At 74.6% G+C, this 227465-nt stretch carries 219 protein-coding genes, 4 tRNA genes and 1 pseudogene (1 of these 224 running past the window's edge); 116 read left to right on the forward strand and 108 right to left on the reverse strand.

Annotated elements, in window-relative coordinates:
• Positions 1–7: 7 nt before the first annotated feature.
• Both DMP17_RS43850 and DMP17_RS43855 read right to left on the reverse strand, forming a co-directional pair.
• Positions 8–1072, reverse strand: coding sequence for a glycosyltransferase family 4 protein (locus DMP17_RS43850; RefSeq protein ID WP_337832561.1), 1065 nt, complete (start codon positions 1070–1072; stop codon positions 8–10).
• Entirely contained in the window at positions 1069–1467 is a 399-nt protein-coding gene (locus DMP17_RS43855; RefSeq protein ID WP_226356635.1) for a 6-pyruvoyl trahydropterin synthase family protein, read from the reverse strand. Before DMP17_RS43855 ends, DMP17_RS43850 begins: the two co-directional genes overlap by 4 nt.
• A gap of 289 nt (positions 1468–1756) precedes the next feature.
• Between DMP17_RS43855 and DMP17_RS43860 the strand changes: the two genes are divergently transcribed.
• Entirely contained in the window at positions 1757–1903 is a 147-nt protein-coding gene (locus DMP17_RS43860) for a hypothetical protein (protein ID WP_337832562.1), read from the forward strand.
• A gap of 46 nt (positions 1904–1949) precedes the next feature.
• On the opposite strand, the gene DMP17_RS43865 is transcribed toward DMP17_RS43860, so the two are convergent.
• Positions 1950–3119, reverse strand: coding sequence for a YbfB/YjiJ family MFS transporter (locus DMP17_RS43865; RefSeq protein WP_226355104.1), 1170 nt, complete (start codon positions 3117–3119; stop codon positions 1950–1952).
• 115 nt (positions 3120–3234) lie between these two features.
• On the opposite strand from DMP17_RS43865, the gene DMP17_RS43870 reads away from it, so the two are divergent.
• Positions 3235–3804, forward strand: a complete 570-nt coding sequence (locus tag DMP17_RS43870; protein WP_226364527.1) for a TetR/AcrR family transcriptional regulator — start codon at positions 3235–3237, stop codon at positions 3802–3804.
• A gap of 4 nt (positions 3805–3808) precedes the next feature.
• Here DMP17_RS43870 and DMP17_RS43875 read toward each other — a convergent pair whose 3' ends face one another.
• Entirely contained in the window at positions 3809–5137 is a 1329-nt protein-coding gene (locus DMP17_RS43875) for an MFS transporter (RefSeq protein WP_337832563.1), read from the reverse strand.
• 339 nt (positions 5138–5476) lie between these two features.
• Between DMP17_RS43875 and DMP17_RS43880 the strand changes: the two genes are divergently transcribed.
• Positions 5477–5549 (forward strand) — tRNA-Arg (locus DMP17_RS43880).
• Between the two features lie 65 nt (positions 5550–5614).
• On the opposite strand, the gene DMP17_RS43885 is transcribed toward DMP17_RS43880, so the two are convergent.
• From DMP17_RS43885 to DMP17_RS43895, 3 genes are all read right to left on the reverse strand, one after another.
• A complete protein-coding gene (locus DMP17_RS43885; RefSeq protein WP_337832564.1) occupies positions 5615–6364 on the reverse strand; it encodes a CPBP family intramembrane glutamic endopeptidase in 750 nt (249 codons plus the stop codon).
• Positions 6365–6503: 139 nt separating this feature from the next.
• Positions 6504–7292, reverse strand: coding sequence for a hypothetical protein (locus tag DMP17_RS43890; RefSeq protein ID WP_337832565.1), 789 nt, complete (start codon positions 7290–7292; stop codon positions 6504–6506).
• A gap of 102 nt (positions 7293–7394) precedes the next feature.
• Complete coding sequence (locus DMP17_RS43895; protein WP_337832566.1) at positions 7395–8465, reverse strand: amidohydrolase family protein; 1071 nt, start codon at positions 8463–8465, stop codon at positions 7395–7397.
• 65 nt (positions 8466–8530) lie between these two features.
• Here DMP17_RS43895 and DMP17_RS43900 point away from each other — a divergent pair, with 65 nt between their 5' ends.
• Positions 8531–9007: a MarR family winged helix-turn-helix transcriptional regulator gene (locus DMP17_RS43900; RefSeq protein WP_226364532.1), complete on the forward strand. Its 477-nt coding sequence runs from the start codon at positions 8531–8533 to the stop codon at positions 9005–9007.
• Positions 9008–9025: 18 nt separating this feature from the next.
• Here DMP17_RS43900 and DMP17_RS43905 read toward each other — a convergent pair whose 3' ends face one another.
• Positions 9026–10048 carry an aldo/keto reductase gene (locus DMP17_RS43905; RefSeq protein ID WP_337832567.1) on the reverse strand — a complete coding sequence of 341 codons (1023 nt, stop codon included), beginning with the start codon at positions 10046–10048 and terminating at the stop codon, positions 9026–9028.
• A gap of 103 nt (positions 10049–10151) precedes the next feature.
• Here DMP17_RS43905 and DMP17_RS43910 point away from each other — a divergent pair, with 103 nt between their 5' ends.
• The 3 genes from DMP17_RS43910 (at position 10152) to DMP17_RS43920 (ending at position 11941) form a co-directional block, all read left to right on the forward strand.
• Positions 10152–10730, forward strand: coding sequence for a TetR/AcrR family transcriptional regulator (locus tag DMP17_RS43910; RefSeq protein WP_337832568.1), 579 nt, complete (start codon positions 10152–10154; stop codon positions 10728–10730).
• A gap of 191 nt (positions 10731–10921) precedes the next feature.
• On the forward strand, positions 10922–11323 hold the full coding sequence (locus DMP17_RS43915) for a nuclear transport factor 2 family protein (protein ID WP_337832569.1): 402 nt from the start codon (positions 10922–10924) through the stop codon (positions 11321–11323).
• Between the two features lie 42 nt (positions 11324–11365).
• The gene (locus DMP17_RS43920; protein ID WP_337832570.1) at positions 11366–11941 is read left to right on the forward strand and encodes a TetR family transcriptional regulator; all 576 of its coding nucleotides are present in this window, start codon (positions 11366–11368) and stop codon (positions 11939–11941) included.
• 266 nt (positions 11942–12207) lie between these two features.
• Here DMP17_RS43920 and DMP17_RS43925 read toward each other — a convergent pair whose 3' ends face one another.
• Entirely contained in the window at positions 12208–13902 is a 1695-nt protein-coding gene (locus DMP17_RS43925; protein ID WP_337832571.1) for an AMP-binding protein, read from the reverse strand.
• A 299-nt stretch (positions 13903–14201) separates the two neighbouring features.
• Here DMP17_RS43925 and DMP17_RS43930 point away from each other — a divergent pair, with 299 nt between their 5' ends.
• Complete coding sequence (locus DMP17_RS43930) at positions 14202–15050, forward strand: LuxR C-terminal-related transcriptional regulator (RefSeq protein ID WP_226355074.1); 849 nt, start codon at positions 14202–14204, stop codon at positions 15048–15050.
• A 55-nt stretch (positions 15051–15105) separates the two neighbouring features.
• Here DMP17_RS43930 and DMP17_RS43935 read toward each other — a convergent pair whose 3' ends face one another.
• Genes DMP17_RS43935 through DMP17_RS43945 form a run of 3 tightly spaced genes read right to left on the reverse strand, consistent with a single transcriptional unit; the run spans position 15106 to position 16189 of the window.
• Positions 15106–15489 (reverse strand): nuclear transport factor 2 family protein, encoded by a 384-nt coding sequence (locus DMP17_RS43935; protein WP_226355073.1) that lies wholly within the window; start codon positions 15487–15489, stop codon positions 15106–15108.
• Entirely contained in the window at positions 15486–15806 is a 321-nt protein-coding gene (locus tag DMP17_RS43940) for a MoaF-related domain-containing protein (protein ID WP_226355072.1), read from the reverse strand. The genes DMP17_RS43935 and DMP17_RS43940 overlap by 4 nt, the downstream gene beginning before the upstream one ends.
• An 8-nt stretch (positions 15807–15814) precedes the next feature.
• Entirely contained in the window at positions 15815–16189 is a 375-nt protein-coding gene (locus tag DMP17_RS43945) for a hypothetical protein (protein ID WP_226355071.1), read from the reverse strand.
• A gap of 337 nt (positions 16190–16526) precedes the next feature.
• On the opposite strand from DMP17_RS43945, the gene DMP17_RS43950 reads away from it, so the two are divergent.
• The 5 genes from DMP17_RS43950 (at position 16527) to DMP17_RS43970 (ending at position 20176) form a co-directional block, all read left to right on the forward strand.
• A complete protein-coding gene (locus DMP17_RS43950) occupies positions 16527–16877 on the forward strand; it encodes a GNAT family N-acetyltransferase (RefSeq protein WP_226355070.1) in 351 nt (116 codons plus the stop codon).
• A 38-nt stretch (positions 16878–16915) separates the two neighbouring features.
• Positions 16916–18100, forward strand: a complete 1185-nt coding sequence (locus tag DMP17_RS43955; protein ID WP_337832572.1) for a CE1758 family FMN-dependent luciferase-like monooxygenase — start codon at positions 16916–16918, stop codon at positions 18098–18100.
• 73 nt (positions 18101–18173) lie between these two features.
• Entirely contained in the window at positions 18174–18419 is a 246-nt protein-coding gene (locus DMP17_RS43960; RefSeq protein ID WP_226355068.1) for a hypothetical protein, read from the forward strand.
• Positions 18420–18595: 176 nt separating this feature from the next.
• On the forward strand, positions 18596–19396 hold the full coding sequence (locus DMP17_RS43965) for a hypothetical protein (protein WP_226355067.1): 801 nt from the start codon (positions 18596–18598) through the stop codon (positions 19394–19396).
• Between the two features lie 105 nt (positions 19397–19501).
• A complete protein-coding gene (locus tag DMP17_RS43970; protein WP_337832573.1) occupies positions 19502–20176 on the forward strand; it encodes a class F sortase in 675 nt (224 codons plus the stop codon).
• Here DMP17_RS43970 and DMP17_RS43975 read toward each other — a convergent pair whose 3' ends face one another.
• Both DMP17_RS43975 and DMP17_RS43980 read right to left on the reverse strand, forming a co-directional pair.
• Positions 20177–20689 carry a hypothetical protein gene (locus DMP17_RS43975; RefSeq protein ID WP_226364544.1) on the reverse strand — a complete coding sequence of 171 codons (513 nt, stop codon included), beginning with the start codon at positions 20687–20689 and terminating at the stop codon, positions 20177–20179. It lies immediately after the preceding gene.
• Positions 20690–20777: 88 nt separating this feature from the next.
• A complete protein-coding gene (locus DMP17_RS43980; protein WP_337832574.1) occupies positions 20778–21539 on the reverse strand; it encodes a DUF3761 domain-containing protein in 762 nt (253 codons plus the stop codon).
• Between the two features lie 185 nt (positions 21540–21724).
• Here DMP17_RS43980 and DMP17_RS43985 point away from each other — a divergent pair, with 185 nt between their 5' ends.
• Positions 21725–22768: an isopenicillin N synthase family dioxygenase gene (locus DMP17_RS43985; RefSeq protein ID WP_337832575.1), complete on the forward strand. Its 1044-nt coding sequence runs from the start codon at positions 21725–21727 to the stop codon at positions 22766–22768.
• Here the strand turns inward: DMP17_RS43985 and DMP17_RS43990 are convergent.
• Genes DMP17_RS43990 through DMP17_RS44000 form a run of 3 tightly spaced genes read right to left on the reverse strand, consistent with a single transcriptional unit; the run spans position 22761 to position 25874 of the window.
• On the reverse strand, positions 22761–24107 hold the full coding sequence (locus DMP17_RS43990; protein WP_337832576.1) for a PP2C family protein-serine/threonine phosphatase: 1347 nt from the start codon (positions 24105–24107) through the stop codon (positions 22761–22763). The genes DMP17_RS43985 and DMP17_RS43990 overlap by 8 nt on opposite strands.
• A gap of 5 nt (positions 24108–24112) precedes the next feature.
• Positions 24113–25363 carry a GAF and ANTAR domain-containing protein gene (locus DMP17_RS43995; protein ID WP_337832577.1) on the reverse strand — a complete coding sequence of 417 codons (1251 nt, stop codon included), beginning with the start codon at positions 25361–25363 and terminating at the stop codon, positions 24113–24115.
• A 31-nt stretch (positions 25364–25394) separates the two neighbouring features.
• Positions 25395–25874, reverse strand: coding sequence for a DUF5994 family protein (locus DMP17_RS44000; RefSeq protein ID WP_337832578.1), 480 nt, complete (start codon positions 25872–25874; stop codon positions 25395–25397).
• A gap of 382 nt (positions 25875–26256) precedes the next feature.
• Here DMP17_RS44000 and DMP17_RS44005 point away from each other — a divergent pair, with 382 nt between their 5' ends.
• Together DMP17_RS44005 and DMP17_RS44010 are read left to right on the forward strand one after the other, a co-directional pair.
• On the forward strand, positions 26257–28134 hold the full coding sequence (locus DMP17_RS44005) for a helix-turn-helix domain-containing protein (protein ID WP_226364551.1): 1878 nt from the start codon (positions 26257–26259) through the stop codon (positions 28132–28134).
• 149 nt (positions 28135–28283) lie between these two features.
• Positions 28284–29330: an alcohol dehydrogenase catalytic domain-containing protein gene (locus DMP17_RS44010; RefSeq protein ID WP_226355057.1), complete on the forward strand. Its 1047-nt coding sequence runs from the start codon at positions 28284–28286 to the stop codon at positions 29328–29330.
• A gap of 46 nt (positions 29331–29376) precedes the next feature.
• Here the strand turns inward: DMP17_RS44010 and DMP17_RS44015 are convergent, their stop codons facing one another.
• Together DMP17_RS44015 and DMP17_RS44020 are read right to left on the reverse strand one after the other, a co-directional pair.
• Complete coding sequence (locus DMP17_RS44015; RefSeq protein WP_337832579.1) at positions 29377–30582, reverse strand: acyl-CoA dehydrogenase family protein; 1206 nt, start codon at positions 30580–30582, stop codon at positions 29377–29379.
• Positions 30583–30599: 17 nt separating this feature from the next.
• Positions 30600–31142, reverse strand: a complete 543-nt coding sequence (locus tag DMP17_RS44020) for a CGNR zinc finger domain-containing protein (protein WP_337832580.1) — start codon at positions 31140–31142, stop codon at positions 30600–30602.
• Positions 31143–31235: 93 nt separating this feature from the next.
• Here DMP17_RS44020 and DMP17_RS44025 point away from each other — a divergent pair, with 93 nt between their 5' ends.
• The 6 genes from DMP17_RS44025 to DMP17_RS44050 are packed head-to-tail and all read left to right on the forward strand — an operon-like array spanning position 31236 to position 35433.
• The gene (locus DMP17_RS44025; RefSeq protein ID WP_337832581.1) at positions 31236–31937 is read left to right on the forward strand and encodes a haloacid dehalogenase type II; all 702 of its coding nucleotides are present in this window, start codon (positions 31236–31238) and stop codon (positions 31935–31937) included.
• Positions 31931–32512, forward strand: coding sequence for a hypothetical protein (locus DMP17_RS44030; RefSeq protein ID WP_337832582.1), 582 nt, complete (start codon positions 31931–31933; stop codon positions 32510–32512). Before DMP17_RS44025 ends, DMP17_RS44030 begins: the two co-directional genes overlap by 7 nt.
• A gap of 39 nt (positions 32513–32551) precedes the next feature.
• Positions 32552–33142 carry an NADPH-dependent FMN reductase gene (locus DMP17_RS44035; RefSeq protein WP_337832583.1) on the forward strand — a complete coding sequence of 197 codons (591 nt, stop codon included), beginning with the start codon at positions 32552–32554 and terminating at the stop codon, positions 33140–33142.
• Positions 33139–33714: a TetR/AcrR family transcriptional regulator gene (locus tag DMP17_RS44040; RefSeq protein ID WP_226364556.1), complete on the forward strand. Its 576-nt coding sequence runs from the start codon at positions 33139–33141 to the stop codon at positions 33712–33714. Before DMP17_RS44035 ends, DMP17_RS44040 begins: the two co-directional genes overlap by 4 nt.
• A 20-nt stretch (positions 33715–33734) precedes the next feature.
• Positions 33735–34388, forward strand: coding sequence for a HEAT repeat domain-containing protein (locus DMP17_RS44045; protein WP_337832584.1), 654 nt, complete (start codon positions 33735–33737; stop codon positions 34386–34388).
• Positions 34389–34413: 25 nt separating this feature from the next.
• On the forward strand, positions 34414–35433 hold the full coding sequence (locus DMP17_RS44050; RefSeq protein WP_337832585.1) for a MerR family transcriptional regulator: 1020 nt from the start codon (positions 34414–34416) through the stop codon (positions 35431–35433).
• A gap of 14 nt (positions 35434–35447) precedes the next feature.
• On the opposite strand, the gene DMP17_RS44055 is transcribed toward DMP17_RS44050, so the two are convergent.
• On the reverse strand, positions 35448–36695 hold the full coding sequence (locus DMP17_RS44055) for an FAD-dependent monooxygenase (protein WP_226355049.1): 1248 nt from the start codon (positions 36693–36695) through the stop codon (positions 35448–35450).
• 91 nt (positions 36696–36786) lie between these two features.
• Between DMP17_RS44055 and DMP17_RS44060 the strand changes: the two genes are divergently transcribed.
• The 3 genes from DMP17_RS44060 to DMP17_RS44070 all read left to right on the forward strand — a co-directional run bounded on the left by DMP17_RS44060 (position 36787) and on the right by DMP17_RS44070 (position 39496).
• A complete protein-coding gene (locus DMP17_RS44060) occupies positions 36787–37413 on the forward strand; it encodes a TetR/AcrR family transcriptional regulator (RefSeq protein WP_226355048.1) in 627 nt (208 codons plus the stop codon).
• Between the two features lie 74 nt (positions 37414–37487).
• Positions 37488–38363, forward strand: coding sequence for a CHASE3 domain-containing protein (locus tag DMP17_RS44065; protein ID WP_337832586.1), 876 nt, complete (start codon positions 37488–37490; stop codon positions 38361–38363).
• A 44-nt stretch (positions 38364–38407) separates the two neighbouring features.
• A complete protein-coding gene (locus DMP17_RS44070; RefSeq protein WP_226364561.1) occupies positions 38408–39496 on the forward strand; it encodes an alpha/beta hydrolase fold domain-containing protein in 1089 nt (362 codons plus the stop codon).
• A 10-nt stretch (positions 39497–39506) separates the two neighbouring features.
• Here DMP17_RS44070 and DMP17_RS44075 read toward each other — a convergent pair whose 3' ends face one another.
• Positions 39507–39776, reverse strand: a complete 270-nt coding sequence (locus DMP17_RS44075) for a hypothetical protein (RefSeq protein ID WP_337832587.1) — start codon at positions 39774–39776, stop codon at positions 39507–39509.
• Between the two features lie 95 nt (positions 39777–39871).
• Between DMP17_RS44075 and DMP17_RS44080 the strand changes: the two genes are divergently transcribed.
• Both DMP17_RS44080 and DMP17_RS44085 read left to right on the forward strand, forming a co-directional pair.
• Positions 39872–40543 carry a response regulator transcription factor gene (locus tag DMP17_RS44080; RefSeq protein WP_337832588.1) on the forward strand — a complete coding sequence of 224 codons (672 nt, stop codon included), beginning with the start codon at positions 39872–39874 and terminating at the stop codon, positions 40541–40543.
• Positions 40540–41931 carry a sensor histidine kinase gene (locus DMP17_RS44085; RefSeq protein ID WP_337832589.1) on the forward strand — a complete coding sequence of 464 codons (1392 nt, stop codon included), beginning with the start codon at positions 40540–40542 and terminating at the stop codon, positions 41929–41931. The genes DMP17_RS44080 and DMP17_RS44085 overlap by 4 nt, the downstream gene beginning before the upstream one ends.
• 10 nt (positions 41932–41941) lie before the next feature.
• Here DMP17_RS44085 and DMP17_RS44090 read toward each other — a convergent pair whose 3' ends face one another.
• Positions 41942–42880 (reverse strand): TAXI family TRAP transporter solute-binding subunit, encoded by a 939-nt coding sequence (locus tag DMP17_RS44090; protein ID WP_337832590.1) that lies wholly within the window; start codon positions 42878–42880, stop codon positions 41942–41944.
• A 129-nt stretch (positions 42881–43009) separates the two neighbouring features.
• On the opposite strand from DMP17_RS44090, the gene dctA reads away from it, so the two are divergent.
• The gene (gene dctA / locus DMP17_RS44095; protein WP_226355041.1) at positions 43010–44500 is read left to right on the forward strand and encodes a C4-dicarboxylate transporter DctA; all 1491 of its coding nucleotides are present in this window, start codon (positions 43010–43012) and stop codon (positions 44498–44500) included.
• A 39-nt stretch (positions 44501–44539) separates the two neighbouring features.
• Here dctA and DMP17_RS44100 read toward each other — a convergent pair whose 3' ends face one another.
• Both DMP17_RS44100 and DMP17_RS44105 read right to left on the reverse strand, forming a co-directional pair.
• Entirely contained in the window at positions 44540–45790 is a 1251-nt protein-coding gene (locus tag DMP17_RS44100; protein ID WP_337832591.1) for a PQQ-dependent sugar dehydrogenase, read from the reverse strand.
• A 55-nt stretch (positions 45791–45845) separates the two neighbouring features.
• Positions 45846–47090 (reverse strand): cytochrome P450 family protein, encoded by a 1245-nt coding sequence (locus DMP17_RS44105; protein WP_337832592.1) that lies wholly within the window; start codon positions 47088–47090, stop codon positions 45846–45848.
• A 94-nt stretch (positions 47091–47184) separates the two neighbouring features.
• Between DMP17_RS44105 and DMP17_RS44110 the strand changes: the two genes are divergently transcribed.
• The 4 genes from DMP17_RS44110 (at position 47185) to DMP17_RS44125 (ending at position 50436) form a co-directional block, all read left to right on the forward strand.
• Positions 47185–47700 (forward strand): hypothetical protein, encoded by a 516-nt coding sequence (locus DMP17_RS44110; RefSeq protein ID WP_226355038.1) that lies wholly within the window; start codon positions 47185–47187, stop codon positions 47698–47700.
• A gap of 67 nt (positions 47701–47767) precedes the next feature.
• Positions 47768–48613, forward strand: coding sequence for a DUF4097 family beta strand repeat-containing protein (locus DMP17_RS44115; RefSeq protein WP_226355037.1), 846 nt, complete (start codon positions 47768–47770; stop codon positions 48611–48613).
• A 51-nt stretch (positions 48614–48664) separates the two neighbouring features.
• Complete coding sequence (locus tag DMP17_RS44120; protein ID WP_337832593.1) at positions 48665–49615, forward strand: ATP-binding cassette domain-containing protein; 951 nt, start codon at positions 48665–48667, stop codon at positions 49613–49615.
• Positions 49612–50436: an ABC transporter permease gene (locus DMP17_RS44125; RefSeq protein WP_337832594.1), complete on the forward strand. Its 825-nt coding sequence runs from the start codon at positions 49612–49614 to the stop codon at positions 50434–50436. Before DMP17_RS44120 ends, DMP17_RS44125 begins: the two co-directional genes overlap by 4 nt.
• A 4-nt stretch (positions 50437–50440) precedes the next feature.
• Here the strand turns inward: DMP17_RS44125 and DMP17_RS44130 are convergent, their stop codons facing one another.
• Positions 50441–51718: a cytochrome P450 family protein gene (locus DMP17_RS44130; protein ID WP_226355034.1), complete on the reverse strand. Its 1278-nt coding sequence runs from the start codon at positions 51716–51718 to the stop codon at positions 50441–50443.
• A 133-nt stretch (positions 51719–51851) separates the two neighbouring features.
• Between DMP17_RS44130 and DMP17_RS44135 the strand changes: the two genes are divergently transcribed.
• The 3 genes from DMP17_RS44135 to DMP17_RS44145 are packed head-to-tail and all read left to right on the forward strand — an operon-like array spanning position 51852 to position 54038.
• Positions 51852–52844, forward strand: a complete 993-nt coding sequence (locus DMP17_RS44135; protein ID WP_337832595.1) for a DUF808 domain-containing protein — start codon at positions 51852–51854, stop codon at positions 52842–52844.
• Positions 52845–52858: 14 nt separating this feature from the next.
• Complete coding sequence (locus DMP17_RS44140; protein ID WP_308817960.1) at positions 52859–53326, forward strand: cupin domain-containing protein; 468 nt, start codon at positions 52859–52861, stop codon at positions 53324–53326.
• A gap of 7 nt (positions 53327–53333) precedes the next feature.
• Positions 53334–54038 (forward strand): YwaF family protein, encoded by a 705-nt coding sequence (locus DMP17_RS44145; protein ID WP_226355031.1) that lies wholly within the window; start codon positions 53334–53336, stop codon positions 54036–54038.
• Here the strand turns inward: DMP17_RS44145 and DMP17_RS44150 are convergent.
• Complete coding sequence (locus DMP17_RS44150) at positions 53995–54933, reverse strand: LysR family transcriptional regulator (RefSeq protein WP_337832596.1); 939 nt, start codon at positions 54931–54933, stop codon at positions 53995–53997. The two genes, DMP17_RS44145 and DMP17_RS44150, sit on opposite strands and share 44 nt — an antisense overlap.
• A 104-nt stretch (positions 54934–55037) precedes the next feature.
• Between DMP17_RS44150 and DMP17_RS44155 the strand changes: the two genes are divergently transcribed.
• Positions 55038–56111: a tartrate dehydrogenase gene (locus DMP17_RS44155; RefSeq protein ID WP_062400013.1), complete on the forward strand. Its 1074-nt coding sequence runs from the start codon at positions 55038–55040 to the stop codon at positions 56109–56111.
• 47 nt (positions 56112–56158) lie between these two features.
• Here DMP17_RS44155 and DMP17_RS44160 read toward each other — a convergent pair whose 3' ends face one another.
• On the reverse strand, positions 56159–56560 hold the full coding sequence (locus DMP17_RS44160) for a hypothetical protein (RefSeq protein ID WP_337832597.1): 402 nt from the start codon (positions 56558–56560) through the stop codon (positions 56159–56161).
• A gap of 38 nt (positions 56561–56598) precedes the next feature.
• Between DMP17_RS44160 and DMP17_RS44165 the strand changes: the two genes are divergently transcribed.
• On the forward strand, positions 56599–57489 hold the full coding sequence (locus tag DMP17_RS44165; RefSeq protein WP_337832598.1) for an alpha/beta fold hydrolase: 891 nt from the start codon (positions 56599–56601) through the stop codon (positions 57487–57489).
• A 10-nt stretch (positions 57490–57499) separates the two neighbouring features.
• Here the strand turns inward: DMP17_RS44165 and DMP17_RS44170 are convergent, their stop codons facing one another.
• Positions 57500–59221 (reverse strand): sigma-54-dependent Fis family transcriptional regulator, encoded by a 1722-nt coding sequence (locus tag DMP17_RS44170; protein ID WP_337832599.1) that lies wholly within the window; start codon positions 59219–59221, stop codon positions 57500–57502.
• Positions 59222–59362: 141 nt separating this feature from the next.
• Here DMP17_RS44170 and DMP17_RS44175 point away from each other — a divergent pair, with 141 nt between their 5' ends.
• On the forward strand, positions 59363–60835 hold the full coding sequence (locus tag DMP17_RS44175; protein WP_226355025.1) for a flavin-containing monooxygenase: 1473 nt from the start codon (positions 59363–59365) through the stop codon (positions 60833–60835).
• A gap of 34 nt (positions 60836–60869) precedes the next feature.
• Positions 60870–61679 carry an alpha/beta fold hydrolase gene (locus tag DMP17_RS44180; protein WP_226364575.1) on the forward strand — a complete coding sequence of 270 codons (810 nt, stop codon included), beginning with the start codon at positions 60870–60872 and terminating at the stop codon, positions 61677–61679.
• A 24-nt stretch (positions 61680–61703) separates the two neighbouring features.
• Here the strand turns inward: DMP17_RS44180 and DMP17_RS44185 are convergent, their stop codons facing one another.
• Together DMP17_RS44185 and DMP17_RS44190 are read right to left on the reverse strand one after the other, a co-directional pair.
• The gene (locus DMP17_RS44185) at positions 61704–62321 is read right to left on the reverse strand and encodes a TetR/AcrR family transcriptional regulator (protein ID WP_226355023.1); all 618 of its coding nucleotides are present in this window, start codon (positions 62319–62321) and stop codon (positions 61704–61706) included.
• Positions 62318–64195: a flavin-containing monooxygenase gene (locus DMP17_RS44190; RefSeq protein WP_337832600.1), complete on the reverse strand. Its 1878-nt coding sequence runs from the start codon at positions 64193–64195 to the stop codon at positions 62318–62320. Before DMP17_RS44190 ends, DMP17_RS44185 begins: the two co-directional genes overlap by 4 nt.
• Positions 64196–64281: 86 nt before the next feature.
• Here DMP17_RS44190 and DMP17_RS44195 point away from each other — a divergent pair, with 86 nt between their 5' ends.
• Positions 64282–64932, forward strand: a complete 651-nt coding sequence (locus DMP17_RS44195) for a nitroreductase family protein (RefSeq protein ID WP_337832601.1) — start codon at positions 64282–64284, stop codon at positions 64930–64932.
• A 19-nt stretch (positions 64933–64951) separates the two neighbouring features.
• The gene (locus DMP17_RS44200) at positions 64952–66508 is read left to right on the forward strand and encodes a class I adenylate-forming enzyme family protein (RefSeq protein ID WP_337832602.1); all 1557 of its coding nucleotides are present in this window, start codon (positions 64952–64954) and stop codon (positions 66506–66508) included.
• Between the two features lie 8 nt (positions 66509–66516).
• On the opposite strand, the gene DMP17_RS44205 is transcribed toward DMP17_RS44200, so the two are convergent.
• The 8 genes from DMP17_RS44205 to DMP17_RS44240 all read right to left on the reverse strand — a co-directional run bounded on the left by DMP17_RS44205 (position 66517) and on the right by DMP17_RS44240 (position 75771).
• Positions 66517–67452, reverse strand: coding sequence for a helix-turn-helix domain-containing protein (locus DMP17_RS44205; RefSeq protein WP_337832603.1), 936 nt, complete (start codon positions 67450–67452; stop codon positions 66517–66519).
• A gap of 22 nt (positions 67453–67474) precedes the next feature.
• Complete coding sequence (locus DMP17_RS44210) at positions 67475–67945, reverse strand: CBS domain-containing protein (RefSeq protein WP_226355018.1); 471 nt, start codon at positions 67943–67945, stop codon at positions 67475–67477.
• The gene (locus DMP17_RS44215; RefSeq protein WP_226355017.1) at positions 67942–68916 is read right to left on the reverse strand and encodes an NAD(P)/FAD-dependent oxidoreductase; all 975 of its coding nucleotides are present in this window, start codon (positions 68914–68916) and stop codon (positions 67942–67944) included. Before DMP17_RS44215 ends, DMP17_RS44210 begins: the two co-directional genes overlap by 4 nt.
• Positions 68913–69227, reverse strand: coding sequence for a ferredoxin (gene fdxA, locus DMP17_RS44220; protein WP_226355016.1), 315 nt, complete (start codon positions 69225–69227; stop codon positions 68913–68915). The genes DMP17_RS44215 and fdxA overlap by 4 nt, the downstream gene beginning before the upstream one ends.
• Before the next feature lie 82 nt (positions 69228–69309).
• Positions 69310–71469: a molybdopterin-containing oxidoreductase family protein gene (locus DMP17_RS44225; RefSeq protein WP_337832604.1), complete on the reverse strand. Its 2160-nt coding sequence runs from the start codon at positions 71467–71469 to the stop codon at positions 69310–69312.
• A 129-nt stretch (positions 71470–71598) separates the two neighbouring features.
• Positions 71599–72444, reverse strand: coding sequence for a 3-hydroxybutyryl-CoA dehydrogenase (locus DMP17_RS44230; protein ID WP_100880817.1), 846 nt, complete (start codon positions 72442–72444; stop codon positions 71599–71601).
• A 197-nt stretch (positions 72445–72641) separates the two neighbouring features.
• On the reverse strand, positions 72642–74528 hold the full coding sequence (locus DMP17_RS44235) for a lipopolysaccharide biosynthesis protein (RefSeq protein ID WP_337832605.1): 1887 nt from the start codon (positions 74526–74528) through the stop codon (positions 72642–72644).
• Between the two features lie 49 nt (positions 74529–74577).
• Complete coding sequence (locus DMP17_RS44240; RefSeq protein ID WP_337832606.1) at positions 74578–75771, reverse strand: hypothetical protein; 1194 nt, start codon at positions 75769–75771, stop codon at positions 74578–74580.
• Between the two features lie 178 nt (positions 75772–75949).
• Between DMP17_RS44240 and DMP17_RS44245 the strand changes: the two genes are divergently transcribed.
• A complete protein-coding gene (locus tag DMP17_RS44245; RefSeq protein ID WP_337832607.1) occupies positions 75950–77179 on the forward strand; it encodes an amidohydrolase in 1230 nt (409 codons plus the stop codon).
• A gap of 6 nt (positions 77180–77185) precedes the next feature.
• Here the strand turns inward: DMP17_RS44245 and DMP17_RS44250 are convergent, their stop codons facing one another.
• Entirely contained in the window at positions 77186–78085 is a 900-nt protein-coding gene (locus DMP17_RS44250) for a serine hydrolase (protein ID WP_337832608.1), read from the reverse strand.
• Positions 78082–78951 (reverse strand): LysR family transcriptional regulator, encoded by an 870-nt coding sequence (locus DMP17_RS44255; protein WP_337832609.1) that lies wholly within the window; start codon positions 78949–78951, stop codon positions 78082–78084. The genes DMP17_RS44250 and DMP17_RS44255 overlap by 4 nt, the downstream gene beginning before the upstream one ends.
• An 84-nt stretch (positions 78952–79035) precedes the next feature.
• On the opposite strand from DMP17_RS44255, the gene bla reads away from it, so the two are divergent.
• Positions 79036–79950, forward strand: coding sequence for a class A beta-lactamase (bla, locus tag DMP17_RS44260; RefSeq protein WP_337832610.1), 915 nt, complete (start codon positions 79036–79038; stop codon positions 79948–79950).
• A 10-nt stretch (positions 79951–79960) separates the two neighbouring features.
• Here bla and DMP17_RS44265 read toward each other — a convergent pair whose 3' ends face one another.
• Positions 79961–80839, reverse strand: coding sequence for an SGNH/GDSL hydrolase family protein (locus DMP17_RS44265; RefSeq protein WP_337832611.1), 879 nt, complete (start codon positions 80837–80839; stop codon positions 79961–79963).
• A 191-nt stretch (positions 80840–81030) separates the two neighbouring features.
• On the opposite strand from DMP17_RS44265, the gene DMP17_RS44270 reads away from it, so the two are divergent.
• On the forward strand, positions 81031–81318 hold the full coding sequence (locus tag DMP17_RS44270; RefSeq protein ID WP_100879494.1) for a DUF1540 domain-containing protein: 288 nt from the start codon (positions 81031–81033) through the stop codon (positions 81316–81318).
• Here the strand turns inward: DMP17_RS44270 and DMP17_RS44275 are convergent.
• Entirely contained in the window at positions 81303–81719 is a 417-nt protein-coding gene (locus DMP17_RS44275; protein ID WP_226355009.1) for a hypothetical protein, read from the reverse strand. The two genes, DMP17_RS44270 and DMP17_RS44275, sit on opposite strands and share 16 nt — an antisense overlap.
• 49 nt (positions 81720–81768) lie before the next feature.
• Positions 81769–83307, reverse strand: coding sequence for a long-chain-fatty-acid--CoA ligase (locus tag DMP17_RS44280; RefSeq protein WP_337832612.1), 1539 nt, complete (start codon positions 83305–83307; stop codon positions 81769–81771).
• 59 nt (positions 83308–83366) lie between these two features.
• Between DMP17_RS44280 and DMP17_RS44285 the strand changes: the two genes are divergently transcribed.
• Complete coding sequence (locus DMP17_RS44285) at positions 83367–84092, forward strand: GntR family transcriptional regulator (RefSeq protein WP_226364588.1); 726 nt, start codon at positions 83367–83369, stop codon at positions 84090–84092.
• Complete coding sequence (locus DMP17_RS44290; protein ID WP_226355006.1) at positions 84092–85237, forward strand: acyl-CoA dehydrogenase family protein; 1146 nt, start codon at positions 84092–84094, stop codon at positions 85235–85237. Before DMP17_RS44285 ends, DMP17_RS44290 begins: the two co-directional genes overlap by 1 nt.
• A 4-nt stretch (positions 85238–85241) precedes the next feature.
• Here the strand turns inward: DMP17_RS44290 and DMP17_RS44295 are convergent, their stop codons facing one another.
• Positions 85242–86633, reverse strand: a complete 1392-nt coding sequence (locus DMP17_RS44295; protein WP_337832613.1) for a glycosyltransferase family 2 protein — start codon at positions 86631–86633, stop codon at positions 85242–85244.
• A 207-nt stretch (positions 86634–86840) separates the two neighbouring features.
• Here DMP17_RS44295 and DMP17_RS44300 point away from each other — a divergent pair, with 207 nt between their 5' ends.
• On the forward strand, positions 86841–88328 hold the full coding sequence (locus tag DMP17_RS44300) for a SulP family inorganic anion transporter (RefSeq protein WP_337832614.1): 1488 nt from the start codon (positions 86841–86843) through the stop codon (positions 88326–88328).
• Between the two features lie 10 nt (positions 88329–88338).
• Here the strand turns inward: DMP17_RS44300 and DMP17_RS44305 are convergent, their stop codons facing one another.
• The gene (locus DMP17_RS44305; RefSeq protein ID WP_062399957.1) at positions 88339–88716 is read right to left on the reverse strand and encodes a winged helix-turn-helix transcriptional regulator; all 378 of its coding nucleotides are present in this window, start codon (positions 88714–88716) and stop codon (positions 88339–88341) included.
• A gap of 95 nt (positions 88717–88811) precedes the next feature.
• Here DMP17_RS44305 and DMP17_RS44310 point away from each other — a divergent pair, with 95 nt between their 5' ends.
• Together DMP17_RS44310 and DMP17_RS44315 are read left to right on the forward strand one after the other, a co-directional pair.
• Positions 88812–89639 (forward strand): NmrA family NAD(P)-binding protein, encoded by an 828-nt coding sequence (locus DMP17_RS44310; protein WP_337832615.1) that lies wholly within the window; start codon positions 88812–88814, stop codon positions 89637–89639.
• A 74-nt stretch (positions 89640–89713) separates the two neighbouring features.
• On the forward strand, positions 89714–90070 hold the full coding sequence (locus tag DMP17_RS44315) for a tetratricopeptide repeat protein (RefSeq protein WP_337832616.1): 357 nt from the start codon (positions 89714–89716) through the stop codon (positions 90068–90070).
• Here DMP17_RS44315 and DMP17_RS44320 read toward each other — a convergent pair.
• The 4 genes from DMP17_RS44320 to DMP17_RS44335 all read right to left on the reverse strand — a co-directional run bounded on the left by DMP17_RS44320 (position 90057) and on the right by DMP17_RS44335 (position 94456).
• On the reverse strand, positions 90057–90917 hold the full coding sequence (locus DMP17_RS44320) for an HTTM domain-containing protein (RefSeq protein WP_337832617.1): 861 nt from the start codon (positions 90915–90917) through the stop codon (positions 90057–90059). The genes DMP17_RS44315 and DMP17_RS44320 overlap by 14 nt on opposite strands.
• Positions 90911–91240 (reverse strand): hypothetical protein, encoded by a 330-nt coding sequence (locus tag DMP17_RS44325; protein ID WP_337832618.1) that lies wholly within the window; start codon positions 91238–91240, stop codon positions 90911–90913. The genes DMP17_RS44320 and DMP17_RS44325 overlap by 7 nt, the downstream gene beginning before the upstream one ends.
• Positions 91241–91278: 38 nt before the next feature.
• Positions 91279–92913, reverse strand: a complete 1635-nt coding sequence (locus tag DMP17_RS44330) for a family 16 glycosylhydrolase (protein ID WP_337832619.1) — start codon at positions 92911–92913, stop codon at positions 91279–91281.
• A gap of 226 nt (positions 92914–93139) precedes the next feature.
• Positions 93140–94456 (reverse strand): MFS transporter, encoded by a 1317-nt coding sequence (locus DMP17_RS44335; RefSeq protein WP_337832620.1) that lies wholly within the window; start codon positions 94454–94456, stop codon positions 93140–93142.
• 38 nt (positions 94457–94494) lie between these two features.
• Between DMP17_RS44335 and DMP17_RS44340 the strand changes: the two genes are divergently transcribed.
• Positions 94495–95682: a class I SAM-dependent methyltransferase gene (locus DMP17_RS44340; protein WP_337832621.1), complete on the forward strand. Its 1188-nt coding sequence runs from the start codon at positions 94495–94497 to the stop codon at positions 95680–95682.
• Here DMP17_RS44340 and DMP17_RS44345 read toward each other — a convergent pair.
• Complete coding sequence (locus DMP17_RS44345; protein WP_226354997.1) at positions 95679–96284, reverse strand: TetR/AcrR family transcriptional regulator; 606 nt, start codon at positions 96282–96284, stop codon at positions 95679–95681. The two genes, DMP17_RS44340 and DMP17_RS44345, sit on opposite strands and share 4 nt — an antisense overlap.
• Before the next feature lie 93 nt (positions 96285–96377).
• Here DMP17_RS44345 and DMP17_RS44350 point away from each other — a divergent pair, with 93 nt between their 5' ends.
• Positions 96378–97826: an MFS transporter gene (locus tag DMP17_RS44350; RefSeq protein ID WP_337832622.1), complete on the forward strand. Its 1449-nt coding sequence runs from the start codon at positions 96378–96380 to the stop codon at positions 97824–97826.
• Here DMP17_RS44350 and DMP17_RS44355 read toward each other — a convergent pair.
• A complete protein-coding gene (locus DMP17_RS44355) occupies positions 97823–98263 on the reverse strand; it encodes a VOC family protein (protein ID WP_062399945.1) in 441 nt (146 codons plus the stop codon). The two genes, DMP17_RS44350 and DMP17_RS44355, sit on opposite strands and share 4 nt — an antisense overlap.
• A 193-nt stretch (positions 98264–98456) precedes the next feature.
• On the opposite strand from DMP17_RS44355, the gene DMP17_RS44360 reads away from it, so the two are divergent.
• Both DMP17_RS44360 and DMP17_RS44365 read left to right on the forward strand, forming a co-directional pair.
• The gene (locus tag DMP17_RS44360; RefSeq protein ID WP_226354995.1) at positions 98457–99470 is read left to right on the forward strand and encodes an NAD(P)-dependent alcohol dehydrogenase; all 1014 of its coding nucleotides are present in this window, start codon (positions 98457–98459) and stop codon (positions 99468–99470) included.
• Positions 99467–100024, forward strand: a complete 558-nt coding sequence (locus DMP17_RS44365) for a hypothetical protein (protein WP_226364595.1) — start codon at positions 99467–99469, stop codon at positions 100022–100024. Before DMP17_RS44360 ends, DMP17_RS44365 begins: the two co-directional genes overlap by 4 nt.
• Before the next feature lie 50 nt (positions 100025–100074).
• Here DMP17_RS44365 and DMP17_RS44370 read toward each other — a convergent pair whose 3' ends face one another.
• From DMP17_RS44370 to DMP17_RS44380, 3 genes are read right to left on the reverse strand one after another with little or no spacing between them, the layout of a single operon-like run.
• Positions 100075–100818: a hypothetical protein gene (locus tag DMP17_RS44370; protein WP_226354993.1), complete on the reverse strand. Its 744-nt coding sequence runs from the start codon at positions 100816–100818 to the stop codon at positions 100075–100077.
• Positions 100815–101720 carry an ABC transporter ATP-binding protein gene (locus DMP17_RS44375; protein WP_226354992.1) on the reverse strand — a complete coding sequence of 302 codons (906 nt, stop codon included), beginning with the start codon at positions 101718–101720 and terminating at the stop codon, positions 100815–100817. The genes DMP17_RS44370 and DMP17_RS44375 overlap by 4 nt, the downstream gene beginning before the upstream one ends.
• Positions 101717–102076, reverse strand: a complete 360-nt coding sequence (locus DMP17_RS44380) for a GntR family transcriptional regulator (RefSeq protein WP_226364760.1) — start codon at positions 102074–102076, stop codon at positions 101717–101719. The genes DMP17_RS44375 and DMP17_RS44380 overlap by 4 nt, the downstream gene beginning before the upstream one ends.
• Before the next feature lie 122 nt (positions 102077–102198).
• Here DMP17_RS44380 and DMP17_RS44385 point away from each other — a divergent pair, with 122 nt between their 5' ends.
• The 5 genes from DMP17_RS44385 (at position 102199) to DMP17_RS44405 (ending at position 105534) form a co-directional block, all read left to right on the forward strand.
• Positions 102199–102525 (forward strand): ArsR/SmtB family transcription factor, encoded by a 327-nt coding sequence (locus tag DMP17_RS44385; RefSeq protein WP_226364596.1) that lies wholly within the window; start codon positions 102199–102201, stop codon positions 102523–102525.
• Positions 102522–103025, forward strand: coding sequence for an SRPBCC family protein (locus DMP17_RS44390; protein ID WP_226354990.1), 504 nt, complete (start codon positions 102522–102524; stop codon positions 103023–103025). Before DMP17_RS44385 ends, DMP17_RS44390 begins: the two co-directional genes overlap by 4 nt.
• Positions 103026–103068: 43 nt before the next feature.
• Complete coding sequence (locus tag DMP17_RS44395; protein WP_337832623.1) at positions 103069–104016, forward strand: DMT family transporter; 948 nt, start codon at positions 103069–103071, stop codon at positions 104014–104016.
• Positions 104013–104747 carry an ArsR/SmtB family transcription factor gene (locus tag DMP17_RS44400; RefSeq protein ID WP_337832624.1) on the forward strand — a complete coding sequence of 245 codons (735 nt, stop codon included), beginning with the start codon at positions 104013–104015 and terminating at the stop codon, positions 104745–104747. The genes DMP17_RS44395 and DMP17_RS44400 overlap by 4 nt, the downstream gene beginning before the upstream one ends.
• Positions 104748–104847: 100 nt before the next feature.
• Positions 104848–105534, forward strand: coding sequence for a TetR/AcrR family transcriptional regulator (locus DMP17_RS44405; protein ID WP_226364599.1), 687 nt, complete (start codon positions 104848–104850; stop codon positions 105532–105534).
• A gap of 50 nt (positions 105535–105584) precedes the next feature.
• Here the strand turns inward: DMP17_RS44405 and DMP17_RS44410 are convergent, their stop codons facing one another.
• The 4 genes from DMP17_RS44410 to DMP17_RS44425 all read right to left on the reverse strand — a co-directional run bounded on the left by DMP17_RS44410 (position 105585) and on the right by DMP17_RS44425 (position 108306).
• Positions 105585–106301, reverse strand: a complete 717-nt coding sequence (locus DMP17_RS44410; RefSeq protein WP_226364600.1) for a hypothetical protein — start codon at positions 106299–106301, stop codon at positions 105585–105587.
• The gene (locus DMP17_RS44415) at positions 106298–107158 is read right to left on the reverse strand and encodes an ATP-binding cassette domain-containing protein (protein WP_337832625.1); all 861 of its coding nucleotides are present in this window, start codon (positions 107156–107158) and stop codon (positions 106298–106300) included. Before DMP17_RS44415 ends, DMP17_RS44410 begins: the two co-directional genes overlap by 4 nt.
• A 166-nt stretch (positions 107159–107324) precedes the next feature.
• The gene (locus DMP17_RS44420) at positions 107325–107957 is read right to left on the reverse strand and encodes a DedA family protein (protein WP_226354984.1); all 633 of its coding nucleotides are present in this window, start codon (positions 107955–107957) and stop codon (positions 107325–107327) included.
• Positions 107958–108012: 55 nt separating this feature from the next.
• A complete protein-coding gene (locus DMP17_RS44425; protein ID WP_226354983.1) occupies positions 108013–108306 on the reverse strand; it encodes a Dabb family protein in 294 nt (97 codons plus the stop codon).
• Between the two features lie 63 nt (positions 108307–108369).
• Between DMP17_RS44425 and DMP17_RS44430 the strand changes: the two genes are divergently transcribed.
• Positions 108370–108729 (forward strand): DUF1330 domain-containing protein, encoded by a 360-nt coding sequence (locus tag DMP17_RS44430; RefSeq protein WP_337832626.1) that lies wholly within the window; start codon positions 108370–108372, stop codon positions 108727–108729.
• A 63-nt stretch (positions 108730–108792) separates the two neighbouring features.
• Here the strand turns inward: DMP17_RS44430 and DMP17_RS44435 are convergent, their stop codons facing one another.
• Together DMP17_RS44435 and DMP17_RS44440 are read right to left on the reverse strand one after the other, a co-directional pair.
• Positions 108793–110970, reverse strand: coding sequence for a 3-hydroxyacyl-CoA dehydrogenase NAD-binding domain-containing protein (locus DMP17_RS44435; RefSeq protein WP_337832627.1), 2178 nt, complete (start codon positions 110968–110970; stop codon positions 108793–108795).
• Positions 110971–110993: 23 nt separating this feature from the next.
• Positions 110994–112214, reverse strand: a complete 1221-nt coding sequence (locus DMP17_RS44440; RefSeq protein ID WP_226354980.1) for an acetyl-CoA C-acetyltransferase — start codon at positions 112212–112214, stop codon at positions 110994–110996.
• A 179-nt stretch (positions 112215–112393) separates the two neighbouring features.
• On the opposite strand from DMP17_RS44440, the gene DMP17_RS44445 reads away from it, so the two are divergent.
• Both DMP17_RS44445 and DMP17_RS44450 read left to right on the forward strand, forming a co-directional pair.
• Complete coding sequence (locus tag DMP17_RS44445) at positions 112394–113182, forward strand: MerR family transcriptional regulator (RefSeq protein ID WP_226354979.1); 789 nt, start codon at positions 112394–112396, stop codon at positions 113180–113182.
• A gap of 30 nt (positions 113183–113212) precedes the next feature.
• Positions 113213–113650, forward strand: coding sequence for an acyl-CoA thioesterase (locus tag DMP17_RS44450; RefSeq protein WP_073577845.1), 438 nt, complete (start codon positions 113213–113215; stop codon positions 113648–113650).
• A gap of 20 nt (positions 113651–113670) precedes the next feature.
• On the opposite strand, the gene DMP17_RS44455 is transcribed toward DMP17_RS44450, so the two are convergent.
• A complete protein-coding gene (locus tag DMP17_RS44455; protein WP_337832628.1) occupies positions 113671–114846 on the reverse strand; it encodes a fumarylacetoacetate hydrolase family protein in 1176 nt (391 codons plus the stop codon).
• A 151-nt stretch (positions 114847–114997) separates the two neighbouring features.
• Here DMP17_RS44455 and DMP17_RS44460 point away from each other — a divergent pair, with 151 nt between their 5' ends.
• From DMP17_RS44460 to DMP17_RS44495, 8 genes are all read left to right on the forward strand, one after another.
• Positions 114998–115549, forward strand: coding sequence for a hypothetical protein (locus DMP17_RS44460; protein ID WP_337832629.1), 552 nt, complete (start codon positions 114998–115000; stop codon positions 115547–115549).
• Positions 115550–115622: 73 nt separating this feature from the next.
• Positions 115623–118307 (forward strand): AAA family ATPase, encoded by a 2685-nt coding sequence (locus DMP17_RS44465; RefSeq protein WP_337832630.1) that lies wholly within the window; start codon positions 115623–115625, stop codon positions 118305–118307.
• A 129-nt stretch (positions 118308–118436) separates the two neighbouring features.
• The gene (locus tag DMP17_RS44470; protein WP_337832631.1) at positions 118437–119099 is read left to right on the forward strand and encodes an SRPBCC family protein; all 663 of its coding nucleotides are present in this window, start codon (positions 118437–118439) and stop codon (positions 119097–119099) included.
• A gap of 56 nt (positions 119100–119155) precedes the next feature.
• The gene (locus tag DMP17_RS44475) at positions 119156–119404 is read left to right on the forward strand and encodes a hypothetical protein (RefSeq protein WP_226354974.1); all 249 of its coding nucleotides are present in this window, start codon (positions 119156–119158) and stop codon (positions 119402–119404) included.
• A complete protein-coding gene (locus DMP17_RS44480; protein ID WP_226354973.1) occupies positions 119401–119769 on the forward strand; it encodes a hypothetical protein in 369 nt (122 codons plus the stop codon). Before DMP17_RS44475 ends, DMP17_RS44480 begins: the two co-directional genes overlap by 4 nt.
• Before the next feature lie 198 nt (positions 119770–119967).
• On the forward strand, positions 119968–121056 hold the full coding sequence (locus DMP17_RS44485) for an S-(hydroxymethyl)mycothiol dehydrogenase (protein WP_337832632.1): 1089 nt from the start codon (positions 119968–119970) through the stop codon (positions 121054–121056).
• Complete coding sequence (locus tag DMP17_RS44490; RefSeq protein ID WP_226364609.1) at positions 121056–121682, forward strand: MBL fold metallo-hydrolase; 627 nt, start codon at positions 121056–121058, stop codon at positions 121680–121682. The genes DMP17_RS44485 and DMP17_RS44490 overlap by 1 nt, the downstream gene beginning before the upstream one ends.
• A gap of 451 nt (positions 121683–122133) precedes the next feature.
• A complete protein-coding gene (locus DMP17_RS44495; RefSeq protein ID WP_226364610.1) occupies positions 122134–123291 on the forward strand; it encodes an MFS transporter in 1158 nt (385 codons plus the stop codon).
• 99 nt (positions 123292–123390) lie between these two features.
• On the opposite strand, the gene DMP17_RS44500 is transcribed toward DMP17_RS44495, so the two are convergent.
• The 7 genes from DMP17_RS44500 to DMP17_RS44530 all read right to left on the reverse strand — a co-directional run bounded on the left by DMP17_RS44500 (position 123391) and on the right by DMP17_RS44530 (position 132047).
• Positions 123391–124404, reverse strand: coding sequence for an ABC transporter substrate-binding protein (locus DMP17_RS44500; protein WP_226354969.1), 1014 nt, complete (start codon positions 124402–124404; stop codon positions 123391–123393).
• 66 nt (positions 124405–124470) lie between these two features.
• Positions 124471–125628, reverse strand: coding sequence for an amidohydrolase family protein (locus DMP17_RS44505; RefSeq protein ID WP_337832633.1), 1158 nt, complete (start codon positions 125626–125628; stop codon positions 124471–124473).
• A gap of 83 nt (positions 125629–125711) precedes the next feature.
• Positions 125712–127400: a chaperonin GroEL gene (gene groL, locus DMP17_RS44510; RefSeq protein ID WP_226354967.1), complete on the reverse strand. Its 1689-nt coding sequence runs from the start codon at positions 127398–127400 to the stop codon at positions 125712–125714.
• A gap of 180 nt (positions 127401–127580) precedes the next feature.
• The gene (mimD, locus tag DMP17_RS44515) at positions 127581–127937 is read right to left on the reverse strand and encodes a propane 2-monooxygenase effector subunit MimD (protein ID WP_374228581.1); all 357 of its coding nucleotides are present in this window, start codon (positions 127935–127937) and stop codon (positions 127581–127583) included.
• The gene (locus DMP17_RS44520; protein ID WP_226364612.1) at positions 127934–129142 is read right to left on the reverse strand and encodes a toluene hydroxylase; all 1209 of its coding nucleotides are present in this window, start codon (positions 129140–129142) and stop codon (positions 127934–127936) included. Before DMP17_RS44520 ends, mimD begins: the two co-directional genes overlap by 4 nt.
• Positions 129139–130203, reverse strand: a complete 1065-nt coding sequence (locus DMP17_RS44525) for an FAD-binding oxidoreductase (protein WP_208824608.1) — start codon at positions 130201–130203, stop codon at positions 129139–129141. Before DMP17_RS44525 ends, DMP17_RS44520 begins: the two co-directional genes overlap by 4 nt.
• 206 nt (positions 130204–130409) lie before the next feature.
• A complete protein-coding gene (locus tag DMP17_RS44530) occupies positions 130410–132047 on the reverse strand; it encodes a methane monooxygenase (protein WP_043276429.1) in 1638 nt (545 codons plus the stop codon).
• 345 nt (positions 132048–132392) lie between these two features.
• On the opposite strand from DMP17_RS44530, the gene DMP17_RS44535 reads away from it, so the two are divergent.
• From DMP17_RS44535 to DMP17_RS44545, 3 genes are read left to right on the forward strand one after another with little or no spacing between them, the layout of a single operon-like run.
• The gene (locus DMP17_RS44535) at positions 132393–134321 is read left to right on the forward strand and encodes a sigma-54-dependent Fis family transcriptional regulator (RefSeq protein ID WP_337832634.1); all 1929 of its coding nucleotides are present in this window, start codon (positions 132393–132395) and stop codon (positions 134319–134321) included.
• A gap of 10 nt (positions 134322–134331) precedes the next feature.
• Entirely contained in the window at positions 134332–134580 is a 249-nt protein-coding gene (locus DMP17_RS44540; protein WP_226354964.1) for a hypothetical protein, read from the forward strand.
• Between the two features lie 44 nt (positions 134581–134624).
• Positions 134625–135707, forward strand: a complete 1083-nt coding sequence (locus DMP17_RS44545) for a gamma-glutamylcyclotransferase family protein (RefSeq protein WP_337832635.1) — start codon at positions 134625–134627, stop codon at positions 135705–135707.
• 58 nt (positions 135708–135765) lie between these two features.
• Here DMP17_RS44545 and DMP17_RS44550 read toward each other — a convergent pair whose 3' ends face one another.
• The gene (locus DMP17_RS44550) at positions 135766–137091 is read right to left on the reverse strand and encodes an MFS transporter (RefSeq protein ID WP_226364614.1); all 1326 of its coding nucleotides are present in this window, start codon (positions 137089–137091) and stop codon (positions 135766–135768) included.
• Positions 137092–137317: 226 nt separating this feature from the next.
• Between DMP17_RS44550 and DMP17_RS44555 the strand changes: the two genes are divergently transcribed.
• The gene (locus tag DMP17_RS44555) at positions 137318–138229 is read left to right on the forward strand and encodes an ABC transporter ATP-binding protein (RefSeq protein WP_226354961.1); all 912 of its coding nucleotides are present in this window, start codon (positions 137318–137320) and stop codon (positions 138227–138229) included.
• Positions 138226–139398 (forward strand): ABC transporter permease, encoded by a 1173-nt coding sequence (locus tag DMP17_RS44560; RefSeq protein ID WP_337832636.1) that lies wholly within the window; start codon positions 138226–138228, stop codon positions 139396–139398. Before DMP17_RS44555 ends, DMP17_RS44560 begins: the two co-directional genes overlap by 4 nt.
• Here DMP17_RS44560 and DMP17_RS44565 read toward each other — a convergent pair.
• From DMP17_RS44565 to pdxH, 4 genes are all read right to left on the reverse strand, one after another.
• Positions 139379–140770, reverse strand: a complete 1392-nt coding sequence (locus tag DMP17_RS44565) for a cryptochrome/photolyase family protein (protein WP_337832637.1) — start codon at positions 140768–140770, stop codon at positions 139379–139381. The two genes, DMP17_RS44560 and DMP17_RS44565, sit on opposite strands and share 20 nt — an antisense overlap.
• 107 nt (positions 140771–140877) lie before the next feature.
• Positions 140878–142188 (reverse strand): citrate synthase, encoded by a 1311-nt coding sequence (locus DMP17_RS44570; RefSeq protein WP_062399893.1) that lies wholly within the window; start codon positions 142186–142188, stop codon positions 140878–140880.
• A gap of 89 nt (positions 142189–142277) precedes the next feature.
• Positions 142278–143672: an MFS transporter gene (locus tag DMP17_RS44575; RefSeq protein ID WP_226354958.1), complete on the reverse strand. Its 1395-nt coding sequence runs from the start codon at positions 143670–143672 to the stop codon at positions 142278–142280.
• 50 nt (positions 143673–143722) lie between these two features.
• Positions 143723–144376, reverse strand: a complete 654-nt coding sequence (pdxH, locus tag DMP17_RS44580; protein ID WP_226354957.1) for a pyridoxamine 5'-phosphate oxidase — start codon at positions 144374–144376, stop codon at positions 143723–143725.
• Positions 144377–144575: 199 nt separating this feature from the next.
• On the opposite strand from pdxH, the gene DMP17_RS44585 reads away from it, so the two are divergent.
• Positions 144576–145715: a citrate synthase 2 gene (locus DMP17_RS44585; RefSeq protein ID WP_226354956.1), complete on the forward strand. Its 1140-nt coding sequence runs from the start codon at positions 144576–144578 to the stop codon at positions 145713–145715.
• 36 nt (positions 145716–145751) lie between these two features.
• On the opposite strand, the gene DMP17_RS44590 is transcribed toward DMP17_RS44585, so the two are convergent.
• Both DMP17_RS44590 and DMP17_RS44595 read right to left on the reverse strand, forming a co-directional pair.
• On the reverse strand, positions 145752–146669 hold the full coding sequence (locus tag DMP17_RS44590; protein WP_337832638.1) for a hypothetical protein: 918 nt from the start codon (positions 146667–146669) through the stop codon (positions 145752–145754).
• An 87-nt stretch (positions 146670–146756) separates the two neighbouring features.
• Entirely contained in the window at positions 146757–148043 is a 1287-nt protein-coding gene (locus tag DMP17_RS44595) for an MFS transporter (RefSeq protein ID WP_337832639.1), read from the reverse strand.
• Positions 148044–148113: 70 nt separating this feature from the next.
• Here DMP17_RS44595 and DMP17_RS44600 point away from each other — a divergent pair, with 70 nt between their 5' ends.
• The 4 genes from DMP17_RS44600 to sepH all read left to right on the forward strand — a co-directional run bounded on the left by DMP17_RS44600 (position 148114) and on the right by sepH (position 153093).
• The gene (locus DMP17_RS44600; RefSeq protein WP_337832640.1) at positions 148114–149073 is read left to right on the forward strand and encodes a GlxA family transcriptional regulator; all 960 of its coding nucleotides are present in this window, start codon (positions 148114–148116) and stop codon (positions 149071–149073) included.
• Positions 149074–149136: 63 nt separating this feature from the next.
• The gene (serC, locus tag DMP17_RS44605) at positions 149137–150270 is read left to right on the forward strand and encodes a phosphoserine transaminase (RefSeq protein WP_226354952.1); all 1134 of its coding nucleotides are present in this window, start codon (positions 149137–149139) and stop codon (positions 150268–150270) included.
• A 232-nt stretch (positions 150271–150502) separates the two neighbouring features.
• Positions 150503–150709, forward strand: coding sequence for a hypothetical protein (locus DMP17_RS44610; protein WP_226354951.1), 207 nt, complete (start codon positions 150503–150505; stop codon positions 150707–150709).
• A 461-nt stretch (positions 150710–151170) separates the two neighbouring features.
• Positions 151171–153093: a septation protein SepH gene (gene sepH / locus DMP17_RS44615; protein WP_337832641.1), complete on the forward strand. Its 1923-nt coding sequence runs from the start codon at positions 151171–151173 to the stop codon at positions 153091–153093.
• Between the two features lie 84 nt (positions 153094–153177).
• Here the strand turns inward: sepH and DMP17_RS44620 are convergent, their stop codons facing one another.
• A complete protein-coding gene (locus tag DMP17_RS44620) occupies positions 153178–153987 on the reverse strand; it encodes a TrmH family RNA methyltransferase (RefSeq protein WP_226354950.1) in 810 nt (269 codons plus the stop codon).
• 167 nt (positions 153988–154154) lie between these two features.
• Between DMP17_RS44620 and DMP17_RS44625 the strand changes: the two genes are divergently transcribed.
• The 7 genes from DMP17_RS44625 (at position 154155) to DMP17_RS44655 (ending at position 161846) form a co-directional block, all read left to right on the forward strand.
• On the forward strand, positions 154155–155642 hold the full coding sequence (locus DMP17_RS44625) for a glutamate--cysteine ligase (RefSeq protein ID WP_073577871.1): 1488 nt from the start codon (positions 154155–154157) through the stop codon (positions 155640–155642).
• Positions 155643–155804: 162 nt separating this feature from the next.
• Positions 155805–156992 carry a hypothetical protein gene (locus tag DMP17_RS44630; protein ID WP_337832642.1) on the forward strand — a complete coding sequence of 396 codons (1188 nt, stop codon included), beginning with the start codon at positions 155805–155807 and terminating at the stop codon, positions 156990–156992.
• Positions 156989–157504, forward strand: a complete 516-nt coding sequence (locus tag DMP17_RS44635; protein WP_337832643.1) for a hypothetical protein — start codon at positions 156989–156991, stop codon at positions 157502–157504. The genes DMP17_RS44630 and DMP17_RS44635 overlap by 4 nt, the downstream gene beginning before the upstream one ends.
• Before the next feature lie 3 nt (positions 157505–157507).
• Entirely contained in the window at positions 157508–158647 is a 1140-nt protein-coding gene (locus DMP17_RS44640) for a hypothetical protein (RefSeq protein WP_337832644.1), read from the forward strand.
• A 5-nt stretch (positions 158648–158652) separates the two neighbouring features.
• A complete protein-coding gene (locus DMP17_RS44645; protein ID WP_226364624.1) occupies positions 158653–159219 on the forward strand; it encodes a hypothetical protein in 567 nt (188 codons plus the stop codon).
• A gap of 24 nt (positions 159220–159243) precedes the next feature.
• Positions 159244–160788: a glycoside hydrolase family 16 protein gene (locus DMP17_RS44650; RefSeq protein WP_337832645.1), complete on the forward strand. Its 1545-nt coding sequence runs from the start codon at positions 159244–159246 to the stop codon at positions 160786–160788.
• 146 nt (positions 160789–160934) lie between these two features.
• Positions 160935–161846 carry a glycoside hydrolase family 16 protein gene (locus tag DMP17_RS44655; RefSeq protein ID WP_337832646.1) on the forward strand — a complete coding sequence of 304 codons (912 nt, stop codon included), beginning with the start codon at positions 160935–160937 and terminating at the stop codon, positions 161844–161846.
• A gap of 160 nt (positions 161847–162006) precedes the next feature.
• Here the strand turns inward: DMP17_RS44655 and DMP17_RS44660 are convergent, their stop codons facing one another.
• A complete protein-coding gene (locus tag DMP17_RS44660) occupies positions 162007–163440 on the reverse strand; it encodes an NCS2 family permease (RefSeq protein ID WP_226354944.1) in 1434 nt (477 codons plus the stop codon).
• A gap of 65 nt (positions 163441–163505) precedes the next feature.
• Between DMP17_RS44660 and DMP17_RS44665 the strand changes: the two genes are divergently transcribed.
• Both DMP17_RS44665 and DMP17_RS44670 read left to right on the forward strand, forming a co-directional pair.
• Positions 163506–163814: a DUF2530 domain-containing protein gene (locus DMP17_RS44665; RefSeq protein WP_337832647.1), complete on the forward strand. Its 309-nt coding sequence runs from the start codon at positions 163506–163508 to the stop codon at positions 163812–163814.
• A gap of 17 nt (positions 163815–163831) precedes the next feature.
• Positions 163832–164569 carry an SDR family NAD(P)-dependent oxidoreductase gene (locus tag DMP17_RS44670; RefSeq protein ID WP_208827059.1) on the forward strand — a complete coding sequence of 246 codons (738 nt, stop codon included), beginning with the start codon at positions 163832–163834 and terminating at the stop codon, positions 164567–164569.
• On the opposite strand, the gene DMP17_RS44675 is transcribed toward DMP17_RS44670, so the two are convergent.
• The 3 genes from DMP17_RS44675 to DMP17_RS44685 form a co-directional block, all read right to left on the reverse strand.
• A complete protein-coding gene (locus tag DMP17_RS44675; protein WP_226354942.1) occupies positions 164566–164739 on the reverse strand; it encodes a hypothetical protein in 174 nt (57 codons plus the stop codon). The two genes, DMP17_RS44670 and DMP17_RS44675, sit on opposite strands and share 4 nt — an antisense overlap.
• A gap of 15 nt (positions 164740–164754) precedes the next feature.
• Entirely contained in the window at positions 164755–165963 is a 1209-nt protein-coding gene (locus DMP17_RS44680; protein ID WP_337832648.1) for a L,D-transpeptidase, read from the reverse strand.
• 95 nt (positions 165964–166058) lie between these two features.
• Complete coding sequence (locus DMP17_RS44685; protein WP_374203862.1) at positions 166059–167075, reverse strand: UDP-N-acetylmuramate dehydrogenase; 1017 nt, start codon at positions 167073–167075, stop codon at positions 166059–166061.
• Between the two features lie 56 nt (positions 167076–167131).
• Between DMP17_RS44685 and DMP17_RS44690 the strand changes: the two genes are divergently transcribed.
• The 3 genes from DMP17_RS44690 (at position 167132) to DMP17_RS44700 (ending at position 169609) form a co-directional block, all read left to right on the forward strand.
• A complete protein-coding gene (locus DMP17_RS44690; RefSeq protein ID WP_062399848.1) occupies positions 167132–167629 on the forward strand; it encodes a DUF2505 domain-containing protein in 498 nt (165 codons plus the stop codon).
• Positions 167629–168501 (forward strand): formyltetrahydrofolate deformylase, encoded by an 873-nt coding sequence (gene purU, locus DMP17_RS44695; protein ID WP_226354939.1) that lies wholly within the window; start codon positions 167629–167631, stop codon positions 168499–168501. The genes DMP17_RS44690 and purU overlap by 1 nt, the downstream gene beginning before the upstream one ends.
• Positions 168502–168691: 190 nt before the next feature.
• Positions 168692–169609: a DUF559 domain-containing protein gene (locus DMP17_RS44700; protein WP_226364627.1), complete on the forward strand. Its 918-nt coding sequence runs from the start codon at positions 168692–168694 to the stop codon at positions 169607–169609.
• Between the two features lie 122 nt (positions 169610–169731).
• On the opposite strand, the gene lon is transcribed toward DMP17_RS44700, so the two are convergent.
• Positions 169732–172074 (reverse strand): endopeptidase La, encoded by a 2343-nt coding sequence (gene lon / locus DMP17_RS44705; RefSeq protein WP_337832649.1) that lies wholly within the window; start codon positions 172072–172074, stop codon positions 169732–169734.
• A 156-nt stretch (positions 172075–172230) separates the two neighbouring features.
• Between lon and DMP17_RS44710 the strand changes: the two genes are divergently transcribed.
• Together DMP17_RS44710 and DMP17_RS44715 are read left to right on the forward strand one after the other, a co-directional pair.
• Entirely contained in the window at positions 172231–172923 is a 693-nt protein-coding gene (locus DMP17_RS44710; protein ID WP_226354936.1) for a hypothetical protein, read from the forward strand.
• Positions 172920–173894 carry a hypothetical protein gene (locus DMP17_RS44715; RefSeq protein ID WP_337832650.1) on the forward strand — a complete coding sequence of 325 codons (975 nt, stop codon included), beginning with the start codon at positions 172920–172922 and terminating at the stop codon, positions 173892–173894. The genes DMP17_RS44710 and DMP17_RS44715 overlap by 4 nt, the downstream gene beginning before the upstream one ends.
• 1 nt (position 173895) lies before the next feature.
• Here DMP17_RS44715 and DMP17_RS44720 read toward each other — a convergent pair whose 3' ends face one another.
• The 6 genes from DMP17_RS44720 to DMP17_RS44745 form a co-directional block, all read right to left on the reverse strand.
• Positions 173896–174435 (reverse strand): YbaK/EbsC family protein, encoded by a 540-nt coding sequence (locus DMP17_RS44720; RefSeq protein ID WP_226354934.1) that lies wholly within the window; start codon positions 174433–174435, stop codon positions 173896–173898.
• Positions 174432–174686 (reverse strand): DUF2516 family protein, encoded by a 255-nt coding sequence (locus tag DMP17_RS44725; RefSeq protein ID WP_062404096.1) that lies wholly within the window; start codon positions 174684–174686, stop codon positions 174432–174434. The genes DMP17_RS44720 and DMP17_RS44725 overlap by 4 nt, the downstream gene beginning before the upstream one ends.
• A gap of 209 nt (positions 174687–174895) precedes the next feature.
• Positions 174896–175624 carry a hypothetical protein gene (locus tag DMP17_RS44730; protein WP_226354933.1) on the reverse strand — a complete coding sequence of 243 codons (729 nt, stop codon included), beginning with the start codon at positions 175622–175624 and terminating at the stop codon, positions 174896–174898.
• Between the two features lie 5 nt (positions 175625–175629).
• Positions 175630–176094, reverse strand: coding sequence for a helix-turn-helix domain-containing protein (locus tag DMP17_RS44735; protein ID WP_062399838.1), 465 nt, complete (start codon positions 176092–176094; stop codon positions 175630–175632).
• 159 nt (positions 176095–176253) lie between these two features.
• Positions 176254–177597, reverse strand: coding sequence for a DUF445 domain-containing protein (locus DMP17_RS44740; RefSeq protein WP_374203829.1), 1344 nt, complete (start codon positions 177595–177597; stop codon positions 176254–176256).
• A gap of 284 nt (positions 177598–177881) precedes the next feature.
• Positions 177882–178409, reverse strand: a complete 528-nt coding sequence (locus DMP17_RS44745; protein WP_337832651.1) for a bifunctional DNA primase/polymerase — start codon at positions 178407–178409, stop codon at positions 177882–177884.
• Positions 178410–178727: 318 nt separating this feature from the next.
• Between DMP17_RS44745 and DMP17_RS44750 the strand changes: the two genes are divergently transcribed.
• Positions 178728–179528, forward strand: a complete 801-nt coding sequence (locus tag DMP17_RS44750) for a tryptophan-rich sensory protein (RefSeq protein ID WP_337832652.1) — start codon at positions 178728–178730, stop codon at positions 179526–179528.
• A 77-nt stretch (positions 179529–179605) separates the two neighbouring features.
• On the opposite strand, the gene DMP17_RS44755 is transcribed toward DMP17_RS44750, so the two are convergent.
• Positions 179606–179809, reverse strand: a complete 204-nt coding sequence (locus DMP17_RS44755; protein WP_020627638.1) for a cold-shock protein — start codon at positions 179807–179809, stop codon at positions 179606–179608.
• A 606-nt stretch (positions 179810–180415) separates the two neighbouring features.
• Here DMP17_RS44755 and DMP17_RS44760 point away from each other — a divergent pair.
• Positions 180416–181483 (forward strand): hypothetical protein, encoded by a 1068-nt coding sequence (locus DMP17_RS44760; RefSeq protein ID WP_337832653.1) that lies wholly within the window; start codon positions 180416–180418, stop codon positions 181481–181483.
• A gap of 61 nt (positions 181484–181544) precedes the next feature.
• Here the strand turns inward: DMP17_RS44760 and mftR are convergent, their stop codons facing one another.
• Entirely contained in the window at positions 181545–182183 is a 639-nt protein-coding gene (mftR, locus tag DMP17_RS44765; protein WP_226354929.1) for a mycofactocin system transcriptional regulator, read from the reverse strand.
• A gap of 235 nt (positions 182184–182418) precedes the next feature.
• Between mftR and DMP17_RS44770 the strand changes: the two genes are divergently transcribed.
• Positions 182419–183459: a sigma-70 family RNA polymerase sigma factor gene (locus tag DMP17_RS44770; RefSeq protein ID WP_337832654.1), complete on the forward strand. Its 1041-nt coding sequence runs from the start codon at positions 182419–182421 to the stop codon at positions 183457–183459.
• Positions 183438–184169: a phosphotransferase enzyme family protein gene (locus DMP17_RS44775; RefSeq protein WP_337832655.1), complete on the forward strand. Its 732-nt coding sequence runs from the start codon at positions 183438–183440 to the stop codon at positions 184167–184169. The genes DMP17_RS44770 and DMP17_RS44775 overlap by 22 nt, the downstream gene beginning before the upstream one ends.
• A gap of 7 nt (positions 184170–184176) precedes the next feature.
• Here DMP17_RS44775 and DMP17_RS44780 read toward each other — a convergent pair whose 3' ends face one another.
• Positions 184177–184827, reverse strand: a complete 651-nt coding sequence (locus tag DMP17_RS44780; RefSeq protein ID WP_337832656.1) for an FMN-dependent NADH-azoreductase — start codon at positions 184825–184827, stop codon at positions 184177–184179.
• A 91-nt stretch (positions 184828–184918) separates the two neighbouring features.
• Between DMP17_RS44780 and DMP17_RS44785 the strand changes: the two genes are divergently transcribed.
• From DMP17_RS44785 to DMP17_RS44795, 3 genes are all read left to right on the forward strand, one after another.
• The gene (locus tag DMP17_RS44785; RefSeq protein ID WP_337832657.1) at positions 184919–185401 is read left to right on the forward strand and encodes a MarR family winged helix-turn-helix transcriptional regulator; all 483 of its coding nucleotides are present in this window, start codon (positions 184919–184921) and stop codon (positions 185399–185401) included.
• A gap of 63 nt (positions 185402–185464) precedes the next feature.
• Complete coding sequence (locus DMP17_RS44790; RefSeq protein ID WP_226364634.1) at positions 185465–186019, forward strand: ATP-dependent Clp protease proteolytic subunit; 555 nt, start codon at positions 185465–185467, stop codon at positions 186017–186019.
• 10 nt (positions 186020–186029) lie between these two features.
• Positions 186030–186656 carry a MerR family transcriptional regulator gene (locus DMP17_RS44795; protein ID WP_337832658.1) on the forward strand — a complete coding sequence of 209 codons (627 nt, stop codon included), beginning with the start codon at positions 186030–186032 and terminating at the stop codon, positions 186654–186656.
• Here the strand turns inward: DMP17_RS44795 and DMP17_RS44800 are convergent.
• Entirely contained in the window at positions 186638–187579 is a 942-nt protein-coding gene (locus tag DMP17_RS44800) for an endonuclease/exonuclease/phosphatase family protein (RefSeq protein ID WP_337832659.1), read from the reverse strand. The genes DMP17_RS44795 and DMP17_RS44800 overlap by 19 nt on opposite strands.
• Positions 187580–187667: 88 nt before the next feature.
• Between DMP17_RS44800 and DMP17_RS44805 the strand changes: the two genes are divergently transcribed.
• The gene (locus DMP17_RS44805) at positions 187668–188606 is read left to right on the forward strand and encodes a hypothetical protein (protein ID WP_226354921.1); all 939 of its coding nucleotides are present in this window, start codon (positions 187668–187670) and stop codon (positions 188604–188606) included.
• Here DMP17_RS44805 and DMP17_RS44810 read toward each other — a convergent pair.
• From DMP17_RS44810 to DMP17_RS44835, 6 genes are all read right to left on the reverse strand, one after another.
• A complete protein-coding gene (locus DMP17_RS44810) occupies positions 188590–189534 on the reverse strand; it encodes an MBL fold metallo-hydrolase (RefSeq protein ID WP_337832660.1) in 945 nt (314 codons plus the stop codon). The genes DMP17_RS44805 and DMP17_RS44810 overlap by 17 nt on opposite strands.
• Positions 189535–189615: 81 nt before the next feature.
• Positions 189616–189689: transfer RNA gene (locus tag DMP17_RS44815), tRNA-Phe, on the reverse strand.
• 36 nt (positions 189690–189725) lie between these two features.
• A tRNA-Asp gene (locus tag DMP17_RS44820) sits at positions 189726–189799 on the reverse strand.
• A gap of 40 nt (positions 189800–189839) precedes the next feature.
• Positions 189840–189912: transfer RNA gene (locus tag DMP17_RS44825), tRNA-Glu, on the reverse strand.
• 120 nt (positions 189913–190032) lie between these two features.
• Positions 190033–190251, reverse strand: a complete 219-nt coding sequence (locus tag DMP17_RS44830) for a hypothetical protein (RefSeq protein ID WP_062399816.1) — start codon at positions 190249–190251, stop codon at positions 190033–190035.
• A gap of 185 nt (positions 190252–190436) precedes the next feature.
• Complete coding sequence (locus DMP17_RS44835; protein WP_337832661.1) at positions 190437–191798, reverse strand: GDSL-type esterase/lipase family protein; 1362 nt, start codon at positions 191796–191798, stop codon at positions 190437–190439.
• A 190-nt stretch (positions 191799–191988) separates the two neighbouring features.
• Between DMP17_RS44835 and DMP17_RS44840 the strand changes: the two genes are divergently transcribed.
• The 8 genes from DMP17_RS44840 to DMP17_RS44875 all read left to right on the forward strand — a co-directional run bounded on the left by DMP17_RS44840 (position 191989) and on the right by DMP17_RS44875 (position 199821).
• Entirely contained in the window at positions 191989–193878 is a 1890-nt protein-coding gene (locus DMP17_RS44840; RefSeq protein WP_337832662.1) for a propionyl-CoA synthetase, read from the forward strand.
• 149 nt (positions 193879–194027) lie between these two features.
• Positions 194028–194285 (forward strand): hypothetical protein, encoded by a 258-nt coding sequence (locus DMP17_RS44845; RefSeq protein WP_337832663.1) that lies wholly within the window; start codon positions 194028–194030, stop codon positions 194283–194285.
• Between the two features lie 95 nt (positions 194286–194380).
• On the forward strand, positions 194381–194572 hold the full coding sequence (locus tag DMP17_RS44850) for a ferredoxin (protein ID WP_062399810.1): 192 nt from the start codon (positions 194381–194383) through the stop codon (positions 194570–194572).
• 96 nt (positions 194573–194668) lie between these two features.
• Positions 194669–196294: a long-chain-fatty-acid--CoA ligase gene (locus DMP17_RS44855; protein ID WP_337832664.1), complete on the forward strand. Its 1626-nt coding sequence runs from the start codon at positions 194669–194671 to the stop codon at positions 196292–196294.
• 25 nt (positions 196295–196319) lie between these two features.
• On the forward strand, positions 196320–197504 hold the full coding sequence (locus DMP17_RS44860) for an MFS transporter (protein WP_337832665.1): 1185 nt from the start codon (positions 196320–196322) through the stop codon (positions 197502–197504).
• 76 nt (positions 197505–197580) lie between these two features.
• Positions 197581–198552 (forward strand): ATP-binding cassette domain-containing protein, encoded by a 972-nt coding sequence (locus DMP17_RS44865; RefSeq protein ID WP_337832666.1) that lies wholly within the window; start codon positions 197581–197583, stop codon positions 198550–198552.
• The gene (locus DMP17_RS44870) at positions 198549–199367 is read left to right on the forward strand and encodes an ABC transporter permease (protein ID WP_374203828.1); all 819 of its coding nucleotides are present in this window, start codon (positions 198549–198551) and stop codon (positions 199365–199367) included. Before DMP17_RS44865 ends, DMP17_RS44870 begins: the two co-directional genes overlap by 4 nt.
• Before the next feature lie 67 nt (positions 199368–199434).
• Positions 199435–199821 carry a DUF1304 domain-containing protein gene (locus tag DMP17_RS44875; RefSeq protein ID WP_226364641.1) on the forward strand — a complete coding sequence of 129 codons (387 nt, stop codon included), beginning with the start codon at positions 199435–199437 and terminating at the stop codon, positions 199819–199821.
• Between the two features lie 134 nt (positions 199822–199955).
• Here the strand turns inward: DMP17_RS44875 and DMP17_RS44880 are convergent, their stop codons facing one another.
• The 3 genes and pseudogenes from DMP17_RS44880 to DMP17_RS44890 all read right to left on the reverse strand — a co-directional run bounded on the left by DMP17_RS44880 (position 199956) and on the right by DMP17_RS44890 (position 202768).
• Positions 199956–201089, reverse strand: a complete 1134-nt coding sequence (locus tag DMP17_RS44880; RefSeq protein ID WP_337832667.1) for a DUF4190 domain-containing protein — start codon at positions 201087–201089, stop codon at positions 199956–199958.
• Positions 201090–201194: 105 nt separating this feature from the next.
• Positions 201195–202010 (reverse strand): annotated as a pseudogene (locus DMP17_RS44885) (DUF72 domain-containing protein).
• Complete coding sequence (locus DMP17_RS44890; protein ID WP_337832668.1) at positions 202007–202768, reverse strand: alpha/beta fold hydrolase; 762 nt, start codon at positions 202766–202768, stop codon at positions 202007–202009. Before DMP17_RS44890 ends, DMP17_RS44885 begins: the two are co-directional and overlap by 4 nt.
• Before the next feature lie 87 nt (positions 202769–202855).
• Here DMP17_RS44890 and DMP17_RS44895 point away from each other — a divergent pair, with 87 nt between their 5' ends.
• The 3 genes from DMP17_RS44895 (at position 202856) to DMP17_RS44905 (ending at position 208800) form a co-directional block, all read left to right on the forward strand.
• Complete coding sequence (locus DMP17_RS44895) at positions 202856–203686, forward strand: serine hydrolase domain-containing protein (RefSeq protein ID WP_226354903.1); 831 nt, start codon at positions 202856–202858, stop codon at positions 203684–203686.
• A gap of 296 nt (positions 203687–203982) precedes the next feature.
• Positions 203983–208374, forward strand: coding sequence for an ATP-dependent RNA helicase HrpA (hrpA, locus tag DMP17_RS44900; protein WP_337832669.1), 4392 nt, complete (start codon positions 203983–203985; stop codon positions 208372–208374).
• A gap of 36 nt (positions 208375–208410) precedes the next feature.
• Entirely contained in the window at positions 208411–208800 is a 390-nt protein-coding gene (locus DMP17_RS44905; RefSeq protein WP_337832670.1) for a VOC family protein, read from the forward strand.
• Between the two features lie 22 nt (positions 208801–208822).
• Here the strand turns inward: DMP17_RS44905 and DMP17_RS44910 are convergent, their stop codons facing one another.
• Positions 208823–209980: an epoxide hydrolase family protein gene (locus tag DMP17_RS44910; RefSeq protein ID WP_337832671.1), complete on the reverse strand. Its 1158-nt coding sequence runs from the start codon at positions 209978–209980 to the stop codon at positions 208823–208825.
• Positions 209981–210090: 110 nt separating this feature from the next.
• Here DMP17_RS44910 and DMP17_RS44915 point away from each other — a divergent pair, with 110 nt between their 5' ends.
• Positions 210091–211293: an acyl-CoA dehydrogenase family protein gene (locus DMP17_RS44915; RefSeq protein WP_226354899.1), complete on the forward strand. Its 1203-nt coding sequence runs from the start codon at positions 210091–210093 to the stop codon at positions 211291–211293.
• Between the two features lie 15 nt (positions 211294–211308).
• Here DMP17_RS44915 and DMP17_RS44920 read toward each other — a convergent pair whose 3' ends face one another.
• A complete protein-coding gene (locus tag DMP17_RS44920; RefSeq protein WP_337832672.1) occupies positions 211309–212544 on the reverse strand; it encodes an oxygenase MpaB family protein in 1236 nt (411 codons plus the stop codon).
• Between the two features lie 56 nt (positions 212545–212600).
• On the opposite strand from DMP17_RS44920, the gene DMP17_RS44925 reads away from it, so the two are divergent.
• On the forward strand, positions 212601–213257 hold the full coding sequence (locus tag DMP17_RS44925; protein WP_337832673.1) for a TetR/AcrR family transcriptional regulator: 657 nt from the start codon (positions 212601–212603) through the stop codon (positions 213255–213257).
• On the opposite strand, the gene DMP17_RS44930 is transcribed toward DMP17_RS44925, so the two are convergent.
• From DMP17_RS44930 to DMP17_RS44950, 5 genes are all read right to left on the reverse strand, one after another.
• Positions 213203–213637: a rhodanese-like domain-containing protein gene (locus DMP17_RS44930; protein WP_337832674.1), complete on the reverse strand. Its 435-nt coding sequence runs from the start codon at positions 213635–213637 to the stop codon at positions 213203–213205. The two genes, DMP17_RS44925 and DMP17_RS44930, sit on opposite strands and share 55 nt — an antisense overlap.
• Positions 213634–214197 (reverse strand): cysteine dioxygenase, encoded by a 564-nt coding sequence (locus DMP17_RS44935; protein ID WP_337832675.1) that lies wholly within the window; start codon positions 214195–214197, stop codon positions 213634–213636. The genes DMP17_RS44930 and DMP17_RS44935 overlap by 4 nt, the downstream gene beginning before the upstream one ends.
• Before the next feature lie 214 nt (positions 214198–214411).
• The gene (locus tag DMP17_RS44940; RefSeq protein WP_337832676.1) at positions 214412–220009 is read right to left on the reverse strand and encodes a SpoIIE family protein phosphatase; all 5598 of its coding nucleotides are present in this window, start codon (positions 220007–220009) and stop codon (positions 214412–214414) included.
• A 74-nt stretch (positions 220010–220083) separates the two neighbouring features.
• The gene (locus tag DMP17_RS44945; RefSeq protein WP_226364654.1) at positions 220084–220944 is read right to left on the reverse strand and encodes an alpha/beta hydrolase; all 861 of its coding nucleotides are present in this window, start codon (positions 220942–220944) and stop codon (positions 220084–220086) included.
• Positions 220941–223751 carry a carboxypeptidase regulatory-like domain-containing protein gene (locus DMP17_RS44950; protein WP_337832677.1) on the reverse strand — a complete coding sequence of 937 codons (2811 nt, stop codon included), beginning with the start codon at positions 223749–223751 and terminating at the stop codon, positions 220941–220943. Before DMP17_RS44950 ends, DMP17_RS44945 begins: the two co-directional genes overlap by 4 nt.
• Before the next feature lie 253 nt (positions 223752–224004).
• Here DMP17_RS44950 and malQ point away from each other — a divergent pair, with 253 nt between their 5' ends.
• Both malQ and DMP17_RS44960 read left to right on the forward strand, forming a co-directional pair.
• Complete coding sequence (gene malQ / locus DMP17_RS44955; protein WP_337832678.1) at positions 224005–226005, forward strand: 4-alpha-glucanotransferase; 2001 nt, start codon at positions 224005–224007, stop codon at positions 226003–226005.
• A 28-nt stretch (positions 226006–226033) separates the two neighbouring features.
• Positions 226034–226849, forward strand: a complete 816-nt coding sequence (locus DMP17_RS44960; protein WP_337832679.1) for a 2-keto-4-pentenoate hydratase — start codon at positions 226034–226036, stop codon at positions 226847–226849.
• A 12-nt stretch (positions 226850–226861) separates the two neighbouring features.
• Here the strand turns inward: DMP17_RS44960 and DMP17_RS44965 are convergent, their stop codons facing one another.
• Positions 226862–227465, reverse strand: the 3' portion of a protein-coding gene (locus DMP17_RS44965; protein WP_226354889.1) for a diacylglycerol/lipid kinase family protein. 275 nt of this gene lie beyond the right edge of the window; the window shows 604 of its 879 coding nt (coding positions 276–879); its start codon lies off the right edge, out of view; its stop codon occupies positions 226862–226864.

Below are 227465 nucleotides of genomic sequence, written 5' to 3' on the forward strand. Positions count from 1 at the left end.
GCGGCGCTCACGGCAGCACCGCGCAGAGGGCCCGGGCGGTGTCGTCCCAGCCGTCGAGCCGGTCCCGGCGGTCCCGGGCGGCGGCGCGCAGGTCCGCACGCGTCCCCGGGTCGGTCAGCCAGGACCGCAGCGCGCCGGCCAGCGCGTCCGGATCGCCGGGGGCGACGAGCAGCCCACCGCCGCCGAGCGCCTCGGGCACCCCGCCGACCGCGGCGGCGATCACCGGGACGGCCCGGGCCAGCGCCTCGGTGACGACCATCCCGTAGCTCTCGGTGCGCGAGGGCAGCACGAGCAGGTCCGCGGAGGCGTAGGCGGCGTCGAGGGCGGGGCCGGTCAGCGGGCCGGTGAGGGTGATCCGCCCGGCCAGGCCGTGCCGGTCCACCGCCGCGCGCACGGCCGCGGTGTGCGCGGGGTCGCGGTCGAGCGGCCCGGCCAGGCGCAACGTCCACTCCCGGTCGGCGACGCGGGCGAGGGCCTCGACCAGCAGGTCGTGGCCCTTGGTCGGGGTGAGCGCCCCGACCGCGAGCAGCCGGGTACCGGCCGGGTGCGCGGACGTCATCGGGGCAGCGTCCACCCCCGGCGACGCGACGTGCACGCGGGCGACGGGCAGCTGGTGCAGACGGACCACCCGCCGTGCCGTCCATTCGCTGGTGGTGACGACGGCGGCCGCCGCGTGCAGCGCCGCGTGCTCCCGGGCCCGGCGGTCCGCGACGACCGCCGCGGCGAGCCCGTGCTCGTCGCCCAGTGGCAGGTGCACCAGGACGACCGCGCGTACCCGGCCGGTGTGCCGGGCGAGGACCCCCGGCGCGGCGCAGGCGACGAGCCCGTCGAGCAGCACCGACGCGCCGTCCGGGACGCCCGTGAGCGCCGCGTCGAGCCGCTCGAGGGCGGCCCGGTCCGGGTCCGGCCAGCCACCCGCGACGGCGATCTCCCGCACGGGGCGGTCGAACGCGGCGCAGACATCGCGGTCGTAGCGGTTCCCGCCGCTCGGGGAGCGCGGGTCGTCGATCCCGGCGGGGACGACGACGTGCACCGCACGCCCCGTGGTCCGGGGCGGTGCGGGAGCCGTCACAGGTCCCGCTCGTAGCTCGCCCACGCGACGTGAGACTCGTGCAGCGTCACCGTCAGGCCGGTCAGCCCGCCGGCGTTGCCGCCGAGCCTCCCCGCGCCGATGCGGTCGGCGAGCCGGTCCGCGATCGCCCGGGCCAGGAACTCGGTGGTCGTGTTGACGCCCGCGAACTCGGGGTGGTCGTCGAGGTCGCGGTGGTTGAGGTCGGCGAGCGTCTCCGCGAGCTGCGCGGTGGCCAGCCCGATGTCGACGACGATCCCGTCCGGGTCCAGCTCGGGGCGCCGGAAGGTGGCGTCGACGAGGAAGGTCGCGCCGTGGCGCTGCTGCGCCGGTCCGAAGACCTCGCCGCGCAGGCTGTGCGCCACCATGACGTGGTCCCGGACGGTGATGCTGAACAAGCGGTCCTCCTGCACGCGGCGCTCGCTGAACCGGTTGTCCAGACGAAAAGCGGGCAATGTTCATGAAAGCACCACGCCGGTGACGCGGCGACCGAGCCGCGTCGCGGCGGTGGCCCGCGCTGGTCACGCGCGTGCGCCCGGCTGCTGCGGCCCGTCACCGGTGCTGCTCCGAGCGGATGAGGCGTGACACACGATGGTCACCATTGAGACAGCAGTGTCTCACTGGCTACTCTCGTGGTGCGAGTCGGACAGAGCAGCTTCCGAGTCGACCACTACGAGGAGGTAGCCGATGACCACCCACGAGACCCCGATGCCGTCCTGGCCCGAGACCCTGCGGGACGCCGGCCGGCGCACCGGGACCATGCTCCGCGCGATCTGGGTGGGCATCGACACCTGGAGTGCCGTCACGCACGGCCGCACCCCGGCCCGTCGCTGACCCCCGTCCCCCGGCGCGGTACGTCCGCACCGGGGGACGCCGTCGTTCAGGCCCGGTCCGCGTCCGGCGGCGCCAGCCGGGGGTGCAGCTGCGCCCAGGCCAGCAGCCCCAGCGCGGCGGCGACGGCGAACGTCCCCGCCGTCCCGATCCGGCCGGCCAGCGCCCCGGCCAGCGGGGAGCCCACCGTCTGACCGACGCCCAGGGCGAGGCACGCCCAGGTCACCGCGCGTGCGGGAGCGCCCGGGAGGATGTGGGCGGCCCACAGGATGCACAGCCCGGTCAGCCCGATGTAGCCCGCGCCGAACAGGCCCGCCGAGACGACCGCGCCGGCCAGGCCCGGCTCCGGCAGCGCGAGCAGGGCGATCCCGGCCGAGAACAGGGTCCAGACGACGAGCCCGACCGTCCGCAGCCCGTACCGCTGCGCCGCCCGTCCCACCGCGCCGCCGAGCACGCCGACCACACCGATCGCACACCAGGCGACGGTACCGACGACCGGCCCGGCGCCGAGCTCGTCGAGCCGCGCGGTCGAGAAGGTCCAGTACGGCGCGCTGACCAGCCCGAGCAGCCCGGCGACGGCCAGCAGCGGCAGCACCCGGCCCCGCCCGCGCTCCGTGGGCGCCGCCTCGGGGACCCCCCGCGGCAGCAGCCACGCGGCGGCGGCGGTGACGACGACCGCGACCAGGCCGAACCCGAGCCAGACGGCCCGCCAGTCCCCCGGCAGCAGCGGCGTGAACGCGGTCAGCGCGAGCCCCGCCCCGGTGCCGGTGTTCGCCCAGGCCTGCGCCCGGGTGCGCGCGGCCGCACCGACCGTCTCGACGACGAGCTGCGCCACCCCGGGCGTCGCGATGCCGGCCCCGGCCCCCGCCACCACGATCGCGGCACCGAACACCACGACGCCCGGCGCGAGGGCCATGAGCAGCAGCCCCACCGTCGCGGAGACGGCGGCCGCGATCGTGGCGCCGCGCGCCGACCGCGCCGACAGCGCCGGAGCGGCGAGCAGCCCGAGGACGTAGCCCGCCGTGGAGAGCCCACCGAGCACGCCGACCGCGGCCGGGGTCAGGCCGAACGTCTCGGTGAAGCGGGGCACGAACAGCCCGTAGGCGTAGCGGGCGACGCCGTAGCAGAGCGCGATCACCCCCGCGCCGAGCAGCGCGGTGGTCCACCAGGGCCGGTCGGTGGCGGGTGCAGGTCCGGGCCGTTCGCAGGTCGCCGTCATGCCGATAGTGAACAGACCTGTCTGTTTGATTGCAACTTGGCTCGACAGACAGCGCCGTTTCTGCTGCTAGAGTCGGCCATCAGAACAGACCGTTCGGTTCACTCCAGGAGGACCTATGGCACGCACGCGGCGCGGCGACGCCGGGGCGAAGGTGCTCGACGCCGCGTCCCGGCTCTTCTACCGGGACGGCATCAACGCGGTCGGGGTGGACACCGTCGCCGCCGAGGCGGGGGTCACCAAGACGGCGCTGTACACGAACTTCGGCTCGAAGGACCGGCTCGTCGTCGCCTACCTGCGGGACCGCGACCGCCGGTGGCAGTCCGACATCGACCGGATCACCGCCGACCACGCGTCGCCGCGGGACCGGATCCTCGCCGTCTTCGACGCCTACGAGACCTGGCAGTCCCGGGAGGACTTCCGCGGCTGCGCGTTCCTCAACGCGGCCTCCGAGCTGCCGCGCCTCGACCACCCGGCCCGCGAGGTCGTCCGGCACCACAAGACCGCGCTGCGCAGCTACCTGCAGGCCCAGGTCGAGCGGCTGGGGACGACCGAGCCGGCCGCGGCCCTCGCCGGGACCCTGATGATCCTGCTGGAGGGGGCGGCCGCGATGGCGGTGGTCGAGCGCGGGACGGGGCCGATCCGCGCGGCCCGGGAGGTCGCCGACGGACTGCTCCCGGCGGCCTGAACGGTCACACCGGGACGGGTCCGTGCGGGTGCTGGTCGTCGACGACGAGCCGGTGCGCGTGGGTCCAGCCGTGCACCGAGGGGCTGGCGGTGACGACGTGGGCGTGGTCGGCGTCGTGGTCGTGGCGGTGCCGGACGAGGTCGGCGCCGGCCGTCGGCCAGACCGTGACCGCCACCCCGAGCGCGACGACGGCGAGCGCGGCGAGGACCGACCAGGTGAGGGTCCAGCCGGCCGAGACCGCCAGCCAGCCGGTGAGCGGGTAGGTGACCAGCCAGCAGGCGTGCGACAGGGAGAACTGCGCGCTGAACAGGGCGGGCCGCTGGCCGGGCCCGGCCGAGGTGCGCAGCAGGCGACCGGTGTTGACCATGATCCATCCCGGGCCGAAGCCGACCAGCGCCCACGCGAGTGCCGCGGTCGTCCACGACGGCGCGGCCGCCAGTAGCAGGGTCGCGCCGGCCGCCAGGCAGGAGACCGCCGCGCCGGCCAGCATCACCGTCCGGACCGGCAGCCGTCGGGCGGCCCACGGGGAGGCCAGCGCCGCCGCGGCCGTCCCCGCGCCGGACACCGCGAGCAGCAGCCCGACGTCGGCCTCGGTGCCCCCGAGCAGGTCGCGGACGACGTTCACCGTCGTCACCAGCGACACCACCCCCACCGCGGCGACGACGACGTTCAGCGCCAGCAGCCCCCGCAGCTGCGGGACCGCCCGGAACAGCCGGACGCCGAGCAGCAGCCGGGTCGCGAAGCCGCCCTGGGCGCGGCCCGCGACCGACGGGACGGCCGTCGACGCCACGAGGACCGCGGAGAACACGAACCCGGCACAGGTGCCGACGAACAGCGTCGAGTAGCTCATCACCGCGACGGCCGCCGCGGCCAGCAGCGGGCTCAGCACCGTCTCCGCGCTGCTCGCGAGCTGCGAGGCCGACAGCGCCCCGGCGTAGTCCCGCTCGTCGGGGACGACGTCGGGGATGACCGACTGGAACACCGGGGTGAACGTCGCCGAGGCCACCTGGAGCACCGCGACCAGGACGAACACCTGCCAGATCCCGGTCACCCAGGGCAGGACGAGCACGACCGCCGCGCGGACGACGTCCGCACCGACCATCAGCATCCGTCGCGGGACCCGGTCGGCGACCGCGCCGACGACCGGCCCGACGACGACGTAGGCCACCATCTTGATCGTCAGCGCCGAGCCGAGGACGAGCGCGGCCCGCTCGCCGGCCAGGTCGTAGGCGAGGAGCCCGAGCGCGACCGTCGTGAGCCCGGTCCCGACCAGAGCGACGACCTGGGCCGTGAACAACCGGCGGAACCGCGTGTTCCGGAACAGCGATCGCACTGGCCCTCCCCCGTCGACTGCGGGGACCGTAGAACGATTTCCCGATCGCCCCAACGGATCAGTTGCCAGAAGGGAGCAGCAGCCTCCCGGCGTGAACTGCGAGGTGGCGGCGGTATCGTCACCGCTCCACGAATCCGCAGGTCAGCGCGGTCCGTGCCGCAGTTCCGACTGCGAGGAGGTCGCTGTCGCCGTGAACTCGCAGAAGCCTTCCGGTGTCGTAGTGGGCGAGGTCACGGCGACGATTCCCGGATTCCGCGCGGACGGCGGATCCACCGTTCCGCGGCGGGGCGGGCAGCACCGGCGGTCGGGCGGGGAGGCGTCCGGGTAGGCTCCCCTCAGGCCCTCGTAGCTCAGGGGATAGAGCACCGCTCTCCTAAAGCGGGTGCCGCAGGTTCGAATCCTGCCGGGGGCACGCAGGTCAGAGGCACAACGACGATCCTCCGACCGGAACCCGGAGCTCGACGACACCGTCCCGGTTCAGGCGACGCCGTTCCCGTCCCGGCTCCCGCGCGGGCCGATCGTCCACGCGGGAACGGAACCACGGACGACACCGACCATGACCACGATCATCACCACGCGGAGCGCGATCCCCACCACTCCGCCCTCCGGCCCGTACTCCCCGCCGGTCAGCCACGACGGGCCGGTCGTCGACTGGTCGAGGACCGGTGTGGCCAGCGCGTAGCCGCTCACGGTGAACCCGAGCGCGACCTGCAGCGTGTTCCAGGCCCAGCGCATGCCCACCCCGAACCAGATCCGCCCGGTCCGCCACCGCGCGAGCCCGTTGACCAGGTTCGTCGCGACCGCGCCGACGACCGGCAGCACCCCGCTGCCCGTGGAGAACACGTACGGCACCGCCACCAGCACACTCGTCACGACCAGTGCAGCGGTACGACCGACGACCACCCCCAGCCCGGTCATCAGCAACGCCCGGAACACCACCTCCTCGACGAGGAACAGCACCAGGAAGTAGACCGCGACACCGACCAGCACCGCCGTGACGCCGGCGAACGGACCCGGCCGCAGCGTCCCGGTCGCCGCGAGCGCCCCGTAGAGCACACCGACCGACACCGCACCGAACAGCACACCCCGGGCGAGGTCGGGAAGCGGTCCCGGCCGGACCGACAGCCCCAGCCGGGTGCGCCCCCGGCGACGCGCGCGCACGGCCAGTACCCCGAGGACGGCGGCCGGGACGAGGAGCAGGGCGTTGGCCACCATCTGCGTGTCCATGGCGACACCCTGGCGCCATTCCTGATCACCGGCAAGACGGACCCGGCGGGTGCCGACAGGCCCGACGCGAGGCCCCGCCCCGCGAGCAGGTCACCGACGGGCTGCCCGGGATGCGCCGCCGACGCGGCCACCGTCCGTGTCAGCCGCGGTGCGGTTCCCCCTCTCCGCCGGCCCAGGCCGGACGGAGCTCGTCGCCGCCGGCCAGCGGTGGCCACGACCCTTCCCCGCGCCGGTCCCGGGTGGTCGTCGCGGCGGCGTACAGCTGGATGTCGCGCAGACCGACGCCGACACCGGCCCGTCGCAGGTGCCGCACGAGGGGGACGACCTCCTGCTCCCACCACCGTTCGGCGAGGGCGCGCCGGTCCGTCAGGGGAGCGTCGCGCAGGGACTCGCGGAAGCCCCACGCCTCGGCGGCGTCCGCGAGCCGCATCCAGTCGGCCGAACGGTCGAGCCACAGCTCGGTGCGCACCGGGTCGGGCAGCGGGATGCGGGTCAGGAACTCCCGCTCGGCGGCCTTGCTGGGCAGGTGCATCACCCTCAGACAGGCCAGCGCGTAGGCGACGGTGCACACCCACCGCACCCGGGCCGGGATGACCGCGTGGCAGCGTGCGCGGCCGACCGAGACACGGTGGTGCCCGTCGACGACGAAGTACATCTCCCCCAGACGCAGCAGGTCGATCCGGGCGACCGGCCCGCCGGGGCGGGCCATCAGATCGGCGACCGCGTCCCACCGGTCCCGCAGGTCCGAGTTCCTCAGCCGGAACTCGGCGTCGAAGTCCTCGGCGCGCCCGACGGTTCCGACGATCCGCTCGACGCGGACGTCGTCGTGGTACTCGAGCATGTCCCCGCGACGGCCGAGAGCGAGCACGGCGTCCTCGTACGGGACGAGCCGGTCCACTCCCGCCGCGCTCCGGAGTAGGTTCCGCACCCGGAAACCATAAGGACATGTGCGACGACGGCGCCACCTCGCCGAGGGGGAACGCGTTCCCGCGACGTCCGCACGACGGACGGCGTCACGGGTCGGGTGGGCTCACCGGACCCGCTCCCCCGCGATCCAGCCCCCGGCGATCGCGCGGGTCGCGCCGATGTCCTCGGTCGGGTCGCCGTCGACCAGCAGCAGGTCGGCGCGCCGGCCCGGTTCGACGACGCCCCGGTCGTCGAGGCCGAAGATCTGCGCGGTGAGGCCGGTGGCGCTGCGCAGCGCCTCGACCGGCGTCAGCCCGGCGTCGACCATGAGGCCGAGCTCGTCGTGCATCGACTCGCCGTGCCGGGGCGCGAACGGGGCGCCGGGCGCGGAGTTGGCGTCGGTGCCGACCAGGAGCCGGACGCCCGCCGCGTGGAGCGCGGTGACCGAGTCGCGGGCGTGCTCGTACCGGAGGCCCGCCGCGGCCCGCAGGTCGGCGACGCCGCGCATCATCGTCAGCGTCGGCGAGCAGACCGTGCCGGCGTCGCGCATGCGCTGCACGGTGGCGTCGTCGAGGACCGCGTCCAGGGGTGCGTGCGTGCTGATGTCCACCCCGGCCGCGACCGCGACGTGGACGGCGCCGGTGGTGACCGCGTGTGCCACGACCAGCAGGCCGTGCCCGTGTGCCGCGGCGACGATCGCGTCCACGGTCTCCTGGTCCATGCCCTCCGGCGGGGCCGCCTCGGTGACGATCTTGATGTAGTCGGCGCCCTCGGCGACGCGGCGGTCGACGAACGCGCGGGCCTCCCTCGGACCCGTGACGACGCCGTCGGCCGGGAACCCGGGCATCCGGGCGTGGTTGCCGCCGGGGCCCACCGCGGGCGTCGTCGCGCTGAGGATCTGCGCGACGCCCGTCTGCCCGCGCATCGCGGTGACGAAGGCGCTCGGCCAGGCCGCCATGTCCAGCCCCGTGGTGACACCCCACGTCGCCAGGTCCTGCAGGTCCTCCCGGCCGCGCACGGTGTGCATGTGCGCGTCGATCAGGCCGGGCAGCAGTACCCGCCCCCGGCCGTCGACCACGACGTCCGGCGTGCGCCCGGTGCCGATCTCCGCCCCGTCGAGGTACACCCGCCGCGGCTCCGTGAGGCCGTCGCCCGTGAACACCCGGACGCCGTCGATCGCGGTCACCGTTCCCATGGCAGCTCCTCCAGATAGCTTTCTGTAAAGCTATCACGAAAGCTTTCGTCGGGTAGGCTGCGACCGTGACCCGCGACCGGAGGAACGTGTCCCCCGACGAGCGCCTGGCGTTGGCGTTCTCCCAGCACGTCGTGCGCCTGCAGGGGACGCTCGCGCAGGCGATCGCCCCCGCCCTGTCCGCGCACGACCTCACGCCCGCGGAGCTGGACGTGGTCGCGACGCTGCTGACGACCGGCGAGCCCTACCGGCAGAAGCCGAAGGAGCTGACGGCGCACCTGCTGCTGACGACGGGCGGCCTGAGCAACGTCCTGCGCCGCCTGGAGAACCGCGGGCTCGTCTCCCGGGTACCCGACCCCGCGGACCGGCGCAGCAACGACGTCCGCCTGACACCGGACGGCGTGGCCGTGGCGCGCGCCGCGACCGGCGCGGCGAACGCGGCGCTCCGGCGCCTGCTCGCCGAGGTGCCCGCCGCGACCCTGGAGACCGCGCTGCACCAGCTGGGATCCGTCCTCGACGCGGTCGGGGACACCCGCGCCGGATGACCCGACCGGCCGCGCGGGTCAGGCCGCGGACCGCCCCGCCACCGGACGACGCCGCAGCTGCGGGTCCAGCAGCGCCGGCGGCCGGAACTCCTGGTCCAGGGCGCTGACGTCGACCCCCGGCGGCACGATCCCGTCGATGCGGTCGAGCAGGTCGTCGCCCAGCGCGAGGTCCACCCCCGCGAGCAGGTCGTCGAGCTGGGCCATGGTGCGCGGCCCGAGCAGCGCGCTGGTCACCCCGGGATGGGCGACGACGAACGCGACGGCCAGGTGCGTGAGCGGCACGCCCGCCTCCTCGGCGAGCGGGACGAGCTGCTCCACGACCTCGATGCGTCGCTCGTCGGACAGGTGCCGCAGGAGCCCCACCCGGCGCAGGTCGCTCACCCCGCCCCGGCGGACGCGGCCGGTGAGCATCCCCTGGCCGAGCGGCCCCCAGATCAGCGTGCCCATGCCGAAGCGCTGCGCGGCCGGCAGCACCTCGCGTTCGGCACCACGGTTCAGGATCGAGTAGGCGCACTGCTCGGTGCGGAACCGGACCAGCCCGCGCCGCTCGGCGACCCACTGGGCCTCGACGATGCCCGAGGCGGGGGCCTGCGAGGTCCCGACCGCCCGCACCTTCCCGCTGCGGACCAGGTCGGTCAGCGCGGAGAGGGTCTCCTCGATGTCAGTGTCGGGATCCGGGCGGTGGAGCTGGTAGAGGTCGATGTGGTCGGTCCCCAACCGGCGCAGGGAGTTCTCGACGGCGGTGACGATCCAGCGGCGCGACGCCCCGCGGCGCGCCGGGTCGTCGTCGACGGCGCGGCCGAACTTGGTCGCGAGCACCACGTCGTCGCGGCGGCCCTTCAGCGCACGGCCGACCACCTCCTCCGAGTCGCCGTAGGCGTCGGCGGTGTCGACGAGGTTGATCCCGGCGTCGAGCGCCCGGTGGATGATGCGCGCGGAGTCGGCGGGGTCGGGGTTGCCGAACGACGTCGCGAACATCATCGCGCCGAGCGCGACGGGGCTGACCATGATCCCGGTCCGGCCGAGCGGGCGGTACTGCATGGCGGGTCTCCCGGTGTGCGGTGGGACTAAGCGGAATGACTTTCCGGATCGACGATACGGAAAGCCATTCCGGTTCACAAGGAGCGCGTGGCACAGTGACGGGATGAGTGGGAGGACCGGGGCCAGACGTCCGCGCTCGGACGCACAGCGCAACGTCGACGCGTTGCTCGACGCCGCACGGCGGGTCTTCGACACCTCGGGCGTGGACGCTCCCGCGAAGGAGATCACCGACCTGGCGGGCGTCGGCGTCGGCACCCTCTACCGGCACTTCCCGCAGCGGGCGGACCTGGTGAAGGCGGTGGTCGAGACCGGCATCGACGCCCTCGCCGACGCCGGCCCGCAGCTGGCCTCCGAGCACCCACCGGTCGCGGCGCTGACGTACTGGCTCGACCGGTTCATCGACCTGCTCGCGACGAAGCGGGGCCTCGCCTCGGCGCTGCATTCCGGCAACCCCGCCTTCGACGGGCTGCCCGGCCACTTCACGCATCGCCTGGGCCCCGCACTGGCCGCACTGCTCGACGCAGCGGTCGGGGACGGCGCGATCCGGCGTGACGCCGTCTCCGCCGAGGACCTGCTGTTCGCCGTGCCGCAGCTGTGCCGGGCGGCGTCGGACGCCGACCTCGCCCGCGGACGCCGGCTGGTCGCACTACTGGTCGAGGGCCTGCGCACCGGACGGCCCTGAGCCCGGCGAGCCGGAGGCGGGAACGGCCGGCGCCGCCCCACGCGCGACAGTGACGTCACGGCGCGACATCAGTGCTACAGTGATGTCACACCGCGACATCACCTCCGGGTGAGGCGGCTCCGGACGACGACGCGGGCCCCGTCGGCTTCCGATCCTCGACCACCGCACGTCGACGAGAACGGATCAGAACAATGCTGAGCACCGACGACCGCCACGAGATCGACGACGTCCTGGCACTGCACGGACACCTCTTCGACCGAGGCCATCTGGACCGGCTCCACGAGATCTTCACCCCGGAGGTCGTCTACGACCTCAGCGACGCGGGCGTCGGGACGTTCGAGGGGATCGACGCCGTCCGGGCCGCGGCGATCCGGCTCGGGGACGACAACCCGCTGGCGCACCACGTCACCAACGTCGTCATCGCCGAGCAGACGGCGGACGAGGTGACGGTCCACTCCAAGGGCCTGGTGATCATGGCCGACGGGACGCTGTCCGGCGTCGACCACCGGGACACCCTGCGCCGCCACTACGGCCACTGGCGGATCAGCCGCCGGGTCGTCACGGCGGCACGGCGCGGCGGGACGACCTCGTGAAGGCCGTCCGGTTCGGGCCGCCGGGCGGATAGGATCCCGGCCGTGCCCCGCTGGGAACAGGGCAGCGAGGAGCGGCTGAGGACGGCCGCCCTGGAGCTGTTCGAGGAACGAGGCTTCGACGACACGAGTGTCGTCGAGATCGCCGACCGCGCCGGCGTCACGACGCGCACCTTCTTCCGGTACTTCCCGGACAAGCGCGAGGTGCTGTTCGCCGAGTCGGACCGGCACCGGGCGGCGCTCGTGCAGCAGATCCTCGACACCCCCGACGTCACCCGGCCGCTCCGGGTGATCACCTCGACCCTGGCCGGGTTCGACTGGACCGGCCCCGGCATGGACCTGCTGCGCCGGCGGCACGCGGTGATCGCGGCGAGCCCGGGCCTGCTGGAACGCGACCTGATCAAGCGCCACGACATCGCCGTCGCGTTCGCCGACGCCCTGCAGCGACGCGGGGTCGAGGCGGACGCGGCCCGGCTCGCCGCCCGTGTGGGGATCCAGGTGTTCCTCACCGTGTACGCCCAGTGGGTCGAGAGCGACGGCCACGCGGACCCCGCGGCGCTCACCGACGCCGCCATGACACTCCTGGCATCCCTGGTGCCCGCCACCCGGGCGATCGGCTGACCACCGCGCACACCTGCGTCCGGCTCGCCGGTCCACCTCTCCATGACCCGACCGGCGGCGACGCCCGTCGGGCCCGATCCGATCCGAGGTTCTGGCCATCGGCTCCGTGTTCCTGGCCGTGCCGGCGGTCGCGCGTCGCCTCGGGCGCCGGGACCGGCTGAGCCGGACACGGGAACGGCCGGCCCGTCACGGCGTCGTGCCGGTGACGGGCCGGCCGTCGGTCCGGGGCGGCTCGGCGGATACCGCCCCGGGTCCCGGGAGGCCGGTCAGGCCTTGAGCTCCGGGAAGTCCTCGTAGCGCCACTCCCCGCCCGCGGCCGCCCCGGCCTCGTCGCGCTCCCGGGCCCGCAGCTCCACCCGCCGGATCTTGCCCGAGATCGTCTTCGGCAGCTCGAAGAACTCGATGCGCCGCACCCGGAGGTAGGGCGCCAGGTGGTCCCGGGCGTGGGCGAAGATCGCGGCCGCGGTCTCGCGGGTCGGCTCGTGGCCGGGGGCGAGCGCGACGTAGGCCTTCGGCACGGCGAGCCGGACCGGGTCGGGCTGGGGCACCACGGCCGCCTCCAGCACCGCCGGGTGCTCGACGAGCACGCTCTCCAGCTCGAACGGCGAGATCTTGTAGTCGCTGGCCTTGAACACGTCGTCGGTGCGGCCGACGTAGAACAGGTAGCCGTCCTCGTCGCGGGTCGCGGTGTCACCGGTGTGGTAGAAGCCGCCCGCCATGGCGTCGGCGGTCTTCTCCGGCATGTCCAGGTACCCGACCATCAGGCTGGTGGGCCGCCGGGACAGGTCGATGCAGATCTCGCCCTCGGTCTCGGAGACCTCGCCGGTGAGCTCGTCGACCAGCACCACCGGGACACCGGGCAGCGGACGCCCCATCGACCCGGGCTTCACGACGGAGCCGGGCGTGTTGCCCACCGACGCCGTCGTCTCGGTCTGGCCGAACCCGTCGCGCAGGGTCAGGCCCCACTGCGCCCGGACCTGCTCGATGATCTCCGGGTTGAGCGGCTCGCCCGCCGCGATGACCTCGCGCAGCGAGCCGGGCCCGCCGGACAGGTCGGCCTTGATCAGCATCCGCCAGACCGTCGGCGGGGCGCAGAACGTGGTGACGCCCTTGTCCCGGATCTGGCCGAGCAGCGACGCCGCGTCGAAGCGGGTGTAGTTGTAGAGGAAGATCGTCGCCCCGGCGATCCACGGCGCGAAGAAGCAGCTCCAGGCGTGCTTGGCCCAGCCCGGCGAGCTGATGTTGAGGTGCACGTCGCCCGGTGTGATGCCCAGCCAGTACATGGTGGACAGGTGCCCGACCGGGTACGACGCCTGGGTGTGCTCGACCAGCTTCGGCCGGCTGGTGGTACCCGAGGTGAAGTACAGCAGCAGCCGGTCGTCGGCGGTGGTGCCCGGGTGCTCGACCGGGGCGTCGTCGACGTCGTGGGAGTCGGTGTGGTCCAGCCAGCCCTCGGCGGACCCGCCGACCGAGACCGCGGTGAGCCCGGCGAGCAGGCCGTCGAACTTGTCCGTGCACGACACGTCGGCGATCACGAACCGCGCTCCCCCGCGCTCCAGGCGGTCCGGCAGGTCCACGGCGCCGAGTGCGGTGGTCGTCGGCATGATCACCGCGCCGAGCTTCATCACCGCGAGCATCGACTCCCACAGCTCGACGCGGTTGCCGAGCATGACCAGCACGCTGTCCCCACTCCCGACGCCGTGCGAGGCGAGCCAGCGGGCCACCTGGTTGGAGCGGCGGCGCAGCTCGTCGAAGGTCCAGGCGCCCTCGGCACCGTCCTCCTCCACGATGCGCAGCGCGGTCCGCGACTCGCCGTCGGCGATCACGTCGAACCAGTCGTGCGCCCACTGGAACGCGCCGTCGAGCTGCGGCCAGGTGAAGTCGGCGACGGCCTTCTCGTGCTCGCCGTGCAGCGCGACGAGCCGGTCACGGGCGTCGCGGTAGATGTCGTGGTTGCCCATGGGTACGGACGTCCTCCGGGTCGGTGGGATGGGGCGGACCGCGGATCGGAGCGGTCCGGGCATCGCGTCGATCAGAGGGGCACCGCGGCGGTGGTGGAATGCATGCGGGGCTCCTCGTCGAGCGCAGCCGGATCTGTCGGGAGGAGACTCTCCGCAGCGGTCCGGGCGCCGCTACCAACCGAAGTCGGTAGTCGCGGGAGTCCGGTGCGGACCGGTGACCTGGTCCGCCGTCCGCGCCGGTGGCAAGCTGGGCCACGTCGGGCGGCCGATGCCGCCCGTGGGGACGGGAAGGAGCACTCGTGCAGGACGACGACGCGGTCGCCCGGGCGCTGGACCGGGTCATGCCCCGCCGGCTCCACGAGCTCAGCTCGACGACCGGCCTGCCGGTCGTCTTCGGCGGGACGACCCGGACGGTGCGCGACGGCCAGCAGCTCACGATCAACCAGCTGATCGGCACCTTCGGCGACTCGCTGCGGCTGCTCAGCGTCCTGTCCGGGCGCGGTCTCGGCGGCGCCGCGATGGCCCGCCGGATCCCGTGCCGGGTGAGCGACTACGCCTCGACCCCGGGGATCACCCACGACTACGACCACGTCGTCGTCGAGCACGAACGGCTCGCGTCGATCCTGGCGTACCCGATCGTCGTCCACGGCTCGGTCCGCGGTGTGATGTACGGGGCGATGCGCGAGCACCGGCCGATCGGCGACGTCGCCGTCCGCAACGCCGGCATCGTCGCCGCCAACATCGCCCGGGACGCCACGGCCCTGCTCGACCAGCACGCTCCCCCGGCCGTCGTGCCCCCGGGCGCCGCGGACGCCGAGAGCCGGGCCGGCGCGCTGCTGGAGCTCGCCGCGCTGATCGAGAGCACCGGTGACCCGGAGCTGCGCGAGCGGCTGAGCCGGATCCACCACGGCCTCGCCGGGGCCCACCCGGCCGTGGCCCGGCCGGGCGGGGAGGCCCCCGCCCTCTCACCGCGGGAGGTCGAGGCGCTGCAGCACGTCGCGGTGGGCGCGACCAACGCCGAGATCGCGGCGCAGCTCGGGATCACCGTGGGGACGGTCAAGGCCTACCTGCACAGCGCGATGCGCAAGCTCGACACCCAGAACCGGGCCCGGGCGGTCATCGCGGCCCGCGCCGCGGGCCTGATCTGACCCGCGGCACACGGCGGCGGCGCAGGTGGCGTCGGGGGGCGTGCGCGATGCGGGGTCAGACCATCGGGCGGCCGGTGGCCGAGGACTCGGCGGGCACCTCCTCCTGGACGACGTCCCAGTGCTCGACGATGCGCCCGTCCCGCAGGCGGAAGATGTCGACGATCACGACGGGCGTCGGGGCCCAGCCCAGGACCCGGCTGTGGGTGAAGACGAGGTCGCCCTGTGCGGCGACGCGGGCCGGCCGCCAGGAGAAGCCCTCCAGGGTCGGCACGACCGCGCGCAGCGTGTCGAGCCCGTCGGGCATGGACGGGTTGTGCTGCGTGTACGGCTCGGCCCAGTAGCGGTCGATGGCCGTGAGGTCCTTCTCCTCGAACAGCTCCCGCATCGCGGTCAGCACGATCCGGACGTTGCGCTCCTCGGGGCCCTCCACGGCGCTCACCGGGCGGTCCGGGTGATCGTGCCGACGAGCGCGTGCAGCGTCCCGTCGATCGTGATGTTCGAGTACAGCGTGCCGTTCTCGAAGTCCTCCACGTGCGTCACCGTCGCGCCGCTCGCCTCGGTCCACGAGTTCAGGTAGACGCCCTCACGGATCTCACGCAGGTCGATGCACACCGTCTCGGTGTGCCCGTCGGGAGCCAGCCCGGCACCGTCCTCCACCACGAAGGTCGCCTCCGTGCCGGAGTCGAAGCGGTACCGCACCCGCAGCCCGCCCAGCTCGAACCGGTACTCGTGGCCCACCGGCCGCGGGGTCGTCATCGCCCGCCTCACCCCTGGTCCCCAGCCGGGTCCAGCAGCACGTACAGGGCGGAGACCCGCCCGTCGCGCAGGAGGAGCACGTCGCGGCCGGACGCGACCGCGGGCCCGCGGCCGACACCCAGGGTCCAGGCGTAGGTGACCAGGTCCTGGGCCGTGCCGATCGGACCCGACCGGCTGATCACGGCCCCCGGCACCTGGGCGTGCAGAGCCGCGATCGCCCGGGACATCCCCTCGTGCCCGCGGTGCGCGGCGTCGGGCTCGCCCACGAACACGTCGTCGGTGTAGACCGTCCCGACGGCCCCGTCGCGCACGGGTCCCTCCGGCGCATTCCAGGCGTCCAGGTGTGCGGCGACAATCCCGGCGGGGTCGGCTCGGTCGGGCATCGGGTCCTCCTCGACGAACGGCCGGATGCCGCCCGGGCCCAGTGTCAGCGCGCCGCGGGCACCGACGGATCGGTCGCCGGATGGGTCGCCCGGCCACCGACGGGCCCACCGGTCGGCCGCCGTGGGAACCCCGGGCGGCATCCCGCCGCAGGACCCCGCCGTCGGGAGGTCACCGACCCGACCGGCGCCCCGGGGGCTCCGCACGACCGATCGCGTGACCGATCCGGGGACGGCCGGGCCGACCTAGCGTCGTGGCGACGGAGCCGCCGGGACCCCGACGGCCGCGGCCCGGGCAGGCCACCCGCCCCCGGGCCACCCCACGACGGAGGTCACAGCCATGTCCGGATCGGCGACGCCCGACGCGGCCGGGACGCCCGAGGTCACGCACCGGCCCACGACGCACCGCTACGAGGTGCGGGTGGACGGCGTGGTCGCCGGGTTCACCGCCTACGTGGACCGCGACGGGCAGCGGGTCTTCTTCCACACCGAGATCGACGACGCCTTCGCCGGGCGCGGGCTGGCCGGGACCCTGGTCGCGCGGGCCCTCACCGACTCGCGCGACGCCGGCCGGCGGATCGTGCCGGTCTGCCCGTACGTCGCGCGATGGATACAGCGCCACCACGACGTCGACGACGTGCTGGACCCGGTGACGCCCGCGGCGTTCGCCGCCGTGCGCGACCTCGTCTGAGCGCGGCCCGCGGGCCGCCACCCCCCGGAAGGACCCCCGTGCAGTTCGGCATCTTGACCGTCGGCGACATCGGCGCCGACCCGCTCACCGGGCGCACTCCGGGCGAGGCCGAGCGCCTCCGCTCGATCGTGCGCCTCGCCCGGCACGCCGACGAGCTCGGCCTCGACGTGTTCGCGCTCGGCGAGCACCACAACCCGCCCTTCGTCCCGTCGTCGCCGCCGGCGATCCTGGGTCACATCGCGGCGGTGACCAGCAGGATCGTCCTGAGCACGGCGGTCACGCTGATCACGACCAACGACCCTGTCCGGATCGCCGAGGACTTCGCGACGGTCCAGCACCTCGCCGACGGGCGGCTGGACCTCATGCTCGGCCGGGGCAACACGGTGCCGGTCTACCCCTGGTTCGGCAAGGAGATCCGCGACGGCGTCGCGCTCGCCCTGGAGAACTACGCGCTGCTGCACCGGCTCTGGCGCTCCGACGTCGTGGACTGGGAGGGCCGGTTCCGCACGGCGCTGCAGGGGTTCACCTCGACCCCGCGGCCGCTCGACGGCGTGCCGCCGTTCGTGTGGCACGGCGCGATCCGCACCCCGGAGATCGCCGAGCAGGCCGCCCACTACGGCAACGGCTACTTCGCCAACCACATCCTGGCGCCGAACCTGCACTTCCGGCCCCTGGTCGACTTCTACCGCAAGCGCTGGGCCCACCACGGCCACGGGCGCCCCGACCAGGCGATCGTGGGCCTCGGGGGGCACGCGTTCGTCGCCCGCCGCTCCCAGGACGCCTACGCCGCGTTCCGTCCCTACTTCGAGAACCACGTCCTGTTCCGCGGGACCCGCCTCGAGGACTACGCGGACCGCACGCCGCTCAGCGTCGGCAGCCCGCAGGAGGTCATCGACAAGACCCTGACCTTCCAGGACGGCTTCGGGGACTACCAGCGTCAGCTGTGGGCGCTGGACAGCCTCGGTGTCCCGGAGGGCACGGTGCTCGAGCAGGTCGAGCTGCTCGCCACCGAGGTCGTGCCGGTGCTGCGCCGCGAGATGGCGGCACGCCGCGCGCCCGGCGTCCCGGAGGCACCCACCCACGCGTCGCTGGTGCGGGCGACCTACGGCGAGGCGTCACCGCGCGACCCGCGGCCCCGCCCCAACCGGGGGGACAACCTGACCGGGGACGCCCCGTACCTCGACAGCGACACCACGACCCCGACCCGCTACCCGGCCGCCTGACCGCGGTCCGGCCGGGTCCACCGGGGTGAACCCCTCGCGGCCCGCGCACGAACCCAGGGTGGAGGTGAGGCGGATGCTCCTGACCGACGACGAGTCACGGGCCCTGGAACTGCTCGACGCGCGCGAGGTGGACGTCGACCTGCTGCGCCCGGCGGTGGCCCGGCACCTGCTCGCCCTCGGCCTCATCGACGCCGACGGGAGCGTCACCGCGGCCGGTGCGGCCGCCGTCGAGGAGGTCTACGAGGAGCGGTTCGCCGACGGCGTCGCCGAGATGAAGGCCCGCATCCGGCACCACCGGCTCGGCCGCCCCGCGGGCTGAGCCCCGCCGCACACGCTCCGCTGCCCGGGGCCCGGAACACGTCACCCGCGGTGATATCCGGGCCCCGGGACATTTTTCCCCGCATTTCTCCGAACCCCCGCGCTCCGGCCGTCGAATACAGGAGCAAAGGTCGCCGGGAATCGCCCGTCGGTCGGTGCGATCCAAGGAGAACCACAATGGCGAATTCCGTACGACGTGTGATCGGCCTGGCCACGATCGGCCTGGTCGCCGCCGCGACGACCGCGCTGGGCGCCGGAGTCGCCTCCGCACAGGAGACCCCTCCGCCGGTCGCGATGATCTCCAACCTGACCGGCAAGAGCACCTCGGTCGCGCTGGACAAGGGCTTCACCGACGCGCTGACCTCGCTCGACGTCACCCCCGGCCCGTTCGGGTCCGCCTCGATCTCCGACGGCACGGCGTCGTTCCCGATCACCGGCGGCAACGTGACCGTCTACAAGCCGAACGAGGTCCTGCCCTACGTGCAGGGCAAGATCGAGCACATGGGCAGCGGGCTCACTCTCACCAAGGGTGACACCGAGGTCACGCTCGACAACTTCGTGATCGACCCGGGCGACCCCGCCGTGCTGACCGGCCGGGTCCGCGCCGGCGGCCAGACCGTCGCCGAGTCGACCACCCTGTTCGACCTCAACGGCTCGACCCTGAAGCCGATCACGATCGACCAGTCGGCGGGCACCGCGACGCTGACCGGCACGACCGTCACCCTGAACGCCGGGGCCGCCGAGGCCCTGAACGGCGCCTTCAAGACCGACGCCCTCAAGGGCGGCACCACCATCGGCATCGCGACGATCGTCGTCAACACGACGAGCGGGACCATGCCGATGCCGCAGGGTGGCGTCGAGACCGGTGGTGGCAGCACCTCCGGCACCGACACCGCGCTGGTCGTGACCGGTGTCGCGCTGCTCGCCGGCTCCGCGCTGGTGCTCGTCGTCCGCCGTCGCGGCGTCCGCGGGCACTGATCCACTCCGGGGGTGCCGTCCGCACAGGCGGGCGGCACCCCCGGCTCCGGTCGTGGTGGACCACCACGACCGGTTCCCCGATCGGCACCAGGACCGGAGCACCCGATGACCGCACCACACCCGTCCCGCGTCCGGCGGCTGCTCGCTCCGCTGGGCGCGCTGCTCCTGGGCGTCGCGGGTGTGGTCGTGCTCGTGCTGGCGCTGACCGCGGGCGGTCCCCCGGAGCCGGTGGCCGCGGCCGCCGGCCCGGTGGGACCGGCCGTGGTGGGCACCGCGCCCGCGGGGGCCCGGCCGGTGGGCGAGGTGCTCCCGCCCTCCCCGCCCCGGTCGATCTCGATCCCGTCGATCGGGGTCGAGTCGGTCGTCGACCAGTCCGGTCTCGCGCCGGACGGCACCCTCGAGGTCCCGGCCCCGGGCCCCGGCTACGACCGGGCGTCCTGGTACCGCGGGTCGTCGGCACCGGGCTTCCGCGGCCCGTCGGTCATCCTCGGCCACGTCGACTCGGCCGCCGAGGGACCGTCGGTGTTCTACGACCTCGGCCGGATGCGTCCGGGCGAGGACATCACCGTGACACGGGCCGACGGGATCGCCGCGACGTTCCGCGTCGACGAGGTCCGATCATTTCCCAAGAACGAATTCCCGACCGAGTCCGTCTACGGCGACGTCGACCGGGCGGAACTGCGTCTGATCACCTGTGGTGGATCTTTCGACTCGAGTGCACGGAGTTATCGGGACAACACCGTGGTGTTCGCCCATCTCGTCGGCAGCAGCCGCGGCTGATCACGACGGTCGGTCCCCGGCATCCGGCCGGTCGGTGGACAGGCAGCGGTCCCGTCGTCGTTGCAGCGCCACCTCGACTCCCGCGGCCACGGTGAAGACCGCGGCCCCGCTGAGGCCGACGAGGAAGAACCAGGGGTTGGCGGCCCGGGCGGCCGCGTTCAGCATCTGCGCCCACATCAGCACGGCCAGCGCCGACGGCGACACGAGTCCGGCCCCGCGCTGCGCCGTCCACGCCCGGGCGTAGGCAAGGTGCCCGGGAGGGATGTCCTCGGGCCTCCCCCGCCGCAGCGCCGTCGCGACGGCCGCGCGCTGGGCCGGCGGGACGGCCCGGCGGAGGACGACCATCGTCCGGTCGTGCGGGTACGGCCGGGTCGACTCCCGCCAGACGACCGCGGCGAGCGGCACCACGACGGCCAGGACGACGACGGTCAGCACGTCGCCCCACCGGCCGAGATCGCGCTCGCTCGCGAGCCCCCAGGGGGAGCTCACCAGCACGAGCCCGACAAGCGTCACGCTCGTCCCACGCCTCCGCCACACCCGGCCGCGACCGGGCTCCTGCAGCCGCTCGTGATCGGGTCCGCCCCGCATCACTGGTCCCCCTCTACAGCCAGGTGGCGACCCCACCGTGCCCTGAGCACGTCCCGGACCGGGACCGGCTGTAGCTGTAGGTGCCGTCCTTGCACTTCGCCGTCGCCCCGGCCGGGGCGACGCCGGCGGACCGGGTCGGGCGGGGCACGCAGGTGCCGGCCGAGTTGACGTAGTGCGTGTCCGTGTCGCACGCCGACGGTCGCGCGGCCGGAGCCGGCTTCGCCGTCGTCGTGCGGGGTGTGGGGGCCGACGCGAGGGCCTGCGGCCGCGGGGACGCGGCCTCCTGCGAGGCCGGCGCCGTCCGCAGCTGCGCCTCCGGTGCGGACACGGGTGCCCGCGTCGTGGTCGGCGACGGCGCCGCCGCCGGAGCCACCGGGGGGTTCTCCCCGGCCGGGGCGGGCACCGGGGTCGGCGTCGTGGTCGGGGCGGCGACGAGGGCGGCGGCCTCGGTGGTGCCGGTGGTCGTCGGGACCGGGGACGGGGTGAGCACCACGGCGGCGACCACCAGCGCGGGCGCGGCGACGAGCGCCGTGACCGCACGGCCACGGTGGGGCGCGCGCCCGCCACGACCTCGCCACGCGGCGATCGCGGCGCACCCGGTCGCGGCCAGGGCCAGCAGAGCACCCATCGGGATCGTCGCCGTGGTCAGCAGGAACGCCGCCGACAGCACCACCAGGACGATGCCGACGGTGGCCAGACGGTTGCGGGCCGGAGGGACGACGCCCAGCCGCTCCGTCGGCGAGTCGTCGTACCACGATCTTCCGGGTCCGTTCACGAGTGCTGCATCGATCGGGATGATCAGGACGTTGCGGACGTACGGGCGTTACCGCCGGTAGTACGCAAAGTTGGTGAGACGGCCGGCGGGCACCGCTCCTTGACGCCCGCTCCGACGGCCGGGTTGGCTGGTGCGCCCGGCGCACCACGTCCGAGGTGCCCGCCCGCCACCCCGTCGGAGGCACCATGCCGCCCCTCGCCACCGACCGGCTCCCGGTCGTCGACCTGTCCCGCTTCCGCGCCGGTCCGGACGAGCGGGCGGCCTTCCTCGCGGAGCTGCGTCGCGCCGCGCGCGAGGTCGGGTTCTTCTACGTCACCGGTCACGGCGTCCCCGACGACGTCCTGACCGGCATGGACGCGCTCGCCCGCCGCTTCTTCGCGCTGCCGCCGGCGGACCGTCTCGCGATCGAGAACGTCCACTCCCCCCAGTTCCGCGGCTACACCCGGACCGGGACCGAGCACACCGGCGGCACCGCCGACTGGCGCGAGCAGATCGACATCGGACCCGAGCGCGCCGTGGTCGAGCCCGGCCCCGGGGAGCCGGACTGGCTGCGGCTGATCGGGCCGAACCAGTGGCCGCCGGCACTGCCCGAGCTGCGCGAGGTCGTGCTGGGCTGGCAGGCCGAGGCGCTGCGGGTCTCCCGTGAGGTGCTGCGTGCCCTGGCCGCCGCGCTCGGCCAGGACGAGACCTACTTCGACGGCTGGTTCGACGAGGAGTCCTCGCTGCACCTCAAGATCGTGCGCTATCCCGGGCGCCCGGACCCGGACTCCGACCAGGGCGTCGGCGCCCACAAGGACTACGGCTACCTCGCCCTGCTGCAGCAGGACGTCGTCGGCGGGCTGCAGGTCGAGGGTCCCGACGGAGGCTGGATCGACGCCGTCCCGGTGCCGGGCTCGTTCGTGGTGAACATCGGCGAGATGCTGGAGATCGCCACCCGCGGCTACCTCACCGCGACCCGGCACCGGGTGGTGTCGCCGCCGCCCGGGGTCGACCGGATCTCGGTGCCGTTCTTCCTCGCGCCGCGCCTGGACGCCGTCGTCGCGCCGCTCGATCTGCCGGCCGAGCTGGCCGCGGACGCCCGCGGGATCAGCGAGGACGCCGACAACCCACTCGACGCGCGCTACGGGGAGAACGCGCTGACCGGCTGGCTGCGCTCGCACCCCCGGGTCGCGCAGCGGCACTGGTCCGACGTGCTGGCGCGACGGGCCGCCCCGCCGACCGTCAGGTGACCCGTAGCGCCACGATCGCGGTGTCGTCCTTGGTCATGCCGCGGGCGTAGGCGGACACGCCCCGGTGGACCGCGGCGACGGTGCCCGCGGCGTCGAGCCCGGCACACGTGCGGAACAGGTCGGTGAGCCGGTCGTCGCCGAACAGGTCGGCGCCCGCGACGGGCCGGGCCTCGGTGACGCCGTCGGTGTAGAGCAGCAGCGCGTCGCCGCTGCCGAGCCGGACCACGTCGGTGGCGACCCGGCACGGGATCGGGAGGCCGAGCATCGTGCCGCCGGTGCCGTAGCGCTCCACGGCGCCGTCGGCGCGGAGCACCAGCGCTGGCTCGTGCCCGGCGCTGGCGATCTCCGCGCGCAGCCCGCCGTCCGGGTCGTGTTCGAGGACGACCACGACGACGGTCAGCATCGCCCGCTCGTCCATGGTCCGGACGGTCCCGTCGACGCTCGCGACGATCGACCCGACCTCGAGGTCCCGCGCCGCGGCGCCGCGGATCGTGTAGCGGGCCACGACCGCGATCTGCGACGCCTGCACGCCCTTCCCGCAGACGTCGCCGATCACCAGGCAGTACCGGTCGCCGACGGCGAACAGGTCGTAGAAGTCCCCGACCACGTGCTCGCCCACCGCACCGGGGACGTAGACGGCGGCGACCTCGGCCCCCGCGATCTCCGGGAGCACCGGTGGCAGCAGCCCCGACTCCAGCAGGTCGGTACGCCGCTGGGAGTCGCCCAGCTCGTCCGACAGCGTCTGCTGCTGGGACTCCGACCGGGCCAGCCGGGCGCCGAGCCGGTCGGCGAGGTCCTGGCTGACCCGCATCGACCCGGCCATCCGCAGGTGCGCGCCGAGGGTCCGGGCGAGGGCGGTCAGCAGCCGTACCGTGCGGGGCGTCCACTCGCCGGCGCCGGTGCGCGCCACCCGCAGCGCGGCGACGACGTGGCCCGCCTCGCCGAAGACCGGGACGCTGCACACCGAGCCGGACCGGCCGGGGGTGGCCGGGGCGGGGTCGCCGCCGTCCGGGGTGCCGGGCAGGGCGTCCAGCACCAGGGGTACGCCGGAGTCGACCACCGCGTGCTCGACGGCGCCGCCCGCGCCCTCCACCGTCCCCGCCGCCGGCCCGTCACCGCTCGCGGCGCAGATCCACGACGTCACGCCGTCGGTCGACGACACCGTCGCGTAGCCGCCTGCGGCCAGCTCCCGGGCCACGTCGCAGAGGTCGGACAGGACCCGGTCGTCGGAGGCGGTCGACAGCCCGGCCCGGTCGACGGCGCGCAGCCGCTCCGCCGAGCGGCGTGCCGTCGACACGGAGTGCAGCGGTGTGGGGCGCTGCACGGGGACCTCGGTCACTGCTGTCACCTCCGGACCGGTGCGGGCGACCGACCCGGACCGTACCGGTCGGCGGGACCCGGCGGCGTCGACGGATCATGCGGGTCGCCGGACACGACGGTAGCGTTCGCACCACGGTCTCCCGACCGTACGAGAGATGCGTCCGCCGCCCCTGACCCCGGCGACGTTCCGACGGTGATGGAGCAATGGTGGGTCACGACGGCGACATGCGGAATCCGGCGGAGCTGCAGCGGGGACCGGAGGGTCTGGTCCCGAGCTCGCGTGAGCTCGCCGCGCTGCTCCGCGCGATCCGCGACGGGGACCTCGACGCGCTCCGCCGGTTGTACGACGGGACCGGGACGCTGGTCTTCGGGCTCCTGCGCACCGCGCTGCGGGACCAGGACCGGGCCGCGGAGGCGACGGAACGCTGCTTCCTGTGGGTGTGGCGGACGGCGCCGACCCTCGACCCCGGTCACCCCTGCGCCCTCACGTTCCTGTTGCGCGCGGTGCGGCAGGAGCTGGAGGACCATCCGCAGGGTCCGTGACCCCGACCTCGGGCAGGACCTCGACGGGGCCCCGGCGTCGGAGATCAGCCACCGGGCGACGTCCGGGAGCTTCATGTTCGTCGCCTGTGACGCGCCGACCAGCATGCGGAAGGCGCGGTCGGCGTCGATCCCGTGCCGGTGCATCAGGATGCCCTTGGCCTGCCCGATCAGGTCGCGGGTCTCCAGGGCCCGTTCCAGGTGGTAGGCCTTCGTGGCCCCGTGCAGCGCGACGGCGGCCTGCAGCGCGAACGCGTCGGCGATGGCCGTCGCGGAGGTGTCGAAGCCGTGCCGGGCCCGTGAGTAGACGGTCACCGCGCCCCGGACGGCCCCCGGCCGCACCAGCGCGACGGACAGGACGCCGTGCACGCCCCGGTGCACCGCGGCCGGCGCGAACCGCGGCCACCGGTCGCGCTCGTCGTCGAGGTCGCCGACCGCGACCACGGTGGGCACCCCGCCCCGGATCGCGTCCAGGCTCGGCCCCTCGCGCAGCCCGATCTGGAGCTGGTCCAGCTCGGCGAGGTCCGCACCGGGTGTGGTGCAGACGCCGTACCGGTCCCGCAGCGTCAGGCCGACCAGGTCGGCTCCGGGGACGGTGCGGGCGGCGACCCGGGTCAGCTGGACGAGCCGCCGATCCCACGAGGTGTCCCCCGACTCGTCGGTCAGGGGCTCGGTCAGGCCGGTGGCCGCCCGGACCAGGGCGGTGCGAACGGCGTGGTCGTCGCTGGCGCTCACGCGCCTCCCTCCGGTGGGGCCGTCGTCTCCGTCAGGCGTCGGTGGGCTCTCCTCCTGCTCCGGCCAGCAGCGTCGCGACGTCGTCGTCGTTCCCGGCCGCCGACGCCCGGTCCAGGCAGCGCCGCGCGTCGGCGTCCGAGCTCTCCGGCGGCACGACGAGCAGGCACAGCCGGCCGTGCGCCCCGAACACGTCGACGACGTCGGGCGGGGTGCTGGCGAAGCCGCCGAGGCGGACCAGGTGCCCGTCGGTCGTGGTCCGGCGCGGCACCGACGGCCAGATGCGCAGGTTGTACCCGACCCGGGTCACCGGGCCGAGCCGGTCGTCGACGCCCGCGCTCAGCTCGCGCAGCTCGTCGACCAGGACGCGCGAGCGCGGCCACCAGGCCCCGTCGACCTCCCCGACCGGCCTCGGGTCGTCCTTGAGCGCGACGCGCGCCGCGGCGGGCTGCGCCGGGGCAGGCTGCGCCGGGGCGGGACGACGGGTGGGTGACGGGGTGCGCGGTGCGCTCACGGTGTGGCTCCGTTCGGCCGCCGCGGACCGCCGCACGGCACCCTGCAGGGCGGCCGTCCGGGGACGCGGGCGTGGTCACGGCGGAGCGGGACGCCTCGCCGTGTGGACCCGGGAACCCCGGCGGATCCTCCGGATCGTGCGTGCCCCGAGGTGGTGGGGCATCCGGCTGTCCAGCAGCACGTGGCCGTGCCACCGACGGTACTCCGACCGGGCGGGACCCGCGGGGTCGGACGCGACGCTCCGTGTTCACAGCCCCTCCTCCCGGTGACCCGAATGTCATCGGCCGGGGGCTGGGGCTGACGTCGGTTCCGAGGCTCCCCGCCGCCCGATCGGGTGTCAACGACCCTCGCGGGGCAGGGCCCCGGGTGGCTACGCTCGTCCGGTGGATGCCGGCGCCGGGGTCGAGGCCGCCGCCCGGCGGGTGCGGCACGCCCGGCACGTCGGTGACGTGGGCGCCCACGTCCGCCCGGTCGTCGCGGAGTCCTGGCAGCGGTCGGTCGACCTGGGCGTCGACCTCGCCCGGTCCGCGACCTACGTCGGGCACGAACCCGGCCCCGCCGCCGTCGCCGAGGCGGACGAGGTGTTCGACCGCTTCCTCGCCGGCGCCGACGACCTGGACTGCTCGGTGCTGCTCGTCGACGGCGACGGGGTGGTCCGCCTCCGCCACGACGCCTGCCCGGACCTCGCCGCGCTGCTCGACGCCGTCCTGGTCGCACCGGGCTTCCGGATCGCCGAGCAGGACGTGGCGACGACGGCGTCCGCGCTCGTGCGGGCCACCGGTCGCCTCGCCCGGGTGGACGGTCCCGAGCACCTCCACCCCGACCTCGCCTGCCTGGCCGAGGCCGCCGCACCGGTGCCGTCGGACACCGACGCGGCCCCGCAGACGGTGGTGGTCGTGACGCACCTGTCGACGCCGGGCGGTGCGTCGGCGCTGCGTGCGGCCGTCGCCGCGGAGCTGGCCCGCCAGGTCGGCGAGCGCGTCCGGGACCGCGGGCTCCGGGCCGGGCGGATGCTGCACGCCCGCTTCGACGAGGTCTGCGCACGGTCCGGGGCGGAGTGGGTCGTCGCGACCGACGGCCGGGCGACCCTGTGCAACCCCGGGTTCCGGGCCCTGCCCCGCGAGGACCGGGACCACCTGCTCGACCGGGCGCTCGCCGACGCCGCGCTCGCCGAGCCGCCGCCCACCGGATCCACGGCCGACCTGCCGTCGGGGCGCCGCGACGACGTCGTCACCTGCGTCGTCCGGGACCACGGTGCCGTCGTGGGCCACGTCAGCTCCGGGCGGCGCTGCGCGCCCGTACCGGCCGGGTCCCGGACGGCGGACGCGATGCGTCGCCAGGGGTCGCACGTCGCGCCGACGGCCCGCCGGGACTTCGCGGCCGACTTCCGGGACGCCCACGCCGACGGCGCCGCCGCCGAGGTGCGGCGCCGCGCGAACCGCGAGCTGCTCAGCCCCTACCTGCGCGCCCGCCGCGACGTCGCGACCGCGGTCGCCGCCCGGACCAGGCACCTGCTCCTCGTCGGCGAGCCGGGGGTCGGGAAGCAGACCCTGGCCGTCGAGCAGTTCCGCCGCAGCCACCCGACCGGGACGGTGCAGGTGCTCGACTGCGCGCGGATCGCGGAGTCCGGCGGCCCCCTCCTGCCGACGGTACGCGGCACCGACGGGGACCGGCCGCGGCTGCTCGTCCTGCGCCGGCTCTCGCTGCTCGGGTCGGTCGCCGCGCGGCGCCTCGACGAGTCGCTGCGGCTGCTGGTGGCCACACCCGCGGCACCGACGGTCGTCGGGTGCATCGACACGCCCTCGGTCGACGCCACCCGGCCCTACGGGCTGCTGCTGCGCCACTTCCACGACACGGTCCGGGTGCCCGCGCTGCGGTACCGGGCCGACGAGCTCGGCGAGCTCGCGCGGTCGGTGCTGCACTCGCTGTCCGGCGGCCGGTCGCTGAGCCTGAGCATGCAGGTGGTGCGGGTCCTGGAGGGCTACGCCTGGCCGGGGAACCTGCGCGAGCTGGAGGACGTGCTGCGCTACGTCATCGCCCGCAAGCCGGTCGGCGTCGTGCAGGCACCGGACCTGCCGTCGTCGTGCTTCACCGGCGGCGCCCCGCGGATGTCGATGCTCGAGGCGGCGCAGTGCGACGTGATCATCCAGGCCCTCTACGAGGCGCGCGGCAACCGCTACCAGGCCGCCGAGCTGCTGGGGATCGCCCGGTCCTCGCTCTACCGCAAGATCGACGCGTTCGGGATCAGCTACATCGGCTGAGGTGTCCCGGGACCGGGACACACGGCCGTCGCCGGGGGTCGTGCCGCCCGCGGAGTCGTCCCAGAACGGGACAGTCACATGCGCACTCCCGCATTAGCGTCGGGCCCGCCGACGCTCTCGGCACCCCCTGCGACCAACGGAGTGAGCAGATGAAGGCACTCGTCTACCACGGACCGGACGCCAAGGCCTGGGAGGAGGTCCCGGACCCGACGATCCAGGACCCCACCGACGTGATCGTCAAGGTCGACACCACCACGATCTGCGGCACCGACCTGCACATCCTGCAGGGCGACGTCCCGGCCGTCACCGACGGCCGCATCCTCGGCCACGAGGCCGTCGGCACGATCACCGCCGTCGGTGACGCCGTGTCCGGCTTCGCCGTCGGCGACCGCGTCCTCGTCCCGGCGATCACCAAGTGCGGCCGCTGCGACTACTGCCAGCGCGGCATGCCGTCGCACTGCCAGACCGTCGGCGGGATCGGCTGGATCTTCGGCCACCTCATCGACGGCACCCAGGCCGAGTACGTCCGGGTCCCCTACGCCGACACCTCGCTCTACGCCGTGCCGGAGTCGGTCACCGACGAGCAGGCGATCTTCCTCGCCGACTCGCTGCCGACCGGCTACGAGGTCGGTGTGCTCGCCGGGAACGTACGGCCGGGTGACACCGTCGCCGTCGTCGGCGCGGGTGCGGTCGGCCTCTCGGCGATCCTCACGACCGGCCTGTGGGGCGCGTCGAAGGTCATCGCGATCGACTCCAACAAGTTCCGGCTGGAGAAGGCCATCGAGTTCGGCGCGACCGACAGCGTCGAGGTCGGGCCGGGCACCGTCGCCGACGTGACCGCGCTGACCGACGGGCTCGGCGTGGACGTCGCGATCGAGGCCGTCGGCTACCCGGAGACGCTGCTGACGGCGGCGTCGCTGGTGCGCCCGGGCGGCACGATCGCCAACGTGGGTGTCCACGGCACCCCGGTGGAGCTGCCCATGCAGGACATGTGGATCTCCAACGTCACGCTGACGATGGGCCTGGTCGACACCGTCTCCATCCCGACGCTGCTCAAGATGGTCGCCGGCGGGCGGATCCCGGCGGAGAAGATGGGCACCCACTCGTTCACCTTCGACCAGATGGACGAGGCCTACGACGTGTTCAAGAACGCCGCGGCCAACCAGGCGCTCAAGGTGGTCATCACCCCGGCCTGACGTCCGCTCCGGGGCCCCGCCCGCGCCGGGGCCTCGTGCGGGGCCGTCAGGAGAACGCGTTCAGCCCGGTCACCGCCCGCCCGACGATCAGCGACTGCACCGTGTCGGTGCCCTCGTAGGTGTAGACGGCCTCCATGTCGGCGTGGTGCCGGGCGACGTGGTGGTCGAGCAGGATCCCGTTGCCACCCAGGATGTCGCGCGCCATCGCGCAGACCCGCCGCGCGCCCGAGGCGGTCTGCAGCTTCGCCAGCGCCGCGTGCTCGATCCCGACCCGGCCCTGGTCCTGCAGCTGGGCCAACCGCAGGCAGGTCAGCTGCATCCCGGTGATGTCGGACAGCATGTGCGAGAGCTTGTCCTGGACGAGCTGGAACCCGGCGATGGGGCGCCCGAACTGCTCGCGCTCGCGGGCGTAGGCCAGTGCGTACTCGTAGGCGCCGATCGCGTGGCCGAGCCCCTCCCAGGCGATGGCCTGGCGGCTCTTGGTGAGCGCCTTGTTGGTGTCGGCGAAGGTCCGGGCGCCGGCCAGCCGGTCGTCGGCCGGGATCCGGACGCCGTCGAGGTGGATGTCGGCCTGCCAGAGCGCCCGGTTGCTGGTCTTCCCGGTGATCACCGACGCGTGGTAGCCGGGCAGCTCGCCCTCGCTGCGGTCGACGACGAACCCGCCGACGTTCCCCTCCTCGTCGCGCGCCCAGACGATGACGACGTCGCCCATCGTGCCGTTGCCGATCCAGCGCTTGCGGCCGTCGAGGACCCACTCGTCGCCGTCGCGGCGGGCGGCGGTGGCGAGCCGGACGACGTCCGAGCCGTGGTCGGGCTCGGTGAGGGCGAACCCGCCGAGCAGCTCGCAGCGGGCCATCCGGGGCAGCCAGCGCTCCTTCTGATCCTCCGAGCCGAGCATGTCGATCGCCGACATGACCAGGCCGCCGTGGATGGAGTTGAACGTGGAGAAGCTGCCGTCGCCGCGGGCCAGCTCGGTGGTCACCAGTCCCTCGGCGACGGCGCTCATCCCTGGACAGCCGTGGCCCCGCACCGAACCGCCCGCGACCTCCAGCGCGGCGTAGGGCTCGATCAGCTCGCGCGGGAACTCCGCGGCCTCCCAGTAGTGGTTGGCCACCGGGACCAGGCGCTCGTCGACGAAGGTGCGCACCCGGTCGCGGATCGCGCGCTCGTCGTCGGTCAGCCAGTCCTCCGTGGAGAAGAAGTCGGTGCCCTGGGCCCGGGCCAGATCAGAGCTCGGCTCGACGGTCGTCATCGGATCACCCTGGCAGCTCAGCCGGTGATCGTCCTCCTGCGAGCGCGGTAGGCGGCCGCCTTCACCCGGTTCCCGCACTCGCCCATGCCGCACCAGGTGCGCCGCGCGCCGCGGGAGCGGTCGAGGTAGAGCCGGGTGCAGGCGGGCCGGCCGCACTCCTTCACCGGTGTGTCCCGGTCGGCGAGGACGGCGACGGCGTCGCGCGCCAGCTCCGCGAGGACGGCGTCGGCGTCGCCGGTGCGGCGGGTGCCGTGGTCGTCGAGCTGCACGGTCAGGCCGGGACCGCGGGCCGTGCCGTTGACGACGGCCAGCGCGGCGGGGTCGAACGCCCGCCCGGCCAGCCGGTCGGTCGCGAGCCGGTGGACCGCCTCCCGCAGGTCCCGCGCGCACCCGAGGACCTCCGGGGTCACGGTCACGCCGTCCGGGAGGTCGGCGCAGGCGTCGAGCCAGCGGGCGAGGTCGGCGGGCCCGGTGAGCAGCTCGGTCGGGTCGGTGCGCCGCCAGGTGACGGTGCCGACCAGGTCGAGCGCGGCACTGCCGCTCACGAACGCGAAACCCACGTCACCATCTTGACCGGTGACGCATCGGTCCCGCAAACTGCGTCACCAGTCGAACCGGTGACGCCGTCGCCGGACGATCCCGGGGAGCCGCTGATGACGATCGACGTCGTCGTGTTCGACGTGCTGGGCACGCTGGTCGACGAGCCGTCCGGCCTGCGCGACGCGGTCGCCGCGGCCGTGCCCGGCATGGACCAGGACACCGCCGCGGACCTGGCCCGGCTGTGGCAGGCGCACGTCGCGGGCGAGCAGGAGCGCATCGTCGGGGGCGGGCGGGCGTTCGTGCCCGGCCACGTGCTGGACGCCGAGGCCGCGGCCGTCGTCGCGCGGGCCGCCGGGGTCGACGACCCGGACGTCGTCGCGACCCTCGGCGACGCCGGGACCCGGCTGCCGGCGTGGCCGGACTCGGCCGACGGCCTGGCCCGGCTCGCCCGAGCGTTCCCGGTGGTCGGCCTGTCGAACGCGAGCCGCACGACGCTGCTGCGCCTCGCCGCCGGCGCCGGGCTGCGCTGGCACCAGGCACTCTCGGCGCAGGACGCGCGCACCTACAAGCCCGCGCCGGCGGTCTACCGGCTCGCGGTCGACCTCGCCGGGGTCCCACCCGGGCGGACCCTGCTCGTCGCGGCGCACGCGTGGGATCTTCGGGGTGCGGCGGCGGCCGGGATGCGCACCGCGTACCTGCCCCGCCCCGGCGGGGACCCGCCCGCCGACGACGACTGCGTCGACCTGCACGTGACCGACATGGCCGAGCTCGCCGCGACGCTCGCCACCAGCCGACCGGGAGCCCACCCGTGCTGATCACCTTCTCCTTCACCCGGCTCGCCGTACAGGTGCGGCGCTGGTTCGAGATCGGGCCGGACGCCACGACCGAACGCGGCGCCCGGGTGGAGCTGCTCCTGCTCGACCCGCAGCCGCACCGCGGCAGCGAGTCCGCGGCGCAGCGGCTGGTCGTGGACACGCCGTTCTGGCGGGCCGACCTGTTCGACCGCACCGATCGGCCCGGCGCGTGGGCCGCAGCCCACGTGCACCCCCACTTCGACGGCGTCGAGCCCAGCGACCGGGTCTTCTCCCCCGGGCTGACCGCGGACCCGTGGGGCTGGCTCACCGAGCAGCTCTCCCACCCCGGGGAGCGACTGCGCGACGCCGGCCTGGACCCCGCCGTCGCCGGCGACGACCTCGACGACCTGCACACGGAGGTGCCGCACATCGTCGGGGCCGCCCGCCGGTTCGGCCCGGAGCAGCCGATGACCCGTGACGACGACTTCCACCTCACCCGCGACGCCGCCGAGCGGGTCCGGCGGATGCTCACGCTGATCCCGCCCGGCGTCGGCTACGACCGCGAGCACCTGCGGCCATGGCTGGAGCAGCACTGACCCTCGACCGACCGACGGTCGGTCGGCTACGCTTTCGGCATGAGCGACTCGACGTCCCCCGCGACCGACGGGTTCACCGCCGGGGTGCTGGTGGGCAGCATCCGGCGCGACTCGGTCAGCCGGAAGGTGGCGACGGCGATGGCCGGGCTGGTCCCCGCCGGTCTCACCCTGCGCCCGCTGCGCATCGACGACCTGCCGCTCTACGACGAGGACCTCGACGACGGCCCGCCGCCCGCGCCGTGGGCCCGCTTCCGGGCCGAGGTCCGCGCGGTGGACGCGATACTGTTCGTCACCCCGGAGTACAACCGGTCGGTGCCCGCGCCGCTGAAGAACGCCGTCGACGTCGGGTCGGCCCCACACGGGCGGAACGTGTTCGCCGGGCGCCCCGCCGGGATCGTCAGCCTGTCCCCGGGGCGCATGGGCGCGTTCGGCGCCAACCACCACCTACGGCAGTCGCTGGTGTTCCTGGACATGCCGACCATGCAGCAGCCGGAGGCCTACCTGGGCGGCAGCGACGAGATGCTCGGCGCGGACGGGACGCTGCGGTCCGACGCGGTGCGGGAGCTGCTGACCGGGTTCCTCACCGCCTTCGACGTCTGGGTCGCCGGCCACGTCGCGGTACCCGCGTGAGCCGGACCCTTCCGGCGTCGCAGCGGCGGGCGGCGCTGCTCGACGCCACGCACGAGCTGGTCGTCGAGCACGGCGTGGGCGGCACGAGCATCGACCGCGTCGCCGCCCGCGCCGGTGTCTCCAAGGGCGCGGTCTACCACCACTTCGCCTCGAAGGACGAGCTGGTCGCAGCCCTGGAGCAGCGGTTCACCGACGGGATCCTGGGCCGGGCCAGGGCCGCCGCCGACGCGGCGCCGGAGGGCGCACCGCCCGGGGAGGTGCTCGCGGCGTGGACCGCGGGCGTCGTGCACGGCTACCTCGACGACCTGGCCCTGCACGACGCGCTGTTCCACGGCAGGCCCGTCACGGGCCGGGAGGCGCTCTCGGACAACGTGCTGGTCACCGACCTGCGGGCGTTCCTGCTCGACCGCGGTGCCCGGGAGGCGGACCTGGTCGCCGGGTTCGTCGTCGGCGGCATCACCACCGCCGTGGACCGCGCCGTCCTCGCCGGGCGCAGCGAGCCCCGCGATCCGGTGGTCGCCGTCGCCGTCGCGTGCGCCCGCGGCGCGGCGGGCTTGACCCTGACACCGTGACAGGCGCTGGGGTGGCGGTCATGACACCACCGGACATCACCGCGTCCCTGTCCGCCACCGACCCGTCGGTCCGGCTGCGGGCCGCGCTCGCCGCCGGGTCGGCCGCCGACCCGGCCCTGCTCGACGCCCTGGTGGTGCGCTGCGGCGAGGAGCCGGACTTCTTCGTCCGCGACATGCTGTCCTGGGCGCTGACCCGGCTCCCCGCCGCGACCGTGCTGCCCCGGCTGTACGTCGAGCTGGACTCGCCGCGGCCGCGGGCCAGGGCCCAGGCGCTGCACACCCTGTCCAAGATCGCCGACCCGGCGACCGCGGCCCGGGTCACCCCCGCCCTGCTGCGCGACCCCGACGACGAGGTCGCCCGCACCGCGTGGCGCACCGCCGTCGTGCTCGTCCCCGCCGACGGCCGGCCCGCGCTCGCCGCGGAGCTGGGCCGGCAGCTGGGCCGGGGCGACCGGGCGGTGCGGCTGAGCCTGTCCCGGGCGCTGACCGACCTGGGCGAGGCGGCCGACGCCGTCCTGGACCGGGCCGCGGCCGCCCCGGACCCGGCGGTCGCGACGCACGCACGGGCCACCCTGCTCCTGCGCGCCGACCCCGACGCGGGGTTCGACGACGCCGTGGAACAGGCCCGCCGGGTGGTCGCGCTCGGCCCGGGACACGAGGTGGCGTCGTGCTGAGCGGCGCCGAACCGGGCGGGGCGCCGTGCTGATCGGGGAGGTCGCCCGCCGCAGCGGGGTGAGCGTGCGGATGCTGCGCCACTACGACGCCGTCGGCCTGCTCCGGCCGACCGGACGCACCGTCGGCGGCTACCGGGAGTACTCCCCCGCCGACGTCCGCAGGCTCTTCCACGTGGAGGGTCTGCGGACGCTCGGGCTCTCGCTGGCCCAGGTCCGCGACGCCCTGAGCGACCCGGGGTTCGACCCGTCCGCGCTGGTCACGGACCTGGTCCGGGCCACCGAGGAGCGCCTGGAACGGGACCGGGAGCTGCTCGCCCGGCTGCGCACCGTCGACGCCGCCGGGCCGGGGACGTGGGCGGAGGTCGCCGACGTCGTCGGGCTGCTGCGGGAGCTCGCCTCGGCCACGGCGGGGCGCCGCCAGCAGGCCGCGCTGGCCGCGGGCGACGGGCCCGCGCTGCCCGCGGAGGTGCTGGCCCGCACGCTGCTCGCCGAGACCGACCCGCACGCCGCGGGCGCGCTGCGCTGGGCCCTGCGCCGGGCCGTGGCCCGCGCGGGCGACCCGGACGGGGCGGCCGTGGCCGCGCTCGCGGCGGGTCTGCGCTCGGGCGATCCCGGGGTCCGGCGGAGGGCGGCCGACGCGCTGGCCGACGCCGCACCGTCCCCGGCGGCGCACGCGGCGCTCGTCGACGCCCTCGCCGACCCGGACCCGGTGGTGCGTCGCCGCGCCGCGACGGCCGTCGGGCGGGCCGGCGGCGTCGGAGCCGTCCCGGAGCTGGTGGCGATGGTGCGCGCGGGCGTCGACGACGTCGAGGCCGCGGAGATCCTCGCGTTGCTGTCGCACGAGGACCCGGCGACCACCGGGCACGTTCTCGCTGCGCTGACCCGCGACCTGGACGGCACCGACCCCGCGACCCGGATCCGGGTCGCACAGGCTCTGGTCGAGCTGCCCGGCCCCGGCCCGCAGGACGTGCTCCGCCGGCTCGCCGACGACACCGACCGGACCGTCGCGCTCGTCGCGGGGGCCTTCGCGGAACGCCGGGTCTGAGCGCACCCCACACGTCACCCGGCGTGGCGGGACCGGCCGCGCACGGACGGCCCGGCACCCGTGGCGGCGTCGTCGTGGCCGCGACCGCCGGCGAGGAACGCGACGAGCGGCAGGAGGACGCGGGCCTGCACGACCCGCATCAGCAGGGCATTGGCCCGGATGCCCCACCGGGTCCTCGGCGCCACCATGCGGACGCGCCCGGGGAGGAGCTTCTGCGCGGCGGTCGCGCGGGGCCGCATCGCGGCCTCGAACGTCGAGAAGGCCGCCCGGATCCGTTCCGCGGTCGGCTCCGCGGACACCGCATGCCCCCGCAGCGCCGCGGCGAGCTCCGCCGCTCCGCGCAGACCGAGCGCGGTGCCGAGTCCGCTCAGCGGGCTCGCGCACCAGGCGGCGTCGCCCACGAGCACGACCCGCCCGTCGGACCAGGATCCGTCGACGTGGATCTGGTCGTAGGTGTCGAGTGCGAGGTCCGGGGCGGTGCGTGCGGCGGCGAGGAACTCCGCGGCCCGCCACCCAGCGCCCCCGAAGGCGTCCTCCAGCGTGGCGAGCCGCGCGTCCCGGTCGCGGGGGACGGCCGAGGCCGCGAACGTCATCCCGACCTCCTGCTGCCCCGCGTGCCCGGGCCGCGCGGTCAGCCCGCGGCACCCGGGCTCGTTGTAGGACAGCGCCCACCCGTCGAGCGGCGGCGTGCCGGGCCCCTCCTCCAGCGTGAACCAGGCGTGGGCCAGGCCCAGCGGCCGCCGGTACGCCTGCTCCGGGCCGAAGCGCAGGGACCGGATCCGGGAGTGCGACCCGTCCGCCCCGGCGACGATGTCGAACACCTCCGCGGAGCCGGAGCGGAACCGCACCTCCACACCGTCCGCCGTGTCGGTGAGCTGCTCGACGGTGTCGGCGAACCGGTGCTCGACGCCCGCGTCACGGGCCGCCGCGTGGAGCACGCGGGCGAGGTCGGACCGGAGGAGCTCCTCGGTCGAGATGAGCCCGTTGCCGCCGAAGGCCTCGACCGGCATCGCGGCCGTCCGGCTGCCGTCGGCCCTGATCCACGCGATTCCCCGCTGCGGCACGAGGTGCCCGAGCACCTCGTCGATCAGCCCGAGGTCGACCAGGACCTGGCGGGAGTCCCCGCGCAGGTCGACCGTCTGACCACCGGTACGGAGCGCCGGCGCGATCTCGACCACGGTGACGCGCCATCCGTCCCGGGCCAGGGTGACGGCCAGGGTCTCGCCGGCGATCCCGGCCCCGACGACGAGTGCGTGTGCCATCCGCGTTCTCCCCACTCATGCAACTCCGACTGCGTTAACGGTAGACCGACAACGCCTGCAAACGCAATCGGCGATGCATTACTGTGGCCGCATGCCCGAGACGACCGGATCGATACGCCCGGGTGGACGCACCGCGCGGACCCGGGAGGCCGTCCTCGCCGCCGTCCGCGAGACGCTCGCCGACCCGGACGCGGAGCTCACCGTCCCCGCGGTCGCCGAGCGCGCCGGGGTGCACCCCACCACCGTCTACCGGCGATGGCGGACCATCGAGTCGCTGCTGCTCGACGCCGTGGTCGGTGACGTGCAGACGTCGTCCCCGGTCCCGGCGAGCGGCGACCTGCACGCCGACCTCACCGACTACGTCGGCCGCCTCCTGACCAGCCTGCGCGGCCCGCGCGCACTCGGGATGCTCCGTGCGCTAATCGCCGCCTCCCGCGCCTCGACGGACCCGCAGGACGTCATGACGATCATGCAGCCGCGCGTCGACGACTTCCGCGCGATGCTGGAGGCCGCCGGCGTGACGGGCGTGGGCGGACTGCAGCTCGTCGAGCTCGTGATCTACCCCGCGTACGTGTGGGCGCAGCTCGGCGCCCCCCTCGACCCCGCGACCGACACCGGGCGCCTGGTCGACGCCGCCCTGGCCGTCGTCCGGGCGTCGTCGACGCCCGACACGGCCGAACGGTCCGCGGGAGCGGTCGACGACCGGCACCCGGGATAGCGGAGTCGGCCACCCCCGGCGGCCGCCGCCACTCGGACGGGCCGGCCGGCATCACCCGTCCGTAGACTCCCGCCGTGGCCAGGAGCCTTCGCGACACCCTGAGCGCTCCGGCGCGACCCGTCCTGCGGTACTGGAACGACCTCCCCATGCGCGTGCAGGGGCGCATCACGATCGGCCTGCCGCTCGTCGCGGTGCTGATCTCGGCCGGGCTGGCCCTGACCGGGAACCTGCAGCGCGTCGACATCGAGACCGACATCCAGCGCAAGTTCGAGATGACCGGCTCGCTCGGCGAGCTCACCACGCTCATGGTCGACGCCGAGACCGGTGTGCGCGGCTACCAGCTCACCGGGCGCACGGAGTACCTGGAGCCCTTCACCGACGCGTCGGCGGAGCTCCCGACGGTGCTGGGACGGCTGGAGACACTGGCCGCGGCGGAGCCCGGGGAGAAGCCGCGCACGGACAAGCTGGCCCGGATCGCCGAGCTGCGGGACCTGACGTCGAAGCAGATGATCGACCTGGCCCGGCAGCGCGACGTCGTCGCCGCGGGCGGGGACACCGACGGCGAGATCCGGCAGGACCTCGCCTACGGCAAGAACCTCATGGACGGCATCCGCAGCCGCGTCGACCAGATGCGGACCGGCGAGCGGGAGCTGCTCGACGACCGCATCGACGAGATCAACCAGATCCGCCTCCGCGACTACCTGTCGGTCGGCATCGCGCTCGCGGTCGCCGTGCTGACCCGGTTCCTCGCCTGGTTCCTGCACCGCAACGGCATCCTGCGCCGGGTGGACCGGCTCGCCGACACCGTGCGCGTCATCCGCGAGGGCGGCCCGGTGCCCGAGCCGCCGCCGGTGAAGCGGGACCGGATGGGCGAGCTCGAACGGGAGGTCCACCTGCTCGAACCGGCGGTCCCGGCGCGGCGCGACGACGCCGTTGACGGACGCGTGTGACGCGGGACACGATCGGGCGCCCACCCGCTGCCCGAGGAGCCCGCATGAGCACCGACGCCTCCGTATCCACCCGCGCACCCGGCAGGCTCGGGGACCCGGCGACGACGATCGGCGACGACCCGCGGGCCGACCCGCGGATGGTCGCGGTGCTGGAGGGCTTCGGCCTGACCGGGCACGCCGACGACGCCCCGCTCGACCGCACCGCGGGCCGCCCGGCGCTGCTCGGCTTCGTCGACGCCGCCGAGGAGGGCTTCGAGGGCCTGTTCGCCGCGCTCGCCACGGGCTGGACCCCGCTGGCCGGGGTCGACCGCACGACCCGGACCGTCCCGGGCGCCGACGGGCACCCGATCACCCTGTACGTGCACCGCCCCACCGGCGTCGACGGGCCGCTGCCGGTGATCTACCAGGTCCACGGCGGCGGGATGGTCATGCTGGCCGCCGAGGGACCGCTCTACGTGCGCTGGCGCGACGAGCTGGCCGCCGAGGGCGCCGTCGTCGTGGGGGTCGAGTACCGCAACGGCGGCGGGCGGCTCGGGCCGCACCCGTTCCCGGCGGGCCTGGACGACTGCGTCACCGGCCTGCACTGGGTGCACGAGCACCTCGCCGAGCTGGGCGGCACGCACGTCGTCGTCACCGGGGACTCCGGCGGGGCGAACCTCGCGCTCGGGCTGGCGATCCGGGCCGGGCGCGACGGCTGGTCCGGGCGGATCGCCGGGGTCTACGCCCAGTGCCCCTACGTGCTGGGGTCCTGGGACCGGCCGCCCGCGGACCTGGCGTCGCTGTGGGAGAACGACCGCTACTGGCTCAACCGGGAGCTGTTCCCGCTGCTCGCCGAGGTCTACGACCCCGGCTCCGCGCACGCCGACGACCCGACCTGCTGGGCCGCGGCCGCAGGCCCCGAGGACCTGCAGGGGCTCCCGCCGCACGTGATCGCGTGCGCGGAGCTGGACCCGCTGCGCGACGAGGGGCTCGCCCACCACCGTCGGCTGCTCGCCGCCGGGGTGCCGTCGGTCGGGCTCGTGTACCCGGGGCTCTGCCACGTCGGCATGATCCTGTTCCGCGACGCGATGCCCGACGTCTACGCGCACGCCGTGCGCGACGTCGTCGGCTTCGCCCGGTCGGTGCGCGGCTGAGCCCGCCGGGTCAGGACACGGCGGGCGGGGCCGGGTCGTCGCCGGTGTCCGGGCGCACCCGGCGGCGGCACCCCAGCACGACCAGGTGCGCGTCGAGCACCCGGGCGAGCAGGACCCGGTCGGCCCGGGCACCCGCCGTCGGGTCGGTCAGCATGTCGGCGACGTCGTGCTCGGTGCCGGTCCCGCCGAGACCCGCGTAGCGGACCCAGACGTCGTAGGCGGACAGCCCGGACAGCGCCGCCCCGGCCGGGAGCGACACCGTCACGGGTTCCTCGGGCACGACCATCCGCGCCGCCTACCCGGCTCCGGGCGGTTCAGACCCCCGGGCACCCTTTCTGCGCGTTTTGTCTGCCTTGTCGGACTATCCTGGGCCTCGTGCGCATCCTGGTGGTCGAGGACGACGACCGCGTGGCCCGCGGCCTCGTGCGCGCCCTGCTGCGCGCGGGCCACCGGGTCGTGCGCGCCGCCGACGTCGCCGAGGCGTACGAGGCCATCGCCGAGCAGGTCCCCGACCTGGCCCTGGTCGACATGGGGCTGCCCGACGGGCACGGCTCCGCCGTCGTGCGACGGCTGCGCGACCACCCGGCGACCGGGGTCCTGATCGTCACCGCGCAGGACGGCGAGACCGACCGGGTCGTCGGGCTGCGCGCCGGCGCCGACGACTACGTCGTGAAGCCGTTCAGCCTCGCCGAGCTGCTCGCCCGGATCGAGGCCGTCAGCCGGCGGACCCGCGCCCTGCGCGAGGCACCGGCGCCGGTGGTGCACCGGCGGGGGTCGCTCGAGCTCGACACGACCGCCCGGACCCTGTCCGACACCGACGACGGCTGGTCGGTCGCCCTCACCGCGACCGAGTCGGCCGTCCTGGCGCTGCTGCTCACCCACGACGGCCCGGTCGAGCGCGGCGTCATCCTCGACCGGGTGTGGTCGGCCCCGTCCGAGGCGCGCTCACGCACCCTGGACACCCACATGGCGACGCTGCGCGGGAAGGTCGAGGGGCGCCTGCGGATCCGTACCCTGCGCGGGGTCGGCTACCAGGCCGGGCCGTGAGGCGACGGCTCGTCGTCGCGGTCACCCCGCTGCTGGTCCTGCTGCTGCTCGGGGTGCTGGTGCCGACGGCGGCGACGGTCGCCGAGCGGCACACCGCCACGCTGGTCTCGGACCGGCTCGCCGACGCGTCGCGGTTCTCGGTGCTGGCGCTGACCGCGTTGACCGGCGGCACCGCACTGGAGGCCGACCTGGCTCGGCTGCGTGCCGAGCTCGACGAGTACGCCGACCTGTACGACACCGGCGTCTGGTTCCTCGACCGCGAGCAGCACGTCCTGCACGCGACCGGGCCCGGGCACGCGGGCAGCCCGCCGGACGCGGCGCTGCCCCGGCTCACCGGTGCGATGGCCGGGCGGCTGCCGCCGCTGGAGCGCACCGTATGGCCGTGGGACACCGCCGACGAGATCGTCGTGACGCCGGTCGGGCGGGACTCACAGGTCGTCGCGGCGCTGGTGTTCGCGGTGCCGACCGACACCGTCCGCGGGGAGATCCTGCGCGACTGGGCCCTGCTCGGCGGGCTGTTCGCCCTGGTCGCGGCCCTGGTGATCGGGGCGGTCGGCCCGATGACGCGGTGGATCCTGCGGCCGGTCACCGACCTGGAGCGCAGCGCCGCCGCCGTCCGCGCCGGTGACCTCGGTGCCCGGGCCGCCCCGGCCGGCGGCCCGCCGGAGCTGCGTCACCTCGCCGCCGGGTTCAACGACATGGTCGAGGCCGTGCACCGCACCATCGAGCGCCAGCAGCGCTTCGTCGCCGACGCCGCGCACCAGCTGCGCAACCCGATCGCCTCGGCCCGGCTGTCGGTGGAGAACCTCGCCCCGCACCTGTCCGAGCGCGACCCGGACGCCCGCGCGACCTACGACGACGCCGTCGACGACCTGGACCGGATGAGCTCGGTCGTCGACGGGATGCTCGCCGCGACCGCACTGCGGGACCGCCCGGCGGGCACCGCGACCGTCGCCGGGGCGCTCGGGCGGCGCGCCGAGGTCTGGCGGGGCGTGGCCGACGACGCCGGGCTGGCCTTCACCGCCGAGCTGGCCGACACCGCCACCACGGTGCGCGAACCCACCGGCGGGCTCGCCGCCGCCGTCGACGAGCTGGTCGCGAACGCCTGCCGGCTCTCGGCCGGGCGCACCCTCACCGTGCGCGGGGCCGCGACCCCGGACGGCGGCTACCGCCTCGCCGTCGCCGACGACGGCCGCGGGCTCGACCCCGCCGGGCGGCGGCGGGCCACCGAGCGGTTCTGGCGCTCGCCGCAGGACCAGAACGCGCCGGGCACCGGTCTGGGGCTGGCGATCGTCGCGCAGGTGCTCGACGACGCCGGCGGCACGCTGTCGCTCGACGCCACCCCGGGCGGCGGCCTCACCGCGGTCGTCACCGTGGCACCGGGGTAGCGCACGGAGGTCAGGGCTTGTGGTCGCGGAACCAGCGGCGCGCGGCCGGGTGCAGCAGGACCGGCGTCGTCGCCGCGCCGGTGCGCGGGTTGATCTGGCCCGCCTCCAGCCGGACCCGGGACAGCTCGTCGGAGTGGGCGAACAGCTGGTCGGTGAGCCAGTGCGCGAGGGCGTCGTCCATCGACGGCGACACCGCCAGCAGCGTCGGGACGGCCGGGGCGGGCGCAGCCTCCAGCGGCGGGTACATCGTCGCGGGCACCACGACCGGCACGTACTCCAGCGGGTGCCGCGCGATCAGCGCCTCCACCTGCGCGGTCAGGTCCAGCAGCCGGACCCCGCCGGAGGAGGCCAGCTCGGTGACCGCGGGCGTCGGCATGCCGGTGAGGCTCAGGACGCCGTCGACCTCCCCCGCCCGGAACGCCCGAACCGAGTCGGCCTGGGTGTGGCTGCGCAGCGTCGCCCGGACCCCGGCGACCTCCAGCAGCCGCTCGGTGACGAACCGGGTCCCGGAGCGCGGCGCACCGCAGGCGAGGGTCAGGCCGTCGAGGTCGCGGGCGTCGCGGGCCGGGCTCGCGGCGGGCACGAGCGCGTGGAGCACCGAGTCGAACACCCGGGCCAGCGCGACGACCGGCTCCGGGTGGGCGAGCGCGACGTCGACGTTGACGAACGCCAGCTCGGCCCGCCCGGAGGTCAGCAGCGCGACGTTCTCCGGGGCCGAGTCGGTGTGCACGACCTCGACGACCTCGCGGCCCCACTCGCGGTCCAGCAGCCCGGCCAGCGCGGCGCCGATCTCGCGGTAGACCGCCCCCTCCGGGCCCGTGGCCAGCCGGAACGGCGACGGCGGCCGGGGCGGCGGCGCCGCGCAGCCGGTCAGCGCACCACCGGCGAGCAGGGTCCCGGCGAGCAGTCCGCCGCCGCGCAGCACGTCGCGGCGCGACCATCCGGCCATGTCCGCATCCTACGTTTTCGTCCGGTATGCCGGTAATCCCAAGAACAGCCCAAGATTCCGGCCGTCCGGCCCCGCGCGACGTCCCGCCCGACCACTCTCCGTCCAGCATCGTCACGCGAGGGAGCGAGCATGAGCAGTCCAACGGCGGACGCCGTCCCGGCCGCACCACGGCCCCGGACGAGGACCCCGATCTACAAGCACCTCTACGTCTGGGTGCTCGCCGGCATCGCCGCGGGGATCCTCGTCGGCCTGCTGCTGCCCGAGGTGGGCGCGCAGATGCAGTGGCTCGCCACGCTGTTCATCAGCCTGGTGAAGGTGGTGATCGCGCCGGTCATCTTCGCGACCGTGGTGGTCGGGATCGCCGGTCTCGGCAACCTCGCCAAGGTCGGCGGGCTCGCCGGGCGCACGGTGGTCTACTTCAACGTCACCACCCTGATCGCGCTGGCCCTGGGCCTGCTGACGATCAACGTCATCGCCCCGGGCGTCGGGCTCGGCTACGACCGGGAGAGCTTCGACGGCTCGGCCGCGGACTCCACCATCGAGTCGGCCGGGGCCGCCGCGGGCGGGGGCATCACCGACTTCCTGCTGGCGCTGGTGCCGGACTCGTTCGCCTCGGCCTTCACCGACGGCCAGCTCCTGCAGGTGCTGCTGCTGGCGATCCTGGTCGGCGTCGCGATCACCATGCTCGGCGAGCGGGGCAAGGGCATCACCCGGGCCCTGGACTCGTTCGCCCAGGTCATGTTCGGCGTGATCAAGCTGGTCATGTGGGTCGCCCCGCTCGGCGCGTTCGGCGGGATCGCGTTCACCATCGGCCAGCACGGCAGCTCGATCCTGGGCAGCCTGGCCGGGTTCATGCTGACCTTCTGGGCGACCTGCCTGATCTTCATCTTCGTGGTGCTCGGCCCGATCTGCCGGCTCGCCGGGTTCTCGCTGCTCAAGTACCTGCGCTACATCAAGGACGAGCTGCTGATCGTGCTCGGCACGTCGTCGTCGGAGACGGTGCTGCCGCGGATGATGCGCAAGCTGGAGGCGGCCGGCACGCCGAAGCACGTCGTCGGGCTGACCATCCCCACCGGCTACTCGTTCAACCTCGACGGCACCGCGATCTACATGACGATGGGCGCGATGTTCATCGCCCAGGCGTTCGGCGTGGACGTCCCGCTCGCCACCCAGATCGGGATCCTGCTGTTCATGCTGATCTCGTCCAACGGCGCGGCCGGGGTGTCCGGCGCCGGGCTGGTGACCCTCGCCGCGTCGCTGGCGGCGTTCGACCACATCATCCCGCTGGTCGGGCTGGCCCTGATCGTGGGCATCGACCGGTTCATGTCCGAGGGCCGCGCGCTGACCAACCTCACCGGCAACGGCATCGGCACCCTCGTCATCGCCCGCTGGACCGGGGAGCTGGACCGCGACCGGCTGCGGGCCGTGCTCGACGACCCCGGGCAGGTCGACGTCGACCAGCTGATGAGGGCCGAGAACGACGCCGCCGCGGAGCCCGGCACCGACGACGACGCCGCCCGCGCCGTCGAGCGCAAGGCCGCCGTGGCGACCGTCGGGACCGGGGGCGGCGAGGTCGCCACCGGCACCGAGCTGCGGGAACGGACCGACCCCGGGCGCTGACCCGGCACCACCGGCCCGGGCCGGCCCCGCACCGCGGGGTCAGCTCGGGTCGATCCGCAGGATCCGGTCGTCGTCGCCGTTCGAGGTCGTGACCAGCAGCGGACCGCCGGGCACGGCGTACACCCCGCGCAGCCGGCCGGAGTCCCCGTCGAGCGCCGCCGGGATCTCGACGTCGGAGACCGCGCCGTCGGTGCCCTCCGGGCCGACCCGCATCAGCAGCAGCTTCTGCCCGCGCAGCGCGGCGACGGCGAGCATCCCGTTCCGCTGCCCCCACGCGTCGCCGTCGAGGAACGCGGCGCCGGCCAGCGCCTCGGGCGGGCTGCCGGAGGCCCACACGGCGGGGACGGCGTCGGGGAAGCGTTCCCGGTCGGTCATCGGGACCGACTCGTCGTAGGTGGTCACCGTGCCGCCCTGCGAGGGGTCCCAGCCGTAGTTGCCGCCCGGGCGCAGCAGGTTCACCTCGTCGTCGCGGGTGGGGCCGTGCTCGGCGGTGAAGACCCGCCCGGTGCCCGGCTCGACCGCGACGCCCTGCACGTTGCGGTGCCCGGAGGTGTACACGAGCCGCTGGGCCGGGTCGGCGGCGTCGGCGAAGGGGTTGCCGGCCGCGGGCCCGCCGGTGGCCGGGTCGACCCGCAGCGTCTTGCCGCCGAGCGAGGTGAGGTCCTGCGGGGTGGCGGGCATGGCCGCGTCGCCGGTCCCGACGACGAGCGCCCCGGCGTCGTCGACGGCGACCCGGCAGCCCGAGTGCCGTCCGCCCGAGGCGATCGGCAGGCCGCCGACCAGCGGGTCCGCGACCCGGGTCGCGGTGGCCCCGTCCGGGGACAGCGTCCAGGTGACCAGCCGGACGTCGACCGGGTTCCCGTTCTCGGCATGGGTCTGGCAGGTGGTGAACCGGTTCGACGTCGCGAAGTCGGCGTGCACGGCCAGGCCCATCAGCCCGCCCTCGCCGCGGGCGAACACGTCGCCGAGGTCGGCGGCGACCGGGGTGACCGCGGTGCCCGGGTCGAGCGAGGCGAGCAGCGACAGGCGCCCGTCCCGCTCGGTGACCAGCGCGCGCCCGTCGGGCAGCACCCCGACGCTCCAGACGTGGGAGAGCCCGCCCGCGACGACGACCGGCGCCAGGTCCCCGGCCGCCGCCGGGGCGTCGGTGGTGGGCGGCGCGGGCGCCGGTCCGGCGGGCGCGGGTGCTGCGGCGCCGCACCCGGCGGCGACCATCAGGGCGACGGCCGCAGCCGCCGTCCCGGCGCGGCGGAGACGGGCGGGGTGGGGGTCACGGGTCACACCGGTCATCCTGGCCGGAACCGGGCACGACGGCAGCACGGGTGTGGTCGCGCAACACCGGCGGTCAGGGCGCGTCGACCCGCACCTCGAGCGACCCGAGGCGCTCGAACCCCAGGTCCGACGGCCCGTCGGCCGGCGTGGCGAGCCGCAGCGCGGGGAACCGCTCGACCAGCGCGTGCAGCGCCACCTCGATCTCCTGGCGGGCCAGCGCGGCCCCCAGGCAGTAGTGGGCGCCCTGGCCGAACCCGAGGTGCCCCTCGCCACGACCCGGGTCCCGGGTCACGTCGAGCTCGTCGGGCCGGTCGTGCCGGCGCGGGTCGAAGTTCGCGGTGACCAGCCCGGCCGTCACCGACTCTCCCGCCGCGATCCGGGTGTCGCCGACGACGACGTCGGTGCTCGCGTACCGGGGCGTGCTCACCGGGACCGCGCCGCAGGTCCGCACGATCTCGTGCACCGCGGTGGGCCACCGCCACGGCTCGGCGCGCAGCGTCGCGAGCTGGTCGGGGCGGGTCAGCAGGGCCAGCGTCGCCCGGGACAGCACGTGCGAGGTCGTCTCGAACCCGGCGACGACCAGGTCGAACAACAGGACGTCCAGCTCGTCGGCGGTGAGCCGGTCGCCGTCGTCGTGCACCGCGACGAGCACGTCGACCAGGTCGTCGCGCGGGTCGGCCCGCCGGGCCGCGACGAGCTCGTGGATCTGCGCGACGACGGCGCGCGCCACGTCGGGCATCCGCTCCGGGTCGGGTGCGACGAGCAGCGCGGCCAGCTCCCGCCAGAGTCCGCGCTGCTCCACCGGGACGCCGACGAGCTCGCAGATCACCGCGATAGGCAGCGCGCGGAACACCGTGGGCAGCAGGTCGACCGGACTGCCGTCGGCACCGGCGGCCGCGACGTCGTCGAGCAGCTCGGCGGTGAGCTGCTCCACGCGCGGGCGCAGCGCGGCGACCCGGCGCACGGTGAACGCCCGCGAGACGAGCCGGCGCAGCCGGGCGTGGTCGGCGCCGTCGCGGACGAGCAGGCCCCGGCCGAGGTGGTCGAGGTCCGGCGGCAGCCCGAGCCCCGTCAGGAGCGCGCCCATGACGTCCCCGGCACCGGGCACCCCGGTGGGGTCGTTGCGGAACCGCGGGTCGAGCAGCAGGGCGTGCACGTCGTCGTGCCGGGTGACGAGCGACGCGGCGCCCATCGGCGACTCCGGCATCGCGACGACGGGCCCCTGTTCGCGCAGGCGCCCGAAGGCGGCGACCGGGCAGGTGGTGCGGTCCACGACGTACTCCTTCGACGGCGTCAGCAGGTCCGGTCCATCGGACACCGTGCCGTCGCGGCAGGGTCAAGCCCGCACCGCCGACCGACCTCCGTGGCGCCACACCCTTGACGATGGTGCCATCGTGCGCCATAGTTGCGCCATGGAGTTGGACGGATATGTCGACCGCCTGCGCACCGAGTTCGCCGCACTGGGCGAGGCCGCGGGCGAGGACACGCGGGCGGCCGCGGAACGGCTGCTCACGCCCCTGACGTCGACGACCCGCCTGGTCCTGCTCGAGGCGCTGGCCGCGGCGGCCGACGAGATCACCCTCGAGCTCGCACCGGGGTCGGTGCACGTGCGGCTGCGCGGCAGCGACCCCGAGTTCGTCGTCACCGCGGGGTCGGCCGCACCGTCGGCACCCCCGGCGACGACGGAGGCGCCACCCGTGGCGCCATCGGCGCCGGCGGGCGCCGACGGCGAGTCCGGGCCGGTCGCCCGGATCAACTTCCGGCCGCCGGAGACGCTCAAGACCCGGATCGAGGAGGCCGCCGGGCGGGACGGTCTCAGCGTGAACACCTGGCTGACCCGTGTGGCCGCGGCCGCGCTGGACCGCCCCGCCACCGCACCCGACCGTCCCGACGCCGCCCGCCGCGGCCGCGTCGGCTGGTTCGGCTGAGCCACCCGACCCCTGCCACCCACCCCTGACTCACGGCGTCACCGCGACGCCGAGGAGGCGATGCCCCGTGCCCACCTACGACACCCCCGAGCCCGTCACCGCGATCGTCGACCTCGCCATCGGCGAGCTGCGGGTGACCGCGTCGGACCGCACCGACACCGTCGTCGAGGTCCGCAGCTCCGACGCCGACCGTGCCCACGCCGACCGGGTCCGGGTCGAACTGACCGGGCGGGAGCTGCGCGTCACCGGCCCGCAGCTCGGGCTGCTGCAGAAGCTCACCCCGCGCACCCCCGGCCGCTCGATCGAGGTCGGGATCGCCCTGCCCGCCGGGTCGGCGCTGACCGCCGCCACCACCTACGGCGGGATCGTCGTCGAGGGCCCGCTCGGGGCCTGCGAGGCCCGCACCCGCTTCGGCGACGTCCGCGTCGACGACGCCGCCTCCGCCGACCTGAGCACCGGCTTCGGCCACGTCCGGATCGGCGGCACCGTCACCGGGGACGCCACGGTCCGCTCCGACCACGGCGGCATGCAGATCCACCGCATCGGCGGCACCGCGACGCTGAGCAGCAAGCACGGCGGCATCCGCGCCGACGAGCTGACCGGCGACGCCGAGCTGACCGGCACGCACGGCCCCATCGACGTCGACGAGCTCGGCGCGGGCGCCCGCGTGCGCACCGCCTACGGCGACGTCCGGCTCGGCCGCGTCCACCGCGGCGAGGTGTCGCTGACCAGCACGCACGGCCGGCTGGAGATCGGCGTCGCGCAGGGCAGCGCCGCCTGGCTCGACCTCGACACCACCGGCCGGGTCGGCAACGACCTCGCACCGCGCGAGGCCCCGGACGGCGACGCCGTCGACACCGTCGCCGTGCACGCCCGGTCCCGCGAGGGCGACATCGTCGTCCGCCGCGCCTGACCCCCGCCGTCCGCGATCCCACCCACGAGCCCGTCCACGAGAGGAACCACCGTGCCCACACCTCCGCCCGCGATCGCCGTCGCCGCCCTGCACAAGTCCTACGGCGACCACGCCGTGCTCCGCGGCATCGACCTCGACGTCCCCGCCGGGACGGTGCTCGCTCTGCTCGGCCCCAACGGGGCCGGCAAGACGACGCTGGTCCGGATCCTGTCCACGCTGCTGCCACCGGACTCCGGACGCATCCGCATCGCCGGGCGCGACCCGGCGACCGACCCCGACGGCGTCCGCGCCGCGATCGGGGTGACCGGCCAGTTCTCGGCCGTCGACGGCCTGCTCACCGGTGTGGAGAACCTGCGGCTGATGGCCGACCTGCACCACCTGCCCCGCGACGCCGGCCGCGCCCGCACCCGGGAGCTGCTCGACCGCTTCGGCCTCGCCGACGCCGCGGACCGGCGCGCGGGGACGTACTCCGGCGGGATGCGGCGCCGCCTCGACCTGGCCATGACCCTCGTCGCCGACCCCGACGTGCTGTTCCTCGACGAGCCGACCACCGGGCTGGACCCGCGCAGCCGCCGCGACCTGTGGGACGCCGTGCGCGACCTCGTCGGCCGCGGCGTGACCGTGCTGCTGACCACCCAGTACCTGGAGGAGGCCGACCAGCTCGCCGACGACGTCGCCGTCCTGGACGGGGGCCGGCTCGTCGCGCGCGGCACCCCGGCGCAGCTCAAGGCCCGGGTCCCCGGCGGGCACGTGCGCCTGCGCTTCGCCGACGACGGCGCCCTCGCCGCCGCCCGCTCCGTGCTGCCCGCGGCGGTGGCCGACACCGCCGCGGTGACGCTGCAGCTGCCCGCCGCCGGGGCCCGCGACCTGCGGGACCTGCTGGACCGCCTCGCCGGGACCGGGGTGGAACCCGAGGAGCTGACCACCCACACGCCCGACCTCGACGACGTCTTCCTGGCCCTCACCGGCCACCCGAGCACCCCGGAGGTGGCCGCGTCATGAGCGCCGCCGTCATGGACACCACCGCCCTCGACCGTCCCCGCCTGCTCACCGACTCGGTGACGATGCTGCGCCGCCGCATCCGGCACCTGCGCCGCTACCCGTCGCTGACGATCATGCTGATCGCCCAGCCGCTGGTGTTCCTGCTGCTGTTCGTGGTCGTCCTGGGCGGCACGATGGGCGCCGGGCTGGGCGGTGACCGCAGCGACTACCTGGCCTTCGTCACCCCCGCGGTGCTGCTGCTGACCGTTGCGAGCGTCGCGATGGGCACCGCCATCGGGGTCGCCACCGACATGACCGAGGGCGTCGTCGCCCGCTTCCGGACGATGGCGATCGCCCGGTCCAGCGTCCTCACCGGGCACGTCGTCGGCGCGTTCGTACAGACCGCGGTCGGTCTGGTCGTCGTGCTCGGGGTGGCGCTGGCGCTCGGGTTCCGCAGCGGTGCCGGGCCGCTCGCCTGGCTGGGCGTCGCCGGGATGTTGGCGCTGCTCACGGTCGCCCTGACCTGGCTGACCGTGGCCCTCGGGCTCGCCGCCGCCAGTGTGGAGACGGCCAGCAACACCCCGATGTTCCTGATGCTGCTGCCGTTCCTGGGCAGCGGGTTCGTGCCGGTGGACTCGATGCCGGTCGGGCTGCGCTGGTTCGCCGCGTACCAGCCGTTCACCCCGGTCATCGACACCCTGCGCGGTCTGCTCGGTGCCGGGCCCGGCAGCGGGGCAGGGCTCGGCACCGACGCCGCGCTCGCCGTCGGCTGGTGCGTGGTGATCACCGTCGGGAGCCTGCTGTGGTCGCGCCGGCTCTACGAGACCCGCGCGGCGCGCTGAGCGTCTACTCCGCCGGCGGACGGTCGACGTGGACGGGCAGGGCGGGCAGCCGCTCGAACCCCAGCCGCGACGGGCCGTCCGCCGGTTCGGCGAGCCGGAGCCCCGGGAAGCGCGTGACCAGCGCCGACAGCACGACCTCGACCTCCTGTCGGGCCAGCGCGGCGCCGAGGCAGTAGTGCGCACCGTGCCCGAACCCGAGGTGCCCCTCGCCGCGGCCGGGGTCACGGCGCACGTCCAGCTCGTCGGGCCGGTCGACGACGCGCGGGTCGAAGTTCGCCGGCAGCAGGCCGGGCAGCACCGCGGTCCCGGCGGGCACCGACGTCCCGGCGATCTCCAGGTCCTCGGCCGCGTAGCGCGGGGCACCGGCCGGGATCGGGCCGCAGGTGCGGACCAGCTCGTGCACCGCCGTCGGCCACAGCTGCGGGTCGGCCCGCAGCGCGGCGAGCTCGTCCGGGCGGCTGAGCAGCGCGAGGGTGCCCTTGGCCAGCACGTGCGCGGTCGTCTCGAACCCGGCGACGGTCAGGTTCACCGTCATGTCGACGAGCTCCTGCTCCGAGAGCCGGTCGCCGTCCTCGTCGTGTGCCGCGACCAGCCCGGACAGCAGGTCGTCGGCCGGCTCCCGGCGACGGGCCCCGATCAGGTCCCGGACGTGGGCGACCATCCCCCGGGCGACGTCGGGCATCCGCCCGGGGTCGGGCTGGATCAGCAGCCGGGCGAACTCCCGCCAGCGGTCCCGGTCGGCCTCCGGCACGCCGACGAGCTCGCAGATGACCGCGATCGGCACCGGGTAGGCCAGCGCCTCCACCAGGTCGACCGGGGTGCCGTCGGCACCGGCCGCGGCGACGTCGTCGAGCAGGCCGTCCACGATCGCCCCGACCCGGGGGCGCAGCCCGTTCACCCGGCGCACCGTGAACGCCCGGGACACCAGCCGGCGCAGCCGCGCGTGGTCCTCGCCGTCGCGGCCCAGCATCGGACGGCGGAGCAGGTCGAGGTCCTCGGGCAGCCCGATCAGGCCGGTCTGGGCGTTGCGCAGGAAGTTCTCCGCCTCCGGCACCGCGGCGGCGTCGTGCCGGAAGCGGTCGTCGGTGAGCATCGCGCGGACCTCGGCGTGCCGGGTCACCATCAGCCCCTGCTGGGTCGGCCGGCCGGGCACCTCCAGCGGGATCTCGACGGCCGCGGCCACCTCGCGCATCCCCGAGAAGGCGGCGACCGGGTCCGACGGGTCCACGGTGTCCGGCCCGGAGGTCGCCGCAGCCGGGGTGGTGGTCGTGTGCTCTGCCATGCGGACAGTCGACACCGTGCCGTCGCGGCACGGTCAAGCCCCGCGATCGTGCAGGTTCGGTCCCGTTCGTCCCGCTCTCCCCGTAGGCTCCGCGCGTGCGCACGGATTCGGCCATGCAACGGACGGTGACCCGGTGAGCGGACTGTTCGCCCTGCTCGACGACGTCGCGGCGCTGGTGCGCCTGACGACGGCCTCCCTCGACGACGTCGCCGGGGCCGCCGGGCGCGCCGGGGCCAAGGCCGCGGGTGTGGTCGTCGACGACGCCGCGGTCACCCCCCGCTACGTCCAGGGCCTCAAGCCCGAGCGCGAGCTGTCGATCATCTGGCGGATCGCCAAGGGCTCGCTGCGCAACAAGATCGTGTTCATCCTGCCGGTCGCGCTGATCCTGTCCCAGTTCGCGCCGTGGCTGCTGACCCCGATCCTGATGGTCGGCGGCTGCTACCTGGCCTACGAGGGCGCGGAGAAGCTCTGGGAGTACTTCTCCGGCCACTCCGAGCACCCCGAGGAGCGCGACGAGAAGGTCGCCGCGGACCCGGCGGAGAACGAGCGCCGGGTCGTCTCCGGTGCCGTGCGCACCGACTTCATCCTGTCCGCCGAGATCATGGTCATCGCGCTGAACGAGGTCGCGAGCGAGGGCATCGTCGCCCGGGCGGTCATCCTGGCCGTCGTCGCCGTCGCGATCACCGCGCTCGTCTACGGCGCGGTCGCGCTCATCGTGAAGATGGACGACGCCGGCCTGGCCCTGGCGAAGCGCGGCTCCGGCCCCGTCGCGTCGTTCGGGCGCGGGCTGGTGAAGGCCATGCCGATCGTGCTGACGACGCTGTCGGTCGTCGGCGTCGCGGCGATGCTGTGGGTCGGCGGGCACATCCTGCTCGTCGGGATGGACGAGCTGGGCTTCTCCCCGATCTACGACCTGGTGCACCATCTGGAGGTGGCCGTCGCCGACGCGACCGGTGCGCTGGGCGGGTTCCTGGGCTGGCTCACCAACACCGTCGGCTCGGCGATCCTCGGGGTCGTCGTCGGCGCGGTGATCGTCGCCGTGGCGCACCTGATCCCGAAGCGGAAGAAGAACGACACCGACGACACCGACGACACCGACGAGACCGCCGGGACCGCCGGCGCCTGACCCGGGAGGCCGCCGTGAGCCGCATCGAGATGCCGTCCGGCGAGACCATCGACGTGCTGCACAGCGGCGCCCCGGCCTTCGAGTTCGAGGCCGTCGTCCCGCCCGGGGTGGCCGGTCCCCCGCCGCACCGGCACCGGGGCGCCACCGAGTCGTTCACCGTGCTCGAGGGCGTCCTGCGGGTACGGGTCGGGGGCTGGACGAGCCTGCTGCACCCCGGCGACGGGATCGTGGTGCCGCCCGGCGTCACGCACTCGTTCGGCAACGGGGGCGACGGCCCGGTGCGCGTGCGCACCGTCGAGACCCCCGCCGGGTCCCTGGAGGAGCAGTTCCGGATCCTGGCGACGGCCGGGCGGCTGCCGCCGCTGCGCCGCCTCGCGCGGCTCAACGTCGCCCACGACCTGGACTTCTCCCTCGCCGGGATCCCCGACGCGGTGCAGCGCCCGCTGTGGCGGTTGCTCGCGGCGCTGCCCGGTCCGTCATGATCGGGCGATGGGAGACACCGGCGTCTTCGTGCCCTACGGCGCGACCCACTGGGCCGCGCTGACCGTCGGGGTCCTCGGCGCCGTCGCGCTGGTGGCCCTGGGACGACGGCTGCGCGGCACCCCCGCCGAGCTGCGCGTCTCGCGGGCGTTCGCCGTCGTGGTCGTCGTGCTGCTGGTGCCGCTGCAGCTGCGGCTGCTGACCCCGCAGACCTTCGACGTGCACATCTCGCTGCCGCTGCAGCTCTCGGACCTGTCCTGGGTCACCGCCGCGGTCGCCCTGTGGACACGGCGCTGGTGGGCGTGCGCGCCGCTGTACTACTGGGGTCTCACGCTGACCCCGCAGGCGCTGCTCACCCCGGCGACCGACTCCCCCGACTTCCCGCACGTCGCGTTCCTGCACTTCTGGGCGCTGCACCTGCTGGTGACCTGGGCCGCGGTGTACCTGACCTGGGGCGCCGGGGTGCGGCCGACCTGGCGCGGGATGGGCGTGACGCTGGCGGCCACGATCGCCTGGGCGGCGGTGGTGCTGCCGTTCAACCTGGCGGCGGGCACCAACTACGGCTTCCTCGCCCACAAGCCGACCAACGCCTCCGCGCTGGACCTGTTGGGCCCGTGGCCGGTCTACCTGGTCGTCGAGTTCGTGCTGGTCGCGGTGGGATGGGCGGTGATCACGTGGCCGTGGACGCGGCGGCGGGAGCGGGAACCGGCCTGACCGGCAGCCGCTCCGCCAGCCCGTCGACGAGGTGGTCGAGCACCGCGCGGACCCGCCGGGGCGGGTCGGCCCCGTGCACCGCCAGCAGGTCCGCCGACGGGGTCGGGATGTCCGCCAGCACCTGCACCAGCTCCCCCGACGCGAGCAGCGGCGCGACCTGCCACAGCGAGCGCATCACCAGCCCGCGCCCGGCCCGGCACCACGCCGTCGCGACCTCGCCGTCGTTGCAGGTCATCGCGCCCGTCACGCGGACCCCGGCGGCGTCGGCGTCGGTCCCGAAGCGCCAGTGGGCGTAGGCGGTGTCGTTCTCCCGGATCACGATGCAGTCGTGTCCGGCCAGGTCGGCGGGGGTGCGCGGGGCCCCGCGGCGCCCCAGGTACGACGGCGCCGCACACACCACGCGCCGGTTGCGGTGCAGCACCCGGGCGTGCAGCCGCGAGTCGGGCAGCGGTCCGACGCGCACCGCGAAGTCGTAGCCGGAGCCGCCGACCGCGACCGGCAGGTGCGACAGCTCCAGGTCGATGCGCAGGTCCGGGTTGGCCGCCTCGAACGTGCCGAGCAGCGGCGCGACGTGCGCCCGGCCGAACCCCATCGACGAGTGCACCGCGATCCGCCCGTGCAGCCCCGAGCGACGACGGCCGATCTCGTCCTCCAGGTCGTCGATCCGGCCCAGCACGTCGCGGGCGCCCTCGGCGTAGCGGCGGCCCTCGTCGGTCAGGGTGAGACGCCGGGTGGACCGGTTGACCAGGCGCACGCCCAGGCGTCGTTCCAGGCGGGCGAGCCGCTTGCTGACCGCCGACACCGACACACCCCACTGGCGCGCCACCTCGGTCAGCGTGCCCGCGGCGGCGACCCCGGCGAAGAAGCGCAGGTCGTCGAACTCGGGCAGCTCCACGCCTGCTCCTTTCCCCTGCGGAAAGACTGTCCGGCCCGGACGACGGTTCACCGCGCCCGGTTCGCCGATCAGGATAGAAGCAACCGAGTCGAGGAGGACACGACATGACCGCGCATCGCATCGCCGTCATCCCGGGCGACGGGATCGGCAAGGAGGTCGTCCCGGAGGGCGTCCGTGTGCTGACCGCGGCCGCGGAGCGGTTCGGGATCGGGCTGGAGTTCACCGAGTTCGGCTTCGCGAGCGCCGACCACTGGCTCGAGCACGGCACGATGCTGCCCGAGGACTGGTTCGAGCAGCTGCGCGGCTTCGACGCGTTGTTCTTCGGCGCCGTCGGGTGGCCCGAGGTGCTGCCCGACCACGTGTCGCTGTGGGGCAGCCTGCTGCAGTTCCGCCGTCGCTTCGACCAGTACGTCAACCTGCGCCCGGCCCGGCTGCTGCCCGGCGTCGCCGCCCCGCTCGCCGGCCGCTCCCCCGGCGACATCGACATGCTGATCGTCCGGGAGAACACCGAGGGCGAGTACTCGTCGGTGGGCGGGCGGATGTTCGAGGGCACCGACCGCGAGGTCGTGATCCAGGAGACCGTCATGACGCGCACCGGCGTCGACCGGATCCTGCGCTACGCCTTCGAGCTCGCGCGGCGGCACCCGAACCGGCACCTGACCTCGGCGACGAAGTCCAACGGCATCGCGATCACCATGCCGTACTGGGACGAGCGGGTCGCGGCGATGGCGGCGCAGTACCCCGACGTCGACGTCGACTCCTCCCACATCGACATCCTCGCGGCGCGGTTCGTGATGAGCCCGGAGCGGTTCGACGTCGTGGTCGCCAGCAACCTGTTCGGCGACATCCTGTCCGACCTCGGACCGGCCTGCACCGGGACGATCGGCATCGCGCCGAGCGCGAACATCAACCCGGAGCGGGAGTTCCCGAGCCTGTTCGAGCCGGTGCACGGGTCCGCACCGGACATCGCCGGGAAGGGCGTCGCGAACCCGGTCGGCCAGATCTGGTGCGGGTCGATGATGCTGGAGCACCTCGGCGAGCACGAGGCGGCGGCGGCCGTGCTGGCCGCGGTCGAGGACGTCGTCGGGCGGGGCGGCGCGACCGTCACCCCGGACCTGGGCGGCACCGCGACGACCGCCGAGCTGGGCGCGGCGATCGCCGAGGTCGTGCGGGGATGAGCCCGTCCGGCCCCGGCCGGTGCGCCCCGGCGGCCGGGCGTCGCGTCTCAGCCCGCGAGGAGCGCGACCAGGCGACGGGCCGCGTCGGGCGGCAGCCTGCGACGGCCGCGCAGGTGCCGGAACACCGGCGCGAGCACCGGGTCGGCCAGCAGCTCGGCCCGCGGCACCGGCCGTCCGACCGGCACGACGACGCCCGCCGCGTGCCGTCCGCCGGGGTGCGGCTCGGCGGGACCGGTGAACGCGAACAGCGCCATCACGCCGCCGCCCGGCCCGGTGCGGTAGACCACGGCCCGATCGCCCGGCGCGGTCCCGGCCAGGCAGCAGGGCTCCGGAGGCGGGTCGGCGACCTCGTCGGCGTCCCAGAGCAGCACGGTGTCCGGCAGCCCCGCGTCGGGTCGCACGGGGTCGGTCGGCACGGGGTCGGTCGGCACGGGGCCCGGCAGCGGCATGCCGCCCGTCCTACCCCAGCCCGCCGGGGTCCGGCGCGATGAGCCCGCGGACCCTGCTGCCCGCCCCGTTCACCGCCCACACGGTCGACGCGGCGGGGACGGCGGTGCACACCGTGATCGGCGGATCCGGCCCGCCGCTGCTGCTCCTGCACGGCTACCCGCAGACCCACGCGATCTGGCACCGGGTCGCGCCGTTGCTCGCCGACCGGTTCACCGTCGTCGCGACCGACCTGCGCGGCTACGGCGACAGCGCCAAGCCGCCCCCGGGCCCGGACGACGCCGCCTACGCCAAGCGCGCCATGGCCGCCGACCAGCTCACCGTCATGCGGGAGCTCGGGTTCGACCGGTTCGCCGTCGCCGGGCACGACCGCGGCGGCCGGGTCGCGCACCGGCTGGCCCTCGACGCACCGGACGCGGTGTCGGCGCTGGCGGTGCTCGACATCGTCCCGACCCGGCACGCGTTCGACACCGCCGACGCCGGCTTCGGGCTGGGCTACTGGCACTGGTTCTTCCTCACCGCCCCGGCCGGGATCCCGGAGCGGCTCATCGGGGGCGACCCGGAGTTCTGGATCACCGCGCGGATGCGGTCGCGCCACCACGGCGGCACCCCGTTCGACGACCGCGCCGTCGCCGAGTACGTCCGCTGCTTCGCCGACCCGGCCGCGATCGCCGCGTCGTGCGCCGACTACCGCGCCGCGGCCGGGATCGACCGCGTCCACGACGGCGCGGACGCCGACCGGCGGGTGACCGCGCCGCTGCTGGCGCTGTGGGGCGCGCACTCCTTCGTCGGTCGGTCCTACGACGTCCCCGCGGTGTGGACCGGCTACGCCACGGACGTGCACGGGACGGCCCTGGACGCCGACCACTACCTGCCCGAGGAGCGCCCCGAGGAGGTGGCGCGGGAGCTCGCCGCGTTCCTGACGAGGTGATGCGGGCCGCTCAGTCCGTGATCCGGTACTGCGCGATCTTCCGGTAGAGCGTCGACCGGGCCACCCCCAGCGCCGCGGCCGCGGCGGCCCGGTTCCCGTCGGTGTCGCGCAGCGCGGCGACGATCGCGTCCCGCTCGGCCCGGTCCACCGCCCGCAGCGTCCCGGACGGCGCACTCTGGCAGGACTCGGGCAGGTCGGTCGCCTCGACCACACCCACCGGCCGCCGGCCCAGGGCCGCGGTCAGCGCGTCGCGCAGCTCGGTCACGTTCCCCGGCCACGGGTGCCTGCTCACCGTCCGCAGCGCCCCGGCGGACAGCCGCACGTCGCGGCCGGGGGCGAGCTCGGCGAGCAGCGCGGCGACCAGGCCGGGGATGTCACCGGGGCGGCCGCGCAGCGGCGGGACCGGCACCGACACCCGGAACCGGGCCAGCACGTCGTCGCGGACGGGGTCGGGGACGGCGGTGTCCGCGCGGGTGCCGGCCGTCGGCAGGTCCCCGCGCGCGACGGCGGGCGGCACCCCGGCGTCGCGCCGGTCGAGGTCGCGCAGCAACACCAGCGCCCGCTGCCCGGCCCGCCGGACGCGGTCGTCGAGGTCGGCGCCGTCGTCGTCCGGGCCGACCTCGACCACCGGGCCGGGCCAGGAGTCCGTGACCAGCCGCGCCCGGCCGGAGCCGGGCTCGCCGGTGACCAGCAGCGGTTCCCCCGCCCCCAGCGCCCCGGCGACGGCGGCCCGCGCCGCCCGCCAGGCCGGGCTCACCCCGTCGGCGTCGGGCCGCGGGGTCGCTGCGACCGGTCCGGCGGGGCCGCCGCCGTCGGGCTCGCGCAGCAGCGTCACCACCGCCACCAGGCCGGCGACCGACCCGCCGACCGGGACGACCGCGCCGCGCAGCCGGGCCCGCGTCCCCGACGGCAGGTCCACCCGGTCGTCGACACCGGGGCCACGGAGCAGCAGGAACCGGGCGTGGTCGGTCAGCGCGGCGTGGTCGCCCGCGTCGAGCAGGGTCTGCATCGCGGTGTTCGCCAGCACCGTGCGGCGCCCGACGGCGAGCACCGCCCGCCGGGTGCGGGACTCGGTGCGGGCGTAGGCGTCGAACAGGGCCTGCTGGGCGGGGTCGCGGTCGTGCAGCAGGGCGTCGGAGATGCGCGCGGCCGCGGAGCGCACCAGCGACAGCAGCAGCGGCGAGGAGTGCTCGGCGCGGCAGGACAGGTCGAGCACCGCCTCGATCCGCCCGGTCGCCGGGTCGCGCACCGGGGCGCCGGCGCAGGCGTAGTCGTGGAGCTGCTCGACGAAGTGCTCGGCGCCGACGATGTGCACCGGCCGGCCGGACTCCAGCACGGTCCCGACCCCGTTGGTGCCCACCGCGCCCTCCGCGTAGCCGAACCCGGCGGCGAACGCGTTGACGTCCGCGGACCGGGCGATCACCGCGTCGGTGTCCAGCCGCACCAGCAGCCGGGCCCGGTGGTCGGTGAGCGCGACGCACACCCCGATCCCGGCGACCTGCTCGACCAGCTGCTCCATCACCGGGCGCGCACAGCGGACCAGCCGGGAGCCGGTGTCGAGGTCGGGGTGGAACCGGTTCACGATCATCGCCGGGTCCACCCCGCCCGCGATGCTGCGCCGCCACGACGCGACGACGTGGCCGGGCACGCCGGGCAGCGCGACGTCGGGCCGGTCGAGCAGCTCGGCCCGCGCGGACACGAGCTCGCGGCGGCGTGCGAGCAGATCCCCCATCGACGCACCTCTCTGTGCTCGTCATCACATGATGCGTCACCGGTCAACACCTGTCGCTGTCCGAAGTTCGGACACCCGTGGGACGCCCGCTCCGACCTAGCGTCGGGTGACCGTCGTCACCCCTGCACCGGGAGGACCCCCATGGCCGCCACGACCACCGAGCACGTCGACGTCCTGATCGTCGGGGCCGGGGTGTCCGGCATCGGCGCCGCGCACCGGCTGCGGGAGGAGTTCCCGGAGCGGAGCTTCGTGCTGCTGGAGGCCCAGGACGCCCCCGGTGGGACCTGGTGGACGCACCGCTTCCCCGGTGCCCGCTCGGACAGCGACCTGTTCACCTACGGCTACCGGCACAAGCCGTGGAAGGGACCGTCGATCGCCGCGGGCGGGGAGATCCTGTCCTACCTCCACGAGGTCATCGACGAGGACGACCTCGCCGGGCACATCCGCTACCACCACCGCGTCACCGCGCTGAGCTGGTCGTCGGAGGAGAACCGGTGGACCGCGGAGGTGACGCGCACCGACACCGGCGAGACCCTGCGGATGACCGCGTCGTTCCTGTGGATGTGCCAGGGCTACTACAACCACGACGAGCCCTACACCCCGGAGTGGCCGGGCACCGAGCGCTTCGCCGGGACGGTCGTGCACCCGCAGTCCTGGCCGTCGGACCTCGACGTCACGGGGAAGAAGGTGCTGGTCATCGGGTCCGGCGCGACCGCGGCGACGGTCGTCCCGGCGACGGCCGCGACCGCCGGGCACGTGACGATGCTGCAGCGCTCGCCGTCGTACTGGTTCCCGGCGCCGACCGTGCACGAGCTCGCGACGATGCTGGAGCCGCTCGACCTGCCCGGCGAGTGGACCCACGAGATCCTGCGCCGCACCTACGTCCAGCAGCTCGACTGGCTGGCGACCACCGGCCGCGACGACCCGGACGCGCTGCACGAGTTCCTGGTCGAGTCCATCCGGCCGCTGCTGCCCGAGGGCACCGACGTCGAGAAGCACTTCGTCCCCCGCTACCGGCCGTGGCAGCAGCGCATCGCGTTCGTGCCCGACGGCGACTTCTTCGCCGCGATGCGCGAGGGGAAGGCCTCGGTCGTCACCGACACCATCTCCGAGTTCACCGAGAAGGGCGTGCAGGTCTCCTCCGGCGAGGTGATCGAGGCCGACGTCGTCGTCACCGCGACGGGCTTCGACCTGGCGGTGTTCGGCGACATCCCCTTCACCGTCGACGGCGAGCCGGTCGACTTCACCCGGCACGTCACCTGGCGCGGTCTGATGATCAGCGACATCCCGAACATGGCCTACGCCTTCGGCTACTTCCGGCACAGCTGGACGCTGCGGATCGACCTGGTCAACGACCTGATCGGCCGCATCCTGGCGCGCATGGACGAGCGCGGGGACCGGGTCGTCGTGCCCACGCTGCGGGAGCAGGACGCCGACATGCCGCGGCTGCCGTGGGTCTCGGAGGACAACTTCAACCCCGGCTACATCGGACGCTCCCAGCACCGCATGTTCGGGCAGGGCGACCGCGAGCCCTGGACCCACATGCACGAGCACGACGTCGACCGGGTCGAGCTGCCGAAGGCCGACCTCGACGACGGCCTGCAGTACCGCTGACCCCGACCGACCGCACACCCCGAGGAGACCCACCGTGCCCCGCATCCCCGTGTCCACCGGCGTCGAGCTGAACTACGAGACCGCAGGCGACGGCGACCCACTGCTCATGATCATGGGGACGTCCGGCGCGATCCCGCTGTGGGGCGAGCTCGCGTCCCGGCTCGCCGAGACCCACCGTGTGATCACCTTCGACAACCGGGGCCTGGGCGGCAGCGACCGCGGCGCCGGCCCGATCAGTGTCGGGTCGATGGCCGCGGACACCTCCGCCCTGCTCGACGCCCTGGAGATCCCGCGGGCACACGTGCTCGGCTGGTCGCTCGGGTCCGCGGTCGCGCAGGAGATGGCGCTGACCCGCCCCGAGCAGGTCGCGTCCGCGGTGCTGCTGTGCACCTGGGGACGGTGCGACGGCTTCCAGCGCTCGGTGCTCAGCGCGCTGCGGCTGCCCTACGTGCACCGCGACATGGAGTCCGCGCTGGCCACCTCGGGCCTGGCGTTCTCCCCGCAGCTGCTCGACCACCCGGACTTCGCGGCGATGCTGGAGCCGATGCTCCCGGCGTTCCCGCAGAACGAGGCGCAGATGCAGGTGACCGTCGAGCAGTGGGACGCCGACCTGGTCCACGACACGCTCGACCGGCTCGGCGGGGTCACCGCGCCGACGCTCGTCCTCGTCGGGGAGCAGGACCTGCTGACCCCGCCGTGGCAGTCCCGCGCGGTCGCCGACGCGATCCCGGGTGCGACGTTCGAGCTGGTCGGCGGACCGGGGTCGAGCCACGGAATGCACATCGAGCGGCCCGACGACATCTCGAAGCTCGTCACCGGGTTCCTGGGCGGGCAGCGCGTCTGACGGGGTCGGACCCGCCGGGGGGGGTCAGCGGACCCGCAGGCCGTCGAACAGCAGCGCCGTGTGCGCCGCGACGACCTCGTCGGCGTCGGCGTCGGACTCCCCGCGGATCCAGCCGCTCACCCCGTTCAGCATGTCGAGCAGCCCGAGCGCGGCCAGCGTCGGGTCGGTCTCCCGCAGCTCGCCGCCGCGCATGCCGGCGGCGAGCACGTCGCGGACGCGGCGGTGGTAGAGCCGCACGTGGGCGTCGATCTCGGCGCGGTGCTCCGGGGTCAGCGCCGCGCGCTCGTGCAGGCCCACGAGGTACTCGGTGCGCCGGCGCAGCAGGTGCCGGACGTGCGCACGGACCAGCTCGGCCAGCCGCTCGGCGGGGGTCCCGGCCGCGTCGAGCAGGGGCAGGTTCTCCTCCACCGGCTCCCGGGTCACGGTCAGGCAGATCGCGTAGAGGATCTCCTCCTTGGACCGGAAGTGGTGGTAGAGGCTCGCCCCGCGGATGCCGATCGCGTCGGCGATGTCGCGCATCCCGACCTGCGCGTAGCCCTGGTCGGCGAAGATCCGGGCGGCGGCCCGGACGATCTCGGCCCGGCGCTCGGTGGTCCGCTTGCGCCGGGCCGCGGGCTGCGGGATCCGGTCCGGGGCGGTCACCCTGCGGCCCCGGCCCGGAAGTCGGCGAGGTCGGCGGTGCGGGTCATCCGCCAATAGTCGACGATCCGCCACGGCATCGTGCACACCACCCGGCCCGCGGCGTTGCGGTACCAGTTCGTCATCCCCGGGTGGGTCCACAGCATCCGGGCGTGCGCCTCGTCGTGCCGCCGGGTCCACTCGGCCTCGACCTCGGGGCGGACCTCGACGGTGCGCAGCCCCCGCTCCGCCATCGTGACGACCAGGTCGACCAGGTAGCGGACCTGGCACTCGGCGATGGTGATGTAGCTGCCGCCGTGCCCCAGCACGGTGCCCGGGCCGCAGGTCACGAACAGGTTCGGGAAGCCGGGGACGGTGATGCCCAGGTGGGCGCGCGCGTCCTCGGGCCCCCACACGTCGGCGAGCCGGACGCCGTCGCGGCCGCGGATCTCGATCGGCCACAGGTAGCGGTGGGTGTGGAACCCGGTGGCGAGGACGACGACGTCGGCCTCCACCTCGGTGCCGCCGTCACCGCGCAGCCCGGTCGGGGTGACCTCGGCGACCCCCTCGGTCACGAGCGTGACGTCGTCCCGGCGCAGCGCCCGGTACCAGCCGTTGTCCAGCAGCATCCGCTTACCGAACGGCGGATAGGTGGGCAGCGCCTTCTCGACGAGGTCCGGGCGGCCGTCCAGCTCGGACTCCAGGTAGCGGGTGAACACCCGGCGGTGGGCGTCGTTGACGGCGTTCACCGACCGCTGCGGGTGCTCCCACTCCGGGTCCACCTGCAGGCTCGGGTGCACCCGGTCGTTGAAGTTCCAGGCCAGCCGGGCCCGGTACCAGCGGCGGTAGAACGGCACCCGCGCCATGAGCAGCGCGACGGCCGGGTCGACCGGGGTGAAGTAGACGTCGTTGGGCGCGACCCACTGCGGCGAGCGCTGGAACACGGTCAGCTCCCGCACCCGGCCGGCGATCGCGGGCACGACCTGCATCGCGCTCGCCCCCGCCCCGACGACGGCGACCCGCCTGCCGTCGAGGTCGAGGCCGGCCGGCCACTGCGCGGTGTGGAACGCCGGGCCCGCGAACGTGTCGAGCCCGGGGATGTCCGGGACCCGCGGCCGGTTCAGCGCGCCCGTGGCGCTGACCAGGATCCGGGAGGTGAACACGGCACCGTCGGCGGTGCGGGTGGTCCAGGTGCCGCGCTCGTCGTCCCAGTCGGCCCCGACGACCTCGGTGCCGAACCGGATCCGCTCGCGCAGCCCGTGGGTGTCCGCGACGTCGCGCAGGTAGGCCTGGACCTCGTCCCGCTTGCCGAAGTGGGTGCTCCAGTCCCGCGGGTGGAACGAGTAGGAGTACAGGTGGCTCGGGGTGTCGACGCCCGCCCCCGGGTAGGTGTTCTCGTACCAGCCGCCGCCGACGTCGTCGTTCTTCTCCAGGACGACGTGGGCGATCCCGGCCTCGGCCAGCTTGATCGCGGCGAGCATCCCGGAGACGCCCGCCCCGATGACCACGGCGTCGATGTCGGTGTCCGGCGCGACGCGGACCGGGGCGGAGGCGAAACCCATGTCCTCGGCGAGCATCTCGGCGTACTCCGGCGGGACGGGCTCGCCGTTGGCCAGCTCCAGCAGCTCGCGCAGGGCCTCACCGGTCGGGGCGGGCACCGCGGGCGGGCGGCCCGCGTCGTTCGCGGCGACCGCCTCGGCGACCGCCTCGCGGATCTCCGCGGCCACCTCGGGGGCGAACCCCCCGGGGTCGTTGTCGTCCATCCCCCGGCTGCGGGTGGGCCGGTACGGGTCGCGCAGCCAGCGGCGGTCGCCGGTCAGCTGGTGGAGCACCGGGACGAGCGAGGGCAGGTTCGCGTGTTCCAGAGCGCGCAGCAGCTCCGGGTCGGTCGAGGCCACGTCGTCCTCCTCGGTCGCTTGACATGTGCACGGGGTCACACCACTATCCGCTCCAGAACCTAACCATAGATAGGTAGGAGTTGGCGATGGAGCTGACCGAGGCGATGCGCACCGTGGGGACCTGCCGGTACTTCACCGCCGACCCGGTACCGGACGCGGTGCTGCGCCGGGCCTTCGACGTCGCCCGGTTCGGCCCGCAGGGCGGCAACCGCCAGCCGGTCCGCTGGGTCGTCGTGCGCGACGCCGCCCGCAAGCAGGCACTCGCCGACCTCTACCTCCCGATGTGGAAGGCCTACCTGGGTGGGATCGGCGACGGCACCGTGAACGTCGGCGCGCTGCCGAGGACCGTCCGCGACGCCGACCACTTCGCCGAGAACCTCGCGACCGTGCCCGCGATCGTCGTCGTCTGCGCGGAGATCGACGGGCTGCACCCGACCGACCTGGAGCTGGACCGGGTGTCGGTGGTCGGCGGCGCGTCGATCTACCCGACCGTGCAGAACTTCTGCCTCGCGCTGCGCGACCAGGGCGTCGGCTCCGCGGTGACCACGCTGCTCTGCCACCACGAGGCGGCCGTCCGCGAGCTGCTGGAGATCCCGGACGGGGTGCTCACCGCCGCGCACGTCGCGGTGGGGTACCCGGGGAAGGGCTTCCCCTCGTCGCTGAGCCGCAGCCCCGTGGAGGACATCGTCTCGGCCGAGACCTACGGCCGTCCGTTCTTCGCCGCCGCCGGCGTCTGACCGGGCACCGGAGGAGACCGTGGCCGACCTCGCCCCGCACCACCGCACGCTCCTGGGCCGCGCGACCATCGGCGACCAGCTCCGCCGGCACGCGCGCACCCGGCCGGACAAGATCGCGTTCGTCGCCTACGACGCCGCGGGCGTCCGCTCCGAGACCACCTACCGCGAGCTCGACGAGCGCGCGAACCGCTTCGCGCAGCTGTTCACCGCCCGGGGGATCGGGCGCGGCGGCCGGATCGCGTCGATGGCGCGCAACGCGGTCGACGTGGTGGCCGCCTACTACGGCGCGCTGAAGATCGGCGCCGCATTCACCGGCGTCAACCCGCTCTACCGGGAGGCCGAGGTGGCCCACCAGCTCGGGCACAGCGGTGCGGCGCTGGTGCTCGCCGACGACGCGTTCGCCCCCGTCGTCGACGCGGCCCGGCCCGCCGGGGTCGACCGGCTCGGCTACGGCGCGGAGCTGGACGCGCTGCTCGCCGCGCAGCCCGCCACCGAGCCGGAGGTGGACCTCGACGAGAACGACGTCGCCCTGATCGTCTACACCTCCGGCACCGAGGCCGCCCCGAAGGGCGTACTGATCCCGCACCGCAACTACCTCGCGTCCACCGCCCCGGCCTGGGGCTGGGGCCTGGACACCGGGCCGCGCGACACCTGGCTGTTCGTGATGCCGTTCCACACGATCGCCGGGCTCGGGTCGATGACCAGTCTGACCCTGATGGGCGCCACCCTCGTGCTCCCGTCGAGCGCCGACCCCGCGACGGCGCTCGCGGTGATCGGGCGCGAGCGGGTCACGGTGATCGCGCAGACCCCCACCTTCTACATCGCGCTGTCCGCCCAGGACGGCTTCGACCCGGACACCGTCGGCCAGGTGCGGCGCTGCATGACCTACGGCGGGCAGATCCCGCCGCACGTGATCGACGCGTGGTCGGCGGCCGCGCCCGAGGTCCTGTGGGGCACCTACTGGGGGCAGTCCGAGCTGTCCCAGCTCGGCACGGTCGGCTTCTTCCGGACCCTCGACGACGTCCCGGACGGCGACCCGACCTGGATCGGGAAGCCGGTCACCCACCTGGAGATCCGGGTCGTGGACGCCGAGGACCACGACGCCGAGGTGGGTGAGCTGATCTGCCGCTCGCCGTCGGCGATGCTCGGCTACCTGGACGACCCCGAGCGCACCGCCGCCGTCTTCCGCGACGGCTGGGTGCGCACCGGCGACATGGTGCGGATCGACGCCGACGGGAACCTGTTCTTCCACGACCGACTCAAGGACATGATCAAGACCGGCGGCATGAACGTGTCGTCGCAGGAGGTCGAGCGGGTGGTGCACGAGCACGCGGGCGTGGAGCGTGCCGCCGTGGTGGGGCTGCCCGACCCGTACTGGTCCGAGGCCGTCACCGCCTTCGTCGTGGCCCGGCAGGGCTGCGAGCCCACCGCCGAGGAGCTCGTCGCGCACTGCCGGGCCCGGCTCGCCGCCTACAAGGTGCCCAAGGCGGTCCACCTGTTGTCCGAGCTGCCGGTCGACCCGCAGGGCAAGATCCTCAAGCGCCGCCTGCGCACGACGGAGCCCGCACGGTCCTGACCGGCCGGTCAGGACTCCCGGTGCGCCTTCGGGGACCGCCCGAAGCGCGCCCGGAAGGCCCGGCTGAACGCGGCCGGGTCCGGCATCCCCCAGCGGGCGCCGACCGCGCCGACCCCGACGTGGGCGATCTCGGGGCGGCGCAGGTCGGTCCACGCGCCCTGCAGGCGTTCCTCGCGGATGGCCCCGGCCACCGTGGTGCCCTCCTCGGCGAACAGCTTGTGCAGGTAGCTCACCGAGATCGCGCAGGCGGCGGCGACGCCCGCGGGGTCGAGGTCGCGGTCGGTGATGTGCTCGCGGATGTGCCCGCGGGCCCGCGCGACGTGCAGGTTCTCCGGCGCGGACGCGGGCACGGTGCTGCGGACCAGCGCGACGAACACGTCCCCGATGGTCCGTGCGACGGCCTCCTGCGCGGCCAGGGGGACGTCGTCGCCGATCGCCCGGTCCAGCGAGGACAGCAGCGGCGGCAGCATCGCGCCGACGCCGCGACGGCCGTCGAGGGCGACCGCGGTGGCCTCGGCCATCTCCGCCCGGGACAGCGGCAGCGCGCTCTTGGGATGCAGGCAGACCTGGTACTCGAAGCTGTCGGTGGTGACGAAGGTGAACGGCCTGCTGCTGTCGTAGATCACGAACTCGCCGGGGCCGATCACCGCCTCCCGCCCGTCCTGCGCGACGAGTGTGCGGCCACGGCGGGCCAGCGCGATCTGCAGATAGTCCTCGTCTGCGGCACGAACCTGGCGTATCGTCCTGTCGAAGCGGTGTGGAACCGAGGAGATCCGCCGCAGATGCGTACCGGCCACCGACGAGGCGGTGACCCGTCCGGAGACCAACCCGGTGGTGGACGGTGTCACGTCCAGCGCGACGAACTGGTCGCACACCGTCGCGCGCCAGAAGTCCAGCCGGTCGGTCTCGGCCACGGTGGTGGTGTCGATCGTGACCAATGCCATACCCGAGCATGGCACGTCCACGTCACGAACGTGTTGCTCCGATGTGAGGACGTCGTCGCGCGGCACGTTCGGCCGCCCGGGCCCGCACCCCCTCGTCCGTGCAGAAGCCGGCCCCGGACCGCTTGAGGCAGAGCAGGCCGAGCAGCCTGCCGTGCCCGTCGACGACGGCGAGCCGCCTGCGCCCGTCGGCCCGCATCCGGTCGCGCGTCGCGGTCGCCGGCGCGGTGGGGGCGACGGTGCGCCCGGCCAGGGTGCCGAGCCAGCGGATCGGCGCCGCGGCGGGACGGCCGGCGAGGTCGCCGCGCTCCACCACGGCCAGCAGCACACCCCGGTCGACGACGAGCAGCGCGTGCACGTGGTCGTCGCGGAACACCTCCCGGGCCTGGTGCACCGTGGTGGTGCGCCCGCACGTCCGGGGGTGCCCGATCATCGCCGCGCCGGTGCTGCCGGGGACCCACCCCACCCCGGACCGGTCGGGCACCGCGCCGGTCATGCCGCGTCGCTCGAGTGTCCGGGCACCACCGGGAGGTCGGGGCGCACCAGCGGGACGAGGTTGTTGACCGCCAGCGCGGCCTCGCCGAAACCGACCGAGATCAGCCGGACCTTGCCCTCGAAGTCGGTGATGTCCCCGGCCGCGAACACCCGGGGCAGCGTCGTGCGCATCGACCGGTCGACGGCGATGTGCCGGCGGCTCATCCCGATCCCCCAGCTCGACAGCGCCGCGAGGTCGGCCTTGAACCCCAGCGCGGCGACGATCTCGTCGACCCGCAGGGTCTCGACGCCGTCCGGGCCGGACACGTCGACCTCGGAGACGCGGCCGTCGCCGCGGACGTCGTGCACCTCGTAGGGGGTCAGCAGCCGTACCGACGAGGCGCGCAGCTCGGTGACGCTGCGCTCGTGCGCGCGGAACGCGTCGCGGCGGTGCACCAGGGTCACCGACGCCGCGAGCGGCTCCAGGCACAGCGCCCAGTCCACGGCCGAGTCCCCGCCGCCGACGATCAGCACGTCCTTGCCGGTCAGCTCGGCCGGGCGCGGGACCGCGTAGCGCAGCCCGCGGCCCGCGTAGTCGCCACCGGCCGGGAGCGGGCGCGGGGTGAACCGGCCCATCCCGCCGGTGACCAGCAGCGCCCCGGCCCGGATCCGTACGCCGCGGTCGGTGGTGACGGCGACCCCGTCGTCGAACTGCTCCAGGACGGTGGCGTCGTGACCGAGAAGGTAGGTCGGCTCGGCCAGCGCGGCCTGCTCGACGAGCGAGTCGACGAGGTCCTGCGCGCGGACCCGGGGGAAGCCCGCGACGTCGAAGACCGGCTTCTCCGGGTAGAGCACCGACATCTGCCCGCCCAGCTGGTCCAGGGCGTCGACGACGACCACGGACAGGCCGCGGAAGCCGGCGTAGTAGGTGGCGTAGAGGCCGGTGGGCCCGGCGCCGACGACGACCAGGTCGGCCGTGAGCTCCGCGGTCATCGCGGCTTCCGCTGCGTGACCAGTGGGTGGTCGCTGTCTGCCGGGTCGGCGTCCTCGCCACCACCGGAGAACCCCTGCTCGCGCACGAACGCCGCGTTGGCGTCGACGAACGGGAGCAGGTCCGCGGGCATCTTGTGCTCCCAGTGGATGGCCTCGCTGGGGCAGGCGGGCATGCACTTGCCGCAGTCGACGCACTCGTCGGGGTGGATGTACATCATCCGCTCGCCGGGGTAGATGCAGTCGACCGGACACTCCTCCATGCAGGAGCGGTCCTGGATGTCGATGCAGGCCTCGGTGACGACGTAGGCCACGAGTATTTCCTCCGATGTGGACGGTCAGGGTGGGGCACGGCCCGGCCGGGCCGAGAAGGGCGATCCGGCCGGGCCGTGCGACTCAGGCGGTCTCGACCTCGACGAGCGTGTCGGAGAACGTGGGCGCGTTGCCCAGGTCGCCGAACACGGTCGGGTTGACCGCAGCCAGGGTGGCGCCGGCCTTGGAGTTCTTGCGCCAGCCGCCCATCGGGCTCACCACGACCCCGCGGGACACGGTGTCCTGCAGCGACGCGACGACGGTGAACTCGCCCCGGTCGTTGAACACGCGCACCGGCGACCCCTCGGCGATGCCGCGGGCGGCGGCGTCGTCGGGGTGGATGATCAGGGTGTGCTCGTTCGCGACGCGGCGGTGGAACTCGTGGCTGCCGAAGCTCGAGTTCAGGAACGCGTGCGACTTGGGCGTGAGCAGGTTGAGCGGGTAGCGGGCGGCGAGCTCCGGGTCGGACGCGGCGGACTCGCGCGGCGGGATGTAGTGCGGCAGCGGGTCGACCGGCTGGCCGGGCTGGTGGTCGTTGGAACCCTGCCGGAACAGCGGGACGACGAAGTTGCCACCCGCCGCGGCGGCGGAGACGAACTCAGCCTTGCCCGACGGCGTCGGGAAGTTCCCCTCGGCGTGCGGGGCGTAGGCCTCAGGCGGGGCCACGTTGAGCCGCTGCCAGCCCTGCTCCTTCAGCGACTCGACGGTGATCCCCTCCATGTGCGGGTGGGACCAGTCGAACGCCTCGGCGATCATCTCCTCGTCGGTGCGCCGGAAGACCGGGTCGTCGAAGCCCATCGCGGCGGCGAGCCTGCGGAACATCTCGGTGTTCGGGACGGCCTCGCCCAGCGGCTCGATGGACTGGTGGTTGTAGGTCACGAACAGGTGGCCCCAGGAGAACATGATGTCGTCCTGCTCGAGCTGCGTCGTGGCCGGCAGGACGATGTCGGCGTACTCCGCGGTGTCGGTCATGAACTGCTCCGACACGACGGTGAACAGGTCCTCGCTCTCCAGGCCCTTGATCAGCCGGTCCTGGTCGGGCGTCGTGACGACCGGGTTGGAGTTGTAGACCATCAGGCCCTTGATCGGCGGGCCGGCGGGCAGGTCACCGGCGAGCGCGGCACCGAGCCGGTACTGGTTGATGACCCGGGTGCCGGGGGTGAGCATCTCCGGGTGCATGAAGGCGCCCCAGTTGACGGGGAACGCCCACAGCGGCAGCTGCAGGATGCCGCCGCCGGGCTTGCGCCAGGCGCCGACGAGGCCGGGCAGGCAGGACAGGGCGCGCACGGTCTGGCCACCGCCGGCGTGCCGCTCGACGGCGACGCCGATCCGGATGACCGACGGCTGCGCACCGGCGTACTCGCGGGCGAGCACCCGGATGGTCTCGGCGGGCACGCCGGTCTCGGTCTCGGCCCACTCGGGGGTGTAGCGGGAGACGCGCTCGGCGAACTCGTCGTAGCCGACGGTGTGGTTCGCGATGTAGTCGTCGTCGGTGAGGCCCTCGGCGATGATCACGTGCGCCATGGCCAGCGCGAGCGCGCCGTCGGTGCCGGGGCGGATCGCGATGTGCTGGTCCGCGGCGGCCGCGGTGCGGGTGCGGATCGGGTCGACGACCACGACCTTCGCGCCGTTCTTCTTCGCCTTCGCGATGTAGGGCCAGAGGTGCAGGTTGGTGCTCATGATGTTGCAGGCCCACACCAGGATGAACTTGGAGTGCACGAGGCTCTCCGGGTCCACCCCGGCGGTGTCGCCGATGGTCATGGCGTAGGCGGTGCAGGAGCCGGAGTCGCAGTAGGTGCGCTCGGCGACGGTGGCGCCCAGCTTCGCGAAGAAGGGGTCGCCGACGTTGAGGCCGTTCAGGATGCCCTGGGTGCCCAGGTAGCTGACCGGCATGATCGCCTCGGGGCCGTGCTCGTCGGCGATGGCCTTGAAGCGGGTGGCGATCTCGGTGACGGCGTCGTCCCAGGTGATCCGCTCGAAGCGGCCGCTGCCCTTGGGCCCGGTCCGGCGCATCGGGAACAGCACGCGGCCCGGGTCGTACACGCGGTCGAGATAGTTGTTGACCTTCACGCAGAGGCCGCCGTTGGTGTACGGGTGGTCCGGGTCGCCGACGACCGAGGTCGCCGTTCCCGAGCCGTCGACGGTCACCAGCATCGCGCAGGTGTCCGGACAGTCCTGCGGACAGGCGGCCTTGACCACCTTCTCGGTCAGCGGCGTGGCCGGGGCCTCGTGCGTCGCGGTCATGGGGGTGCTCCTCGCCTCGTGGTGGGATGGCGTCGCCCACGAGACTCGTCGCCTGCCGCGCGCCGGTCTTGGCACCAGGAGCACTGACGTTGTCCCGGGGAGCACAATCGCGCCCCCCGGGACGCCCGGTCAGGCGTAGGTGTGGAAGCCCCGCCCGGTCTTCTTGCCGAGCAGGCCGGCGTCGACCATCCGGGCCAGCAGCGGCGGCGGCGCGTACAGCGGCTCCTTGAACTCCGCGTACATCGACTCCGCGACGGCCTGCACGGTGTCCAGGCCGATCAGGTCGGACAGCGCGAGCGGGCCCTGCGGGTGCGCACAGCCGCGGACCAGGCCCTCGTCGATGTCCTCGGCGGTGGCGAAGCCGGACTCCATCATCCGGATCGCCGACAGCAGGAACGGCACCAGCAGCGCGTTGACGACGAAGCCGGCGCGGTCCTGGCAGTCGATCGCCTTCTTGCCCAGGCCGTCGGAGACGAAGCTCCGCGCCCGGGCCAGGGTGTCCTCGGAGGTCATCAGGCTCGGGACGAGCTCGACCAGCGACAGCACCGGCACCGGGTTGAAGAAGTGGATGCCGACGACCTGCTCGGGCCGCTTCGTCGCCACCGCCAGCTTCATGATCGGGATGGACGACGTGTTCGACGCCAGCACCGCACCGGTGTCGGTGACGAGCCGGTCCAGCTCCCGGAAGACGCCGGTCTTGAGCGCCTCGTCCTCGGCGATCGCCTCGACGACGAGCTCCCGGTCGGCCAGCGCGTCCAGCCCCTCGACGACCTCGAGGCGGGTCAGGACCTCCTCGGCGGAGTCGATCCGGCCGCGCTTCTCCGCCCGGGCCAGCGACGACTCCAGGCGGGCCCGGCCCGCCTCCACCGCGGCGGCGGAGGTCTCGACGACCCGCACCCCGTACCCGGCCCGTGCCGCGACCTCCGCGATCCCGGATCCCATCTGACCGCAGCCGACGACGCCTACGCGCTCCATGAGCACCTCGTTCCCTCTGCGCGTCCCGGGATCTCCGGGACGCGGTCGAACCATCGAGACTTCCGTCGGCGGGGGGCGGGGCACAACCCGGCGCGACGACGGGTGCCCGGCCTCACTCCGCCGGTGCGGCCGGTGCGGCGGCCGCGCACGCGTGCGGCGGTCCCGGACACCGCCCCGCTCCGGCGCAGGCCGTCGGCTCAGCGACGGTCGGCCGGGTGCCCCACGGCGCGGGGCGCGTCCCCGCGACCGACGGCGGGCAGCTGCACGGTGGCGTCGTCGGGGAGGCGACGGTGGCCGGTCGCCGCCGGACCGGCGCCGACGGGGCCACCGGGGCCGCGGGCGGCGCCGTCGTGCCTGCCGGTGCCACCGGTGACCACGGGCGGCCCGGTCGGTGCCTCCGGTGCGGCGGGGCCGGTCGGCGCGGCCGGACCGGCGTCGGCCGCGGAGACGGCCGGGTCGGCGGGGTCCGCCGGGGCCGGGCGGTCCGGCCTCGGCCCGCGCGGCGCGCCGCCCCCGCGCAGGCTCCGCACCACCGACAGCTCGGCGGCGAAGCGGCCGCGCAGCACGACCAGCGTGCCGATCGACGCGGTCCCGCCGGCCAGGGCCGCGGCGGCCAGGGTCACCAGGTCGATCCCGAGCGGGCGCACCAGCACCGCCACGCCCCAGGTCGCGGCCACGGTCAGCACCAGCGCCGGGACGTGCTCGACGTACATCCGCAGCACCGCGCCCATCAGACCGGGCGAGACGCGTGCGGAGAACTGCAGCATCACCAGGAAGTGGACGACGATCGCCAGCGACGCCCCGGCCGCGACGCCGACCAGGCCCCACAGCAGCCCGCCGGTCACGGTGAGCACGACGACGTAGCCGGCGTAGAGCCACTGCCGCCAGGCCGCCCGGTAGACGGCACCGGTGGCCCGGGTCAGCGAGGTGCTGATCTTGTACGAGGTGCGCGGCAGCAGGACCAGCGCGAACAGCTGCACCAGCGGCACGACCTCGTCCCACTGGGCGCCGAGCAGCACCCGGACGACCTCGGGGGCGAGCACGCAGAGCAGCACCGCGGCCGGGGCGGTGACCAGGGCGACCAGGCTCGCGCTGCGCACGTAGGCGGCGCGCAGGCGGGGGCCGTCGTCGCGGACCCGGGCCATCGCCGGGAACAGTGCCTTGTCGGCGGCACCGCCGATGATGTTCGCGGGTTCGGAGAGCAGGTTGTAGGCGCGGCCGTAGACACCGAGCGGGCCGGTGCCCAGCGCGTTGGCGACGACGAGCTTGTCGGCGTTGAGCGCGAACCAGTTGCCGAGCTGGGCGATGGAGAACCCGGCGCCGTAGCCGAGCAGCGGCCGCAGCCGGCCCCAGCTCGCGGTGGGCCCCTCGGGGCGGAACCGCGGCCGGGTCAGCGCGAGGTAGCCCGCGCACTTGGCGACGGCGGCGGCGATCTCGCCGAACGCGAGCGCGGAGGCGCCGAACCCGGCCGCGGCCAGGACGACGCTGACCCCGATCAGCGCCGGACCCGCCGCGAGCAGGTCGACCGTCGCCATCGAGCGGAACCGCAGGTCACGCTGGAGCAGGCCGAGCGGGGTCGCCGAGGCCCCGGCGAACAGCAGCGCGATCGACAGCAGCGGCAGCAGCGCCGAGTCGGCCGGGAGCCCGACGAGCGGGCTGATCACCGGCGAGCCGAGGGCCAGCACCGCGGCGAACACCGCCGCGACCAGCACCGAGAACCAGAACGCCGCCGTCACGTCGCGGTCGTCGAGGTCCTTGCGGTGCACCAGGGAGGCGGCGACGCCGAGCTGGGTCACCAGCTGGGTCAGCCCGACGATCAGCAGCGCGGCCGCGGCCGCACCGAACTCCTCCGGGGTGAGCAGGCGGGCCAGCGCGACGGTCGCGCCGATCTGCAGCACCGCCTGTCCGACGGTGCCGGTGAACGCCCACGCGAACCCGCGCGCGGTCCGCGCGGTCAGCGACGACCCGGACGATGCCGACGGACCCGTCCCGCCCGGCGGGCCGGGGGCCGGTGCGGGCTCCGGGGGCACGGGCCGCAGCGGCCGGGTCGGGTCGTCGGGCAGGTCGCCACCGGGTCCGGTCACGCGGGTCCTCCGGTCGTCGGGGCGGGTCGGCGCGTCGGGGGTCGCGCCGTCAGTGCCGCTTCCCGCGGAGTGCGGGATGCAACCGCCCGACGGTACCGAGGGCGCTGAACCAGGCGAGCTGGGTGGCCCCGCTGTGCGCGGCCTCGCCCCGGCGGGGCTCGGCGAGCAGCCGGGCGCGGCGCATCCCGGAGATCGCCGGGTGGAACACCGAGTTCCCGACACCACGGGTCAGCACCAGGTCGGGCAGCCCCTCGACCGAGGCGCGGTAGGCCGGCGGTACGCCGCGCAGGCTCCAGCAGTTCGACCAGGCCGGCGGCTCGCCCGGGTAGTCGAGGACGAACTCCAGGTCGAGGACCTTGAGCCCGGCCCGCTCGTCCCACACCAGGTTGTGCGGGGACAGGTCGAGCACGAAGCGGCCACGCTCGTGCAGGTCGCGGCAGAACCGCAGCAGCGTCCGCACGACCTCCGGGCGCAGCTGGGCGAGCTCGCCGGGCAGCCGGCGCACGACGTGCCGACCGGTGTCGCCGTAGAACGGGGTGAGCAGCCAGTTCGGGCCATGCTCGAGCAGCTCGGGGACCTCGGGCAGGTCGCCGAGCTCGAGGCGGGCCCGCAGCTCGCGGCCGTAGGCCTCGTGCGCCCCGGGCCGGAACACCTTGCACACCGACGGCCCGTGCAACGGGTGGTGGACCAGTGCGACGCGCGCGCGGAACCCGGGCGAGGTACCGCCGAGCATCCGCACGACCGGGAAGGGCATCGCGCACCGGCGGCCGAGGTCCTCGACCGGTCCGGCGATGCGGTGCAGGATCCCCGGGTCGCCGAGCGCGTCGAGCAGGGCGAGGGCGTGCTCCGGCGACGACGACGCCTGCACCGGCAGGAAGTGGTCCCGCGGTGGGACGCGGCGCAGGACCCGCTTGTCGGTGTAGTCCAGGACGGCGGCGACCCGGTCGGCGACCGCCCGCACGCCCGACGTCCCGACCGGGGCGACGACGTCGCAGGCGACGATCAGGGCGTACGGCGCACCGGACGGGACCGGGCGCGACGCCGGGGCGGGCAGCGTGCCGCGGACCCGGGCGACCTGCGCGTCGTCCAGGACGACGACGTCGAGGATCTCCAACCCGCGGGCGACACCGGCGACGGCCTCGTCGAGCAGGGGCGCCGCCGCCGACCGCACGACGAACACGGCCAGACCGCGCCAGCGGTCGGCCGCGGCCCGTGCGGTGGGCCGGACCTCCTCGAGGGTCACCGACTCGTCCCGAAAGGTTGCGCCATGAGCGAATGATAGGACCCCCTTGAACAAACGGTTAACTCGACCGGTCCTGTGGTTGTCCCCGGGATGGCGGATTCACCGGTCCGTGTGACGGCATTGGAGGGACCTCGTCCGGCCCAGCCGGCCCCGGCACCTGCCGCCTAGGTTCACTCGTGTGAGCAGCGCCGAACTCGCCGACCTGTACCGCGACCTGCACCGTCACCCCGAGCTGTCCTTCGCCGAGATCCGCACCGCGGGCATCGCCGCGACCCGGCTGCGCGACGCCGGCTACGACGTCACCGAGGGGGTCGGACGCACCGGTGTGGTCGGGGTCCTCCGCAACGGCGACGGCCCGACCGCACTGCTGCGGGCCGACATGGACGCGCTGCCGGTCGCCGAGGACACCGGCCTGGACTACGCCAGCACCGTCCGCGCCACCGGCCGCGACGGGGAGGAGACCGCCGTCGCCCACGCCTGCGGGCACGACATGCACGTCACCTGCCTGGTGGGCGCGGCCGCCGAGCTGGCCGCCGCCCGCGACACCTGGCGGGGCACGCTGCTGGTGGTGTTCCAGCCCGCCGAGGAGTTCGGCGCCGGCGCCGACGCGATGCTCGACGACGGCCTGTTCGCCCGCTTCGGCACCCCGGACGTCGTGCTGGGCCAGCACGTCGCGCCGCTGCCCGCGGGGCTGCTGGCCCTCGCCGCCGGACCGGCGTTCGCGGGCAGCGACACCGTGCGGGTGACCCTGCACGGCTCCGGCGGGCACGGCTCGCGCCCGGAGACGACGGTCGACCCGGTGCTGCTCGCCGCCGCGACGGTGCTGCGCCTGCACACCGTCGTGCCGCGGGAGGTGGCCGCGACCGAGACCGCCGTGCTCAGCGTCGGCATGCTGCGGGCGGGCACGAAGGAGAACGTCATCCCCGACTCCGCCGAGCTGGGCCTGACCGTGCGGTCCTACACCCCGGGCGTCCGGGACCGGGTGCTCGCCGGGATCGAGCGCACCGTGCGCGGCGAGGCCGCGGCCTCCGGGGCGCCGACCGACCCCGAGGTCCGGCTGCTGGAGTCCTTCCCGCCGGTCGTCAACGACGCCGACGCCGCCGAGCGCACCCGGGCCGCACTGGCCGCGGTCACCCCGCTCCCGGTCGTCGACCCGGGGCCGGTCACCGGCAGCGAGGACGTGGGCCGGTTCGCCGTCGCCGCCGGGGTGCCGTGCGTGTACTGGCTGCTCGGCGGGGCCGACCCGGCCGCGTTCGAGGGCGCGGGCACCGTCGCGGAGATCCGGGAGCGGACCGCGGCGCTGCCGTCGAACCACTCCCCCCGCTACGCGCCGGTGGTCGAGCCGACGCTGTCGGTCGGCGTCGCGGCGCTGGTCGCGGCGGCGCGGGAGTGGCTGCCGGCCGGCTGAACGGGATCAGAGGGCCGGTGCACGCAGCGCATGCACCGCGACCCGCGCGGCGGCCCCGATCGCCGCGTCCGCGCGCGGGACGGCGGCGTCGCTGCGCGCGGCGTGGGTGTAGACGGCGACGGCGACCGGGTGCTCCCCCGGGTAGGTCACCACGCCGACCTCGTTGCGGACCGCGCCGACCGTGCCGGTCTTGCCCGCCACCCGCGCGGCCGCGGGGAACCCGGCGCGCAGCCGGTGCGGCCAGATCTGGGCGCCGAGCACCCGGCGGGCGAACGCGGTGGACCCGTCCGAGGCGAGCTCGCCGCGCCACAGCAGCCCGAGCAGCGCGGTGGTGTCCGCCGCCGTGGTGGAGGAGCCGTAGACCGGGCTGAGTGCGCGGGTCCGCACCGGCACGTCGTTGTCGGCGAGCACCCCGAAGGCCGCGGCGACGTCGTCGGTACCGGTGTCGGCGAGCAGGTCGGCGAACACGTCGTCGGTGCCGCCCCGGATCCGGGTGCCGGTGAGCCCCAGCTCGGCGGGCAGCGCGGCCACCCGGTCGCGCCCGACCCGGGTGTGGACGACGTCGGCCGCGGCGTTGTCCGAGGCCGTCACCATCGAGGTGACCAGGTCCCGCCAGCTCATCGTCACCGGGTCGGCCAGCGCGGAGATCCCGGTGATCCCGGGCGTGCGCCGCACCGGGACGACGACGGGCTCGCGCGGGTCGATCGTGCCGGCGTCGACCGCCCGGCAGTACGCGACCAGCACGAACACCTTGTAGACCGAGGCCATCACGACCGGCACGTGCGCGCCGACACCGACCTCGCGCGCCGTCGGGCGGGTCCCGTCGCCGGTGACCGGGCGGGCGTGCAGCCAGCCGCGCACCCCGGCGTCGCGGAACACCGCGCGGACCTCGGCGGACGGGGTCACGCGCCCTCCCGCAGCGCGTCGGCGAGCGCCCCGACCAGGCCGTCCGGGACGCCGTCGCGGTGCACCACCCGGACCCGGTAGGGCACCGGCTCCCCCGCCACCGGCCTGCGGACCACGCCCTCGCCGGCGAGGCCGGGATCGGCGGTGAGGAGGAACGCGGCACCGGTCGCGACCAGCGCCAGCGCCTCCGCCGGGGACGCCGCGTCGGCCGGGCCGGCCGGGCACCCGCGGGCGTCGAGGGTGTCGAGCAGCAGGTCGTGGGCGGCCGGGGCGTGCGCCCGCGGCGCCGTGGCCGGTGCCGTCCCGCGCAGGGTGCGCAGCACCACCGGCCCGGGCCCGGCCGCGGCGGGGTGGCCGGCGGGCAGCAGGACCTCGGTCGGCAGTGCGACGACCGGCCCGGCCCGCGCCGACTCCAGCACCGTCGGGTGCGCGACGACGGCGACGTCCACCGTCCCGTCCGACACCGCGTCGACCAGCGCGACGGTGGTCGCCACGGTGGGCGCGACCCGCAGGCCGGTCGCGGCGGCGGCGCGGACCGCCAGCCGGGCGGTGGCGGCCGGGCCGAGGTCGGCGACGACGCCGAGCCGCAGCACCCGGGCCGCCTCCGCGTGCCGGGCGGCGGCGCGGCCGAGCGCCTCGGCGTCCTCGATCAGGGCACGGGCGCGGGGCAGCAGGTCGTGACCGGCCGCCGTCGGGGAGACGCCGCCGGGCCCGCGGTCGAACAGCGGGGTGCCGAGCCGGGCCTCCAGCCGTCGCAGACCCTGGGACAGCGGCGGCTGCGTCATGCCTAGCCGGGCGGCGGCCCGCCCGAAGTGCCGCTCCTCGGCGACGGCGACGAAGAACGTCAGGTGCCGCAGCAGGTCCACCGGCCTCGCCCCATATCGAACGGCTATCACACGCGAAGCACGATCGTATTCGCGCTATCGGCCCGGATGCGACACGGTGCGCCCATGACGATCACCCGTCGCTCCCTGCTCCTGGCCGGTGCCGCACTGGGCGGCGCCGCGCTGACCGGCTGCGCACCGGCGGCACCGGCCGCACCCGCGGCGCCTGCCCCGGCGGGCCCGGGCGCCGGGACCGCGCCGATCCCCGCGCTGGCCGACGTCGAACGCGAGTACGCCCGCACGATCGGGGTGCACGTGCTCGACACCGGCACCGGCGCGGCGGCCGGGCACCGCGACGGCGACCGCTTCCTGATGTGCTCGGTGACCAAGGCGCTGATGGCCGGTTTCGTGCTGCACCGCTCGTTGTCCGAGCCCGGCCTGCTCGACCGCCCGGTCCGCTACGGGCGCGCCGACCTGCTGGAGTACGCGCCCGTCACCACCCGGAACCTGGCGACGGGGATGACGGTGGCACAGCTGTGCGAGGCCGCCGTCACCGTCTCGGACAACACCGCGCACAACCTGCTGCTGCGCGAGGTCGGCTCCCCCGCCGAGCTGACCGCGTGGCTGCGCACGACCGGGGACACCGTCACCCGGTCCGACCGGGCCGAGACCGCGCTGAACGACCGCGACGGCGAGCGCGACACCTCGACCCCGGCCGCGCTGGCGTCCACGCTGCGCACCCTGGTCCTCGGCGACGCCCTGCCGCCCGCGCAGCGCGACCGGCTGACCGGCTGGCTGCGGGCGAACACCACCGGCGACCGGCAGATCCGCGCGGCGGTCCCGGCCGGCTGGACCGTCGGCGACAAGACCGGCTCCGGGCCGCTCGGGGAACGCAACGACTCCGGGGTGCTGTACCCGCCGGACGGCGCACCGCTGGTCCTGACGGTCTTCACCGTCCCGGCCGACCCGGCCGATAAGGCGCGCGGGGAGGCCGCGGTCGCCGCCGCGGCCCGGGCGGCGGTCGCCGCGCTGCGCGGCTGAGCGGGCCGGGTCAGATCCGGGCCAGCACCGCCCGCAGGATCGCGACCTGCCCGATCGGGCTGGGGTGCAGGCCGTCGTCCTCCCAGAAGTCGGGCCGGATCGGCATCCGGGACAGGTCGACCGCGTCCGGGTCGACCTCCAGGACCGTCGCGACGAGCCCGGGGACGTCGGCCGGGTCCCACCACTCGCCGGTGAGCTCGCGGGTGGCGGCCACCCGTCCGGGGTCGACCGGCGGCGGGACGACGAACCGCACCCGGGCGCCGCTCTCGGTCTCCAGCAGCAGGCGCAGCGCCCGCAGGTTCCGTGCCGTCTCGCTGATCGACACCATCCGGATCCCGGTGGTCGCGCCCTCCCGGCGGATGTCGTTGGTGCCCAGCATGACCAGCACCCGGGTCGGCACCCGGGAGACCAGGACCGGGCCGAGCGCGAGCGCCTCGGAGCTGGTCCGCCCGGACAGCGCGAGCACCTCGACCGAGGCCTCCGGTTCGACCATCGGGACCAGCTCGGCGAACAGCCGTGCCCAGCTCAGCCGGTCGGCGGACAGGGAGTCACCGACGACCACGATCCGCTCGCCCGGGCGCAGCGCCATCCGGTGCAGGCCGTCCGCGACCGGCGGCTCGTTCCGCAGTGCCCGCGCCGCGGCGCGGACCCGCCCGGCGAGCCCGGCCCGCACCCCGGCGACGGCCGACGGGTCCAGGCCCGCGGTCGTCGCGAGCAGCCGGTCGATCGACTCCTCCTGCACCCCGAACGCCGCGAACGCCGGCCAGGCGGTCAGGTCGGCGAACCGGATGAGCCGGCCCATCAGGTCCTCGTCCACGTCGCCTCCCTCTCCGGCCCGGTCCACCGGGTCCGGCGGGGGGATCATCGCCCACCCCCGGTCGGTCGTCACCGACCGGTCACCTCCGCGACCGACGCGGATCACCCGTCCGACGGGCACGCAATGTGATTCACGACACACATGTACCGCGTTTGCCGGACCGATCGCCCAGGTGGAGGGCGCAAATAAGGCGGCCCGCACCGCCGGTCAGGCGAGCCTCTGTTGCCTGGCGCGCACCGCGCGACCCCGACAACCTGAGCGCCATGACCACGGCCCAGGACATGCCCCAGGTTCAGCAGTGCTCCGCCACCAGCTGCTCCTACAACTCCGACTCGAGCTGCGGCGCGGGGGCGATCACGATCTCCGGTGACCACGCCCACTGCGGCACCTTCGTCGAGATCTCGTTCCGCGGCGGCAGCGGCAACGGCCTCGTCGGTGCCTGCCACCGTTCGGACTGCCGGTTCAACGAGAAGCTCGAGTGCACCGCGTCGTCGGTGAACATCGGCGCGGGCGCCGACGCCGCCGACTGCCTCACCTACGAGGCCAAGTAGGCCAGCTCCTCCACCCGGACCTCGCCACGCTCGTCGACGCGCAGCGCGCCGTCGGCGACGGCGAGGGCCGCGACGGGGTCGATGTCGTCGACGAGGACGGCGACCCCGTCCGCAGCGACCGCCCGCAGCGCGGACAGCACCGTGCTGCGGTCGTGTGCGTCGAGACCGTCGGTCAGGCGGTCGGCGAGGACCATCGCGGTGGGGCCCCGGCGGGCCGAGTCGACGGTGGCCAGCCGGTCCGCCGCCGACTCGGTCGCGCGGGCACCCAGCCTGCGGACCACGGCGTCGTGTCCGTCGGCGCACCGGCCGCTCGCGTCGTCCAGCCGGTTCATCATGCGGCGGCGTTGCACCGACGGCCCGAGCAGCACCGTGATGCTGCCGGTCGGCAGACGCAGAGACATGGAAGCCCTCCCTCACCGGTACTGAGGCGAGGCTAACCGACGATTGCGATCAGGTGAAGGCCCTGCGGTAGGTCTCACGCAGCTCGCGCTTGAGGATCTTGCCGCTCGGGTTGCGCGGGAGCGCCTCCACGACGTCGACCGAGCGGGGCCGCTTGAAGCCCGCGATCCGCGGCCGGACCCACTCGATGAGGGCATCCGGATCGATCGTCGCCCCCGGCCGCGGCACGACGACGGCCTTCACCGCCTCGCCCCAGCGCTCGTCGGGCACCCCGATCACTGCGACGTCGGCGACGTCCGGGTGCTCGGACAGCACGCTCTCCACCTCGATCGGATACACGTTCTCCGCGCCGGTCACGATCATGTCCTTGATCCGGTCGGTGAGGAACAGGTAGCCCTCGGCGTCGAGGTAGCCGCCGTCGCCGGTGCGCAGCGTCGCGTCGTCGCCGAGCGCGGCCGCGGTGTCCTCGGGCCGGTTCCAGTAGCCGGCGGTGACCTGGTCGGAGTGGATCCGGACCTCCCCCACCTCGCCGGGCGGCAGCTCCCGGCCGGTCGCCGGGTCCACGATCGTCAGCCGCACCCACGGGTACGCCCGCCCGGCCGAGCGCATGAGGTGCGCCCGGGGGCCGTCCGGATCGTGGTCGGCCGGGTCGAGCTGGGTGATCGCACCGGTGGTCTCGGTCGCGCCGTAGACCTGGAACAGCGGCGCCCGGAAGGTCTCGACGACCGCCCGCAGCGCGCCGACGGTGATCGGCGAGGCGCCGTAGGCGATCGACCGCAGCGCGGACCAGTCGCGGCCGGCGGCACCGGGCACCGCGGAGAGCATCTGCAGCACGGCCGGTACGAGGAAGGCGTTCGTGACGCGCTCGCCGGACATCGTGTCGAGCAGCGGCCCGGGGACGATGTCGGCGACGAGCACGCACCGCGCCCCGGCGGCCAGGCAGACCAGGGCGTAGCCGACGCCGCCGATGTGGAACAGCGGCATCGCGACCAGCGCGGTCGAGGTGGGGTCGATCGACCAGTGCCCGGCGGCGAGCAGCAGCGCCGAGAACTGCCGGTGCGCGAGCAGCACGCCCTTGGGCAGCCCCGTGGTGCCGGAGGTGTAGAGCTGCAGCACGGTGTCGTCCGGGGTGGACCCGGCCGGCGGCGACGGCGGCAGCACGTCGGCGGCCGCGTCACGCCAGTCCGCGTGGTCCTCCCCCACGACGACGACCCGGCGCCCGTCGAGCGCACCGCGCAGCCCCGCGAAGTCCGGCCCCAGCACGACGAGCCCGGCCCGGGCGTCGTCGACGAGCGCCAGCAGGTCGGCCTCGGTGAGCCGGGTGTTGAGCGGGACCGACACCGCGCCGATCCGCGGCGCGGCGAAGAGCAGCTCCAGGAACTCCGGCCGGTTCTTCCCGATCCACACGACGCGGTCCCCGGCCCCGAGGCCGAGGTCGCGCAGGGCCGCCGCGGTGCGCCCGGCGCGCTGTTCGAGCTCGCCGTAGGTGGTCGTCGCGCCGTCGAACGACAGCGCGACGAGGTCGGCGCGGTCGGGATCGGCGAGGATGTCGGTCAGGCGGAAATCCTCGGCAGGGCTCTGACCCGGCACGGTGTTCTCCCTCGGTCGGCGGCGACGCAGGTTCGGCGAAATCGTATATGATAGTCGCCGTGTCGACGGCCGACTTCGTGCGTGAGCTCTCACCGGGCCGCGCCCCGCAGCTGCCCGACCGCATCGCGCTCGTCCTGCGGGACCGGATCCTGTCCGGCGAGCTGCGGCCGGGCACCTTCCTGCGGATGGACCGGATCGCCGCGGACCTCGGCGTCAGCCACACCCCGGTCCGCGAGGCCCTGCAGTCGCTGCGCGCCGAGGACATGGTCCACGCGGTGCCGCGGCGCGGGTTCGTCGTCGCCGAGCTGACCCGTGACGACGTCGCGGACCTGTTCGAGGTGCAGGCCGACCTGACCGGGACGCTGGCCGCACGCGCGGCGCAGCGGCTGTCCCCCGCCGACCTCGCACCGCTGCGCGAGCTCGCCGACCGGATCGCCGCACTGTGCGCGCGCACCCCCGAGACCCACGACCCGGCCGAGCTGGACCCGCTCGTGTCCGCCGAGCACCGGCTGCACGCCGAGGTCAACCGGCTGGCCGGCTCGCGCAAGCTCGCCTGGCTGGTGGGGCGCTCGTCGCACTACCTGCCGGCGCACTTCTACACCGGCTCGCCCGAGTGGCGGGCCGGCGCGGTCGACGCCCACGTCGTCCTGCTCGACGCGCTCGGCGCCGCCGACCCCGACGCCGCGCGGGCGGCGATGCGCCGCCACGTGCTCGACGGCCGCGACCTGCTGCTCGCCCACCTGGACCGCACCGGAATGTGGTCCGACGACCGAGGAGATCCCTGATGCCCGTCACCCTGACCGAGGACCAGACCGACCTGGCGAAGGCGATCGGCGACTTCTGCCGTCGCGAGATCGGCAGCAAGGAGCGCCGCGACGAGCTGACCGGCGGCGGGCGGCACGCCCACTCCGACGAGATCTACCGCAAGATGGCCGACCTCGGCTGGCTCGGCATCGCCACCCCCGAGGAGTACGGCGGCGCCGGCCAGGGCATGCGTGACCTGCTGGTCTTCCTGGAGGAGTCCGCGTACGGCCAGGCCCCGATCGCCGGGTTCGGCACGACCACCATCACCGCCGCGGCGATCGAGAAGTTCGGCACCGAGGCCCAGAAGCAGGAGCTGCTGGGCGGTATGTGCCGCGGTGACGTGCTGTCGATCTCGATGTCCGAGCCGGAGGCCGGGTCCGACGTCGGCGGGCTGAAGTGCAAGGCCACGAAGACGGAGACCGGCTGGCGGATCGACGGCCAGAAGACCTGGTGCTCGAACGCGCACATCGCGTCGCACATCCTGCTGGTCGCCCGCACCTCCACCGAGGGCGGCAAGCACGACGGCCTGACCATGTTCGTCGTGCCCGCCGACGCGGCGGGCCTGTCGATCCACGGCATCGAGACGATGGGCGGCAAGGAGGTCAACGACCTCTACTTCGACGGGTGCGAGCTGCCCGCCGACGCCGTCGTCGGCGTCGAGGGGCAGGGCTGGCGACAGCTCATGGCCGGGCTGAACCTGGAGCGGATGATCCTGGCCGGGCTCATGCTCGGGCTGGCGCGGCGCGCCTTCGACGACACCGTCGCCTACGTCAAGGAGCGCAAGCAGTTCGGCCGCCCCGTCGGGAGCTTCCAGGCGATGCGCCACCGCATCGCCGACAACGCCACCGAGCTGGCGGCCACCAGCCTGCTGGTGCACGACACCGCGCGGGTGATCGACGAGGCACCCGCGGGTGCGCTGTTCCCGCGCGAGGCGTCGATGGCCAAGCTCAAGGCCACCGAGCTCGCCAAGCACCTGTCCCTGGAGGGGATGCAGATGCTCGGCGGCTACGGCTACGCCACCGAGTACGGCATGGAGCGGCTGCTCCGCCAGAGCGTCGTCTCGACGGTGTACGGCGGGACCAGCGAGATCCAGCGAGACATCATCGGGAAGTCCTACGGGCTGTAGCGGCTCAGGCCGCGGAGTTCCGGGCGAGCTCCGCGGCCCCGCGGTCGTCGCCGGCCTCGGCCTCGGCCTGCCGGTCGGGACGCGGAGCCGGGACGGCCGTCGGGCCGACGTGGGCGCCGGCCTCGGCCCGGACCCGCGCGGCCTCGGCGGCACGGCGGATGTGCGCCGGGACGAGCGCCGAGCGCGCGGGCAGCAGCATCGGCGGCACCGCGCCACCGTTGCGCCGCACCTCGCGGGACCGCTGCACGTAGGCCCAGCCGCCGCGGGCGATCCGGCCGCCGCGCTCCAGCAGCCCGCTGTCGGGCATCGCGTCGCCGGCGCCTGCCTCGCGGTCGGAGATGTGGCGCAGCCGGGCGACCGCCGCCGGGAGCCGGCGCAGCGCGACCGAACGGCCCTGCGGCGACAGCGCCACCTTCGCCAGGAAGCTGCCCAGCCCGATCGCGTAGCCCTCGAGCTGGGTGTTCAGCGCCGCCTGGTCGGGACGGTGGTGGTGCCACAGGTAGGCGCCCGGGGCGTACCCGAGGACGTTGCCGGCGAGGATCATGCGGACGAGGAACTCGCAGTCCTCGCCGCCGTGGGTGGGGGTGCCCGGGCCCATGGCCTCGTCGAAGCCGCCGACGGCGCGGGCGGCCCCGGCGCGCACGGCGAGGTTGGCGCCGATGCCGAACAGGCCGGGTGCGAACGGGAAGATCGGGGAGTCCGCGGGGGGCTCGGCGAGGGTGAACCGGCGCGGGGTGAAGCCCTTGTTCCAGGCCAGGGCGACGTCGGCGGCGCGCTCCTCGGGGCTGCCCAGGCGGGCGGCGAGCACCGGGCCGGAGACGCAGGCGAGCTCGGGGTCCGTGGCGAACGCGCCGGCGATGCGCGAGGCCCAGGCGGGGTCGACCTCGGTGTCGTCGTCGGTGAAGGCGACGATCTCGGTGCGGGCCTCGGCCAGGCCCCGGTTGCGGCCGATGGACGCACCGCGCCGCGGCTCGCGGACGTAGCGGACCCGGTCGGAGCCCGCGGCCCGCACGACCAGCTCGGTCCGCTCGTCGTCCGGGTCGTTGTCGACGACGACGACCGACAGCGCCGGGTGGTCCGAGGCGAGGACCGCGCGCAGGCAGCGGGCCAGCGACTCGGGCCGGTTGCGGGTCGCGACGACCACGGTGACCGGGTCGGCCGCGGACGGCGCGACGGCGACGGTGCCGGCCGCGGGCAGCGCGGCGACGGCGAGCGAGAGCTCCGCGGCGGTCGCGCGCCCGGCGCGCAGCGGCACGGTGACCTGACCCTGCGGGGTGCCACCGACGGTGACCAGCAGCCGTGCGGCGGCGAACCGCCGATCGACCTCGAGGTCGCGGGCCGGGGCGAGCCGGTCGAGCTCACCCACCCAGGTCGGTACGTCGGGAGTCATCGCCATGGACCCCATCGTGCTCACCGTCGCTGTGACGACGCTGAGATCGGCCTGTGGGACAACGGAGTGTGGGGCGCGCCACCCCGGACGGGTTCCGGGCCCCGCACCGCAGACCCTCCCCTAACGTGAGAGTACGGTCGGGCCGTTCGCGAGCTCCCGCCGTCGTGGCCCGCGGCCCCGCCCCTCCCCCGACGTGAAAGCGACCGTCGTATCGTGCCCCGCTCCGCCCTGCCCGACCTCGCCACGCTGCGTGCACGCTGGACACCCCGCCTGGTGCGCACCGAGGTGCTCGCCGGACTCGTCGTCGCGCTCGCCCTGATCCCCGAGGCCATCGCGTTCTCGATCATCGCCGGGGTGGACCCCCGGGTCGGCCTGTACGCCTCGTTCACGATGGCCGTGGTCATCGCGGTCTGCGGCGGGCGACCGGCGATGATCTCGGCCGCGACCGGTGCGATCGCGCTGGTCGTGGCCCCGCTCTCGCGGGAGTACGGCGTCGAGTACCTGTTCGCCGCGGTCGTGCTGGGCGGGGCGCTGCAGATCGCGCTGGCCGCCGCGGGCGTCGCGCGGCTGATGCGCTTCCTGCCACGCAGCGTGATGGTGGGCTTCGTCAACGCACTCGCGATCCTGATCTTCACCTCGCAGGTGCCCCAGCTGGTCGGCGTGCCCTGGGCGGTCTACCCGCTGGTCGCCGTGGGCCTGGTGGTCATCGTCGGGCTGCCGCGGCTGACCCGCGTCGTCCCGGCACCGCTGGTCGCGATCGTCGGGCTGACCGTGGTCACGGTGACGGCCGCGGTCGCCGTGCCGACCGTCGGCGACCAGGGCGCGCTGCCGGACACGGTGCCGCTCCCGCACCTCCCCGCGGTGCCGCTGACGTGGGAGACGCTGCGGATCGTCGCGCCGTACGCGCTCGGCGTCGCCCTGGTCGGGCTGATCGAGTCGCTGATGACCGCGCGTCTGGTCGACGACATCACGCAGACCGGCTCGGACAAGACCCGTGAGTCGTGGGGCCAGGGCGTCGCGAACATCGTCACCGGCTTCACCGGCGGCATGGGCGGCTGCGCGATGATCGGCCAGACGATGATCAACGTGAAGGCGTCCGGGGCCCGGACCCGGCTGTCCACGTTCCTCGCGGGCTCGTTCCTGCTGGTCCTCGTGGTCGCACTCGGCGACGTCGTCGCGCTGATCCCGATGGCCGCCCTGGTCGCGGTGATGGTCATGGTGTCGGTCGGGACGTTCGACTGGCACAGCATCCGCCCGGCGACGCTGCGCCGGATGCCGCGCAGCGAGACGGCGGTGATGCTGACGACCGTCGTGGTCACCGTCGGCACCCACAACCTGGCCTTCGGCGTGGGCGCCGGCGTGCTCGTCGCCTCGGTGCTGTTCGCGAACCGGGTGTCACGGCTGGTCGGGGTGGACCGCACCGCCGACGACGGCGGCGCGGTCGTCTACCGCGTCACCGGCCAGCTGTTCTTCGCCTCCAGCAGCGAGCTGAGCTTGGCGTTCGCCCCCGACGGGGACCCGGCGGAGGTGACCGTCGACCTGTCCGGCGCGCACGTGTGGGACGCCTCGACCGTCGCCGTCCTCGACGAACTGCGGCGCCGCTACGCGCGGTCCGGCCGCACGCTCGTCGTCACCGGGATGAACGACGACAGCCGCGACCGCCACGAGCGGCTCGCCGGACACCTGGGCGGCGGGCACTGACCACCGGGGCCTAGGCGCGCTCGCGTGCCGCCAGCACCTCGGGGATCCGGTCCTCGATCCAGCCGACGAGGCCGGCGAGGTGGCCGGTCACGCCGTGGCCGAGCTCGGTGAGGCCGTAGCTGACCTGCGGCGGGGTGGTCGCGGCGACCTCGCGGTGCACGAAGCCGTCGCCCTCCAGGGTGCGCAGGGTCTGGGCCAGCATCTTCTCGCTGATCCCGCCGACGGCGCGGCGGAGCGCGGAGAACCGGTGGTCCTCGCGGGACAGGACGACGAGCACGAGGACCGCCCACTTCGACGTCACGTGGTCGAGGACCGACCGCGAGGGGCAGCTGCTGTCGAACGCGTCACCCGAGAACAGGCCCGTGGGCCGCTCCACCTGCGTGCTCACCGTCCATCCACCTACTTACCAGAAGGTACGTACTTACCGAACGTAAGCCTATCCGGCAGTGTCGTCACCGTCCACGACGAGATGGGGAGACAGCGATGATCATCGTGACCGGGGCGAGCGGGAAGCTGGGCGGCGCGGCCGTGCGGGCGCTGCTGGAGACCGTGCCGGCGGAGCGGGTGGGCGTCCTCGCCCGGTCCGCGGAGAAGGTGGCCGACCTGGCCGCGGCCGGGGTCCGGGTGCACGTCGGCGACTACGAGGACCCGGCCTCGCTGAAGGCGGCGTTCACCGGCGCCGACGGGCTGCTGTTCGTGTCCGGCTCCGACGTGACACCCGGGGTGCGCGAGCGCCAGCACGGCAACGTGGTCCGTGCCGCGGCCGAGGCGGGTGTCGGGCACGTCGTCTACACCAGCGCGATCGGCGCGGACCGGCCCGGCGCGCCCGCCTTCCTCGCCGACCACACCGTCACCGAGGAGCTGCTGCGCGACTCCGGGCTGCCGGTGACGCCGCTGCGCAACACCTTCTACTCGGACATGTTCGTCAACCCGGACGTGGTCGCCGCCGCGCTGGAGTCCGGCGGGACGGTCGCCGCGGACGGCGGCCGGGCGCTCAACACCGCCACGATCGCGGACCTGGCGCGGGCCGCCGCCGTCGTCGTGGCCAGGGGGCCGCAGGAGCACGCCGGGCGCGCCTACGAGCTGCGCGGACCGCTGTGGACCTACGACGAGCTGGCCGCGACGATCGCCGCGGAGTCCGGCCGGCCGGTGTCCCACCGCCGGGTACCGCTCGACCGGGCCCCGGCTCCGGCCTTCATCGGCGAGTTCGTCTCGTCGGGGATGTTCGCCGAGCCGTCGGAGGACCTCGCGACGCTGCTCGGCCGTCCGGCGACCGGGATGCCCGAGCTGGTCCGCGCCGCCCTGGCCTGAGCCGGGAACAGAACACCCGGCGCCGCGGTTGTGGTTGACGTATCAACCGAATGGGCCGGAAGGAGGCCGCACCGATGAGGATCGACGCGCTGTCCTGGATGACCGGGACGGAAGCAGGGCCTGCCGACCGGTGGGAGCACGCCGGGTACCTCTTCGACTCCGGCGACCCCGCGGGGGCCGCGACGGTGCTCGCCGAGCTCGTCGCCGAGCAGCCCGAGGCCGCCGCGGTCCGGCTGCTGCTGGCCCGCGCGTACTACCACTCCGCGCAGCTCGGCCGGGCCGAGACCGAGCTCCGCGAGCTGGTGCGCCACGAGCCGGCCGACGGGTACGCCCACCTGCTCCTCGGGCGCACCCTGCAGCGCCGTTCGCGCCACGACGAGGCCGCGCCGCACCTGCGGCTGGCCGAGGCGATGGGCGTCAGCGCCGGGTGACCGTGCTCGGCAGCGCCGGTTCCGACCGGCGCTGCCGGGGCACCACCACCGCGCCGGTGAGCCCGTCGACGACCGGGACGCGGTCCGCGAACAGCAGGTAGCCACCGCAGGTGAGGGTGGCGAACAGCCCCAGCTCGACCGCGGCGTGCAGCCCGTCGGAGAGCATCGCGATCATGCCGAGGTGCAGCCCGATCCCGGCGACGACGGCGACCGGCCGCAGCCGCGACGACCACAGCCCGAACGCGACGAACAGCTCGGTGAGCACCGCGCCGAACGCCATCGGCACCAGGAACACCGGCGTCAGCAGCGCCGCCGGGACCAGCACCGAGTCCCACGCCCAGGACGCCAGCCCGTTGCCGGACAGGAAGTCCGGACGGATCTTCGAGATCGCGGCGTAGAAGTAGACGATCGTGATCTGCGCCCGTAGCACCAGCACCGGCGCCGCCCACACCCGGTCGGCGCCGTGTCCGCGCCGGGACCGGAGCGACCAGGCCGCGTCGCAGTCGGAGAACGACAGCAGCACCGCCGCGGTGAACAGCAGGTAGGTGTGGTTGGAGTAGTAGCCCGCGCCCCAGACGAAGCCGGCGGTGCACAGCCCGACCACCAGGGCCGCCGCCCGCGCGTTCCACCCCGCGACGACGGCCAGCGCCGCCAGCCCCATCACCGCGCCGAGCGCGAGCCAGACCGGGGCGGGCAGCACCGGGCCGACCCCGAACAGCGGTCCGGCCCGGGTCCCGAGCAGCGGGCTCGCGCCGAGCTCGACGGCCTTCAGCCCGGCGACGAGCCCGACCAGGATCCGGTACCCGGCCAGTGGACGTGCGGGGAGCGTGTCGGGGAGCCTCAGCACGGCTGCTCCCACTCCGGGGCGCCGTCCCGGGTCCGCGACACCGCGACGAGGTCCGGGGTCGCCGCGCACAGCAGCTGCGGGACCGTGGCTCCGTAGTGGACGGTCCGCTGCGGCCACGGCAGGGCCTCGGTGTCGAGGGCACGGGACGCGCCGTCGGCGGTCCGCCCGGTGTAGGCGTACTCCGTCGACGACGCGACGAACATGCTCCAGGAGTAGCGGCGGGGCGGCTCGGTGGTGGCCAGGCCGACCGCGGGGATCGCGACCTCCAGGGCCACGACGCCCGCGAGCAGCCACCCCGCGGTCCTGCGTGTGAGAAGCGGCACGTCCACTCATCGCCCCGCAACGGTCCGGTGTTAGCCGGTCACTTTCCGTCGAGGGAGTAGATCCGGACCCAGTCCACCTCGTACGTCGCCGGCTGCATGTTGCCGCCGAAGAAGTTGTCGAGCTGGATCGTCAGGTGCCCGCTGGGCATGTCCTGGATGTTCTTGCGGCCGGGCCGGGCGCCGCCGGAGAAGGAGAACCACTCCTTGCCGTCGATGAAGCCCTTCACGTGGTCGGGCGTCCACTCGATGGCGACGTTGTGCCACTCGCTCAGCGGTGCGCCGCAGTCCTTCTCCTTGGCGTACTCCTGCTGGACCGCGCCGCGGCCGTGCGGGTAGTGGATGAACGCCTCGGCGCACTGCTCGCCGGGCGCGCCGTTCTCGAGGAAGTCGTACTCGCCGTCCTGGGGCCAGCGGTCCGACTGCGGCCAGATGATCAGCAGCGGGTGGTACTGCCTGCCGTTGTCCGGGCCGGTGGCCTCGGAGCGGACGCGGGCCTCCCAGCGGCCGTACTGCTGGTTGAACTTCGACGAGATCCACGCCGAGTCGCCGTTGCGCAGCCCGGTCTGGATCAGCTTGCCGTCCTTGACCGTGGACCGGCTGGCACAGCGGCCGCCGTTGCCCGCGTGACCGGGCCAGCACTCGCCCGCCTGGTTCCACTTCGCCGGGTCGGGCGGTCCGGTGTAGTCGAACTCGTCCGACGCCGGCAGCGGCGCGCCCCAGCCGTAGCGCTCGGCCGCGCTGGTGGCGCCGGGGCGGGGCGTGCTCTGGTCGGCCGGTCGGGCCGAGGGGTCGGCGGGCGCGGCGGGCGCGGCCGCGGGGTCGGTCGGCGTCTCGACGGGCGTGTCCGCGGGGTCGACGGGCTTCTCCTCCGGGTCGGTGGGCTTCGCGGGGGCGGCGGGCTCCGTCCCCGTGTCGGCGGGCCCCGTCCCGGCGTCGGCGGGTGCGGGCGCCGGGTCGGCCGGCGTCTCCCCAGTATCCGCCGGCTTCTCGGCAGGCCCGCCCGGTGTCTCCGCGGGAGCGGCGGGCTCGTCCGCGGGAGCGGCGGGCTTCTCCGCGGGAGCAGCCGGCCCGGCCGCGGGACCGTTGGGCTCGTCCGCGGGCGGCGCCGGGTCGGCGGGCTTCTCGGCCGGGGCGACCGGCGTCGTCGGTTCGTCCGCGGGGCCGGACGGCGCGTCGGCGGGCGTGTCGGCGGGCTTCGCGGCGTCGGCAGGCTTCGCACCGTCAGCGGGCTTCGCCCCGTCGGCAGGCTTCGCGGCGTCGGCAGGCCCCGTCGCGGACGGCGGGACCGGGCTCTCGGAGCCGGACGACCCGGTGGCGGCCGGGCGGGCCGGTCCGGCGTCACCGGAGCCCTCGGCCCCGCGGACGGCGTCCGTCTCCGCGGGCCGAGCGGCCGCGGCGGCACCCGAGCCCCCGGCGGCCTCCGACGACGACCGCAGAGCGGAGTCGGTCGGGAACGCCGCGGCGCCCGACGGGGTGGTCGTCGGCCCGGCGAGCACGCTCGGTGCCTCCGGGACCGCGGCCTGCGCGACGGCGCCGGGCACCGTGGGTGCCGCGGCCGCGGACACGGCCGCACCGTCGGTGAGCGCCAGGACCCCTCCGGTGAACATGACAGCACTCACCGTCACCACCGCCGCCGCGCTCATCACCGTACGTCGTGCCAGTCCGCGCCTCATGGCTTCGTTCCCGTCCCCATCCGTGTCCGGCTTGTCCGATATCCACGACGCTAGAAGCACCCTGTGCACACCAGCCACACTCGCCACCCGTCGGTGGGGTGAGGTCACTCCGGAGGAGGTCACCCGAACCGGCGGACCGGCGTGACGGGTGGGAACCGGGGGACGATCGGGACCAGCGGGACGGAGCGACCGGCACCGGTGTCACCCCGGCGGGCAACGCCCCAGGTCAGGACCGGGACGGGAGGGTCTCCGGCGCCCGCCACCAGACCAGCGCCGCGACCAGCGACAGCACCCCGGTCACGGCGAACGCCGGCCCGTACCCCCAGACCTCGGCGAGCGCCCCGGCCACCAGCGGCCCGGCGATCGCCCCGAGGTCGGCCGCCATCTGGAAGCCCGCCAGCACCGAGCCGCCGCGGGCGCGCTCCCCGATGACGTCGGCGACGGCCGCGTTGAGCGGCGGGTTCACCAGTCCGCTGCCGAGCCCCGCGACGAGCGAGAGCGCCAGGAACGCCCAGGGGTCGAGCACCCAGCCGAGGACGGCCGTCGACGCACCCGACACCGCGAGGCCGGCGATCAGCGGAGGCCTGCGGCCGGAGCGGTCGGCGAGACGTCCGGCCAGCAGCAGGGTCGCCGCGTTCCCGGCCGCGAACACCGACAGCGCGATGCCGCCGAACGCGTCCTCGCGCCCCAGCGCCTCGACCACCACCAGCGGGACCAGCGCGATGCGGACGCCGAACACCGCCCAGCCGTTCGCGAAGTTCCCCACCAGCGAGGCCCGGTAGGCACGGTGGCGCACGGCGTCGCGGAACCGGGTGCGCGGCGGGGGCGCCTCGTCGACCGGGCCCTCCGGCCGGCGCAGCAGCGGCCCGCCCACGACGATCACCAGCACCAGCAGCGCCGCGTAGATCAGGAACGGGGCGCGGACGTCGATCGCGGCGAGGGTGCCGCCGAGCAGCGGCCCGGCGATGTTGCCGAGCAGGAACCCGGTGGCCCACAGGCTCGTCGCGCGGCCCCGCAGGTGCGGCGGGGACAGCCGCACGAGCAGCGACACCGCCGAGATCGTGAACATCGTCGACCCGACGCCCGCGACCAGGCGCAGCGCGATCAGCTGCCAGTACGCCGTCGCGAAGGCCAGACCGGCCGTCGTCACGGCGACGACGGCGAGCCCGGCGACGAACACCCGCAGCTCGCCGAACCGGCCGACGACCGTGCCGGACAGCGGGGCGAACACCAGCCGGGAGAAGGCGAACACGCTGATCACGGCGGCGGCCGCGGTCACCCCGACGTCGAACGAGCGCGCGAACGCCGGCAGCACCGGCGCGACCAGCCCGAACCCGATGGCGATCGCGAACGCCGACCCGACCAGGACGCCGATCTCGCGGGGCAGCGCCGTCGCACCCCGCACCGTGGGGGGCTCGGGCACCGGTGCGCCGGGTACGGCGGGGTCGCGGCCGTCGTGCTCGACCACGTGCTCCTCCGCTCCGATGTCCCGGCCGACGACCGTACGCCCGGGGTCCGCGGCGGCCGACGCCGGTGCGGGCACACGACGGTGCCGGGGACGGCGCCGTGGACACTGTCGTCGTGGACGACGATCCGATCGCCCGGCTGGAGCGGCTCGCCGGGCCGGAGGGGACGGCGCTGCTGGACCGGCTCGCCGTCGCCGACCGGGACGGTGACGCCGCGCTCCGGCTGGGGACCGCGCTGCGCCGCGAGCACGACGCCGGGCTGGTCGCCGACGCCATGGCCCAGGCCGGGCTGCGGGACCGGGCCGCCCGCAAGTTCGCACGGGCGGCCCGGATGTGGTTCACGCGCGACGGGCTGGAGCAGGCGTCGTCGGAGGTGATCGCGCGGCACCGGGCCGCCCGCTTCACCGGGCGCGCGGTCGTCGACCTGTGCTGCGGGATCGGCGGCGACCTGGTCTCGCTGGTCGCGGCGGGCCACGACGTCACCGGCGTCGACCTGGATCCGGTGCACCTGTGGATGGCCTACCGCAACGCGGCCGTGCACGGCGGCTCGGCCCGGACGGTGCGGTGCGACGTGCGCGACGCCGACCTGTCCGGCGCCGACGGCGTGTTCGTCGACCCGGCCCGGCGCACCGGCGGCGGCCGGATGCGGACCGGCGAGTCCGAGCCGCCGCTGGACTGGTGCCTGGAGCTGGAGCGGCGGGTCGGCGCGGTCGGGATCAAGGCGGCACCGGGGATCGACCACGACACCGTCCCGCCGGCCTGGGAGATCGAGTTCCTCGCGCTCGGGCGCGAGCTGAAGGAGGCCTGCGCCTGGTCCCCCGCGCTGGCCGGCGCCCGCACGCGCGCCACCGTCGTCGACGACGACGGTGTGCACGACCTGCACGGCGAGCCGGACCCGCCGGACGGGGACACCGGGATCGCGGTCGGCGAACCGGGCGCCTGGCTGCTCGACCCGAACCCGGCCGTCACCCGGGCCGGGCTGGTCTCCGCCCTGGCCCGGGCCACCGGCACCGCCCGGATCGACCCGCGGATCGCCTTCCTGACCGGCGACGACGAGCCCCCGGCCACGCCGTTCGCGCGGCCGCTGCGGGTGCTCGACTCCCGCCCGTGGGACCAGAAGCGGCTGCCCCGGCTGCTGCGCGACCTCGACGTCGGCGCGGTCGACGTGCGGCGCCGCGGCCTGGCCGGTGACGTCGAGGCGATCGCCCGGAAGCTGCGCGGCCGCGGGTCGCGGCACGCCACCGTGGTGATGACCCGGGTCGACGACCGGCCGTGGGGCCTGGTCTGCGTGGACCCCCGCTAGGCGAAGCCCCGCCGGAGCACCTCGGCCAGCGTGCCGAACCGGGCCCGGTGGTCGGCCAGCACGACGTCGCGCTCCTCGCCGGCCAGCAGCCGTCGCGCGGTCCCGGCGAGGACCGCCGCGTAGCCGCCGACGAACAGCGCGGCGAGCAGGTCGCCGTCGCCGTCGAACGTCCCGTCCGCGGCGATCTCGGCGGCGAGGACACCCTCCAGCTCGGTGCCGATCTCGCGCGCCCGGGCCAGCAGCGACGGCGACGTCGCGACCGCCCGGTAGAAGGGCAGCGAGCGCGGGTCGGTGCCCGCCAGCGGGTGCCCGGCCTCGACCAGGTCGTCGACGGCGCGCCGCAGGCCGGCCGGCACGTCGTCGCCCCCGGGCCGGTCGCGGACCGCCGCGCGCAGCAGCTCGGCCGCCTCGTCGGTGCGGTCGAGGAACAGGTCCTCCTTGCGCGGGAAATGGTTGTAGACGGTCACGCTCGAGACCCCGGCCTCCCGCGCGACCTCGGCGACGGTCACCGCGTCGAACCCGCGCTCATGGAACAACCGGCCCGCGACCTCCGCGATCCGCGCACGTGTCCGCGGCCCGCCGCGCGGTCCCGTCCTGGGCATCCCGACCACCTCTCTTGACCGACTAAACTTAGTCAGTTAACTTACTCGTCGTGGGCCACGCCGACCCACCACCGTCGGAGGGAGGAACCCACCGTGCACGAGCCCACGTCCACCGCGTCCCCCGGGTCGCTCCGGGCGGCCTGGCCCGCCCTGACCGGCCTGTCCGCCGTCTTCCTGTTCGAGATGCTGGACAACTCCGTCCTGAACGTCGCGCTGCCGACGATCGGGCGCGACCTGCACGCCTCGGCCACCGACCTGCAGTGGGTCACCGGCGCCTACTCCGTGGTCTTCGGCGGGCTGATGCTGGCCCTTGGCGCGCTCTCGGACCGGGTCGGCCGGCGTCGCGTCATGCTCGTCGGCCTGGTCCTGCTCGCCGCGTCGAGCCTCGCGACCGCGTTCGTCACCACCGCGGGCGAGCTGATCGCCGTCCGGGTGGCGACGGGCGTCGCCGCCGCGATGACCACCCCCGGCTCGATGGCGCTGGCGTTCCGCCTGTTCCGCGACGACGACCTGCGCGTCCGCGCGATCAACCTCATCTCGACCGTCGGGATCGTCGGCCTCGCGATCGGCCCGACGGTCGGCGGGCTCGTCCTCGCGGTCGCCCCGTGGCAGGTGCTGCTGCTGGTCAACGTGCCGATCGCGCTGCTGGCGATCGTCGGGATCGGGCGCGGCATCGCCGCCGACGACCCGGCGTCGCTGCACCGGGTGCCGCTCGACCTCGCCGGCGCCGCCCTGGGCACGACGACGATCGTGTCCGCGCTGCTCACCCCCACCCTGTTCGTCGAGCACGGCTCCGGCTCGGCGCTGCCGTGGGCCGCGGGCGTCGTCGCCGTCCTCGCCGCGGTGCTGTTCGTGCTGCGCGAGCGCACCGCCCGCCACCCGCTGCTCGACCTGGCGCTCGTCGCCCACCCGCTGGTGTCGAGCGGGCTGGCCTTCAAGGCCGCGGCCGGCCTGGCGATCGCCGGGCTCGGCTACCTGGTGACCCTGCAGCTGCAGCTCGACCTGGGGTGGAGCCCCGCGGCGGCCTCGCTCGGGATGCTGCCGCAGGTGGTCGTCCTGCTCGCGGGCGGCGCGCTGGTCACCCCGTTCGTGCGGCGGTTCGGGTTCACCCGGGCCTCGTGGGTGGGCGCGGTCGCGATCGTCGCCGGGCTGGCCGTCTACACCGGCGTCGGCACCCTCGGCTACCCCGGGATCGCCGCCGCGCTCGCCCTCACCGCGGCCGGGCTGCGGGTGGTCGGCGTCGTCGCCGCCACCAACGTGCTGCGGGGCCTCCCCGAGGAACGCACCACGATCGGCGTCGCGCTGGTCGACACCGCCTCCGAGATCACCTCCGGGATCGGGGTCGCCGTCGCCGGGACCGCGCTGGCCGCGCTGTTCACCGGGCCGCTCGCCGCCGCGGGCTGGAGCCCGGAGCAGACCGGGCAGTTCCGGACCGGGACCGTCGTCGCCGGGGCGGCGCTCACCGTGCTCGCGGCCGCCCTGGTCGGCTGGGGCGTGCTCCGCGCCCGCCGGGCCGCCGTGGCCCCGGCACCGGTCGCCTAACCGCGGCCGGGGAAGTGGATGAACTCCAGCGCGATGCCGTCCGGGTCGCGGAACTCCAGCGTCGCGTAGCCGGTCGGGTCGGTCCGGTCGACGACGCCGCCGTGCGGCACCGTGAGGCTGTCCAGCCAGGCGGCCCAGGCGTCGAGGGTCGCGCGGTCGGCGACGCCGAACGCCAGGTGGTCGAGCGCGCCGCGGGGGCCGCCGCCGTCGCCGTCGGCCGGGGCGTGCAGCTCGATCATCACCCCGGTCACGACGTCGAGGAGCAGCGCCGCCTTCTCCGACGAGCCGTCGGCGGCGTCGTGGTGCGGGAAGGTCATCGGCAGCCGTTGCAGCCCGAGGACACGCTGGTACCAGAGCGCACTGGACTCCACGTCGGTCACGGCCGCCGACACGTGGTGGAAGCCGGTGACCGCCGGTCGTTCGATGGCCGAGCCCATGGGCGTCCTTCTCGTCGCCGGCCGCCCGCGGGGCGGCCGGTCCTCCCTCTCGTCGCGGAGCAGTACACCACCGGCGGACCTCCCGGGGGCGGACGACGTCCGCCGGAATGATCGACCGTGCGCGCACCGGTACGTCCGGCGCGGTCGGCGCACCGCGTTGCCCGGCCCGGCCGCGCGTGCCACCGTCGTGCCCGTGACGACGATCGCCGAGGTGCCGGAGTCGATGCGGTGCAGCGTGCTGCGTGCCGCCGGTGAGCTGGAGGTGCAGCAGCGACCGGTCCCCCGGCCCGGCCCCCGGGAGGTGCTGGTGCGGGTGGCGGCGGTCGGCACCTGCGGCTCCGACGTGCACTACTTCCGGCACGGCCGGATCGGCGACTTCGTGCTGCGCGAGCCGATGGTGCTCGGGCACGAGCCGTCCGGGCGGATCGTCGGCGTCGGGGAGGGCGTCGACGCGGGGCGGATCGGCGAGCGTGTCTCGCTGGAGCCGGGCGTGCCCTGCCGCCGCTGCCGGTACTGCCACACCGGCGCCTACAACCTGTGCCCGGACATGGTGTTCTTCGCGACCCCGCCGGTCGACGGCGCGTTCGCCGAGTACGTGACGATCGCCGACGACTTCGCCCACCCCGTCCCCGAGCACGTCTCCGACGACGCCGCCGCGCTGCTCGAACCGCTGTCGGTCGCGCTGTGGGCGAACCACAGGGCGGGCACCGGGGTCGGGTCGCGGGTGCTCGTCGCCGGGGCGGGGCCGATCGGGCTGCTCGTCGCGCAGGTGGCGGCGGTGCAGGGCGCCGCCGAGGTCGTCGTCAGCGACCCGGACCCGGCGCGCGCCGCACTGGCCCGCGAGTTCGGCGCGACCGACGTCGTCGCACCGGGCGCCGACGTGTCCCGTGTGGACGCCTTCGTCGACTGCTCCGGGGTGCCGGCCGCGGTGCTGGGCGGGCTGCCCGCGGTCCGGCCGGGCGGCGCCGCGGTGCTCGTCGGGATGGGTGCCGACGAGATGACGCTGCCGGTGTCGATGCTGCAGTCGCGCGAGATCACCCTGACCGGCACCTTCCGCTACGCCAACACCTGGCCCACGGCGGTGCGCCTGGCCGCGTCGGGCGCGGTGGACCTGGACCGGCTGGTGACCGGGCACGTCGACCTCGACCACGTCGGCGACGCCCTGTCCCCCGACGCGTCGCAGGTCAAGGTGGTCGTCCGGCCGTGAGGACGGTCGCGGACCGGGACTGGACCGACACGGTCGCCCGGCTCGTGCACGCCGCCCCCGCCGGGCCCGCCGGGAACCGCCTGGTCACCGTGGACGGGTTCTCCGGGGCCGGGAAGTCCACCCGGGCCCGCGAGCTCGCCGACCGGCTCGGGGCCCCGCTGCTCGAGATCGAGGACCTGTGCCCCGGCTGGGACGGGCTGCCCCGGGTCCCGGCGCTGGCCCGGCGCGGGATCGGTGACCCGCTGGCGGCCGGTACGACGCTGCGCTGGACGTCGTGGGACTGGGTGCACGACCGGCCGGGACCGGAACGCACGCTGGCGCCGGCGACCGTCGTCGTACTGGAGGGGTGCGGGAGCGGCGCGGCCGCACTGGCGCCGGTGACCTCGCTGGCGATCTGGGTGGAGGCGTCGGCGGACGAGCGGGAGCGGCGGCTGCACCGACGGGCGGACTGGCCGGGCTACGCCCCGTACCGCGACGGCTGGCGGCGCGCCGAACAGGAGCTGGCCCGCTCCGGTGGCGCACCGGAACGGGCCGATCTCGTGCTGGACGGCTGAGGGCGCGGCACCACCCCCCACGAGGGTGCCGGGCCCCGCCGGGTCCTCCGTCAGGGAGTCGCGCGGCGCAGCACCAGGTACCCGGCCCCCGCCGCGACCGCGGCGAGGATCAGCGGATAGCCGGCGAGCAGCGCCAGCGTCGGCGTCTCGACGAAGAACCGGCCGAACGCCCCCCAGGCGTCCTGCCAGGTCAGGAGCATCACCCCGGCCGCGACCACCAGCACGGGCACCAGGACAGCGGCCCAGATCCCGAGCTGTCCCCAGCGCCGGAACACCGCGCCGAAGAGCACGAACACCAGCGAGAGCGTCAGCAGCGGCACCCAGTACGCCAGCACCTGGGCGACCGGGTTCGACTGGCCCATGAAGCCCATCTCGAAGAACTCGACCCGCAGGCCCCAGCCGTCGGTGGCCCGCTCGACGGCCAGCAGCACGCTGAGCCCGATCGCGCTGACCAGGGTCTCGGCGGCCACCAGCAGGACGGTGCCGAGGTAGAAGTGCCGTCGCGTGATGCCCAGGCTCAGCGCGAACGGCATCACCTGGGTCATCAGCGCGAGGTAGGTGCTGGCCAGGATGAAGAAGAACGAGGTCAGCGCGCCGGTGTAGCCGGTCGGCTCGTCGCCGCCGTTGCTGCGCACCACCCACCACACGGTCTGGTGCAGCACGAAGACGACCCCGAGGATCAGCCAGGCCATCCCGAACCGGCGGCCCCAGTTGACCGTGCCCATCCGGATCGCGGCGCGCACCCGGGCGGGCGCGGCATCGACCGGGCTGCGGTCGGCGGTGACGGCGGTCATGACAGGACCTCCTCGGCGACGCCGGCGCCCGGCGCCGCGCTGTGCTGGGTCGTACGGACGACGAGCTGCTGCAGCGAGACCGGCTCGAACTGCAGGTTCGGCTCGGTGGGGCCGGTGCGGGTCGGCGCGACCCCGGAGAGGGTGACGCGCAGGAAGCCGCCGAGGCGCTCCCGGTGCAGCTCGGTGTGGCCGCGGGCGAACCGCTCGACCGACTCGGCGGGCCCGGAGACGGTGACGGCCCGGCCGCGCAGCGCCTCGGCCTCCTCGTCGATGAGCACGCGGCCCCGGTCGATCAGGACGACGTGCTCGATCAGGTCGGAGACCTCGTCGATCAGGTGCGTCGAGAGCACGACGGTGCGCGGGTGCTCGGCGAAGTCGGCGAGCAGGTGGTCGTAGAACATCTGCCGGGCGACGGCGTCGAGGCCCAGGTAGGGCTCGTCGAAGAAGGTCAGCGGGGCCCGCGAGGCCAGTCCGATGATCACCCCGACCGCGGACTGCTGGCCGCGGGAGAGCTTCTTGCAGATCCGGGTGAGCGGCAGCCCGAACTCCCCGACGAGCCGGTCGGCGAAGGCCTGGTCCCACTGCGGGTACACGCTCGCGGCGGCCCGGAGCGCGTGGTGGACCCGGTACTCGTCCGGGTACTTCAGCGACTCGCGGATGAAGCAGGTACGGGCGAGCACCCGGGCGTTCTCGTAGGGCTGCTCACCGAAGATCTCGGCGCGCCCGGAGGTCGCGAAGTTCTGTGCGGTGAGGATCTGCATCGCGGTGGTCTTGCCGGCGCCGTTGCGGCCGAGCAGCCCGTGGATGCGGTTCTCCTCCAGCGCGAACGTCACGTCGTCGAGCGCGGTCACGTCGCCGTAGCGCTTCGTGACGCCGTGCATGGCGATCACGTCGGTGCTCATCGGTCGTCCCCCCAGACGTCGATCATCTTCTTGAGCTGCTCGGGGTCGATGCCGAGCTTGCGGGCCTCGGTGACCAGCGGAGCGATGTACTGCCGGGCGAAGTCCTCGCGACGGCTCTCCAGCAGCCGGGACCGTGCCCCCTCGGCGACGAACATGCCGATCCCCCGTCTCTTGTAGAGCACGCCCTGCGCGACCAGCTGGTTGAGACCCTTCGCCGCGGTGGCCGGGTTGATCCGGTGGAAGGCGGCGAGCTCGTTGCTGGACGGCACCTGGGTCTCCTCCGGATAGGTCCCGTCCACGACGGCGGACGCGATGTCCTCCGCGATCTGTGCGAACAGCGGGCGTCCGTCGTCGATCACGGCGACCTCCCGGTGCCGTAGTGTAGTGGTTCGTTACTCATGTAATGAACCATAGCGGCGACGAACCGATCCGTCCAGAGGCCTACTATTTCCGTTCCAAGTTATATAAGCTCGGGGTTGTGGAAGCGTTCGACGTGCTGGGCGACCCCGTCCGGCGGCGCATCCTGGAGCTCCTCGCCGGCGGCGAGCGGACGGCAGGGCGGGTGACCGAGGTCGTCCGCACCGAGTTCGGGATCTCGCAGCCGGCCGTCTCCCGGCACCTGCGTGTGCTGCGGGACAACGGGTTCGCCACCGTCCGCGCGGAGGGGACCCGGCGGCTCTACGCGGTCGACCCGTCCGGGCCTGCTGCGGCCGAGCAGTGGCTGGCCGGGCTGCGCGGCTTCTGGGCGCACCGGTTCGACGCGCTCGACACCGAACTGGCCCGTGGATCGAGGAGGAACCCGTGACCGATACCGGAGGCCGTGCCGGGGAGGTGGTCCGCGGCACCGACGGGCGTGCCGTGCTGCGGTTCCGCCGCGTCCACGACGAACCCGTCGCCGACGTCTGGTCGGCAGTCACCGACCCGGACCGCTGCGCGCGGTGGTTCGGGCGGTGGAGCGGCGACGGGCGACCCGGCGGCACCGTCGAGCTCGTCCTGACCAGCGACGAGGACGGCGGCGGCGCCCCGTCCACCGTGCTCGTCCGGGACTGCGATCCCCCGCACCGGCTGGTCGTCGACATCCGGGAGGGCGACGGCGAGCCGTGGGAGCTGTCGGTGACGCTCACCCCGGAGGGCGGGGGCACCGTGCTCGTGTTCGAGCAGGTACTGCCCGACGGGTTCTCCCCGGCCGACGCCGGCCCGGGCTGGCACTGGTACCTCGACCGGCTCGCCGCGGTTCTGGCCGGGGCGCCGATGCCGGACTGGGAGGCGACCCTCGCGGCGACGTCGCCGTACTACCGCAGCTGAATTCGGTGCACACCGAAACGTCGGGCGCCTAGCGTCGCCTCCCGTGACGGGAACAGGGATGCGGGTCGCCGCGGCGGCCGGGGTGACCGTGCTGGCGTGGGCGTCGGCGTTCGTGGCGATCCGGGCGGTCGGCCCCGCGTTCGGCGCCGGCGCGCTCGCGCTCGGACGACTGGTGGTCGGCGGGGCGGCGCTCACGCTCGCGGTGCTGGCGTCGCGGTCCTGGGTCCGGCCGACCGCGCGGGAGTGGCTGCTGATGGTGGTGTGCGGGGTGAGCTGGTTCGCGGTGTACAACGTCGCGCTCAACGCGGCGGAGGAACGTCTCGACGCCGGGACCGCGGCGATGCTGGTGAACGTCGGACCGATCCTCATCGCGCTGTCCGCCGGCGTCGTGCTGCGGGAGGGCTTCCCGCGCCCGCTGCTCGCGGGCGCCGGGATCGGGTTCGCCGGCGCGGTGCTGATCGGGTTCGCCACATCGGGCGCCGGTCCGGCCGGCGCCGGGGGTCCCGTGGGCGCACTGCTGTGCCTCCTGGCCGCCGCGACCTGGACGATCGGGGTGCTCACCCAGAAGCCCGTGCTCCGGCGCCTGCCCGCGGTGCAGGTCACCCAGGTCTCCTGCGTGGTCGGCGCGATCACCACCCTGCCGTGGGCCGGGGACCTGGCCGACGCCCTCGGCACGGCGTCCGGACCGGAGGTCGCCGGGATGGTCTACCTCGGGCTGGTGCCGACGGCGCTCGCGTTCGGGACCTGGGCGTACGCCCTGTCGCGGACCGACGCGGGGCGGCTCGGCGTCACCACCTACCTCGTCCCGACGCTGGTGGTCCTCATGGCGTGGCCGGTGCTCGGGGAGCTGCCGCCACCGCTGGCGCTGCTCGGCGGGGTGCTCGCGCTGACAGGGGTGGCGCTGTCCCGCCACCGGGGGCGACCGGTGCGGGAGAGCCGGGTCGCGGCAGGCGGGGTGCCGGGGTCCGGCGGGGACCGGGGCACTCGGTGACCGGCGCTCCCGGCACGGGCGGCGTCCGCGGCTCCGGGGGCCCGATCGACCCGGCCGCCCTCGCCGCCCGGGCCGCGCTGCTCGCGGACCGGACCCGGGCCGCGTTCTGCCTCGCGCTGATCGACGGTCGCGCCTGGACCGCGGGCGAGCTGGCCCGGCACGCCGGCGTCGCCCCGTCGACGGCGTCGGCCCATCTGGACCGGCTGGTCGACGCGGGCCTGCTCGTCGCCGAGCGGCAGGGCCGGCACCGCTACCTGCGACTCGGCGGACCGGACGTCGCGCGCACGATCGAGACGCTCGCCGCGGGCACCGCGCCCGCCCCGGCGGCCCCGACGCTGCGGGCCTCGCGCGCCGCGGCCAGGCTCGCCACCGCCCGGACCTGCTACGACCACCTTGCAGGCACCCTGGGTGTCGCGCTCTTCGACGGGCTCGTCGCCGACGACCTGCTCGCGACCGGCGACGGCCTCGCCCTCACACCCGCCGGGCGGCTGTGGTTCGACGGGCTCGCCGGACCGGATGCGCTCACCCGCCGCGGCCGCCCGGTGGTGCGGGCGTGCCTGGACTGGACCGAGCGCCGCCACCACCTCGCGGGGACGGCGGGCGCGGTGCTGTGCCGGGCCCTGTTCGACCGCGGCTGGGTCGAACGCGGCCGCGACCGGCGGTCCGTGCGCCTCACGGCGTCGGGTCGCACCGCGCTCCCGGCGCTGGTCGGGGTGGCACTGCCGGACTGACGGCAGCGGAGACCCACCGGGGCGACGGCCACCGAACGAGATCACCGCTCTTCGATCAGCTCAGCGCTCGGGGAACAGACCGATGCTCTACCGTGGCCGCGTGAACGCCTCCCGCACCGCCCGCGAGCGGGCCCGCGCCGAGCTCGTCGCCGAGATCACCGCGGCAGCCCGGCGGCAGCTGGCCGAGACCGGCGCGGCCGCGTTGTCCATGCGTGCGGTGTCCCGCGAGATCGGAATGGTGTCCTCGGCGCTGCACCGCTACTTCCCCACCCGCGACGACCTGCTCACCGCCCTGATCGTGCAGAGCTACGACGGGCTCGCCGACGCCCTCGCCGCGGCCGATCCCGGCACCGGCCCGGCGGAGCACTGGCGGGCCGTCGCGCACGCCGTGCGCGGCTGGGCGCTGGCCCGTCCGCACGAGTACGCGTTGATCTACGGCTCCCCCGTGCCCGGATACCGCGCGCCGACCGACACCGTCCCTGCCGCGGCACGCGTCCTGGAGCCGCTCGCCCGCGCCCTGGGCGCCGCGCACGCCGCGGGCACCCTCCCCGAGGCGCCCGCCCCGGACCCCGCGCTCGCCGCCGACGCCGCCCGCGTCCGCGCCGCGCTGGACCTCCCTGACTTGTCCGACGGGGCCGTGCTCGCCGCCCTCACCGCGTGGACCGGCCTGTTCGGGCACCTCTCCTTCGAGCTGTTCGGCCAGTTCGACAACGCCGTCGACGCCCGCGACGCCCTGTTCGCCGGCACCGTCGAGCGCCTGGGCCGGGTCGCGGGCCTGGTCCGCTGACCGGCCCGTGAACGGGGCCGGCCAGGGCGGGACGGTCGGGTGGGACGGGGTCAGCGGCGCAGGCGGCCGGCGAGCCGGCCGAGACGTGCGCCCAGCTCGCGCAGCCCGCCGCCCTGCTCGACCCGGACCACCAGCGCCGTCGCCGCCACCGCCACCAGCAGCGCGACGACCAGGTCGCCGAACGGGCCCACCCCGAGCCGTCCGCTCCCCAGGGCCGCGGCCGCGGTCCCGACCGGCGGCAGCCACGACTGCGTCCCGGTCACCACGAGCACGACCAGGGCACCGATCAGCGCGACACCCTCGTTGCGGACCACCGGCCGGGAGAACACCGACCCCACCGCGGCGCCGGTGATCCCGCAGGCCAGGTGGGCGAGCAGCCCGTCGAGCAGGCTCCCGGTCGTCGCCGTGCCCCAGGCCGCGACCACGCCCCACACCACGGCGAGCAGCCCGAGCAGCGCCACGCCCGCCGTCGCGGCGATCAGCACGCCGGCCGCGACCGGCCAGGGGCCGCCCGCGGCGGACAGGGTGACGGTGCGGGCGTCGTCGTCCTCGGACTCGGCAAGCGCGTGCGCCAGCCAGGCCCCGACCGGGTAGAGCAACAGCGCGCTGGCCGCCCACGGCGCGGGCAGCGGGCCGGGCGCGCCGCCGAACAGCACGGCGAGGGCGCCGGCGTAGAGCACCAGCGGCGCGACGAAGCGTTCGGTGCGGCCGACGTCCTCGCCCAGCAGCATCGCCACGGCGAACGCCGAGCGCACCCGCCGCCTCACCGGCCGCCCTCCCGGGGAGCCGGGCGGACCGGCCGCACCGAGCGGACCGCGCAGCCCGCGGCGAGCGCGGCCGCCAGCCAGGCGTCGCTCTCGGGGGCGGGGACCCGCACGGTGAACCGGCCCGGCGCCGCGCCCTCGACGCGGGCCGGTGGCAGCACCCGTTCCAGCAGCGGGCGGGGGTCTCCCGCACAGGCCATGTCCAGGCGCATCATCGCCCCGGGCGGCGGAGCGGTCGGCAACGGCACGGAGTCCGGATCGGAGGCGGTCGCGATCCGGCCCTCGCGCAGCCGGTGCAGACGGGCGCCGGGCAGACCGGCCGCGGTACCGGTGTGGTCGGTCAGCAGGGTCGGGGCGGCGCGGGCGGTGAGCAGCCGGGTCAGGGCGTCCGCGGCGTCGTCGTCGAGACCGTTCCAGGGTTCGTCGAGCACGAGCACACCGGGCTCGCAGGCCAGCGCCTGCACCAGCCCGACCTTGCGGGCGTTGCCGGTGGACAGGTCGGCCATCGGCTCGTCGTCGTCGCCGTCGTACCCGAGCTCGGTCAGCAGCACCTCGGCGCGGTCGGCGGCGTCGTCGATGTCGACGCCGCGCACCCGGGCGATGTGGTCGAGCCAGCGTCGCGGGGTCAGCTTGCGGGCGGCCGGGAACCGGTCGGGCAGGTAGCCGACGACCTCAGGGACGTCCTCGACCACGCCCGCGGTCGGGGCGAGCGCACCGGCGGCGATCCGCAGCAGGGTGGACTTGCCCGCGCCGTTGCCTCCCCGCACGACGGTCGGCACGGCCGGGTCGACGTCGAGGTCGGCACCGCGCAGGGCGACCGCCCCCGACGGGTGGGTGTGGTGGATCCCGACCAGGCGCACCCGACCACCTCCACCGCTCGTCGCCGCCCGTGCGTGACGATCAGGTTCGCACAGCGGCGCGGGCCCACGGCCCGGCGGTGGCACGGCGGTACGGCCCGTGGCGGGACCGGTACGCAGGGCTGTCGTGATCACCCGCCCGGCGCAGCCGGGCGTCGGCTCGGCGCGTTCAGCCGGTCCCGGTCGACACCCCGGCGTCGCGGTGGCGGCGCTGCCGGAGCTTCCGCACGACCAGCCACACGATCACCGCCGCACCGAGCACGGCGACGACCTTGCTGATCGGCGACATGTAGACCTCGATGACCTCCCAGCGCTCGCCGAGCACGAACCCGAGGTAGACGAACAACGCGTTCCACACGCCGCTGCCGAGCGCGGACAGCGCGGTGAACCGCAGCAGCGGCATCCGGGCGATCCCGGCCGGGATCGAGATGAGGCTGCGCACGATCGGGATGCAGCGCCCGCCGAGGACGAACCAGTTCCCCCAGCGCTCGAACAGCGCGAGCCCCTTCTCCAGGTCCTTCTGGCTGGAGACGACGAACCAGCGGCGGCCGCAGAGCCGGTGCACCCGCTCGTAGCCGAGCCAGTGCCCCAGCGCGTAGAGCACCAGTGCACCGGCGACGGCACCCATCGTGGCCGCCGCCCAGACGCCGACCGGGCTCATCGCGCCGGTCGAGGCGCGGAAGCCACCCAGCGGGAGGATCACCTCCGACGGGATCGGCGGGATCACGTTCTCCAGGAAGATCAGCAACCCGATGCCGGCGGCGCCGAGCCGGTCCACGATGTCGAACACCCACTGCGTCACGCACACCATGGTGCCTGATGGGCGCGTCCGTCCTGTTGGTCCGGTTCCTCCCCGGTCAGGGCAGGCGGAACTGGATCCGCTCGATCGACGAGCAGAGCGGGGCGAACAGCTCGCGGCGGATCCGGTTGTGCTCGTCGTCGGCGTCGTAGACGCGGTAGGACTCCTCGTCGGGCAGGTCGAGGGTGAGCACGAAGTGCGCGTTGCCCTCGCGCAGCCCCAGGTCCAGGCCGGCCTTCAGGTCGAGGTCGAGGCCCTCGATCCGCAGGTCGCGCAGCGCCTGCAGCCCCTTCTCGATATCGGCCGGGGCCACGTCGTCCTTCAGCCGGCCGACCACCACGTTGCGGATCATGTCCCGGGCTCCTTCCGTCGTCGTCCGGGGCTCTCCCCCGCCGACCGACCCTAGACTCGGCCGATGGCAGTGAACCCGACCGGCGCGGACATGAAGGCCTTCCTCGCCGAGGACCCCGACCAGCCGATCGTGATGCTGAACCTGCTCCGCTTCGCCGAGGGCGGCGAGGCCCGCTACGACGACTACGTCACCCACTTCCGGGCCACCGCCGCCCGGTTCGGCGCCGAGGTCGTCTACTTCGGGCGCGGGCTGGCACCGGTCGTCGCCGAGCCGGGCCAGGAGTGGGACGCGGTGCTCCTGGTGTCCTACCCGAGCCGGCGGGCGTTCTCCGAGATGGTCCGCGACCCCGGCTACCAGGAGGGGACCCACATCCGGACCGAGGCGCTGGTCGAGGCGACGCTGCAGCCCACCGTGCCCCGCTGAACGGAGCCGGAACGCACGGACCCCCGCCGGCCAGGGGCCGGCGGGGGTCCGTGTCGGGCGGGATCAGGCGGCCGCGGTGGCCGACTCCCCCTTCGCCGCGCGGTCACGCAGCGACTGCGGGACCTCGAAGCGCTCGCCGTACTTCGCCTTCAGCTCGTCGGCGCGGGCCACGAAGCCGGCCGGGCCACCGGGGTAGCCCTCGATGTACTGCAGCACACCGCCGGTCCAGGCCGGGAAGCCGATGCCGAAGATCGAGCCGATGTTCGCGTCGGCGACGGTGGTCAGCACACCCTCGTCGACGCACTTCACGGTCTCGATCGACTCGATGATGAGCATCCGCTCGGACAGCTCGTGCAGGTCGACGTCGTGGTTCGTCGCGCCGAACTGCTCGCGCAGGCCGGGCCAGAGGCCGGTGCGCTTGCCGTCGGCGTAGTCGTAGAACCCGGCGCCGGTGCTCTTGCCCTTGCGGTCGAACTCGTCGACGAGCCGGTCGATCACCGGGTCGGACGGGTGCGGGGTCCAGGTGCCACCGGCGGCCTCGACGCCCTTCTTCGTCTCCTCGCGGATCTTGCGCGGCAGCGTGAGGGTCAGCTCGTCCATCAGCTGCAGCACCGGGGCCGGGTACCCGGCCTGCGACGACGCCTGCTCGATCGTCTGCGGGTCGATGCCCTCGGCGATCATCGCGACGCCCTCGTTGATGAAGGTGCCGATCACGCGGCTGGTGAAGAAGCCGCGGGAGTCGTTGACGACGATCGGGGTCTTCCTGATCCCCAGCGTCAGGTCGAACGCCTTGGCCAGGGCCTCGTCGTTCGTTCGCTCACCCTTGATGATCTCGACCAGCGGCATCTTGTCGACCGGCGAGAAGAAGTGCAGACCGATGAAGTCGTCCGGGCGGTCGACGCCCTTGGCCAGCTCGGTGATGGGCAGCGTCGAGGTGTTCGAGCACAGGAGCGCGTCGGAGTTGATGTACTTCGCGGCCTCGCGGAACACCTCCTGCTTCAGCTCGACGGACTCGAAGACGGCCTCGATGACGACGTCGCAGCCGGCGAGGTCGGCGTAGTCGTCGGTCGGCAGGATGCGACCGAGCAGCGCGTCGCCCTTCTCCTGCGTGGTCTTCCCGCGCTTGACGCCCTTCTCGACGAGACCCTGCGAGTAGGCCTTGCCCTTCTCGGCGGCCTCCTTCGAGACGTCCTTGAGGACGACGTCCCAGCCGGCGAGGGAGCAGACGTAGGCGATGCCCGCGCCCATCATCCCGGCGCCGAGCACGGCGACCTTGGTCGGCTGCCACTTCGCGGGGCCGTCCGGGCGGGACTTGCCGCCGTTGATGGCGTTGAGGTCGAAGAAGAACGCCTTGGTCATGTTCTTCGAGACCTGGCCGGTCACGAGCTCCGCGAAGTAGCGGCCCTCGATCTTCTGCGCGGTCTCGAAGTCGACCTGGCTGCCCTCGACGGCCGCCGCGAGGATGTTGCGCGGGGCCGGCATCGGCGCGCCCTTGAGCTGCTTGCGCAGGTTCGCCGGGAACGCCGGGAGGATCGAGGCCAGCGACGGGCTCGACGGCGTGCCGCCGGGGATCCGGTACTTCGGCTGGTCCCAGGGCTGGGTGGTGTGCTCGGGGTTGGCGAGCACCCAGGCGCGGGCCTTGTCGAAGGCCTCCTCGCGGGTGGCCGCGAGCTCGTCGATCAGGCCGAGCTCGAGCGCCTTGGCCGGCTTGTGCCGCTGGCCCTGCGCGAGGACGTTCATGAAGCCGTTGGCGATGCCCAGCATGCGGGTGACGCGGGTGACGCCGCCGCCGCCGGGCAGCAGGCCCAGGCTCACCTCGGGCAGGCCGTAGACGACGCCCTTCGCGTCGACGCCGACCCGGTGGTGGGTGGCGAGCGCGATCTCCAGGCCACCGCCCAGCGCGGTGCCGACCAGCGCGGACGCGACCGGGCGGCCGAAGGTCTCCAGCTTGCGCAGCTGGGCCTTGACCTCGGTGACCAGCTCGAAGATCTTCCCGGCGTCGTCCGGGCCGGCGGCCGAGAGCTGCTCCAGGTTCCCGCCGGCGAAGAAGGTCTTCTTCGCCGAGGTGATGACGACACCGACGATGTCGTCCTTGTTCTTCTCCAGGTCGTCGACGACCTCCCGCATGGCCTCGCGGTAGGCGTCGTTCATGGTGTTGGCGCTGCTGGCGGGGTCGTCGAGGGTGACGACGGCGATGCCGTCGCTGTCCTTCTCCCAGCGGACGGCCTTCTGCTCACTCACTGCTTGTTCAGTCCTTCCGGGATTCAGACGCGCTCGACGATGGTGGCGATGCCCATGCCGCCGCCCACGCACAGCGTGGCCAGACCGCGGCGCAGGTCACGGCGCTCCAGCTCGTCGACGAGGGTGCCGATGATCATCGCGCCGGTGGCGCCGAGCGGGTGGCCCATCGCGATGGCGCCGCCGTTGACGTTGGTGATCTCGTGCGAGATGTCCATGTCGCGCATGAAGCGCAGGGCGACGGCCGCGAAGGCCTCGTTGATCTCGAACAGGTCGATGTCGCCGACCGACAGCCCGGCCTTGGCCAGCGCCTTGCGGGCGGCGGGCGCCGGACCGGTCAGCATGATCGTCGGGTCGGCGCCGGACAGCGCGGTGGCGACGATGCGGGCACGCGGGGTCAGGCCGTTGGCCTTGCCCGCGGCCTCGGTGCCGATCAGGGTGAGCGCGGCACCGTCGACGATGCCGGAGCTGTTGCCCGCGTGGTGGACGTGGTCGATCTTCTCGACCCAGTGGTACTTCTGCAGCGCCACGGCGTCGAACCCGCCGTCGCGGCCCATCATCTCGAAGGACGGCTTGAGCCCGCCGAGCGCCTCGACGGTCGCGCCGGCACGGATGTGCTCGTCACGGTCGAGGACGGTCAGGCCGTTGCGGTCCTTGACCGGGATGACCGAGTTCGCGAAGCGGCCGTCGGCCCACGCCTTGGCGGCGCGGGTCTGCGACTCGACGGCGAAGGTGTCGACGTCGGTGCGGGACCAGCCCTCGAGCGTCGCGATGAGGTCGGCGCCGATGCCCTGGGGCACGAAGCCGGTGGTGTACGCGGTGTCGGGGTCCATCGCCCAGGCGCCGCCGTCGGAGCCCATCGGCACCCGGCTCATGCCCTCGACGCCACCGGCGAGGACGAGCTCCTCCATGCCGGAGCGGACCTTCTGCGCGGCGGTGTTCACGGCCTCCAGGCCGGAGGCGCAGAAGCGGTTGAGCTGCACACCGGCGACGGTGTCGGGCAGCCCGGACGCGATCGCGGCGGTCTTGGCGATGTCGCCGCCCTGGTCGCCGATCGGCGAGACGACGCCGAGCACGAGGTCGTCGATGGTGTTGGTGTCCAGGTCCGGGTGACGCTCGCGGACCGCGTCGATCAGCCCGGTCACCAGCGAGATCGGCTTGACCTCGTGCAGCGAACCGGAGGCCTTGCCCCGTCCGCGCGGTGTACGGATCGCGTCGTAGATGTAGGCCTCGGGAATCTCGCTCATCCGAACCTCTCGTGGGGTGGTCGACACCGGGGCGGTACAGGCGGCACTGCCCCTACTTACTGGTAGCTTTTGTTACAGCAGCGCTGTCACATGGGTCAAGACGGACCGGGGTCCATGTGACACGGATGATGTCACACCGGCACTGTCATATCGAGCGGACGACCCGTAACCTGCTCGCCATGTCCGCCGCCATCGACAGCTCCGCGGGGAGCCCGACCCCCGACGACGGGGATCTCCTCACCGTCGACCAGCTCGCCGAGCGGACCGGGATGTCGGTGCGCACCATCCGCTTCTACGCGAGCAAGGGACTCATCCCGGCGCCCCGGCTGCGCGGCCGCACGGGTCTCTACGACGCCGCGCACCGCGCCCGGCTGGAGCTGATCGGCGAGCTCACCGGGCTGGGCTTCACCCTCGCCGCGATCGAACGGCAGCTGGAACGGGTGCCGCTGGAGACCACGCCGGAGGAGCTGGCCCTGCAGCGCGCGCTGCTCACGCCCTGGCTGCCCGAGGTCGACGAGGAGCTGGACCGGGCCGGGCTCGACCGGCGCGCCGGCCGCCGCCTGTCCGACGACGACGTCACCACCCTCGAACGGCTCGGTGCCCTGACCCGGCTGCCCGGCGACGGCCCGGCGACCGTCCGGCTGCACGGGGCGGTCGCGCTCGGCTCCGCGCTGGAGGCACTGGACTCCGGCCTGCCCCCCGAGCTGTGGAAGCGTTCGCACGACCTCATCGAGCGGCACACCGCCGCGCTCGCCGAGGACCTGATGACGCTGTTCCAGGACGAGGTCCTGCAGCCCTACCGGGACCGCGGCCGCCCCGCCGACGAGCGACGACGGCTCGCCGCCGCCTTCTCCCGGCTCAAGCCGATCACCGTGCAGGGTGTCGTCGCGGCGTTCGGGCGGGCGGTCAACCGGGCCATCCGGGAGCGCGTCGACTCCTCCGGGGGCTCCGACCGGCACGAGGGGTGAGCCCGGCCGGGTGAGTCGTAGCATCGGCCCATGGCGAGCTTCGAGTTCCCGGTCCGGGTGCGCTACCACGAGGTCGACGCCCAGGGCGTCGTCTTCAACGCCTGGTACCTGGCCTGGTTCGACGAGGCGATGACCGAGTTCCTCGAGTCCCGCGGCCTCACCTACCGGGCGATGCTCGACGCCGGCTACGACGTCCAGCTCGTCCACACCGAGCTCGACTGGCGGGCCGGGGTCGGATGGGGCGAGGACGTCGTCGTCGCGGTGTCGACGGCGCGGATCGGCCGGACCAGCTTCGCGCTCGACTTCCAGGTCCGCGCCCTCGACGACGCGGGCGAACGCATCGTCACCTGCGACTGCCGCACCGTCTACGTGGTCATCGCCGTCGACGGCAGCGGCAAGCAGGAGGTGCCGGCGCTGATCCTGAACGCGCTCGGCGACCCCGAGCCGCTGATGCCGCTGCGCCCCTGAGCACCCGCCGGCGCCGGCGGTCAGGCGCCGCGGATCCGGCCGCGGACCTCGCCGAGGGCGACCCGGCCGCCGTCGCGGGCGGGCGCGGTCGCGGTCATCACGACCTCGTCGCCGTCCTCCAGCCAGGTGCGCGAGGCGCCACCGGCGAGCACGACCGGGTCGCGGCCGTTCCAGGACAGCTCCAGCATCGAGCCGAACCCGCTGCGCTCCGGGCCGGAGACCGTGCCCGAGCCGAGCAGGTCACCGGCGCGCAGCCCGGCGCCGTTGCACGTCAGGTGGGCCACCATCTGCTCCGGGGACCAGTACAGGTCCCTCGCGGGCGGGGACGCGAGCAGCTCGCCGTTGACGTGCACGGCGAGGTCGAGGTCCAGGCCGAGCGCGGGCTCGCCCGGGGTGAGGTAGGGCAGCGGCGCGGGGTCGTGCGCGGGCAGCGGGACCCGGGCCGCGGACAGCTCGTCGAGCGGGGTCACCCACGCCGAGATCGACGTCGCGAACGACTTGCCCAGGTGCGGGCCGAGCGGGCGGGACTCGAAGAACTGGATGTCGCGGGCGGACCAGTCGTTGAGCAGCACGACGCCGAAGACGTGGTCGGCGGCGTCGTCGATCCCGACCGGGCCCGGGACCGGCCCGCCGAGGACGAAGCCGAGCTCGGCCTCGAAGTCGAGCTTGGCGCACGGACCGAAGTCCTCGGGCCCGCGCTGCCCCGACGGACGCGCGACCGGGGTGCCGGTAACTCGGACCGTGCCGGAGCGGCCGTGGTACCCGACCGGCATCCGCCGCCAGTTCGGGGTGAGCGGGTCCTCGGCGTCCGGACGGAAGATCAGTCCGGCGTTCCGTGCGTGCTGCTCGCAGGCGTAGAAGTCGACGTAGTCGGCGACGGCGAAGGGCAGCACCGGGACCAGTCCCTCGTCGGGCAGGCGGTGCGCGGCAGCCCGCTCGTGGTCCTCGCGCCAGCCGCGCAGCCACTGGACGACCTCGCGCCAGGCCGGGGCACCGGCGTCGAGCAGCGGGGTCAGGTCGGGCGCGGTCAGCAGGTCCGGGTACGGGCCGCGCTGCGCGGTGGCCAGCGATCCGACGTCGAGCAGGCCGCCGTCGGGCAGCGGGCAGGCGATGCGCGAGCTCCCGGGGCGCCCCTTCCCGGCGACGGCGCCGAGCGCGAGGGCGGGAACGGTCGTCGGCGGTGGCGCAGTCGTCACGGTCCCCGACCGTAGGCGATCCGGCGACGGCGTGGGTGCGGGAACTCGCCGCGGTTGTCACGCGTTCGACCGGTGTGCCCGGTCCGTCCGGATCGGACACCTACCGACACACCACCGGGAACGCACCCGGAACGCAGGAGGACACCCGCAGATGGGTCTGCTCGACAAGCTCAAGGAGCGCCTCACCGGAGGCGCGCAGGCACAGCCGCAGCAGGGCTTTGGGGGCGCGCCCCACCACGGCTACGGCCGGGCGCAGCAGCAGGATCCCGACCAGCAGGCGATCGAGCGCTACCGCTACATGCTCCGCACCGCCCCGCCGGAGCAGGTGGAGCAGGCGCACGCGGAGGCCTTCGCGAAGCTCACCCCCGAGCAGCGGCAGGCGGTGCTGAACGACGTCGGCGCGCAGGTCCCCGAGGCCGAGCGGGCGCGGTCGACCGACCCGCAGGAGCTGGCGCGGATGGCGACCCGCGCCGAGATGCGCAACCCCGGCACGATGGAGCGCTCGCTCGGCGGCGGCCGCGGCCCGGGCATGGGCGGGATGATCGCCGGATCGCTGCTCGCGGGTGTCGCGGGCGCGTTCATCGGCACGGCGATCGCCGGCGCGATGTTCGACGACGCCGGTGCCGGTGAGGACGTGGCCGCGGCCGAGGACCCCGGCTTCGACGACGGCGGCATGGACATGGGTGGTGACTTCGACTTCTGAGGTCCCCCGGCGCGGACGCGAGGGCACCGAGCCCGCGCGTCCGCGCACGGGCGACGCACTAGCGTGGGCGCGTGTGGACGTCGGCACCCCTCCCGCGCTCACGGGCAGGCGGAGCGAGGTCCGGCGCCTCGAGGAGCTGATCGGCGCCACGCGGGCGAGGACGGGCGGCGCGCTGGTCCTGCGTGGTGAGGCGGGCATCGGCAAGACGGCGCTGCTCGACCACGCCCGCCGGGCCGCCACCGGACTGCGGGTGATCGACGCCGAGGGTGCGGAGTTCGAGTCGGAACTGCCCTTCGCCGCCCTGCACCAGCTGTGCGCACCGTTGATGGAGCATCTCGACGACCTGCCTGCCCGGCACCGTGAGGCCCTCCGGACCGCGTTCGGCCTGGCCCAGGGTGAGCCCGACCCGTTCCGCGTCGGGCTGGCGGCCCTGGAGCTGCTGGCGTCCGCGGCGCGGGACCGCCCGTTGCTGTGTGTGGTCGATGACGCGCAGTGGCTCGATGTGGCGTCGTCGCGGGCGTTGGCGTTCCTCGCCCGGCGCGTCGCCGCCGAGCCGGTCGCCCTGCTGTTCGCCGTCCGCCTGCCGGTGGCGGGAGGCGAGCTCGACGAGCTGCCGGGGTTCGTCGTCGACGGGTTGGGCGACGCGGACGCGCGTTCCCTGCTGGCCGCCGGGAGCTGCGTGATGCTCGACGACCAGGTGCGCGACCGCCTGCTGGCCGAGGCACGCGGCAATCCGCTGGCCCTGCGCGAGCTCCCCAGGGCCGGCGGCTTCGCTCCACCGGACGCCTCGTCGGTGCCGAGCCGGATCGAGCGCAGCTTCCGGGCCAGGTCGGCCGGGCTGCCCGCCGACGCACAGCTGTTGCTGACCGTCGCCAGTGCCGACCCGACCGGCGATGCGGCTCTGCTGTGGGCCGCCGCGCAGCGGTTGGCCATCGACGTGCCGCCGGCCGGCACGGCCGCGGCCGCCACCGGTCTCGTCGAGTTCGGCACCCGCATCCGCTTCTGCCATCCGCTGGCCCGGTCCGCCGTGTACCGGGCCGCGGGCGCCGAGCAGCGCCGGGCGGCCCACCGGGCGCTGGCCGAGGTGGTCGAACCGGCCATGGACCCGGACCGGAGGGCGTGGCACCGGGCCCAGGCCTGCGCCGGTCCCGACGACGAGGTCGCCGCCGAGCTGGAGCGCTCGGCGTCCCGCGCGCGCTCCCGTGGGGGCGTCGCAGCCGCTGCGGCATTTCTCGAGCGTGCCGCGGCCCTGTCGCTGGACCCGGCCGAACGGGTCGAGCGCACGCTCGAGGCCGCCCGGGCCACGCTCGAGGCGGGTGCCACGGACACGGCCGCGGAGCTGCTCACCACCGTCGACGACGCGGTGCTGGACGACACCCGGCACGCCACCGCCGACCTGCTGCGCGGGCAGGTCGCCTTCGTCCGCCGCCACGACGGGGACGGCCCGTCGTTCGTCCTGCGCGCCGCGCGACGGCTCGCGGACCTCGATCCGGCCCGGGCCCGGGACTGCCTGGTGGACGCCCTCGAGATGGCGCTCGTCGTCGGCCGGGCCGGTGGCGTGCTGGACCGGGTCCTCGACGCGGCCGGGCCGGCGCATCCCACACGCCCCCCGGACGTCCTGGACGCGCTGACGCCGCTGACCACCGACGGACACCGCGCCGCGGTCCCGCTGCTGCGGACCGTCCTCGACGGGGACGACGGCCCGCTCTGGACCCACCGCCCCGCGCTCGCCTCGGTACTGGCGGTGGAGCTGTGGGACCCCGACCTGCACGGGGAGATCGTCGAGTGGCTGGTCAAGTCCGGTCGCCAGTCCGGGTCGCCGCTCGTGCTGCGCCTCGGGCTCGCGCTGACCACCTCCCACTCCGCGTTGACCGGTGACATCGGGCAGGCGATGGCCGCGATCGCGGAGGAGGCGGCGATCGCCGACGCGGTCGGGCTGCCGCCGGTGCTCTACCCGCGGCTGTACCTGGCGGCGATGCGGGGCCGCCGCGGGGAGGCCGACGAGGTGTTCCGGTCCGCCGCCGCGGAGGCCGAAGCGGACGGCGGGGAGCAGCTCGTCGTGACGGCGGACTGGGCCGCAGCGGTCCTGAACAACGGCTCGGCCGACTACCCGGCCGCACTCGCCGCGGCCCGGCGGGCCGTCGCACACGACGATCTCGGACCCGCCGCCTTCAGCCTGCCCGAGCTGGTGGAGGCGGCCGTGCGCTGCGGCGAGGACGACACCGCCGCCGCCGCACTGGAGACGTTGACCGAGCGCACCGAGGCCGCGTCCACAGGGACCGGGCTGGGCATCGCGGCGTACGCGCGTGGCCTGGTGACCGGCGTCGAGGGTCACTACCGGGAGGCGATCGAGCTCCTGGCGGACAGCCCGCTCCTGCCCTACCGCGGACGGGCCCACCTCCTCTACGGCGAATGGCTGCGGCGCGAGGGCCGCCGCCGGGACTCCCGCGAGCAGCTGCGCACCGCCCACGACCTGTTCTCCGGCGCCGGGATCGAGGCGTTCGCCCGCCGGTCCGCCGACGAGCTGCGGGCCACCGGTGAACGGGCCCGCAAGCGGTCCGGGCACGGCTTCGACCAGCTCACCATGCAGGAGATGTCCATCGCCCGGCTGGTCGCCACCGGAGCGACGTCCAACGAGGTCGCGGGCCGGCTGTTCCTGAGCCGGCGCACCATCGATGCGCACCTGCGCAACATCTTCCGCAAGCTGGACATCACCTCCCGCCGTCAGCTCCGGGACCGGCCGGACATCCTCAGCTGATCGGGGACCGGGCGGCCGGTCCGGAGGAACCCTCCGCGGAGTGCGTAGGTAACTCTTGCCGACGCGATGCCCGTGCTGCGCGGGAGACGGTCTGTCCGTACCGGCTCCACGGCCCCCACGGAGGATCTGATGACCACGTCCAGCAGCCCACGCGCAGCGACCCGGTGGGCGGTCCCGCTCGTCGTCACGGCCGTGATCGGCGTGGCCGCCTGCGCACCGGCGGCACCGCCGGCTCCCCCCACGACCACGGCCGCCGCAGCCCCGGGGCAGACCAGCGGGCTGACCTGCGACGGCGCGGGTGTCGACCCGGCGGCGACGATCCGCTACGGCTCCGAGCGACTGATCAAGGCGCCACTCGACAGGATCTGGGACCTCCAGACCGACGTCGAGCGCTACCCGACGTGGCAGACGGCCGTGGCGACCATCGAACGGCTCGACGGGGACCGCCCGCTGCAGCCCGGCTCGCAGTTCCGGTGGACGACGCCGATCCCCGCCACCCCCGCCACACCGGCCACGACGCTGACCGTCACCTCCAGCCTGCAGCAGGTCGAGAAGGAGAGCTGCCTGCGGTGGACGGGGCCCGCCGTCGGCACCGGCCTGAACATCGACGAGGGCACCCACGTCTGGACCTTCACCCCGGCGGACGGGGGCGTCCTCGTGCGCACCGAGGAGACCTGGACCGGCGCACAGGTCGAGGCCGACGTCCCCCTGGCCACCTCGGCGCTCGGCGCGGGACTCGAGACGTGGCTGGACGAGCTGACGACGGCTGCCGAGGGTTCCGCTCCCCGGTGAACGCCCGGCCATCGACAGCTCGAGTACGTGCCGACACCACGAGAGCGAGACCGTTCATGTCGACCATCCGCACCTCCACCACGTCCACCCGGGCCGACCCGGCTCCCTGGGCGGACCGCATCGGCCGGGGCCTCATGGTTCTCGACGCGCTCGCCACCCTCGTCGCGTTCGCAGGGGGGATCGTCGTGGTCACGACGGCCGTCGCCTACGTGCTGTGCCGCGCGTGGCACGGCTGGCGCGACGTGCACGTACGCACGGCGCAGACGTCGGATCACCACCCGACTCACACAGGATGTGCACCATGAGTACGCCACCCGACGCCCCGCCGGTCGGCCCGTCCCGCGTCGCCCTGATCTCGGCGTGGGCGTTCCCGGTCTTCGTCGTCGGCGGTTTCGCACTGATCTCGGGCCTGCCCGTGATCGCGGCCGTGATCTCCGCGGTCCGCGGTCGCTGCGCACGTGCGCAGCGTGTCCTGACCGCCGTCATGGCACTGGCCTACCTCATCCCGCTGGCATCGTGGCGGTTCTCCTCGAGCGAGGCGCCCAGCCTGACCACGTACCTGAGCCCGACCGCCACGGCGGTGGTCGTCGCGACCGGGGTCCTCGTGGCCGTCGCGCTCACGGTCCTCCGCTTCCGGTCGCGGGGCGCCGCCGGCCGGGCAGCGGCGTGACCGTCCACGTGCATCCAGCCGGACCGGAGCGCCGACCGGTGGCTGCGACCGGCGATCGCAGCCACCGGTTCCCCCACATGCCGAAACACCTGTTGCAGGGCCGGAGCCGACCTGGCACCGTCCGGTCACCCATGCCAGAGTCGCCATCCGAGCATCCGTCCCGCGCGGACGGCATCGAGGACGAGTGGAGTACGAGTTATGGCACAGCAGGTACGCGGGGTCGTGGCCCGCGCCAAGGGTGAGCCGGTCACCGTCGAGACGATCAACGTGCCCGATCCCGGTCCCGGTGAGGCCGTGGTCAAGATCCAGGCCTGCGGGGTCTGCCACACCGACCTGCACTACAAGCTCGGCGGCATCAACGACGAGTTCCCCTTCCTGCTCGGCCACGAAGCCGCCGGCATCGTCGAGTCCGTCGGCGAGGGCGTCACCGACGTCGAACCCGGCGACTACGTCGTCCTGAACTGGCGCGCCGTCTGCGGCAACTGCCGGGCCTGCAAGAAGGGCAAGCCCCAGTACTGCTTCGACACCCACAACGCCGCCCAGAAGATGACCCTCGACGACGGCACCGAGCTGTCCCCCGCGCTCGGGATCGGCGCGTTCATCGAGAAGACCCTCGTCCACTCCGGACAGTGCACGAAGGTCAACCCCGACGCCCCCGCCAAGGTCGCCGGCCTGCTCGGCTGCGGCGTCATGGCCGGACTCGGCGCCGCGGTCAACACCGGCGGCGTCGGACGCGGCGACTCCATCGCCGTCATCGGCTGCGGCGGCGTCGGCGACGCCGCCATCGCCGGCGCCAAGCTCGCCGGCGCCACCACCATCATCGCCGTCGACACCGACCCCCGGAAACTCGACTGGGCCCGCGAGTTCGGCGCCACCCACACCGTCAACGCCAAGGACACCGACCCCGTCGAGTACATCCAGAGCGTGACCGACGGCAACGGCGCCGACGTCGTCATCGACGCCGTCGGACGCCCCGAGACCTACAAGCAGGCCTTCTACGCCCGCGACCTCGCCGGCACCGTCGTCCTCGTCGGCGTCCCGACCCCGGACCTGCAGGCACCCGAGATCCCGCTGATCGACTACTTCGGCCGCGGCGGCGCCCTCAAGTCCTCCTGGTACGGCGACTGCCTGCCCAGCCGCGACTTCCCGATGTACGTCGACCTGTTCCTGCAGGGACGCTTCCCGCTCGACAAGTTCGTCACCGAGGAGATCGGGATCGACGGCGTCGAGCAGGCCTTCGAGAAGATGCACGCCGGTGAGGTCCTCCGCTCGGTGGTGATCCTCTGATGGCCCCGGTCGACCACGTCGTCACCTCCGGCACCTTCAACCTCGACGGCGGATCCTTCGACGTCGACAACAACGTCTGGATCGTCGGCGACGACCGCGAGGTGTTCGTCATCGACGCCGCCCACGACGCCGACGCCATCGCCACCGCCGTCGGCGACCGCCGCGTCAAGGCCGTCGTGTGCACCCACGCCCACGACGACCACGTCAACCAGGCCCCCGCCCTCGCCGACCGGTTCAGCGCGCCGATCCTGCTCAACCCCGCCGAGCAGGTGCTGTGGGACATGACCTGGCCCGACCGCAAGCCCGACCAGGAACTCGCCGACGGCCAGGTCCTCTCCGCCGGCGGGATCGACCTGACCGTGCTGCAGACCCCCGGCCACTCACCGGGCTCGTCCTGCCTCTACGCACCCGAACTCGGCATCGTGTTCACCGGCGACACCCTGTTCCAGGGCGGACCCGGCGCCACCGGACGGTCCTACTCCAGCTTCGACACGATCATCGAGTCGATCCGCACCACCCTGCTGCCCCTGCCCGCCGACACCCGCGTCCGCACCGGACACGGCGACTCCACCAGCATCGGCGACGAGGCGCCCCACCTGGAGGAATGGATCCGCAACGGATCCTGACCCCGCCCCTGGACGCACGACGCGGCCCGGCCCCTCACCCCGAGGGACCGGGCCGCAGCCGTTCCCCGACCGGATCGCACCCCAGCGGCCGGGCCGCCCTGCGCACCGACCGACGCCGAGAAGCACCTCAGGGTCGTCCCCGGGCGCCACGGACAGCCCTGAGCTGCATCTCGACGCGGATTCCGTCGCCGAGATGCACCTCAGCGGGCCGGGGAGATCCACAACTCCCGCTCAGCTGCATCTCGGCGACGTGCGCCCGCGCCGACGGCCCGGACCCTGGGCAGGGGGCCTCCCGAGCCGGACCGGCCCCAGCGGCCGGGTAGCTCCGCGCACCGGGCCCTCGTCGAGATGCGCTGCACGGTCGTCGCCTCCGGTCCGGCGCAGCCCTGAGCCGCATCTCGGCGGGCCCGGGCGCGGCGCAGCGCGACGGGGATGTCTGACACGGTGGGGCGTGCCCCGCTCGCTGTCGTCGCTCCCGTTCCGCCTGCTCCTCGCCGCGACCGCGCTGGCGTTCGGCGGGTACGCCCTGCTCCTGCCGGTCGTGCCGCTGTGGGTGTCCCGGGGCGGCTCCGGCGAGTTCGGCGCGGGGCTGAGCACCGGTGTGCTGATGGCGGCCACCGTGGCCACCCAGCTGCTGGTGCCCGCGATGCTGCGCCGGGTCGGGCACCGTCCGGTGCTGGTCGTGGGGTCGCTGCTGCTCGGCCTCCCGACGCCGTTGCTCGCGCTGACCGCCGACCTCGGTCCGGTGCTGGCGATCTCCACCGTCCGCGGGATCGGGTTCGGGCTGGCCACGGTCGCCGGGAGCGCGCTCGTCGCGGAGCTGGTCGAGCCCTCCGCGCACGGTCGCGCGTCGGCGCGCTACGGCTACGCCGTCGGCCTGCCCCAGCTGCTGTTCCTGCCGGCGGGAGTCGCGGTCGTCGACGCGCTGGGGTTCACCGGGGTGTTCCTGCTGGCCGGGATCACCCCGGTCGCCGGGGCGCTGGTCGTGGCGTTCGTGCGGGGTCCCCGGCGCGCTCCGGCACCCCGCCGCGACGACGCCGTCCCGCACACCCGGGAGCACCCCCGGGAGCACCGCCGCCGGCTCCCCGCCGCGCCGGTGCTGGCGATGCTGGGCTGCTCCACCGCGCAGGGCGGCGTGATCACCTTCGCCCCGCTCGTCGCACCCGGGGCGACGGTCGCGGTGCCCGCCGCGCTGTTCGCCACCGCGCTCGGCGCGCTGCTCGGCCGCGGTGTCGCGGGCACCCTCACCGACCGCAGCGGACGCCCCGGGGCGCTGCTGCCGGTCGGGACGGCGTGCGCCACGGTCGGGTTGCTCGGGGTGCTCGCCGCGCCGTACGCGTCGGTCCTGCTGGTGGTGGGGGCGGCCGTCGTCGGCGCCGGGTTCGGGCTGGTGCAGAACGACGCGATGGTCGCCCTGTTCGCCGCCGCCGGGCCGCTGCACTACGGCGCGGCCAGCGCCGCCTGGAACATCGCCTACGACGCCGGGACGGGCCTGGGCGCGACCGGGCTCGGCGCGATCGCCGAGCCCTTCGGGTTCGCCGCCGCCTTCGGCACGACGGCCGCGGTGCTGCTCCTGCTCACCCCGACCGTCCGGCGTCGCCGTGCCTGACCACCGCCACGGCAACACCGGAGCGGCGGTCAGGCAGGAGCGTCGCGTGGCGGGGCGGACCCCGGGGGTACGGGGGCGCCCCTCCTCGGCGCCAGCGGGTCAGGTCTTCGGAATCGCCCGCTGCAGCTGGGGGACGACCGCGTCGAGCACGGACGGAAGACTGAGCACGGTCTGCCAGGCGAAGGCCAGCTCGGTGGCCCCCTCCAGGAACACGGTGCGCCCGTCGCGCATCGCGGGCAGCCGCGACAGCAGCGGATCCCCGACGACCGTCGCCTTGCCGCCGGGGGTGAACGACAGCTGATCCCACACGATGAGGTCGTGGTCGAGTTCGCTCGCCTGCTCGAAGCTGAACTCGGTGTAGAAATTGCCCGCGGCCAGCTCGTCGATCCGGGGCGGCACCGTGAACCCCAGCTGGGTGAAGAACCGCGAGCGGGGGTCCTGCGAAGAGAACACGCTGATCTTGTCCGCGCTGCGGCTCGCGACGACGACCGAGCGCCCCTTCCACTGCGGGTCGGCATCGCGGGCGGCGACGAACCTGGCCTCCAGGTCGGTGACCAGCTTCTCGGCCTCGGCCTCCTTGCCCAGCGCCCGTCCGGTCTCGCGGGTGTATTCCTGCCACGGTGCGCCGTAGTCGTCGAACCCCCGGGGCGGTCCGACGGTCGGCGCGACGGCGCTCACCACCGGATAGTTCTGGGCGTCGAGGTCGGAGTAGAGGCCGATCACCAGGTCGGGGCGCTGCGCTGCGATCTTCTCCGGCTCGATGGAGGACATGTTCAGCACCGCCGGTGCCGCGCCCACCGCCTGCGCGGCCGCCTGGGCCCACGGCTGCACGACGACCTTCTCGTCGCCGTACCAGTAGCGGGCCGCCACCGGCGCCACGCCGAGCGCGAGGATCGCGTCGTGGTCGGTGTAGCCCACGGACACCACCCGCTGCGGGGCCTGCGGGATCGTCGCCGCACCGAGCTTGCCGTCGATCGTCACCGGGAACCCGGCGCTCCCCGTCGCGGCACCGGTGCCGGTCTCCGACCTGCCGCCCCCGCCACACCCGGCCAGTACGGCGCCGCCGGCCGCAGCCAGCGTCGTGAGGAGCATCTGCCTTCGGGTGAGTCCCATGTCCGTTTTCCCTTCGCTCGTCCGGCGGAAGGATAGGACACCTTCTGAGGGTTGCCTCCCCTGCATTCAGGTGGGGCTCAACACTCCTCGGCGGCGCGGACGCACGGTGGCGCAGGCCAGGTCGAGCCCGTGGACCCGTGCCGCGGTGCCGCCGAGCAGGGCGGCGCGGACGTCGTCGTCGAGCTCGGGGAACCGTCCGCGCAGCTCGTCGGGGTAGCGGAAGGTCATGAGGTCGCGGATCAGGCGCGCCGGGCGCACCAGCGGGTAGCCGCTGCCGAACATCAGCCGGTCCGGACCATAGGCGGCCAGCAGCTCGCCGAGCGCCTCGGCGGCGGGCACCCGGTGCCGACGCAGGGCGATCAGCAGGTCGGTGAGCAGCACGTAGACGTTGGGCAGGCGGGCAAGCCGGACCAGCGACGCGGTCGGGGCGCAGGCGGCGCCGACCACGAACCGGATCTTGGGCAGGGCCGTGGCCAGCGCGGCGACCTCGGTGACGTCGACGGCACCGGCCGGCAGCGGCCCGGCGCTGCGCACCCGGACCGGGAGCGCGGACCCGGCGCGGACCGGCTCGGCCCACTCCGGCCACCGGGGCCGCGGTACGGCGTCGCCCTCGGCGACGACGCCCGCGTGCGCCCACTCCGGTGCCGCGCGCGACGGTCGCGCGGTCGGCGCGATCCCGATGTGGACCACCCCGGCGCCGGCCTGCTCGGCCCGGATCAGGGTGCGGCGCAGCCACGGCGCCCGCAGCGACAGCGCGGTCTCCGGTCGGCGGGCGGGCAGCACGGTCAGCGCGCGCAGACCGTCGCGCCCGACCCGGGCCCCGATGCCGCGGGCGCGGGCCCGGTCGGCGGGGTCGAGCTCCCCCGCCAGCGCGAGCCGCCCGGGGTGCTCGGCGGCGAGCTCGGCGTGCCAGGCCGGTGCGGCGAACCCGAGCACGAACAGGTCCTCGAACCCGGCCGGGACGAGCACCGCGCGGTCCACCGCGGAGAGCACGTGCGCGGCCAGCGCCTGCGGCGTGACCAGCTCGAACGCGTCCGCGGACAGCGGCCGCGGCGACGGGTCGACCATCCGGTGGCGGTGCAGGAGGTCGGCGACGAACTGCTCCCCCGCCGGGCCCGCCTGGTTGTGCGGCCGGCCGTCCCAGCCGTGCACCTGGGCGTCGACGACCGCCGGGAGACCACCACGCCCCTGGGGCGCTCCGCAGCACCGGTCCACGACGACCACCTCTCCACTGTCGCGGAGCGGCCCGGCACGCGCAGCGCGTGCCGGGCCGCTCCCCCTGTTCCTGTGACCGGACGGGCCGGTACCTACCCGACCGACGGGCCGAGCCCCATCGACTGGGGCGTGCTCGAGTCCGGGCTGGGCTGCGGGATGCCCTCGTCGAGCTGGCCGAACTCGGTCATGAGCGCCTTGTTCCAGGGCGTGACCTCCTCGGCCACCAGCGAGTTGGTGGTGAGGATCAGCCCGGCGACCGAGGCGCCGTTCTGCAGGGCGGAGCGCACGACCCGCAGCGGGTCGATGATGCCCATCTCGACCATGTCCCCGAAGCGGCCCTCCAGGGCGTCGAAACCCTCGTCGACGCCCATGGTCGTGACCTGCTTGACCACCTCGTCGCCGTCGTAGCCGGCGTTGGAGGCGATGAGGTGCACGGGCTCGGTGAGCGCGTGCCGGACGATCTCGACGCCGATCCGGTAGTCCCCGGTCACGTCCAGCTCGTCGAGGGCGGGCTCGGCGTGCAGCAGCGCCGCGCCGCCACCGGCGACGATGCCCTCGGCCACCGCGGCCCGGGTCGCCTGCAGCGAGTCGTCCACGCGGTGCCGGATCTCGCGCGCCTCGGCGTTGGTCGGTGCCCCGACCGAGATGATCGCGGCCTTCCCGGACAGCCGGGCGATGCGGTCGGAGAAGAAGTCCTCGTCGGTGCCGATGGTCGCGCGGGCCAGCTCGGCGCGCAGCTGCGACAGCCGGTACTCCAGCTTCTGCTTGTCCCCGCGGCCGCCGATGATCGTGGTGCCCTCGCTGGTGACCTGCACCTGCACGGCGCGCCCCAGGTGCTCGACGTCGATCTGCTCGAGCGAGAACGAGGAGCTCTTGGAGTGCACCTGCCCGCCGCAGAGCGCGGCCATGTCCTCCAGCAGGTGGATGCGCTTCTCGCCGAAGCCGGGCGCCTTGATCGCGACGGCCTGGAAGTGCCCGTTGACGTGGTTGTGGACCAGCATCTGCAGGGCGGTGCCCTCGACGGTCTCCGCGACGATGACGAGCGGGCGCCGGTCGTTGCGCATGATCCGGTCCAGCACCGGCATGATCTGCTGGACGTCCTTGATCTTGTGCGCGGTGAACAGGATGTAGGGGTCGTCGACGATCGCCTCGAGCGTGCCGGGGTTGGTCACCATGTACGGCGAGACGTACCCGTTGTCGAACTCGAAGTCCTCGACGAAGTCCACCGAGACGCCCGGCAGCGGGGTGTCGTCGACGGTGACGACGCCGTCGTCGCCGACGGTGTGCAGCGCCTTCGCGACGACCCGGCCGATCGTGTAGTCGTCGTTGGCCGAGATGGAGGCGACGCGGGCGTAGTCCTCCTCGGTGCTGACCGGGTGCGACACCGTCTGCAGGCGGTCGACGAGCGCGTTGACCGCGATGTCGATGCCCCGCTTGACCAGCACCGGGTTGCCACCGCGCTCGATGGCGCTCATGCCCTGCTTGACGATGGCCTGGGCGATGACGGTCGCGGTCGTGGTGCCGTCGCCGACCGTGTCGTTGGTCTTGACCGCCGCTTCCTTGACCAGCTGGGCGCCCATGTTCTCGAAGGGGTCGCGCAGGTGGATCTCGCGGGCGATCGTGACGCCGTCGTTCGTGACCTCGGGCGAGCCCGTGATCTTCTCCAGGATGACGTTGCGGCCCTTGGGGCCGAGCGTGCTCTTGACGGCTTCGGCCAGCTGGTCGACGCCGGCCTGCAGCAGATGACGGCCCTCGGCGCCGAAGCGGAGTTCCTTGGCCATGGTGGGTCCTCCCGGAGAAAGAGTCGGTCCAGGTGCGCGGGTGTGGATCAACGTGCGCAGCCGTGGCGCCGCGGAGGCGCGCTGCGCGGGTGGAGCGCACCGCCCGGGCCGTCGCCGGGCGTGGTGGGCCGGGGACGGGTCGTCGTCCCGGGCGGTGCGATCCGGGTGAGGAGCGGGTCCTTACACCGGCTTCAGGTCGAAGTCGATGTACTCGGCGGCGTCCTCGGGATTGGCGAACATGATGGTCTTGTCATCGAGGTGGACCATCCGCCCGTAGTGGGTGGACATGTTCTCCTCGAACTGGGCGGCGTCGAACCAGCCCTCCTCCTGGCCGGCCTCCTCGTCCATCGCGACGTAGTCCAGCTCGAACTTGCCCGTGCCGTCGACGCGGATCATCGAGGGCAGGTGCTGCACGGTCACGTTCTCCTGACGGTCCAGGACGGTCGCGATGACCGCGCCGATCTGGTTGTTCATCAGCGTGAAGCCGCACATGTTCGACGCGGTGCTGTCCTGCTTGAACGGGCTGGTGCTGGTCACTGCTTCAGCTCCTCGGGGACGTCGAGGCCGAGATCGCTGCAGATCCCGGCGAACCGGTTCTTGGCGCGGTCGAGGGAGTCCTCGAACGTGGGGGGCTTCGAGTCCGACTGGGACCACATCGGCTGCATGGTCCGGGCGGCCTCCAGTGCCTGCGGGACGTAGGTCCGCAGCCAGCCGCCCATCAGCGAGCGGTTGTGCTCGGCGAACTCGCGGTCCTGGGTGAGCGGCGCGAAGCAGGCGATCGACCAGCGCAGGTCGCGCTGGGCGTAGTCGTACTCGCCGGCCCCCATGACCGTCGGGGTCACGTAGTCGCCGTTGGTGGCGGCGGACTGCATGACCAGGTTCGAGCGGAACAGCTCACCGACCAGCGGCTCGAAGACGCAGTTGGCCGCGAAGATGGCCTCGCCCCAGTCGTCCTGGACCGCGGTGAGGGCCTCGGTGAACTTGCGGGCGCCCTGCCACTCCGGCGCGTTGTCCCACGCGTCGAGGTGGGCGGCGCCGTCGAACCCGTCGATCTCCTCGGAGAGCGTCAGGTTGTAGAGCGCGAGGTCCTGGGCGAAGCGGATCTTGCGGGTGGAGTTCGCCGCGAGCGCCGTGTTGTGCATGTTGGTCGGCGCGGACCGCTCGTTGGACGCGAAGACGTAGAGGCCGAGGATGTGCTCGATGTGCATCCAGGCGCCGACGTTGCGCTCGACGAAGCGCACCCAGTTCGAGTTCCAGAGCTCGAACGCCTTCGCGTTGCGGGCGTTCTCGATGTTCTGGGTGAGCTGCCGTACGACGTTCGCGTTGTAGCGGAAGAGGCTCTGCTCCCACTCCTCGTTCGGGTCGCGGAACTCGTGCCAGCCGTGGGCCGGCCAGTTCTTCACGTGCATGCCGCCGCTGCCGATGCCGCGCTGCGGCTCCGGCTCGTCGACACCCCAGGCCTTGAGCTTGGTCCAGTGCAGCGGGTAGCCGCCCTCGCCGTTCGCGAAGCCGTAGATCCAGCCCTGCGAGAGGTAGTGCCGCGGGTCCGGCTGGACCTCGACGGTCGTGTCCTCGTACAGCGTCTGCTTGCGCTTGGCGGGCGCGTAGTAGTTGTAGCGGCGCGCGTTCGAGCTCGAGTCGGGGAACTCCCGCGCCCCGGCCTCCGCGTCGGTGAAGACGGGCTTGGGAACGCTGCGCTGCGAACCGGACGACGTGTCCTGCGTGGTGGGGGACTGAGTCATTGCTGTCCGTCCTCGCCTTCTTGCTCACCGGTCGTGGTGAACTTGTCGTAGAAGATGTTGGTCTCACTCACACCCAGCTGGGTCAGCGTCGCGATCGCCGCGTCGACCATCGGCGGGGGACCGCAGACGTAGGCATCCGCTCCCTTCAGATCGGATTCGTTCCGCCTGACCACCTCCGTGATCAGGCCGGTCTCGCCGGCCCAGTCCCCGCCGTCGCCGCCGTCGACGTCGGACAGGGCGGGGACGTACCGGAAGCCGTTGAGCTGGGGCGCCAGTTCGGCGATCTCCTTCTCGAAGCAGAGATCGGCCGCGGTGCGCGCGCCGTAGTAGAAGGTGGCCCGTCGTTCGACGCCGCCCTCGGCCATCGCCCGCAGCAGGCCCAGTACCGGCGCCATGCCGGCGCCACCGCCGACGAAGACGATCGGCGAGCTGCGGTTCTGGCGGAGGGTGAAGGTGCCGAAGGGCGCCTCGACGTCGAGCCGGTCACCGGGAGCGGCCTTCTCGTCGAGCCAGGTCCCGAACAGCCCACCCGGGTAGACCTTGATCACGAACTCGTACAGGCCGTCCCGGTTGGGGGTGTTGGCCATGGAGAACGAACGGCTCTCCTCGGTCCCGGGGCAGACGAGGTCCATGTACTGCCCGGGGAAGAACTTGATCTCCGACGGCTCGACCAGCTTGACGGTCAGGTGCCGCATGTCGTGGGTGACGGCCTCGACCGACACGACCTCGACCACGCCCTTGGTGAGGGGCAGGCCGGAGCGGATGATCTCCTCGTCGTAGTTGGTCAGCTCGATGACCAGGTCCTCATAGGCGTGCGCCCGGCACAGGAGGGTGTGGCCCTCCTCCTTCTCGTAGTCCGGGAGCGCGAAGGTCGAGTAGCTGTCGTACTCGATGTCCTCGCCCTCGAGCACGAAGGACTTGCAGGCCGAGCACTGGCCCTCCTTGCAGCCGTGCATGAGCTGGACGCCCTGCTCGGCCGCGGCGCGGAGGATGTTCTGGTCCTCGTCGACCTCGATCTCGATGCCGACGGGCTCGAACCGCACGACGTGTTTGTCGCCCACGAGCGCAGACCACCTCTCTTGGCGTGACTAGTGGCGTGAGAAAAAAGACCAATCGGACAGATGTGGGCAGGCGTCGCCCCGGGCCCCGCCCGGCGGACGGGAGTCCCGGGGTGACCCGGCCGGGGAAGACGACCCCCCGGCCGGGCCGCGGGAAGAGGGACCCGTCATGGCGTGACGGGAACCCCCTCCCCTCGCCTGACCCGCGCTCAGGCGTCGGTGGGCGCGGGCCGGCCTCCCGGCCCCTGGCGGTTGTAGTCCGCCACGAACGCCTCGCGCTCGGCGTCGCTCATCTCGTTGAGGATGACGTTGGGGCTGGCCAGGTGCGGCATGCGCCGCATGTGGTCCAGCGTCCACATCTTCTTCGGGTCGAGATCGAGGTGCGGCTGAGCGGTCAGCGTCTTGCCGTCGTCACGGACGAAGCCCATGTCCTGGATGACGTCGGCCCAGTTCCAGCCGTGGTAGAGCGTCTCCCACTCGCGGTGACCCACGAGCTTGCCCATGTTCGGGGTCTCGCGACCCTGGTACACGGGCCGGAAGGCCTCGGCGTCGGTCCAGCGGCAGACCTCGTGGCAGTACGTGCGCCACTGGCCGTCCACCTTGTCGACGACCATGTCCTCGCGCACCAGACACGGGACCATGCAGGTCCAGCAGCGGTGCGGGTACACGTAGTCGACGTCCTCGGCCACGATGGCGTGGTGACCGTTCGGCTTGGCGAGGCGGTTGTAGTTCTCCCACCACTTGCCGTACCGGTCGTACCAGCCCGGGTACTTGTACTCGAACCACTCGAAGTCGGTGTCGGTCATGCCGTCGATGCGCCAGTAGTTGGCGCACCAGCCGGTGGCGAAGAACTGCGCGACCTCGTGGACGTAGCCCTTGTTCCAGATCTGGTTCCAGGACTCCTCGACCAGGTCGTGCGGGATCACCAGGCCGTACTTCTCGAGCGGCAGCAGGTAGCTGCGGTAGTAGTCGTCGTAGATCCAGCGGCGCCACATCTCCGCGTAGGACTCGCGGTCCTTGCGGCGGTCCTTCGTGCCGTACTCGATGAAGGTACCGATGGCGGCGTCGACGACGCGGTGGTTGTTCCACCACGCGTAGCGCAGGTCGCGCTCGAGCAGCTGGCGGTTGTCCTCGTCCGACAGCGCCATCAGGAGCGTGGCGTAGCCGTTGGAGATGTGCCGCGACTCGTCGGACTGCACCGAGTGGAACACCGTCGGCAGCAGGTAGTCGCCGTTGGCGGCCGCCTCTGCCGGCATCGCCACGAACAGGGTGTTCGTGAACGCGGTCTCCGCGACGATGGTCAGGTAGATCGACGCGGCGGTGATGGCGTCACCGGTGATGAACCCCTCCGCGAACTGGCGCCCGATGGTGCCGCAGTAGTCCGACTGGAAGTTCCGCAGCGAGTTGTTGAAGCCCGCCGGGTCGATGTAGTTGTTCATGTACAGGCGCTTGAGGTTCTGCTGGATCGTGCTGTGCCGAACCTCGTCGATCATCTGGATCGCCTGGCCGTTGTGCAGCTCCGGGTTCGGAACCACGTGGAACAGCATCGGCATCGAGCGCGCCGCCGAGATCTCCGGCAACGGGATGATCGACAGGAAGAGCTTCTGCCACTCCAGCCAGCGCTCCTGCACCTGCCGGAACATGTTGCCGCGGATGGCACCGTCCTGGGCGCCGTAGACGCGGTGGTCCTTCTCCTCCTCCATCGGGAAGTACGAGCGCAGGACCTGCTTGAGCGGGTCCTTCTTCGCCGCCTTCTTGAAGGTGTAGTCGGTTCCGTACTTCATGTACGGCTCGTGGTACTGCGGCTCCCAGGAAAGCTCCTGGATCTTCTGGTGAGCCTTCGCCAAACTCTGCCGACTCACGTCGTCTCCTCACGGTGGTGGGTTGTGGTCGGATCAGCGGGCGAGCGCGGGTAGCCCGATGTCGTGGTCGTGCACGGAGGGCGGGCGGCCCGGCGACGTGGCTGGTTGCCGCGTCTGGCGATGCCGTCTTTCTTCCGTGCTGCGAATCACACATGGTCCGACAGGCATTCGAGGTCTCAATATGAGACTCTTCCGCTCCGCCACCTGTGGTGATCTTGCTCTCACGGCGCGTACCGTCGCCGTGACCACGGGATCCGGGCAGGTCACCGCTGCCGCACGCGGGTCCTCGGTGGTCGTGTCCCGAGCTCGACACAGGCGAGGAGGCCGTGTGTGAGACCCCTGCCCGACGGCGCGCAGGGCGCCACCCGGGCGGGCCGGCCGACGCCGAGCCCGCGACACCCCGGGGACGGACATGACTCCCCCGTCACCGGCTCGGCGCCCGCACCCGCCACCAGGACCACCACCAGCGCCGCAGCCGAACGGATCGCGGCGGCCCGCGACGCGTTCCTGCACCACGAACAGATGCGTGAGGACGCGGTCCGCCCGCCGATCCTGGCGTCCTGGATCCGGTCGCGGGACAGCGACGTCGCGCCCGACTCCATCGACCTGCCCGAGATCAGCCGCGAGACCGACAGCCCGCTGGTACGGGCGGCGACGCCGATCGTCTCCGAGCTGTGCGACCAGTTCGCCACCGAGCCGGTCAGCCTCATCCTCTGCGACGGCGACGGTGTCGTCCTCGACCGCCGGACCGGTGACTCCGCGCTGCGTCAGCACCTGGACCGGGTGTGGCTCGTCCCCGGTTTCTCCTACGCCGAGCAGCACGTCGGCACCAACGGCATCGGCACCGCGCTGGAGGGCAGGCGCCCGACCGAGGTGTTCGGGCACGAGCACTTCGTCGAGCACCTGGAGGACCTGGCCTGCGCCGGCGCCCCGATCCGGCACCCGGTGACCGGCAAGATCCTCGGCGTCGTCGACCTGACCTGCTGGCGGAGCGAGGCCAACGCGCTGATGGTCGCCACCGCGGCGACGACGGCCCGCCGCATCGAGGAGGCGCTGCTCGCCGCGTCCGGGCGGCACGAGCTGACGCTGCTGCACGACTACCTGACCGCGGTCCAGCGCGGGGGCGACTCCGCGGTGCTCGCCGTCGGCGACGACCTCGTGATGATGAACGACCGCGCCCGCGAGCTCATCGCCCCCGGTGACCAGGTCCCGCTGCTCGCCGGGGCGACCGACGCGCTGCGGGCCGGACGCAACCGCCAGCTCGTCGTCGACCTGCCGAGCGGGGCGACCGCGCGCGTGCAGTGCCGGCCGAGCTGGAACGAGGCGGGCTCGGCGGGCGGCATCCTGCAGGTGAGCCTGACCCACCGCGAGACCGTCGGCCGCGGCTCCGCGACCCCGACGATCACGACCGCGCTGCCGACCGCCGTCGGCTCGGGGGCGCTGTGGACCAAGTGCGCCCAGGCGGTGGACCGGCACTTCCGCACCAACGAGTGGCTGGTGCTGCAGGGCGAGCACGGCTCCGGCCGGACCACGCTGGCCCGCGCCACCCATCACCTCCACTCCCCCGCCGGGCACGTGCGTGTGCTCGACGCGGGCGACGTGGGCCCGCGCTGGCTCTCCGAGGTGTCCGACGAGCTCGGCGGCGGCGGCGGGACGCTGGTGCTGCGCGAGGTCGACCGGCTCCCCCCGGCCGCCGCGGCGGCGCTCGCCGACGTGCTCGAGCCGCACCGCGAGTCGACCGACCCCGAGCGGGCCTGGGTCATCGCGACCCGCGGCAGCTCCCGGACGACCGACTCGCCCGAGCTGGCGTCGCTGCTGGACTGCTTCCCGCGCACCATCGAGGTCCCGCCGCTGCGCCACCACGTGGAGGACGTCGCCGAGCTGGTGCCGTACCTGCTCGCCCGGCTGACCCGCGGCGCCGACCTGACCTGTGCGCCGGAGGCCCTGCGGGTGCTCATGCGGCACCGGTGGCCGGGCAACGTCGAACAGCTCTACCAGGTGCTGCGCAAGGTCGTGAGCCGTCGCCGGACCGGGGTGATCCGGCTGGAGGACCTGCCGCCGGAGACGCGGGTACTGGCCCGGCGGGTGCTGACCCCGCTGGAGTCGATCGAGTGCGACGCCATCGTCGACGCCCTGCTCGACGCCGACGGCAACAAGGCCGAGGCCGCGCGCCGGCTCGGGATGAGCCGGGCGACGATCTACCGCAAGATCCGCGGCTACGGCATCGCGACACCCGAGGGGGCGGGGGCGGCCCGGTAGCGTCGGGCGGGTGACCGCCCGCCGCCGGCTCGTCCGGGCCCTGAGCTTCCCCGACGGCACCCCGGCGCCCCTGCTCGGGCTGATCGGCATCAGCAGCTCGCTGGTCGGGGTGTTCTTCGTGCCCCTCCTGCTGCCGGAGCCGACGCCGCTGTGGGTGCGCGCGGCGCTGTCCGCCCTGGTCGTGTTCGCGCTGATCGTGCTGACCGCGGCGCTGCTGCGCCGGGCCGTGGCGCGGGGCAGGCAGCGGCGCGCCCCCTGACCGGGCCTCGCCGCGCCCCGAGTGTTGATCTACGGTGCGTGCGCATGGATGCGTGGCCGGACTCGGCGTTCCCGGCGGACCCCTACCCCGGGACCCGGCCCGACGGGTCGTTCCTGCACGTCGACGGCCGGTCGCACCCGCTGACCGCCGACCCCGCGACGCCCTCCGGGTGGCGGGTCGGCGGGGAGTGCCTGGACACGGCGCTGGCCCGGCACGGGGCCCCGCCGTCGGCCGCGCGCGTCCCGCTGCTGGCCTACGGCTCGAACGCCTGCCCGTCGAAGATCTCCTGGATGCGCGGGGAGCGCGGGCTGACCGGTCCGGTCGTCGTGCTGCGGGTCCGGACCGAGAGCCTGGCCGCGGTGTGGTCGGCCGGGCGCCGGGTGGTCGACGACCAGCGCCCCGCGACGCTCGCGGCCGTGCCCGGCGTGGCCGAGGAGCACGCGGTCTGGCTGGCGGCCCCGGAGCAGTTCGCCGCGCTCGACACCGTCGAGGGCCGCGACGCCGACCCGCCGCGCTACCGCCTGGCCCGGGTCGCGACCGGACGGGTCACGCTCGTCGACGCCGTCGGGGAGCTCGACCGGCCGTGGGCCTATCTCGCCCCGGAGGTCCCCACCGGCGACGCGCGCACCGACCGGCGCCCGCTGCACGTCGACGGGGCACCCGTCCGCTGCGCCGACCTCGACCAGGCCGGGGCCGTCGCGCTCACCGGTGCCCCCGGCCCGGACGGTCTGGACGCGTCGACCGTCGACGGTGTGCCGGTGCCGGAGCAGTGGCCGTCGCGGGTGTTCGTCTACGGCACCCTCATGCCCGGCCGGCGGGCCTTCGGGATGCTGCGCGGGCACGCCGCCGACGTGCTGCCCCGGCCGGTGGTGCTGCCGACCGGCGGGGTCGCCGACACCGGCCTCGGATACCCCGCGCTGACCCTCGACACCGGCGACGGGGTGCCCGGCTGGGTCGTCGAGCTGGCCGATCCGGTGACCGCGCTGGCCGCGCTCGACGCCTACGAGGGCCCGGAGTACACGCGGTCCCGGGTGGTCCTCGACGACGGCACCGTGTGCTGGGCCTGGGTGTGGACGGCCGCGCGGGACGGGCACGTGCCGCTGCCGGACGGGTGGCCGGTCCCCTGAGACGCCGACCGGGCCCGCCCCCGACGGGGACGGGCCCGCTGCGGACCGGTGGTGCGGCTCAGGAGCCGGTCTTCGCGGCCTGCCGTGCGCGGTGCTCGGCGAGCCCCGGGACCTCGCGGCCGGCGATCGACACGCCCTTCGTCTCGATGACGAAGTAGAGCGCGATCATGCCGACCACGCAGGCGCCCATCATGTAGTAGGCCGGGAACAGGACGTCGCCGGTGCCCTCGATGGCCGCCTCGTTGATCAGCGGCGCGGTGCCGCCGAACGCCGCCGTCGCCACGTTGTAGGAGATCGCCATGCCGGCGAACCGGACGTGGGTCGGGAACATCGCCGGGAACGTCGCGGAGATCGTCCCGAGCTGCAGCAGGTAGATCAGGCCGAGCACGGTGAACCCGAGGATCGCCAGTGGCAGGCTCTGCGCCATCAGCATGTACATCGGGATCGCCAGCACGAAGATGCCGACCAGTGAGATCCACCAGCACGGTTTGCGGCCGATCCGGTCCGACAGCGCACCGGCGAACGGGATCAGCAGCATCATCACGACCTGGCCGACCACGGCGACGGTGTCGGCGCTCGCCGAGTCCATCGACAGCGTCGTCTGCAGGTAGGTCGGCATGTAGGTCAGCAGCGTGTAGTTGATGACGTTCAGCGCGATGACCAGGCCGAACAGCGCCAGGATCGGCTGCCAGTAGCGGACGATGAGGTCCTTGAGCGCACCGGTCGCGGCGGACTCGGACTCGCCGGCGGCCTCCAGGTCGCGGAACACCGGGGTGTCCTCGAGCTTGGTCCGGATGTAGAGACCGATCATCGCCAGCGGCAGGGCGATCATGAACGGGATGCGCCAGCCGTAGTCGAGCATGGCCTGCTCGCCGATCGCGGTCTCCAGGCCGAAGACGACCAGCACCGCGAGCGTGAAGCCGGCCAGGGTGCCGAACTCCAGGAAGCTGCCCCAGAACCCGCGCTTGCGGTCCGGCGCGTACTCCGCCATGAACGTGGCGGCGCCGCCGTACTCACCGCCGGTCGAGAAGCCCTGGATGATCCGCAGCAGGAACAGCAGCGCCGGGGCGGCCCAGCCGATCGTCTCGTAGGACGGGATGACACCGATCAGGAACGTCGCGACACCCATCAGGATGATCGTCATCGACAGGACCTTCTGCCTGCCGATGCGGTCACCGAGCGGGCCCCACACGAAGCCGCCGAGCGGTCGCAGGACGAACGAGATCGCGAAGCCGAGCAGCGTTCCGAGGTAGCCCAGTTCGCCCGGGAAGAACGCGTTCGTCAGTTCGACGGTCAGGTAGGCGTAGATGCCGTAGTCGAACCATTCCGTCGCGTTTCCGATCGCCGACGCGGCGACCGCCCTCCGCAGTACGGAGGGCTCCACTTCGTTCTCGCCACTCTGTTGACCAGCACCTGCCGGAACCGATGACATTCGAGGACCCCCCACTCACGCAATGCGTAAACCGCTACCGGAAGCGCATTTCGTTACACGATCGACATATCCAGCACCATTGCGGTGTGCGGAGCTTACAGAGCGGAAAGGGGGGCTGCCACCCACGCGCGGTGATCGATACCGGTGCGCGACACCCGCCCCGTGTAGCGTCGCCCGGGTGCTGGCGATCGACGGCCTCGCCAAGCGGTTCGGCCCCGCCACCGCCCTCGACGGGGTGAGCTTCACGGTCGGCGCGGGCGAGGTGTTCGGCTTCGTCGGCGGCAACGGGGCGGGCAAGACGACGACGATGCGGATCGTGCTCGGCGTCCTCGACGCCGACGCCGGCGCGGTCACCTGGAGGGGTGCCCCGCTCGGTCCCGCGGAACGCCGCCGGATCGGCTACCTGCCCGAGGAGCGCGGTCTGTACCCGCGGATGCGGGTCGCCGAGCAGCTCGTCTACCTGGCCCGGCTGCACGGGCTGTCCCGGTCGGCCGCGCTCGCCGCCACCGAGACCTGGACCGCCCGGGTCGGGCTCGCCGACCGCCGCGGCGACGAGGTGCAGAAGCTGTCGCTGGGCAACCAGCAGCGGGTGCAGCTGTGCGCCGCGCTGGTGCACGACCCCGACCTGCTGGTGCTCGACGAGCCGTTCTCCGGGCTGGACCCGGCGGCCGTCGACACCCTGGGGGCGGTGCTGCGCGAGCGCGCCGCGGCCGGGGTGCCGGTGGTGTTCTCCTCCCACCAGCTGGAGCTGGTGGAGCGGCTCTGCGACCGGGTCGGCATCATCTCCGCGGGCCGGATGGTCGCGGTCGGGACGGTCGACGGGCTGCGCGCCGGGGCCGCCGACCGCTACGACGTCACCGGACCGCCGCCCGGCTGGGCCGACGCCCTCGCCGGGGTGCGGGTCGTCGGGACCGAGGGTGACCGCACCCGCGTCGAGCTGGCGCCGGGCACCGACGACCAGGCGCTGCTCGCCGCGGCGCTGGCCGCCGGGCCGGTGCACGCGTTCGGGCCGTACCGGCCGCCGCTGACCGAGCTGTACCGCGACGCCGTGCGCGACCGCGCCGTCCCGGCGACCGAGGGTGCCCGATGAGGACGGTGCTGCTCGTCGCGCGGCGGGAGATCACCACGCAGCTGCGGTCGCGGACGTTCGTCGTCGGGATCCTGCTGATGCTGCTGGTGTTCGGCGGCTACGGCGCGGTGATCGTGTTCGCCGGGTCGCAGAGCTCGTCGTCGTCGATGGTGCTCGACGGGCCGGCCCGCGAGCTGCGCGGCGAGCTGCAGGGCACCGCGGACCGGCTGGGCACCGCGCTGCGGCTGACCGAGGCCGGGAACCGGGACACCGCCGAGTCGATGGTCCGCACCGGCGAGGCCGACGCGATGCTCACCGGGGCGCCGGGGACCTACCAGCTCGTGGGCCTCGACGACGTCGCCCCGGGGCTGCGGTCGCTGGTCGCCGACGTCGTCGAGCAGCAGGCCGTGCGCGAGTCGCTGCTCGCCGCCGGCGCCGACCCCGAGCAGGTCAGCGCGCTGTCCGGGGTGGGGGTGCGCACCCTCGAACCGGTCGACACCGAGCTCGGGCAGCGGATCGGCACCGCGTTCGTGGTGACGTTCCTGCTGTTCTTCTCGGTCACCGCCTACGGCGCGGCCGTCGCGCAGGGGGTGGTCGAGGAGAAGGCCGGGCGCGTGGTCGAGCTGCTGCTCGCGACCATCCCGGCGCGGCAACTGCTCGCGGGCAAGGTGCTCGGGCTCGGCCTGGTCGGGCTGCTGCAGCTGCTGATCCTCGGCGGTGTGGGCGCGGCCGTCGCGGTGGGCACCGGCGCGCTGGCCGTCCCGGCACTGCTGCTGCCGACGCTGGTGTCGGCGCTGGCCTGGTACCTGGTCGGGTTCTTCCTGTTCGCGACGCTCTACGCGGCGGCGGGCGCGCTGGTGTCCCGCCAGGAGGAGCTCCAGTCGGTGACCGCGCCGATCGCCGTCGTGCTGCTCGTGCCGTTCCTGCTCGCCGTCGCCGTGCTGCCCGTGGACCCGCGCAACCCCGTCACGACGGTGCTGTCGTTCGTGCCGTACCTGTCGCAGACGCTCATGCCGGCCCGCACCGCGCTGGGGGTGACCGCGTGGTGGGAGCCGGTCGTCGCGTTCGTGCTGGCGCTGCTCGCGCTGGCCGGGATGGTGGTGCTCGCGGCGCGGGTCTACCGCAACTCGGTGCTGCGCACCGGGGCGCGGGTCCGCTGGCGGGACGCGCTCAGGACCGGGCGGCCTTGACCTGGTCGTAGCGGGCGAGCGCGTCCTGCCGCTCGGCCTTGTGGTCGACCATCGGCTCCGGATAGCCCTCCGGGATGCCGTCGCGCAGCTTCCACGGCTGGTGCACGGCCTTCCCCTCGACGTCGGCGAGCTCGGGCACCCAGCGACGCACGTAGTCCCCGTCGGGGTCGAACCGCTCGCCCTGGGTGATCGGGTTGAAGACCCGGAAGTACGGCGACGCGTCCGTCCCCGACCCGGCCGTCCACTGCCAGCCGTGCTGGTTGGAGGCCAGGTCGCCGTCGACGAGCAGCGACATGAAGTGCCGCGCGCCGCGCCACCACGGGATGTGCAGGTCCTTGACCAGGAACGACGCGACGATCATCCGCACCCGGTTGTGCATCCACGCCTCGCCGCGCAGCTGGCGCATCCCGGCGTCGACGATCGGGAAGCCCGTCCGGCCCTCGCACCAGCGCTCGAAGTCGGCGTCGGCGGCCTTCCCGGTGCGCAGCGGCAGGTGGTCGAAGGCGGTGTCGTAGTTGCCGCGCGCGGAGTCCGGGCGCCGGTGGAGCACGTCGGCGTAGAACTCCCGCCAGGCGATCTCGGTGCGGTAGGCCTTCACCGAGTCGCCCTTGCGCTGCGCCAGGTCCGCGAGCAGCGTGCGCGGGTGGACACAGCCGTACTTCAGGTACGGCGACATGCCCGAGGTGCCGCGCTCGGCCGGCAGGTCGCGGGCGGACTCGTAGTCCTCGACGCCCTCGTCGAGGAAGTCCGCCCAGCGGGCCCGCGCCGCGGACTCCCCCGCGTCGGGCAGCTCGGCCTCGACCGCGCCGTCGTCGGGGATCGCGACGGCCCGCGGACCGCCGTCCTTGTCCGACGGGTCCATCCAGGTGCAGGTGCCGGCGTCGGTCTTGGCGGGGGCGCGCCAGCCGTGGTCGGCCCAGGCGCGGCTGAACGGGGTGAACACCTTGAACGGCCCGCCGGTGCCCTTCTCCACCCGGCCGGGTGCGACGGCGTAGGGCGAGCCGGTGCGGACGAGCTCGACGTCGTCCTCGGCGAGCGCCTTCTCGACCTGCTCGTCGCGCTCGCGGCCGTAGGGGCCGTAGTCCGCGGCGACGTGCACGGTCTGCGCACCGACGGCCTTCACGATCCGCGGGACGACGTCGACCGGGTCGCCCTTCACGACGAGGAGCTTCCCGCCGAGCGCCTCGTCGAGCTCGCGCAGGCAGCCGAACAGGAAGTTCGCGCGGGCCGTACCGGAGGGGGTCAACAGGGCCGGGTCCAGCACGAACAGCGCGAGCGCGCGGTCGGCGGCGTCGGCGGCGGCGAGGAACGTGGGCTGGTCGGCGACCCGGAGGTCGCGCCGGAACCAGACGACGGCAGTGCTGGGCGCCATGCCGGTCGACGCTAGCGGCGCCGCCGCCGGCCCGCCCGTCGACGGACGCGCAACGGCCCCGCCGGGGAGTCCGGCGGGGCCGTGCGTACAGCGGCGGTGCTACGGGGTCAGCGCTGGCCGACCGGGACGTAGAGGCGCTCCGCGGAACCGGTGTAGAGCTGGCGCGGACGCCCGATCTTGTTCTGCGGGTCGTTCATCATCTCGCGCCAGTGCGCGATCCAGCCCGGGAGCCGACCGAGCGCGAAGAGCACGGTGAACATCTTCACCGGGAAGCCCATCGCCCGGTAGATGACGCCGGTGTAGAAGTCGACGTTCGGGTAGAGCTTGCGCTCGACGAAGTAGTCGTCGGCCAGCGCCTTCTCCTCGAGCGTCATGGCGATGTCGAGCAGCGGGTCGTTGACGCCGAGCTTCTTGAGGATCGTCTCGGCCTGCTCCTTGACGATCTTCGCGCGCGGGTCGTAGTTCTTGTAGACCCGGTGCCCGAAGCCCATCAGCTTCGCGCCCTGCTCCTTGTTCTTGACCCGGTTCACGAAGTCGTCGACGTTGCCGCCCTCGACGTCCTTGATGCGGGTCAGCATCTCCAGGACCGCCTGGTTGGCGCCGCCGTGCAGCGGGCCGAACAGCGCGTTGATGCCGGCGGAGATGGAGGCGAACAGGTTCGCCTGGCTGGAGCCGACCAGCCGCACCGTCGAGGTGGAGCAGTTCTGCTCGTGGTCGGCGTGCAGGATCAGCAGGGTGTCGAGCGCGCGGACCATGTCCGGGTCCAGCTCGTAGGGCTCGGCGGGGAACCCGAAGGTCATCCGCAGGAAGTTCTCGACGAGGCCGAGGGAGTTGTCCGGGTACAGGAACGGCTGCCCGACGGACTTCTTGTACGCGTAGGCGGCGATCGTGAAGACCTTCGCCATGAGCCGCACGGTGGAGAGCTCGACGGCCTCCTCGTCGTGCGGGTCCAGCGAGTCCTGGTAGAAGGTCGACAGCGCGCTGACCGCCGACGACAGCACCGGCATCGGGTGCGCGTCCCGCGGGAAGCCCTCGAAGAAGCGCTTCAGGTCCTCGTGCAGCAGGGTGTGCCGGCTGATCCGGTTGGTGAAGGCGTCGAGCTGCTGCTGGCTCGGCAGCTCGCCGTAGATCAGCAGGTAGCTGACCTCGAGGAACGTGGAGTTCCCGGCCAGCTGGTCGATCGGGTATCCGCGGTAACGGAGGATGCCGGCGTCACCGTCGATGTAGGTGATCGCCGAGGAGCAGGCCGCGGTGCTGGTGAAGCCCGGGTCGAAGGTGACCAGGCCGGTCTTGCCGAGCAGCTTGCTGACGTCGACGGCCTGCGACCCCTCCGTCGGGGTGTGCACCGCGGTCTCGAACTCGCCGCCCGAATACCGGAGTACGGCGGTGTCGGACTTGGCGGCGGTCTCGTCGGACATGTGGAGGTTCCCTCTCACAGCGGGGATCAATCGGGTCTCGGACACACGCTAGCCCGCCGGGCGGAATCCGCAGAACGCGGCGACGATTCTCACGCTCCGCCACCGGGCGCGCGATACCGGAGGAACTCCGGGAACCGCCACACGCACAGCAGGACACCGACGACCACGGCGGCGCCGCCGAGCGTCGCGGTGACACCGGGCCCGATCAGCGAGGCCGCCGAGCCGTGCCACATGTCGGCCAGCCGGGGCCCGCCCGCGACGACGACGATGAACACGCCCTGCATCCGGCCGCGCATCTCGTCGGTGGCGACGGTCTGCAGCATCGAGGACCGGTACACCGAGCTGACCAGGTCACCGGCACCGGCGACGGCCAGCGCGAGCACCGCGAGGAACAGCGACCCGGTCAGGCCGAACACCAGGATCCCGCCGCCCCAGACGCACACCGCGACCACGACCGCGACGCCCTGGCGCTGCACCTTCTGCAGCCAGCCCGACAGCACGCCGCCGGCGACCATCCCGATCGGGATCGCGGCGAACAGCAGGCCCTGCTGGATGCCGCCGTCGGCCGACCCGCCGAAGGTGTCCACCGCCATCTGCGGGAACAGCACCCGGGGCATGCCCAGGCCCATCGCGATCACGTCGACCAGGAACGAGACGAGCAGGATGCGCTGCGTCCCGACGTAGCGGAAGCCGTCGACGACCGAGCGCAGCCCCACCTTGGGGCGGGCGCCGTCCACCCGTTGCGCGGAGCTGGGCAGCGCGGGCAGCCGCCAGGTCGCCCACAGCGTGGCCAGCAGGAAGATCGCGTCGATCAGGTAGAGCGTCGACAGCCCGATGAACGGGATCAGCACCCCGGCCAGCAGCGGCCCGAGCACCGCGCCGACCTGCACGACGGTCATGTTCAGCGCGTTCGCCGCGGGCAGCTGCTCGGCGGGCAGCAGCCGCGGGATGACCGCGCTGCGGGTGGGCTGGTTCATCGCGAGCATCGCCGACTGGAACGCGAACAGCACCAGGACGACCCACACGTTGCCGGCGCCGCTGGCCGACACCACCCACAGCGCCAGCGAGCTCAGCGCGATGCCCGACCCGGTGAACAGCAGCATCACCCGCCGGTCCACCGCGTCGGCGACCGCGCCGCCCCACAGCCCGAACACCACCAGCGGGACCAGGCCGAACAGCCCGGTGAGGCCGACGTAGGCCGAGGAGCCGGTCAGCTGGAAGATCTGGATCGGCACGGCGACGACCGACAGCTGCGCGCCGATCACCGTCACGATCCCGGCCACCCACAGCCGCCGGTAGGCGGGCGTGCGCAGCGGGGTGGTGTCGGCGAAGGTCGACCGCAGCAGGCCGGTGACCCGACCGGCGCGGGTCCGGGTGGTCGGGCCGTCGCCCGCCGCGGACGGGACCGGCCGGGTCGGGGAGTCCCGTTCCGCGCCGGGCACGGGTTCGGTCGGCCCGTCCCCCGGATCGTTGCGACTGCTCACGACGTCAAGGTGTACACGGGACCCCCGACGGTGCGCCTCCGGGTTCCCTCCTAGGGGGCGAGCCTGCGGACCGACCAGGCGTCGTCGCGGCCGACCTCGAAACGCAGCCGGTCGTGCATGCGGTCGGCGCGGCCCTGCCAGAACTCGACCTGCCACGGCACGATCCGCCAGCCGCCCCAGTGCGGCGGCCGCGGGATGTCGGTGACGCCGTCGAACCGGCGGGTCACCCCGGCCAGCGCCTGGTCGAGGACGGTGCGCCCGGCGACGATCGTCGACTGCGCCGACGCCCACGCCCCCAGCTGCGACCCGCGCGGGCGCAGCGCCCAGTAGGCGTCGGACTGGGCGTCGGAGCAGCGCTCCACCCGGCCGGAGAGCTGCACCTGCCGCTGGAGGTCGTACCAGGGGAAGGTCACCGAGGCGACGCGCGTGCGGTTCAGGTCGTGGCTCTTGGCCGAGGTGTAGTTCGTGTAGAAGACGATCCCGCCGGCGTCGAGGCCCTTGCACAGGACGGTGCGCGACGACGGCAGCCCGTCCGGGTCCGACGTCGCCAGCACCATCGCGTTCGGCTCGGTCAGCCCGGCCTCACGGGCCTGCTCCAGCCACGCGGTGAGCTGCTCGTGCCAGGTCGGAGCCAGGTCGTCGACGTCGAGCGGGCGGCTCGAGTAGTCCGTCCGCATCCTCTCGAGGGCGGGCGCGTCGGTCATCGGTTCCCCTTCCGAGCAGGTGCAGCGACCCCGACCGTAAGGGGGACGGCCCCGCGTGTGCACCCGCCGTTCGGTGCGGTCGACCCGGTCGTTCACGCACGGGTGTCCGGTTCGTGATCGACGACACCGGCCGGTCACGTTGCCCCGGCAACCCGTTCGGAGCAGGGTGACGGCGTCCACCAGAGCCGAAGGAGACCCGGTGACCGAGACGCTCGCGCACGAGGTGCCCCCGCCCCCGCCCGGCTTCAAGTCCGGTCTGGAGGGCCACGTCGCGTTCCGCACCGAGATCGCCGAGCCCGACAAGGACGGCGGGTCGCTGCGCTACCGCGGCGTCGACCTGGAGGACCTCGCCGGCACCGTGACCTTCGGCGACGTCTGGGCGCTGCTGGTCGACGGCCGGTTCGGGCAGAGCCTGCCGCCGGCGGAGCCGTTCCCGATCCCGGTGCACACCGGTGACGTCCGGGTCGACGTGCAGGCGGCGCTGGCCATGCTCGCCCCGTACTGGGGCTACCGCCCGCTGCTCGACATCGACGACACCGAGGCCCGCGACAACCTGGCCCGCGCCTCGGTGATGGCGCTGTCCTACGTCGCGCAGTCCGCGCGCGGGATCGGCGTCGCCGCGGTGCCGCAGTCGCGCATCGACGAGTGCTCGACGATCACCGAGCGCTTCATGACCCGCTGGCGCGGCGAGCCCGACCCGCGCCACGTCGCCGCCGTCGACGCCTACTGGGTGTCCGCCGCCGAGCACGGCATGAACGCCTCCACCTTCACCGCCCGGGTGATCGCCTCCACCGGCGCCGACGCCGCCGCGTCGCTGTCCGGCGCGATCGGCGCCATGTCCGGCCCGCTGCACGGCGGCGCCCCCGCCCGGGTGCTCCCGATGATCGACGAGGTCGAGCGCACCGGCGACGCCGAGGCGCTGGTCAAGGGCCTGCTGGACCGCAAGGAGAAGCTCATGGGCTTCGGGCACAGGGTCTACCGGGCCGAGGACCCGCGGGCCCGCGTGCTGCGCCGCACCTGCCAGGAGCTCAACGCCCCGCGCTACGAGGTGGCCGCCGAGCTGGAGCGGACCGCGCTCGCCGTGCTGCGCGAGCGGCGCCCGGACCGGCCGATCGAGACCAACGTCGAGTTCTGGGCGGCGGTGATCCTCGACTTCGCCGAGGTCCCGCCGCACATGATGCCCGCGATGTTCACCTCGGCCCGGACCGCGGGCTGGTCGGCGCACGTGATGGAGCAGAAGCGCGAGGGCAAGCTCGTGCGTCCGAGCGCGCAGTACATCGGCCCGGGCCCGCGCCGTCCGCAGGAGGTCGAGGGCTGGGACTCGGTCGTCGCCCGCTGACCGGGCCCCGCGCCCGTCCGTCCTACCGGGGCCCGCTCAGGAGAGGGGGCCGGTGACCCGCGCGACGGCGTCCCCGCCGTCGCGGCGGAGCCACCGGTCCTGGTGGAGCAGGCCGTAGACGCCCTGGCCCAGGGCCGTGCCGGGGACGGCGACCACCAGGATCGCCCCGACGAACACCGCGATGGCGGCGGTCTCGAAGCCGGCCACCACGAGTCCGACGGCGCCCAGCCCCGCGACGGCGCCGGCCACGATCCCGACCAGGAGCATCACCAGGACCAGCAGCAGCAGGACGCCGAAACAGCGCCACCAGGCGCCTCGGACCAGCTCGACCGACCGCCACAGCGCGTCGACGGCGGCGCACCGCTCCCGGACGACGGCCGGGAGGGTCAGTGCCAGCAGCACGGTCACCCAGAGCACGGCGAGGTAGGCGGCGATCGCGATCAGCGCCCCCACCGCGGCAGCCACGCCGCCCGCCCGCCACAGCGGCAACGACACGGCCCACACCAGCGCCGTCGGCACGAGACCGATCGCCGTGAGGATCAGCTGCGCCCCGTACGCGGCGCCGAGCCGGTCGCGACCGGCCGCCCACGCCGAACGCAGCGTGGGCCGCTGTCCGATCACCGACAGGTGCAGGCCCGCCAGCAGCAGCACCGCGAACGGCGGAGTCACCAGGGCCCCCAGCAGTGCGACCAGCAGGGCGCTGCCCATGGACCCCGCGAACGCCTCCACCAGGTCGAGGGTCGGGGGCGGCGCGGGCTCGACGAGCATCAGCAGGCCCTGGACCCCGAGCACGACCACCATCAGCACGAGGGCCGGCACCAGCGTGAGGACGGGGCGGCGGCGCACGTAGCGCCAGGCCCCGCCGAGGATCTCGCCGGCGTCGAGCGGTCTCAGCGGCACGATGCCGGGCTGCGGCGGCCCGGGCTCCCCCGGGCCGGGATGGTTCTCGGTCACGGTCGTCCCCTCTGTTCGCCCGGTTCGTGTCCTACCGGACATCGGGGACCCCCGGGCGGGATCGGGACGATCGTGAGCCGATGGTGATCAGCCGGCGGGCAGCGGCGCGGGGACCCGCCGGCGCCGGATCGCCAGCGACAGCCCGGCCGCGACGACGCAGAGGACGGCGCCGCCGTACCAGGCCGCGTCGTAGCTGCCCAGCGCGTCGCGGACCAGCCCCGCGACGAGTGCGGCGAACGCCGCCCCGATCTGGTGCGAGGCGAAGATCCAGCCGAACACCACCGCCGAGCGGGCGCCGAACGCCTCGCGGGCCAGCGCCATAGTCGGCGGGACGGTCGCGACCCAGTCCAGGCCGTAGAACACGACGAACGCGAGCATGCTGGCGTTGAGGTCGGTCCCGAACAGTGGCGGGAGCAGGAACAGCGACAGCCCGCGCAGCGCGTAGTAGGCGCCCAGCAGGAGCCGCGGGTCGACACGGTCGGTCAGCCAGCCGGAGAAGATCGTCCCGAGCAGGTCGAAGATGCCGACCAGGGCGAGCAGGGAGGCCGCCGTCGTCGCGGGCATGCCGTGGTCGTGCGCGGCCGGGACGAAGTGGGACTGGACCAGCCCGGCCGTCGTCGCGCCGCAGATGAAGAACCCGCCGACGAGCAGCCAGAACGTGCCGGTGCGCGAGGCGTCGGCCAGGGCCCGCAGCGCCAGCCGCGCGGCACCCGTGCGCTGCGGCGGGACGACGTCGGCCTCGGTGCCGCCGTAGGGAAGGAACCCGGCGTCGGCGGGGCGGTCCTTCAGGAACAGCAGCACGACCGGCACCACGGCCAGCGCCGCGCCCGCGGTGATCAGCGCCGCGGGCCGCCACCCGCCCGACTCGACGACGGCCGCGACCAGGGGCAGGAACACCAGCTGCCCGGTGGCGGTGGCGGCGGTGAGGATGCCGGAGACCAGGCCGCGGCGGGCGACGAACCAGCGGTTCACCACGGTCGCGACCAGCGCCATCGCCATCGACCCGGTGCCCAGCCCGACGACGACGCCCCACAGCAGCACCAGCTGCCAGACCGCCGTCATGAACACGGTCGTGCCCGCGCCGACCGCCACCATGACCAGTGCGGTCGCGACCACGCGGCGCACGCCGAAGCGCTCCATCAGCGCCGCCGCGAACGGCGCGGTCACCCCGAACAGGGCGAGGTTCACAGCCAGCGCGAAGGAGATGGACCCGATGCCCCAGCCGAACTCGGCGTGCAGGGGCTCGACCAGCACCCCGGGTGTGGACCGGAACCCGGCCGCGCCGAGCAGCGCGAGGAACGTCGCGGCCGCGGCCCACCAGGCCGGGTGCACCCGGCGTCGTTGCGTGGCCGATGTCGTCGGCGCCGTCGTCATGGGCTCATGGTGCGGGGTCCCTGCGTCGCGCAACAGTGGCCGTCGAGACGACATGTGCAAGAATTCGGCCATGCACCGGGTGGGGGTCCTCGCCGTCGACGGGGTGATCGCGTTCGAGCTGGCGATCCCCGAGCGGATCCTGGGCACCACGACTACCCCCGACGGCACCCCCCTCTACGACGTGCGGGTCGCCTCGGTCGACGGCGGCCCGGTCCGCACGAGCGCCGGCTACCGGGTGCTGCCCGAGCACGGGCTCGACGCCCTGGAGCGCGCCGGGACGCTGGTCGTCCCGGCGATCCGGGGCTCCGGCGTCGGCGACGAGGCGGCGCTCGCGGTGGTGCGCCGGGCCGTGGCGCGCGGGGCGCGCGTCGTCGGGATCTGCACCGGCGCCTTCACCCTCGCCGCCGCCGGGGTGCTCGACGGCCGTCGCGCCACCACGCACTGGGCCCACGCCGGGCGCATGCGACGGATGTTCCCGCAGGTCGAGGTGGATCCGGACGTGCTGTTCGTCGACGACGGCGACATCCTCACCTCGGCGGGCGTCGCCGCGGGCATCGACCTCTGCCTGCACCTGGTGCGCCGCGACCACGGCGCCGGGATCGCCGCGGCGACGGCCCGTCGCAACGTCGTCGCGCCGTGGCGGGAGGGCGGGCAGGCGCAGTTCGTGGAGTCCCACGTCCCCGACCCCGGCGGCGGCCCCGACACCCGCGCCGTGCGCGAGTGGGCGTTGCAGCACCTCGACCGGCCGCTCGCCGTCGAGGAGCTGGCGGAACGGGCGTCGATGAGCGTGCGGACCTTCACCCGCCGCTTCCGCGCCGAGACCGGCACCAGCCCGGGGCGCTGGCTGTCCGCGCGTCGCCTCGACCTCGTGCGACGCCTGCTGGAGACCACCGACCTCCCCGTCGAGCAGGTCGCGGCCCGCTCCGGCTTCGGCACCACCGCCGCGCTGCGTCAGCGACTGCACGCCGACATCGGGATGGCCCCGCTCGCCTACCGGCGCTCGCATCGCGCCCCCGCCGTCACCCGGTGACGCCGGCGGGTGGCGCGCAGCACTCGTCGCACGTCACGCCGGTCCGGCTGCGACACTGGTGGGGTGACCTCCCCTGCCGATCTGAAGATCCCCGGCGATCTCCTTCCGCAGGACGGCCGCTTCGGATGCGGCCCGTCCAAGGTGCGCCCCGAGCAGCTGTCCGCCCTCGCCGCGACCGGCGACTCCCTGATGGGCACCTCGCACCGGCAGAAGCCGGTGAAGGAGCTCGTCGGACGGGTGCGGTCCGGACTGGCCGAGCTGTTCTCCCTGCCCGACGGCTACGAGGTCGTCCTCGGCAACGGCGGCTCCACCGCGTTCTGGGACGCGGCCGCGTTCGGCCTGGTCCGTGAGCGCTCGCTGCACCTGACCTACGGCGAGTTCTCCCAGAAGTTCGCCGACACCACCACCGGCGCCCCGTTCCTGGCCGACCCGGTGATCGTCAAGGCCGACCCGGGCAGCGCGCCGGAGCCGGTGAGCGACCCGTCGGTCGACGTCATCGCGTGGGCGCACAACGAGACCTCGACCGGCGTCGCGGTGCCCGTCAACCGGCCCGCGGGCACCACCGACGACCAGCTCGTGCTGATCGACGCCACCTCCGGCGCCGGCGGGCTGCCGGTCGACATCACCCAGTCCGACGTCTACTACTTCGCCCCGCAGAAGGGCTTCGCCTCCGACGGCGGCCTCTTCCTCGCGATCATGAGCCCGAAGGCCCTGGAGCGGGTCGCCGAGCTGGCCGCGTCGGACCGCTGGATCCCGCCGTTCCTGTCGCTGGCCACCGCCGTCGACAACTCCGGCAAGGACCAGACCTACAACACGCCGTCGCTGGCGACGCTGTTCCTGCTCGAGGACCAGGTCCGCTGGATGAACGCGCTGGGCGGGCTCGACGGCTGCGTCGCGCGCACCCGCGACTCCTCCGACCGGCTCTACACCTGGGCCGACAAGAGCAGCTTCGCGACGCCGTTCGTCACCGACCCGGCGCACCGCAGCCTGGTGGTCGGCACGATCGACTTCGACGACGCCGTCGACGCCGCCGCGGTGGCGAAGGCGCTGCGCGCGAACGGGATCGTGGACACCGAGCCGTACCGGAAGCTGGGCCGCAACCAGCTGCGGATCGGGATGTTCCCGGCCGTGGAGCCGTCGGACGTCTCGGCGCTGACCGCGTGCGTCGACTGGGTCGTGGAGCGGCTGGGTTCCTGACCCCACCTCTTCCCGGGTGGACGACGACCGTCCGCCGAGGTGGGTCGACCGGCTGCGGTCGGCCCACCCGGCGGGGTCCTCGCCGTGGCGGTCGTGTTCGTCGGCACCCCGACCGTCCTGATCGTCGTCGCCGGGGTGCCGCTCCCGGACACGCCCCGGCCGCTCTCCTGCTCCTCGCCGTCGCGCCCGGTGACGCGGACCCGGCCTCGAGCGGATCACCTTCCTCCTCGCCGTGGTCGGCGGCATCGTTCTCGCCTGCTCGACCCGGGCCGACGCGTCGTTCGTGGCGTCCGAGGGTCTTCTCGACGTGCCGGCGCTCCCGGCGTTCGCGGTCGGACCGGCCGCCGTCGCCACCCGGAGGATCCGGCTCGGCGCCGCCGTCGGGCCGGTGTCCGAGCCGGCCGCGGTCCGAGCGGGCGGGGATCACCCGCGCCGATGAGGAACGACCGCGCCGGCAGGGGCAACGGGCAGCGGGCGCCGATGGGCGCATCGGCCGGTGATCCACATGGCGCGCGCAGTTCCGTCGTTCGCGCGCGTCCGGACGCGCGCGGGCCGCGGATCACCGCGCGGACTGCGGATCACCGGGCGGGCGATACGTCCCGGACGTCCTGTTCCGCGTCGGGGTGGCCACGACACCGGGCACACCGGGTTGCGTCGCCGCGCGGCGTCGTTGCGTGATCGATAGCAACTCGTTGTAGTCACACACGTATCACTCGCCCCAATTTCCTCGCGAGTCACACATTGTGCGACGCTGCGCACGGTGAGTGAGAACGGCTCGGCGGTCCCCCGGGCGAGTAGGTGTTGTCGACCAGGCAGAACTCGCCCGGCGCGCCTCACCCGGCACGGACCCCTCGCCATCTACCGTCACCCGGACGGGGACGACAGCAGGAGGTCAGGTCGATGCGCGCGTTGCGGGTCGTGGGGGTGACCGGGGACGGCTCGGTCGTCCTCGAGGACCCGGGGCGTCGCGAGCGCTACACGGTGCCGGCCGACGAGCAGCTGCGGGCCGCGGCACGGGGTGACGTGACCCGGCTCGGCCAGATCGCGATCGAGTTGGAGAGCCAGTTGCGCCCACGGGAGATCCAGGCCCGAATCCGGGGTGGCGCGTCGGTCGACGAGGTCGCAGCCGCGGCCGGCGTCCCGACCCAGAAGATCGAACGCTTCGCCTATCCCGTCCTGCTCGAACGGTCGCGGACCGCCGAGCTGGCCCAGGGTGCCCACCCGCAGCGCGCCGACGGGCCCGACTCGCGCACGCTCGGTGAGACCGTCGCGCACACCTTCGGCCTGCGCGGACAGGACTACGGCGGGGCGGGCTGGGACTCCTGGAAGGGCGAGGACGGCAAGTGGGTCGTCGTCCTGACCTGGCAGACCGGCCGCTCGGACAACGCCGCGCACTGGGCGTTCCAGCCCGGCGCGCACGGCGGCACCGTCGTCGCGCTGGACGAGCACGCCTCGGACCTCGTCGAGGGTCTGCCCGCACGTCCGCTGCGTCCGCTCGGCGCGGTGGTCGATATGGCCCGCGACGAGGACCACACCCCCCAGGCGCCGACGACCGCCGCTCCGGCGCGCGCCGTCGCGGCCGCCGGTGGGCAGCAGCCCGAGGCCTGGGCCGGGCGCGGGATCGCGCCCGAGCAGCGCCGGGCGAGCCCGCCGCCGCCCCGGACCCGCGTCGAGACGCCCGGCCGCACCGTCGGCGCCCGCCCGGACGACACCCGGGCCCCGGCCGCCGCGGCGCCCGTAGTGCCCCAGCGCGTCGAGCAGGTCGAGGACGCCGGGTCGTCCGCTGCGGCCGACACCTCGCAGGCCGACTCCGCGAAGGCCGACTCCGCGGACACCGACGGCACGGTTGCCTCGACCGCCACTGCGGATGCTCCCGGCGCCGACACGACCGCGGCGGCCGGCACGGGTACGGGCACGACCGGCGCAGCCCCGAGCGGCTCCGCCTCGACCGACACCTCGTCGACCAGCCCCTCCTCGACCGACACTTCGTCGAACGGCACCTCCTCGAACGGCACCTCCTCGAACGGCACCTCGTCGAACGGGTCGGCCCCGGCCGCCGCGGCCTCCGCCGGCACCGGCTCGGACGCACCCGCCACGGGCTCGACCGGCCGGGAGCCGACCGGCTCGGACGCCGCCGACACGGCCCCGGTGTCGGCGGGCTCCGGCTCCGCCACCCCGAACCGGACCGGCACGAACGCGGCAGGCTCGGACGCGGCAGGCTCGGACGCGGCAGGCTCGACCGTCCCGACCCCGGCTGCCACGGCCGCGGGCGTCGCGACCGCGACCGGTGCGGGTACGTCCGCCACGGACTCCGGGTTCGCGGGCGACGCGACGACACCGGCCGCATCGTCGGCGACGACCTCGTCGGAAGCGGCCACGGCCACCTCCGCGTCGGACGCCGCCGCACCGACCACTACGGACCCGACGACCCCGGGCCCGACCACGGCGGCACCGGCCCCGGCGCAGGACAGCGCGACCGCCGCACCGACCACCCCGGCACCGTCCACCCCGGCGGCCGCGGGCACCGCCGCGGGCTCCACGAGCACCTCTGCCGACCACGGCGAGGTCTCCCCCACCGCGGAGGGCGACGCCCCCGGCGAGCGGACCGACGCCCCCACCGGGGCCGCCGCGACCACCACCGGGGCACCGGCCACGTCGTCGTCGAACGGCTCGGAGCAGGAGACGGACCCCGCTCCGGCACAGGACACCGAGAGCGCGGCCCCGCGCCGCCCCTCCACCGCCGGATCACGGCGGACGAAGAAGGGCAAGCCGGTCATGCCGTCGTGGGACGAGGTCCTGCTCGGCGTCCGCGGCCAGCGCTGACACGGTCCCGCACGGGTTCCGGTCTCCCGTACCGGATCCGGTCCCGTGTGGGAGCACGGATCCGGTGTGGGACCGCGCCCGCGGTCAGCCCCCGCCGGTGACGGCGTGGAAGGCGACGGCGGCGGCCGTCGCGACGTTGAGCGAGTCCACGCCGCTCGCCATCGGGATCCGGACCCGGCGGTCGGCGGCGGCCAGGGCCTCGTCGGTGAGGCCGGGACCCTCCGCACCCAGCAGCAGGGCGACCTTCCGGCCGCCCAGGCCCGCCGTGGCGAGGGGCTCGGCGTCGGCGGAGGGGGTGAGTGCGGCGACGGTGAACCCCGCCTCCCGCAGCCGGTCCAGCGAGGCGGGCCACGCGCCGTCGAGGGTCGTGAACGGGACCCGCAGCACGTGCCCCATCGAGACGCGGACGCTGCGCCGGTACAGCGGGTCCGAGCAGCCGGGGCCGAGCAGGATCGCGTCGACGCCGAGGGCGGCGGCGTTGCGGAACAACGACCCCAGGTTCTCGTGGTCCCCCACCCCCTCGCAGACGGCCAGCGTGCGGGCGCGGGCCAGGACGTCGTCGAGGGACGGCGCGGGAGCCCGGTCGGCGACGGCGAGCACCCCCCGGTTCAGGTGGAACCCGACCGCTCGGGCCATGGTGTCGGCGTCGGTCGCGTAGGCCGGCACGTCGACGCCGGCGAGGTCGTCGGAGAGCTCGTCGAGGCGCCGCGGGACCCCCAGCAGGGAGCGCACCGGATACGGCGAGTCGAGCAGCCGGCGCACGACGACGACACCCTCCGCGATCACCAGCCCGCGCCCACCGGGCCGATCGGGGCGCCGATCGGCTGTCGTGAGGTCGCGGTAGTCGTCGATTCGGGGGTCGTCGGGGTGCTCGACCGTGGTGAGTATGGCCACGACGCCCGATCGTCCCACGTCACTGACCGCTCGCCGCGTCTGGTCGCCCGGTCAGCCGGTACCGCCCGGTCCGGCGATATGACACGGTGTAGTGCCGCCTCCTTCGGCACGGTCCTCCGCCGTGTGAGTGAGAAGGCGCTCCCCGTTCGATGGAGGTCGGTTCGCGCATGGGTCAGGTGGTCGACCGGACGACGTTCAGCCGGCGCGACCGCCAGCGGTACCGGATCAAGGTGCAGCGCTGTCTGGACACTCTCGGTGACCTGCTCAGCAGCTACCCGTTCTCCGACACGGAGCCGATGACCGGCGTCGAGATCGAGTTCAACCTGGTGGATCCGGAGCTGGCGCCGTCGCTCAACGGGAGCGACGTGTTGGACACGATCAACTCGGGCGAGTGGCAGACCGAGCTCGGCCGCTGGAACCTCGAGCTGAACCTGCCGCCCCGGCCGCTGCCCGGCGACCAGTGGCGCCAGCTGGAGCACGAGCTGCTCGATCTGCTCGCGGGCGCCGGGGCGAAGGCCGGTGACCTGCGCACCCAGCTCGTCATGATCGGGATCCTGCCGACGCTGGACCCGGGACACATGACCGCCGAGGCGATCTCCCCCGAGGACCGCTACGAGGCGCTCAACGACCAGATGCTCAACGCCCGGGGCGAGCCGATCCGGATCGACATCGCCGGCTGCTCGCCCGAGGAGCGGGTCAACGCCGACTTCGACACGATCATCCCCGAAGCGGCCTGCACGTCGATGCAGCTGCACCTGCAGGTGTCCCCCGCGAACTTCGGGCGCTACTGGAACGCCGCGCAGTGCCTGGCCGGTGTCCAGCTGGGGCTCGGTTCGAACTCGCCGTTCCTGCTCGGGTCGCAGCTGTGGTCGGAGACCCGGATCCCGCTGTTCGAGCAGTCCTGCGACGTCCGGACCCCCGAGTTCCACAACCAGGGGGTACGGCCGCGGGTCTGGTTCGGCGAGCGCTGGATCGACTCGGTGCTGGACCTGTTCTCCGAGAACGCCCGCTACTTCCCGGCGCTGATGCCGCTGACGTCCGATGTGGACCCGGCGACGCAGATGCGCGACAAGGGCTTCCCGGACCTGCCCGAGCTGACCCTGCACAACGGCACGATCTGGCGCTGGAACCGGCCGATCTACGACAGTACGGGCGACACCCCGCACGTCCGGCTCGAGAACCGGGTGCTCCCCGCGGGGCCGACGACCGTCGACATGGTCGCCAACGCGCTGTTCTTCTACGGCCTGCTGCGCACCCTGGTCGAGGCCGACCAGCAGCTGTGGCGGTCTGTGTCGTTCGAGGCGGCGCGGGAGAACTTCCAGACGGCGGCCAAGCACGGCATGCACGCTCCCCTGTACTGGCCCGGCACCGGCTGGGTGCTCCCCGACGAGCTCGCCCTGCGCAAGCTGCTCCCCCTGGCCCACGAGGGTCTCGCCCGCTGGGGCGTCTCCGGCGCGGTCTGCGACCGGTACCTGACGGTGCTGGAGCGGCGCTGCGTCACGCGTCAGACCGGGTCGTCGTGGCAGATCGACACCGTCGCCGCGCTGGAGGCGCGGGGCGCGGACCGGATGAGCGCGCTGCGCGGCATGCTCGAGCGCTACCTGGCGCACTCGACCGCCAACCAGCCCGTCCACACCTGGGAGATCCCCGGCTGATCGGCTTCGCCATTGCGAAGCATTCTCCGCGACCGGGCCCGCTCACCGCCCTCACGTTCCTACCGTCCCCCTCCGCACACCCGCCCCGGGTGCGCGTACGGGACGGAGGGACATGTCCATCCAGCACCACCCCGACCGGCGTCGATGACCCGGGCGACGACGATGTCCCCGTTCCGGCTGTTCGGCCGCACCGCCCGCGACGAGCACCCCCTCGACGACGGCCCCGATCCCTGGCTCGACGACCCGGCCCCCGCCCCGGCTCCGCGGCCCGCCGCACCCCGGGCCCGGGAGGCCGCCCCGGCTCCGTCGACCGGCGGGACGCCCGCGGCTCCGGTGGCGGAGGGCCCCGCGACCGCGGCGGCGCGACCGGCGGTCTGGACGCCGCGGCGGCCGCCGCAGGAGCCGGTCGCCGAGCCGGAGCCGGTCACCGATCCCTTCGGCTTCCCGCCGGTGCCGCCGGCCGGGCCGCCCCCTGCCGTCGCACCGGTCCCCGCCACCGCTCCCGTCTCCGACGAGGTGGCCGCGGCCTGGGCGGCGTGGGCGCCTGCCGCGACGACGCGGGTCGACGGCACGCGGGGCAGCGCGGATCCCGGTGTCCCGCCGTCCGTGCCCGACACCGCGGCCTCCGCGTCCGGTCCGGCACCCGCCGACCCGGGCTCGTCCGGCCCCGGCGCCGTGGAGGCCGCACCGGGCACGGTGGGGGCCGGGACGCCCGGCCCCGTCGTGACCGATCACGGTCCGGCCTCCCGCTCCGCCGGAGCACCGGTCGAGAGCGCCCCCGGCCCCGTCGATCCGACGCATGTCCCTCCACGACCGGACCACCATCACCCCGAGGTACGGCCCGCCGGGGCCGCCCCGTCGCCGCTCGTCGACCCCGCCGAGGCGTCCGCGCTGGCCGGGGCCTTCGCCGCGGACCTGCTGTCCTGGGACGAGGACGACGTCGCCCGCCGCGGCCGCGTCCTCGCCGCCTACCTGCCCGCGACCGCGGCCGACGGGCTGCTCGGCTGGACCGGGACCGGACGCCAGCGGGCCGACCTCGTGCTGCCTGGCCGCGTCCGCACCGACGGCGACCGCGCCGTCGTCGACGTCCGGGTGCGGGTCGTGCCCTACCGCCGCGTCGACGCCCGCGGGACGGCCGCGCCGGAACCCGAGCCCGACGACCCGATCGGGGCCCCCGCCGGTGCCCCGGCCCCGGCCGCGCGCGGCTGGCGCGGGCTGGCCGCGCGGTGGGTCCGGCTGGAGGTGGGCGTGGTCCTCAGCGGCGACGGGCTCGTCGTCGTCGCGGGGCCCGCGGCCGAGCCGGCCCGGCGGCCGTCGCCGGTCGACCTCGCCCGGGGCGGTGTGCGGTGAGCGGGCGGCTCCCGGTCGTCGGAGGTCTGGCCGGCGGGGTCGGGACGACGACCGTCGCCCGGGCCCTGCACGGCCGTGACCTGGGGCGGGTGTGCGGGCCGGACCTGCTGCCCGACGTCGTCGTCACCCGGGACACCGCGGCCGGGCTGGCCGCCGCCGCCCTCGTCGCCCCGGCACCCGGGCCGGGCGCACCGGTCCTCGTCCTGCACCCCGGTACCGCCGACCCCGACGGCATCGACGCCGACGCCGCGGGTCCCGGCTGGGCGGCCGTCGTCGCGCTGCCCGCGGTGCCGGGCTGGGCCCGCTCGGCCGACCCGTGGTCGGACGCGGCCGGGGTGCTCACCCGGCCCGGGCCCTCGGCCGCGGTCCGCCGCTACGCCGACGCGATCGGCCGGATCGTCACCGCGCTGACGACGTCCGGCCGGCTCGACCGGCCGCTCACCCCGGCCGGCGTCGGTGGGCTGCGACCCATGCGCGGGGTGCTGGCGGTCCCGACCGGGCCGGTCCGGTGAGCCGTGCGAGCGCTGCTGATCGTGCCGGTCGTCGTCGCACTCCTGCTGGGGACGGCGGGGCAGGTCCTGGCCGCACCGGCCGCGGAACCGGTCACCTCGGGCGTCGACGCGGCACGCGTGCCGGAGGCGGCGCGGCCGTACCTCGACCTGGTCACGGAGCTGACCTCGCAGGGCTGCCCGGAGCTGCCGCCGGCCTGGGTGGTCGCCCAGGTGCAGGCGGAGTCGGGCTGGGACCCGGAGCTGCGCACCGGCACCGCCGCCGGGCTGCTGCAGGTCTCGGAACGGACCTGGGTCGCGGCCGGGGGCGCACCGTGGCCGGACGCGGCGCTGACCGAGCCGGAGGGGCACCTGCGCGTCGTCGTGCCGTGGCTCTGCTCGACGCTGCGCGCCGCCGCCGGGTACCTGGCGACGACCCCGAAGGACGTGCCGGTGCTCGACGCGATGCTGGTCTGCCACATCGCGGGCTGCAGCCGGGTCACCGGCTCGGCATCGGGGGTGCCGACGGGCGGGGAGGCGGACTGCTCGCAGGCGTGTGCGTCGGCGATCCGGCGCTACCTCGACGCGGTGCACGGCTTCGTCGCGGACTACTCCGGCACGACGGCCGTCGACGACCGCGAGTCGTCCCCGCCACCGCCGCAGAAGGCCGCCCCGGCGAAGGCACCGGCGGCGAAGGACGCCGCGTCGGCACCGGCACCCGCCTGGACCGGCGGCGCGACGGGTTGCCACGAACCCGATCCGGTGCGCTCCGGCGGCTGTCTGACCGGCGCGACGAAGCACGGTCTCGACGCGGTCCGGGCGGTCTTCGGCCCGACCATCGAGACGGTCGGCTGCTGGGACGAGCACCTGCAGAACCCGCGGTCGGACCATCCGAAGGGCAGGGCCTGCGACGTGTTCACCGGCAAGGCCGGGGCGTTCGCGAAGGGCGCCGACCTCGACGAGGGCTGGGCGATCGCGCGCTGGCTGGAACGCAACGCGGCCCCGCTGAAGGTCAAGTACCTGATCTGGCAGGGCCGCTACTGGGACCCCTCGGTGCGCGCCGACGGCTCCGGCTGGGGCCGTCGCTACACCGGCGGCGGGGTCTACGACACCTCCGACGCGACCGGCGGCCACTACGACCATGTCCACATCAGCTTCGCGGAGTGACCCCCGTGCGACGTTCCCTGCCGCTGCTCGTGCTCGCCGCGGTCCTCGCGGTGCCCCTGGCCCTGCTGGTGCCGGCACTGCTGCCCGGACCGCCGTCGCAGGCCGTGCTGACCTCGGCCGACCGGGACGCCCTCGGCGATCCCGGTCCCGTCCGCGGAGCGGAGCCACCCGTGCCGGCGACGCGGCCGTCGTCGCCCGGGGCGGTGGCACGCGCCTACCTCGTCGCCGCGCACGGCACCCGGGCCGGCACGGCCGCGGGCACGACCCTCGACGGCACCCCGTACGCACTGCCCGGCAGCCCGGCCGCGGCCGGAGCGCCCGTCCTCGACCCGCCGCCGCCCGGCGCGGGACGGACCGCCGAGGTCGAGGACCTCGACGAGGGCGCCACCGACTGGGCCCGCGGGCGCACCGCGCTCGTCGCGACCGTCCGCACGACGACGGCCGGGCCCGGCGCGGCCCCGGAGATCCGGCGCTGGCGCACCCGCGTGGTCGTGGCGCTCGACGCGGCGGGCCACTGGCTGGTCACCGCCGACACCCCCATCACCACCGACACCCCCGACGTGGACGACTGACGTGACCGAACCTTGGAGTGGGCGATGACCGCCGACGAGCTCGAGCAGCTGCTCAAGTCCCTGCTGGCCAAGGGGGTCACGGTCGTCCTGCTGGCGCTGGGCCCTGCCGGGGAGCTGGTGGGGGTGGAACCCGGGGGGTCCGCGACGCCGTCGGTGAGCTCCGGGCAGGACGCCGCCGGTGCGCCGCGTCCGGACCTGGAGCTGGGGGCCGACGGCGAGGTGTGCGTCGGGTCGGGCGGGTCCTCCGGGGCCGGTTCCGGGTCGGGCTCCGGCGGGTCCGGGGCGGGCTCCGGCGGTTCCGGGTCGGGTTCCGGGTCGGGCTCCGACAGCTCGGGCGGCGGGGACGGCCGCGACGGGTCCGGGTCCGACGGGTCCTCCGCCGGGTCCGGGTCCGCCGGGGCCGGCGACGACTCGTCCGGCGGGTCGGAGGACGGTCGCGACGGCGGGGCCGGCGGCTCCGACAGCTCCGACGGGTCGGGCGACTCCGACGACCGGCGCCGATCCAGCGGGTCGGGCGACTCCGGGAGCAACAGCGGTTCGGACGACAGCGGCTCCGGGGGCGACAGCTCCGGGAAGAGCGGTTCACAGGGCACCGGGTCCGGCGACAGCGGGGGCTCCGGTTCGGACGACAGCAGCCCCGGCGACAGCGACGCGGGAAGCGGCTCGGGCGGCAGCGGCACCGCCTCCGGCGCCCCCGACGAGTCCGGTGCCACCGCCTACGGCACCAGCGACGACGCCGCCGCGGGCCTCCTCACCGGCGGCACCGGCACCGGCGGCCGGACCACCCCCGCCCCCTGCCCCACCGGCTCGGGCGGCGCGGCCGATCCCGCGCCCGCCACCGAGAGCGCCCCGGAGGCGGGCGGCGCGGCGGCGGCCGAGGGCACCACCGCGGCGGCGAAGCTGGGCTGGGGACAGCCGGTCCGCACCGACGAGTTCGACAACGGCACCGACGGCTGGAGCATCTACGACGGCGCCGGGCACGCGGGCAACGGCCGTCGCACCCCGGACGCGGCCGCGGTGGCGGACGGCGTCCTGACGATCACCGGCGACAGCCAGGGCAACACCGCGGGCATGGCGTGGAAGGAGGGCTCCCAGCAGTACGGCCGCTGGGAGGGCCGGGTGCGCGCGCCGGTCGGGGACCCGTCGTACAACGCGCTGCTGCTGCTCTGGCCCACCGCGGAGAACTGGCCCGAGGGCGGTGAGCTCGACTTCATGGAGATGATGGATCCCTCGCGGCAGAAGACCAACGCGTTCTTCCACTACGGCGCGGACAACTCCCAGGTCGAGGGCTCGGTCGAGATCGACGCGACGCAGTGGCACAACTGGGCCCTGGAGTGGACGCCGGACCGGATCACCGCCTACGTCGACGGCGAGAAGTGGTTCGAGACCACCGAGCAGAAGGTGCAGCCGCCGGGGCCGATGCACCTGTGCATCCAGCTCGACTGGTTCCCCAAGGGCGGGTCGGGGAAGGAGACGCAGATGCAGGTCGACTGGGTCCGCCAGTACACCCTCGACGGGGGCGCCGCCGGCACCGGGACCGGGTCGGGTCAGGCGTCGAGCGGTTCATGATCACCGGTTGTGGAGCGCGGCGCTCGCTCAGCGGGCCGGATCCTCCACAACGGTCGATCTTCGGGCGCCGGGCCCCTCTCAGCTCCCCCACAGCCGTCCCCTCCTAGGCTGCCGCCGACCCGCCGTCGACGATAAAGGAGGGGGTCGTGCCGGAACAGACGGAGCAGGAGCCCGAGCACGACCCCGAGGCCCCCTCGCGACGCCGCTGGCCCGCCGTCGTCGGGCTCGTGGCGGGTCTGGCCGTGCTGGCCGGGGTCGTCACGGTCGCGATGGACCCGACCCTGCTCACCGGCTCGTCCGGCCCGACTCCGGCACCGGCGGCGCCGCCGTCGCCGGGCGGGATGCACGACCAGGAGCGTCCGAACGAGGTCGGCGACCTCGACCCCGCGTCGCGCTCGGACACCGAGGCGGCGGTGCGCAACGGCTGGCGCCTCACCGACCACGACGAGTTCGACGGCACCGCGCTCGACCGCACGCGCTGGAGCCCGTACACCGGGGAGACCACCGGGGGCAACGGCCGGCACCGGGCCGAGAACATCTCGGTCCGCGACGGCGAGCTCGTCCTCACCAGCCGCGGGCGCACCTCGGCGGGCCTGGCCTGGCGCGGCGGACAGCAGTACGGCCGCTGGGAGATCCGGGCGAAGACCAACCCCGGCGTCGGCTACGGCGACGTCGCGCTGCTCTGGCCGGACGCCGAGGACTGGCCCGAGGGCGGCGAGCTCAACTTCATGGAGATCCCGAAGCCCGAGCGCGCCGAGACGCACACGATCGTCCACTACGGCGAGGACAACAGCCAGGTCGGCAAGACCATCCGCGGCGACTTCACGCAGTGGCACACCTACGCCGTCGAGTGGCTGCCCGACCGGGTCGTGTTCTACATCGACGGCGCCGAGGTCTTCCGGACCACCGACCCGGAGCAGATCCCGCCGCGGTCGATGCACCTGGCGATGCAGCAGGACATCGGTCCCTACGGCGACGACTGGATCCCGGCGCCGGACGCGACCTCGCCGGAGACGCTGGACTTCCAGGTCGACTGGGTCCGCATCTACGCGCCCTGACCCGCTCGGCGGCGGGTCGGGTGTGACTGGGGAAAGAAGGAGGCCCCGGACCCTGTGGGGTCCGGGGCCTTCTCCTGTCCCGAACTGACGCGCCGCTCCCACCACGAAGCGACGAGATTGAGGTTAGCCTAACCTTCGTCGCTCGCGCAAGGGCGGGTTCTCAGCCGAGCAGCTCCCGCAACGGTCCCACGCCGAAGTACCCCACGAACAGCACCGCCACGACCCACATCAGCGGATGGACCTGCCGCGCGCGGCCGGTGGCCGCCGCGAGCGCGACGTAGCTGATGAAGCCGGCGCCGATGCCGTTGGCGATCGAGTAGGTGAACGGCATGACGGTGATCGTCAGGAACACCGGGATCGCGGTGCGCAGGTCGTCGAGCGAGACCGAGGTGATCTGCCGGAACATCAGCGCGCCGACGACGACCAGCGCCGGGGCCGCGGCCTCGACCGGGACGATCGAGTACAGCGGCGTGAAGAACATCGCCAGCAGGAACAGGACACCGGTCAGGACGTTCGCCAGACCCGTCCGTGCGCCCTCGGCGATGCCGGCCGCGGACTCGACGAAGATCGTGTTCGACGACGCCGACCCCACACCACCGGCGACCGCACCCGCACCCTCGACGACCAGCGCCTTCCCGACGTTCGGGAGCTTGTCGTCGGAGTCGGTCAGGCCCGCCTGGCGGCCGAGGCCGGTGAGCGTGCCCATGGCGTCGAAGAAGTTCGCCAGCACGAGGGTGAAGACGAGCAGGACGACGGTGATGATGTCGAGCCGGGTGAACGCCCCGAGCGAGACCTGCCCGACCAGCGACAGGTCCGGCAGCCCGACGATCCGGTCCGGGATGGCGGGCACGGCCAGCGACCAGCCGCCGGGGTTGGTCGGGCCGCCCGGGCCGACCCGGACGATCGCCTCGACGACGATCGCGATGATCGTGTTCACCACGACGCCGATGAGGATGCCCGCACGGACACCGCGGGCGACGAGGACGCCGACGATGATCAGCCCGACGACGAAGACGAACGTCGGCCACGAGGCGATGGAGCCGCCGGTGCCCAGCCCGACCGGGACCGTGGTGTTGGCGGCGTCGGGCAGCCGGCGCACGAAGCCGGAGTCGACCAGGCCGATCAGCGCGATGAACGCGCCGATGCCGACCGCGATCGCCGTCTTGAGCTCGGTGGGTACGGCGTTGAACACCGCCGTCCGGAAGCCGGTCAGGGCGAGGATCACGATGATGACGCCGTTGATGACCACCAGGCCCATCGCCTCGGGCCAGGTCATCAGCGGCGCGATGGTCACGGCCAGCAGGGTGTTGATCCCCAGGCCGGTGGCGATCGCGAACGGGTAGTTCGCGACGACGCCGAAGATGATGGTCATCACGCCCGCGACCAGGGCGGTCACCGCGGCGACCTGCGCGACCGGGAGGATCCCGCCCAGCGCGTCGGCCTTGGCCGACGGGTCGCCCGGAGTGACGCTGCCGAGGATCAACGGGTTCAGGACGATGATGTAGGCCATCGCCATGAACGTGACGAGACCCCCGCGCAGCTCGCGGGAGACGGTGGAGCCGCGCTCGGACACGCGGAACAGGCGCTCGATCACGGCGACACCCTAGACGCGGTGCAACGCTGCGGGTTCCGTACGTGCACCGTTTAGGCTACGGCCCCGTGACGGCCCACGAGAGCGAGCGCGCGAGCGACCCACCGCCCCCGCCGCCGTTGCCGGCGCGCTTCTACGAGTCCCCGCCGGTGATCCTCGGCGGGATGCTGCTGTGGGCGGTCGGCGCGGGCGTCGCCGCCGCGTTCGCGATGGTCATCGGATCCGGGTTCGATCCCGCGAACGGTGCCGGCGCCTGGTTCTGGACCTGCATCGCCGGGGTCGGGGTGGGCCTGTTCGGCGCCGCGGTGTTCTCGGCGCAGCGGGCCGCGGCCCGGCGCGGGGACCGGTCGGCGCAGCGCGGCGTCGAGCCGAGGTAGGTCATAGGCTCGGCGGCATGACCGCGAACGACCGTCCGACCGCCGTCGTCACCGGTGCCTCCTCCGGGATCGGCGCCGCCACCGCCCGCGCACTCGGTGCCGCGGGCTTCCACGTGGTACTGGGAGCCCGCCGGGTGGAGCGCTGCGAGGAGATCGCGAAGGAGATCGACGGCACCGCGCTGTCCCTCGACGTCACCGACCGGGAGTCCGTCCGCGCGTTCGCCGACGCCGTGCCCGAGGCGAAGCTGCTGGTCAACAACGCCGGCGGCGCGAAGGGCCTGGAGCCCGTCGCGGACGCCGACGAGGACGACTGGCGCTGGATGTGGGAGACCAACGTCGCCGGCACGCTGCGCCTCACCCAGGCGTTCCTGCCGAAGCTGCGGGCGTCGGGCGACGGGCACATCGTCACCGTGACCTCGATCGCCGCGCTGGACTTCTACGACAACGGCGCCGGCTACACCGGTGCCAAGCACGCCCAGGCGATGCTGCACCGCACCCTGCGCGGGGAGCTGCTCGGCGAGCCGATCCGGATCACCGAGATCTGCCCCGGCATGGTGGAGACCGAGTTCTCCGAGGTGCGGCTCGGCGACGCCGACAAGGCGGCGAAGGTCTACGAAGGCCTGACCCCGCTGACCGCCGACGACGTTGCCGACACGATCGTCTTCGCCGCGACCCGGCCGTCGCACGTCAACCTGGACCAGATCGTGCTCAAGCCGCGTGACCAGGCGTCGGGCACGCGGCGGCACCGGCGCTAGAGGGTCTCCTCCGACCGGCGGTGCTGGTCGGCGTCGTCGCCGGGGCTCTCGCCCGAGACGGCGCCGGCGATCCGTTCCTCGGACTCGCGCAGGATCTGCTCGGCCCCCTCCTCCTGGAGCGGGGTCGGGCGGTCGCCGTCGGGCCGGTCGGGGTTCTCGGGGGCGGTCATGCCCACGGGTACCCGCTAGGACAGCGCCGACAACCCCTTCCACTTCTCCCAGGACAGCGTCCAGTCCCACAGGTCGCCGTCGCGGGCGGAGAGCTGCACGGGGGTGCCGGTGACCTCGACCGGGTCGCCGTAGAGGACGGTGTCGTAGTACGCCTTGGCGTTCTCGATCGACAGGTTCACGCAGCCGTGGGTGACGTTCGCGGTCCCCTGCGCGGCGGCCGACACCGGGTTGGCGTGGATGAACTCGCCGTTGTTGCTCATCCGGACGGCCCACTTCTCGACGACGTCGTAGCCGTACTGCTGCGAGACCATCCGCTTGTCGGTGAACTTCTCGGTGACGACGTGGATGCCCGAGCGCGTGTTGCGGTTCGGGTCGTCGGCCAGGCCGTAGGACGCCGGGTAGTCCGCGATCTGCTTGCCGTCGCGGATCACGATCATCCGGAACGAGCGGGCGTCGGCTCTGACGATCTGGGCGCGACCGATCGCGAACGACGTGGTCAGGTCCTCGGCGCCGTAGCTGCCGCCGCCGTAGTCGACGCCCTTGAGCGGCGCGTCCACGGTGACCTTCGTGCCCGACGGCCAGTACTCCTTCGGCCGCCAGTGCACGCGCGAGCCGCCGTTCTCGTCGGGCAGCCAGCCCCACGCGCCCTCGACCTCCTTCGAGGTCGTGACCTTCAGGACCTTCTCGATCGCGGCGCGGTCCTCGACGTGCCGGTCGAACTGGATCTCGATCGGCGCGGCGATGCCGACGGTACGGTCGTCGCCGATGTTCAGGGTGCCGCGCACGGTGTGGGCGGGCTTGAGCGTCGCGACGGTGCCCTGCACGGGGGTCGCCGTGCCGTCCGGGGCGACGGCACGCCCGTGCCAGCTATAGGTGGTCGCGAAGTCCAGGTCACCGCTGCTGGTCCAGGTCGTGCGGTCCGGGGACAGCGCGCCGTCGACGGCGTCGCCGTCCGGGTCGGTCAGCGACACCCCGTCCAGCGTGCCGCCCGCCGCGCGGACCGAGACCGGCTGCGCCGGGTTCGCCGACGACGCCGAGGCGGCCGGCTGGTAGCTCACCTGCGGCCCGGCCGGGGCCGGGGCGGCCTGCGGCGCCGCCGGGTCCTGCGGCGAGGCCGCGAGGGCCACCGCACCGACGATGCCCAGCGCGCCGATCAGCGCCACCACGACGATCAGTACCCGTCGCAACCGTTCCCCCGCGTACTCGATCCGTGCGTTGCGCACCGACCGTACGCCGAGATCCAGTACGCGTGATCGGCAGGAGGACGGTGCTCCCCCGTGCGGCGCAACGCGAACCGGACGTCGATGTACAGAGGGTGTCAGACGGCGCAGTTCACCAGCACCGGTTCGGGATGCAGTGTGACGCCGAACCGCTCGGCGACGCCGCCCTGCACCTCACGGGCCAGGGCCAGCAGGTCGGCCGTCGTCCCGCCGCCGCGGTGGGTCAGGGCCAGGACGTGCCGCGTCGACAGCGACACCCGGCCGCCGGGGCCGGCGTGCCCGCGGCCGAACCCGGCGTTCTGGATCAGCCCGGCGGCGCTCAGCTTGACCCGGCCCTGTCCCGCGGGCCAGGCGGCCAGGCCGTCGACCTGCGGCGCGCGGTCCGTGGGCAGGATCGGGTTGGTGAAGAACGAGCCGGCCGACCAGGTGTCGTGGTCGTCGGCGTCGAGGACCATGCCCTTGCCGCGGCGCAGCCCGAGCACCGCCTCGCGGACGGCGGCCGGGTCGGTCCGCGTCTCCGGGTCGACCCCGAGGGTGCGGGCGAGCTCGCCGTAGCGGATCGGGGCGGAGCGGCCGTCGGCGTGCAGCGCGAAGCGCACCCGCAGGACGATCGCGTCGTCGCGGCCCTTGAGGACGCTGGTGCGGTAGTCGAGCCCCAGGTCGGAGGCGGGCACGTGCTCGCGGACGGTGCCGGTGCGCCGGTCGTAGAGGTCGACGTCGACGAGCAGGTCGGCGACCTCGACGCCGTAGGCGCCCACGTTCTGCACCGGGGTCGCGCCGGTCCGCCCGGGGATCCCGGACAGGCACTCCAGCCCGCCGAGCCCGTCGGCGACGGTCGCGGCGACGACGTCGTCCCAGTCCTCGCCGGCCTCGACGGTCAGCAGCACCCGGTCGCCGTCGCGCTCGTGGCCGATCCCGCGCCCCGCTAGCAGCACGGCGGTGCCGTCGAACCCGGCGTCGGCGACGACGAGGTTCGACCCGCCGCCCACCAGCAGCACCCGTTCCCCGGCCCGGTCGGCCGCGGCGACGGCGTCGACCACCTCGGCCGCGCCCTCGGCGCGCACGATGCGGGAGGCCGGTCCGCCGAGGCGCAGTGTGGTGTGCGCACTGAGCATCGGGTCGACCGTTGTCGGAGCGGGGGAACTCACGACCGCAACGGTAGCCTTCGCCCATGCCGCGCTCGATCGACTACCGCGCAACGTCCGCGCACCCGGCCTCGAAGGTCTACGCGGCGATGGTCGACCGCGATCTCCTGGAGGAGCAGCTGCGTCACATCGGCGGCCCCGGGGCCGGGGTGACCGCGTACGAGACCACCGCCGACGGCGTCCGCTACACGTTGCGGCACGGGATCCCGGGCGAGCACCTGCCGTCGATCGTGTCGTCGTTCGTGCCCGGCGGTGACCTGCAGATCGACCGCAGCGAGCAGTGGCGGGCCGGCGACTCGGGCGTCTACGACGGCACCGGCTCCGTGAAGGTCATCGGCACCCCCGCCACCGCACGGTCGGTGATGCGGATCGCCGACGTCGACGGCGGCAGCGAGGTCCGGATCCGGGCCGAGGTCACGGTCAAGGTCCCGCTGGTGGGTGCGAAGATCGAGCAGGCGGTCGCCGGACAGATCGAGCAGCTGCTCGCCGCCGAGACCCAGTTCACCCTCTCCCGGATCTCCTGATGTCCCACTACGTGATCACCCTGTCCTGCCCGGACCGCACCGGCATCGTCGCGCGGATCAGCACGTTCCTCGCCGAGCTCGGCGCCTCGATCACCGAGGCCGCGTACCACGCCGACGTCGAGGCCGGGGTGTTCTGCACCCGCCAGGTCGTCGACGCCGCGTCGGTCCCCTTCGACGTCGACGAGCTCCGCGCCCGGTTCGCGCCGGTCGCCGCCGAGCTGGGCGGTGAGCACCGCATCTCCGACACCGGCGTCCGCAAGCGCGCCGTGCTGCTGGTGACCCGCGACCAGCACTGCCTGCACGACATCCTCGGCCGGGTGTGGGCGGGCGAGCTGCCGGTGGAGATCACCCGCGTGATCGGCAACCACACGTCGCTGGAGCCGGTCGTCGCCGCGCACGGGGTGCCGTTCCACCACGTGCCCTTCCCCGCGCCCGGCGACCCGGCCCGCGAGCAGGGCAAGGTCACCGCGTTCGAGGAGATCCGCAAGCTCGTCGACGACGACTCTCCCGACGCGATCGTCCTCGCCCGCTTCATGCAGGTCCTGCCCGCGCACCTGTGCGAGGCCTGGGCCGGGCGGGCGATCAACATCCACCACAGCTTCCTGCCGTCCTTCGCCGGGGCCCGGCCCTACCACCAGGCCCACCGGCGCGGGGTCAAGCTGATCGGCGCGACCTGCCACTACGCGACCGCCGACCTCGACGCCGGCCCGATCATCGAGCAGGACGTCGCCCGCGTCGACCACGGGGACACCGCGACCGACATGGTGCGACGGGGACGCGACATCGAGCGCCTGGTGCTGGCCCGGGGGCTGCGGTGGCACCTGGAGGACCGGGTGCTGATCCAGGGCAACCGGACCGTCGTCTTCCGCTGAGCCCGCAGCCCTGCGCTCCGCTCGCCCGGCCGGGTCGCGCGGCGGAACGTCGCCGAGATGCAGCTCAGCGGGAATTGTGGATCTCCGCGGCCCGCTGTGCTGCATCTCGGCGTAGGTCCTTCGTTCGCGATGGCGACGGAGTCCGGCCGATCCGGTCCGACGGCCACGGCAGCCGGCGCACGATCGGCGCGTGACGATCCCCGGATGGCCCGAGGTGTTCCGCGGGACCGCGGCCGTGGCGTCGGGTCTCGTCACACCCGACCTCCTGCGCGGGCCCCGCTACCGCCGGCTGCTCCCGGACACCTACGCGCCGGCCGACCTGCGCCCCGACCTGCGGCTCCGCTCGCTCGCGGCGCACCGCTGGGCCGGACCGGACGCCGTGCTCAGCGGGTACTCCGCCGCCGAGCTGCTCGGCGCGTCGTGCGCCCCGTGGGCTGCGCCGGCCGAGGTGACCGTCGGTGCGGCGCACCCCGGAGCCCGCTCCCGTGACGGTGTGCTCGTCCGCCGCGACGTCCTGCACCCCGACGAGGTGACCGAGGTCCGCGGCGCCCGGGTCACCACGCGGGTCCGCACCGCGTTCGACCTCGCGCGGCGTCTGTCCCCGACCGAGGGTGTCGTCGCCGTCGACGCGCTGTCCCGCGGGTCGTTCGCCCCGGACGTGCTGCTGAACCTGGCGGTCCGGCACGCCCACGCCCGGGGTGTCCGGCGGGTGGTCGACGCGTTGGTGTGGGCCGATCCGCGCGCCGGCTCCCCGCCCGAGACCCGGCTCCGGCTGGTCCTTGTCCGGGCCGGCCTCCCGCGGCCGGTGCCCCAGCACCCGGTCCTCGACGACGCCCGGCGTACGGCGCTGTGGCTGGACCTGGCCTACCCGGACCACCACCTCGGCGTCGAGTACGACGGCGGCGGCCACTTCGCGACGCCCGAGGCGGCCCGCGCCGACGCGCAACGGCACACCCGACTCGTCGCGGAGGGGTGGCGGGTGCTGCGCTACACCGCCCCGGACATGCACCGACGGCCCGACGAGATCGTCGCCGAGGTGGGCCGGGCCCTCGACCGCACTCACCGAGATGCAGCTCAGCGGGGCGCGAAGATCGACAATTCCCGCTGAGCTGCATCTCGGCGAACTTCCCGGCGAGCGCGGGGCGCGGGGCGCGCACACGACGGCGCCCGCCCCGCGTGCTGGGGGACGGGCGCCGGATCGTGCGGCTCACGCCGCGGGTCGGACGGGGGTCAGGCCGCGGACTGCTCGGCCGTCGCCGCGTCGTGGGCGGGCTCCAGGGCGATCGCCAGGACCTCGGAGACGTCGGCGACCGGGTGCACCCGCAGCTCCTCGCGGACCGAGGCCGGGACGTCGTCCAGGTCCGGCTCGTTGCGCTTCGGGATGATCACGTCGGTCAGTCCGGCCCGGTGCGCGGCGAGCAGCTTCTGCTTCACCCCGCCGATGGGCAGGACCTTGCCCTGCAGCGTCACCTCACCGGTCATGCCGACCGAGCTGCGGACCGGGCGCCCGGAGGCCAGCGACGCCAGCGCCGTCGTCATCGTGACGCCGGCGGACGGGCCGTCCTTCGGGACCGCACCGGCCGGGACGTGCACGTGCAGCTTCCGCGACGCGAGGTCACCGGCCAGCCCGCGCGAGCGCAGGTAGGACAGCGCGATCGAGACGGACTCGGTCATCACCTCGCCCAGCTGCCCGGTGATCTGCAGGCCCGGCTCGCCGTCCATCGAGGTGGCCTCGATGAACAGCACGTCACCACCGGCGCCGGTCACCGCCAGCCCGGTCGCGACGCCCGGCACCGAGGTCCGCTCGGCGGACTCCGGCGTGAACCGCGGACGGCCGAGGTAGGTGACGAGCGCGTCGGCGTCGACGTGCACCGGGCGCGCGGTCTCCGACGCGTCGAGCTGGACGGCCACCTTCCGCAGCACCTTCGCCAGGCCCCGCTCCAGCTGCCGGACCCCGGCCTCCCGGGTGTACTCGGCGGCGATCATCGACAGCGCGACGTCGGTGAACTCGACGTCGCCGTCGTCGAGACCGGCCTTGGCGACCTGGCGCGGCAGCAGGTGGTCGCGGGCGATCGCGACCTTCTCCGGCTCGGTGTAGCCGTCGAGCGTCACGATCTCCATGCGGTCGGCCAGCGGGCCGGGGATCGCGGAGCCGTCGTTCGCCGTCGCCAGGAACAGGACGTTCGACAGGTCGAGGTCGACCTCCAGGTAGTGGTCGCGGAACGTGTGGTTCTGCGCCGGGTCGAGGACCTCCAGCAGCGCCGCGGTCGGGTCACCGCGGAAGTCGCTGCCGACCTTGTCGATCTCGTCGAGCAGCACGACGGGGTTCATCGAGCCGGCCTCGCGGATGGCGCGGACGATCCGGCCGGGCAGCGCGCCGACGTAGGTGCGCCGGTGACCGCGGATCTCCGCCTCGTCCCGGACGCCGCCGAGCGCGACGCGGACGAAGTTCCGGCCGAGCGCGCGGGCGACCGACTCCCCCAGCGACGTCTTGCCGACGCCGGGCGGGCCGACCAGCGAGAGCACCGCGCCCGAGCCGCGGCCGCCGACCGTGTCGAGGCCCTTGCGCTCGCGACGGGCGCGCACGGCGAGGAACTCGACGAGGCGCTCCTTCACGTCGTCGAGGCCGGCGTGGTCGGCGTCGAGGATGCGGCGGGCCTCCACGAGGTCCGACGAGTCGGTGGTCGTGGTGCTCCACGGGATGTCGAGGACGGTGTCGAGCCAGGTCCGGATCCAGCCGGACTCCGGGCTCTGGTCCGACGAGCGCTCCAGCTTGCCGACCTCGGTCAGCGCGGCCTTGCGGACGTCGTCGGGCAGGTCGGCGGCCTCCACGCGGGCGCGGTAGTCGTCGGAGCCCTCCGGGTCGTCCTCGCCGAGCTCCTTGCGGATCGCGGCGAGCTGCTGGCGGAGCAGGAACTCGCGCTGCTGCTTCTCCATGCCCTCGCGGACGTCGTTCGAGATCTTCTCGGTGACCTCCTGCTCGGCGACGTGCTCCTTGGTCCAGCCCAGGAGCTTCTCCAGCCGGGCGTCGAGGTCGGTCTCGGCGAGCAGCTCGGCCTTGTGCGCGACGTCGAGCCACGACGCCCACCCGGCGAGGTCGGCGAGCGCGCCCGGGTCGTCGGTCTGCTGCACGGAGTCGATGACCTGCCAGGCGCCCCGCTGCTGCAGGATGCCGATCACCAGGGCCTTGTACTCGCGGGCGAGCTCGTGGGTGCGGCCGGTGGGCTCGCCGGCGTCGACCGGCTCGGCCTCGACCCAGAGCGCCGCACCGGGGCCGGAGACGCCCGACCCGATGCGGGCGCGCCGCTCACCGCGCACGACGGCGGCCCGGTCCCCGTTGGGGAGCCTGCCGATCTGCTCGAGCACGGCGACGACGCCGATGGCGCCGTAGCGGCCGTCGATGCGGGGGACGACGAGCACCCGTCTCCCGTCGTCGCGGTCCTGGGCCGCGGCGGTGGCCGCGTCCACCGCGGCACGGGTGTCGGAGTCGTCGAGACGGACGGGGACGACCATGCCGGGCAGGACCACGGCGTCGTCGAGGGGCAGGACCGGGAGCGTCAGCACGTCACTCATGTCCTGCCCAACCACACGGAGGGCCCTCCGCTTCCCGGAGTTGAGTCCTGTCCGCTCAGGGCGAACGCGGACACCGGAGCACGTAACGGCGACCGTGGGCACACCGAGTACCGCGGGGGCACCGGTGCGTGACCGGGTCGCGCTCGGGAGGTCGGGATGCGGAACCGGCTCGGCCTGCTGGCCTGCGCGGTCGTGGCCTGCACCGCCTGCGGCCCACCCCCGGCGGACCTGCCGCCCCGGATCGTCCCGCCCGCGACGACGGCGTCCGCCGCGGTGCCCACGCCCGTCCCGACCGGCGGGGTGGCGCCGCCGGTGCCGGGGACCACGGGAGCCGCCCCCGCGCCGACCCCGTCCCGCGCGGGCCCCACCGTCGACGACCCCGCCGCGCCCACCACCACCTCCCGCGCCACGAGACGCCCGCCGCCGCCCACCCGTCCCGGTGGGGGCGGGGAGCCGACCCGGATCGCGCCCCGGCTCGGCGGCGCGCCGCCACGCGGCTCGATCCCGGAGCTGCTCGACGGCAACTACACCTTCGACGACTACCGGGCGATCCTGCTCAAGGGGTGCGCACCGGCACCGAGCGGCTGCGTGAGCGTGGTGATCGACCGGGCGGCCTCACCTCCCGGCGCCACCGGGAGCTGGCTCGCATGCGACACGACACCGCGCCGCCGAACGGACCTCGCGGACATCCTCGGGCAGACCGTTCGCGTGAGCGTCGGTTACAGCAGCTGCGATCCGATCGACGGCCTCCCCGCGAAAGAGCCCGACCCGGTCCCCGGCGACGGCGGCGAGCCCGCCCCCGCCGGGGGCGGGACCCCGCAGGACGACACCGGGCGCGGCGGCGGGTGACCGCACCGCCGCGCCGACGACGCGTCGCCGGTCCGCGCCGCACCACGACCCCCGCGCCGACGCCGGCCGGCACCGGGCCGGCCGCGACGGATCCGGCGCCGCAGCCCGGACCCGAGTCCCTGCCCCGCGCCCTGCAGGCGCTCGGCACCGTCGTCGCCCCGGCGACGCTGCTGACCGCGCTGCTCCTCTACTTCGGCCGGATGCACGCCTTCGGCTTCTTCGACCACCTGGGTGTCTCCTACACCGCGATGGACCTCACCCCGGCCGACTACCTGGTCCGCAGCGCCGACGGGATGATCCCGCCGCTCGCCCTGACGGGCACGGCCGTCCTGCTCGTGCTGTGGGGCCGTCAGCTCGTCCGCCCCCGGCTCTCGGAGCGGGCGCGGGTCCGGTCACGCCGCGTCCTGGTGCCGCTGCTCGCGGCCGTCGGCGTCGGCGCGGGGGCGCTCGCCGTCGCCGACACCGCGGGTGCGGAGCTGTTCGTGCAGGTCCCGGAGCTGCGCGGACTCTCCCTGTGCGCGGCGGTCCTGGCGCTGCTCGCGGCGGCGCGGCTCGCCCGCGGGACCCGCCCGGTCCCGGCGACGGCCGCGGTCACCGAGTGGGGCGTGTCCTTCGTGCTGCTCGGCGTCGGGCTGTTCTGGGCGGTCGGGGCGTACGCGTCGGGCGTCGGCGCCGGGCGGGGCGAGCAGTTCGAGCAGAGCCTGCCGTGGCTCGCCGACACCACCGTCTACAGCGAGCGGTCGCTTGGTCTCACCGGCCCCGGGGTCACGGTGACCCCGTGCGCCGGGCCGGACGTCGGCTACCGCTTCCGCTACGACGGCCTCAAGCTCGTCGTGCAGTCCGGCAGCCAGTTCCTGCTGCTGCCCGCGGGCTGGACCTCGACCGACGGGTCCGCCGTCCTGCTCCCCCGCGGGGGCGGCTACCGGCTGGAGTTCACCGCCGCGGAGGCCGCCCGCAGCACGGGCTGCTGACTCAGCGCGCGAGGTCCGGCACGATCTCGGCGCCGGGCAGCGACGCCAGCAGGTCGCCGGGCACCGCCAGCTTCCCGGCCCGCGTCCCGCTCCCGACGACGACCGCGTCGGCCTCGGCGACCCCGGGCGAGAGCCAGAGCGGCCAGTCCGCGGGGAGCCCGATCGGGGTGATGCCGCCGTAGGCCATCCCGGTCAGGGCGACGGCGTCGTCCATCGGCGCGAACGACGCCTTGCGCACGTCGAGGCGGCGCTTCACCGCACCGTTGACGTCGACCCGGGTCGTCGCGAGGACCACACAGGCGACGTACCGGGTCTCGCCGCCGCGCTTCCCGGCGACGACCACGCAGTTCGCGGCCCGTTCGACCGGGGAGGAGTAGGCGGCGCAGAACGCGGCGGTGTCGGCCAGGTCCGGGTCGATCTCGGCGACGGCGACCCGGCCCGCGTCGAGCCCCGCCAGCGCGACGGCGACGGGCTCCGCGAGCAGGTCGGGCCGGTCCAGCGCCGGGACGGCCGTGAGCGTCCCGAGGACCGGGTGGTTCACCAGCGCGGTCCGCCGCCCTGGACCTCCATCACCGCGGGCTTGACGTCGACCAGGTAGACCAGCGTCGCGACGGTGGCGGCCAGCCAGAACATGGCACCGCCGAACATCGGGCCGTTCGTGATGATCAGGAGCAGCAGCGCGACGCCGGTGATGCCCAGCCATGCGTTCTTGGTGAGCTTGCCCGCCGCGGTGAAGGCGTCCGCACGTTGCATCAGTGCGTGCCCGAACGAGAACCCGCCGACCACCACCATGATCCACTTGATCACGAAGATGATCAGTTCATCGGGGGCACCTGGCAGTGACAACACTCGGCCAGAGTACGGACAACCCGGGCGACGGTCACGTCCGGCGCCGTATCCGGGCGGGACGATCCGCGTCGCGCACACGACGGCGCCCCCGGCCGATCATGGATCGGCCGGGGGCGCGGGTCGTGCTCACCGGGCGCGGGGCCCGGCGGGTGTCACTTCTTGGCGGACGCCGTCGAGGTGCCACGGCGGGTGGTCGGCTTGCGGGCCGGGACCTTCGCGCCGGTGGCGGTCTTCGGGTCGGTCTTGGCGGCGGTGCGGCGCGCGGTCGAACGCGTGGTGGACGCGACCTCGTCGCCGGCCTCCTCGATCGCCTCGGCGGCCTCCTTGGAGACCTCGGTGACGACCTCGGCGGCCTCGCTCGCGGCGGTCTGGGCGCGGCGGGCGACCTTCTCGCCGACCGAGCGGGTCTGGGTGGTGACCGCACCCAGGGTCTTGACGGCGGCGTCGTGGGTCTCGTCCACGAACTCGTCGACGCGGGTGTCGAACTTCTCGGTCAGGCCCTCGACGGTCGCGATGGCCTGCTTGACCTGCGGCTGCTTGCGGATCCGGCCCCAGGCCTTCTCACCGCGCTGGGCGAAGCCGACGTAGACGCCCTCGACCTCGGAGCGGAACTCCTCGACCTGCTTGCGGATGTTGTCCGAGGACAGCTTGCCGCGGAGCTCCTTGAGCTCGTCGGGGAGCTCCTGGACGCGGGTCTGGACCTCCTCGGCGCGCTTGGTGGCGGTGGAGCGGGCGTCGGTGACGGCCTTGCTCACGGTGGTGACGGCGAAGTCGCCGGCGCCGAGCACGGCGAGCAGCGGGGTACGGACGACCTCGGCCTGCTCGGCGGTCTGCTCGCGCAGCTTCTGCACGTCGGCGCTGGTGGGGAGGTTCACGGCCATGGTGATCACTTCCTCGTATCGGTGGGGGTGTCGGTGGTGCCGGCAGAGAGGCCGTTCTCCCTGCGAAAGGACTCGTAGACATCGAGCAGCACACGTTTCTGCCGCTCGTTGAGAGTCGGATCGGTGAGCACCGCGTCGGTCACCTGACCGGCGGGCCGCTCCTCGAGGATCCCGGCGCGGACGTACAGCGCCTCGGCGGAGATCCGCAGCCCCTTGGCGATCTGCTGCAGTATCTCGGCGGACGGCTTGCGCAGTCCGCGCTCGACCTGGCTCAGATACGGGTTGCTGACGCCCGCGGTGCGGGCCAGCTGCCGCATGGAGACCTGGGCGGCCTCGCGCTGGGCGCGGATGTAGGACCCGATGTCCTCCACCGCGTGCCCCACGGTCTGACCGACGCTCTCGACGGCCTGCGCGACGCGCTCGACGGGCTCGACGGACTCACGCTCTCCGTGCTTGCGCTCGGTGGCCATCCGTCTCACCTCCGCCTCGATCCGTTCCTCACTGACGGAACCGACCGTACGCGGCACTGCTAGCTCCTGCAAGCACAGTGCTAGCGCTGGTCACGTGGCGTGCGCCACGTCGGTGACGGCCCGGTGACGGTGCGATGTCGTCCGGGGACGCCCGACCGATCACCCGATGACGAGCTCCCCCACGGCGTGGATGACCAGGCCGGCGAGGGCCCCGACGACGGTGCCGTTGATCCGGATCCACTGCAGGTCGCGGCCCACCTGGAGCTCGATCTTGCGCGAGGTCTCCTCCGCGTCCCAGCGGGCGACGGTCTCGGTGATCAGCGTGGTGATCTGGTGCCGGTAGTGCCGCACGACGTACGACGCGGCGTCCGCCAGCCAGCCGTCGAGCTTCGCGCGCAGCTCGGCGTCGCGGCCCAGCCTCCGCCCGAAGGCCATGAGGCCGTCGCGCACGCGCAGGCGCAGCTCGTTCGACGGGTCGTCGGCGGCGTCGAGGACCATGGACTTCACGACCGTCCAGGCGCGGCCGATGAAGTGCTGCACCTCCGGGTGCTCGACGACCTGGCGCTTGACCTGCTCGGCGCGCTCCATCGTCGTCTCGTCGTGCTGCAGGTCGCGGGCGAACTCGGCGAGGTAGCGGTCCACGGCGTGCCGCAGCGGGTGCTCGGGGTCGGTCTTGACCGCCCAGGCGTACCCGCGGATCTCGGCGAACAGCTTGTCGGCGACGAGGTCGTCGACGAAGCGCGGCGTCCAGGACGGCGCGCGGTCGTGCACGACCCGCAGGACCATCTCCTGGTTGTCGGCGACCCAGTCGTAGGCGCGGTCGCAGACGAGGTCGACCAGCCTGCGGTGGGCGCCGTCGGCCAGGACGCCTTCCAGCGCCTTGCCCATCGGCGGGCCGACCGGGATCTCCATCAGCTTGCGCACCGCGACGGTCTCGATGACGTTCTGCACGTCCTCGTCGCGCAGCACGGTCACGAGGGCCCGCGCCGCGGTGACCAGCTCGGTGGTGATCCGGTCGGCGTTCTGCTGCTCGGCGATCCACCGCCCGACCGACTCGCTGACCCCGATCCGCTCGAGCTTGTCGCGGACGACGGACTCGGACAGGAAGTTCTCCCCGACGAAGTCGCCGAGGCTGTCACCGATCATGTCCTTCTTGCGCGGGATGATCGCGGTGTGCGGGATCGGGATCCGCAACGGGTGCCGGAACAGCGCGGTCACGGCGAACCAGTCGGCGAGCGCACCGACCATGCCGGCCTCGGCGGCGGCCCGGACGTAGTCCGCCCCGGGGACACCGCGGACGACCTCGAAGTACTTCGCGACGAAGAACACGACCGTCGCGCCGAGGAGGAACCCGGTGGCGACGGCCTTCATGCGCCGCAGGTCGCGCCGCTTCTGCTCGTCACCGGGGCCGAAGCCGCCGAGGGGGACGCTGGGAACGGACCCGATGGTGCGGTCCCGCTGCGGGACGGGGGTCGGGCGCTCCGGCGCGCGGGAGGTCTGCACACACCCATAGTGCCCGGGGACACCGACATCGGGCGGCGGGGGCGCGCGCCGTGGGTCCCGGCCGGGCCCGGGGGATGTCCCGCCGGACCCGGCCGTGGCCGGTGGAGCGGCTGCGCGGCGAGGGAGAAGTGCCCCCTCGGGCGCCGCTTCCGGGCGTACCGCCAGGCCGGTCCCGGCGTCCCCCGCGAGGTGATCGGCGGGGACGGCAACGGGACGGAACCCGGGCGGGCGGTACGCGGTCGCGCGGGCCGGATCCTCGGTTCCGTCCGGGCCGCGCGGGAGGGTCAGCGCCGCAGGGCGCCCGGGACGCCGGGCTGCTCGGCCCGCGCCTCCTGCTCGTCGGGCAGGGCCTGCTCGCTGCCGCGCCGGCGCACCGCGTCGCAGATCGCCTCGACGACGACCGCGGCCTCGGGCACCCGGTAGCCGACCCGCGCCGGGGCCACGCGCCACTGCACCCAGCCCTCGGGACGCTCGGTCGGCGGGGCGACGACGCCGATGCCGTCGGTGTGCAGCACGACGTCGGTGTGCAGGCTCAGCTCGGCCGGGAGCGCGTGCCGCGGGCTCATCGGGAACCACCAGGTGCCCTCGGGCGTCGCGGCGACCGGCACGACCTCGCCGGCCTCACGCAGCGTCCGGCAGACCTGGCGACCGATGGCCGCCGGGACCTCGACCACGTCGAGCACGTCGCCCGTCGCGAGCATGACCTCCGCGCCCGGCCCCGGCACGAGCGGCCAACCGTGGTCGGCGTACTCGCGAGCGGCCGCTCGCAGCTCCGCGCCGTAGACGGCTCGGTAGCTGTCCCACCAGGACATGGAGGTCACTTCCTTCCGCTTGTGCGACAACCCCTGTGGTGCCGCTTTCCCTGTGAAGTACAACACCAGGATGCGGGCTCCGGGCACGAGTTCGCGAGGGGTACGCGGCGAGGGTGCGCAGCGGCGAGACGAGCGGGGAACGCCTACCGCACGGCGTCGCGACCACCGGTGAACGGCGGGTGACCGGGCGCAGCGGGCCGACGACCGGTGGCAACCCCGCCGCCGTCCGGCGCAGTGCCGGTCGTCGTACCGCTCGACATGCCTCGTGCGTCGATTGTCTTTATCATCGAGATGGTTGTGACGATCGGAAGGACTGACATGGCGTCGACGACGGCGAGGGCGGGCCGCACGGCAGGCCCGGCCACCGGGATGGACACGGCACGGACCTGGGCGGTGCTCGCCGCGGCGGTGCTGCAGGCGGTGGCGGGCTCGCTCGGCGGCAGCGGGACGTTCGGGGAGTCGCAGCGGGTGCTCAGCGACCGCTACCCCTCACTGGTCACCCCGGCGACGGTGGCGTTCTCCGTGTGGGGCCTCATCTACCTGGCCCTGCTCGTGTACGCGGTGTACCAGTCGCTGCCCGGGCAGCGGTCGCGCCCGGTGCACCGGGCGACCGGCTGGCTGTTCGTGGCGACGGCGGTGCTGAACGCGGGCTGGATCGTCGTGTTCTCCCAGGAGCTCCTGGGCACCGCGCAGCTGCTGATCGTGGCGCTGCTCGTGACCCTGGCCGTGGTACTGCGCCGGCTCGCCGCGTTCCCGGCCGACGGGGCGGCGGACCGGGTGCTGCTGCACGGCCCGCTGGCCTTCTACACGGGCTGGGTGTCGCTGGCGACCGTGGCCGGGTTCTCGGTGACGCTGACCTACTGGGGCGCACCGCTCGGCCCGATGGCGGCCGCGGTGCTGCTCGGAGTCGGTGTGCTGGCCGCGGGCGTCGCGACCCGGCGGACGACGGCGGCGCTGCCCTACGCGGCGACGGCCGTCTGGGCGCTGGTCTGGGTCGCGGTGGAGTCCGCGTCGGCCGGGACGGTGCCGGTGACCGTGGTCGCGGCGCTCGGCGTCGTGGCGGTGGTCGTCGCGGCGGTGCTGCGGGCGCGGGAGGGACTGCGGCCGGCCTTCGGCTGACCCCGGGAACGACGACGGCGCCGGTCCCCGAAGGGAGCCGGCGCCGCCGTGTTGCGCGGGTCGTGCCCGCGCAGAAGTCAGATCACGCGGACCGAGTCGGCCTGCGGGCCCTTCTTGCCCTGGCTGGCCTGGAAGTCGACGCGCTGGTTCTCCTCCAGCGTGCGGAATCCGTTCGACTCGATGGCGGAGTAGTGGACGAAGACGTCCGGTCCCTCGTCGTCGGTGGCGATGAAGCCGAAGCCCTTCTCGGCGTTGAACCACTTGACGGTGCCCTGCGGCATAGCGTGTGTCCTTCTCAGATGGAACGGTTCCGGCCCTCACAGCAAGAGCCGGAGGTCGCGTGGACACCGTCGTGGCACCTCAGCACCGATCGACGACGCCCACCGTCACAACTTCACACGGACGCTTCGCGGCGATCGGAGAAGAACGACTGCAACCGACGCGGACGCTACCACGGCTCCCCGGCTCGTCGACCGTCCTCACTCGACGCCCCCGCACGGGCCCGTTCCGCGGCGCCGACCGCCCGTCGCACCGCTCCGGGAGCGATCACGCGGCGTGAGATCCGGGCCGTCGATCGGCGACGGGCGGTCATCACCGTCCCGAACGGGTGAGCGCGGGACGTGTTCCACGCCGTCGGGTGAGCACCGGGCGCACGTCCTCCCCGGTTCGGGTGGCGACGGCGGCCCGCACCCGCTCCACGGCCCCGCAGGACCCCGGACGGGGTCGCCCGTTCCGGGTGCGTTGCGGTGTGATCCGCTCACAGCGTGACCGGTGGGGCCCCTGTGACTCGTGTGGCCACGATCGGGCCACTGGTGGACGACGCCCGGTGACCGCAAGCTCAGCGCCGTCCGTCACCCCGTGCAGCAGCACAGCGAACTGGAGAGACCGTGCGATCCCGAGTCACCACTTCCGTCGCCCTGACCCTCATGATCGGCACCCTGGGTGTGTACGGCGCCGGCGTGGCCGGCGCGGCCGAGCCCGTTCGTGCCTCCACCCCGGCCGCCCCGGCCGCGACCGTCACCCACGCGCCCACCGCGGCGTCCGACGGCCCGCTGGACCGGCTGTTCGACACGCTCTTCGGGAACGGCGCGGCGACCGCCCCGGCGACGCCCGCCGACATCGCCGTCCCCGTCCAGGACGTGCCGACCCCGGCCGTCCCGGGCGTTCCCGCGGCTCCGGGCGCCCCGGCCGCTCCGGCCGTCCCCGGCGCGCCGCAGGTTCCCGCCGCCCCGGCCGTTCCGGGTGCGCCGGCGGTTCCGGCCGTGCCGGGTGCTCCCGCAGCCCCGGCCGTGCCGGGTGCTCCGGCCGCGCCCGCCGTACCGGCTGCGCCCGCCGCTCCGGCCGTGCCCGCGGCCCCCGCCGCTCCCGCGGTGCCGGTCGCCCCCGCCGTCCCGGGTGCGCCGGCCGCGCCCGCCCTGCCCGCGGCCCCGGCCGCACCGGTGGCGCAGATCGCCCCCGCGGCGCCCGCCGCCCCGGCCGCCTCGGTGACCCCGGCCGTCGCCGTCACCTCGGACACCGCGGCCCGCCAGGCCCCCGAGCCCCCGGCCGTCCCGGGCGCTCCGGGTGTTCCGGGCGTTCCGCAGGCGCCGGCCGCCCCGCAGGCCCCGGCGGCCCCCCAGCCCCCGGCCCTCCCCCAGGCGCCTGCGGCCCCGGCCGTCCCGGGTGCTCCCGCGGCGCCGGTGGTCCCCGCCGTGCCGGGTGCGCCCACCGCTCCGGCGGCCCCGGCCGTTCCGGGTGCTCCGAGTACTCCGGGCGCCCCCGCCGCTCCGGGGGCACCGGCCGCTCCCGCCGTGCCCGCGGCCCCGGCGGCGCCGGGTGCCCCCGCCGTCGCCACCGCCCCGGACGGCACCGCCGCTCCGCAGGCCCCGGCCGACGCCCGGACCCAGGACGCGCCGGAGCGCACCGCCCCGACCCGCCCGAGCCTCTGGGAGCGGCTGTTCGGCACCACCCGCTGACCTGCGACGCAGGCACCGCCACGCGACGGCGTCCCGCACCGGGGCGCCGTCGCGGCGCGTCTCAGGGGAGCTCGGTCGCCCAGCCCCGCTGCAACGCCCGCAGCACCTCGTCGAGCAGGTCGGCGAGCTCGGAGCCGTCGTCGGCCAGCCAGCGCTCGTAGGCCGCGATGCACACGCCCAGGCAGGCGTGCCCGACGCTCTGCGGGACGAGCTCCGAGGAGTCCTCACCACGACGCTCGGCCACGTGGTCGGCCACGACCTCCCGCCACGAGGCGTAGCGCAGCGTCGAGTGCGCCTGCAGCGCCGGGGTCTGCAGGATCAGCCGCAGCCGGCGCCGGTGCCAGGGCTGCTCGTCCGGCTCGACGTGGTTGAACTCCAGCACCGCCCGCCGGACCCCCTCCAGCGTCGGCAGGTCCGACGGCTGGGCCGCGAGCACCGCACGCATCCGCACCAGCTGCTCGTCGAAGGCGCCCCAGGCGATGTCGTTCTTCGAGGCGAAGTACCGGAAGAACGTGCGACGCCCGATCCCCGCGGCGTGCGCGACGTCGTCGACGGTCGTGTGCTCGAACCCCTGGTCGCTGAACATCTCCAGCGCGATGTGCTCGATCTCCGAGCGGGAGGTGACCGGGCGACGACCGGCGCGGCGCGCCCCGCCCCCGCCGGTACTCCCGGTCCCGTCGTTCTCGGTCACCGCTGACATCGTCGCCCCGCCGTGCTCCCCGACTCCTCCGTCGTGCCTGCGACCGGCGGACCGGGAGGGTCGAGCGGAACGCCGTCGGCCCCGATCATCCCACGTCGCGGTCGGCGCGTCGGCGCACGTCGCCCCTGTTCGGCGGCCGTTCGTCGCGCGGGCCCTCCACTTTGTCGGTGTTGCGCGGCACACTCGCGGCCAGACGGACCGGGACCCACCCGGACGGGTACGTCGAGGGGGAACCATGAGCGCACCCGCACGGGCCGCCGACACCACCGTGGACGAGCGGCCACCCGAGGAACGCCTCGAGGACCACCGGCGCGAGCTGACCGGTTACTGCTACCGGATGCTCGGCTCGGCCTTCGAGGCCGAGGACGCGGTGCAGGACACGATGGTCCGGGCCTGGAAGGGCGTCGCGAAGTTCGACGGCCGCTCCTCGCTGCGGTCCTGGCTGTACCGCATCGCCACCAACGTCTGCATCGACGCGCTGAACGGGCGCAAGCGCCGCGCCGTCCCGATGGACATCGGCGGCCCCGGCGCACCGGTCGCCGAGTCGCTGCGCGAGCCGCTGCCCGACGCCGAGTGGCTCGAGCCGATGCCCGACGCCCGGGTGTCGACGCCGGCCGGGGACCCGGCGGACAAGGCCGTCGCGAAGGAGACGATCCGGCTCGCGTTCATCGCGGCGCTGCAGCACCTGCCGGCCCGCCAGCGCGCGGTGCTGATCCTGCGCGAGGTCCTGTGCTGGAAGGCCGCCGAGGTCGCACAGCTGCTGGACACGTCGGTCGCCTCGGTCAACAGCGCCCTGCAGCGCGCCCGCGCCACCCTGAACGAGCAGGGGATCTCCGAGGCCGCACCGAAGACGTCCCCGGCGATGGACCCGGCCCAGACCGCGCTGCTGATGCGCTACATGGCGGCGTTCGAGGCGTTCGACATGGAGGCGCTGACCGCGCTGCTCCACGAGGACGTCGAGCAGAACATGCCCCCGCTGGAGCTCTGGTTCCGCGGCCGGGACGACGTCATCGCCTGGATGGCGACCGGCCCCGGGCAGGGCTGCCGTGGGTCGCGGGTGGCTCCGGTGGAGATCAACGGGACGGTCGGCTTCGCCCAGTGGAAGCCGTCCGGGCCGAACGGGGAGTTCGAGGCCTGGGGCATCACCGCCCTGCGGATCGAGGACGGGGCCGTCACCGGGCTGAGCATCTTCCTCAACACCGAGCTGTTCGGCTACTTCGAGCTGCCGCTGAAGCTGGCCGACCGGCCGGAGCTGTGGGAGCCGAAGGCGGGCTGACGCCGCCCGGACTCGCCGCCTGGCCGGGGCTGCGCATCACGGCCCGGCTCGGCGGCGGGCACCGCGGCGCGGTCTGGGCGGCGACCGACGGGAGCCGACGGCTGGTGGTCCACCGCAGCGGGCGGACGCCCGCGGCGCTGGACTGGGAGCTCGACCTGACCGGCGAGCTGCGGGCCCACGGTTTCCGCGTACCCGAGGTCGTCCCGACCGGTGACGGGCGACGGCGGTGCGGGGCGGTCGTCGTCCGGACCTGGCTCGACGGCGACCCGCCCGGGCCGGGCGACGAGGCGACCGTCGCCGCCGAGCTGCACCGGCTGCACGCCCTCACCTCGGGGCGGGGCCAGCGGCCGGGGTTCGTGGGCACGATCGAGCTGCTCGCGGGCGCCGTCCGGGGCGGGGACGTGGACCTGACCGCGATGCCGTCCGACGTCGTCGCGGAGTGCCGGGCCGCGTGGGCCGTGCTGGACGGTCCGGTCGCCGTCGTCCACGGCGACCCCGGCCCGGGCAACATCCGGGTCCTGGACGGACGCCCGGGCCTGCTCGACTGGGACGAGTGCCGGGTGGACCGGACGGCGCTCGACCTCGACGGTGGGCCCGGGGCGGCCCGCGAGGTCCGACGCGCCGTCGACGCGTGGGAGGTCGCCGCCTGCTGGACCGTCGAACCCGGCTACGCCCGGGAGCGGCTCGCCGCGCTGCGCGCCGCCCCGTGACCGGGCCTCACGCCGCCGGCGTCACCGCGGCGACCCGCTCCCCTGCCGTCCGGGCGTCGACGCGGGCGCGCTCGCGCTTCTCCGCGGCCAGCGGGCGCAGCTCGCTCATCGCGGGCACCACGTCGGCCAGGGTCAGTTCCGTCTCCACGACGGTCACGTCGGCACCCCACACGTCGCGCAGGATGCGGGTGATCCAGCCGGAGCCGTGGTCCCAGCCCTCGCGCGGGGTGCCCGGCCCGTAGCCGCCTCCCCGGGAGACGACGAGCACGACCGGGCGGCCGGCGAGGGGCGTGCTGCCCGGCGCGAACCGGGGGTCGGTGATCAGGGCGTCGACCCAGGTCTTCAGGTGCGCGGCGATGCCGAAGTTGTAGAGCGGCGACCCGATGACGACGGCGTCCGCGGCCAGCACCTCGTCGGCCAGCTCCGCGATGCGTGCGAGGGCCCCGCGCTGCTCCGGGGTGCGGTCGGCCTCGGCCACGTACCCGGCCGCGACCGCGGTGGTCCACAGGTCGGCGGGCAGCGGGGCGGTGCCCAGGTCACGGCGGACGACCTCGGCCCCCGGCCGCGCGTCGAGGTAGGCGCGCTCGACCTCGTCGGCGATCTCGCGGCTGACGGAGCCCTCGGTGCGGATGCTCGCGTCGAGTCGGAACAGGGACACGGTGACCTCCCGGTCGATCTGAAGTGAAGATGTTCTGTTGAACAGAGTATCTGCACGGGAGAAGACCTTGGCAAGCACGTATCCTGTGACGATGTCCGGTCCGTCCACCCCGCAGAGCATCGAGTGCGACCTGGCGTGGGCGTTGACCCGGGTGGCGCGCGACCACGCCACGGCGGTGCAGTGCGTCGTCGGCACGCTGCCCGGCGGTCAGCGCGGTTTCCAGGTGCTCGCCGCCGCGGCCGGGGACGATCCGCCCACCCAGCTCGCACTCGCCCGCAAGCTCGGCGTGGACCGCACCGTGATGACCTACCTGCTGGACAAGGTCCAGGAGGCGGGACTGATCGAGCGGCACCCCGACCCGAACGACCGGCGGGCCCGCCGGATCGTGCTCACCACGGCCGGCCGGGCGCTGCTCTGCGAGACCGAGACGCGGCTGCGCGCCGCCGAGGCCCACATCCTGGCGCCGCTCTCGCCGGACGAGCAGGGCGCGCTCCGGACGCTGCTGCGCCGGGTCGCGACCGCGGGCACCGACCCGACCTCCGCCGAGGGCGAACCCCGTCCGCCGTCGGCGTAACCGCAGGTCGGGCGGTCCGCCCCGGCTCTAGCGTCGGACGGGCACCCGAGGAGCGGAGATCCGATGCCCGTCCTGTCCACCCCGTCCGACCCCGCCGACCGCCTGCTCGGCGAGCGGATCGTGCTGCTCGCCCGCGAGCTCGACGACGACGTCGCCGCCGAGACCTGCGCGCGTCTGCTGCTGCTGGCCGCGGAGGACCCGCGCCGCGACATCACCCTGCACGTCCTGGCGCCCGGCGGCTCCCCGGTCGCCGCGATGGCGGTGCACGACACGATCCGCACGCTCGGTGTCGACGTCGCGACCGTCGCCGCGGGATCGCTCGCGGGCCCGGTGCCGTTCCTCGTCGCGTCGGGGACGCCGGGCAAGCGGCTCGCCCGCGCGCACGCCGCGTTCCTGCCCACCGCCGACGGTCCGGTCCGCGGCTCGCACCCCGGCGACGTGCGGGTCCGGGCCGACCACCTCGCCGGACGCCGCCGCGAGATCGAGTCGCTGACCGCGGCGTACTGCGGCGCCCCACTGCCCGACGACGCCCGGGACCGCTGGCTGTCGGCGGCGGAGGCGGTGACCTTCGGCATCGTCGACGGGCTGTCGGAGCCCCGGGCCGAAACGGATAGCTAGAGTCTCCGATGTGCGAGTCTCGGATCTGTCCCGGTCGTCCGGTGTCCCCGTCGCGACGATCAAGTACTACCTGCGCGAGGGCCTGCTGCCCCGCGGCGAGACGACGTCACCGAACCAGGCCCGCTACGACGACGCGCACGTCCGCCGGCTGCGCCTGATCCGGGCGCTCGTCGAGGTCGGCGGGCTGCCGATCGCCACCGTCCGCGAGGTGCTGTCGGCCGTCGACGACCCCGCGGTCGGCCTGCACGACATGCTCGGCCGGACGGTCTACGCGATCACCGGCGACGTCGGCGCGTCCGGCTCGCTCGACGAGGCGGAGGCCGACCTGGCCGGAGCCATGGCCCACGTGGGCTGGCAGGTCGAGAAGGACGCGCCCGCCCTGGCCGGGGCCCGGTCGGTGCTGGCCCGGATGCACGAGCTGGGCTGGGGACCCGGCGAGGAGACCCTGCGGGCGTGGGCCGAGGCCGCCGACCGCGCCGCGGAGGGGGACCTGGCCGCGATCGGGCGGACCACCGACCGCGAGGAGGCCGCGGAGACCGCACTGGTCGGCACCGTCCTCGGCGACGCCCTGCTCGCGGCCCTGCGCCGGATCGCCCAGGAGAGCCGCTCCGCGCGGCTCTACCGCGCCGGACCCTGAGTCCCCGGCAGCCGTACCGTCACCAGCACCGCGCGGTGGTCGCTGCCCGGGGTCTCGAGGACGACGTGGCGGCGGGTCACCGACCCGCGGGGCACGAGGACGTGGTCGATGCGGATCCCGACCCAGCGCGGCAGCGACGACGGGAAGGTCGCCACGAGCCCTCGCCCGGTGCCGTCGGTGGCGTCGACGCAGCCGCCGGACGCGTCGCGCAGCCGCCGGTGGTCGACGACGGCGTTGAGGTCCCCGGCCACGACCGGCGCCGGTCGGGTGCGGGTCCACTCCCCGATCAGCGCGAGCTCACCGGTCCACAGCTCGGTCCACCGCGGGTTCGTCGGCGCGGAGGTGTGCACCGCGTACAGCGTCCGGGCACCGAGCAGCCCGCCGGTGACCTCCAGGTGCGGCAGCCGCATCCCCTGTCCGGGCCGGACGTCGACGTCCCCGGCCCGCGGCGCGACCAGCACCACCGTGCCGCGCTGGTCCGGGACGCCGGGCGGGACCGAGGACCAGCCGCGGTAGCCGTCGAGCAGGGGCAGGAGCCGGTCGAGGTAGGCGACGCCCGCCTCGGGCAGCACGACGACGTCCGGCCGCTCCCGGGTCACCGTCGCGGCGAGCGCACCGGTGTCGGCCCGCCCCAGCAGCACGTTCGCGACGAGCACGGTCAGCTCGGGCCCGTCCGGCAGCGGCCCGGTCGGGCGCGGCAGCACCCGTCGCAGCGCGGGAGCGGCGGCCACGGCGCTTGCCAGCCCCACCGCCGTCGCGGTGCGGCGCAGCCCGGCGAGCCGCAGGAGACCCGCGACCCCCAGTCCTGCGACGCCGAGGTGCGGGCGGAGCGCGGTCAGCCCGACCAGGGCGGAGCGCCGGTCGGTCCGCCACCGCCGCGGCAGCACGGTGACGGCGGTACGCAGGGCTCGGTCGACGATCACGGACACGGGTGGACAACGGACGCGGGCCGCACTCGGTTCCACCTGATCCACATGGACAGTACGAGTATCCGATAGTTACGGTATCCGCATGAGGGGCATCGTCGCGTGGCACCGTCCGTTGATGGTCGTCGGTCTCGCCTGCGCCGCGGCCGTGCCGCTCGGCGTCCTGGGCACCCTCGTCGACCCGCGCGAGGTGCTCGGCGCGCCGGTATGGCTCAAGCCCACCAAGTTCGCCGTCTCCATCGCGATCTTCTGCGTGACCTGGGCCTGGCTGTACGACCAGCTGCGTTCCAGGCGCGGCCGGACCCGTGGCGCGTTCCTCGCGGGCACGGTCGCGGCGGTGGCCCTCGCGGTGGAGATGGTCGTCATCGCCGTCCAGGCCGGGCGGGGCACGACCAGCCACTTCAACTACACCTCGCCGCTCGACACCGGCCTGTGGGCCACCATGGGGATCTCGATCGTCCTCGCCTGGCTGGCGACGTTGTGGGTCGCCGCCGGCCTGTTCGCGGTGCGCGACCTCGACCCCGCCCGCACCGTCGCGATCCGCGCCGGGGCGGTGCTCGCGCTGGTCGGGATGGCGCTCGGCTTCCTGATGACCTCACCGACCCCGGGCCAGCTCGCCGACTTCCGCGGGATCGCCGGAGCGCACACCGTCGGCGTCCCCGACGGCGGCCCGGGCCTGCCGCTGGTCGGGTGGAGCACGCTGGGCGGTGACCTGCGCGTCCCGCACTTCGTCGGGATGCACGCGCTGCAGCTGCTGCCACTGCTGCTGATCGCGTTCGAGCTGACCGCCTGGCGGGTGGCCCGGCTGGCCGACCCACGGGTGCGCCGCGACCTGATGACGACGGCCGCCGCCGGCTACACCGGCCTGCTCGCCCTGCTGACCTGGCAGGCCCTGCGGGGACAGCCGCTCGTCTCCCCGGACGCGTTCACCGTCGCCGCCGCCGGGATGCTGACGGTCCTGGTGGTGGCCGGTGCCGTCGTCGCGCTGCGGGAGCGGCGACCGGTGCTCACGCCAGGCAGGTGAGCGGGCGCCCGCCGTTGTACTCGACCATCTCGGCGAGCGCGGCCATGATGTCGATCGGGGCGCCGCGCGCGGCGCCGTCGAGCTCGGCGTAGGCACGGTGCAGGTTCCCGACGATGCGCTCGGCGTCCGGCCAGTCGGTGAACCGGCCGAGGTCGGTGTCGCGGGCGGCCTCCAGCGGGCGGATGCCGGCGTCGCGGGCGCGCTCGGCCAGGTCGAGGACGAACCGCAGGTAGTCGAGCGTGTCCCGGACCGGCCCGTCGCCCTGGAACACCGGCCCGTGGCCGGGCACCGTCGTCGCGGCCCCGAGCGGGAGCACCACCTGCTCCAGGACGTCGATCGCGCCGGTCACCGAGCCCATCAGCAGGAACGGCGTGCCGCCGTTGAAGACCAGGTCCCCGCAGTAGAGGACCGACCGGTCGGGCACGTGCACGAGGACGTCGTTGGTGGTGTGAGCGGGCGTCCCGACGTGGAGGACGTCGGCCCGCAGGTCCCCCAGGTGCAGCGCGATGCGGTCGGTGAAGGTGAGGAACGGCGGGTCCAGCGGGAGCGAGCCCCAGTCGCCGTGGTCCCAGAACGGCAGATCCCGGGGCGGGCCGAAGGCGATCATCTCCGTGCGTGCCCGCTCGTGTGCGACGACCGTCGCGCCGGAGAACAGGGCGTTGCCCCAGGTGTGGTCGCCGTGGTGGTGGGTGTTGACCAGCGTGCGGACCGGCCGGTCGGTGACCTCGCCGATCGCGGCCGCGAAGGCCCGGGTCCGGCGCTCGGTGGAACAGGAGTCGACGGCGACGGCGCCCTGCGGCCCGACGAGCAGGCCCGCGTTGTTGATCCACCAGGTGCCGTCCGGCTGGACGTAGGCGTAGAGCCCGTCGGAGATCTCCTCCAGCCGGGGCGGGCCGGGGACGGTGATGTCGTGCGGGTGGGTGCTCATCGGCCGATCATGACCGGAACCGACCCCGAACGCACGAGAGCCGGTCGGTGGCTACCGACCGGCTGCGGGGGATCAGGACTGTGGCCAGGGGCGGGGTCGAACCGCCGACCTTCCGCTTTTCAGGCGGACGCTCGTACCAACTGAGCTACCTGGCCCCGGCCTCCGGTGAACCGGAGATCCAGAGAGTGGAGCGACCCAGACGGGACTCGAACCCGCGACCTTCGCCGTGACAGGGCGACGCGCTAACCAACTGCGCCACTGGGCCTTGCTCTCGCGAGAAGCATCGTATCCGATACCTCTCCCGGTACCCCCAACGGGATTCGAACCCGCGCTGCCGCCTTGAAAGGGCGGAGTCCTAGGCCGCTAGACGATGGGGGCTGGGACCAGGCCCGGGGGCCTCGACCTTCCCTCAACGGCTGTCCGTTGGGAGTGAGGAAACCTTACGACACCGCTCCGAGAGGCTCTGCAACCACCCCCCGGTTCCGGCGTCGCCGCAGGTCAGCGAGCCACGGGTGGCGGCTGTTCCGGGTTGCCGGAGATCAGCCCCAACATGTCGAGCAGCTCGCGCAGGTCTTCGGAGTCGTCCGAGTTCCGGGCGACGACGAGCCGGGCGCGCTGCACCTGGTCGTCGGAGACCTTGAAGGCGTCGGCCGCGTTCCGCGGCGCCGGAATGGAACTGGTGTCGTCGTCGATGCCGCGCTTCGCGCCGATGGTCACGAGGCCTCCCCGTAGGCCGCCAGGACCTGCTCCGGGCCCGTCCGTGGGACGCGCCGCGTGCCGGTGTCCGTCGGTACCGCCACGTGTTGTGGCCGTGACCAAGACGTTACCCATCGTGCGGGGGCCCCGCACGCCCCTTCCCGGGTGACGGCCGGTCACCCAGCGCTGCGCGGGACGGGTGCGGCTCAGCGATCCGGCGAGACCCGGCAGGGGCTGCCGGACAGCTCCCCGACCGGCACGGATGCCGCCAGCGCCCGGTACCCGGCGGGCGACGGGTGGAGCCCGTCGCCGGAGTCCAGGTCGGGCCGGAGCCGGAGCGGGTCACCCGGGTCGCCCAGTGCGGCGGCCGCGTCGATCACCCCGTCGGCCCAGCGGCGGCCGTCCGAACGGAGCCAGCCGTTCACCTCGTCCCGGGCCGCGACGGCCGTCGGGGAGGCGCGACCGCCGCTGGCCGACGGCGGGATGGTGGTGAGGAACACGCGCAGCCCCGCGGCGCGGGCGCGCTGGGCGAAGCCCTGCAGCCCGGCGACGAGGTCACCGCCGGCCGCGCCGGCGGCGAGGTCGTTGGTGCCGACGAGCAGCACCACGTCGCGCACGCCGGGGACGGCGGCCACGTCGTCGTCCCAGCGGGTCGACGGCGCGTCACCGCCGGCCGGCGGGTCGTCCTGCAGCAGCTGGTTGCGCGACAGCCCCGCGTTGAGCACGATCATCGGCCGGTCGCCGCCCGCCGCGGACAGCCGGGCGGCGAGCTGGTCGGGCAAGCGGTCGTCGCCGCCGGGGGTGGAGCCCACGCCGTCGACGAGGGAGTCCCCGATCACGAGGACGGCGCCGTCCGGGCGGGGCGCCAGGACCTCCAGACCGGTCAGCACCGGCCAGGACTGCAGGGTCGTGTCGAAGCCCGCCGCGTCCGGCGCCGCGGTGCGGTCCCCCGGCCCGGACAGCCACGCGGTGCGCATCGCGACCGGGTGCGAGCCGATCGTGCGCGGCACCTCGGCGAGGAACAGGCTCACCGTCAGCGGCACGCCCGCCGCGGCGGCAACCGGTGCGGGATCGGTCAGCACCTCGGCACCCGCCGGGATGTCGGCCACGGGGGCACCGCCGACGGTCAGCGGGACCGGCCGGGTCACCGCGGCGCCCGGGCCGGTGGCGCCGACGGTCATCGCCGCGATCCGCAGCGGCCCGTCGCCGTGCCGGTTGGACAGCCGCAGCCGCAGCTCCTCCCCCGCCGCGCCGGGCCGCACCACCATCCGCAGCGTCCGGCCGGCGAGGCTGTCGCCGGGGACGGCCTGCTGCGCGGCGTGCCAGGCGGCCGTCCAGCCGGGGGTGCACGTCGTCGCCGCGGCCGCTGCCGGGACGACCGACGGGACCGGGGCGCAGCCCGCGGCCACGAGCCCGGCGAGCAGTGTCCCGAGCACCGCCGCACCGGCGGGACCCCGCCTGCCACGCCACCGGACCGCACCGTCGTCGGGCCGCACCGGCACCGCCTCTCGTCCGTGGGCCCGCCCGCGGATCGGACGGGTCCCCCACGCGCTGTGTCGGGCCGTCACCCGATCACGTTACGGATCTGCCCGGTCACACTGCGACGATCGGCGCATCGTCGTCGACGAACGGCCTGTCCGTCCGGAGCGGTCCGCCCACGAGAGGGCTGCACACTGTCGGTGTCACCTCCTAGGGTCGTCGGCGACACGAGGGGCGGCCACCGTGGGCCGCCGGGATCGCCAGGGGAAGAGGACGACGGTGGCCGCCTACGAGGAGATCTTCCGTTCCAGTGTGGACGACCGTGAGGGCTTCTGGCTCCGCGCGGCCGACGGGATCGACTGGGACGTCGCCCCGACCCGCGCGCTCGACGAGTCGAACCCGCCGTTCTACCGCTGGTTCCCCGACGGCGAGCTGAACGTCGCGTACAACGCGCTCGACCGGCACGTCGACGCCGGGAACGGCGACCGCACGGCCCTGGTGTACGACTCGCCGGTCACCGGGTCGCGGCGCTCCTACACCTACGCGGAGCTGCGCGACGAGGTCGCGCTGTTCGCGGGCGTGCTGCGCGACCAGGGCGTCGGCCACGGCGACCGGGTCGTCGTCTACATGCCGATGGTCCCCGAGGCCGCGATCGCGATGCTCGCCTGCGCCCGCCTGGGCGCCGTCCACTCGGTGGTCTTCGGCGGGTTCGCCGCCAAGGAGCTCGCCGTCCGGATCGACGACGCCGGGCCCAAGGTCGTCGTCTCGGCGTCCTGCGGCATCGAGGGCAAGCGCGTCATCGAGTACAAGCCGCTGCTCGACCGGGCGATCGACCTGTCGGACCGCAAGCCCACGTCCACGGTGATCCTGCAGCGCGAGCAGGCCACCGCGCAGCTGGGCCCGCCCGACGTCGACTGGGCCGAGGCCGTCGCCCGCGCCACGCCCGCCGACCCGGTCCCGGTGAAGGCCACCGACCCGCTCTACGTGCTCTACACCTCCGGCACCACCGGCAAGCCGAAGGGCGTGGTGCGCGACTCGGGCGGCTACGCCGTCGCCCTGGCCTGGTCGATGCCCAACATCTACGACGTCGGCCCCGGCGAGACGATCTTCACCGCGTCCGACGTCGGCTGGGTCGTCGGCCACTCCTACATCGTCTACGCGCCGCTGCTGGCCGGAGCGACGACCGTGCTCTACGAGGGCAAGCCCGTCGGCACGCCGGACGCCGGCCAGTTCTGGCGGGTCGTCCAGGAGAACGGGGTGAAGTCGGTCTTCACCGCGCCCACGGCGTTCCGGGCGATCAAGAAGGAGGACCCGAAGGGCGAGTTCCTCGGGCAGTACGACGTCTCCTCGCTGAAGTACCTCTTCCTCGCCGGCGAGCGCCTCGACCCCGAGACCCACCGCTGGGCCTCGGACCTGCTCGGCATCCCCGTCATCGACCACTGGTGGCAGACCGAGACCGGCTGGCCGATCGCGGCCAACCCGGCGGGCATCGAGCTGCTGGAGATCAAGCCCGGCTCCCCGACCCGTGCCATGCCCGGCTGGGACGTCCAGGTCCTCGACGAGCGGGGCGACCCGGCCGAGCCCGGTGTCGACGGCGCGATCGTGGCGAAGCTGCCGCTGCCGCCCGGTGCGTTCCCGACCCTGTGGAACGACGACGAGCGCTACGTCAGCTCCTACATGTCGGCGTTCGAGGGCTACTACCTCACCGGCGACGGCGGCCACCTCGACGCCGACGGCTACGTCTTCGTCATGGGCCGCACCGACGACGTCATCAACGTCGCGGGCCACCGTCTGTCCACCGGCGGGATGGAGGAGGTCCTGGCCTCGCACCCGGACGTCGCGGAGTGCGCGGTGATCGGCGTCGCGGACACCATGAAGGGGCAGATCCCGCGCGGGTTCGTGGTGCTGAAGTCCGGCGTCGACAGCGACGCGGAGGGCTACGAGGACGGGCTGCGCGCCGAGCTCGTGCAGATGGTGCGCGACCAGATCGGCGCGGTCGCCTCCCTCAAGGACGTCGCGGTCGTCCCGGCCCTGCCCAAGACCCGCTCCGGCAAGATCCTGCGCAAGACGATGCGCGGGATCGCCGACGGCGTCGAGGAGCCGGTGCCCTCCACCATCGACGACGCGTCGGTGCTGGACACGCTGCGTCCGGTGCTGCGCAGGGAGTGAGCGCCCTCCATCGGGTGGTCCGGATGCACCCCGCTTGACCCGGATCACCCGATGGCGGTAACGGCGGACGGCCGCGACCCGATGGTTGGTCGACGGCCGCTGCCGCTCCCCGGCATCCCCCCGCGCGGTCGTCGACGTGGAGGTGTGCCGTGGACCCGGCGCGACTGCGACTCGCGGCACTGGCCGCCCCGGTGGTGCTCGGCGCCCTGCTCGGCGTGGCCGCGATGCTCGAACCCGACGAGGTGCGCCTGCCCTCGATCGGCAGCATCCCGGTGACCACCCGGGCGACGACCGCGATCCTCACCGGGGCACCGCACACCACCCCGCCGCCGACGCCCGTGCAGGCCCGCGCGAACCTCGCGCCGCAGCCGTTGCCGACCGCCGCCCAGACCCGCGACAGCCGCTGACCTGCGGCCTTCCCGAGCGGGGAAGGGAAGCATAACCGCAGGTCAGGGGGCCCTCAGTCCTGCGGCGTCGTCCCGGCGGGGGCACCATGGACGTCATGAAGGTCATCGTGGATTTCGACCGCTGCGAGAGCAACGCGGTCTGCATGGGTGTCGCGCCGGAGGTCTTCGAGGTGCGCGACGACGACTACCTCTACATCCTCGACGAGAACCCGGCCGAGTCGCTGCGGCCGAAGGTCGAGGAGGCGGCGCGGAGCTGCCCCAAGGCCGCCATCACGATCGAGGGCTGAGCCCAGCGCCAGGACTGAGCCGGCGCAGGTTGCCGGGCACTCCTCGCGGCGAGCAGGATCGCGGCGACGAGTGCACCGCCTGCGAAGGAGCCGACCGTGACACAGGGCGCGACGACCGACGTCTGGACCACCCCGCTCACCCCGCTGGCCTTCCTGGGCCGCTCGGCCGAGGTGTTCGCGGAGTCCACGGCGATCGTCTACGGCGACCGCAGGCACACCTACGCCGAGTTCGCGGCGGAGGCGACCCGGGTGGCGAACGCACTCGCCGCGTCGGGCGTCGAGCCCGGTGACCGGGTCGCCTACCTGCTGCCGAACGTCCCGGAGATGCTCGTCGCGCACTTCGCGGTGCCGCTCGCCGGCGCGGTCCTGGTCGCGATCAACACGCGGCTGTCGACCGAGGAGGTCCGCTACATCCTGGACCACTCGGCGGCCACGGTGCTGGTCGTCGACGCCGTCCTGTACGAGACGGTCCGCCCGGTCGCCGACGAGCTGGCCACGGTCCGCGAGATCGTCACCGTCGTCGACCCGGCGGCGCCCGGCGACGGCGTCGGCTCCGGGACCAGCTACGCCGACCTGCTCGCCCGCGGCTCGGACGACCAGCGGCCCTGGGCCGTCGACGACGAGCGCGCCACCATCACGATCAACTACACCTCGGGGACGACCGGCAACCCGAAGGGCGTCGAGTACCACCACCGCGGTGCGTACCTGAACTCCTTCGGCGAGATCGTCCACTCCGGGCACACCGCGGACAGCGTCTACCTGTGGACGCTGCCGATGTTCCACTGCAACGGCTGGTGCACCCCGTGGGCCGTGACGGCGATCGGCGGCACCCACGTCTGCCTGCGCGAGGTCCGGGGCGACACCATCTGGCGGCTGATCGGCGAGCACGGCGTCACCCATCTCAACGGCGCCCCGACCGTCGTCACGACGATCATGAACGCGCCCGAGGCCGTCACCCTGGGCTACCAGCTGGTGATCACCACGGCGGGGGCGCCGCCGTCGCCGACCACGATCCTGCAGATGGAGCGGATGGGGTTCCGGATCGTGCACGTGTACGGGCTCACCGAGACCTACGGGCCGTACTCGGTGAACCAGTACCAGCACGCCTGGGACGACCTCGACGCCGAGGAACGCGCCCGGCTCCAGGCCCGCCAGGGCGTCGGCATGGTGTGCGCGGACCGGGTGCGGGTCGTCGACGAGCAGATGGCCGACGTCCCCCGCGACGGCGCCACGATGGGCGAGATCGTGATGCGCGGGAACAACGTCATGAAGGGCTACCACCGCGACCCCGAGAAGACCGCCGAGGCGTTCCGCGGCGGCTGGTTCCACTCCGGGGACCTGGGCGTCGTGCACCCCGACGGCTACGTCGAGCTGCGCGACCGCGCCAAGGACGTGGTGATCTCCGGTGGGGAGAACATCTCCACCGTCGAGGTCGAGCAGGCCGTCGTGTCGCACGACGCGGTGCTGGAGGCGGCCGTCGTCGGGGTGCCGGACGAGAAGTGGGGCGAGGTCTGCAAGGCCTTCGCCGTGCTCAAGCCGGGGCGGTCCGCCGAGCCCCAGGAGATCATCGACCACGTCAAGACGAGGATCGCCCGGTACAAGGCGCCCAAGTACGTCGAGCTCGTCGACGAGCTGCCCAAGACCTCCACCGGCAAGGTCCAGAAGTTCGAGCTGCGCGAGAAGGAGTGGGCAGGTCGCGGGGACTCCCGGATCCAGGGATGACGCAAATCGGTTAGCGTTGCTGAACGTGAGCATCGCAACCGAACCGGGCACGACGGACGTCGCGGCGCCGTCCGCCTTCCGCGTCGCCTCCGGCGCGGTGATCGTGACGACGGCATCGGTGCTCCCGGTGTTCCTCACCGGCGCCCTGTCGGTGCAGCTCTCGCGCGACCTGGCCTTCGACCCGTCCGGGCTGGGCCTGGTCGTCGCGCTGTACTTCGGGGTCAGTGCGCTGTGCTCGCTGCCGGTCGGCATGGTCGTCGAGCGGGTCGGGTCGCGGGTGACCAGCCGGATCGCCGTCGTCGGGGCGGCGGTGCTGATGGCGGCCCTGGCGCTGGGCGCGCGGTCCTACGTCGCGCTCGTCGTGCTGCTGCTCTGCGGCGCCTGGTGCAACGTGATGGGCCAGCTGTCGTCGAACCTGACGCTCGCGCGCTCGGTGCCCGCGCACCGGCTGGGGCTGTCGTTCGGGGTGAAGCAGGCCGCGATCCCGGCGGCGACGCTGCTGGCCGGGCTGGCCGTGCCCGCGGTGGCGCTGACCGTGGGCTGGCGCTGGGCGTACGGGATCGGCGCGGTGCTGGCCCTGGCCGCGCTGTTCGCGTGCCCCCGCACCGACGCCCGTCCGGCGGCCCGCACACGGAAGGGCGACCGGGCGACGGCCGCGCTCGCGGTGATCGGCGCGGCCTCCGGGCTCGCCGCCGGGACGGCCACCGCGCTCGGCATCTTCCTGGTCGCCTCGGCGGTGGACCGCGGGATCGACCCCGGTACGGCCGGGCTGATGCTGACCCTCGGCAGCGTCGTCGGGCTGTCGGTGCGGATGCTGCACGGGTGGCTGGCCGACATGCGCTCGGGCGGCCACGTCGCCGTCGTCGCGGCGAGCCTCGCCGCGGGCGCCGGCGGGTTCCTGCTGCTCGCCGTGCCCGGGACGCCCGCGCTGGTCGTCGGGGTGGTGCTGGCGTTCGGGCTGGGCTGGGCGTGGCCGGGTCTGCTGCAGTTCGCCGTGGTGCGGCTCAACCCGTCCGCCCCGGCCGCGGCGACGTCGATCGTGCAGGTCGGTGTCTACGCCGGCGGTTTCGCCGGACCGATCGTCTTCGGCTCGCTCGCCACCCACGCGGGCTTCCCGACCGCGTGGACGGTCAACGCCGTCGTGATGCTGGTGTCGGCGGCGTTGATGCTGGTCGGGCGACGGATGCTGGTCGCGCACGCGCGTCGCTGAGCGGAAACAGGGCCGGAACTGTCGGGGTGATAGGGCACAGTGGCGTCCGCTCAGGCCTTCCGAGGGGGACATCACGATGCCGGACGCGATCCGCGCCACGGGACTGGTCAAGACCTACGGGTCGCTACGGGCACTCGACGGGGTCGACCTGTCGGTGCCGGAGGGGACGGTGCTCGGCCTGCTGGGTCCGAACGGCGCCGGGAAGACCACGGTCGTCCGGGTGCTGACCACACTGCTGACACCGGACGCGGGCGAGGCCACCGTGGCCGGCGTGGACGTGCTGGCCGACCCGGCCTCGGTGCGCAGCCGGATCGGGCTGTCCGGGCAGTACGCCGCGGTCGACGAGTACCTGACCGGCTTCGAGAACCTGGAGATGGTCGGGCGGCTCTACCACCTGGGGCGCCGCCGGGCCCGGGAGCGGGCCCGTGAGCTGCTGGCCGACTTCGGCCTGACCGACGCCGCGGACCGTCCGGCCCGGACCTACTCCGGTGGGATGCGCCGCCGGCTCGACCTGGCCGGGGCGCTCGTCGCCGACCCGCCGGTGCTGCTGCTCGACGAGCCGACCACCGGGCTGGACCCGCGCAGCCGCAACGACCTGTGGGACGTGATCCGCGGGCTCGTCGCGCGCGGGACGACGCTGCTGCTCACCACCCAGTACCTGGAGGAGGCCGACGCGCTGGCCGACGAGATCGTGGTCATCGACCACGGCCGGGTCATCGCCCGCGGCACCGCGGACGAGCTGAAGTCCCAGGTCGGCGGGGAGCGCCTGGAGGTCACGACCAGCCTGGCCGACGACCTGGAGCCCACCGCCGCGCTGCTCGCCCCGCTCGGCGTGGGTGAGGCCGTGCTGGACCGGCACCGCCGCTCCCTGACGATGCCGGTCAGCGGCGGGGTCGAGGTGCTGCGCGCCGCGCTGGACCGGCTCGCCGACGCCGGCACCAAGGTCGACGACGCGGGGCTGCGCCGCCCGACGCTCGACGACGTCTTCCTCACCCTGACCGGGCGCCCCGCCGACGAGGCGGACCAGGCCGAGGAGCCGACCCCGTGAACGCCGCCGCCACCATGCTCGCCGACGCCTCCGTCGTCGCGAAGCGCAACCTGATCAAGATCAAGCGGGTGCCGGACCTGCTGGTCTTCACCACCCTGTCCCCGATCATGTTCGTGCTGCTGTTCGCCTACGTCTTCGGCGGCGCGATCGACCCGACCGGCGGCGGGGCCGGGTACCGCGAGTTCCTGATGGCCGGGATCTTCGCCCAGACCGTCATCTTCGGGGCCACGAACACCGGCGCCGGGCTCGCCGAGGACGTCAAGAAGGGCATCATCGAGCGGTTCCGCTCGCTGCCGATGTCGTCGTCGGCGGTGCTGACCGGCCGGACCCTGTCCGACGTGGTGAACAACCTGATCGTGCTGGTCGTGATGTCGCTGACCGGGCTGCTGGTCGGCTGGCGCATCCACACCTCGGTCGGCGAGGCACTCGCGGGGTTCGCGGTGCTGATCGTGTTCGCCTACGCGTTCTCGTGGGTGATGGCGTTCGTCGGGCTGCTGGTGCCGAGCCCGGAGGTCGTGAACAACGCGTCGTTCATCGTGATCTTCCCGGTGACGTTCCTGGCGAACACCTTCGTGCCGCTGAACTCGCTGCCGGGGCCGCTGCGGGTGTTCGCCGAGTGGAACCCGGTCTCGGCGGTCACCGCGGCCGCGCGGACCCTGTTCGGCAACGACGGCGCGATCCCGGCGTCGGCGTCCGCCTCGGACGCCTGGCCGCTGCAGCACCCGGTGCTCTACGTGCTGATCTGGTCGGTCGTGATCGTCGCGGTGTTCGCACCGCTGGCGAGCCGGCAGTACCGGCGGGCCGCGAGCCGCTGACCCCGCCTGCGCCGGTCCCACTACGGTCCCCCTGCGGCGGAACGGTTCCGCCGCGGAGGGGGCCGTCGTGATCGTCGCCGGGCTGGTGCTGACCGGGATCGGGGCACTGATCCACGTCTACATCTTCGTGCTGGAGTCGCTGCTCTGGACCACCGACCGGGCCCGGGCGACCTTCGGTACGGACCGCGCGGAGGCGGAGCAGACCCGGGCGCTGGCGTTCAACCAGGGCTTCTACAACCTGTTCCTCGCCGTCGCCGTGCTGCTCGGGACCGTGGTGTTCGCGACGGGCGCCCGCAGCGTCGGCGCGACGCTGGTGTTCACCGGGGCGGGCTCGATGGTCGCCGCCGGTCTGGTGCTGCTGCTGTCGGACCCGTCGAAGCGGCGGCCGGCGTCGATCCAGCTGGGGCCGCCGCTGCTGGGCGTGCTGGCCCTGGCGGTGGGGCTGGCGGTCTGACCCCGGACGTACGGAGGCCCTCCCCGGGCGTCCCCGGGGAGGGCCTCGTCGTCCGTCGGGACGCTCGTCGTGCGTGACCACTCCAGCGACTGCGCGGGCGCGTCGCTGTGGAGCGTCCCGGCGTACGTCCGGGGTCAGCCGACCTGGTTGAGCCAGGCTCCGCGGCTGTTGGAGAAGTCCATCGCGTCGTAGAGCAGGACGTACTGCCCGGTCGCGCCGCTCGGCCGGTCGAAGCAGACGGTGCCGGTCGTGGTGCCGCCGGGCGCCAGCTGGCCGGCGGAGAGCAGCGAGTCGGAACCGAGCAGCGTGGTCATCAGCGCCGCGCCGTTCGGGTCCTGGAGCTTCCAGTCGAAGCCCCCGTTGAAGGACTCCGTACCGGATCCGGTGTTGGTGTAGGTGACGTCCGAGCACAGGGTCTGCCCGATGGTCGAGTCGCCCGGCTTCAGCGGGGTGGCCGCGATCTGCAGGTTCCCGACGGTCAGCGTCCCCCCTGCATCGGCGACCACGTCGTCGGCGGTCGCACCCGGGAAGGCGCCCGACGCGTCGCCGGAGGCTGCCGACCCGGCCGCGGCCGGAGTCGCCGTCGAGGAGGTCGCCGGCAGACCCGACACCGCGGCGGCGAACACCGACGCGTAGAGCACGCAGACCACGAGCCCGATCGCCGAGAGCACGGTGCCCGCGATCGCGACGCCGCGGTTGTCCGCGCGGCCCCTGCTCGCCCGGACGACACCGAGCACACCGAACAGCAGGCCCAGCAGCACCAGCGGCCAGGCGATCATCCCGATGATCGGGATGAAGGAGAACAGCAGGCCCAGGATGCCGAGCACCAGCGCGGTGACGCCGAAGCCGTTGCGCGGCGCGACGGCCGGTGCGACGGCGGGGGCCGCGGTGCGCTGCTGCGGGACGCCGGCCCGCTGGGCCGCGCTCGGCCAGGGCTGCGCGCCGGCGGCCTGCTGCTGGGGGCCGCGGGCCTGCTGCTGCGGCAGCCCACCCGGGTTGGTGCGGCCGAAGGGCGGCCCGCCGAAGGGGACCTCGGGGTGGCCGTCGTAGTAGGGGTTCGGGTGCCCGCCGGAGTGCTGCGGCCGGGGCTGGTGGTGCGGCGCCCAGCCCTGCGGCGCGGCACCGCGCGGGTCCTGCGCGTACTGCTGCTGGTGGCGGCCGGGGCCCTGGGGGCCCGGGTACTGCTGCGGGACACGGTGCGGGCCGGACTGCTGCTGCGGCGGGCCGGAGAGGTCCGGGGCGCCGTGGCGGTTCTGCGGAGTGGTCACGTCACGGCTGTCGCGGCGACGGCGGCCCGCGTATCAGCCGGCCCGCCCTTATCAACAAATGTGAGGACAGGTCCGTTCGGCCGTGCGGGCACAGGACCGAACAGGTCAGCCGAGGCGGTCGAGCAGAGCCCGGGCGTCGGTCGGTGCGTGGACCTTCGCGTCGTTGTCGAAGTAGCAGACGACGTCGTGCCCGGCGTCGCGCCAGGCCCGGATGCGGTCGGCCCAGCCGTCGAGCGCCCCGGCGGTGTAGCCACCGGCGTAGAGCTCGCCCTGGCCGTGCAGCCGCAGGTAGACGAGGTCGGCGGTGACCTCGTCGAACACCGGCCAGGTGCCCGCGGAGTCCGACAGCACCAGTGCGACCCCGTGCTCGCGCAGCAGCGCGGTGAACGCCGGGTCCCGGAACGACGGGTGCCGCGGCTCGACCGCGTGCCGCAGCGGACGGTCGGCGTCGGTCTCGACCAGCACCCGGCCGTCGAGCCGCTCGTCGTGCATGGTCGCGGCCCGGGCGGCGGCCGTGGTGCTGGCCGGCAGCAGCTCCAGGAAGCGGGCCACCCGGTCGGCGTCGAACCGCATCCGGGGCGGCAGCTGCCACAGCACCGGGCCCAGCGCCGGCCCCAGGCCGAGCACCCCGGAGGCGAGGAAGTTCGCGACCGGCACCGCGACGTCGCGCAGCTGCTTGAGGTGCGTCACGAACCGCGGGCCCTTCACCGCGAACACGAACCCGGCGGGCACCTGTTCGGCCCAGGCGCGCTAGCTCTCCGGGCGTTGCAGCGAGTAGAACGACCCGTTGATCTCGATCGAGGTGACCTGCCGGGACAGGTACTCCAGCTCGCGGCGCTGCACCAGCCCGGGCGGGTAGAACGTGCCGCGCCACGGCGGGTAGCGCCATCCCGACGTGCCGACCAGCACCGTTCCGCTCACGTGCCGCCGACCAGCCCGCGCAGCGCCGCGGCGGCCGCGACCGGGTGGGTCACCGGACCGTCGTGGCCCCCGGGCAGCTCGACCAGGCCCCGTCCGATCCCGGCCGCCAGCGCCTCGGCGCACCGGTGCTCCCAGCGCCCGCGCGACTCGTAGCCGCCGGTGGGGATCACCCGCACCCCGCTCGCGGTGACGTCGGCCGGGTCGATCCGCGCGGCCCGCACGGCCGGGACGTCGTGGCGCAGGAACCGGCGCAGCGCGGGCTCCGGGTTCCCCGACGGCGGCTCGGGCCGGTATCCGGGCTCGACCGGGTCGTCGCCGGAGGTCAGCACGGCCATCATCCGGATCGCGGCGCCGATGTCGTCACGTGCGACGAGGTCCGCGACCCGGTCCATGGCGGCCTCGCGGGCCGCGTCGCGGACCAGGTCGGGCAGCGGCGGCTCGTGCGCGACGAGCGTCGTGACCAGACCCGGGTGCCGGACGGCGAGCAGCAGCCCGATCACCGCGCCGATGCTCACCCCCACGACGGCCGCGGGTCCGGTGCCGGCCAGCAACCCGGCGGCGTCGTCGGCGTGTGCGGCGAGCGGGACCGGGCCGTCGTCGGCGGTGCTGCGCCCGATCCCGCGACGGTCGTAGGTGAGCACCCGGTGGGTCACGGCCAGCTCGTCGACGAGCATCCGCGCCGCGCCCGCCTCAGACGCGCCGCCCTGGATCAGCAGCAGCGGCGGTCCCGACCCGGTCACCTCGTGGTGCAGGGGCACGCGTCCTCCCGGGCCGGTCTCGGGGCGACCGGAGAGCCGCCCGTTTGCCAGGATGGACGCCATGCGTACCCGACCGCACCTCGCGTCGTGACCGAGCTCGCCCCGGCGGTGCGCCGGGTCCTGGACTGGCCGGTCGACCACGTGGGCGCCGCCGTCGTCGCCGCGGACGGCACGGTGCTCGCCACCGCGGGCGACACCGACCGCGAGTTCGGGCTGGCCTCGGTGACCAAGCTGCTCTCGGCCTACGCGGTGCTCGTCGCGGTCGAGGAGGGCGCCGTCGACTGGGACGACGCGGCCGGCCCGGACGGCGCGACCGTGCGACACCTGATCGCGCACACCTCGGGCCTGGCGTTCGACACCGACGAGGTCAAGGCCGCCCCCGGTGAGAAGCGGATCTACTCCAACACCGGCTTCGCGGTGCTCGCCGAGACCATCGCGGCCGCCACCGGCATCGGGTTCGCCGAGTACCTGCACGAGGCCGTCTGCACCCCGCTCGGGATGGGGCACACCCGGCTGAAGGGCTCCGCGGGCGCCGGTGCCGTGTCGACCGTCGACGACCTGGCGCGCTTCGCCGCGGAGCTGCAGGCCCCGCAGCTGCTGGACCCGCGGACCGTCGCCGAGGCGACCACGGTCGCCTACCCGGGCCTCGACGGGCTCCTGCCGGGCTACGGCCGGCAGAAGCCGAACGACTGGGGCCTCGGCCTCGAGATCCGCGACGGCAAGTCCCCGCACTGGACCGGGGAGGGCTCGTCGCCGCGGACCTTCGGGCACTTCGGCCAGTCCGGCACCTTCCTGTGGGTCGACCCGGACGCGGGCGCCGCGGCCGTCGTGCTGACCGACCGGGACTTCGGGCCGTGGGCGATCGAGGCGTGGACGCCGTGGACGGACGGGGTGCTTGCGGCGCTGCCCCACCCCTGACCTGCGACGCGAGCGCGCACGGAGAAAATCCGGGTGGCCGGGAATGATCCCGGGCCCCCCTCCGTTGGAACGACTGTCCGAGCCGGGCGAACCGAGTCCCCGGGCCGCAATAGATAACCGCCGCCGTGGAGTTCCGTTCGGCTGGAGCCGCGGTGCGCCACTCGCCGCGAGGCGACCGGCGTCCGGTTCGGACCCCATACCTCCCCTTTCCGAAATCCATTCGACGACGCCTGCGAGGCCGGTCACCATGGTCGGCGCACGCCCGGTCCCGGGCGAGCAGGCAGACTGAACGAACGATGTCCAGCGAACCCGTCCCGTCTCCGACTTCCGCACAGCCGTCGTCGCACGACCGTCCGCGCCGACCCCGCCGCCGTCCCGGCGCACGGGGCGACCACCAGCCGCGCGGCGGGAACTCCGGCACCCCGCAGGACACACCTCCACACGAGACCACCTCATCGGACCTCGCCGCAGCGCAGGCCGCCCCCGGGACGGAGGGCGCCGCGCGCGGCGTCCCGGCCCGCGATCAGCAGCGCCGCCGTGCATCGACGCAGCGCCGCCGCGGGCCTCGGGGTCGGCGCGCTGCCGTCACGGCGCCCGGCCCCGACCAGCCCGGCCGTCGCGGCCCCGACCGCGACGGCCCGGACCAGGCGGGCCCCGCCCCGGCCGGGGAGACCGACGCCGGCCGCCCGCGCCGTCGCGCCGCCGGCGACGGCCGCGACTCCGCCGAGCCGCCGCTCCCCCCGCTCGACGACGCCGAGCTCACCGCCCTGCGCGAGCGCCTCGACGCGCTCGGCCCGGCCGAGGCCGAGCGGCTGCGCGGCCGGCTGGACCGGGCCCGCGACGGGCGCGCCCAGCAGCGGGTCGCCGACGCCGTCGCGAAGGCCGAGCACCGCGTGGAACGCCGCCGCGCCGCGCTGCCGCGGATCTCCTACCCCGCGACGCTGCCGGTCTCCGCGCGCCGCGAGGAGATCGCCGACGCGATCCGCGACAACCAGGTCGTGATCGTCGCCGGGGAGACCGGATCCGGGAAGACGACGCAGCTGCCGAAGATCTGCCTCGAGCTGGGCCGCGGTGTGCACGGGATGATCGGGCACACCCAGCCGCGGCGGCTCGCCGCGCGCACCGTCGCCACCCGGATCGCCGAGGAGCTGGGCGTCGAGCTCGGCGGGGCGGTCGGTTGGAAGGTCCGGTTCACCGACGCCGTCGGCGACTCGACCATGGTCAAGCTGATGACCGACGGCATCCTGCTGGCCGAGCTGGCCGGCGACAAGGACCTGCTGGCCTACGACACGCTGATCATCGACGAGGCGCACGAGCGCAGCCTCAACATCGACTTCATCCTCGGGTACCTCACCCGGCTGCTCCCCCGCCGTCCGGACCTCAAGGTCGTCATCACCTCGGCGACGATCGACCCGGAGCGCTTCGCCCGGCACTTCGGCGCGGCCACCGACGGCGGCGACCCGACCCCGGCCCCGATCGTCGAGGTCTCGGGGCGCACGTTCCCGGTCGAGGTGCGCTACCGCCCCGTCGTCGACCCGGACGACCCGGACGCCGACCCCGACCGCGAGCTGGACGACGCGATCGGCGACGCCGTCGTCGAGCTCCAGCGCGAGGGCCCCGGCGACGTGCTGGTGTTCCTGCCCGGCGAGCGCGAGATCCGCGAGGCCACCGAGGCCCTGGAGCGGCGCAACCTGCGGAACACCGAGATCCTGCCGCTCTACGCCCGCCTCTCGACGGCCGAGCAGCAGCGCGTCTGGGCGCCGCACGCGGGCAACCGGGTCGTGCTCGCCACCAACGTCGCCGAGACCTCGCTGACCGTCCCCGGCGTCCGCTACGTCGTCGACACCGGCACCGCGCGCATCTCGCGCTACTCGCGCCGGCTCAAGGTGCAGCGGCTGCCGATCGAGAAGATCTCCCAGGCCTCGGCGAACCAGCGGTCCGGCCGCTGCGGCCGTACCTCCGACGGCATCGCGATCCGGCTCTACGCCGAGGACGACTTCGACGCCCGCCCCGAGTTCACCGACCCGGAGATCCTGCGGACCAACCTGGCGTCGGTCGTGCTGCAGATGATCGCCCTGGACCTGGGCGAGATCTCGGAGTTCCCGTTCGTCGAGCCGCCGGACCGCCGCGCCGTCGCCGACGGTCTGGACCTGCTGCACGAGCTCGGCGCGCTCCGCCCGGACCGACGCTCGCTCACCGCGGTCGGGCAGTCGCTGGCGCGGCTGCCGGTGGACCCGCGGCTGGGCCGGATGCTCGTGGAGGCCCACCGCAACGGGTGCCTGCGCGAGGTGCTGGTCATCGCCGCCGCGCTGAGCGTGCAGGACCCGCGCGAGCGGCCCACCGAGCAGCGCCAGGCCGCCGACGACAAGCACCGCCGCTTCGGTGAGGACGGCTCGGACTTCCTGGCCTACCTGCGGCTGTGGGACCACCTGAACGCCCGCCGCGACGAGCTGTCGGGCAGCCGGTTCCGCCGCGAGCTGCGCGAGGACTTCCTGCACTACCTGCGGGTCCGCGAGTGGTGGGACCTGCACGGCCAGCTCCGCCAGGCCGCCCGCAGCTCCGGCATGGATCTGAACGACCACGACCCGGAGTGGCCGCGGCACGCCGACCGGATCCACCAGTCCGTCCTCGCCGGGCTGCTGTCGCAGGTCGGCATGCAGGACCCCCTGGCGGAGAAGGGCAAGGACGGGAAGAAGGAGCGGAGTGGCCCGAAGGACTACCTCGGCGCCCGCGGCGCGAAGTTCGCGATCTGGCCCGGCTCGGGGCTGGCGCGCAAGCCCCCGCGCTGGGTGATGGCCGCCGAACTCGTCGAGACGACGAGATTGTGGGCGCGGACCGTCGCACCGGTCCAGCCGGACTGGATCGAACCCCTCGCCGGACATCTCGTCAAGAAGACATATTCGGAACCGCGCTGGTCACGCAAGCGCGCGTCCGCCGTCGCGACCGAACGGGTCACCCTGCACGGGCTGCCGCTGGTCGCCGACCGCAGCGTCGCCTACGGCCGGATCGACGCCGAGGTGAGCCGCGACCTGTTCCTGCGGCACGCCCTCGTCGAGGGCGACTGGGAGACCCGGCACCCGTTCTTCCACGCCAACCGGGAGCTGCTCGACAGCGCCGAGGAGCTGGAGCACCGGGCGCGGCGCCGCGACCTGGTCGTCGACGAGGACACCCTGTTCGCCTTCTACGACGAGCGGGTCCCCGCCGACGTCGTCTCCGGTGCGCACTTCGACCGGTGGTGGAAGAAGGAGTCGAGGCAGGCCCCGGACCGGCTGACCTACACCGAGGAGATGCTCGCGACCGAGGCCGCGAAGCAGGTCGACCGCGCCCACTACCCCGACCACGTCGAGGCGGGCGGGCTGACCCTGCCGCTGTCCTACGCGTTCGAGCCCGGCCACCACGAGGACGGCGTGACCGTCGACGTGCCGGTGGCCGCGCTGAACCAGGTCGACCCGACGCCGTTCACCTGGCAGGTGCCCGGGCTGCGCGAGGAGCTCGTCACCGCGCTCATCCGGACGCTGCCGCGCAACCTGCGCCGCAACTTCTCCCCCGCCCCGGACCACGCGAAGGCGGTGCTGGCCCGGCTGCGCGGCGAGACCGGCCGGCGCCCGCTGCTGGACGTCCTGGAGGACGAGCTCGGCCGGATGCGCGACGTGCACATCCGGCGCGAGGACTGGGAGCTGGAGCGGCTGCCCGAGCACCTGACGGTGACCTTCCGGGTGCTCGACGAGTCCGGTGCCGAGCTGGCCCGCGACACCGACCTGGACCGGCTGCGCCGCGCCCTCGCCCCGAAGGTCCGCGAGGAGCTGGCCGCCGCGGGCAGCGAGGTCGAGGCGACCGGCCTGACGTCGTGGACGATCGGCGAGCTCCCCCGCGAGCTGCCGATCCGGCGCGGCGCGCACACGGTCACCGGCTACCCGGGGCTGCGCGACCGCGGCACGAGCGCCGACGTCCGGGTGTACGCGACGGCGCCCGAGCGCGACCCCGCCCACCACCGCGGCGCCCGGCGGCTCCTGCTGCTCACCACCACCCACCCGGGGAAGCAGGTGCAGCGCGGCCTGGACAACCGGGCGCGGCTGGCCCTGTCGCGCAACCCGCACGGCTCGCTCGACGCCCTGCTCGACGACTGCACCACCGCCGCGGCCGACCACCTGATGGCCCGGGGCGGCGGCGACCCGTTCGACGAGGCGCAGTACGCGCGGCTCGCGGAGCTGCTGCGGATGCGGCTGCCGTCGACGACGTTGCAGGTCCTCGACGCCGTCCGCGGCGTGCTGGAGGTCTGGCACCGGGTCGGGGCGGCGCTGGCGGACCTGCGCGGCCCCGCCACCCGCGACGGCGTCGCCGACGTGACGGCGGTCGTGGGCCGGCTGACCGCGCCGGGCTTCGTCACCGCCGCCGGGGCGACCCGGCTCGGCGACGTGAAGCGCTACCTGCAGGGCTGCGAGCTGCGGCTGGAGAAGCTGCGTGCCGACCCCGCCCGCGACGCCCGGTGGACCGCCGAGATCGCGCCGGTCGAGGCCGAGTACCGCGGGCTGCTGGCCGCCCTGCCCGAGCACACACCGCCGTCGCCCGCGCTGCGCGAGATCGGGTGGATGGTCGAGGAGCTGCGCATCTCGCTGTACGCGCACCCGATGAAGACCCGCCATCCGGTGTCGGTGCAGCGGATCGAGCGGGCGATCGACGCGCTCTGAGGCGTGACTGTCGGGGGTCGCAGGCACACTGCCGCCATGACCGATGCACCCGTTGCCAGGTTCGCACTGTTCGCACTCGACTGCCCCGACCCGGTCGCCCTCGCCCGGTTCTACTCGGCGATCACCGGCTGGCCGGTCAAGGGGCCCACCGACACCGACCCCGACTGGGTCGAGCTCGACCCGGGCGGCGCGGGCGCGACGCTCGCGTTCCAGCAGATCTCCGAGGGGGAGTTCACCCCGCCGGAGTGGCCCGGGCAGGTGCGGCCGCAGCGCGGGCACGTCGACTTCGACGTGCCCGACCTCGACGCCGGGGAGGCCGCGGTGCTGGCGCTCGGGGCCACCAGGCACGAGGTCCAGCCCGCACCGGAGAGCTTCCGCGTCTTCCTCGACCCGATCGGGCACCCGTTCTGCCTGGTCCGGGAGTAGCCCCGGAGACCCGGAGCGGGGGTCAGCGCAGGTCGCGGAAGAACGCGCGCACGTCGTCGACCAGCAGCTCCGGCTCCTCCAGGGCGGCGAAGTGCCCGCCGCGGTCCACCTCGGTCCAGCGGGTGATGTGGTGCGCGGGCTCGGCGTAGCGCCGGATGCCGACGTCGTGCGCGAACTGGATCACCCCGGTCGGGACGCCGGAGGGCCGCTCGGGCTCGCCCCAGCTGCCGGCGTCGAGCGCGTAACCGACGTAGGCCGACGACCCGGCCGTGCCGGTCAGCCAGTAGAGCATCACGTTCGTCAGCAGCCGGTCGCGGTCGAGGATGCGGTCGGGCAGCTCGTGCCGCGGGTGGGTCCACTCCCGGAACTTGTCCAGGACCCAGGCGAGCTGCCCGACCGGGGAGTCGGTGAGCGCGGCGCCGACGAGCTGCGGCCGGGTGGACTGGATCGCGATGTAGCCGAACTCCTCCTGCATGAAGGCACCGATCCGCCGCACGCGGTCGCGTTCGGCGTCGGTCAGCGCGGCCGTCTCGTCCTCGGTCAGGGTGTGCATCGGCGCGCCGAGGCTGCCGTTCACGTGCACGCCGACCACCCGGTCCGGTGCGACCCGGCCGACCTCGGGGGCGACGGCGGCCCCGATGTCGCCGCCCTGGGTGCCGTAGCGGTCGTACCCGAGCCGGCGCATCAGCTCGTCCCAGGCCCGGGCGATCCGGGTCGTGGTCCACCCGTCGTCGGCGACGGGGCCGGAGAAGCCGAACCCCGGCAGCGACGGGACCACCACGTGGAACGCGTCCGCCGGGTCGCCACCGTGGGCCGCGGGGTCGGTCAGCGGGCCGATGACGTCGAGGAACTCCACGACCGAGCCCGGCCACCCGTGGGTGAGCACCAGCGGCAGCGCGCCCGGTTCCGGGGAGCGGACGTGCAGGGCGTGGACGTCCTGGCCGTCGACGACCGTCCTGATCTGCGGGTACGCGTTGATCCCCGCCTCGGCGGCGCGCCAGTCGTAGTGGTCGCGCCAGTGCGCCACGAGCTCGGCGAGGTAGGAGACGGGGACGCCGGTGTCCCAGCCGTCGCCCGGCAGCGGGGCGGGGAGGCGGGTCCGTGAGAGCCGGTCGGCCAGGTCGTCGAGCTGTGCCTGAGGGACGTCGATCCGGAACGGGTGCACGGTCTCGTCGGTCATGGGTCCACCGAACCGGACGACCCGGACGGATCCTGTCCTCGTCGGGCCCAGCAGGATCGGCGGATCGGTGTGAGGATCAGGTCTCCGTCGACGGCGAGGGGCCCGCGATCATGACCGCACCGACCACTCCGTACACCGAGCTGGGCGAGGCCCTGGGCACCGACTTTTTCTCGGTGCGCGACCAGTTCACCGACGAGCAGTGGCAGCGCTTCGCCGACACCCGCAAGTTCGTCGACGCCGAGGTCCTCCCCGGCATCAACGACTACTGGGAGCGCGCCGAGCTGCCCTGGCACCTGTTCCGGCGTCTCCCGGAGCTCGGGATCGTCGGCGAGGACATCCAGGGCTACGGGGCGGCCGGGATGAGCCCGCTCGCGCTCGGCCTCGTGCACATGGAGCTGCACCGCGGCGACGGCTCGCTCGGCACGTTCCTCGGGGTGCACGCGGGCCTGGCGATGAAGGCGATCGCGATGTGCGGCTCGGAGGAGCAGAAGCAGCGCTGGCTGCCGTCGATGTCCACCATGGACAAGCTGGGCGCGTTCGCGCTGACCGAGCCGATGCACGGTTCGGACTCGGTCGCGCTGGAGACCACCGCGACCCGCGACGGCGACCACTGGGTGCTGCGCGGGTCGAAGCGCTGGATCGGCAACGGCAGCGTCGCGGACCTGGTGGTCGTGTGGGCGCGCGACACCGACTCCGGCGAGGTGCTCGGGTTCGTCGTCGAGACCCCGGCGGAGGGCTACGAGGCCACCGTCATCCCCGGCAAGGTGTCGCTGCGGGCGCTCTGGCAGGCCGACATCGAGCTGGACGGGGTCCGGGTGCCGGAGGAGAACCGGCTGGCGCAGGCGCGGACGTTCGCCGACTGCGCCGCGGTGCTGGCCACCACCCGGGGCACCTGCGCCTGGATGGCCCTGGGCCACGCGACCGCCGGCTACGACGCCGCCCTGCGCTACGCGCTGGAGCGCGAGCAGTTCGGCAAGCCGCTCGCGAGCTTCCAGATCGTGCAGCAGCGGCTCGTCGCGATGCTCGCCGACCTGACCGGCATGCAGCTCTACTGCATGCAGTCCGCCCGGCTCGCCGAGGTGGGCAAGCTGTCCCCGACCGTCGCGGGGCTGGCGAAGATGCACAACACCCGGACCGCCCGCAAGATCCTCTCCGAGGCGCGGGACCTGCTCGGCGGCAACGGGATCCTGCTGGAGCACCACGTCGTGCGGCACTGGGCCGACATCGAGGCCATCCACACCTTCGAGGGCACCGAGACGATCCAGACCCTCATCGTGGGCCGGGACGTGACCGGGATCAGCGCGTTCACCTGATCCCCGCGGGAGGGGTCAGGCGGCCAGGTCGCGGGGGCCGGGCGACTCGCGGCCGAAGCGGCGGGCCAGGTCGGCCTCGACGCGGCGGTCCGAGCGACGCTCCAGCCACCGCCGCCCCCGCGCGGTCCGCGCGACGAGCAGCGACTCGACCAGGTTGCGCAGCACCTGCGACGGCCACATCCACGCCGCGGTCACCGGCAGGTCCAGGTCGCGCAGGCCCTCGGCGCGCAGGAACACCCGCAGCAGCGACAGCAGCCGTCGTCGCTCCCAGGCGCCGCGGAGCCGGTCGGCGGGGCCACCGGTCCGCTCGCTGCGCAGCCCCTCGACCAGCGCGCCCGCGAGCAGCGGGCCTGCCGGGGTGACGTCGCCCTGGGCCAGCACGATGTGGTGGTTGAACGCGTTCTGAGCGCGCTCTGTGTCGAACAGCCAGTCGTCGTCGACGCCCATCAGCCACCCGACGTAGCGCCACAGGTGCATGATCGCGTCGCCGTCGGCGCGCGGGACGTGCCGTCCGAGCAGGCGGCAGCCGAGGATCGCGGTGCTGTTGAACAGCCCGAGCGTGGCCGCGGCGTCGGCCTGGTTGATCGGCAGCCCGTGGGTGGCGACGTCGTAGCGGTCGCCGCGCTGGAAGCGCTCCGCGACGAGCGCGTGCATGGCGCGCACGTGCAGCGTCGCCGCCCAGCCCTCCCCGCCGGGCGCCATGCCGCCGGGACGGCTGACGGCGAACGCCCACGCCTGGGTCTCCCCGAGGCGGCGCATCGCGCCGGCGCCGGTGAGCCCGCCGGTGCGGACGAGCAGCTCGGTGGGGCCGCCGTAGCGGTAGCCGCCGATCAGCGAGAGTCCCAGCAGCACGTCGTCGCGGCTGCGGCCGAGCCTGCGGTAGGCGCGGGCGCCGCACTCGAGCAGGTCCCGGTCGAGCCAGTCCGGGTCCGGGGTGACGGCGGCGAGGAAGTCCCGCAGCGCGGGCGGCGCGTCGGCCGGCGCGGTGCCCGCGGCCAGCGCGGTGTGCAGCGCCCGCATGGTCACGCGGCCGGCGTCACCGCTGTCGCCCTGACCACGGTCGCGGCCCATCGCGCGGGCCAGCGCGGCGCCGGTCTCGTCGCGGGTGAACATCCGGCGGCCGATCTCGGCGAGCAGCGTGGGGTCGGGGTCGCGGACCCCGGCGACCAGGCCGAGCGGACGGGCGATCCGCGCCGCGCGCTCGGGCGCACTGCGGAAGCGTCGCGGGGCGACGGGCGGCTCTGCCAGCATGGACCGATGCTGACACGAGCGAATGCTCGCTTTCAACGCGCGTTCCGGCGGACCCGGTGAGCGGCCGCGGGGCCCGGCGGCGCGAGCCGCGCCAGGAGCGGTCCCGGGCGATGGTGGAGCGGATCGTCGCGGCGGGCCGGGACGTGCTGGTCACCCGCGGGTACGACGGCGCGTCGACGAACCGGATCGCGGCCGCCGCCGGGGTGTCGCCCGGGTCGCTCTACCAGTACTTCCCGGACAAGGACGCGGTGCTGACCGAGGTGCTGGACCGCTACCTCGACGCGATGGAGGCTCGCGTCTCGCGCGCGTTCCTCGACTCGGTCGCCGCGGCCGGGCCGGGGGCGGGCACCGCTCCGGCGGTGCGCGCGACCCTGGAGGCGCTGCTCGACACGTTCGGCGAGGAGCCGGACCTGCTGCGGGTGATCGTCGAGCAGCTGCCGCGCTCCCCCGGCGGGCGCCGGGCCGCGTTCGCCGGCCGGATCGACGACCTGGTCACCACGGTGCTGCTCACCCGCGGCGCCGGGGACACCGACGCGGCGCGGGCCGCGGCGTGGACGGTCGTGCGGACCGTCGAGCACCTGACCACCGGCTACGTGCTGGAGCGGCCCGGGTTCGCGCGGGCGGTCGTCGTCGACGAGCTGACCGCGCTGGTCGCGGGCTACCTCGACGCGCGCCTGTCCGGCGGGCGGGTGGCGTCGGACGGGCCGTCCTGACCCGCTTCGACCGGGAGTCCGGCCGCGACCCAGGCGCGGAACCCGCCGTCGACGTCGGTGGCCCGGTGCAGCCCGATGTCCTGCAGCGACGCGGCCGCCAGGCTGGAGCTGTAGCCCTCGGAGCAGAACAGCACCCAGGCGACGTCGTGGTCGACGGCCTCGGGGACGCGGGCGCCGGAGGTCGGGTCGAGGCGCCACTCCAGGTGGTTGCGCTCGATGACCAGCGCGCCCGGGATCTGCCCCTCCTCGCGGCGCTGCCACCCCGGCCGGGTGTCGACCAGGTGCGCCCCGGCGGCGGCGAGCTCCGCGGCCCGCCGCGGGTCGGGCCGGTCGAGCCGGGCGCGGGCGGCGGCGAGCAGGTCGGCGACGGTGCGGCTCATCCGACACCCTGGCCGGGTTCGACGAGCTCGGTGCGGGTGCGACGCAGGCGCTGGTGCCCGGTGGTGCCCGCGACCTCCTCGACGTCGTAGTACGACATCGCCGACAGCGGCGGCGAGTAGGCGTGCACGCTCACCGCGGGGGCGTCGGCGGTGTTCGCGACGTCGTGCACGTGGCCCAGCGGGAACCCGGCGCCGCGGCCGTGGCGCAGGGTGCGGGTGCGCAGCCCGGACGGGCCGCTCCAGCGGCGCTCGGTCAACGAGCCGGACACGACGGTGAGGGCGCCGAGCGACCCGGCGTGGTCGTGCAGCTCCGCGATCTGCTCGGTGGCCCAGCTGATCAGCCAGACGTCGACGAAGCCGTCGCTGCGCAGCAGCCGGTACCAGCGGCGGTCCGGGTCGACGACGACGTCGTGCCGCCCGGAGCGCACCTCGGCGGCGATCTCGCGGGTCAGCTCCTGCAGGTCCTCGAGGCCGTACGGGGTGGGCGCGGTGACGGGCCGCGCGTGCGGGACGCGCAGGCGGGCGGGGCGGGACGCGGGCAGGGAGGCAGGCGCGGACACGGTGGTGCTCCAGGGGAAAGGTCGGGCGAGCGTGGTCGGGGGACTCAGCTCGGGCGACAGCCCTGGTCGAAGTGGTCGGCGCGACGGGTGCCCCACAGGGGTCCGAGGGTCGCTGCCTGACTCATGCCGGGAATGGCATCACAGCGGGGGCACGGTTTCAACCCGCCGTCCGGCCCACGGGAGGACCCCGCGGGTGTCCGGACAGGTCGGGGGGTCAGGCGCCGTCGTCGTCGGACATGCCGATGACGGTGTCGAGACCCGACAGCACCAGCGAGCGACGGGCCTGGCTGCCGGCGGGCGCGACGAGCGTGAGCGCCGCCCCGTTGGTCCGCATCCGGCGCGCGACCTCCGACAGCAGGGCCATCCCGGCGCTGCTGACGAACGCCTCCCCCGGCAGGTTCAGGGTGATCGGCAGCCCGCGGTCGACGTGCTCCATCAGCGGGGCCCGGATCGCCGAGACCCCACCGAGGTCGAGGTCCCCGACGATCCCGATCCGCACACCGTGCGCGTCCGGGACGGCACGCAGCCGGGCCCGGACGGTGCCGTCGTCGCCGTCGCCGGACGGGGTGTCGATCCGGTCGCGGTCCGGTTCGGGCTCCCCGGCGACGAACTCCACCGGCGGTCCCGCGCCCGGGGTGCCCACCTCGACCGGGATCGCGGGCAGCAGGAACCGCACGGTGGTGCCGGAGTCCGACGGGTCGATGTGCACGTCCCCGGCGAGCTCGCGGATCAGCGCGATGCCGCGGCCGCGGTAGCCGGGGTCGGGCGGCGGGGGCCGCCAGCGTCCGCCGTCGGTGACGCGCACCGCGACCGAGCCGTCCGCGGTCAGCGCCAGGTCGAGGTCGACCCCGGCGCGCCCGTCGGTGTCCTCGGGCAGGTAGGCGTGCTCGATGGAGTTGGTGGCGGCCTCGCCGACGGTCAGCTGCAGGTCGCTGACGGCGTCCGGGCCCATCCCGCACTGCGCGGCCCAGGCGGCCACCGCGCGACGCAGCGGGGCGAGCCGTTTCGGGTCGGCCTCGATCGCGATCCGCAGCGGCGGCGGCATGAGCCGCGCGACCACGACGACCGTGTCGTCGGGGATGACCATCCCCTCGGACATGCGGTGCAGCAGCGTGTCCGCCATGTCGCGGGGCTGGGCGGCGGACAGCTCGTCGAACGCGGCGGACAGCCGGGCCAGGCCGTCGTCGATGACCTCGTTGCGGCGTTCGAACAGGCCGTCCGAGCAGAGCAGGATCGTCTCGCCGGGCTCCATCCGGTCCACGGCCTCGGGGAACGGGGGCCGCCCGGAGATCCCCAGCGGCACGCCGCGGCCCTCGGACAGGGTCCGCACCCCGTCCGGGCCCGCGACCAGCGGCGGCGGGTGGCCGGCGCTGGCGTAGCGCATCTCGCCGGTGCCGGTGTCGATCGTCGCGATGGCCACGGTGCTGGCCATCGCGCCGCGCACCCGCAGCGCGTACTGGTCGAGCTGCTCCAGCGCCCGCGCCGGGGGCTGGCCGTTGACCAGGTTCGACGCGACGGCGGACCGCAGCTGGCCCATCACCGCGGCCGCCGCCGGGCCGCGGCCGACGACGTCGCCGACGACGAGTGCCACCAGGTCGTCGCCGAGGTCCAGGACGTCGAACCAGTCGCCGCCGGCCTCGGTGCCCTGGGTGCCGGGGCGGTAGCGGGTGGCCAGCGACAGCCGTTCGATGTCGGGCAGGCGCTGGGGCAGCAGGCTGCGTTGCAGGGTGACCGCGACCTCGTGCTCGGCCTGGTGCAGCTGGGCGCGGACGATCGCCTGCGCGCACTGGTTGGCCAGGGTCAGCACGAAGCTGCGCTGCTCGGGGGTGAACACCGGCTCGACCGGGAACCGCAGCCCGATGACGCCGATCGGGCGGGCCGCGACCATCAGCGGCACCGCGGTGTGCACCGGGTAGCGCAGCACCTCGTCGTCGGCGGGCCCGCCGGCGTTCCAGATCGGCTCGCCGCTGCTGACCGCGCGGCTCAGCGGGTGCGCGCGGCCGGGGGTGCGCATCGGCGGGCCGTCGTCGGGCCAGCCGGTCTCCCGGAGCAGCGAGAGCGCGCCGCCCTCGTCGACGACGAGCACCGCGACCGCGTCGGCCCCGATCGAGATCCGGCCGTGCTCGACGACGACCTCGGCGACCGACTCCAGGTCGGTGGCCCGGGCCAGCCCGGTCGCGACCGCGCCGAGGCGTTCGGCGAGCCGGCGGGCCTCGGTCTCGGCGTCCAGCATCGAGGCCCGGTCCAGCGCCTGCGCGGCGAGCTCGGCGACGGCGACGGCCGCCTCCTTGTCCGCGTCGGACAGCCGTCGCTCGGTCAGCATGGCGACGGCGAGGACCCCCAGCGAGCGCCCGCCGGCGATGAGCGGCAGGTAGCCGATGGTCTGGGCGTGGTCCGGTGCGATGCCGATGGCCGCGGGGTAGCGCGTCGCCCACTCGTGCGCGGTGGTGAACCACATCGGCTCGTGCCCGGACAGCACCTCGGTGAACGCCAGCGGCGCGTCGACCCGGATCCGGGCGGCGCGCTGCCACATGTCGCGGTCCCAGCCGTGCCCGGTGAGCGCCTGCAGCCACTCCCCGCGGATCTCCCAGAGCCCGGCGTGGTCGGCGTCGAGCAGGTCGACGATGTGGTCCGCGGCGATCGCGGCGACCTCGCCGGGGGTCGCGGCGGCCGACATCTTGGCGGTGGCGCGGTGCAGCAGGCCCAGGCGCTGGGCCGAGGCGCGTTCCTGCTCCAGCAGGCGGGCGTTGTCGACGGCCAGCCCGGCCCGGCGGCCGATCTCGGACAGGAGGTCCAGGTCGTCGTCGGTGTAGGGGTCGCCCGACTCGGTGCGGACGACGGTCAGCACGGCGCTGGTGCGTCCGCGGGCGGGCAGCGGCACGACCATCGCCGAGGTCATGCGCAGCCGGGTCCAGGCCCGGCGCTGGGTGGGCGCGAGCCGGCTCAGGACCTCGTCGAGGTGGGCGGCGTCGAGGATCTCGGGGTGGCCGTCGTCGTCGGCGGGGACGAGCGGGGCCAGCCGCCACAGCGAGGGTTCCAGCGCCGAGCGCTCCGCGGAGACGGCGAGGGTGCCGGTGCCGGTGACCGCGTCGGCGTCGTGGACGACGGCGATGTCGGCGAGCCGGTCCTCGACGACGGCGCGGACGAGCTGGTCGGTGCGCCCGGTGCGGGTGATCTCCCGTTCCAGGGACTCGGCGACCTCGGAGTAGATGCGGTGCCTGCGCTGCTCACGGTGCTGGACGTCGATGTCGAGGCAGCCGCCGACGTAGCCCGCGGAGCGTTCGCCGTCGCGGACGGGCGCGCCGCGGTCGAGCACCCAGCGGTAGCGGCCCGCCCGGTCCAGGAGCCGGTACTCGACCTCGAACGGCGCGTGCGCACGGGCGGCGGCGGAGGTCACCGAGCGGTAGCGCTCGCGGTCGTCGGGGTGGATGCGGCGGCGCCAGTCGTGGCCCAGCTCCTGCGCCGCGTCCTCGACACCGGTGAAGTCCAGCCAGCCCCGGTTGACGAACAACCGGTGCCCGCCCGGGTCGTCGACCCAGATCAGCGCCGGGGTGGAGTCGGCCATGGCCCGGAACTGCAGCTCGGCGGCCCGGCGGACCCGGCCGAGCTGCAGGTGGTTCGCGACCCGGGCGAGCAGCTCGCGGGCGGAGAACGGGCGGACCAGGTAGTCGTCGGCGCCGGCGGCGAAGCCCTCGACGGCGGCCTCCTCCCCGGCCCGCGACGACAGCAGCACGACCGGCACCCCGACCGTGCGGGGGTCCGACCGCAGCGCGCGCAGGAGCTCGATGCCCCCGTTGCCGGGCAGCGCCGCGTCGGCGACGACCAGGTCCGGCGGGTCGGTGCGGGCGGACTCCAGTGCGGCCGCACCGTCGGCGACGACCCGGACGGTCCAGCGTTCGACGAGCAGGTCGCGCAGGTAGCCGCGCATCTCGCGGTCGTCGTCGACGACGAGCACCCGGTCGCGGTGGTCGACCTCCAGCCCGTCGACGACCGAGCCGTCCACCGATCGGCCGCGGGCGAGGACCGCCGGGGCGCCCGCGGGCTCGGGGGCGTCGGGCAGCCAGCGCAGCGCCTCCGCCACGTAGGGCGCGGCGAGCTGCGGGGCGGCGCGTGACCCGACCCGGGCCCGGACGAGGCGTTCGGGGGGCAGGTGGGCGAAGCCGAGCGGCAGCCGCACGGTGAACGTGCTGCCCGCGCCGGGGTCGCTGGTCACGCCGATCGTGCCGCCGTGCAGACGGACCAGCTGGCGGATCAGCGGCAGGCCGAGGCCGCTGCCGTCGCCGCTGCGGCCGTGCCGCCGGGTGGGCCGGTGGAAGCGGTCGAACACCGCGTCGAGCTCGCCGTCGACGATGCCGGCGCCGGTGTCGGAGACCCGCAGCACGACCTGCTCGCCGTCCTGGGCCAGGTCGACGGTGATCGTGCCCTCGCGGGTGTACTTGACCGCGTTGCTGAGCAGGTTGAGGACGACCTTCTCCCAGGCGTCGCGGTCCACCCAGACCGGCCGGACCTGCGGCGGGCAGGACACCGACAGCTCCAGCCCGGCCCGCTCGACGACGGGCGCGAACGCGTCGACGAGCGCCGCGGTGGTCTTCCCGATCTCGGTCGGGGCGAACAGGCCGTCGTGCTTGCCGGTCTGCAGGGCGGAGACGTCCAGCAGCCCGTCGACGAGCTTGAGCATCCGCTGCGCGTTGCGCTGCGCGAGCTCCACCTGGGTGCGGACGGCGGCGTCGTCGTGGTCGCGCAGCCGCTCCAGCGGTCCGAGGACGAGGGTCAGCGGGTCGCGGAACTCGTCGCCGAGGCCGGCGTAGTACTCGGCGCGGGCCTGCTCGATCAGCCCGGCGTCGTCGCGCCGGTCGCGCTCGCGGTCGCGGGCGAGCGCGGCGGTCAGCAGGCCGCCGACGGTGCCCGCGATCAGCCGCAGGAACGAGCGGTGGTCCTCGTCGAGCGGGAGCAGCGGCGGAGCCCCGAGGACGACGGCGATGCCGGCCGACCCGTCGGGGGTGTGCACCGTCGCCCGGACGACGTCGGTGACCGGGACGCCGTCCTCACCGTGGACCGCGACCGGGTCGACGGCGAGGAACTCGACGTCGGTGGCGTGATCGGAGTCGAGGTCGTCGAAGAGCCAGTCCGCGGGCGGCGCGTCGATGCGGACGGTGGCCAGGGGGCCGGGGTCGGCGCCGACCGTCGTCACCACGGCGCAGCCGACGTCGTCGGGCAGGTCGGTCAGGACCGTGCAGAGCCGTTCGACGGCGATGTCCAGCGTCGGTGCGTCCCGGGCCACCTCGCCGAGCGCGGCCAGGAGCGCCATCCGCCGGCCGCCGACGACCTGCGGGGTGGTCTCGGCCGTGAAGACGATCAGACCGAGGACGCCGCCGTCGGGACCGCGGACCGGGGTGGCGGAGTAGGTCCACCACGTGACCTCCGGGGTGTCCCAGCGCCGCAGCACGATCCGGTCGTCGCTGCGGTAGACGCCCTCGCTGTCCCCGGAGAGCAGCTCGTCCAGGTGGCCCCCGAGGTGCGCGGTGGTCTCCGGCCAGCCCTCCCGCAGCGGCCTGCCGAAGGACCGTGGGTGGCGCAGGCCGGAGTGCCGGGCGAACTCGTCGTTGTAGAACAGGACGAGCTCGGGTCCCCACCACGCGACGAGCGGCTGGCGGCTCTCCAGGATGAACCGGATGGTGTCCTCGAGCTCGCGGTCCCAGGTGTCGCGCACGCCGAGCGGGGTCGCCGACCAGTCGATCGTCGCCAGCAGGTCGCGGACGGGGACGTACTCGTCCTCCGTCCGCCGGTCGAACCGCTCCACCGTGCGCGCCACCCCGTTCCGCCGTACCGGCCCCAGGATCGCACCACCGGGGCGGGTCCGGCGCGGTGAGACGGGGATCGGTCGGGTCAGGTCACCTGACGGGCCGCGTCGCGGTGCCGGTCGAGCCAGTCCCGCAGGTCCGCGAGCGGGGTCGCCCGGCCCGGTTCGTGGTAGATCTCGTGCCAGAAGCCGTCGTACCAGAGCACGGTGGTGTCGGCGGACCCGGAGCGCTCGTCGAGCAGCCGGGTGCCCGCCGGATCGGTCAGCCGGTCCGCGGTCCCGTGCTGCACGAGCAGCGGGATCCGCAGCTCGGCGGCCCGGACGGGCAGCTCGGCCATCTGCCGGTAGATCTCCGCGCCCAGGGCCAGGGTGGGGCGGCCGTGGTGCACGAGCGGGTCGGCGTCGTAGTCGGCGACGACGGCCGGGTCCGAGCTGATCGCGGAGGTGTCGATCCCGACCGGGCGGACCGTGGGCAGGACCTTCGCGACGACCGACAGCAGCGGCACGAGCGCGGCCGGGACGGCGTCGGAGGCCAGTGCGGGCGCGGACAGCACGAGCCCGTCGAGGCGGTTCTGGTGGCGCAGCGCGTAGGCGAGCGCGATCTGGCCGCCGAGGCTGTGCCCGAGCAGGAACACCGGGACGCCGGGGTGACGGGCGATCGTCTCGCGGCGGAACGTCTCGAAGTCGGTGAGCAGGTCGTCGTAGCGGCGGACGTGCACCCGGGTGCCGCCGGAGCGGCCGTGGCCACGGTGGTCGAGGCCGTACACGGCCCAGCCGTCCGGGACCAGCGTGTCGACGACGGCGTCGTAGCGGCCGGAGTGCTCACCGATGCCGTGGCTGACCAGCAGGACACCGCTCGGGTCGCCCTCGGGGAGGCGGCCCTGCCAGAACAGCTCGATGCCGCCGACGCCGGGGAGCCGGCCGTGGACCTCCGTGGTGCCGGTCACGAGCCCGCCAGGTCCCGCCGCTCGTCGCCGCCGGGGACGAGGTCGACCTCCACGCCCGGGCCGTCGCCCGCGGCGAGCAGGTAGCGGCCGGGGTCGAGGTCGGCGAGGCGGTAGGTCCCGTCCGCCGCGGCGGTCGTCGAGGCGACCGGTTCGCCGTCCTGGGAGAGCACGACGCCGGTGCCCGCGGGCGCCGAGCCGTGGACGGCGGCGGCAGCGGCGAGGCGCAGGGTGGTCCCGGCGTCGTCGTCGCCGACGGTGCAGGTGGCGACGCCGGGCAGGTAACCGTCGGCGCGAGCGACGACGACGAACGCCCCGGCGCCCGGCGCCGTGACGTGCGCCGTCCCGTCGGCGTCGGTGGTGGCGGAGCCGATCGGCCCGCCGGAGCGGTCGCGCAGCGCGACCTCGGCGCCGGGCAGCGGGGCGTCGGCGGCGTCGACGACGCGGACCTCGACGTCCTGCGGTGCCGTGTCCGGCACGACCGCCGACGGCACGGGCCCGGTCCGGAGCACGGACAGGGAGACGTCCTCGGCGCGGTCGGGGCGGGTGGCGGTGGTCGGGCCGGCGTGCACGGGGGTCTCCTCGGCCTCCGGCGCGGTGGTGGGCCGCTCCGGGGTGGTGGGGTCCGGGGTCGGGGCCTCGGCATGCGGGTCCTGCTCCTGGAGGCCCTGCTCCCGCGGGGCCTGCTCGTCCGGGGCTTGCTCCTGCGGGGCCTGGCGGGGCAGGCCCGGGACCGTCGTGTCGGACGCGGCGGTCGCGGCGGCGGCGACCGGGGCGACGACCGCGGCGGCGGCGAGCGGGACGACGGTGCGGGTGGCGCCCTCGGTCGCGTCGGTACGGGCCTCATCGGTCCGGGTCTCGTCGGTCCGGGTCGCATCGGTCCGGGTCGCATCGGTCCGGGTCGCATCGGTCCGGGTCGCATCGGAGCCGGTCACGTCTGCACCGGCCGGGTCGGTGCCGGTCACGTCGGTGCCGGTCACGTCGGTGCCGGTCACGTCGGTGCCGGTCACGTCGGTGCCGGTCACGTCGGTGCCGGTCACGTCGGTGCCGGTCACGTCGGTGCCGGTCACGTCGGTACCGGCGGCGTCGGTCCCGGCAGGGGCGTCGGCGGTCGGGGCGTCGGTGTCGGCACCGTCTTCGACCGCGTTCGTCCCACCGGCGTCGGCGTCCGCCGCGTCCGTCCCGGTGGTGATGCCCGGGGTCGCATTCCCGTCGACGGCGTCGTCGCCGGTCGCGTCGTCCCCGGTCGCGTCGTCCCCGGTCGCGGCGTTGCCGGTCGCGACGTCGTCCGTCGCAGCGGCGTCGGTCGTCCCGGCTCCGGCCGCATCCCCGGTCGGGGCCGCGCGCTCGCCGGTGTCCGGAACGGAGGCGTCGGTGTCCCCGGCCGGACCACGGACGTCGACGGCGTCGACCGCACCGACGGTGCGGTCGGTGGTCACCGTGCCGCCGGAGCCCGCGGGAGAACCGGCGTCCCCGGCCGTGCCGGACACGACGGTGTCCTCAGCAGAGGCGGTGTCCTCGTCGGGGCCGCTGTCGGTCGCGGACGTCCCGCGCAGCGACGGGGCGAGGTGCCGCGGTCCGCTCCCGGGACGCGCCGACCGCAGGACCCGCGGGGCGGGCCGGGGCGGCGGCTCGGGGTTGTCGCCGGGCTCGCGCGCCGCGCGGGCGCCGGTGGCGGCCAGCCCGATCGACGGGATCCGGCTCACCGGCGGGGTGTCGCCGGCCGTCTCGGGCGCGCCGGCCTGCTCGGGGACGCGGCCCGCCCAGGTGTGCGGGGTCGAGATGCGGTCCCGGGCCTCGCGGAACTCCCGCTCGGTGTCCGGGTCGGCCGGGGCGCGGACCGAGGTGCGCTCCGACGGCAGCGCCGTGACCCGACGGACCAGGTCCGGGTCGAAGGGCGCGCGGGACTGGGTCGTGGCGGCGGGCGGGGCCTCGTCGACCGACTCGTCGGCCTCCTCCCCGGCGGGGGCGGTATCCCCGACGGACGCGACGTCCCCGGTGACGCCGGTCGACGCGTCGGCGGGCGCCTCGGACGCGGTCGTCGACGCATCCCCCACGACCGCGGTCCCGGAGGTGGGCGTGCTGATGTCGGGCGCCGAGCTGTCCGGGCCGGAACCGGTGGCCGCGGTCGCCTCGTCGGCGGTACGGGCAGCAGGGTCCGCGACGGGCCGTCGTCGTACGAAGGGCGTCGGGGCCGGGGTCCGCCGGGCCGGTGCCGGCTCGACGGGCTCGAGCGGCTTGCCGTCCTTGAACCCGCGCGACCAGGGCGGGCCGACCGGGCCCGCGCTCACATCGGGTGTGACCCGCGGGACCGCCGGCAGCTCGTCGGTGGGATCGGCCGCGCCGACCGCCTCGGTGATGTCGGGCGCCGACGACGACGGCCCGACGTCCGGGGCGGCGTCCTCCGCGGCGGGGGGCCGCGGGCGCTCCTCCTGCGGACGGACCGCGGCGACGGGCGTGGTCGCGGAGACCGCGTCCTCGGGATCGTCGTCCACCGCGGCGTCGGACCCGGCGACCTCACGGTCCGCGGGCGACTCCTCGTCGACCATGGGCTCCGGGGCGTCGTCGACCGGAGGCTCCGGAGAACCCGGGGGCACCGGGGGCGCAGACGGGTCGGGCGCGGGCCTGCGCGGCCCGTCGTCGAGGCCGCGGGCGCGGCGGTCGACGAGATCGGCGACGGTGCGCGGACGGTCCCCTTCGGACGACGGGACGTCGTCCTCCCGGCCCCGCCCCCACCGCAGGAACCCGGCGATCCCGACGGCCACCAGCACCACCACCACAACCAGCCCGAGCAGGGCCCACGTCGACATCTGGAAGTCCTCCTGCCGGAGCTGCGCGAACCGTCGTCCACGACACGGTGCGGCCCGGGAGGAGGTGCCCGTCGCCGGGCCCCGCTGCCCGGCCGGCCACGGTGACCCGGTCGGCGCATCCGGCGACGCACCGTAGCACCGTGGACCCCCTGACCGGGGGTGATCGGAGGCGTCCCGCGTGTCGGTCGCGGAGGTTGCCCGTCTCACCCCGGGCGGCCGGGCCGGGCGGCCGCTCATCCGCCAGGATCGACCCATGACCAGCGACCCGGTGACCCCCGAGCTCGCCGAGATCGCCGACGCGTACGGCGTCGCGACCTCGTACCTCGACGGCAGCAGGACCGAGCAGCGGATCGACGCGGAGGTGGTCCGCACCGTCCTCGGGTTGCTGGAGGTCGACGTCGCCTCCCCCGACGCGCAACGGGTGGCGCTCGCCGGGGCCCGCGAGCGCGCCGGCGCCGGGGCGCTGCCGCCGACGATCGGGCTGCGCAGCGACCGTTCCCGCACCGTGCCGGGCCGTGGGCGCCTCACCGCCGTCGACGGCGCGCGTGGCGACGAGGGCTGGGCCCGCGACGTCGACGGCGAGCTCCCCGCCGGGCTGGAGCCGGGCCGTTACACGCTGGAGACGACGGCCGGGCGCGCCCACGTCGTCGTCGCGCCGCCCACGCTGCCCGACCCGCCCCGGACGTGGGGCTGGATGCTGCAGCTCTACGCCCTGCACTCGCGCGACTCGTGGGGCATCGGCGACCTGGGCGACCTGACCACGCTGATCCGCGGCGGGCACGGCGCGGGTGCGGTGCTGCTCAACCCGCTGCACGCGATCACCCCGGTGCCGCCGGTGCAGCCGTCGCCGTACACGCCGTCGTCGCGCCGCTACGCCACCCCGCTGAGCCTGCGGATCACCGACCTGCCAGCCTACGCCGCCGCCGACGCGGCCACCCGCGCCGAGGTCGACGCCCTGCGCCCGGAGACGACCGGCGACCGGATCGCGCACGACCGGGTCTGGGCGGCGAAGCGGTCCGCCCTGGAGGCGCTGTGGCGCGGTGCCGGGTACCCCGACGGCGACCCGGACGCCGACCTGCACGACTTCGCGACCTACTGCGCGCTGGCCGAGCGCTACGGCGGCCGCTGGTCGCTGTGGCCCGACGACCTGCGTCGTCCCGACGCCCCCGGCGTCGCCGCCGCCCGTGCCGAGCTGGCGCCGCGCGTCGCGTTCCACGCCTGGGTGCAGCGCCAGGCCGAGGCGCAGCTGGCCGGGGTCCGGGCCGCGGCGAAGGACGCGGGGATGCCGGTCGGCGTCATCCACGACCTCGCCGTGGGCTGCGACCCCGAGGGCGCCGACGCGTGGATGCTGCAGGACGTGCTCGCGCTCGGTGCGACGGTCGGTGCCCCGCCGGACGCGTTCAACCAGCGCGGCCAGACGTGGGGTCTGCCGCCGTGGCGCCCGGACCGTCTCGCCGACACCGGCTACGCCGCGTTCGGCGACATGACCCGCGCACTGCTGGCGCACGCCGACGGCCTGCGGATCGACCACGTCATGGGGCTGTGGCGGCTGTGGTGGGTGCCGTCGGGGCAGACGGCCGACCGCGGCACCTACGTCCACTACGACGCCGACGCGATGCTCGCGGTGCTGCTGCTGGAGGCCCACCGCGCGGGCGCGCTGGTCGTCGGCGAGGACCTGGGCACGGTGATCCCGCGGATCCGCGAGGACATGGCCGAGCGGAACCTGCTGGGTTCGACGGTGCTGTGGTTCTCCCGCGACCCCGACCCGGTGACCGGCGGCGACGACGGCCCGCTGCGCCCGCCGCGTCGCTGGCCCGAGCGGTCGGTCGCGACGATCTCCACCCACGACCTGCCGACCGCGCCCGGGTTCCTCGCCGGTGAGCAGGTGCGGGTCCGCGCCGAGCTGGGGCTCCTCGACGACCCGACGACCGAGGAGGCCAAGGCCGGCGCCGAGCGGGACGAGCTGCTGGCACTGCTGGCCTCGGAGGGGCTGCTCGACTCCCCGGACGAGACCGACGAGGACACGATCGTCGTCGCGCTGCACGCGCTGCTGGCGTCGGCGCCGTCGCGGCTGGTCCTGGCCTCCCTCTACGACGTGCTGGGCGAGACGCGACAGCCGAACCTGCCCGGCACCGTCGACGAGTACCCGAACTGGCGGATCCCGCTGCCGGTGTCGCTGGAGGACGCGCTCGCCGACGACCGGGTCCGCCGCGTCGCCGAGGTGCTGCGCGCCCGGACCGGCGACGACGGCTGACCCGCGGCCCTGGCAGGATGCCGCCCCGATGAGTGCCGAGAACAGCTCCGCGGGCATGGACCCGACCGCCGTCGACCTCGTGCGGGCCGACGGCACCGCCGGTGCGCTGTGGCAGGCCTGGACCACCGGCGAGCGGATCGCCGCACTGCCGGAGCTGCTGCGCCCGCGCAGCCTGGCCGAGGGCTTCACCGCGCAGAGCAGGCTGTCGGAGCGGGCCGGGCCGTCCTACGGCTGGAAGCTCGCGGCGACCGCGCCCGCCGGGCAGGCCCACATCGGGGTGGACGCCCCGCTGCCGGGGGCGCTGTTCGAGCGGTTCCGGCACTCCCCCGGTGACGTGGTGCCGTCGGGCGACCTGCACATGGCCGTCGCCGAGGCGGAGTTCGCGTTCGTGATGGGGGCGCCGGTGGGTGCCGACGCGACCCGCGAGGAGCTGCGCGCCGCGGTCGCGGCGGTGCACGGGGCGGTGGAGCTGCCCGAGTCGCGGTTCACCGACTTCGTCGCGGCGGGGGCGCCGTCGCTGATGGCCGACGCCGCGTGCGCCGGCCGGTTCGTGCTGGGCCCGGAGCTCCCCGGCGCCCTCGACCTCGACCTCGCCGCGACCCCGACCACCCTGCAGGTCGACGACGAGCAGGCGGCCGGGTCCGGCGCGGCCGTCCTCGGGGACCCGTGGACGGCGCTGGCGTGGCTCGCCGACGTCCTGCCCGGCTACGGCCTGCGGCTCGAGGCGGGCGCGGTCGTCACCACCGGGACGACGACCGTCCCGATGCCCGTGCACCGCGGCGCCCGGGTGCGGGCGAGCTTCGGCGACGACCTCGGCGCGGTGGAGTTCACGCTCGCCCCGTGAGCACGGTGGGGGTCAGCGCACGACGTTGAGTGCCCCGGCCGCGCAGCGGACGCGGATCGCGGTGCCGCCGGTGACTTCGTCGACCTCGCCGTCGATCTGCACCGGCATCGGCCCGCACGCGGTGAACCGGAAGTCCGAGGTCGCGGGCTGGCGGCCGAGCCCGGAGAACGCCGCCCGGGCCGCCACCCACAGCTGCTTCCACTTCGGACGGTGCTCCAGCAGCACGACCTCGAACCGGCCGTCGTCGGGACGGCTGGTGGCCGACAGCTCGGCGACCTTGGCCATCTCGCCGATGTTGGCGAAGACCAGGTTGTCGATCCGGCGCCGGTCGCCGCGGGAGAACTCCACCTCGAACGGGGTGAAGGCCCAGAACGCCCGCACCGTGGTGATCACCTCGCGGATGCTGCCCTTGCCGCCCTTCTCGATCTGCAGCGCGACGACGGGGGTCAGCCCGAACCCGATGTAGGAGTGCGCGTAGTGCGGCGGGTCGTCGTCGCGGTGCATCTCGAGCAGGTCCATCGGCTCTGGGCGGCCGTCGAGGATCGCCTCGGCCAGCGGACGGCGTGCGGTGACGCGGTCGTGGTCGTTGGCGTTCCCGGCGGCGAGGACGGCGGCC

The sequence above is a fragment of the Pseudonocardia sp. TMWB2A genome (assembly GCF_017312135.1).

Excerpts from the sequence above, each read along its gene's own strand:
- DMP17_RS44500 (WP_226354969.1), bottom strand. The coding sequence starts at position 124,404 with ATGGGACTCACCCGAAGGCAGATGCTCCTCACGACGCTGGCTGCGGCC.
- pdxH (WP_226354957.1), bottom strand. The coding sequence starts at position 144,376 with ATGACCGACGCGCCCGCCCTCGAGAGGATGCGGACGGACTACTCGAGC.
- DMP17_RS44545 (WP_337832635.1), top strand. The coding sequence starts at position 134,625 with ATGGATGCGTGGCCGGACTCGGCGTTCCCGGCGGACCCCTACCCCGGG.
- DMP17_RS44275 (WP_226355009.1), bottom strand. The coding sequence starts at position 81,719 with ATGTCTCTGCGTCTGCCGACCGGCAGCATCACGGTGCTGCTCGGGCCG.
- DMP17_RS43965 (WP_226355067.1), top strand. The coding sequence starts at position 18,596 with ATGGCGAATTCCGTACGACGTGTGATCGGCCTGGCCACGATCGGCCTG.
- DMP17_RS44025 (WP_337832581.1), top strand. The coding sequence starts at position 31,236 with ATGACGATCGACGTCGTCGTGTTCGACGTGCTGGGCACGCTGGTCGAC.
- DMP17_RS44805 (WP_226354921.1), top strand. The coding sequence starts at position 187,668 with ATGAGGGGCATCGTCGCGTGGCACCGTCCGTTGATGGTCGTCGGTCTC.
- DMP17_RS43915 (WP_337832569.1), top strand. The coding sequence starts at position 10,922 with ATGCTGAGCACCGACGACCGCCACGAGATCGACGACGTCCTGGCACTG.
- DMP17_RS44685 (WP_374203862.1), bottom strand. The coding sequence starts at position 167,075 with ATGCTCAGTGCGCACACCACACTGCGCCTCGGCGGACCGGCCTCCCGC.
- DMP17_RS43895 (WP_337832566.1), bottom strand. The coding sequence starts at position 8,465 with ATGGGAACGGTGACCGCGATCGACGGCGTCCGGGTGTTCACGGGCGAC.
- DMP17_RS44725 (WP_062404096.1), bottom strand. The coding sequence starts at position 174,686 with ATGGTGGTGGTCGGCGGGTTCTCGTTCGGGCACGCACTGATGCAACGT.
- DMP17_RS44915 (WP_226354899.1), top strand. The coding sequence starts at position 210,091 with ATGACCGCACCGACCACTCCGTACACCGAGCTGGGCGAGGCCCTGGGC.
- DMP17_RS44165 (WP_337832598.1), top strand. The coding sequence starts at position 56,599 with ATGAGCCCGCGGACCCTGCTGCCCGCCCCGTTCACCGCCCACACGGTC.
- DMP17_RS44090 (WP_337832590.1), bottom strand. The coding sequence starts at position 42,880 with ATGGCCGGATGGTCGCGCCGCGACGTGCTGCGCGGCGGCGGACTGCTC.
- DMP17_RS44440 (WP_226354980.1), bottom strand. The coding sequence starts at position 112,214 with ATGAGCGAGATTCCCGAGGCCTACATCTACGACGCGATCCGTACACCG.
- DMP17_RS44595 (WP_337832639.1), bottom strand. The coding sequence starts at position 148,043 with ATGACGACGGCGCCGACGACATCGGCCACGCAACGACGCCGGGTGCAC.
- DMP17_RS44690 (WP_062399848.1), top strand. The coding sequence starts at position 167,132 with ATGCCGCGCTCGATCGACTACCGCGCAACGTCCGCGCACCCGGCCTCG.
- DMP17_RS44790 (WP_226364634.1), top strand. The coding sequence starts at position 185,465 with ATGCCCGTCCTGTCCACCCCGTCCGACCCCGCCGACCGCCTGCTCGGC.
- DMP17_RS44950 (WP_337832677.1), bottom strand. The coding sequence starts at position 223,751 with ATGTCGACGTGGGCCCTGCTCGGGCTGGTTGTGGTGGTGGTGCTGGTG.
- DMP17_RS44905 (WP_337832670.1), top strand. The coding sequence starts at position 208,411 with ATGACCGATGCACCCGTTGCCAGGTTCGCACTGTTCGCACTCGACTGC.
- groL (WP_226354967.1), bottom strand. The coding sequence starts at position 127,400 with ATGGCCAAGGAACTCCGCTTCGGCGCCGAGGGCCGTCATCTGCTGCAG.
- DMP17_RS44560 (WP_337832636.1), top strand. The coding sequence starts at position 138,226 with ATGAGGACGGTGCTGCTCGTCGCGCGGCGGGAGATCACCACGCAGCTG.
- DMP17_RS44450 (WP_073577845.1), top strand. The coding sequence starts at position 113,213 with ATGGCGAGCTTCGAGTTCCCGGTCCGGGTGCGCTACCACGAGGTCGAC.
- DMP17_RS44155 (WP_062400013.1), top strand. The coding sequence starts at position 55,038 with ATGACCGCGCATCGCATCGCCGTCATCCCGGGCGACGGGATCGGCAAG.
- DMP17_RS44315 (WP_337832616.1), top strand. The coding sequence starts at position 89,714 with ATGAGGATCGACGCGCTGTCCTGGATGACCGGGACGGAAGCAGGGCCT.
- DMP17_RS44600 (WP_337832640.1), top strand. The coding sequence starts at position 148,114 with ATGCACCGGGTGGGGGTCCTCGCCGTCGACGGGGTGATCGCGTTCGAG.
- DMP17_RS44960 (WP_337832679.1), top strand. The coding sequence starts at position 226,034 with ATGAGTGCCGAGAACAGCTCCGCGGGCATGGACCCGACCGCCGTCGAC.
- DMP17_RS44230 (WP_100880817.1), bottom strand. The coding sequence starts at position 72,444 with ATGGAGCGCGTAGGCGTCGTCGGCTGCGGTCAGATGGGATCCGGGATC.
- DMP17_RS44045 (WP_337832584.1), top strand. The coding sequence starts at position 33,735 with ATGACACCACCGGACATCACCGCGTCCCTGTCCGCCACCGACCCGTCG.
- DMP17_RS44170 (WP_337832599.1), bottom strand. The coding sequence starts at position 59,221 with ATGGGGGATCTGCTCGCACGCCGCCGCGAGCTCGTGTCCGCGCGGGCC.
- DMP17_RS44055 (WP_226355049.1), bottom strand. The coding sequence starts at position 36,695 with ATGGCACACGCACTCGTCGTCGGGGCCGGGATCGCCGGCGAGACCCTG.
- DMP17_RS44785 (WP_337832657.1), top strand. The coding sequence starts at position 184,919 with ATGTCCGGTCCGTCCACCCCGCAGAGCATCGAGTGCGACCTGGCGTGG.
- DMP17_RS44460 (WP_337832629.1), top strand. The coding sequence starts at position 114,998 with ATGGGTCTGCTCGACAAGCTCAAGGAGCGCCTCACCGGAGGCGCGCAG.
- DMP17_RS44160 (WP_337832597.1), bottom strand. The coding sequence starts at position 56,560 with ATGCCGCTGCCGGGCCCCGTGCCGACCGACCCCGTGCCGACCGACCCC.
- DMP17_RS43905 (WP_337832567.1), bottom strand. The coding sequence starts at position 10,048 with ATGCAGTACCGCCCGCTCGGCCGGACCGGGATCATGGTCAGCCCCGTC.
- DMP17_RS44565 (WP_337832637.1), bottom strand. The coding sequence starts at position 140,770 with ATGGCGCCCAGCACTGCCGTCGTCTGGTTCCGGCGCGACCTCCGGGTC.
- DMP17_RS44425 (WP_226354983.1), bottom strand. The coding sequence starts at position 108,306 with ATGATCCGCAACGTGGTGGTCGGCCGGCTGAAGGACGACGTGGCCCCG.
- DMP17_RS43970 (WP_337832573.1), top strand. The coding sequence starts at position 19,502 with ATGACCGCACCACACCCGTCCCGCGTCCGGCGGCTGCTCGCTCCGCTG.
- bla (WP_337832610.1), top strand. The coding sequence starts at position 79,036 with ATGACGATCACCCGTCGCTCCCTGCTCCTGGCCGGTGCCGCACTGGGC.
- DMP17_RS44670 (WP_208827059.1), top strand. The coding sequence starts at position 163,832 with ATGACCGCGAACGACCGTCCGACCGCCGTCGTCACCGGTGCCTCCTCC.
- DMP17_RS44570 (WP_062399893.1), bottom strand. The coding sequence starts at position 142,188 with ATGTCCGACGAGACCGCCGCCAAGTCCGACACCGCCGTACTCCGGTAT.
- DMP17_RS44205 (WP_337832603.1), bottom strand. The coding sequence starts at position 67,452 with ATGGCATTGGTCACGATCGACACCACCACCGTGGCCGAGACCGACCGG.
- DMP17_RS44225 (WP_337832604.1), bottom strand. The coding sequence starts at position 71,469 with ATGACCGCGACGCACGAGGCCCCGGCCACGCCGCTGACCGAGAAGGTG.
- DMP17_RS43865 (WP_226355104.1), bottom strand. The coding sequence starts at position 3,119 with ATGACGGCGACCTGCGAACGGCCCGGACCTGCACCCGCCACCGACCGG.
- DMP17_RS44755 (WP_020627638.1), bottom strand. The coding sequence starts at position 179,809 with ATGCCGCAGGGCACCGTCAAGTGGTTCAACGCCGAGAAGGGCTTCGGC.
- DMP17_RS44920 (WP_337832672.1), bottom strand. The coding sequence starts at position 212,544 with ATGCTGGCAGAGCCGCCCGTCGCCCCGCGACGCTTCCGCAGTGCGCCC.
- DMP17_RS44625 (WP_073577871.1), top strand. The coding sequence starts at position 154,155 with ATGGGTCAGGTGGTCGACCGGACGACGTTCAGCCGGCGCGACCGCCAG.
- DMP17_RS44470 (WP_337832631.1), top strand. The coding sequence starts at position 118,437 with ATGACCACGTCCAGCAGCCCACGCGCAGCGACCCGGTGGGCGGTCCCG.
- DMP17_RS44850 (WP_062399810.1), top strand. The coding sequence starts at position 194,381 with ATGAAGGTCATCGTGGATTTCGACCGCTGCGAGAGCAACGCGGTCTGC.
- DMP17_RS44750 (WP_337832652.1), top strand. The coding sequence starts at position 178,728 with ATGGCGTCGACGACGGCGAGGGCGGGCCGCACGGCAGGCCCGGCCACC.
- hrpA (WP_337832669.1), top strand. The coding sequence starts at position 203,983 with ATGTCCAGCGAACCCGTCCCGTCTCCGACTTCCGCACAGCCGTCGTCG.
- DMP17_RS44295 (WP_337832613.1), bottom strand. The coding sequence starts at position 86,633 with ATGGCGATGACTCCCGACGTACCGACCTGGGTGGGTGAGCTCGACCGG.
- DMP17_RS43910 (WP_337832568.1), top strand. The coding sequence starts at position 10,152 with ATGAGTGGGAGGACCGGGGCCAGACGTCCGCGCTCGGACGCACAGCGC.
- DMP17_RS44310 (WP_337832615.1), top strand. The coding sequence starts at position 88,812 with ATGATCATCGTGACCGGGGCGAGCGGGAAGCTGGGCGGCGCGGCCGTG.
- DMP17_RS44270 (WP_100879494.1), top strand. The coding sequence starts at position 81,031 with ATGACCACGGCCCAGGACATGCCCCAGGTTCAGCAGTGCTCCGCCACC.
- sepH (WP_337832641.1), top strand. The coding sequence starts at position 151,171 with ATGCGCGCGTTGCGGGTCGTGGGGGTGACCGGGGACGGCTCGGTCGTC.
- DMP17_RS44770 (WP_337832654.1), top strand. The coding sequence starts at position 182,419 with ATGAGCGCACCCGCACGGGCCGCCGACACCACCGTGGACGAGCGGCCA.
- DMP17_RS44630 (WP_337832642.1), top strand. The coding sequence starts at position 155,805 with ATGTCCCCGTTCCGGCTGTTCGGCCGCACCGCCCGCGACGAGCACCCC.
- DMP17_RS43885 (WP_337832564.1), bottom strand. The coding sequence starts at position 6,364 with ATGGACACGCAGATGGTGGCCAACGCCCTGCTCCTCGTCCCGGCCGCC.
- DMP17_RS44475 (WP_226354974.1), top strand. The coding sequence starts at position 119,156 with ATGTCGACCATCCGCACCTCCACCACGTCCACCCGGGCCGACCCGGCT.
- DMP17_RS43860 (WP_337832562.1), top strand. The coding sequence starts at position 1,757 with ATGACCACCCACGAGACCCCGATGCCGTCCTGGCCCGAGACCCTGCGG.
- DMP17_RS43945 (WP_226355071.1), bottom strand. The coding sequence starts at position 16,189 with ATGCCCGACCGAGCCGACCCCGCCGGGATTGTCGCCGCACACCTGGAC.
- DMP17_RS44215 (WP_226355017.1), bottom strand. The coding sequence starts at position 68,916 with ATGACCGCGGAGCTCACGGCCGACCTGGTCGTCGTCGGCGCCGGGCCC.
- DMP17_RS44910 (WP_337832671.1), bottom strand. The coding sequence starts at position 209,980 with ATGACCGACGAGACCGTGCACCCGTTCCGGATCGACGTCCCTCAGGCA.
- DMP17_RS43950 (WP_226355070.1), top strand. The coding sequence starts at position 16,527 with ATGTCCGGATCGGCGACGCCCGACGCGGCCGGGACGCCCGAGGTCACG.
- DMP17_RS44930 (WP_337832674.1), bottom strand. The coding sequence starts at position 213,637 with ATGAGCCGCACCGTCGCCGACCTGCTCGCCGCCGCCCGCGCCCGGCTC.
- DMP17_RS44290 (WP_226355006.1), top strand. The coding sequence starts at position 84,092 with ATGCCCGTCACCCTGACCGAGGACCAGACCGACCTGGCGAAGGCGATC.
- DMP17_RS44145 (WP_226355031.1), top strand. The coding sequence starts at position 53,334 with ATGGGAGACACCGGCGTCTTCGTGCCCTACGGCGCGACCCACTGGGCC.
- DMP17_RS44485 (WP_337832632.1), top strand. The coding sequence starts at position 119,968 with ATGGCACAGCAGGTACGCGGGGTCGTGGCCCGCGCCAAGGGTGAGCCG.
- DMP17_RS43925 (WP_337832571.1), bottom strand. The coding sequence starts at position 13,902 with ATGGGCAACCACGACATCTACCGCGACGCCCGTGACCGGCTCGTCGCG.
- DMP17_RS44710 (WP_226354936.1), top strand. The coding sequence starts at position 172,231 with ATGCGGAACCGGCTCGGCCTGCTGGCCTGCGCGGTCGTGGCCTGCACC.
- DMP17_RS44345 (WP_226354997.1), bottom strand. The coding sequence starts at position 96,284 with ATGCCCAGGACGGGACCGCGCGGCGGGCCGCGGACACGTGCGCGGATC.
- DMP17_RS44865 (WP_337832666.1), top strand. The coding sequence starts at position 197,581 with ATGCCGGACGCGATCCGCGCCACGGGACTGGTCAAGACCTACGGGTCG.
- DMP17_RS44330 (WP_337832619.1), bottom strand. The coding sequence starts at position 92,913 with ATGAGGCGCGGACTGGCACGACGTACGGTGATGAGCGCGGCGGCGGTG.
- DMP17_RS44130 (WP_226355034.1), bottom strand. The coding sequence starts at position 51,718 with ATGGCAGAGCACACGACCACCACCCCGGCTGCGGCGACCTCCGGGCCG.
- DMP17_RS44060 (WP_226355048.1), top strand. The coding sequence starts at position 36,787 with ATGCCCGAGACGACCGGATCGATACGCCCGGGTGGACGCACCGCGCGG.
- purU (WP_226354939.1), top strand. The coding sequence starts at position 167,629 with ATGTCCCACTACGTGATCACCCTGTCCTGCCCGGACCGCACCGGCATC.
- malQ (WP_337832678.1), top strand. The coding sequence starts at position 224,005 with ATGACCAGCGACCCGGTGACCCCCGAGCTCGCCGAGATCGCCGACGCG.
- DMP17_RS44745 (WP_337832651.1), bottom strand. The coding sequence starts at position 178,409 with ATGTCCTGGTGGGACAGCTACCGAGCCGTCTACGGCGCGGAGCTGCGA.
- DMP17_RS44810 (WP_337832660.1), bottom strand. The coding sequence starts at position 189,534 with ATGAGCACCCACCCGCACGACATCACCGTCCCCGGCCCGCCCCGGCTG.
- DMP17_RS44430 (WP_337832626.1), top strand. The coding sequence starts at position 108,370 with ATGGCAGTGAACCCGACCGGCGCGGACATGAAGGCCTTCCTCGCCGAG.
- mftR (WP_226354929.1), bottom strand. The coding sequence starts at position 182,183 with ATGTCAGCGGTGACCGAGAACGACGGGACCGGGAGTACCGGCGGGGGC.
- lon (WP_337832649.1), bottom strand. The coding sequence starts at position 172,074 with ATGAGTGACGTGCTGACGCTCCCGGTCCTGCCCCTCGACGACGCCGTG.
- DMP17_RS44175 (WP_226355025.1), top strand. The coding sequence starts at position 59,363 with ATGGCCGCCACGACCACCGAGCACGTCGACGTCCTGATCGTCGGGGCC.
- DMP17_RS44015 (WP_337832579.1), bottom strand. The coding sequence starts at position 30,582 with ATGACGACCGTCGAGCCGAGCTCTGATCTGGCCCGGGCCCAGGGCACC.
- DMP17_RS44195 (WP_337832601.1), top strand. The coding sequence starts at position 64,282 with ATGGAGCTGACCGAGGCGATGCGCACCGTGGGGACCTGCCGGTACTTC.
- DMP17_RS44735 (WP_062399838.1), bottom strand. The coding sequence starts at position 176,094 with ATGGCCACCGAGCGCAAGCACGGAGAGCGTGAGTCCGTCGAGCCCGTC.
- DMP17_RS44675 (WP_226354942.1), bottom strand. The coding sequence starts at position 164,739 with ATGACCGCCCCCGAGAACCCCGACCGGCCCGACGGCGACCGCCCGACC.
- DMP17_RS44010 (WP_226355057.1), top strand. The coding sequence starts at position 28,284 with ATGAAGGCACTCGTCTACCACGGACCGGACGCCAAGGCCTGGGAGGAG.
- DMP17_RS43960 (WP_226355068.1), top strand. The coding sequence starts at position 18,174 with ATGCTCCTGACCGACGACGAGTCACGGGCCCTGGAACTGCTCGACGCG.
- DMP17_RS44375 (WP_226354992.1), bottom strand. The coding sequence starts at position 101,720 with ATGAGCACCGACGTGATCGCCATGCACGGCGTCACGAAGCGCTACGGC.
- DMP17_RS44490 (WP_226364609.1), top strand. The coding sequence starts at position 121,056 with ATGGCCCCGGTCGACCACGTCGTCACCTCCGGCACCTTCAACCTCGAC.
- DMP17_RS44210 (WP_226355018.1), bottom strand. The coding sequence starts at position 67,945 with ATGACCGGCGCGGTGCCCGACCGGTCCGGGGTGGGGTGGGTCCCCGGC.
- DMP17_RS44650 (WP_337832645.1), top strand. The coding sequence starts at position 159,244 with ATGACCGCCGACGAGCTCGAGCAGCTGCTCAAGTCCCTGCTGGCCAAG.
- DMP17_RS44100 (WP_337832591.1), bottom strand. The coding sequence starts at position 45,790 with ATGACCGGTGTGACCCGTGACCCCCACCCCGCCCGTCTCCGCCGCGCC.
- DMP17_RS43940 (WP_226355072.1), bottom strand. The coding sequence starts at position 15,806 with ATGACGACCCCGCGGCCGGTGGGCCACGAGTACCGGTTCGAGCTGGGC.
- dctA (WP_226355041.1), top strand. The coding sequence starts at position 43,010 with ATGAGCAGTCCAACGGCGGACGCCGTCCCGGCCGCACCACGGCCCCGG.
- DMP17_RS44070 (WP_226364561.1), top strand. The coding sequence starts at position 38,408 with ATGAGCACCGACGCCTCCGTATCCACCCGCGCACCCGGCAGGCTCGGG.
- DMP17_RS44125 (WP_337832594.1), top strand. The coding sequence starts at position 49,612 with ATGAGCGCCGCCGTCATGGACACCACCGCCCTCGACCGTCCCCGCCTG.
- DMP17_RS44520 (WP_226364612.1), bottom strand. The coding sequence starts at position 129,142 with ATGACTCAGTCCCCCACCACGCAGGACACGTCGTCCGGTTCGCAGCGC.
- DMP17_RS43870 (WP_226364527.1), top strand. The coding sequence starts at position 3,235 with ATGGCACGCACGCGGCGCGGCGACGCCGGGGCGAAGGTGCTCGACGCC.
- DMP17_RS44480 (WP_226354973.1), top strand. The coding sequence starts at position 119,401 with ATGAGTACGCCACCCGACGCCCCGCCGGTCGGCCCGTCCCGCGTCGCC.
- DMP17_RS44110 (WP_226355038.1), top strand. The coding sequence starts at position 47,185 with ATGGAGTTGGACGGATATGTCGACCGCCTGCGCACCGAGTTCGCCGCA.
- DMP17_RS44730 (WP_226354933.1), bottom strand. The coding sequence starts at position 175,624 with ATGGCCGTGAACCTCCCCACCAGCGCCGACGTGCAGAAGCTGCGCGAG.
- DMP17_RS44445 (WP_226354979.1), top strand. The coding sequence starts at position 112,394 with ATGTCCGCCGCCATCGACAGCTCCGCGGGGAGCCCGACCCCCGACGAC.
- DMP17_RS44355 (WP_062399945.1), bottom strand. The coding sequence starts at position 98,263 with ATGGGCTCGGCCATCGAACGACCGGCGGTCACCGGCTTCCACCACGTG.
- DMP17_RS44370 (WP_226354993.1), bottom strand. The coding sequence starts at position 100,818 with ATGACCGCCGTCACCGCCGACCGCAGCCCGGTCGATGCCGCGCCCGCC.
- DMP17_RS43985 (WP_337832575.1), top strand. The coding sequence starts at position 21,725 with ATGCCGCCCCTCGCCACCGACCGGCTCCCGGTCGTCGACCTGTCCCGC.
- DMP17_RS44035 (WP_337832583.1), top strand. The coding sequence starts at position 32,552 with ATGAGCGACTCGACGTCCCCCGCGACCGACGGGTTCACCGCCGGGGTG.